Raw genomic sequence first — 230,686 nt, 5'->3', positions numbered from 1 at the left:
CACCCCCACCGATCCGGAAACCTATACTGCTGCCATCGAAAAGCTCACCCAGGCGATCCAATACGAAATGGAAGATAAGGCCCTGCCGGCCGTATCGATGGTACTGGTGGATGACCAGCAGACGATCTGGGCGCAGAGTTTTGGCATGGAAGATTCCGCCGAGGAGAAAGCGGCGGATCTGGAGACCGTTTACCGGATCGGTTCCGTTTCCAAACTCTTTACGGACATTGCCGTGATGCAGTTGGTAGAACGGGGAGAAGTGGATCTCGACGTGCCGGTCCAGACCTATCTTCCGGATTTTAAACCCAAAAATCCCTACGATCAACCCATTACCCTGCGGCAACTGATGTCGCACCGGGCGGGTCTGATCCGGGAACCGCGCGTGGGGCACTATTTTCACGGATTCACCACTACACTGGAGCAAACGGTCAGCAGTTTGAATGGAGCCCCGCTTATTTACGAGCCGGAAACCCGCGTCAAGTATTCCAATGCCGGCATCGCGGTGGTCGGCTATGTACTGGAGAAGTTGAAAGGACAGTCCTTCCCGCTGTATATGCAGCAGCGCATCATTTCTCCCATGGGATTGATGAACAGTGCCTTCGAAGATACGCCTCCCATCAAGGCCCATCTGGCGGTAGGCGAGATGTGGTCTTATGACGGTCGCCGTTTTGCGGCTCCGACTTTCGGACTCGGCATGGCGCCGGCGGGCAGCATGTACGCCACCATTACCGACCTGGGTAAATTCCTGTCGGTGCTGTTCAATGGCGGCGAAGGAGCGCACGGCCGCATCCTCAAGCCGGCCACCCTGGAAGCCATGTGGGAACCGCAGTTCGAGTCCGGAGGCGACCGGAATTACGGTTTGGGTTTCGCCCTCGACGAACAGGGTGGTACCCGGCGCGTGGGGCACGGCGGCGCGATTTACGGTTTTGCCACCCAACTGTTTGCCCTGCCCGATGAAAAACTTGGCGCGGCGGCGGTCGCTACTGCGGACGGGGCGAATACCATCACTACCCGCCTGGCGGATTATGCGCTGGACCTGATGCAGGCCGCGAAAGCGGGTGAGGCGCTGCCGGAATATCCGACTACGGAGCTCATCCCCGCAGACTGGCGGGAAAAATACGAAGGGCACTACCAAAGTGGCGATAAAATACTGAGTCTGGAGGCCCGGGGAGAGGACCTGTTTGCGCTCACCAACGGCATCGAAGCCCGCCTGCGCAAAGTGGGAGACCAGTTGGTGGTAAACGACCGCTTCGCCTACGGTATGCGCCTGAGCCCACAGGAAGACGGCAGCCTGACGGTAGGGGAAGAGCGATACACCCAAATCACGCCGGCCAAACCCGAACCCTGTCCGGAAAAATACCGGGGCCTGATCGGCGAATACGGCTGGGACCATAATGTGCTGTTCATTTACGAGGAAAAGGGACAGTTGCACGCTTTGATCGAGTGGTTTTTCAAATATCCGCTGGAGGAGATCGATGAAAATACCTTTGCTTTTCCCGAAGAGGGGCTTTACCACGGGGAGCAATTGAAATTTACCCGAAACGATGCGGGCATCGCGGAACTGGTCGAGATCCCCCACAGTGTCGGATTCCCGCGCCGGCAACACATCCAGGCGGCGGAAACCTTCCAGATCGAACCCTTACTGGGGTCGGCCGAGCTGCGTAAGATGGCGCTGGCCGCCCGACCACCCGAAGAAACCGATCCCAAAACGGAATCGGACCTGGTGGAGCTGACGGATCTGGATCCTTCCATCAAGCTGGATATCCGTTACGCCGGTACCAACAATTTCATGGGGACGACCTTTTACCGGCAGGCCCGGGCCTTTATGCAGCGTCCGGCGGCGGAAGCACTGGTGCGCGCTCACCAAAAACTGCAGGAACAGGGATACGGACTGCTGATCTACGATGCTTACCGGCCCTGGTATGTCACCAAAATGTTCTGGGAAGCTACGCCGGAAGACAAAAAGATCTTCGTAGCCGATCCGGAGAAGGGATCCCGGCACAATCGCGGTTGTGCGGTGGACCTTACGCTGTACGATCTGAAAACGGGAGAAGTCATCACCATGCTGGCCGGTTACGACGAAATGACCGAACGTTCCTATCCATTTTATGTCGGTGGAACGGATCTGCAACGCTGGCACCGGGAATTGCTACGGGAGACCATGGAAGCGGAAGGATTTTCGGTTTATGATTTCGAATGGTGGCATTTTGATTACGGTGCGTGGCGGGATTATCCGATCATGAATGTGCAATTTGAACAGTTACAATAGTAAAACTGCAGGAGAATATCGGATGAGACCACCGGGAACGGATACGGGAAAGCCTGGAGCAAAAAAAAATTAAAAAAAATGGAAAAACCTCTCCACGCTAATCCACAGCGTTTTCCACAATTGCTGATTTTTAATCCGAACTGCGCTTGTGAACTATATATTCGTTAATTAACTTATTTTATAGAATAACATTTTGATGTTGATAACTAAGGTGGTGTAAAATTTGGCAAACTTGCATCTTATCCAATAATGATTCATCTTTGTTATCCGCGATCATTGAAACACACGGGTAAACAACGATCGCAATTTCAACCAGGTGTTAATCCAAATTAATACCGATTGATCGTACCGGTTCGAATGAATTTACTTTCGGTAAAAACAGACGGATCGGGTTAAAACTGCCCCGCGCTTGTGCTAGTCACGATGCAAAAGGGTGCCAGTAATGTTCTTTGAAATTGATGGATCTGTAGTGTAGGGAAACCAGGCGTTTCCAAATGGACGAGGCCGGATAAGCAACCTAAGGATGCTCTAATCAATTCAGCCTGTTGGACCACGCATCAGTTGAAGTACGGACCATTTCGGATAGGTTTAGGAAAGATCGGGTATTATTTCGATCGACCGAAAACCGTTGATTCCGAAAACCGGAAAGTGCGGAGGTGATGTACTGGAAAATAGGGTGAATAGAGCGGATGTTTCGTTGTGAAAACGGTGCGTTCCACGGGAACGAAAACGGGCCTTACAAAATACTGCGATCCGAATATCAATTCAAAGACATACGGTTCTCCGGAACGACCGTGGAGTTGAATGGTAGTGCAATCCGCTTGGATTTATTCGTAATGAAGAGCTGAATGCCCCGCTGCTGCAAGGCAGACTACTGTTTCACGGAAAGCCCGGAATTGTCTGGCTTCGGCTGGACGGCCGGAAAGCGATCAGGTTGGGAAAACCAGTCGGAATTCATTCCGGCGCCCTCCCGTAAGGGGCCCATTACTTACAGCTTACTTCGGTAAGTTGTAAGTAAAGACCCCGACCAAAAAGAGGAGACCTCCGTTCCGAAGGTCTTCTCTTTTTTTTTGTTACTGGTCAAACCAATCTCCCATTCGCGCCGGATCAAAAAGCTCATCGAGGTAAGCCGTGCGGGTCGCCTCCCGGTAGTTATCCCGGCAGCCTTCCACACCGCTGCGCATCAGGCTCTCGCAGGTACCGTCCGCGAAAGTGCCTTCAAAATGACCGCGCAGCAGTTCACAGTGCCCGAGTTCGTGGAACACCACAAATTCCCGGCCACGGTCATTGGCCCGCTCCCAGAAAGACCGGTCAATGGTTACCCGCCCCGGAAAACGTGGGCTGTAACTACATTCCCCCAAAACATTCTCTTCGTGGATCTCTTCGAGCAGGCCTTCGATGTTGGCCACTTTCAGGTCGACGGTCAGGCCGCGCCGGGCGGCTTCCTGCTCAAAGCGTTCGAAATACGGCCAGAGTTGCTCGTCGGCATTGGGAAAAGTCCGGATGGCGACCGGCTCCGGTTCCGGCAGAACCATCAGCGCTTCGTCTTTACTACATCCGGCAAGCAATAAGAGGCTCAACAGGCCCAACAGCCCGTAAGATCGGTATACATACATGTTTCACTGGTTTTTTGGAGTAGGTCTTTTGTCCGATTAAGATCTTCCTTAATCCAATGCTTTATTCGCCCGGAAGATTGTTGCCCCGGCCGTTAAGGAATGTTTAAAGTCGCTTCGCCGGGGCTTTGGGGCAGTTTATCCGGTATAGTAGACCCTTAATACCCGGCCGCCTGACCGTCTTTCCGCGATTCCGATGCGCCGAAATAGACCCTGCTCTCCGGATCGAACATAATGGCCTGGTAGCCTCCGTAGATCCCCACTTCGAAAGAGATGTTGTGCCCTTTTTTGACCAGTTCGCGGAGCGTCTCCATAGAAAAACCGGATTCCAGATTGAGCGTACCGCCATCGGTCATTTCCGAACCTGTCGGCTGGGATGATCCGCTGTGGCGCATGCGCGGGGCGTCACCGGCTTCCTGCAGCCCCATTCCGAAATCCACTAGATTGACTACGATCTGGGCGTGCCCCTGCGGCTGAACGGCACCGCCCATCAGTCCGAAACTGATCCAGGGTTTTCCGTCCTTCGTGATTAAAGCGGGAATGATGGTGTGGAAAGGTCGTTTGCCCGGAGCAAAGGCATTGAAATGATCCGGATCCTGGACGTTGAACATCTGGCCGCGGTTCTGCAGCACAAAACCCAGTCCATCCGGTACCATGCCCGAAGCGAAGACGGCGTAAATACTCTGGATCAGCGAAACCATATTACCATCCTTATCCGCTACGGTCAGGTAGGTCGTATTACCGGCTTCGATCTCACCGGCGGGGTAGGAGCGGGCGGCGCGGTCCAGGTCGATCAGCCCCCGTCGCTCATTGGCGTAGGCTTTGGAAATGATCTCCTCGGTGGGCAGGCGGTTGAATTCCGGATCGGCGTAGAAGCGGGCCCGGTCTTCGTACGCCAGCTTTTTCGCTTCCGTCAGCACGTGCAGGTATTCCGGACTGCCGAAACCCATGGAGGAAATATCGTAACCCTCCAGGATATTCAGGATCTGCAGGGCTGCAGTACCCTGTCCGTTTGGTGGTAATTCCCACACCTCGTAGCCGCGATAGTTCGTACTGATGGGTTCCACCCAGTTGGAACGATGGTTGGCGAGGTCTTCGTAGGAAAGAAACCCGCCGTTTTCTTTCATGTAGCGGTCAATAGTCCGGGCGATATCGCCTTTATAAAAAGCGTCCCGCCCCTCTTTGGCGATCAGTTCGTAGGTGTTGCCCAGATCCGGGTTTTTGAATACCTCACCCTTGCGCGGGGTGTGGCCATCCGGCATGTAGGTTTCGCTGAAACCGGGCAGATCCTGCCGGCTGGCGTAGGCCGATGCCATTTCAAAGGCGATCACCTCCGATACCGGAAAGCCTTCGCGAGCGTAGCCGATAGCCGGCGCCAGCAACTCGTTCATCGGTAGTTTGCCGAATTTTTCGTGCATGGCAAACCAGCCGTCCACACAGCCGGGAACGGATACGGGAAGTGGCCCCAGAAAAGGCACATATTGGAGCTCCTGCTCTTCAAAATATTTTATCGAGAGGGAGGCGGGGGAGCGACCGCTGCCGTTAAAACCATATAATTTCTCCTCTTCGGCGTTCCACACGATGGCAAATATATCGCCGCCGATGCCGCAACTGGCCGGTTCCACCAGTCCGAGTACAGCATTGGCGGCAATGGCCGCGTCCATGGCGCTGCCGCCTTTTTTCAGAATATCGAGCGCTACCTGCGTGGCCAGCGGCTGACTGGTAGCCGCCATACCGTGCTGGGCGATCACTTCCGAGCGGGTAGCGAAACCTTTTCCGGTAAGGCGATCCTGGGCAAAAACGAATACGACCGCTGAGGTCAGCAGGAAGCTGAAGACAAATTTTTTCATACTAGTATGGGTTTGGATTGTGTTCTACGCTAAAGGTAATACAGAATCCAAACGAAAAGGCGGTATACTTGGTTCAAAACCAACGCCACTGGTGATTTTCGGGTCGATCACCGGGATCTTTCTGCCCGGAGGTATATAGATCCGCGCCCGGGAGACGTCCAGAATATCTTCCTGGATCCGGATCCCCGGGAAACACGCCACCAGTTGCAATCCGTGGTCGGTCAGTTTGAAGTAGCCTACATCGGTTACGTAGTAGACCTCCTTACCCATTGCAAGTGCTCGCTGGCCGTTGAAGGTAACTTCCCGGACGTGATCGACAAATTTGGGTTTACCCTTACCGGTCATCACTACCTGGCCGTCTTTCAGGACAAAGCCGCAGGGATGCATCCAGTTGCCGATAAAGATAATGTGCTTCGCACCGTGCACGATATCGGGAAAACCACCCGGCCCAACGTAATCCGTCACCTGCTCACCCCGCTGGGATACATTGACGTTGCCGTCGCTGTCTACCTGCAGGAAGCCGAGTACGGCCATATCGAGGTGGTCGTGGTACCGTTCGAACATCCGGGAGGAAGATTCCAGATGTTGGGGATGGATAGCTGCGCCGAAAAAGATGCCGGGAGCCGGCAAACCGCCGTACGATCCGGCCTCGGTGGTGAAAATGTAATCCTCTTCCCGACCGTGCTCGACGATGATGCGGGCGACTTCTTCGGGAAATCCGACCCCGATATTGATCATACCGCCCTTGGGAACGACCCGGGCGAATATACTGGACGCCAGCCGGGCGATCATCTGCCCGACCGGAGTGCGCACCGGCGTGATCTTCAGGAAGGTATTGATGAATTTGAGTCGGTCTACAGCCCGGTGGACGTCCGGTCGGCCTTCGGGCGTAAAAATGCGCCAGTATCGTTTTTGGGGTACGCTGATGGTTTGCTCATTATAGGGATTGACCACGATGTAGTCTACCCAGCCTTTGGGAATACTGATGTTTTGCGGATCGGCGGGGATAATCTCCGAAACGGCTACCATCACCCGGCCGCCGTGGCGGCGGACCGAACGAACCGACGGCAGATTTTCCGTGATCGTGGAAGCATTTTTGAAATAAATATTGCCAAACTCATCGGCGTAGGGTGCGCTGATGAGGGCTACTTCCGGCTGGGGCATGGTGTAACGCAGGTTTTCCCCTTCCCGCCGGACAAACTGTTGACCGGCCGTATAGTTAACCGCCGCACCGGTCCCGCAGCTCGGATCCATAAAGGTTTTCAATGCAACATCCGAGAGCAGGTCCCGTTCGCCGCGTCCCTGGGCTTCCAGGAGTAAAGAGATAATGCCCTGGGGTAGGGTATAGAGTTCAAGGTCTCCTTTGGCACCCAGCTTGAGCTGGGCTTTGGCCGTTTCGAGGTGGCCCGTCAGGTAAGCGCTCATCAGGCCGGGCAGGCCAATCTCTTCTACCGTTCCGGGCACCCGTCCGCGCGAACCCTGGGCACCGGCATTGATCCAGGTCAGGCCCCGTGGGTGGCCGGTTTGGCGAAAGCGATCGCGGAGGGCGTAAAAAAATACGGAACAACGGGCATTACCGGCAATGCCGCTGGAAAAGACGACGGCGTGGTCGTTGATCAGGGCGGCGGCTTCCCGGGCCGAAAGGAATTTGTCGGGATCTGATCCGGGGGGGCGGTAATCCAGGTCACGCCGGGACCAGGACAGTCGCCAACGGAGGATATGGAAGATCCATTTAAATTTTTCTATCCAGTTCATGGTGGGGTGTTTTATGGTTTGGAACAGTCTCTCAGGTCTCGGCGTACTGCCGTTTCCCTGGAAATAATTTCTTTTTCAGATTGCGCAACCTTTTGATCGGGTGATTCCGGATAAACCGGCGCAGGAACCAGGGAGAGATGCGGTTCATGATCAGGGTGATCCCTTCCGTGCCGCCGACGAAAACCTCTTCCTTCTCCCGGAGCACGGCCTGCAGGATCTTTCCCGCCGCTTTTTCTACCGGATAGGCGCTTTGGAAGGTCTGTTCCACCCGCCCGAATAAATGACCGCCTCCGTCCAGGGCATGGGCGGTGATCCGGGTTTGAATAATACCCGGTACGATGATGGTGATCTTCACCCCGGAACCGGCAATCTCACTCCGCAGGGTTTCGTAAAAGCCCTGGACGGCGTGCTTCGAAGCCGCGTAGGAGGAGGTGCGCGGTACGCCGTATTTTCCGGATAAACTGCTGATCACGACCAGGTGGCCGCTTTTTCGTCGGAGCATATCGGGCACTACCGCTTTGGTGATGACCATGGGGCCGAAGTAGTTGGTATTCATGATCTTTTGATCGGTGGCCAGATCGGTGTCGAGCGCAAAATCGCGGAGGCCGACCCCGGCATTGTGGACCATGTAATCGATCCTGCCGAAAAAAGCGAGTGCTTCTTCGGCCTTTTTGGGGAGTTCTTCCAGCCGTTCGAGATCCAGAGGGAGTATCCGGACTTCGACCTTAAATTCCTGTGCTCTGGACCGCACCGCTTCCAAGGATACCCGTTTGCGGGAAGAAAGGATCAGGGCGGCTCCCCGGGCTGCAAACTGATAACTCAACTGTTCTCCGATTCCGGAAGAAGCACCCGTTATCCAGGCGACCTTTCCACTTAGAGGGAGGATGTTCTTTGCCGTTCTCATAGTACCGTGTTTTGCCGGTATTTAAGATAAGTCCGATCGGCGAAAATGATGATGATGGAAATCATCTCCGCTTCGGGTATCCGGTGATTTGGCGGAAAAAGCCCGGGGAATAAGTGCGGTGGAAGAGCAATGCCTAAGTACCCGCGCCGGCCGACTGGCTATCGTGGTTGGCGTACAGAACCTCAGTTTTTGGTCCGGATACAGCCCGGGGCTACAAAACCGCCGTATAGAGGCTGTTCAATAATCCACCGGCCAGGGTTTGGCATTTTCCGCATAATTCGACAACTTTACTAGTGAATTTTCGGAAAATCCATTGCAGTGCCGCCCCACTAGTGCGGCCAACCCTTTAGGTTGCTCTATCAAATTGCCCCGAGTCCGCTACGTTTTGCTAATTGGCTTAAACCTAATTCAGTAGTATGAATCGCAGGTGGCACCCTCTCTTACTGGTTTGTTGTTTCCTTCCCATTTATCTGTTGGGGCAGGCGAATTTGAATGCCGATAGTCTCAGTGCGGCCCTAGACCGGGCGTCGGCCCTCTGGGGCACCCAACCGGTAGAAGCGCTGGAACTGGCGGAATGGGCACTGGAGAAAGCAACGGAACTAGATCTGCCGGATCAACAGGCCAGCGCCAATAAGATACTCACCCGCCTGTACGCCGAACAGGGAAATTACGTGGCGGCAACGCAGTCCGGGCTGGCGGCCATCCGCTTATTTGAACAAAAAGGAGACACCAAACAGGTCTGCCGCATGCTGGTCTATATGGGCGTACTCTATCGCTACCAACTGCAGCTGGATCAGAGTATCGACTACTACCGGCAGGCAGAAGAGCTGGCCGTCACGCACGATTACGATACGCTGAAGGCATCGATCTGGGGCAACATGGGCAATGTCTTTCACGATCAGGGGGACTACGACCGTGCTTTGGAATACCACCAGCGATCCCTGGAGATCAACACGGCTTTCAATAACCGGCAGGGAATGGCCAATAGCTACCACAATATCGGCCTGGTCTACCGGATCCAGAAAGAGTACGATAAGGCAATTGAGTACTACGAAAAATCCCGGATCATTGATCAGGAGGTCGGCAACCTCCGGAATATCGGTCTCTCTTATCTGGAATTCACCGCCCTGCACATCGAAATGGGGGAGTACGAGGAGGCATTGGGATACGCGGAACAGACCCGGGAAATTGCCGATCAGATCGCATCGGACCGGCTGCGGTCACAGGTCCTCGGGTATTTACCGCTCATCCACGCCAGCCTCGGCAATACGGAACTGGCCCTGGATTACTTTCATAATTATCGCGATCTCTCCGATAGCCTGCAGGCCGATGCCCTGTCCCAGCAGATTGCCGAAATGCAGACCCGTTACGGAGTCGATCAGCAGCAAAAGGAACTGGATACCCAGGAAGCGGCCCTGAAACAACAGCGCTGGTTGATCATCGGCCTGCTGGCGCTGCTGTTACCGGGTTTGTTTATAGCCTACCTGTTGTTCAACCGCTATAAGCTCAGGCAACGCAACCGACAATTACAGTTGGAAAACCAGCAGTTCCGCCTGTCGGCCGACCTAAAGGAGCAGCAGAACCTGGATCAGATGAAGTCGCGCTTTTTTGCCAATATCTCGCACGAATTCCGTACACCGCTCAACCTCATCCTGGCGCCGCTGGAACAGGAGCGGCCCGCTATTCCCAAGGCAGAGATCGGCATGATGCGCCGCAATGCCCAGCGTTTGTTACGATTGGTTAACCAATTACTGGATCTGGCGCGCATTGAGGGCGGATTGATGAAGGTAGAAAAGCGGGATCTCGAACTGGCCAGTTACATCTCCAATATCGCCCGGGCTTTCCTGCCATTGGCGGAATCAAAAAACATTCATTTCCAGATGGACATTCCGGAGCGGGATTATATTGCCGCCGTTGATGTAGACAAGCTGGAAAAGATCATCTACAATTTGCTGTCCAATGCCTTCAAGTTTACGCCCGAAGGTGGAAAAGTAACCATCCACGTCGCCATTGAGGGCGGACGCCTGCTGCGCCTGAGCGTATCCGATACGGGGATCGGGATCCCGGAGGCAGACCGGGAAAGGATCTTTGAACGCTTTTATCAGGTAGATGAGTCGTCTACCCGCGCCTACGAGGGTACCGGGATCGGGCTGGCCCTGATCAAGGAACTGGTCGATATGCAGGAAGGACAGATCTCCGTAGACAGCCAGTCCGGGAAGGGAAGCACCTTTACGGTGATCATCCCGCTGGAAATGAAAAATGGTGAGCACCAGGAAATCGCCATGGAGTCGGTACTGCCGGAGCTGAATGCGATTTATCCGGAAGTGGGCTCGGCCGTAAGTAATGAATTGACGACTACCGATAAGCCGCCGGTGGCGGACCTGCCGTTGCTGCTGTTGGTAGAGGACAATGCGGACCTGCGCAACTACGTCAGTGCCCAACTGGCGGATAAATTCCAACTTTTGGTAGCGGTACACGGCCGGCAGGGGCTGGAAATGGCCCGGGAGCAGGTACCCGATGTGATCGTTACGGATGTGATGATGCCGGAAATGGATGGCCTCCAGCTGACCAAAAAACTCCGGTCGGATCAGCGGACCAGCCATATTCCTATTCTGCTCCTGACGGCCCGGGACGATGGGGCCACCAAGATCAAGGGGTTTGAGACCGGAGCCGAGCAGTATCTCGTCAAGCCATTCGGCATCGATGAGTTGACGGCCCGGGTGAACAGCCTCTTGTCCCAGCGCGATCTCCTGCGACAGAAGTTCAGCCGGGAGGTCGTCCTGCAACCGGAATCGGTGAGCATGAACGACCACGATGCGGAATTCCTGCAGGAACTGATCGGGATCATCGAGGAAAATATCGAGAACGAAAGTTTTACGGTGGAATACCTGCAGCGGGAGATCGGAATGAGCCGGATGCAGTTACACCGGAAGCTCAAAGCGCTGGTGAATCAGTCGGCCAGTGAATTCATCCGCTCCATCAAACTGAAACGGGCCGCCCAGATCCTGCTCCAGCCCGGGATCCAGATCACGGAAGCGGCCTACCAGTCTGGATTCAATCATCTGTCTTATTTCGCCAAGTGTTTCAAGGAGCAGTACGGTCTTTCTCCATCGGAATACCGGACGGCTAACGAAAATTAATCCTGATCCCGGCCTAAGCTCACAAAAAAATAGTCTTTTTTTATCGCTGCCGGTAGTCTAGCCGATGGTTTGTTTTTCAGCAAAAACACTTACCAGCCCTCAGCGACCGGACCTCGGATTATCAAAAATCGGACATCCAATCTAACATTCCGGCCAATCTGCTGATTACCGGGCTTCTATCTCGATGTTAGGTTGTGCCGCACATTCCTTTTATATAACTTAGTCTTAATACTTCAACGCGAAAAGAGCGTGGCGCCGGGAACCGGATCGGTCCCTACTGCTCATTGTTCTTCTGCCGCAAGTACATAAGTACGCGTACTGTTCCTACAAAACATTCGTCCTCTTTTTTATTACTCCCGTATCATTGGTTGTCCATCCCCTCCCCATGGGCCTATCACTTTTTCAAATAGGTACTGCTGATAAGCGGTGCCCCCTAAAATCAATTAATATGTTGAACTTTAGTATTCTAACAAATCGCTTTTCTTTTTTGAAAAGCCTGGGGCTTTTTCTGATTTTAACCGGACTCGTAGCCTCGTGTGAAAAACAACAGGTAATACCCCGCGATGCTCCGGACGAGGAACTTACGGAACGGCAGGGGCTGCCCTCCAGTGCTACCGTAATATTTGGGGATGAAAATGCCGGCTCGCCCTTTCCTCCCGGCTCGGGTCATGATCAGTCTTATCATGCAAAGGACAAATTAGTGCCAAGAACCGTAGTGATCGCAGCCGGTGGAGTGGTCCATTACGAAATGGCTCCCTTTCATCAGGCCGCCATTTACGAACCCGGTACCCAGCCGCAAGATATCGATACCTCGCTCACGGAGGATATTACCTTTCCTTTTTTTATACCTGACTTTATCATCAATGATCCGGGTGGCCGCATCGCCTTATCTCCGCCCCTACCTCTCGAACCAATTACCTGGACGACCCCGCCGGGAACTTTTGATACGCCGGGTAGATACCTGGTGATCTGCACGACTACTCCACATTTTGTTCTGGCAGATATGTACGGCTGGGTGATTGTGAAGTAGCCCGACGAACTTAAGATACCGTCCCGGTTTTCATTCTGCAGGGGAATGAAAACCGGGATTATTTTGGGATAGAGGAATTCCTTGCTGTCTGTAGTTTGTTTTTCAGCAATCAGCCGAATCAAAGCCCATATCCTAACCGCTCGGAGGCGTTTGTAACGGCGACTTCGTATCTAATCGCGAAAGTTTCCACTAACTCGAAGGTCTAGTAATTCTGGTAAGCTATAAGTGTAGCCACTTCGGCGGTCGTGTTGATATTAGGTCGTCGTTACAAACGACGACCAGCGGTCCCGATGAAGATTTTGGGAATTCTATGGATAGCGGGAACGGTGATAACTACGCCGCTAGCTGCCCAGCCTCCGCATGCGTTTCGGCCGATCGTGTCGCATAACATTATGCACAGTTGAGATTATGAATTAAATGGTAATACTGATAATCAATTAAAACAGGATGAAAAGTGTAGTCAAACTTCTAAAATGGACCGGTATCGTCCTTGTCCTTATAATCGTTGGAGTATTTGCTTTTGTCCAATTCACCTGGGGCAAAAAACACGATGCTCCCTATCCCGAAATTATGGCATCTACTGACTCGGTCGTAATAGCCAGAGGTAAACACCTTGCTTTGGGACCGGCTCATTGTATTTCCTGTCATGTTCCTATGGATAAAGTCAAGGAAGCAGAAGATGGCAAAGTAATGCCTCTCAGTGGAGGTTGGGAATTGAGCATTCTTCCCGGTGTGTTCAGAGCTCCCAATATTACTCCTGATATGGAAACAGGTATCGGCAGAATGACTGATGGGGAAATTGCGCGGACTTTACGTTATTCGGTTAATAAAAACCATGGCTTGGTATTCCCTTTTATGCCCTTTCAGGAACTCAGTGATGAAGACCTGGTTGCCATTATTTCATTCTTGCGCTCCCAAGAACCTGTCAGGCATAAGGTTGAGCCCACAGAATACAGTTTTTTAGGTAAGGCGCTTATTGCGTTTGGAATAATTAAACCCGAAGGTCCTAAAAATACTCCTCCCCAATCCGTTGAAATTGATTCTACTATTGCTTACGGATCTTATTTAGCCAATAGAGTAGCAAATTGCAATGGATGCCATACCGAAAGGGATTTAAAAACAGGAGACTTTATAGGAGCTCCTTTTGCCGGAGGCACACTATTTATGCCTGATGGTTTTACAGAGGGATATTCCTTTGTAACTCCAAACCTTACTCCGCATAAAGGAACAGGAATAATGGCCTCCTGGGATGAATCGACCTTTATCAAAAGGATGCGGGTAGGTAGAGTACATAAAGGAAGTCCTATGCCGTGGGCAACATATGAAAGAATGGAAGATCTTGAACTAAAAGCCATCTATCGCTTCTTGCAATCGCTCGACCCTGTACATAATAAAATAGAAAAGATTGTTTTTGAACCTGGCGAAGAATACGTTAAATAGGCATTTAGTACTGCTGCCCATAGTAAAGCAACATCGCTGCCGGTAGTATAGTCGATAGTTTGTTTTTCAGCAATCAGCCGAATCAAAGCCCATCCCATAAACGCTCGGAGGCGTTTGTAATGGCGACTTCGTATCCAATCGCGAAAGTTTCCACAAACTCGAAGGTCTAGTAATTCTGGTAAGCTATAAGTGTAGCCACTTCGGCGGTCGTGTTGATATTAGGTCGTCGTTACAAACGACGACCAGCGGTCCCGATGAAAATTTTGGGCATTATAGGATAGCGGGAACGGTGATAACTACGCCGCTGCCCATAGTAAAGCAACATCGCTGCCGATAGTATAGTCGTTAGCTTGTTTTTTAGCAACCAGCCGAATCAAATCCCGTCCCATAGAAGCTCAGAGGCGTTTGTAACTGCGACTTCGCATCCAATTGCGAAAGCTCCACAAACTCGAAGGTCTATTAATTTTGGTAAGCTAGAAGTGTAGCTATTTCGGCGGTCGTTTTGATAGTAGGTCGTCGTTACAAACGACGACCAGCGGTTCCGATGTGGGTTAGGGAAATACTACGGAGAGCAGGTAAAGCAACATCGCTGCCGGTAGTATTGTCGATAGTTTGTTTTTCAGCAACCAGCCGAATCAAATCTCATCCCATAAACGCTCGGAGGCGTTTGTAACGGCGACTTTGTATCTAATCGCTAAAGCTCCACAAACTTGAAGATTTGGTGATTCTGGTAAGCTATAAGTGTAGCTATTTCGGCGGTCGGTTGATAGTAGGTCGTCGTTACAAACGACGACCAGCGGTGGTTTGTTTTTCAGCAGTCAGCCGAATCAAAGCCAGTACCTCGACCGCTCGGAGGCGTTTGTAACGGCGACTTCGTATCCAATCGCTAAAGTTCTATAAACTTGAAGATCTAGTAATTTCGGCAAGCTTTAAGTGTAGCCATTTCGGCGGCCGTTTGATAGTAGGTCGTCGTTACAAACGACGACCAGCGGTCCCGATGTGGGTTAGGGAAATACTACGGAGAGCGGGGCGGCCAACGAAAATTAGACCACTTCCCGGATCGACAAAGTGGAAATTCCTGCTTGAGATCCTGAATTCTTTTCAGAAAAAAAATTATCGGTAATTTCTGGAGCTGATCCGAAAGTCCAGAGATTTCTGCCTGTTTCTTTGGTCTCGGATACATACGTGTCGAGATCTGATACATATGTGTTAGCGGGAATAATAAGGTCCGAAATGCATTGACCACAAGCAATTTACCCTTGTTACATCTGTGATACATTTGGGGAGATATGTGTTAGCCCCGGGGTGCCGGACGGACTATCTTTGTGCTATCATTTGGTTAAAAACATTTTTGACCCCAACCAATGAAAACGGCTCATCACGGTTTTGGTGAACCAATTTTAGTGATGGAAATGTAGACGGATGATCAACTAAGGTGCCCACAAAGGTGGGGCCTGTGGAAATATGATAGGTTCCAAATTTTGTAGTTTTTCCGAGAAATTCAACCCGATCATCCGGAAACATCTAATAACCCTCATCGGCTAAGGCACGAGCACAAACCCAACTGGTTCCGGGAATGGCTCGTGCCTTTCTTTTTTGATCTTACCATAATAAGAAGAGGGGCGCCTGTTTCCAAACACCCCATCTCCTGGTTTCCATATACTACTGATGATCGATCAATACAGGTAGTCCAAAGCAGTTTGGTCATCCTGATTGAACGGTCGATCGGATCCATCCGTACAGGCCAGCATGTAAGAACCGGCCGCGGCAGTCGCGCCGGTAGGTGTGCCGGGAATGTGATTGGCGCCGATGTCGCTGGCGCCTTCGTCGGAAGCAGAGCCGCCGCAGCTGATACTCCGGTCAAAATAATCCGTATGGCGCAGTCCGATACAATGGCCCATCTCGTGGGCGATCACGGTCGCCATCCCCTCCACGCTAAAGCTGTTTTCCAGGGTGCCGTTCAGCAGGATCTCATTGTAGGGATTGCCGCTGGCGTCCGGGAATCCGGCGGAACCGAGTACGCCGATCAGGCTCTGCAGGAAATTGAGTTTGGTAACCGAGATATCGGCACTGCTCTCGTTGGTCACCCGGGTGAAGGAGACTTTCAGGTTCTCGGCGTTGTAGCGGCTGATCGCTTCGTCCAGTGCGTCAACGTAGAACTGGCTGAAACTCCGAAAGCCGGAAGTTTTGATGTACATGGTGATGTTGCGGCTACCGTTGGTACTCACGAGGTTGTCGGTGTGGTACTGTTCCATCCCCGGTACGCGCACCGGGCGTTTTTCCTGCTGGAGAAAGGCTTCCGTAATGATGATATCCCTTTCGATGAGATAGCCGCGATCGATCTTGACGATCCCTTCCGGGTTGAAACCCATCTGACTGAGCTGGTCGATCACGTCCTGTGGTACATCGGACGGTTCGTCCATCAGGTTTTCTTTTTGGCAGGCACTAAAGGTCAGGGCTACAAGGGCCAACATGGGCAAAAATCTAAAAATTCCGTTCATACTTGGTTGAATTAAATAATCAGGCTTACCGTACGGATAGGGGATAGGCGGAAATCATACCGACCGGCGATTTTCCGTCCGGGGCTTTACCTGAATTAGAAAAAATAAATTATAACGATTCGCATATGCCACGCAGCGGGCAGGCCTTATCGGGTAACGATCGGCTGGTCCGCAGATGGCGACAGCGGAAAAATGCAACCGACCGGGCCGATGCACCGGTAAGCGGCATGGAGAACCATCCTTAATGTGTAAGGGAACGGAAAAGAAAATTCGGATTAGCGTAAAACGATTTAGATGGCCTCTAAAGTAGAGATATTATCAGGCAATTCTAAAAAATCAACTGATTTTTATTCAGGATCCGGCGCTTCGGGAACTTCAGATACGCAGCAAAAACAAAGGAAAGCGAATATAATTTTGCTAAATTCCCATAAAGCCTTACATTTCATTTCAAAACTACGGTGAAATTTAGATTTCTATGGAACGACCGCTAAGCGAAACAATGCTTTGGGATTCCTTTAGGTCGGGGAACGAAGATGCCTTCGTTCGTCTGTTTCACCTGTACAGCGATCCGCTTTTCTACTACGGCTGCACCATTACTGCCGACCGGGAATTGATCAAGGACAGTATCCAGGAGTTGCTTTGCGATCTTTGGGAAAGAAGGCAGGAGTGCCCGGCGGTGCAAAAACTGAAAGCCTTCCTGTTCACCGGTCTGCGGCGGATCATCCTGCGGCGCCTGCAGGCGAACCGGCGCTATCTGGCCCGGGAAGATGAAGATGCCTTCGCAACGCAGACCGGGGAGTATCCTGTTGGCGACGAATCCATCGAAGCGGCTATCATCCGGCAGGAAACCTCCGAACTATCCCGGCAGCGGTTGCGTACGGCCATAGGGAATCTGCCCGCCCGTCAGCGGGAAGCCATCCATCTGCGCTATTACCAGGGCATGAGTTACGAAGAAATGGCCCGGATCATGGAGGTGAAAAAAGGCACCATCGGGCGCTTCATCGTGCAGGCGATCGAAGGCCTGCGCCGGGCGATGGATCAGATCCTGTTGTTCTGCCTGTTGCTGTTGACCTATCTTCTATCCTGATCTGATCCGAAGACCGTTCCTTTCGTCCGTCTCACCCCACCTGCCGGACCTTTTTTCAAAAAAAATCGAAAAAAGTTTTCCCGGAAATGCATATTCCGGATCTGGCCTGCACAATAGAGGTAAATGGCCCAACCACGAGCTTTAAAATCACATCAACTTAATTCATGAACGCAAATAAATACGCGAATTACTCGGTACAGGATTTTCTGGAAGATGATGACTTCCGGCGCTGGGTAATGCAATCCCAAAAAGAGGACGACGATTTCTGGGCTGACTTTCTGATACAATATCCGGAACAAAAGGATACCATGGCCAGCGCCAGAACGCTGGTAGAGGGATTGAGCCAAACTACCCTGCAGGACGGCCTGAATCCGGACGAAAAGCAGGAAATGCTCACCCGCATGCAGGCGCGCATCCGCCGACAAAACGAAAAACCGAACCCGCTCCGGATACGCCACCGTCGTCAGTTGTACCGGCAACCGCTGGCCATCGCCGCTTCGATCCTGTTGTTGATCCTGGCGGGTTGGTGGCTGCTGAGCGGACCCGCAACGATCACCGTAACGACCGCCTACGGGCAGCGGCAATCCATCACCCTGCCGGACGGCTCGCAGGTAGAACTCAATGCAAATTCTACGCTGGAATACGAATCCAACTGGACCGCAACGGAAGACCGCCGGGTATGGCTTACCGGGGAGGCCTTTTTCGAGGTAGAGAAAAAAACGGAGACCGGGCAGAAATTCCAGGTGATCACCGAAGACCTCACCGTCGAAGTACTGGGTACAGTCTTCAATGTGAACAGCCGCCACCAGGAAACGGAAGTCTTCCTGGAAGAGGGAAGCATACGACTGGAACTGGAAGGACTGGAGGAAAAACTGCTAATGGAACCCGGCGAGATGGTGGCCTATTCCGAACATAACAAGCAATTGCCGGCCAAAAAACAGGTGCAGGCTCAGTTGCATACTTCCTGGATGGACAATTTCCTGTTCTTTGAAAATGCCCCCCTGCGGCAGATCCTGGAGGAGGTGAAGGACATCTACGGAGTAGGCTTCGAAGTGGCGGATACGTCCCATTACTCCCGGACCATGGATACGGCCATCCCCATCGAAAATCTGGACCAGGCCATCGACGCCATCGGGAAAACCCTGAACCTCGATATCCGGAAATTGGGCGACACCTATATAGTGGAATAAAAGAAAGCTGAAACTACCGGGCAGGGTAATTTCAGCCAGTACTAATTAATACTTCAACAAAATCACTAAATTATGAAATTTGGGAACCTTTACAAAGGTCTCTTGGTGATTTCACTCCTTTTACTGGGGAGCGGGATCGGCGCCGAGGGCATCAGAGCGGGTACCAACCACTTCGCTTTTAACGAACTACAACCGAGACTACTGACCGAAGTCCTGAAGGAATTCGGCGAAAGATATCAGGTCATTTTTTCTTTTGAGACCAAGTTGCTGAGTGAGATAGAGGTCGACTTTGAATTTATCGAGGGAGAGGGCGTCAACTCCGCCCTGAACCGTTTACTGGACGAGACCAGTTTGCGATGCCAGAATATAGGTGACAAATACTTCGTCATCCACCTCAATACCCGGCGCGGGAACAAGGACGTCCGCAAGATTAAACGCAAGATCCAGCAGATCGAGAAACTGGAAGCTAAAGGCAAACTGAGTTTGCAGCAACAGCAGGGCAACAGCACCTCCAAGCTCCGCACGGTGATCCGTTCCTTATCCGATCTGCGCAAATCGCTAATGCAGGTTTCCGGCCGGATCACCGACGAGAACGGAGTGCCGATCCCCGGTGTGACCATCCGTTTTAAAGAGGATCCCACCAAGGGTACGGTTACCGATTTCGACGGCCTTTACTCCATAGAAGTGCCGGACGAAAGTACTGTGCTGGTATTCAGCGCCGTAGGCTTTATGATGCAGGAAGTGATCGTCGGTGGGCAGACCGTGATCGACCTGCGCCTGAAAGAAGATGTGAAGGTACTGGATGAGGTCGTGATCGTCGGCTACAGCAGTCAGGTGAAAAAAGACCTGACGGGGGCCGTTTCCACACTGAAATCCGAGGATATCGAGGACCGCAATACGGTGCAGCTCTCGCAGGCGCTCCAGGGTTCCATGCCGGGGGTGACCGTTACGCGCGGCAGCAATGCCCCGGGCGCTACCGCCAACATCCGGATCCGCGGGGTGACCACCATTGGCGATAGCAATCCGCTCATCATCGTGGACGGCGTGCCGATGGATAACATCAACGATATCAACCCCAATGATGTAGAGAATATTTCCGTACTGAAGGATGCGGCATCCGCTTCCATTTACGGTTCCAGAGCCGCTGCGGGCGTGATCCTGATCACTACCAAACGGGCCAAAACCGGAGAATTGGGCCTGCAGTACAACGTAGAATATGGAGCCGAACGACCCACCATGAACCCGGAATTCGTGGGTGCGGTGCGCTACATGGAAATGTTCAACGAACTATCCTGGAATGATGCCGGTAATGGTGCGGACGAATATCCGACCTTCACCCGGGACCTGGTGGAGAATTACGATGATCTGAACCGGCAAAACCCGGATCTTTATCCGAATACCGACTGGATCGCGCTGATGCAGAATGATTACGCACCGCGCCAAAGTCACTCGCTCTCTCTGACCGCCGGCTCCGATAAGATCCGGACGCTGACCTCCCTGGTATACGACAACATCGGCGCCCTGTACGACGGCCGTACTTACCAGCGGATGACGGCCCGCTTCAACAGCGATTTTTCCATCAGTGATGCCCTGTCGGTGTCTTTCGATATCAATTTTAAACGCACCATTTCCGAGCAACCGGCTATAGATCCTATGTACCGCATGCGGATCTCGGCGCCGATCTACGCCGCTACCTGGAGCGACGGACGTATCGCCTCCGGTAAATCCGGGGCCAACATTTTCGCCCAAACCAGATACGGTGGTTTCAACGACGACTGGTATAATCTCTTCGGTGGCCGGATGGCCCTGAATTTCCGGCCGGTGGAAGGACTGAAACTTTCGGCCGTACTGGCGCCGCAAATGGGCGTAAATAAGGGCAAACTGTTCCGGAAACAGATACCGTACTACGCAGCCGATGATCCCACGGTGTTTGAAGGATTTATGGAAGGCGCCTCTACGACCTCAGTTTCCGAGGTGCGGAATGATTACAACCGTGTCACCTGGCAGTTTCTGGCCAATTACGACAAACAGTTCGGTGATCACGGGCTGAACCTCATGGCCGGTTTTGAGAGCTTCCAGTCTTTTAACGAAAGTCTGAGCGCTTCCCGGGATCAGTACGATCTGCACACCTTCCCCTATCTGAGCGTAGGACCGCTGGAATACCGCGACAACGGTGGCAGCGCCTGGGAGAATGCTTACAATTCCTACTTCGGCCGGATCATGTACAACTACAAGGGCCGTTATCTGCTGCAGGGAAATGTGCGCTTTGACGCCTCCTCCCGTTTCCACGAGGACTATCGCTGGGGGATGTTCCCCTCCGTGTCTCTGGGTTGGGTGCTGTCCGAAGAATCCTTTTTCCGGGATATCGAGGACCTTTCCTTCCTCAAATTCCGGGCTTCGTGGGGTACTCTCGGCAACGAGCGGATCGGCAATTATCCCTACCAGTCCACCATTGCGTTCAGCAATGCACTGTTCTACCAGGGGAATTCGGTGGTGGCTAGTAAAACCGCCGCCCAGGTCGAGTATGCCATTGAGGACATCAGTTGGGAAACCACCGAATCCTACGATATCGGACTGGATGTCAGCCTCTGGGATTACCGCCTGACCTTTTCTGCGGATTATTTCGAAAAATCCACCAAGGATATGTTGCTGGCACTGGAGATCCCCGACTACATCGGCTTTGACAACCCCAGCCAGAATACCGGAAAGATGCGGACCACGGGCTGGGAAACCCAGTTGACCTGGAAAGATCAGGTCGGCGCTTTCAACTACGCCTTTTCCGTCAACTTTGCCGATTTCAGATCCACCATGGGCGATCTGGGTGGCACGGAATTCCTGGGTAACCAGGTGAAATTTGCCGGCAGTCAGTTCAATGAGTGGTACGGCTACGTTTCGGAAGGCATTTTCCAGACCCAGGAAGAAGTGGACGCTTCACCGGTGACGAACAGCAGCGTACGGCCGGGAGATGTCAAGTACAAGGATATCAGCGGTCCGGACGGCGTACCCGACGGCATGATCTCTCCCGAATACGATCGCGTACTGCTGGGCGGATCCATGCCCCGGTATGAATACGGCGGCAGTATCCGACTGGGTTTTAAAGGCTTCGATTTTGCACTGGGCGTGCAGGGTGTAGGCCGTCAGAATAACCGACTCACCGGGATCATGGTAAACCCCTTCCTGGAAGCCTGGGGAAATGCTTCTACGGAGTATGACGGCAATTACTGGAGCATGTACAACACGCCGGAACAGAACCTGAACGCCCGCTATCCCCGGCTTTCCTTTAACAACGGGAACAACAACTACGCGATGTCCGATTTCTGGTTGCATCCGGGCAGTTACTTCCGGGTGAAGAACGTGAACCTGGGGTACACGCTGCCCCAGTCCATCACCAGTCAGATCAGCCTGCAAAGCCTGCGGGTATTCGTCAACACCATTGATCTGCTGACGATCGATCGCTATCCTCAGGGCTGGGATCCGGAGGCCTCCGTACACGGCTATCCCATTACCACCTCCTTTATCATTGGCTTATCTGCAAAATTTTAGGATCATGAAAAAATACACCATCTATATATTCGGACTATTATTACTAAGTGCCTGCGCCGAACTGGACGTCAATCCGCTTTCCGAGGGCTCCAGTGAAAACTGGTATTCCAACGAAACGGAAGTAACCATGGCGCTCAATGACCTGTACCGGGAAGTGTTCTGGTTTACCGATGACGATTCCTGGACGGATGACTGGACGAGCCGCGGTGCAACTACCCCGATCACCAACGCTACCGTTAACGGCGAGTGGGGGACGGTGAGCACGCTGTGGACCAATTCCTACAAAGCGATCGCCCGGGCCAATACGGTTTTGCAGAACCTGGATCGTATTGCCGGGGTGGTACCCCAGGAAACGATCGATCGGTTCGAAGGCGAGGCCCGTTTCATTCGCGCCAGCATGTACGCCAATCTGGTCAATCATTTCGGCGATGTGGTGTACTACCAGGATATCCTCGAACTGGAGGATGCTTTCAGTAAATCCCGGACGGAAAAGGAAAGCGTACTGCAGGGCATCTACGAGGATTTTGATATCGCCATTGCGCAGTTGCCGGTAAGTTACGGAGGTTCGGAATTACAGCGGGCCACCAAAGGAGCGGCACTGGCACTGAAAGCCCGCACGGCCCTTTACCAGAGCGACTGGCAGATCGCAGCTGATGCTGCAAAGGCCTGTATGGACCTCGGGATATACGAACTTTATCCGGACTACGGGGCACTGTTCCTGGCCAACAACAAAAATTCCGCAGAATCCATTTTCGCGATCCCCCGCTCGGTAGAACTGGATGTGGCGCTGGGGTCAAACTATCCGGTACGGGCCACCATTACCCGCAATGCCGGGGGCTGGTCCGCTTACAATCCGTCCTGGGATCTGTTTTGCGCCTATCTCTGCACGGACGGTCTGCCCATCGATGAATCCCCCTTGTTTGATCCGCACGATCCTTTCGCTAATCGGGACCCCCGACTGGCGGAAACCATCGTGCCTTTCGGAGCGGAACACCTGGGCTTCATCTACCAACCCCACCCGGATACCCTGCAGGTACTGAACCTCAATGCCGGCAAGTACCAGACCAATAACGATTCGAGAGGTACCATTCAGTGGGCTTCCTGGAACGGACTGGTCTGGAGAAAAGGCGTGGATGAGGACTGGTCGGACGATCGCCTGACGGATCCGGAAAAGAAGATCGTTCGCTACGCGGATGTACTCCTGATGTACGCCGAAGCCAGCATTGAACTGGGTAATATCGATCAGTCGGTGCTCGATGCGATCAATGCCGTTCGGGCGCGTGCCTACGGTTTGGATCCGACTGCGGCGGATGCCTATCCGGCCGTGACGACCACGGATCAGACCGAATTGAGAAAACTGGTCCGGCTGGAACGTAGAACGGAACTCGCGCTGGAAGACCGCCGCTACATGGATATCATTCGCTGGGAACTGGCCGATAAGGTGCTCAATAACGACATCTACGGCATGCTGGATGTAGCCGAATTGCGGGAAAAAGTAGTGGCTAAAGATCTGTGGTTTTTCCCCGAAGTGCCACCCGTTGACGAAGACGGCGTAGCGGATTTCACGCCGATGTACGAAAAAGGCCTGATCAAACTGCTGGCCGACCGGGCATTCGACGAATCCCGCCAGTACCTCTGGCCCATTCCTACCAAGGAGATCCTGATCAATAGTAATATGCGGCAGAATCCCGGCTACTAACTCCGGGAAAATGTGCCTGTGAACAGGATAGTTGGGATGATCGGTTGTATTATAATCTCTGATTTACAGTTGAAAATAATTTGAGGCAGTCGGTCCTCCCAACACCTTAACACCCCCAAACTTCAACACTTCAACACCACAACAAAAAAACCATTTTGCGATTTTACCAATTGCTGGGCCCACTGCTGCTAACGATACTATCGTGCAGCACGACGTCCCAGCCAACAAACAAGACCGAGTCCAAACCGAACATTGTCGTCATTTTGACCGATGACCAGCAATTCGATGCCGCCGCGTTCAACGGGAACGAGGTGATCCTGACCCCGGGTATCGATCAGCTGGCCGGGCAATCCCGGCGCTTTACCCAGGCCAATGTCGCCTTTGCGCTGTGCAGCCCCAGCCGGGCCGCGTTGCTCACCGGCCGTTACGGGAGCGCCAACGGCGTTCTGGAATTGAACAGTCGTCTGCACGCCGGAGAAAAAACCATCGCGCAGTATCTGAAAGCGGCCGGTTACGCTACGGGAATGTCCGGAAAGTGGCACCTGCCGACACCACCCGGGCAGCTGGGCTTTGATTTCCACAACTATTTCTACAGCAACGGCACCTACTACGGCCGGGAGATCTTCGATATGGGAGATACCCTGCGCCCGGAGATCCACTGCGATGCGTACTGCGCGGATCGTTCGGTAGATTTTATCCGGGAGCAGGCCGGACGGGAGCAGCCTTTTTTTCTGTTCCACTGCACCCAGACGCCCCATATGGACCATCGGCATACCTGGCCGGCACAGGATACGACGAAAGCAAAGTACCGGGCGGAAGCCATGCCGGTACCGGCAAACCGGCTGGATGACCTGAGCGGCAAACCGGAATACCTTCGGAGCGTTCGCAACCGGACCCAGGCCCAAAAGTACGGCTACCCGGACCCGGCCGCCATTCAGGCCCATACCCTGGATTATTACGCGGTGATCACAGAGATGGACGGCTTTATCGAGCGGGTACTCCGGGAACTGGATGCCCAGGGAATTGCCGACAATACCTACGTTTTCTTTTTGAGTGATAATGGCTGGATGCTCGGAGATCACGGCTTCACCAGCAAGGTATTGCCCTACCGACCCAGTTCCAAAGTGCCCTTTCTGGTGCGGGGCCCGGGTATTGCGGCCGATACCTCCGCGGCCCTGGTTTCCAATCTGGATGTGCTGCCGACAATCCTGGAACTGGTAGGAACGGAAGTGCCGGCTAATTTGCACGGGAAAAGTCTGTTGCCCCTGCTACGGGGAGCGCAGCAGGAAGTACGTCCGGCTATTGTTTACGAAGGTCTGGGTGGCTACGGCGGCGCCCAACCGAACCTGACCATCATCACCGATGAATTTCGGTATATTGTTACGTATAAGGACGCCGCTTTGGAAGAAGTGGACTTTCGGGAGCTGTACCACCAACGGGACGATTTCTGGGAAATGAACAACCTGGCGGATCAACCGGAATACGGCGAAACGCTTCGGGAACTCGAATTGTACATCGACCGCCATCAACAAAACATTCTTCAAGAAAAATCATAGAACATCAACCAATGAATAAGTTATTGCAATTACCAAACCTGCTGGCAGTTTTGGCGGGCTTCGCATTGTCCTGCGGCGTTTCCGAGCCGGTGGAGACCGGTACTACCGACGGCCCACCCAGTTTTAGCGGGATCTATCCACATCTGGCCTATTACAACAACGAGAACGAGTGCGGCACGGGAGCGGTAGTGCCCTGGGCCGGCGATCTGTGGGTGATCACCTACGGGCCGCATTTGCCCAATGGCTCATCGGATAAACTGTACCAGATCACGCCGGACCTGGAGCAGATCGTACGTGATGAAAGTCTCGGAGGAACGCCCGCCAACCGGATGATCCATAAAGAAAGCGATCAGTTGTTCATCGGTCCCTATGCGATCAGTGCAGCGGGCGAAGTGCGGTCGATCCCCTATACCGAAATGTCCGGGCGGCATACCGGCAATGCCCGCCACCTGACCGATCCGGCCAATAAGATCTACTACGGCACCATGGAAGAAGGTTTTTACGAAGTGGACGTACATACGCTGGCGGTGAATATGCTGTACGAAGACGGCAACACCAAACACGATAAAGGCGAGGATACGTCCGAGAACCAGCCGACGGCGCTACTGGACGGCGCCCACGGCAAAGGACTATATTCCGGCCAGGGAGTGCTGGTGTATTCCAACAACGGGGAATCCGGGCAGTTGGCCCAAAAGCAGTTCGATATCCCGGCCGGATCCCTCTCCGAATGGGATGGCGACAACTGGAAGCTGGTCCGCCGCAATCAGTTTGTGGAAGTGACCGGTCCCGGCGGCATCTACGGCAACGAAAATCCGGAAACGGACCCCATCTGGACCACGGGCTGGGATCACAAATCCGTGCTGCTGGGCGTTCGCGACGGCGGTAGCTGGTCCTTTTTCCGGCTTCCGAAGGCCAGTCACAGCTACGATGGTGCCCACGGCTGGAATACGGAGTGGCCCCGTATCCGCGACATTGGTACCCCCCAGGATCCGGACTATCTGATGACGATGCACGGGATGTTCTGGGATTTTCCGGGAGATTTCCGTTCGGACCAGACAGCGGGTATTCGCCCGCGCTCGGCTTACCTGAAGGTGATCGGTGATTTTACCCGCTGGGAAGATCGGCTGGTTTTCGGATGTGATGATTCGGCCAAGGCGGAATTCCTGAATAAACGTAAGGCCAAAGGAAAGATCCAGGGAGCCGGGCAGTCCAATTCCAACCTGTGGTTCACCTCGATGGAGCAACCGGATCACCTGGGACCCAATACCGCCGAAGGGGCCGTCTGGCTGAATGAATCCGTAGCTGCCAATACAGCATCAGAGCCTTTCCTGTTCGCCGGTTGGCCGGACCGGACCGCCTGGATCCACAACGCCGGCTCTGAGGCCGTTACTTTCACTTTTGAAGCGGACCGGGACGGCAACGGCCAATGGTCGGAACTCAGCCGGGTGGAAGTCGCCCCGGGCGCATCGGTACCCTCTGCTTTTGCGGCCGATACGCCCGGAGAATGGATCCGGGTGAAAACAGACCGATCGACCCAAGCCACCGTCCATTTCTTTTACGGTGATGCGGATACCCGCGAAACCGAGCCGGACGCCATTTTTTCCGGAATTACTCCGGTCAGATCGACCCGTACCGTGGGCGGGCTGCTGCACGAACTGGGCGATAACCGCCGGACCCTGGGCGTTGCGGCAACCCATTTCGAAGGTGGAGCGGCCAGTCCGAAAGGCTATTACGAACTGGACGGCAATATGAACCTGCAGCGCCGCGATGATGCGGAAATGGAAACCTTTATCCGGGAGAATTATACCATCCCTAAAGGAGTGATCTCCATTGAGGCTTCTTCCGTTTTGGTGGTGGATGACAAGGGACGGCGCTGGCGATTACCGCTCGGTAATGCGGCCTACAAGGACCTGACCGATGCGGGCGCTCTGCGGATCGCCCGGGAAGTGGCCACGGAGCGGGACCTCTTTAGCTGCTCGGGTACGTTCTACGAGCTACCTGCGGAAAATGCGGACGGTTTCGCCAAGATCAGGCCCGTTTCTTCCCACAACTTCCGGGTGCACGATTATGCTTCCTACCGGGGCATGCTGATCCTGACCGGAGTGGACCCGGCCAAAGCGGCGGATAATCCGCATATTGTCGCTTCCGAGGACGGACAGGCCGCCGTGTGGGCGGGCGTGATCGACGATCTCTGGAAACTGGGTAAGCCGGTAGGAGAGGGTGGTCCCTGGAAAGATTCGGCGGTGAAGTACGGCGAAGTTTCCGATCCCTACCTGATCGGCTTTTACGACGAAAAGACCCTGACTCTGGAACACGATCAGGCGGAGGCCGTCAGCTTTACCATTGAAGCCGAACCGGTGGGCCACGGCCCCTGGATGACGGTGGAGACGCTAAGTGTGCCGGCCGGAGAAAAGCTGGAATACCAGTTCCCGGAAGGTTTTCAGGCCCGCTGGATCCGGTTTAAAACGGATAAAGATTGCACGGCTACCACCTGGCTGGTGTACCGGTAAAGTGGAAGCTGGTGGGTGGGGCCTGTCGGATCTTCGGGGTCTGACAGGCCCTTTTGTTTTTGCTCCGGATGGTGCCCGGATTGGTTAGCTAAACGATATTGTTGTCTACCAATACCTGGAAGGCATCTTCCATCGTCTCCTGGATGGGCCGGAATTCCATATCGAGTTCCCGGCGGATCTTGGACGTATCCGCTTTCCATTCCACATTGACATTGTTACTGATGAACTTCCGGGACAGGCTCTTATTGATGAACGGACCGATGAGCCACAGCAGCCATTTCGGCGCAGCGGATTTCGGCAGGGGATAATCCTCACCGAATTTCGGTAACAGCGTCTGGGACATTTCAAAGAAATCGGTATTGTGGCCCACCGTGATGTAGCGGCCGTCGGCCGCGGGTGTGAATCCGGCCCGGTAATGGGCTTCGGCTACATCCCGGACGTCGACAAATCCGCAGCCCAGTTTGGGCGCTCCACTTTTGAAGGTACCGTCACCCATCTGCTTGAGAATGTTGAAACTTTCGGAAGTAGTGGCGTGCGGATTGAGCGGTGGCCCCATTACCAGGGCGGGATTGATCGTCACCAAATCCCACTGGGACTGACTTTCGGCGATCTCCCAGGCTTTCTTTTCCGCCAGGGTCTTAGAGTAGGAGTAGGGTTGATAGTCGAGGGAAGCCGTGGTATTCCAGATGGCTTCGGTGAAGGCACCATTCGGAGTATCCTGAACTTCCGAGGCATCGGTATAGATGGCAGCGCAACTGCTGGTGACGACCACCCGTTTTACCGAAGGGGTTTTGGTAGCCGTGAGCAATACATTCTCGGTACCCTTTACGGCCGGTTCGATCAGGTCCCGCTGCGGGTCATCCACATCCGTGGTGAAGGGCGAGGCCGTATGGTAGACCAACTCACAACCCGCCATGGCTTCTGCGTAAGAACCGGGCTTCAGCAGATCGGACTTGAAATATTTGATCGTTCCCGGAGAACGGTCGGCGATCTCATCCAGATGGACGGTCTTTTCTTTTTTACCGGGGTCCCGGACAGCAGCGTGGACGGTAAAACCTTCTTCCAGCAGTTTTTTAACCAGCCAGCCGGCTACGTAGCCGGTAGCACCGGTGACCATTACGGGTTTTGATCGATCTATTTGACTCATTTTTTATTGTTTTTAAGCGTTTGGTTTGCGGCGCATTTTAAAGTAATGGAATGCCGGCTCAGCTGAATGGGGACATAGCGTAGCAGCGGGTGCATCCGGCAGCGCCATAAGATGCCTCTTCATTCCGAGCTGTAGCCGGGGTCATACCGGCCGGTCAGCTATCGGGTAGCTATTTGTGATTCGGGCTCTGGGTTTTAATTGAGATTCCGGTATTCCACCGGCGTCAGTCCCGTCTTGGACTTAAACAAGCGAGTGAAATAATGCGGGTAGTTGAATCCCAGATCGTAGGCGATCTCACTTATCGCCTGATTGGAACTGAGCAGAACATGCTTTGCCTTTTCGATCACGAAATCGTTGATGTGATCTTTGGCGGACCGCCCGGATTCCTTTTTGAGCAGGTCGCTGAAATAGTGGGGCGACAAAAAGAACTTCTCGGCGAAGTAACTGATGGGCGGAATGCCGTCCGTTCCGGCCTGTCCGGCTGCAAAATACTGTTTAAGTTCCTGCTGAAAACGGGAGACGATATCCCGGTTCTGACTGGTCCGCGTATTGAATTGCCGTTCGTAAAAGCGCAAACAGTAGTTGAGCAGGAGTTCAAGGTTGGAAACGATCACCCGCTGACTGTGATTATCAATACGTTGCTCGTATTCCTTTTTGATATTAGCGACACAATCGTTGATCGTCCGTTCCTCCTCATCCGACAGGTGGAGCGCTTCGAAAACTTCGTAATTGAAAAATCCATACTCATCGATAGCCGCGCCGAGATGGGTGCCCTGGATCAGATCGGAATGAAAATACAACATCCAGCCCTGGATATCGCCCTGTTGGATCGGCTCGGTGATCTGGGCAACCTGTTTGGGAGCGGTGAAGACCATCACGCCTTCTTCGAAGTCAAAATGATTCCGACCGTATTCCAGTCCACAGCTTTTATCTTTCATCGAGATGGTGTAAAAGTCACTGATGATGCGGGAACCCACATATTCCGCCGGAACATTCAATCTGGCCGCATCGAACACACTGATCAAAGGGTGTTTGGGCTTGGGAAATCCCAAGGTCTGGTGCAACTGGCTGATCGAACTGATCCGGATGATATCTTCTGACATTGCTCTAATTTTTGTTTGTCGGATACAAAGTTGCGGTATTCACGAATGGGATACTAACACAATATGCGGACAGATAGGCACAAATGGTGGAATGCGCATTGGGGTAAATCCGTTTTTAGGCATTTTAACTGCTAAACAATTTTGGAGCCGCATTGATCAGTTGTACGGGCCATTTCTTCCATGCTGAGAATGATAGGATAAATCATCTCTGGGACGTTTCCAGGTGCAGCGCACCGTCCTGCTGTGTTTCCACATCAGTTGATCAGGTCGCTACGCTGTAGCTCTATGTATTTTCATCCCTTTCGGTTGGAAACAGCACGGTGCGCTGCACCTATTTTCACAAACCATTACTCAGTAATTGGTACATCGCACCATCAAACCTACAGAATGTAAAGGAATCGATGTTTCCAGTTGCAGCACACCGCCCTGCCGGATTTCCCTATTGGTCGATCAGGTCGCTACGCTGTAGCTCTATGGATTTTGATCCTTTTGGGTTGGAAGTAGTGCGGTGCGCTGCACCTATTTTTACAAGTCATTACTCGGTAATAGGTGCACCGCACCGCCATAGCTACAGAATAGGCCAGGTTTAATTTTCCAGGTGCAGCGCACCGTTATAGCTTCAAAATGTGACGGAATCAATTTTTCCAGGTGCAGCGCACCGTCCTGCTACCAGGAAAAATTGGGATACACATATAGCTGGTCTTTCTGCGGCAATATTTGTAGCTTTGCCCAAAACAACTCCATTTGTACGCAAAACTGGTACATAGCTTACTTGCTTTTCTGCTCCTGATCGGTTCCACCGGACTGGTAGTGAATAAGCACTATTGCCAGAATGAACTCAAAAGCACGGCATTTTTTCTGAAAGCCAGATCCTGTCACCACCGTAGTATGCCGATGGCCTGCCCAAAACACGCCGAAATGGCGGACCACACCGGGCAGATGGAAAAGCGGGGCTGCTGTGATGACGAGACGGAATTTCTGAAAGCGGACGAAGATCAGATCGTTTCCTATTTTGAATGGGACCTGAAAAAGCCCGTTCCGGTACTGATCGCCGCAGGCTGGCCGTCACAAATGGACCTGCATCCCGGGGACCGGCAAATTCCCCACTATCTCAACTATAAACCACCTCTGATCGTCTACGACCTGCCGGTAAGGTTGCAGACCTTCCTCTGTTAGCAATTTCAACAATTTATGGAACCACCTGATGCCGATGGCGTTGGGGGGCTTTCGTCGTTTGGTACGGGGAGTATTTCCTCCGGTCCGGCCAATACCGGCGATACAGGTTAAGATAAAGCCGTGCAGTTGTACGGCGCTTTGTATCATTATCAATTATTAAATTCAACTAATCATGCAAAATTTGAAATCACTGGGCGTACTGACCCTTTTCTTCAGTATGGCACTATTTGTTATTTCCTGCGGCGGTAACGCCAGCGCCGAAGGAGCAGATACCGATGCTACCGAAATGACGGAAGCAGCTGCTCACGGAGAAGGCAAGGAATATACTTCCGCTTACGTATGCCCCATGCACTGCGAAGGTAGCGGTAGCGAGGAAGCCGGCAAATGCCCGGTTTGTGGTATGGACTACGTAGCACTGGATACGCATACTGGAGACGGCCACGAACATTGATCAGCCGTTAGGGTTCGCTAAATAACTGATAACGGGGGTGGAGAGGTTATCGCTCTGCCCCCTCTCACCGTATTAAATGATTTCAATTTAATGAAAATCAGTTGATTGTAAGTGCTGGTCGGAATTTGCAATGAACTCCTATTTATAGTAACTTTATCTCTTCTCTATCCCGAAGATATTTCCGCCATATCCTAAATTACTTCCTAAAATATACCCTGGATAATTGTGGTGAAAATCGCTGTGCTTCCCATCGGGCGGAGCCCATGCTCAAAGTATAAACATCCGAACATCCGAATTAATGTATCGCATACCCAAAATCCTATAGCCATGTACGAATACCAGCTTACAGGATACGTGAAAAACGGGGACGGGCTCCAGCTGGCGCTCTACACTTCCGATGAAGGCGTGGATGGTCGGACCGTAGTGGAGATCCGGGACGGTAAATTCAGCTACCGGGGTACTGCCGGTTTTATCCAAAAGTTATTCATAAGATTTGAAAAGGGTATCGAAAGTATGAGTGGTTACGTCTTCATGGCCGTTTACACCGAGCCGGGGACGATCACTATCGGCTTTGAAGTTGTCCGGGAGGATGCGGGATACAGGGTACGAAATTATGAGCTTATCCAGGGCCCGGTAAATAAGCAGGCTCAATCTTTTTTTAATGAATACCGGGAAACGGTCGGGCCGGCGGCCATCGTGCGACCCTATTCTCCCGAAACGGATGCACTGCGGAGCAATGTGTATCCGCAAGCCCGGTCGAAGGTTTTGCAGCTTTACGAGCGACATTTTGCGGAGGACACTTCGGGCCTGCATCTGTACTTTTTAAAACTCCTGACCGATCAGATGAAGCTGCCCGGATTTTTTGAAAGTGATCAGTTGAGTGCGGAAGAAAAGGACCAGGTCCGCACGCTGTTCTCTAAAATAGATCCGATTCTGGCCCAAACGGTAGATTATCGTGCTGTAAGAGCTACGATCCGGAGAATGGATCGATCCGGGACGGAGGTTGATTTTACGGATTACGAACTGGAATCCATCGACGGTCACTCGAAAAAACTCTCTGCTCTGTGCAGTGCCCAACCCTATACCGTACTCAATTTTTGGCATAGCGGTTGCATCCGTTGCCGGAACTTTAACCGGTCTCTCATCCCCGAGTACGAACACTTGAAGCAGGCGGGGATGGAGATGGTTAGCATCAATGTGGATGATTCCCGGGTAAAATGGAAGAACGCTACCGCGGAGGATGGTATTCCGTGGCCGAACCTTTACGCCGGACGGCTTACCGACATCCTGGCCCAATACCGGGTCAGATCATTTCCCACCAAAATTGCCTACGACCGGCAGTTGAATTTTAGCGGCCGGGATTTTAAAGACAAATCGGAGCTGTGGCGGTGGATTGAGGAGCGTAAGCTTTGATTTTGGGCCTTTTGAACTGAGCTGGATTGCCCTGGAACTGCGGAAGAGGAGCACTTTTGCAAGCTATCATACGGACATTGCAATTGCATTGCAGCCCATTTCTCCCTACTTTTGCCCCCGTGAAATGGATCAGCACCATATTGAGTTTGTATATGCTGGCGCTTGCCGTATTGCCCTGTGCCGACGAAGGTGCCTGGTGCGTATTTGATCTGGAAGATTCTTTCGGTCTGGAATTTCACGAAGGTGGCAGCCACAATCACCACAACGATTGCGAAGATCATTGCTCCCCGCTTTGCATCTGCAGTTGCTGCCATATTACGGTGCGGACGCCGGTGCGGATGCAGGTGGCGCTGAAGGTACCGATTCGTATTTTTTCTACCCAACCCGCTCACCGTTCTTTTCTGGCCGACCTTACCTCCATCCATGATATCTGGCAACCCCCGCGCCGGAGTTAAACCGAATGCCGGGGGCGTTTTGCGCCCCGATTAATTTTTTTGGTTTAACTGGTGCGGATCCTGCCTGCTGCTGTCTGGCTCAGGTGAACGGATGCGATTGCCCTTACTTGCTGGGACCATGCTGTCTTCACTGGCCGTGTTCAGCGGTGCCCGGTGATCAGCTGTCCGGTACACAGGATAGCCGCACCCCAATTTTCTTTTCATTTTATGATCGATACACTTATCGCTTATTCCGTGCGGAATAAGTTTGTAATCGGGCTGTTGGTAACGGCTCTGATCGGGTGGGGGATCTACGCCATGAGCCGGCTGCCCGTAGACGCCGTGCCCGATATCACTAATAATCAGGTGCAGGTCATCACGATCTCACCGGACCTGGCGACCCAGGAAGTAGAACAATTTATCACCGCTCCCGTGGAACTGGCCATGCAAAATCTCCCCGGAGTGGAGGAGATCCGTTCGGTAAGCCGATTCGGGCTTTCCGTCGTAACTGTGGTCTTTCGGGAATCCATGGGCACCTATCTGCCCCGTCAGCTGGTGGCGGAAAAGATCACCGAGGCCGGAGAGGCCATCCCTGCGGGCATGGGTACCCCGGAAATGGCCCCGATCACCACCGGGCTGGGGGAGATCTACCAGTATACCCTCCGGGCCGCAAGCGGCTACGAAGATCAGTATACCGCCATGGAACTGCGGACCATCCAGGACTGGATCGTGAAACGGCAGCTCTCCGGCGTGCCCGGTGTCATTGAGGTAAACACGGTAGGCGGCTTTCTCAAGCAGTACGAAATCGCCCTCAACCCGGAAGCCCTGCGCTCGGCCAATATCACGATCGGTGAAGTGCTGGAAGCGCTCGAACGCAGCAATGAAAACACCGGAGGCTCCTATATCGAAAAAAATCCCAATACCTACTTTATTCGCTCGGAAGGTATGGTGCAGGAGTTGGCGGACATTGAGCAGATCGTTTTGAAAACGGTTGATAATATCCCGATCCTGATCCGGGATATTGCCGAAGTGCGTTTCGGACACGCACCGCGCTACGGAGCAATGACCATCAACGGCCGGGGCAATACCGTCGGCGGGGTGGTCCTGATGCTTAAGGGGGCGAATGCCGCCGAGGTGACCGAACGCATCAAAGAACGGGTCGTGCAGATCCAGCAGTCGCTACCGGAAGGCGTTTTGATCGAACCCTACCTGGTGCGGGATAGCCTCGTGCAGCGGGCCATGCAAACGGTAGAGAAAAATCTCATTGAAGGCGGCTTGATCGTCATCTTTATTCTCGTGTTGTTGCTGGGCAACTGGCGGGCCGGCCTGGTGGTGGCCTCCGTGATCCCGCTGGCCCTGCTCTTTGCCCTGGGGATGATGCAGGTTTTCGCCATCTCTGCTAACCTGATGAGCCTGGGAGCGATCGACTTTGGGCTCATCGTGGACGGTGCGGTGATCATTGTGGAATCGGTAGTCCACCGTTTACAGGTAGGATTTGCCGGGCGGCAACTTAGCCAGCAGCAGATGGATGACGAAATTACGGAGGGAGCTATCCGCATTCGCAAATCGGCTGCGTTCGGGGAGATCATCATCCTGATGGTCTATATCCCGATCCTGGCGCTGACGGGTATCGAAGGTAAAATGTTCCGACCGATGGCGCTGACGGTGGGATTTGCCATCCTGGGAGCGCTCGTCCTTTCCCTGACCTACGTACCGATGATGTCCGCCTTGCTGTTACGGAAAAAGATCGAACGTCGCCGCACTTTCGCCGACCGGATCATGGATCTCTTTCAGCGACTTTACCGGCCGGTTATTCATACCGCCCTGCGGTTCAAAACTGCGGTCGTGCTACTGACCGTGGTGTTGTTCGCGTGCAGCCTCTGGCAGTTCTCCCGACTGGGAGGAGAGTTCATTCCGACCCTGGACGAAGGAGATTTGGCGATCCAGCAGATCCTCGCTCCGGGTAGTTCCCTGGATCAAAGTGTGGCGGTATCGAATATGGTGGCGAATAAGCTGAAGACCAATTTCCCCGAAGTGGTGGACGTAGTGGCCCGGATCGGTGCGGCCGAGATCCCCACGGATCCGATGCCGATCGAGATCGGTGACCTGGTAGTGACGATGAAGCCCAGGGAGGAGTGGGTGAGCGCATCGGACCGGGTGGAAATGTTCGAGCGTTTCGAAGCGGTACTCTCGGAGATCCCCGGGGTAAACTACGAATTTACCCAGCCGATCCAGTTGCGCTTCAATGAACTGCTGACGGGGTCCAGGGCGGATATCGCAGTGAAGATCTACGGCGAGGATCTCGATATCCTCTTCCGTAAGGCCAAGGAAGCCGAAGCACTTTTTCGGAATATCGACGGCATCGCTTCCGTAAAGACAGAGCAGATCGTCGGGATGCCCCAGATCGTGATCCGCTTTAAATATCCGAAACTGGCCCAGTACGGCCTGCAGGTCCGGGATGTTAACCGTGTGATCCGGACCGCTTTTGCCGGCGAAAAAGTGGGCGACGTATACGAAGGAGAGCGGCGTTTCGACATGGTGGTGCGTTTGCAGGAAAACTATCGCCGGGATATTGATAATGTAGAAGAGTTGTACATTCCTCTGCCCAATGGCCGGCAGGTACCACTGGCGGAGGTGGCCGAAGTTACTTTCGAGGAAGCACCCATGCAGATCTCCCGGGAGAATACCCGTCGGCGAATCGTGGTCGGCGTCAATGCGGGCAGCAAGGATACCGAAACGCTGGTGGAGGAAATGCAGGCCCTGCTGACGGCGCAACTGGAATTACCGCCCGGCTACTTCATTACCTACGGCGGGCAATTTGAGAATCTGGTGCAGGCCCGCAACCGCCTTTCTATTGCGGTGCCGGTGGCTCTGGCCCTCATCTTCATCTTGTTGTATTTCACCTTCCATTCGGTGGCTCAGGCGGCCCTGATCTTTACGGCCATTCCCCTGTCCGCCATCGGTGGGATCTGGGCGCTTTGGCTGCGGGGCATGCCCTTCAGTATCTCCGCCGGCATCGGATTTATTGCACTTTTCGGGGTAGCGGTGCTCAACGGTATCGTCCTGATCGCCTATTTCAACCAGCTCCGGGAGGAGGGCGTTTCGGATACCCGAACCCGTATCCTGGAAGGAACCCGGGTGCGCTTACGGCCGGTGCTGATGACGGCTTCGGTCGCTTCGCTGGGATTTCTGCCCATGGCACTTTCCACCTCCGGGGGAGCGGAAGTGCAACGCCCACTGGCGACGGTGGTGATCGGCGGACTGATCTCGGCGACTTTCCTTACGCTGGTCATTCTTCCGATCCTGTACAGTTGGTTGTCCGACTGGAAGCAAAAGCGCAGCGGGAAGATTGGTCTGCTTCTCCTGCCGGGGCTGATCGCCCTGCCCGGTATCACGAATGCCCAGCGGAGCCTGTCTCTGGAAGAGGCGTTGGAAATGGCCCGCTCGACTTATCCAGGATTACAGCTTTCACAACGGGTAATACAGCAACAGGAGGCGCTCGAAGGCTCCGGCTTTGATCCTGCGAAAACCCAGTTCTACTACGGTGGAGATGGCCTCGGTCAGGGGGATCGTTTTTCCGAGCACAGTCTGGGCGTTCGACAGTCTTTTGCCTGGCCCGGGGTCTACCGCGACCGGAACGCTCTCCAGGAAAGTCGGACCGGACTGGCCCGGGCGGCCCAACAAATGAGCGAACGGGAACTGGAGGCCCTGGTGGCCGGTATCTACGCCGACTGGGTAGCCCAGCAGCGGAAACTTACCTTTCTGAATAGTTTTGACAGCCTGTATGTAGCCTTTCTGGAGATCGCACAACTACGGGAACGCACCGGTGCAGCTACCCCATTGGAGCGGATCACCGCCGAAAATAAACGACAGCAGATCGGGCTGAGCCGACGGCAGTGCGAAACGGCCCGGGAAAACCTGGAGCAGCAGTTGCAATTGCTGCTGAATACGACCGAAGATCTGGTACCTCCGTCGGACCTGCCCGCGCGTTTTACGCCGGACCCGGCCGTGCCGGAACACCCCCTATTTGCCTATTACCGGCAACAGGAACAGGTAGCCCGGGATCAGTTGCAACTGGTGGAAGACGGCTTGCTCCCGAACCTCAACCTGGGGTACGCCTACCAGCAATTCGGCAACATAAACGGTCTGCACAGTATCCAACTGGGCATCAGTATCCCGATCTACCGCGGAGCCCAGCGCAAAAAGATCCAGGCGGCCGAAGTGGAAGTCCAGATCGCCGCCTCCCGTCAGGCTACGGAGGCAATACAATTAGAACAGCGAAAACTGCAGCAAAACCGCGAACTCCGGCAGGCCGCACAGGCGCTCGATTATTACGATCGTCAGGGTCACCAGATCGCGGAAGATCTGATCCGTACGGCCGGATTGCAGTACGAGAACGGAGTCCTGACCTATGTCGCCTACGTGCAGGCTCTGGAACAGGCCTACCATCTGCGGCTGGATTACCTGGATGAACTCCAGCGGTACAACCGGATGGTTGTCGGCCTGAACTATCTGTGGTAATCAACCAAAGGCCTGAACTGCTTGGCAGTCAGAAACCCTGGTCAGTGACTATCCCACAGTAATTCATAAGCTCTCAAATCAGACCGGCCCGGTGCCGGCAAACAAAGAAATATTATGCAACAGAATAATAAAAATTCCCTGATCGCCATTTTCCCGCTTCTGCTTTTGCTGGCCTGTGGCGAGCCGCCCGCCCACGAACACACGGAACCCGGCGATGCGGTTGAAACGGCCGACCACGAAGAAGGCGGCCACGCAGCCGATGAAGTAGCACTCACCGAGGCCCAGATCAAAACGATCGGGCTGACGCTGGGTACGTTTGATAGCATTAAGATCTCCGGCTTTATCAAGGCGAACGGTACCATGGACCTCCCGCCGGATGAAGTAGCTACGGTCACCGCCCCCGCCCGTGGCTTTGTGCGGTCTACCCGCGGAGAATACCTCATCGGTAGTTACGTCAAAAAAGGAACGGCACTCGCAACCCTTGAACATCCGGATTTCATCACCGCCCAACAAAGATATCTGGAGGTGAGCGCCCAAATTGAATTCCAGGAACTGGAAGTTGATCGCCAGCAAACCCTGCAGGCCGGCCAGGCCGGAGCGCTGCGGGCGCTGCAACAGGCGGAGAGCGAACTGAAACAGTTACGCGCCCAATTGGCCGGACTGAGTGGACAACTCGCGTATCTGGGCATCAACCCGGACCGCGTGCGGGAAAAAGGAATTGTACCCACCGTGACCATTGCCGCGCCGATATCCGGCTACATCACGGCGCTGAATATCAACCAGGGGCGGTTCTTACAACCCGAAGAAATGCTCTACGAGATCGTGGACAATCGTCATATTCACCTGGAACTGGATGTATTCGAAAAGGACATCGCCGGGGTGAAAGAAAAGATGCGTCTTTCGTTTACCGTGCCCTCGCTCGGCAACGAAGTATTTGCCGGGGAGATCCGACTGGTGGGCCGCTCGTTCAACATGGAAAACAAGACGGTCCGGGTACACGGTCACATCGAAGGCAAACATCCGGCCTTTATCCGGGGACTGTACGTGGAAGCGAAGATCTGGAACGATGATGAAACCGTAGCGGCCCTGCCCGCAAGTGCCATCGTCACTGCGGCGGGGTTGTCTTACATTTTTGTCCAGGAGCCGGACGGTGAGCCGGGGAGTTCCCATTTCAGGCGTATCCCGGTGCGGACCGGTCCTTCGGACGGCCAGTTCGTAACGGTCACTCCGCTGGAAGCTTTACCCGATCAACCAGCCATTGTGAGGAGTCAGGCCTATTTCCTGGCGGCACAGATGGTGCAGGGCGAACTGGCGCACGAACACTGATTTTGGTCATAAGGGACATACCCTAAAAAAATCGGGGATCAGGGGTGACGCTTCCCCTGATCCCACTTTTGTTTGTCAAAACTTGGATAAAATTAAACGATAAGACTATCCTGAAATGGATTCTGGTCTTGCTTCAACCGGATAGCTTATCACATTGGTTCTCTACCTACCCAACTGGAAGGTACGTGCTTGATCTTAGGTGTCATCTTGAGGATGGCCCGCAGGATATCACTACGACTGATCTGGCCTACCAGTTTACCGTTGTCGCAAACCGGAAAACGGCGGTAATTGGTCAGCGCAAATTTGTAGGATATTTCCAGGACGTTCTTATCTACCTCCACCGTTTCAACATTGGTCGACATAAAGTCGCCGACGGTGCCGGTAGCGCCCGGACCCTGGTTATAAGGACCTTCCACGATGGCATTTATACAGTCTTTCTCCGAGAGCATACCCACCAGATCACCGTCTTGATTGACTACGGGGGCACCGGATATTCTGTGCTTGACAATCGTTTTGATGGCATCCCGGAGATCAATATCCGGGGTGAAAGTGATCAGTTTAGTCGCCATATAGCGGGTAATGGGCTCTGGATCTTGCATATATTCCTGGTTTGATGAAAAATTTCGAGAATTGAAAAGTAATTTACATAAAAATGGGAATATAAAACGTTTTGCGCAAAATAATTTTGATTTATCTTATAAAATTGCACTTTTATTTCAAGGGTGATGGATTTTTAGCTTAAAATTTGGACAGAACGCAGGTAGTTTACTCTAAAACAGCCCTTCTACTACAACCGTAAGGTCAATACCAATGCGCATCCTCGTCCAAGTTCAGACTTGGAAACTTTCACACATTTCCACTTCAACACTTCAACACATTTTTACTATTTGCGTAACACCAGCACCGGGATCTCCTTATCCAGGCCCAGCAGTTTTTCCGTCACGCTACCCAGAAAGACCCTTTCCAGGGTACTGTGGCCTTTGGCGCCGATCACGATCAGGTCATAGGATCCCTTCACGGCCTGGGCGTAGATCTGTTTGGCCGGGTTGCCTTTTTCGTTGACCGCCAGGTCGCTGCTGAGCGTAACGCCCCGGGTATCGAAGTGCAGGATGAATTTTTCCAGCGCTTCCCGTTTGAAGGCTTTAATATCTTCCTTGACCCGCTCGTAGCTCAGGTTGATGCTCGGATTACCGGTCATGGGTACGTCGTAGGTATTGAATGCCGTCACTTCTACATTTTCCAGTTCGGCGGCCAGATCGATCGCGCCCTGCATGGCCAGTTTGGAATGATCGGAGAAATCAACCGGAACGAGCATTTTGCGGATGTTTTCCTGACTCGTTTCGGGCACAAAAAGTACGGCGCAGTCCGCGTGGCGGGCGATCTTTTTGGCCATTACGCCACTACCTTCGGACATTTTCTTGTTCCCTACGATCAGGAGGTCGGCTTCTTTAACCTTCACCCAGTGCAGGATCTCCTTCAGGGGGTCACCTTCCAGGATATCGATCGTTACTTCCGCCCCGTGGCGTTGGGTATAGCCGGTTTCCACCTTTCTTTCCAGAGCGGTGCGCAGCAATTCATCTTTTGACAGGGGATTGCCGGCTTCATCATTGTAAATGATCTCCATACCCGGAGGGATCTCCAGATCGTGATCTACATAGATGAAGTGGACTTTTTCCGGTGCGATCAGATGACTGAACGTATTGAAGTACCGGATCATTTTTTCATCGAATACGGAATGGTCGAGGGCGATCAGGATCCTTTGAAAATTTTTCATGGCTTTTGGTTTTGATTGGCGGTGGTTCCAATATGTGATTAATATCATTGGCGCGTGGTGATAAAACGTTGCCGGGTAGTGTGATGTTTGTCATTTCTTTAGTAACCCGATGACGAAATGTGTGAACGTGGAAACGTGTGAAAGTGTGAACGTTTGATAGTCGGGCCCCAACGTATACACATTCAAACGTTTCCACCTTAGCACGTGATCTAAAAGTGAAAAGTTCCTTAAAGCCTTTCGGGTTTGATCACTTAACGGGTAGATAGTGTAATTTAGCGGGCGCGGGGAATTTGTCCCAAATTGTAGGAAAATTATAAAATGCAGCTTGCAATTTTGACGTTATTAAATTTCCTAACGCAAGCATTCGAAATTTTTTTTACTTTCGCACAACGAAGAAATCAACAAAATCATGCAACACAGAATCTCATTTCTTTTTCTTTTCCTTTCATTTGCTTACACCGGTATGGTGAGCGCTCAGGAAGGTAACTATACGATTGATAAGGATGCTCCTTTCGAATTTTACGTGAGCGGGAGTTCCACGCTGCACGATTGGAAAGCCACGGTTGGTACGGTGACGGACTATCCCGCTACGCTTAAGGTCGGGAAAGACGCCGTGGAAGGTTTTGCGTTCAAAGCCGACGTCGCCAGCATGGACGGCGGGCGTGGCAGCGCTATGAACAACAAGATCTATAAAGCCCTGAAATCCGAAACCCATCCCCAGATCACCTTCGAGCAAAAGACCGCAGCGGCGATCAAAGCCCTGCCGGGAGGCCAGTTCAAACTGACTTCAACCGGGATACTATCCATCGGTGGTGTAGAAAAAACGGTAAGCGTAGAAGTGATGGGTACGAAAAAAGATGGTAAATTAGTATTCCAGGGATCAAAACCTCTGAAATTGAGCGAATTCGAGATCGAACCACCATCTGCAATGTTTGGTCAGATCCAGACCCATGACGATGTGACGGTGCATTTTACGTTCAATTACCTTGCTCAATAATTGCCGAATGTTTGCTTTTGGCCAAATTGTTCACCAAAGTGTTTTCAACCACATATGAATAAAAGACTATTAAATCTATTGATGTTTGCTGCCTTGCTGCTGCCTTTCAGTGCATGGAGCCAGGCCGCTGCCAGTGAAAAATTAACCCAACAGATACCCGGAACGGAGGTGAAGTTCGACATGGCCCTGATTCCCGGAGGTACTTATACCATGGGTAGCCCCGAGGATGAAGCCGGCCGGGAGGAAGACGAAGGCCCGCAATTCGAAGTGAGCGTGGATTCTTTCTGGATGGGTGTTTACGAAGTGACTTACGACGAATACAATATCTTTCGGGATAAAACCCTCGACCTGCCGGCAGACGAAAATACCGAATGGAATGCCGATGCGGTAGCCCGTCCGAGCCCGCCCTACGAAGATCCTACCTTCGGTATGGGTAAGGAAGGTTTTCCGGCGGTGAGTATGACCCAGTTCGGCGCCCTGCAGTACTGCAAGTGGCTGAGCGAAAAGACCGGGGTATTTTACCGTCTGCCGACCGAAGCGGAATGGGAATACGCCTGCCGGGCGGGAATGACCGGACCGTACTACTTCGACGAAGCGGAATCTTCCATCGAAGACCACGCCTGGTACTACGAGAACAGCTCGGAAAAATACCATAAGGTAGGGGAGAAGCAACCCAATCCCTGGGGCCTGTACGACATGCTGGGTAACGTTTCCGAATGGACGCTGGACCAGTACGAAGAAGATGCCTACCAGGTAATGTCCGAGAAAATGGCCGGTGAAGTGAATCCCTGGATCCACCCCACCAAACTGCACCCTCGTACCGTAAGAGGCGGCTCCTGGGATAATGATGTGGAAGAGCAACGCTGCTCCTGCCGTATCCCGTCCAGCCGTCGCTGGAAAGAAAGAGATCCCCAGATCCCGAAAAGTTTCTGGTGGAATACCGATTCTCCTTTCGTTGGTTTCCGGATCATCCGGCCTTATAACCAACCGTCTCCGGAAGAACAACAGGCTTTCTGGGAAATGGTGCTGGGAGGGTAATTTGTATCTGATGATTTGATGATCTGATGATTTAATGATCAGATAATCAAACGATCTTACCGGGTAGAAGGGAACGAAAAGTATCCTTCTACCCAATGCCAAATAATACGAGCCTTTTCGATAAAACCAATTACATTTTGCGATTCAGCCTACTTTCCGTATTATTATTGAACTTTCTGTGTGCGCCCACGGCCCAAGCTCAGGAGCTTCGTCGCTTTGAGTTCTCGGAACCGAAAATGGGCACTACTTTCCGGATGGTTTTTTATGCGGAACGCGAGGAGGAAGCAACACAGGCGGCCGCGGCCGCTTTCGAACGTATCGACGAACTCAACCGCATCTTCAGCGACTACCAGGAAGACAGTGAAGTAAGCCGGCTATCCCAGTCGGCCGGTTCCGGAGAAAAAGTGCCCGTTTCTGACGAACTTTGGGAAGTGCTGCACTACGCCAGGCAACTTTCCAAAAAAAGTAATGGCGCCTTTGACGTAAGTATCGGCCCGCTGAGTAAACTCTGGCGACGGGCTTTCCGCCAAATGGAATTCCCCCAACCGGAAAAGATAACCGCAGCCCGCGCCCTGGTCAACTACCGTGATATCCGGCTGTACCGGAAGCACCGGCGGGTCCGCCTGTGCAAGGCCGGTATGCGGATCGATCTGGGCGGCATTGCCAAGGGATATACCGTAGATGCAGTATACCGCGTTTTACTGGAACGGGGCATCAACCGGGCTCTGGTGGATGGCGGCGGCGACATTTACGCTGGTGATCCCCCGCCCGGGCAGTCCGGCTGGGAAGTGCAGATGGTCGCTCTGGAAGAGGGGGTAGACCCCCAAAGGATCGTCCTCAGCCGGCGAGCGATCGCCAGCTCCGGATCCACGTATAAGTTTCTGGAATGGAACGGCGAAAGATATTCCCACATCATTGATCCCCGCACGGGGCTGGGTATTACCGAGACCGATATCATTAATGTGGCGGCCGACAACTGTATGCAGGCCGATGCTTTCGCCTCAACTTTATCGATCATAAATGACCTGGAACGCACACGTCTGCTGGATCGGTTTCCGAACGTAGCGCTCCAGAAAACGAACGAATAGACCACTTTAAACATTTATCTCAAACCGCGTACCAAGTACCGAGTACCGGGTACCATAAAAAATCTTCAGATTATGGATAAGTCAAATACCAGTAGACGGGAATTTATGAAAAAATCCGGTTCTGCCCTTATTGCATCCGGCCTTGGGCTGAATGTGCTGGCTGCACGTTCGGGCCGTCCCTTCGATTTCAATGCCGATACCATTAAGGTCGGTCTGATCGGATGCGGTGGTCGTGGTACCGGTGCGGCCTACCAGGCAACGATGGCCGACGATAATGTTGTACTGACGGCAATGGCCGATCTGTTCCAGGACCGCCTGGATTCTTCCTATAAGAACCTGATGAACGAAAATCCGGATAAGATCAAGGTTGAAGAGGATATGAAGTTCGTCGGTTTTGATTCTTACAAAAAAGTACTGGCTTCCGATGTGGATGTCGTCCTGCTGGCTACTCCGCCTAACTTCCGTCCGGGCCACCTGGCCGCGGCGATCGAGGCCGGCAAACACATTTTCTGTGAAAAACCCGTAGCCGTTGACGCACCGGGTGTTCGCAGTGTGATCGAATCGGCTAAAAAAGCCAAAGAAAAAGGTCTGGCGCTGATGTCCGGTTTCTGCTGGCGTCACGACGTACCGAAAATTGATACCTACAATCGCATCCTGGACGGTGCCATCGGCAACGTACACACGATCTACAATACCTATAACACCGGTGCTCTCTGGTTCAGAGATCGCCAACCGGACTGGTCCGACCTGGAATACAAAATGCGCAACTGGTTGTACTACAACTGGATGTCCGGTGATCACATCGTAGAGCAGGCTATCCACAGTATTGACCTGATGTCCTGGGCGATGGGCGACGAACTGCCCGTGAGCGCATCCGGTACCGGTGGTCGTCAGAGCCGTACCGAAGACCAGTACGGTAACGTGTATGATCACTTTGCCATTGTTTACGAATACGGTGACGGCCGCAGAGGATACCACTTCAGCCGCCAGCAAAAGGACACCGCCCGCGCCTATGGCATTGACATGATGGGTGACCAGGGGCGTTGTAACATCGATGTATTCCGTAAGCACGAGATCATTGGTAAAGACGGTGAATGGAACTGGGACGGCAAGAAGTCCAACATGTACCAGAATGAGCACAACACCCTCTTTGCCTCCATCCGGAAAGGTGAGCCTTTCAACGACGGAGTGAGAATGGCCAACAGCACCATGCTGGCGATCTGGGGCCGGATGGTAGCCTATACCGGACAAACGATCAGCTGGGAAGATGCGCTGAATTCCGACGAACAACTGGGGCCGGACCTGAACGAATATTCCTGGGATATGGACTGGAAAATGGCCGAAGTTGCGCAACCGGGAATTACAAAATTCAGCTAGACCATGAATAGAAGAAAATTCATACATAATTCGATGGGAGCGGCGGCCATGGTCACCCTGGGGTCCGCCGCCCCCGGCGCTTTTAGTCCGAAAAAGCCGCTGAACAAAAAGAGCCTGAAATTCGGCATGATCAAGGAAGACCTTTCCGTACTGGAGAAGTTCAAGCTGGTCAAATCGCTGGGATTTGACGGCGTCGAATTGGACAGTCCGAACGATCTGAACGAAAAGGAGATCCTGGAAGCCCGGGATAAGACCGGTCTGAAGATCCCGGGTGTGGTCAACTCCGTACACTGGCGCAAGCCCATGTCGGATCCCGATCCCAAAGTCCGGGCTGAATGTACCCAGTCCATGATCGATGCCCTGGAAAAGTGCAAGCTCTACGGCGGTACGACCGTACTGCTGGTACCGGGGGTAGTCAATGAGAATGTACGCTACGATGAAGCCTGGGAACGCTCCACGGCCGAGATCAAAAAAATACTGCCGACTGCCGAAAAGACTGGCATCAAGATCGCCATCGAGAACGTCTGGAATAACTTCCTGATCAGTCCGATGGAAGCGGCGCAGTATATCGATCAGTTCGACAGTGAAATGATCGGTTGGTACTTTGACGTAGGCAATATCGTGCGCTACGGCTGGCCGGACCAGTGGGTGCACATCCTCGGAAAGCGTATCCTGAAAGTGGACATCAAGGAATACAGCCGTACCAAGCAGAAAGAAGAAGGCATCTGGGAAGGCTTCAAGGTTAAACTCGGAGAAGGCGACAGCGACTGGCCCCGGGTGAACAAAGCCCTGAAGGCCGTAGGCTATTCCGGTTGGGGTTCGGCCGAAGTTGCCGGCGGTGACCGGGAACGCCTGAAAGAGATCTCCGAACGAATGGATGATGTTTATAGCCGCTAAGGTGTGACCCTAGCCGGCTCGCATGTCTTTACGAATGATATAGGTTTGGTGGTGGGTTACCGTTTTACCGGTAAACCGCCCGCCGGATACGAAGAGCTATTTTATTGTTAATGATTTTAGTTAGCGTGTTTAGGTTTGCTTCTCGAAGTACAATCTAAACGCGCTTTTTATTTTGACGTAGGAAGAACGGAATCAGTATTAAAGTTTGCGCTTGATTTTCCGGATGGCTATCTTCGGGTTATGAACAACCTCAAACCCTACGTGCTTACCCTTAGTCTGATGATCCTGCCCGCTTTGATTCTGGCCCAAACCGTGCATCAATACCTGGAAAGTCAGACAGATTTTGTCAACCCGGAACGCGGTATGTACCGGTATTTTGAAACCCGGACTTCCGGCAGTTACACCCCATTGGATCAGCAATCGCTCGAAAATCTGCGTTCCCAGGATCAACAAAGCCTCATTTACCGGATCTTTTATCTCGATGGATTTTATTCCGATCCGATAAGTACCACAGTGCTGGATGCCATTGAGCAGGATTTCGCCACCCTGCGGGCATCAGGCGTAAAAGCACTAGTTAGGTTCGCCTATACGGATGAACTGAATTACGATGAGGAGGACAACCCGATTACCCCTTTCAACGATACTCCCGAACCGGCGCTTTTATTTGAGCATATCCACCAGTTACGGCCTATTCTGCAGGTCAACAGCGATGTGATCCTCACGGTGCACAATGGGTTTTACGGAATTTGGGGAGAGAATTATTACAGCGATGATTTCGGCACGCCCTATCCGGGCCCGATCACCGCCCAGCAACAGCAATTGCGCGATGCCGTAACGGATAGTCTGCTGGCCATCCTGCCGACCGATCGCACCGTTTCCGTGCGGTATCCTACCCTGAAATCGGAATACCTTGATCTGATGCTACCGGCAGATTCCCTCACCTATGCCGAAGCCTTTACCGGAACGGCGAAAAGTCGTATCGCCTATCACAACGACTGTTTTCTGGCAGATTACAATGATTATACTTTTCTCGATACGCTAACGGAAAAACCCTACTGGGCCGCGGAGAGCCGCTACCTGCTGATGGGCGGGGAAACCTGCCGCGATGAGCCGACTTATACCCAATGTACCAACGCCCTCCCGGAATTGGAGCGTTTCCACTGGACTTATCTGAACGATGATTATCACCCCAATGTATTGCAGCGATGGCAACAGGAAGGGTGTTTTGATGAAATTCGCAGAAAATTAGGCTACCGTCTGGTGCTCCGGGAAGCGACCTTGCCTGATGCTATCGATCAGAACGAGCTTTTTTCGCTTTCCCTGGAGATTGAAAACATCGGATGGGCGGCGCCGATGTTACCGCGGGCGGTGCAATTAGTATTTCGGCATACGACCAGCCAGGAGGAATTTTTCTTATCCCTGGCGGCTATCGACCTGCGCCGCTGCGGTGGTGGTCAGGTCTGTAGTTACAACCTGACCCTGGAGTCCGGCCAGAATATTCCCCCGGGCGAGTATGATCTCCTGCTTTTTTTGCCGGACGGACGGAGCAACCTGCAGAGTGATCCAAAGTTCGCAATTCGTTTAGCGAACCAGGACATTTGGGAAGCAGCAAGCGGCATGCACGACCTACAGCACAGCTTATCGGTAATGGGCACCACCTGCCCGCTGGATACGACCCTGTCCGTAGGGCCATTGGTGACCGCAACGTATCGGGCGGCCAATAATTTACGGGTGGAAACAGCGATAGCAGCAGAAGCAAGGGCTCGTTTTGAAGCGGGAGAACTGATCCAGTTTCTGCCCGGCTTTTCGACACTTTCCGGAAGTGAAATGGAAGCGGTTATTCAGGATTGCCCGGAACCAGCACTATTAAAGGAGCAGCAGCCAGTTCGCCGGATCCTAGAAAAGGCTATGAAAACCAATGCTAATCTACAGCTTGGACCGAATCCTTTCCACAGTAATCTCAATATAAGTTTTCAGGGATTGGAAGGGGGCGCGCCGGAATTCCTGCAACTGGTACTGTCGGATCTTTACGGGCGACCTTTACGCCAGTTTAAGATCCATTCCCATGAAACGATCACGCTCCGGTTACCGGACCTGCCGCCAGGCCTTTATCTTATTACCTGGAAAAATCAGGAAGGTCAGCAGACCAGAAAGGTGATCAAACAGTGAATGGGCCGGTCATTTTTTTATTACGACCAGTTCTTTGATTTCCAGTCCCGGATTCGGTTGGCTTGTTACCAGGGATAAACTCAGCGTATCCTTGATTGCGGGAAGCTCCATTTGTCCCAGTGAATAGTACGACCAGCTTTCCGCCTGGGGTTGCTCCGGGAGTACTTTTGTGAGGCTGGCAGTACCCACCTGCACTTCCAGCTCGATCGAAGGTCCATCGCTATGCTGGTAGCGGGCCAGAATACCAAATTCGTAACTACCGGACTCGACAAAGGCTGCCGGCCAGCTGGCCCGGTCTTCGGGGGTTTGCCAGTTACTCAGCCAATCGCCGTCCACACCGCTGGGATGGGAGCCGATCCGTTCGCCCTCCAGGCCTCTTTTACCGAGAAAGATCAGTCCACCGGAAGCCCGGGCGTGGTGGGGTTGGATAAATACCGAATCCGCCTGCGGATAACCCAGAGGAATAGGAGAGACCTGTAGATTATTTTCCTCCAGTATGCCGTCCCACCAGTTTTGGTAAGCAGTTTTTAACTCGTTAAAGATCTCGGGCCGTTGCTCCGCCAGATCCGTAGATTCCCCCGGATCGTCATCCAGTTGGTAGAGGTGCTCACCGTTCACCATTTTCCAGGGGCCTTTTCGGGCAATTCCCCCCGGATAGGGTTCGGTATTACCCAGTGTACTTAAGGCAAAATTCTGAAAGACAATGCGCTCATCGGGGGGAGCACCACCTGCAAGTAACCCCTGCAGACTTTGACCATCGATCCGCTTCTCCGGAGTATCGCTGGTTATGCCCGTGATATCCAGTAAGGTCGGTAAAACATCGATATGTGCCGCCACGGTAGGAATGCTTTGATTTTCCGTCCAATGACCCGCCCAGCTCCAGAAAGACTGAGTTCGGATACCTCCTTCAAAAACGGAGAATTTCTGATCCCGTAGTCCAGCATTAAAACGCATTTTTTCCTGAGGGATCTGCCATCCGCTGATCGGGCCGTTATCGCTCATAAAAATAATGATGGTTTCTTCGAGTAGCCCTTCCCGGGTGAGTTGATCCAGGATGCGACCCACGTTTTGATCCAGTTGTTCGATCAGGCCGTAAACGCGGGCGGTGCGTTCTTCCAGCCCCTGTTCGGCGTATGGCTGCCACCAGTTGGTATCCACCTGCAGCGGCGTATGTGGTGCATTGTAAGCGAGGTAGCAGAAAAACGGGTCAGCGGCATCTTTTTGCATGAATTGCAGGGCCTTATCGGTCAGTACTTCGGTAATGTGCCCGCGCTGAGCTTCCGGGCGGCCGTTGTGTTCCAGCACCGGATCGTAATAATCAGCGGTGTGACCGGTACGGAAGCCCAGAAATTCATCAAAGCCCTGGGCGTTCGGCAGACTGGGATAGTATTCCCCGAGATGCCATTTACCGAATATCGCTGTGCGATAACCCGCAGGTTGCAGGTATTCGGCGATGGTTTTTTCTTCGGGATTTAGGGTTTCGTATCCGTTGGTCACACTGCGTACGTGCGTACGCTGGTGGTAGCGCCCGGTGAGCAGGCTCGCCCGGGTAGTCGCACAGACGGAAGAAACGTAAAAGTTGGTGAATTGCACTCCACTGCGCGCCAAACGGTCCAGATTCGGGGTCCGCAGGTAGGGATTGCCGGCACCGGCAACATCGCCGTAGCCCATATCATCGGCCAGGATCAGGAGAATATTGGGCCGTGATGGCTCGGATTGCGAGGGAGATCCGCAAGATATTAGCAAGGTAAGAATAGTGGCAGAACCACTAAGCAAAAATTTCATCATCGCGGAGAAGGTTTGATTGGTGCAGATTTACAAAAAAAAGGACGATCGGCAAACCTGCACCAACCTGTACGCCGCTTAGTCCGGCAGTACTTTCACCATAATGTCTTTAAAGTAAACGGTGCTGCCGGCATCGTGGCCCTGCAGGGCAAAAGTGCCGCTGGAGATCAGTCGGTTCTTCATGCCGTCCGGGCGGTCCGGATTATCCGGCTCGGTGTAGTCCACTACCGTTTTACCGTCGATCATTACCTGCACGTGTTTGCCGTTGACGATGATGTGCTGCGTAAACCATTCGTTATCCTTGGCGGGTGGGTCCCGGACGTCGTCAATGGCGTACAAACCACCGGTGCGCCGCCAGTCGGAATGACTGTTGTTCACCTGCACTTCGTAGCCCTTGGACGGCCAGCCTTCGGGCTGGTAAGCCGTGTGGAAGTAGATGCCGGCATTGGAATTGGGCTTGGTCATGACCTGCGCCTTAAATTCGAAGTTCTTAAAGTTGTGATCAGCAACTGGCCCGTCGTAAAAGAGGTGGGACCGTTCGCCGTTGGCTACGATAGCGCCGTCTTCGATCCGGAAAGTCTCCGGATTTTCGTTGAGCTTCCAGCCGTTTAAGGATTTGCCGTCAAAGATGCTGACCCAACCGGATTTAGCATCTTTGGAGGTGCCGCAGGAAGCCAGTAATAAGATGGCCAGCGCACCCAGAAATAAGTGATTTTTCATAAAAAAGTTGTTGTTTAAAAGTTGGTGATATAGCAGGTATTAAACCAGATCATCTTTTCCTTCCCATTTTTGTTTGAGGCGTTCCAGCTCTTTAAGTTCGAGTCGGTCTTCATCGCTCAGTTTCGATTCGCGGGGCGGACTCATACCCTCCCGCCGGTATAACCGCTGTATTTCCACCTTCAATTGCCTTTCTTCCCAATTGTCATCTCCCGCAAGCCGGCTACGGGGGATCCTAAATATACTGAGATACAAAATACCGAGTACTAGCGCAAAGCCTACGACCGGGATCAGTAACCAGAAATATTCCCCGATCGGCGGATCAAATTTAAACCGAATAAAGGCCATGATTAACAGGATAATGATGGACAGCGCACCAAAAACCAGTGCCAGGATATAAAAAGACTTTTTGGCCTCTACTTTTTTGCGGGCGGCTTTTTGAATTTCCTGATGTGTCATAATAGTTGTGCTTGGTAGTTGGCAGCCGGTGCCGGACTGGCAGTGGCTGCGTTCCTTTTTTTAGCGCAATTGAAACATTCTATGTGATCACGATCATATCCTAAAACATCCGTCATTCCACGATCCTTTCCGATCAGTTAACCTGAATAATATATCGCTGGTAACGTACCAGGGCCGGTACTCCGTCGTCGCTTACCGTCAGTATCAAATGTAAGCTTTTCCCGGTACTTGCCGGCGGTAAACGGAAGCTGGCCCGGTCCTCTTTGGCATTTATTTCGGGTAATTTCCCGGTAAAAGTTCCGGCCTCCGGATAAAAATTCCAGGCAAATTTCAGTTCATCCCCATCCGGATCCCGCACCGCCGGGGGGGTGATGGTAATGGTTTGTCCGGCCTCTGCGCTGAGCATCTGCGTAGCGGCCGCTTCCAGGAATTGGGGCGGATGATTGGCCGCGGCATAGTCCAGGACACACCAGTCCATGCGGGCCGCAAATTCCCGCTGATAATCGGGCCGCCAGCGGGAAACGCTGATCCTGGCCGAAGGTTTTCCACCGAGCACATCCGGGGCATCCGTATAGTAGCCGTTATCAGATTGACGGAACCGACCTCCCCAGCCCCCGTAATCCGGATGTGTGGGGGTTTCCAGACCGTTATTGAAAAAGTAGAACCAGGACGGCGTATCGCCTTCCTTCATCAGACCGTGCGGATTGGGAGCGGTCCAGGTCTTCTGCGGATACAGGGCCCCGAGAGGACCGTGCTCTTCCAGTACGTTCGCTACGAACCAGTCGGCGGAAGTGAGGCTTTCGTCTCCGCCCAGATACATGCCGCGGAAGGCGGCATTGCGTTTATCTTCATTTTCCGGGGCCTTATTGAGGATGTACCAAAGGCCGGGAAAACTTTTCTGCATCTGTGGGAAAATGCCGTCCTGGTCCGCAATATCGTAGATCCGGATTTTGCTTACAAAAGCCTCATAGGCTTCCGGACTGCGATCGTTCTTGACTCGCCAGAGCGCCTGGGCCAGATCGGTCTGGCCACCCCAGATACTGATATTCAGCGGGCGTTCGTCGGTCCGGTCCACCGTTTTAATGATCCAGGCTGAGCCCTCGGTATCGTGCCCCGCACCTACCTGTTCCCAGCCGCGTTCCGGGTTGCCGCTTTTGATCAGATTCTGCAGCGTATGGGCCTGCGGGAAGGAAGGACTGTGGGTTTTCAGGGATCGTTCTACCTGTCCGTAGGCTCTTACGATCTCCCGGATGAGATCCGGACGGACGACTTTTTCTTCTAACTCTCCCGGGGTGCCGGAAGCCGATGCGATCAGTCCTTCGATCTCAAATTCATTAGCGTGGGTCAGCAGCCGGATTAGGGATTGCGTATCGTCCGGGTCACCGCCGATATCGGTCAGCACCAGTAAACGGGGGTGAGTGCCCTCGGCCAGATGGGCGAGCCGCCAGCCGGCCAGCCCTCCCGGCATACTCAGGAACTCCGGACGGATCTTGAAATCAGGAATATTAATGTCGATATCGCGACTATCCTTGAGCAGGGCCAGCGTATTCAGGATCAGGTTGGCTTCGGTAGGGGAGTCGGCGGTAGCGACGGCATCCACCAAAACGGATTCCGGTGTTGATTTTCCGGTGAGCGATAAAAACTCAGCCGCCCGTACCCGCACCAGCCGGTGGGGATCTTCGGTAGCGAGTTGGAGGGCGATGTCGTAAAAAGGCTCGGCGGCAGCCCCGAAACTACTGCAGGTGATCAGAGCCCAGTAACGTTTCATCGGTTCCTCGGAACTCAGCGCCTTCGCGATGGCCGGCCGGGCCCTTTGGAAGGGCAGCAGGCTGAGATCGGCGATATCGATGAGTTCGCGGATCAGTCGGCGGTTTTGACGACCGAATTGTACCGGATTATCCGTAGCCCGGGCCAGGAATTCGGATTCCGGGAAAAAACTCAGGTCCGGTAGCGATTTTAGTTGTTGCTGCAATAAACCGCGCAGTTCGAGGAGTTGGGTCTGGTAAAATGGATCGTTAGCCAGGTTGTTGGTTTCGTGCGGATCTTTTTCCAGATCGTAGAGCGCTTCCGGAGGTCGTGCTTCGAAAAATTGGCGTTGCACGGCGTTCAATTCACCGGCGTCATATAGCTCCCGCCATTCCTGGTAGGCCAGCATCCGGAAACGGTAAAAATTGTAAAGTCCATCGATGTTGAAGGGCTGAAAATTACGCATGTACTTGAGATTGCCCTTGCGAACGGCCCGTACCAGATCGTACTTTTCGTCAAAGCGATCGGCGTAGCTGAAGGTCACATCCCGGGATTCGAGTTCTTCTTTACTCACCCCTTTACCCAGAAAAGGTTGGCCGTCCATCTTGTCCGGTACGTTTACACCGGCCAGGTTTAAGACCGTGGGGCCGAAGTCCATAAACTGGACAAAGCCGTCCAGGCTGCTGCCCGGTTCGGCGGGTACCAGATGTTTCCACTTTTCCGGCACATATACCACCAGCGGTACGTGCAGCCCGCTTTCGTAGATGTAGCCTTTGCTCCGGGGCAGCACCCCACCGTGATCGCCGTAGTAAAAAATGAAGGTATTTTCCATGAGGCCGTCCGCTTCCAGTTGATCGATAAATTCCCCGATCTGCTGGTCTACTTTTTGGTGGAGGTCGTAGTATTTGGCGTAGGTATAACGAAAGAGCGGCGTATTGGGATGATAGGGGAAGGGCGTAAACTCGTCTGGGTCCCGGCTGGTCTTTTGGGTCTTCATTTCCTCGGTGGTGAAGTGCAGTTGCCCTTCGTGGGTGGTGCCGAAGTTTTGCACATGGAAGAAGGGCTGTCCTTCCTTGCGATCCCGGTATGTCGCCCGGCGCCCGGAGGCATCCCAAACCCCGTCGGACTTCATCATGTTGTAATCCTCTTTGGCATTATTGGTGGTGTAATAGCCGGCCTGGCGCAGATAATGCGGGAACATCTCCTGCCCCTCGGGCATGGGCACGCGTTCGGTAGCGCGGTGGTACTGGGCACCGATGCGCGGCGCAAAACTGCCGGAGATCAGGGTGCTGCGCGCCACGGAACATACCGGTGCCTGGGAAAAAGCGTGGTTGAAAACGAGTCCCTGCCGGGCCAGTGCCTCAATATTGGGCATCGGAGTTCCTCCGTTCTCATTGTACAATTGCAGATAGTGCATGGAGTTGTCTTCGGAGACGACCCACACGATGTTGGGGCGCTCCTGGGCCATTGCCGGCAGGCTAAGCAGCAGAATACCGGCCAGGCAGGCCAGGGCCGGTGAAAGTTTGATCTTTATCATGTCCGTTGGTTTCGTTTTGATCAACAAAAGTCGGGGCTAGTCTGTTATTGTTGTAATTCCGACCTCTACTAACGCGGATCAAGAATCTATGACTTCGGAAAAAGTCGAACATTGATTCTTGACCGGCAGTACTACCGGTCGGTAGATTAGTTCACCCGCTCCGGCCTGAGGTCAGAGCTATAGTATAAAAATGAGCAATAATTCCGTCCTCAATATAAAACCATTGGGCTTTCCCTGGCAAACCAGCGACCCTTTTCTTTTTTGTGCCTACCATAATGATACCTTTCCGGCGGGTAATGAACAGCTCGGACCCGCTGCTTCGCTGGCCGGTCGCAGTATCGGGCAGGATTTCAATCCCAATCAGGAATGGCGCATGTACCACGGGCAAACGGTTCCGGGTTTTCCCGCGCATCCCCACGTTGGTTTTGAAACGGTTACCATCGTGACCAAAGGACTGGTCGATCACGCCGATTCATTGGGCGCCGCCGGTCGATTCGGCAACGGCGACGTGCAGTGGATGACCGCCGGAAAAGGGGTGCAGCACTCGGAGATGTTCCCGCTGCTGAACCGGGATGGCGGCAATCAGCTGGAATTGTTCCAGATCTGGCTGAACCTACCCCGGGCCAGCAAAAAGGTAGAACCCCACTTTGCCATGCTCTGGTCGGATCAGGTGCCGCACTACCAGGCGGAAGACGCACAAGGTAATGCCATTTCGGTTAAGATCATTTCCGGTCGCCTCGGCGATCTGGAGGCACCGGTGGTTTCGCCGAATTCCTGGGCAGCTGATCCCGAAAACCAGGTGAATATCTGGACGATCGAACTTGCTCCCGGAGCGGAGTGGACCATCCCGGCGGGTGACCCCGCCCTCAAAAGGGATCTACACTATTATCGTGGGGATCAACTGCAGGTGGACGGACAGGCCGTTCGTTCCCAACATACGATCCAGTTAAAGGCAGGGGAAGCGACCACTCTGATAAACGGTTCCGAACCTTCTTTTATGTTGTTCCTGCAGGGGCGGCCGATCGACGAACCGGTCGTACAGCACGGGCCGTTTGTAGGCAATAGTCAGGGCGATATTCAGCAGGCCTTTCGGAATTACCAGCAGGATCAGTTTGGTGGCTGGCCCTGGTCCCGCGCCGACCAGACGCACGGTCCGGATCGGGGGCGTTTTGCGAAATACGCCGACGGCAAGGTCGTAGAGAAATAATCTTTCCCAAACAACCTATCGGGACCGGAATAAAAAGCCGGTCCCGCTCATTTTTCGATCACCCGTTCGATCCGCTTATCGGGGATGAGCCACATCAGGGCCACCAGTACGTACAGTGCCCCGGCAATCCAACTACTCACCCAACTGGAAAAAATAGCGATCAGGTAAATGACCGGCGATATCTTGCCTTTCAGGTCGCGTCCGATGGCCCGCGCCAGGATGGAATCTTCTCCCTGGGCGCGAATGATCAGGTATTGCAGGATGAAGTAAGCAATAGCGCACATCAGTAGGATGATGCCGTACAGGGCCATCGGTAGCGGGCTGAAATGATTTTCGCCCATCCAACCGGTAACGAAGGGAATGAGGGACAACCAGAATAGCAGGTGTAGGTTCGCCCAGAGAATACCACCGGTGACCTGCCGGACGGTATGCATCATGTGGTGGTGATTGTTCCAGTAAATTCCCAGGTAAATAAAGCTGAGTACATAGCTTAAAAATACGGGTACCAGGGGCTGAAGATCGGCCAGTTCGTGACCGTGCGGTACTTTAATCTCCAGGACCATGATGGTGATCACAATGGCCAGTACACAGTCGCTGAATGCTTCCAGTCTGTTCTTTTCCATGTTTTCTAAATTAGGGCGTAGGTTGACTACCGTTTTTTAGAGAGATTGTGCGAAGGCCGCGGTCTCCCGCGCCAGTTGGTCGATCATTTCCTCCTGCGTAACTCCCGATCGTTTCAAGGTCTTAAAGGAGTGATCACCGCCCTCCATCCGGACCAGCCGGGCGCGCTCCAATTGTGAGCATACCGATTCGATTAGATCGTAGCGGGCGAGGTTGTCGCGGGTACCCTGCAGGAAAAGCTGGGGTTGTGGAATGTCGGAAAGATGAGCTGCCCGCTCGGTGCCGGGTTTACCGGCCGCGTGCAGTGGAAAACCGAAATACACAATCCCCTGAATTGATTCGAGTCCACCCGTGGCGGCCAAGAGGGAGGTCATCCGGCCACCGAAGGATTTCCCTCCGGCCAGTAGCGGTAGTCCCTCGGCGTATTTTTCGGCTTCTTGTACTGCCGCCCGGATGGCCAGGTGGGCTTTGGGAGGGCGGTCCGGTCCGCCGCCTCTTTCCATGTAGGCGAAATTGAAACGCAGGGTGCCGATCCGGTGCACGGCCAGCTGCTGGGCCAGTTGTTCCATAAACGTATGTTCCATGCCCGCACCGGCACCGTGGCTCAGTACCAGCAGTGCCCGGGCATCGGCCGGTTGGATCAGGATGGCGGAAACCGAACCGATCTCCTCCGATACTTTGATCTTAAGTCGTTTGGATTCACTCATAATTTACAAGGCTTGTGCAGGTCAGTTTATACGGAGAAAATTAGTCAAATATATGTCGTTCCCAAAATTCGCCGGCTTTTTCACAGGGCAATTGCATTAAATCCTTTTAGTACTTTTTGCGCAAAAAAGTACCCAAAATGCCGGGCAAAATTATCCTTCCCGCTCACCCGGCTCCTTCGCCCTCCATTTTGCCCGTTTCCAAGCCCGCCTTCCGAGAAATCCTTTCACTAAATTCGGGGCAAGGGAAAATGCAGCACTATTATTCCCACTATTCTAGATAAGTTTTTATCGCCCTCTAATTTAGACACGCTTAATGCGGTTGCCTTGCTTTTTCCGGACAAACCGGAAGGAGTCAAAATACCCGGTTACCACAGGATGACGGTTTCCCGTAGCGTACTTAGTTTAGAGTCTATCCAAAAACCATCCTTTGGTCTTAAAATAACCATCTATGGAACCTCATTTCGTCATTTCCTCCTTCCGTATCGCTGCTACGAAACTCGAAAATGACTTCGTGAGCACCCAAATCTGGTCATTTTCGACAGCAAAAACGGTTTCTGGATAGGCTCTTAGTTGGTATATTTCAGATCAAGTGCACAAACGATCCATATATGGTAAAGCAATTTTTCCCGGGGACGCTGATCCTGCTGATGTTATTTTTTGCGAATCCGTTATCGGCTCAGGAACCACTGCCGGAACCCTGGGTGAGTTATCCGACCGCTAATTCGGAGGCCTACGGGGTATATCACTTCCGCAAGACTTTCGAGTTGTCCGTTCCGCCGGAGGAATTGATCGTTCACGTTTCGGCCGATAACCGTTACGAACTGTTTGTCAACGGTGAGCGGGTCTGTTTTGGTCCGGCCAAAGGAGACCTGATGACCTATAAATACGATGTGATCGATATTGCAGCCTATTTGCAGGCAGGAGAAAATGTACTGGCGGCTTTAGTCTTCAATATGGGTGCGGAAAAACCCATGGCGTTTATTTCCGCCCAAACGGCTTTTTTACTACGGGCGGCATCCGAAAACTATGCTTATTTGAACTCGGACCGGGACTGGAAAACCTACGAAAACCCGGCCTACGATCCCATCGGTTACCGGGAACTGAACACCCGCGCCTGGGTACGTGGTTATTATGCCTGCGGACCCGGCGATGAAGTATTCGCCGATCGTTACCCCTGGGGTTGGGAAAGTCCGGGATTTGATGACGGCAGTTGGGTAGCCCCGCAGGTGCTCACTTTTGAACGGCGGCCTCCCTGGAATCTGGTGCCCCGGAATATTGCGTTTATGGATACGCATACCGAACGACCGGCTGCCATTCGCCGCTCGGAAGGAGTGGCGGGCGTATCGGATTTCCTCCGCTCGGAGCAGCGTATAAGGGTTGCCGCAAATACGACGGCAAAAGTGCTGTTTGACTACGGCATTTTCACCATGGGTTATCCGGAGATCACCGTAACGGGTGGCAAAGACGCCCGCATCACGGCCCGCTACGCCGAAGCGCTCTACGAACAACCGGACCTCAAGGCCCACCGCGATTCGGTCGGCACATTGACGATGTACGGCGTTTTCGATATTTATCATACCGACGGAGAGCAGAGGACTTTTCGGCCGCTCTGGAAAAGGGCCTACCGCTACCTCGAACTGGAAATTGAAACCTCCGGCGAACCCCTGGAACTCCTCCGGCTGGAAAGCACCTATTCGGGCTACCCCTACCCGGAAATGGGGACTTTTGTAAGTGATGATGCGCGCCTGAACGAGATCTTCGAGACCGGCCTGCGGACCCTCCGCATGTGTTCGGGGGAAACCTTTTACGATACGCCCTTTTACGAGCAGCTTAGCTACGGTGGGGACAACCGGCCGATCAGCGGGATCTATCTGTACAACACCACTGATGATCGCCTGCTGCGGGAAGTTTTCCGACTGCTCCCGCAATCGGCTAACATTGAGACCAATCTGTTCAAATCGGCCTACCCGTCCCGGTTCAATTTCGATATGGGCACCTGGAGCATGGCCTGGATACAGGGATTGTGGGATTACTACCAGGTACGGGGAGATACTGCCTTTTTACAGCAGTTCATTGCGCCCATCGAAGGGGTACTGGAATTCCATTTGTACCATCTGGATGAATCCACCGGATTATTGGGCCCCATCCATACCCGCAATTTTATCGATTGGAGTATTCACGAAGGCAGCGTACCGCAGAAGCGACCGCGGATCGTGATCTCCCAGTCCGCCATGTTGTCTTTGTACTTTGTGCATACGCTGGATTGCACCGCCCGCCTTTATCGACAGTTAGGCGAAACGGCGAAGGCGACTCGCTGGGAGGCTTTGTCCGCCCGGATAAAAACCGCCGTCTACGCCCATTGCTGGGACGAAGACAAACAACTGATGGCCGATTATCCGGATAAACAGCAGTTTTCTCAACACACCAATATCCTGGCGATCCTCTGTGACGCCGTGGCTCCCGCCGCTCAGTCGGCTTTACTGGATAAAATATTGACCTACGAGCATTTCGATGAGGTGGCCAGTTCTTATTTTTCCTTTTTTCTGTTTAAAGCTATGGAAAAAACGGGGCGGGAAGAGCTGTTCCTGGAGCATCTCGATTTCTGGAATACCTTTTTGGAGCGCGGACATACGACCTTCGGCGAAACCGGTTTTGCCTCCCACGATCGTTCGGACTGTCACGCCTGGAGTGCCCATCCTTCCTATTTTCTGCTGAGCCTGGTCGCAGGGGTCAAACCGGCGGATATTGGATTTCGTACGGTAGAGATTAAACCACACCTCGGGGATTTAAAGGATCTGGAGATCAGCATGCCGCATCCTTTGGGCCGCATCAAGATTAACTACCGGGTGCGGGACGATCAGCTGGAAGCAAACATTGAGCTGCCGCCGGGCCTGAATGGTACCTTTGCATACGGGGGGCAGGAGTTGCCCGTTCGGTCGGGCGTCAATCGCCTGGAAGTAAATCGGTAGGGAGTGGGAGACTACGAGACAAGGGGATCAGGCAAAGGGGAGAAACGGAGAATGGAAAGTTAGCATTCGAAATTTTTTTACTTACATTTGCTATCTTAATAACCTAATTATTAAGATGAAGAACACCTCTTACCTCCACCTCTCCCTTTTGGTTTTCCTGCTGGGCGCTATTGCCTGTGGCGAAACTCAAACGGAAACCGCCGAAGCCACACCACCCAATATCCTTTTCCTATTTACGGATGATCAGACTTATACTTCGATCCAGGCACTGGGTAACGATGAGATCATTACGCCCAATCTGAATCGACTGGTAGCGAATGGTACCACTTTTACCCATACTTACAATATGGGCGGCTGGAACGGTGCGATCTGTCTGGCATCCCGGGCTATGATCGTTTCCGGTCGGCACCTTTGGCGCGCCCACGCTTTTAGCCGGGATTTTTGGGCCAAGGGAGACTCGCTGGATAAGAGCTGGCCGAAACTGATGGAGCAACAGGGCTACCGCACCTATATGTCCGGGAAATGGCACGTTGCCGCGCCGGCCGATTCCATCTTTCAGACGGCCCGGCACATTCGACCCGGTATGCCGCCCGACGTGCGCAACAACAAGGCAATCCGCGAACGGGTAGCTGCCCGCTGGAAAGAAGAAGGTCTGGACCTGGAAGATCGCATGCCACTGGGCTATAACCGGCCGCTGGATGAAGATGATACCTCCTGGTCTCCGGCCGATTCGCTGTTCGGCGGTTTCTGGGAAGGCGGGCGCCATTGGAGTGAAGTGGTGAAGGACGATGCACTGGATTACCTGGCCGATGCCGGGCAGCAGGAGGATCCCTTCTTTATGTATCTTGCTTTCAATGCCCCGCACGATCCGCGGCAGGCGCCGCAGGAGTACCAGGATATGTACGATCTGGACGATATCTCTTTGCCGGAAAGCTGGCTGCCGGAATATCCTTATATGCGGGAAATGGGCAGTGGCCCCGGCTTGCGGGACGAAGACCTGGCGCCTTATCCGCGCACCGAACTGGCCGTCAAAACTCACCTGAAAGAATATTACGCTATCATCACCCATCTGGACGCCCAGATCGGAGAGATCCTGGATGCGTTGGAAGCTTCCGGAAAGGCAGATAACACCTATATTTTCTTTACGGCGGATCATGGGCTTTCCGTCGGACGGCACGGTCTGATCGGTAAACAGAGTATGTTCGATCACAGTATTCGCCCGCCCATGATGGTGGTCGGACCCGACATCCCGGCCGGTAAAAAAGTGGATGCGGCGGTCTACCTGCAGGACGTGATGGCGTCCAGTCTGGAACTCGCCGGAGTGCCCAAGCCCGAATACGTGGAATTTAACAGTCTGCTCCCGCTGGCGAAAGGAACGCAGACAGAAAGCAGCTATTCGGCCATCTATGGCGCGTACGAGAAATCCTCCCAGCGAATGATCCGCAAAGACGGCTACAAACTGATCGTATATCCGAAAGCGGACAAGGCCCTGCTGTTCAATATGGAGGAAGATCCCGAAGAAATGAACGATCTCTCGGGCGATCCGGATCAGCAGGAACGCCTGCAACTGATGCTGACCGACCTGCGGGAATTGCAGCGTCGCATGGGCGACGAGTATTCAGTTGATCTGTAGCCGGTGGGCCATGAACGTGGAATTCGACTAACTGGAAGATTAGTGATGGAGCTGGGGAACTTATGCCCCGCAATATCCGGTTTTGCATCTGGGCTTTAATACCTGTTACAATTTAGTATAACATAGGGCCCCACCGTTATACTTGGCGATATTCCTTCTGGCAAAAGAGAACCCGATATGATCAACTGGATACTTCAGAAAAATCTCACCAAACCCGAAGTGCTGGAGCGGATTAAATCCGCTCTGACCGGGCCGGATGAAATGTGGGAGGAAGTTGAAGTCGTGCCTTTTTCTAATGAGGTGCCGGAGATCAGCCACCGGGCTTCCCGAAATATTGTGTATGGCTCCACCACTTTTATGCTCAATGCCTACCAGGACAAAGACCTGCGGGCGGGCGTCTTTTTTGATCCCCGGAAATTTCGAATGAGTCACTACGTTAGTCAATGGGGAAAGGAGATGCTGAATGCGGATGGTACATTGTTGGCCTTCGACCGGATCCGGGAACTGAACAGTACACCCGAAACCAATTGGTTTATCCGACCGGATAGTGATGGTAAAGAATTTGCCGGAAAGGTGTTATCGTATGCGGAATTAGTGAACTGGAGCGAGCAGATCTGCGCACTCGATCTGCCGGATCTTAATGCCGATACCGAAGTATGGATCTCTCCGCCGAAAACGATCGATAAGGAATGGCGATTATTCATAGTGGACGATGAGATCGTTTCCGTCTCCCGCTATATGCATCGGGGGGAGTTGGACGAAAGCGCTACGGATCAACCGCCGGAACTATTGCAATTTGCCCGGGCCCGGATCGATGCTTACCGTTTGGATGATGTCTACGTTATGGACATTGCCCGATTGGGAAATGCTTACAAACTGATCGAGTGCAACTGTTTCAATGGTACCGGTTTTTATCGACACGATGTGGAACAGGTCATCCGATCGGTCAATCGCTTTCTCCGAAAGAAGATCAATGAACCACAAAATAATTAAGCTGGAACGCCTGCGTTTCACAAGCTGATAAACATGGATCCTTTGCAAATTACTACCAGCCCCGAGGTCGAAGCAGTTTTTGAACGCTATCCCGCAGCGGTCCGGGAGAAGATGCTGCAGCTACGAAGACTGATCCTCGAAACGGCCCGGGAGGTGGAGCTGGTCACCAAACTGGAAGAAACCTTAAAATGGGGCGAACCGAGCTACCTTACCCGGCACGGAAGCACCATCCGCATCGACTGGAAAGAAAAAAATCCGGAACAGTATGCGGTCTATTTTAAATGCACCAGCAAACTGGTCCCGACCTTCAAAGCGGTATATCCGGACCGGTTCCGCTACGAAGGTACAAGGGCTATCGTTTTTGGACTGGAAGAGGAGATCCCGGAAGCGGAACTGAAAAATTGTATTAGCGCCGGCCTGACCTATCATAAGGTGAAGCACCTCCCCCGACTCGGATTGTAAGTCTGGTTCGGGTTACCTCAAATATCCGTTTATAGGCCCGATCCCTTGCGCCTTGGCACTAAAAACCGTTAATTGTGGATTTACCAAAGTGCAAATCATGGTAGACGTACTAACCTCCATCCAGATAAACCGTCCGGTATCTGTAGTTGCCGCTTATGCCGCCGATCCGGACCATGCCACCGAGTGGTATCAAAACATTACCTCTGTGAACTGGGTAACCAGCAAACCGCTGCAACTGGGATCAAAGCTGGCCTTTAAAGCGCAGTTTCTCGGTCGTCAGATGGAATATACCTACGAGGTTGTGGAATATGACCCGGGATCAAAACTGGTAATGCGGACGGCAGAAGGGCCGTTTCCCATGGAAACGATTTATACTTGGAAAGCCGTGGAATCCGGGAAAACGCTGATGACCCTCCGCAATGCCGGTCAACCGTCCGGGTTTTCCCGCCTGTTTAAACCGGTCATGGAAATGATGATGCGCAGAGCCAACCGGAAGGACCTGGCTCTTATTAAACAGATCCTGGAACAGCGCTGACTAAAAAGGGAAAACACCGAAAATTTTTCCGCCCCGGAGTAAGTGGCGGACTACCTGCATTACGTTAACCTACAAAAGTTCGGCCTTCGGATACTTCCGGCCACCTACTTCCGAAAATTCGTAAATTGGCCCCAGTCTAACGTCCTTCAATATATGTCATTAGAAAAAGCCCTTCTTCGAATACTTCCCGCCGAGCGGGTGAAGACTCGTCTGATCGATCGCTACGCCTACGCCAGTGACGCCAGCCATTTTTACCTGGTGCCGCAGGCCGTGGTGCAGCCCAATACCATAGAAGAAATTCGTCGTTTGTTTGCGCTGGCGCACGAAGAAAAGATCCATCTCACTTTCCGCGCCGGCGGTACCAGCCTTTCCGGGCAGTCCGTCACCGACGGCATTCTGGTGGATCTGAGTAATTACTGGCGTAAGGTGACTCCCGAGGCGGACGGACAGCAGGTGCGCGTCCAACCCGCCGTGATCGGTTCCTACGTCAATCTGGCCCTCAAAAAGTACGGCAAAAAGATGGGACCCGATCCGGCCTCCATCAATGCGGCCATGATGGGCGGTATCCTGTCCAACAATTCCAGCGGGATGTGTTGCGGGGTGGAGTTCAATTCCTACCATACGCTGCGGGCCATTACGTTTGTGCTACCCAACGGACAGGTATTCAACACCGAAAATCCGGACGACTACGAGCGTTTTGAAAAAGAAGAACCGAACCTGTTTGCCGGCCTGAAACAAATGCGGCTGGACATATTCCGTAACCAGGAGCTAATGGCCCGCATTCGAAAGAAATACAAACAGAAAAACACGGTGGGTTACTGTATGAATGCCTTTGTGGACTACGAGCATCCGCTGGATATACTGGCTCACCTGATCATCGGCGGCGAAGGTACGCTGGCCTTTATCGCCGAGGCAGTGTTGGATACCATCCCCGATTATCCCTACAAGATGACGGCTATGCTGTATTTCGATAGTCCCGAGGTAGCCTGCAACGCCATCTACGATCTGAAAACAACCGGTGCGCGGGCCCTGGAATTTATGGATCGGGCCTCCCTGCGTTCGGTGGAAGATATGCCGGGTGTGCCGGACTTCCTGCGGACTTTACCCGGAGCGGCCTCGGCCATTCTGATCGAATTTCAGGAAAGCACGCCGGAAGAACTGGCCGCCCGCTACGAAGCGGCGAAGTCCATGTTTGCGGAATTGCCGCTGCTATTCCCGCCGGACTTTACGCAGGATCCCGCGGAACAGGCCCTGATGTGGAAGATCCGCAAGGGCATGTATCCTTCTGTGGCGGGTATGCGCGCCAAAGGAACATCGGCTCTGATGGAAGATTTCACCTTCCCGGTAGAGCGTTTGGGGGAGGCCGTGGTGGACGTGCAAAAACTGTTCGATAAACACGCTTACGAAAACGGGATCATCTTCGGGCATGCTAAAGATGGTAACCTGCATTTTGTCGTATCCCAGAGTTACGCTACGGAGGAAGACATTGCGGCCTACCAACTGTTCAACGATGATCTGTTCGATCTGGTACTCAATAAATACGACGGTGCGCTGAAGGGCGAGCACAGTTCCGGACGGGCCGTATCGGCCTATATCTCTCGGGAGTGGGGTACCGAAGCCTACGAGATCATGAAGTGGGTGAAACGCCTGGTAGATCCGGAAAATCTGCTTAACCCGGGGATCGTCATCACGGAAGATCCGCTGACCCATGTGCACCACCTGAAAGTCATGCCCGTGGTGGAAGAGGAAGTGGATCGCTGTATCGAATGCGGTTTCTGCGAAAGCGCCTGCCCGAGCCGGGATCTGACCCTTACCCCCCGGCGCCGGATCGGAGTTCGCCGCGCCATTAAACGGGCGGAAATGGCCGGAGATATCGCCACCCAGAAAGCTTTACTGGAAGATTATACTTACGAAGGGCTGGAAACCTGTGCGACCGATGGGATGTGCGCCACCAAATGCCCGGTGGATATCAATACCGGAGATCTGGTGAAACGACTGCGACGGGAAAACCATTCGCCCCGGCAGAACAAACTGGCCCTGCAGGTGGCTAAGCGATTCGGCTGGTTCGAAAGAACTGCCCGACTGGGTTTAAAAACCGGGACGGGACTTAACCGGCTGCTGGGTACCGGCTTTATGCCGGGGCTGACGGGTATGGCCCGGAAGATCCTGCCAGTTCTGCCGAATTGGTCCGGCCAGTTTGAAAAACTACAACTGAATTACCACCTGAATGGTAAGTCCAAACGGACCGGTAAAAAGAAAAAAACGGCTTTGGAGGTTCTATATTTCCCATCCTGTATCTCCCGGATGATGGGCGGAGAGATGATCGATGCTTTCCAGTCCGTTTGCCGCAAGGCGGACGTGGCCGTTTCCTTTCCGAAACCCGTAACGGGTGGTTGCTGCGGGCAGATCTTTTCTTCTAAGGGATTTGCCGATGCCTACCGCTACAAAGCCAACGAAGCGATGGAGCGCCTCTGGGCGGCTTCCGATGTGGGCCGGTTGCTGGTGGTTGCGGATGTCAGCAGTTGTACGCAGACCCTGTTGGGCTCCCGGAATTATCTGTCGGAAGAAAATCAGGCGCGGTTCGATAAACTGCAGATCCTGGATATCGTCGATTTTGCGGCAGATCACCTGATCGGGCGGCTACGGATCACCCAACCGAAAGAAAAGGTGGTCTTTCATCCGGTATGTTCGGTGCAGAAAATGGGGACGGTCGCCAAATTGCAGGCCATCGGAGCGGCCTGTTCCGCCCGCGCTGATCTGCCGGTCTTTGCGGCTTGCTGCGGTATGGCCGGTGATCGCGGATTCCTGTACCCGGAACTGACGGCCGCCGCTACCAAAACGGAAGCCGCGGAAGTACGGCAAGAAACGTACGATGGATACTATTCCACCTCCAAAACCTGTGAATTGGCGCTAAGCGAGGCAGTGGGCCAGGATTACGAGTCCGTGCTCCGTCTGCTGGACGAGGTGAGCGAATAATTTTCAACCAATTTTCCGGTAAACCCGGACCCAATGATGAAGTTTTAGCAGATTGTTTATCTTAGCCGGGTGACCATAAAATACTTACAAAACAGACCAACAACCAATTTTGATGAAAAGAAGAAAGTTCATAAAGGATACCGCCTCCTTCGCCTCCCTTACCTTTTTGCCGTCGGCCGTCTGGGCCCGTACCCGGAACGCCAAATTGAGAACGGCCCACATCGGGGTCGGGGGAATGGGAGGTGCCGATCTGAAATCAATTTCCTCCCACAGCATGGTGGAAGTAACCGCATTGTGTGATGTCGACGCCAACCGACTGGCGGATGCGAAAAAACTGCATGCCCACGCCAGTACTTTTGCGGACTACCGGAAATTATTTGACGAGATCGGTAAAAATATTGATGCAGTGATCGTTTCCACTCCGGATCACACCCACGCGCCGGCTTCCCTGCTGGCCATGGAAATGGACAAGCCGGTGTACTGCCAGAAACCGCTCACGCACCACGTAACCGAAGCCAGAGCCGTGCGCAAAATGGCGGAGGAAAAAGGACTGGTGACCCAAATGGGCATTCAGATCCACTCTTTCAAAGAATACCGTTCGGCCGTACAACTAATTCAGGACGGCATCATCGGTAAGGTACATACCGTGCGGGCCTGGTCACCCAAAAACTGGGGATACAACGGCGCGGCTCCCGTAGGCAGCGATCCGGTGCCAGATTACCTGGACTGGAATTTGTGGCTGGGTACTGCTCCAAAAAGAAATTACAAAGACAAGGTGTACCATCCGGGACAGTGGCGTAAATTGCTGGACTACGGCTGCGGAACGCTGGGCGATATGGGAGTTCATATTTTTGATACCCCTTACACCGCGCTGGCCCTGGATGTACCCAAAACGGTAAAGACCAAGTGTCGGAAACCAACCGGATTCGGGCATCCCGAAAAAAATACCGTAACCTACGAATTCCCCGGTACGGCCTACACTACCGATACCTTGAAGTGGGTGTGGTACGACGGCCCCGAAGCTCCAAAAATGCACCGGGATCTGAAACTGCCCAATGGCGATCAGCTGCCGGAACAGGGCGCCATGTTCATCGGCAAAAAAGGTCGGCTGCTGTTACCGCACTGGGCTTTTCCCAAACTGATCGTCGGCAAAAAGTACGAATCCGTATCGTATCCGGAGCTGGAAGAAGTTGATCATTATCACCAGTTCGTGGATGCCTGTATGGGCAAAACCGAAACGAGCGCTCCGTTCTCCTACGCTGCCCGTTTGACGGAAGCAATTCTGCTGGGCGTGGTCGCGAATCGCTTCCCGAATAAAAAACTGCACTGGAACAATGCTTCCTCCTCTTTCGCGGAAACGGAACCGAATGCCTTGCTGGGGGGAACCTATCGCGCCTTTTAAGTAGCCGGTGATCCGGCCATTAACAACCTTAATTTTTGAACGCTGACCATTAAAAAATATGAATTTTAATCCTACCGCCAGAATCCTCATGGGCCCCGGCCCTTCCGACGCCCATCCCCGGGTACTACGCGCCATGGCCGCCCCACTGATGGGGCACCTGGATCCCGAATTTGTCCGGATGATGGATGAAGTGAAAGCCATGACGCAGCAGACGCTGCTTACCGAGAATCACCTCACTTTCGTCGTTTCGGCTCCGGGAAGCGCCGGCATGGAGACCTGCCTGGTCAACCTGCTGGAACCGGGTGATGAATGTATCATCTGTATAAATGGGGTTTTTGGCGGTCGGATGGCCGATATTGCCGATCGCTGCGGCGCTACTGTTCACAAAGTAGAAGTAGAATGGGGGCAGATCATCGAACCGGCGGATCTGAAAAAGGCCCTGGATAAGTGCCCCGCTCCGAAGCTGGTAGCCCTGGTACACGCCGAAACATCTACCGGTGCGCTGCAACCCATGGAGGAGATCAGCGAAATGGTGCACGACGCCGGCGCACTGCTGGTGGTTGATGCCGTCACGTCCTACTGCGGGGTCCCCCTGAAAGTGGACGAGTGGAAGATCGATGCCCTCTATTCCGGCACCCAAAAGTGTCTGAGCGCCCCTCCGGGACTGTCGCCGGTCACCTTTTCGGATGCTGCCGTTAAAACGCTGGAAAACCGTAAGACCAAAGTACAGAGCTGGTTCCTGGATCTGAGTATGGTCAAGAACTACTGGGCGGGAGCGAAAAGGGCCTACCACCATACGGCACCGGTATCTTCCGTTTACGCCATCCACCAGGCCCTGAGCCTGGTACTGGAAGAAGGACTCGAAAAGCGGTGGGCCCGCCACCGGGAAGTGCACCTCTACCTGCGCGGCAAACTGGAGAACCTAGGCTTCCGCTATCTGGTGGACGAAGCGCATCGCCTGCCAAACCTGAATTCCGTATTCCTGCCCGAAGGACTGGACGAAGCCAAATTGCGCCGGCAACTGCTGGACGATTACAATATCGAAGTGGGTGGCGGCCTCGGTGCTTTCGCCGGTAAGATCTGGCGGATCGGCATTATGGGCGAGAGTTGCACCAAAAATCATGTGAATATGCTGGTGGGGGCTTTGGAAGAGTTGATCTGATCAACTCCGCATTTACGCTTCGGAAAATAGCCTAAAAGTCCAGGATCAGGGATTGGACAAAAAACTGAAATAGGATCGGTGGGGTAGGGCATGCCTGAAATTTCTCTCTTCCAAAACTAAACCAAGATGAGTAATCAACCTGTTCAGCAACCCGGAGTATATATTGAAGAAGTAAATGCCTTTCCCAATTCGGTGGTGCAGGTAGCGACGGCAGTCCCGGCTTTCATCGGCTATACCCCGCAGGCGGAGTACGAAGGGAAATCTTATTTATTCAAGCCGGTAGCGATCAACTCGATGGCTGAATTCATGGATTATTTTGCCTATCCCGCCGAGCCGGTTACGAAAAAAGCACCAGCGCAGTACAGTCCTTCCTATTATCTTACCAAACAAAAGAAAGCACCCGAGAAAGGGAATTTTTACCACTTCAACGGAGATATCTACACGATCGAGCCGGATCCGAATACGATCTACTATTTGTACAACATGATCAAGCTATTCTTCCAGAATGGCGGCAGTCAGGCGTATATCGTTTCCGTTGGTACCTACGGGCCGGCCAGCGGTGCTCCCATTGATCCCGGAAGCCAGATCATCAACCCCAATGTGCGGTTGTCCGATCTGATAAGAGGTCTGGATATGCTCAAGAAGGTTCCGGAGGTAACCATGTACATTTTTCCCGAAGCCACACTGCTCGGACTAGCGGAAAACGGCAGCCTGATGGAGCAGAGCCTGGTCCAGTGTGGAAGCATGCAAACCGCCGTGGCTATTTTCGATGTGATCGGCGGCCGGGAACCGGATCCCATCGGGTGGACAAAAGATATTGAGAACTTTCGGAACAGTACTGGAAACAATTCCCTTAAATACGGGGTGGCCTATTATCCCTATCTCAAAACTACGGCTGTTCCCATCGATGAGGTCACCTACCAGAATATAAACGGTGGTGATGTCAGCGTTTTAGACCCCATTCTCAATCCTCCGGCTGCTCCTAATCCCAATGCCAAGAAGATCCTGGATAGCATCGCCAAAGGCAACGAACAAACAGTAAGCCAGAATAGTGCAGCGCTGGCGGTGGCCAGTGCAACCTATAAGCAAATCCTCTCGATCATTCAGGAAAAGATCAATACGCTACCACCCAGTGGCGTCATGGCCGGCGTCTATTCGCTGGTCGACAACACCCAGGGCGTATGGAAGGCACCGGCTAATGTAACGCCCATCGGGGTGTCCGACATCACGATCAGGCTGAACGACCAGGACCAGCAGGGACTTAATGTGGATGCGGTTTCCGGAAAATCCGTTAATGCGATCCGGTTTTTCCCCGGTCTGGGCGTGCTTGTTTGGGGCGCACGTACCCTGGATGGCAATAGCCAGGACTGGCGTTACGTCAACGTACGCCGTACCGCCACCATGATCGAGCAATCCATTAAACTGGCGCTCCGTAGCTTCGTATTCGCTCCGAATACCCAAAATACCTGGACTTCCATCCAGAGTATGCTGGAAAACTTTCTCACCAATATATGGAAGGAAGGAGCACTGCAGGGAGCTCAACCAGGGGACGCTTTTTCCGTGCGGGTAGGCTTAGGTACAACTATGACCGCGCAGGATATTTTGGATGGCATGATCCGGGTTTCCGTGTTGCTGGCGGTCTCCCATCCCGCAGAATTCATCGTAGTGACGGTGGAACAGGAGTTGGCAAAATCATAACCATCAGACTGCTGGATGAAAAGTATTAGGTAGCGGTTATCTGGTCCCTGAAAAATACCTGGCCATAAATGATACCTGCCACTGATCTGAAATCATGGCCCATATAGAGCTGACGATTAAAACTACTTACTAATTTCACTAATTAAAATTTGGCAAGTTATGGCAGACCCTGCTGCTTATCCTCCTGTATCCTTCAGTTTTAGTCTTTCATTTTCGGGAAGCAGCGAACCATCAGATGCTGCCTTCCAGGAGGCATCGGGTATCAACGTGGATATGAACACGGAAGAAATGGGCTCCGAAGGAGAGAACCGGTTTAAGTACCGCCTGCCGGGGAAGACCAAATACAGTAACCTGGTATTGAAAAGAGGGGTAATTCCCAAAAACTCCCCTCTTTTCACCTGGTGTGACCAGACCCTGAACCAGGGACTGGCCGAACCGATCCAGACGAAGACGATCACCGTAGCCTTATTGGATGACAAACAAAATATCCTCATTTCCTGGGTCTTCCAAGATGCCTATCCGGTTAAGTGGAGTGTATCGGAATTCAAATCTATGGAAAATGCCTACGCGGTAGAAAGCATCGAATTCGCTTATAATTATTTTGAGACCAAAAAGAATAGCTGAGCACCCAGATTGGATGCCGGATAATACTGGATCCTGATACGTATAGCCATCGATATACGGTGGATTAGATCGATGATAGGTTCGTTTTTTTGGTGGAGGTTCGAGATGAATGAATTACGAAATACAGCGACAGTGGCCCCCCTCCGGAATATTTAAAACATAAGCAAGATGCAGGAAGAAATGATTAGTGAAGAGATCTATATTCAAAATGCCGGTTTGGTGATTTTAAATGCCTACCTCTCTTCTTTTTTTGACCGCTGTGGCCTGACGGAGGATAGTGGTTTCAAATCGCAGGATGCTGCCGAGAGAGCGGCTCAATTACTTCAATACGTGGTAGTTGGCGAAAATCGGCAGAAGGAGGAAGATTTGGTTTTGAATAAAATATTGTGCGGAATACCTGTAGAAACGATAATAAGTGAAGCATTTACTCCCTCGGAGTCGGAGAAGGAAATCTCCGAACAAATGCTCCAGGCGATCATCAGCCATTGGGAACTGATCAAGAACAGTTCTGCTGAGGGTTTTCGGGAATCCTGGCTTTGGCGGGAAGGTAAATTAATGCGTAAGGAAAAATACTGGGAGTTGAAAGTAGAACAACGCCCGTTTGATGTTTTGCTGGATTACAAACCTTTTTCCATCAGTCCGGTCAGCTTTTCGTGGATGGAATATCCCATAAAAGTGATATGGAGATGATATATGCTAATACTGCGGACGTTTAGAATCTTATGGCGATAAACCATTCAACACAGAAACGTGGGCGGAAAAAATTGGCAGCATCTTCTACATTGTTCACCATTAATCCCTCGAACCCGATTAATTGTCTCCCCCCTTACCAAAGAGAAAAATTTAAAAGTTTTGCTATCATATTTCCCTATTTTGTGCCCCCTAGAACGGAACGTGGCTTACGTTTCGAGATATACATTATCATCATAGGATTAGTACTGAAAAATTACCCCTAAGCCATCATTATTTTTTGCCTATCAAACTTAACATTCGGATAGACGCACTATAGTGTCCGTCCGGTAGTTCCTCAGTGTTTATTTACATCATTGTCAGGTGATCCAGTGGATTGCATTTCCTTCTTTTGCCCGTTTCGGAGCAGAGGTGGGATAGGTATATCCGTTGGTTAACAACATTTTACGGAAAATCCATTGGTCGCAGGTGACCAGGATGACCGGGTTTAGCTATGAAAGATTCCGGACCACTATTTCAGGTCCGCGGATCCAGGTAGCCCTGTGTCCGAACGCCCCGACTTCCGATGGTATCGTCACTTTGACGCTTTACTGCAATCCGGTAATGCTACCGGGTTGAGCTGGCATGTTTATTCATTTTATCACTCAAATACTGTTAGTATGAAGTTTTTGCAACGATTTTCATGGAGTTTCCTGATGCTGTTTTTGCTGACGGCCTACTCTGTGGAAGCGCAACGGACTATTTCCGGTACCGTTACCGGAGATGGTGAACCGCTCATCGGCGCCACGGTTCTGGTGGAAGGAACGACCACCGGCGGGGTGACCGATCTGGATGGTCGCTATACCATTCAGGCTAGTCCGGAAGATGTGCTGCTTTTTTCCTACACGGGTATGGAAGAGCAGCGGATCACCGTGGGCAACCAGACTACGATCGACGTAACTCTGGCCGGCTCCAATTTGTTAAATGAGGTACTCGTAGTGGCCTACGGTACTTCCAAAAAAGGAGCTTTTACCGGTTCCGCCACGCAGATCAATGCGGAATCTCTGGAAGGCCGGGCGCTGACCAACATCAGTTCCGCCATCGAAGGTGCCGCCGGTATTCAGTACGCTCCGGGTAACGGCCAGCCGGGATCCAGTTCGCCCATCCGGGTGCGCGGATTTGGCTCGGTAAATGCCTCCAGCGCTCCGCTTTATGTAGTGGACGGGATTATTTTTTCCGGTGCTTTATCTAGCATCAACCCGAATGACGTGGAAAGTATTACGGTACTGAAGGATGCCGCTTCCACGGCGCTGTACGGTAGCAAAGCTGCCAACGGGGTGGTGCTGATCACGACCAAGCAGGGTTCCAAGGGCAACGATAAGTTTACCCTGAATGTCAGTCAGGGCGTTACCGGTCGCGCTATTCCCGAATACGAACGGGTCAACGCCGAGCAGTACTATCCTCTGATGTGGGAGGGTTATCGCAACAGCCTGGCGATCTCCGGTGATACGCCGCTCGATGAGGCCAATCAAATGGCAACCGCCGGGATCTTCGACGAACTGGGTACCAACCCTTTCAACGTAGGCAACGATCAGATTGTCGGTACGGATGGGCAATTGAACCCATCCGCTCGCTTGCTGTATCCGGATGATCTGGACTGGCAGGAAGAACTGACCCGCTCCAGTGCCCGCAGTACGGTGGATCTTTCTTACCAGGGAGCAACCGATAAAACGAACTATTTCGCTTCCGTGGGATACCTGGACGACAAGGGCTGGATCCTGAATTCCGATTTCCAGCGGATCTCCGGCCGGGTGAATGTGAATACTTCTCCCCGCGACTGGATCAGCACGGGTTTTAACCTGTCGGGTAGCTCTTCGGTTTCCAATCAGGCCGCCGACGGTGGTAGTACCTCATTTGTCAATCCGTTCTTCTCTACCCGTCGTATTGCACCGATCTATCCGGTGTACGAACACGATCCCGTCACGGGTGAGTTCCTGCTGGACGATGCGGGTAATCGCATCTACGATCTGGGTGTGAACCGCGTGGGTAATACCAACGGCCGCCACGTTATCCAGGAAACCATCCTGAATGTGGACAACAACCGCAATACCTCGCTGGGAGCCAGAGCCTACGTTGATCTGTTCTTCCTGGACGGATTTAAGTTTACGGCCAATGCCAGTCTGGATCGCCGTTTCTTCAGCAATGAAGATTTCGATAACCCCATCGTGGGTGACGGTGCACCCGCTGGTCGTGCCGGCCGGGACGCTATCACGATCTCTTCGGTAACCTACAACCAGTTGCTGAATTATAACAAGGACTTCGGTCAGCACAGCATCGGCATTCTGGCCGGTCACGAAAGCTTTGAATACGAGCGCAATTTCCTCACCGGCTTCCGCTTAGGCATCATCGCCGACGGAAACACCGAACTGATCAACTTCACCCAAACCTCCAACCTGTCTTCCAATACCCGGAAATACAGCACGGAAGGTTACCTGGGACGGATCGAATACGATTATGACGATAAATACTTTATTTCCGGCTCTTTCCGTCGCGACGGATCTTCCCGTTTCTACGAGGATGTACGTTGGGGTAACTTCTGGTCCGTCGGTGGTGCCTGGCGTTTGGATCAGGAGGCTTTCATTCAGTCTGCCGGCTGGATCGACTTGCTGAAACTGAGAGCCTCTTACGGGGAAGTGGGTAACGACTCCAACCTCGACAATACGGCCCTGAGCTTTTTTGCCAGCCAGCCGCTCTTCAGCCTTGGGTTCAACAACGACCTGGAACCGGGTATTCTGCTGAGCACTCTGGGATCCACCACGCTCGAATGGGAATCGAACGCCCAGGCGGACGTAGCCGTGGAATTTGCCCTGTTTGATTATCGAGTAGACGGTAGCATTGAGTACTACAACCGGATTACGGATAACCTCCTGTTCGAAGTACCGCTACCGCTGTCTTCCGGACTGGATGCCTTTAATGCCAATATCGGTTCGATGTTCAACCGCGGTATAGAGGTCAATTTGGGTGTGGATGTCATCCGCAGCCGGAATTTCTCCTGGCGCCTGGATGCCAACGCTTCTACCATTAAGAATGAATTTACGGAATTGCCGCAGGAAGAGATCATCAACGGTACCAAGAAACTGGTGGTTGGCGGTTCTATCTATGACTACTGGCTGAGAGACTGGTACGGCGTGGATCCGGCGGATGGAGCGTCACTGTATGTTCTGGCCGATGATGCCGATCGCGATGATGTGAATGTGCGCGAAATTGACGGTACGCTGGTAACGACGAATATCAATGATGCTAAATTCGACTTCGTAGGTACCGCTATTCCCGATCTGTTCGGTAGCTTCCAGAATACCTTTACCGTTGGAGATTTCCGTCTGGGCTTCCTGTTCACTTACCAGTTGGGCGGACAGACTTACGACAGCAACTTTGCCGGTCTGATGTCAGTCAACAACTACGGTGGTGCCCTGAGCACGGAGATCCTGAACCGCTGGCAGCAGCCGGGAGATATCACGGATGTACCCCGTCTGGACGATAGCCAGTCGAACAACTTCAACGGCGCTTCCGATCGCTGGCTGGTGAGCTCCAGCTACATCGCACTGCGTCAGTTGAATCTGTCCTACGATCTGCCGCAGGGTGTGATCAACAATCTGGGACTGCGTCACCTGCGCATCTTCGCCAACGGCGAGAACCTGTTCCTGAAAACGGCCCGGAAAGGTATGGACGTTAATCAGAACTTCAACGGTACCACACAGAACCGTTTCACGCCCTCGCGTATTCTGACGCTGGGAGCAAATGTTGGGTTCTAGTAACGCCGAATTCCAGTCGGCGCACAACAGCCGGCTTGTATTCGCGACATTCTCTAGTAATGCCGATTTGTAGTCGGCATATCTCCGACCAGAGGTCGGAGCAACGTATAAAAACATAAAAAAGATGTATAAATCTATAATCAGTTGCGGTCTGGCGCTATTAGTGATGATCTCCTTCATCGGCTGTAGCGAAGACTTTCTGGACCAGACGCCTACGGAAGGCGTATCTGCCGGTTCGGCTACCGCAACCACGGACAACTTATTTTTGGTCATCAACGGTATTCACCGCCTGCTGTACACCCGCCAGGGTTCCAACGGTCGCGGGGGATATTCGGCCATGATGATCCAGACGGATGCTCAGGGAGAAGACCTGGTCATGAACGCCCGGGCAAACGGCTGGTGGATCAATGCTGCCGCCTGGAATGATCACACCAATCCCAATGACAGCGACAACCGTCACAACTGGCGCGTCATGTACAAAGTGATCAACAACGCCAATATCGTCATTGATGGTGCCGAAGCGGCCGAAGGACCGGAATCGCAGCGCAATGCCGCGCTGGGACAAGCTTTGACCTACCGCGCTTTTGCCCATTTTCATCTGGTGCAGCGCTACGCGATGCGCTATGTACCCGGCGGCAACAACTCCCAGCCCGGTGTACCCTTGATGGTAACGCCGACCACCGATCCGCAGGCGCGGGCGACGGTAGAGGAAGTTTACGCTCAGATCAACGCGGATCTGGACGAGGCGATCACCCTGCTGGAAGGCTACGCACGGCCGAACCCTTCCCACATTAACCAAAATGTAGCCCAGGGCCTCAAAGCCCGGGTCGCACTGGTAACGGGTAACTACAATGATGCCATTCAGTACGCCATCGCAGCCCGCGAAGGTTTTGATCTGATGGACAACGACGATTATCAGTTGGGTTTCAACGATTACGACAACAGCGAATGGATCTGGGGGAGTCACTACAACGAAGAGCAGGGCTCGGCCTTTACCAACTTTGGTGCCTGGATGTCCCGTAACTTCAGTTCTTCGAATATCCGCGGGAATCCCAAGTCGATCAACAGCACGCTGTACGATATGATCCCGGAGACGGACGTACGGTCCAAAGTGTTTGACCCTACCGGGGAGCACCTGAACCTGCCGGCCGGCATCGAGATCAGCTCGGCCCACCAGCGTTTCCCGTACACCAGTCAGAAGTTCCTGTCTTACGGCACGGGTGACAGCCGGGGCGATGTACCTTACATGCGTTCAGCGGAAATGTACCTGATCGAGGCGGAAGCCAAGGCTCGTCTGGGAATGGATGCGGAAGCGGCCGATGTGCTGTACACACTGGCGGTAAATCGTGATCCGGCTTATGTACTGTCCACTAATACCGGACAGGCATTGATCGACGAGATCCTGCTGCAAAGACGTTGGGAACTGTGGGGAGAAGGTTTCCGGTTCACCGATCTGAAGCGTCTGGATTTGGCGTTGGATCGCACCGGTGCCAATCACAACGCGCCGCTGCTCGGCAACCTGCTGGAAGTACCGGCCGGCGATCCGAGATGGCAATGGCAGATCCCGCAGGATGAAATGGATGCCAATCCGCTGATGGAGCAGAATCCGTAAGGGAGAGATCTTTTGCGATAAGCAATGACGAAGGGCCGCAAGGACCGAAGCTGTTTTATTGATCTACGAACAGCCGGTTTTTGTGGCCTTTCCCGTTTGTGGGCGAACCCTTCGTCAGTCTTTCGGACTAGTAGTTTCGGTGAATGGAATGCAACCCCGCGGTGAGCGACCGTATTATGCCTTTTTCTTTAGGATGATACACCCAATTGGTATCGAAATACTCGAGCACTTCGGGATTGGCCTCGTCACTCAGGGTCAGACTGTGGAACTGCGTGCCTTTGTTTTGCTGGAAATAGCGGATCTGGCGCAGCACGTCATCTTCCAGTTTGTACATGATAAAGTCAGAAACCATCAATACATCCGCATCTTCGTAATCATTTCCCTGCAATTGTCGGATGGCTTCGTACAGCGCCAGGGAGGCGTTGGTGCCGCCGTAAAATGAGATCCGCAGGAACTGTGCGATATCATCGACGGAATTGGCAATGTCGTAGAGGTCGAGCGTCTGGATGCCGCGGGAAAAGTTGATGAGGTAGGCCCGCCGGTTTTCGTGCATCGCCATCTTCAGGATGCCCATACAGAGCACCTTGGCGATCTTTTCGGGCCGGCCGTACATACTCTCGCTCGTATCCACGCAAATGATAAAGGGCCCTTTTTCTTTCTGCCGGACCCGCTGATTGATCTCCGTCAGGTGGTCTTCGCTCTTGATTAGGCGGCGATCCTCGTAGCGGAAGGTCATCAGGTTTTTGTCGGCGTATTTTTTCAGAAAAAGCAGTTCGGTCGTTTCATCTCCCAGCAAGCCGGCTTCCGAGCTCAGCATATTCGTCAGGTCGTCACTTTCGTGCACCCCAACGATCTCCGCCCGGCTTTGGTCATCCACCACCCATTCCTGCCGGATGATGGTCTTTTCGAAGGTTTCTTCCTCAATCTCGATCTCCGCTTCTCGCATTCGGCCCAGCAGGTCGGCCAGTTCTTTGATCGACTGCTCGTCTTCCAGCAGGTCGGCGTAGTGTTGCAAAAGATCAAAGGAGGTTTCCTGCCACAGTTCGCGCGACATATCCCAGCCAAGGTATTCCGAAAAGGGCGCTACGATCTGCTGGATCTTTTGGTATTGCTCTACTTTTTTGCTGACCAGCTCAGTGAAATACTCCTGCTCCTCTTCAAATTTCTGTAACTGATAATCCAGGATCCTGGCGTGCAGCAGGGCGTCCCACTGGGCGAGTAGATCCCGAAAGAGTAGTTCAATTTGTTGCCGATCGTCCGCAGGAATATCCTCGATCGTTTTACTACCGATCAGTTCGCGAAAACGATCCCGGAAAAAGTAGCTGTCCAGCGAAGACCGCGGATAGATCTGGAGGAGGTAATTGGGCAGATAAGACCAGCGTTTTACGAAGATATGCAGAGGCGTGACCGCCCAGCTTTCCAGCCGTTGCAATTCATCCTCGTACGGGTTTTTTGAGCGCACTTTGTCGTAGGACTTACGTAACCAGTGCAGGATGTCCAGAACGATCTGCCGCCGGATCTTTTCGTTGTAGCCGGCCAGACCCAGCAATCCCTGAATAGAAAAGATCCCATCCAGAGCCTTCTGAAAAAATCGGAAATATCGATCGTTGAGCTCCGGTAATACGTGCAGGCCGGGTTCCAGTTTATTTTGCAGGTAGTGGACCAGATACTTACGCATTTTGCGATCCAGCAGCGTGCTGAATTCGATAAAGCGCTGGTATTCCTGATCGAGCTGTTCCTGGATATCCGGTTTGGTCATGGATGTATTCTTGGATTAATTGGCTTATTGTGATATGTAATGGTCCAAAGGTTGATAACATTAACAAGATGAGGAAAACCTGGCTATGAACATAATCTTCGAATTGTATTACCAACCAACGTTTAGCGCCTTACAACCTTAACACATTCCCACCTCAACACTTCAACACATACAAACACTTTTAAACATTCGTATAAGTATACTGCAACTGCTCCAAACGCAGCCGGATGCTTTGCAAACTTTCCGCTACCTCCCGGAAATTACTGAGAACCACTTCACTGAAATCCTGGTTCACAAACAGGTTATCCTGCAGATCACTCATTTCGGCGGGTTTCCCTTCTTCCATTTTGGCCAGTTGGGCGTCGATGTAGGACATCAGTCGCTGGTGCCTTTCGTCCCAGTGTTTTTGTACGATCTCGTGGGGCGGCTTCATGATCACCTCCGTGCGTTCGGCCTTGCGGGTGCGCAGCGGGTAGGTGAAGCGCACCGAATTGTAATAGACCTCGATGGTGTGCTCTTCGGTACTCTTTTCCGCTTTGAGGCGATTGACAAGGTTTTTGTCCTTATCGTAGAAGTTGACGACTTCCGCTTCCCCGATCTTCAGATTGCGGTACTGTTTGATCGGTACGTAAATGCCTTCGAAGCGATTATCATCCTTATTCAGCTGAAAGTACTCGTCATCGATGGGCATCAGTTGTTCCTCGCTGACCGTATGGCGGATCTTGATCTCCCGATCCACATCGTTCTCAAAATCTTCCGCCTCCTGTTTGACCATCTGTAGGTTGACCGCCATCGTGTAGCTATGTTGGCGCACGGCCTCGGTGATGATCTCCTGCACCTTATCCTTCTGTTCCGGATGGCTCCACAGACAGTGGATCATCAGGAAGCAGTCCATCAGATTGACGGCTTTGCGACCGTTGAGAAAAGCCGACGTTCGCATTAGACGAACGATCTTCTTCCAACGCCGGTCGTGCACAATAACGGGATGGCTGCCCCCGGCGGTGCGGGTATTGTGTTCATCCAGTTTGAGTTTAGTCACCTGAATGGTGTTGAGCACCTCAGCCGGTAGTTCGACGGCATCGATCTCGCGACTCCAGTCGTCGAGTTGCTGCTGGGTTAGTTTCACGGTATCCGGCACATCATCTTCGTACACATCACTCACATCCGTGATCATATCCAGGAAGTTGCGGAACTTTCGGATGTTACCCACCTCCAGCCGGAGCAGAAATCGATCCCAAATGGGATCCAGGCTCGAATTTTTCGGCGGCAATTCATTAGATGCCGTAATGATCCCGCGAATATCCACTTTAATATCTTCACCACCGTTGCGGTAGATCTTCTCATTCAGAATGGTCAGCAGTGCATTCTGTATGGCCGGCCCGGCCTTCCAGATCTCATCCAGGAAAACGATATTGGCGCTGGGCAGATAGCGGTCCGTCAGGCGCTCGTATTTATCCTCCTCCTTCAGCTTTTTGATGGATACCGGCCCGAAGATCTCGTCCGGCGTACTGAATTTACTCATCAGGTATTCAAAAGAAGTCCCATCCCGGAAAGCATACTTCAGCCGCCGGGCGATCAGACTTTTGCCCACGCCCGGAGGGCCCAGCAGGAAAATGCTTTCGCCGGCTACCGCACTGAGCAGCGACAGCCGCATGGCTTCCTCCCGTTCGTAGAGCCCCTTGCAGAGACTTTCCAGCAGCGTTTTCGTATGGGAGCGGACCTTATGAATATCAGTTATGGTCGAGGACATATCATTATGGATTAAGCTTACAATAACAACTACGAGCCGGGAAGATTGTTTAGTGGTTCTGCCGCTTAAGTGGTTCTGCCACTAGTACAAAAAATCAGGGATTCTTCCAAATGCTTTTCCCAGTAGGGCCATTCGTGACCGCCCGGGTATTCTTCGTAGTGATGGGGAATGCCGGCTTGCGTTAGTTGCTGGTGCAGCAGGCGGTTGCCGGGGAGGAGGGGATCTTCCCGGCCGCAATCGAAACGCAGGGGTGGGAGTTGGGCGCGACTGGCCTGCAAAAGTTGAAAAGCGGTACGCTCCGTATCCGGGATTGGGATGCGATCGATATCTTCTTCCACGAAATCCTTCATTTCCGACCAGCGGGTAATGGCCGAATGGGCGGAGATGGCTTCAAAACGGTCGGGATAGCGCGCGCCCAGCCGCAGGGCACCCCAACCGCCCATGGACAGGCCGGCGATATACAGGGGCGAATCGGGCCCCACGTGTGGGCAGGCCGCTGCTACTGCCGCCGGTACGTCATCCATGATCCATTTTTCAAAATCCGCTTGTAAGTGCGGGAGGTATCCGCTACCGTCCCCCCAAAGGCCGTCGGAGGGCATGGCTAGGAGTAGGGGAGGGATCTTTCCGCTGTCGATCAGGGCCTGTGCAGTGAGGTGAGCTCCGCCCTTCAGCGACCAGGCCCAGTGGCTGCCGTAGACGCCGTGCAGCAGGATGAGGGTCGGCAGGGTCGTTGGTTTGGAGAGGCCGGAAGGTACAAACAGACTGATGTCTCCCCGACTTTTCAGATGCGGGCTTTTTACGGTAATATGGCGCAAGCCGTCCCGCTCAAAACGGGGATCGGATACTTCAATGGTTCGAAAACTGGACATGGCCGGATGGTTGCGTTGCAGGATGAATTAACGGGAATGCTGATCTCTTAGGGGCCATCCGTCAGTGGTCGGTGATCCCGGATCGGCCCTAAGAACTCAGCCCTAAATAACGGTATTTGAAAATCAAATTATCCCAAAGATATGCCTAGTCGCATTGCCACGGTACTTCAAATGATATTTTTTGCTCTTTGCCTGGCTTTTCCCGGCAACCCCGCCCGGGCCGCAGAAGGTGCGCTTCCGGATACGGAGATCGAGTTGCTGCGCGAGCGGTTGATCGAAGATGCGCTGGAGCAGCGCGGCTTTACGGTGAGTACCCAGCAGTACATTATCTCCGACTTTGGTAGTGGTGAGGCCTACCTCGCCCAAATGGATGAAAGCGGGCGCTGGCCGGACGTCGACTACGGGGACACGGATAACGAGTGGGACCCGCTTCGGGCACTGGACCGGATCCTGGTCATGACCTATGACTATTACCGGGAGGGTACTGCTGCTTATCAGGATCCGGCAATACTGGATGGCATAAAACAAGCCCTGAATTATTGGTACACCGTAAATCCCCGGTGCCGGAACTGGTACAAAAACGAGATCGCCAAGCAATTCTACTTCAACGTCATTGCCCTCTTATTGCAGGGGGATATTGCTCCAGAACTGCTGGGTAAAATCGTTAATGACCTGACCGAAGCGCCCCGCATGACGGGCTCGAATAAGACATTGCTTTCCATATCCGTTTTCTACCGGGGTGTGATCGAAGGGAATAAAGAGCGGATCCGAGCGGGCGTCCAGGGCGTCAAGGAGCCGGTAGCGATTACGACCGCGGAGGGCATCCAGCCGGACTACAGCTTCCACCAGCACGGCGCGTTTATCTACAACGGCAGCTACGGACACAACTTTTTGCGGGAAACCTCCTGGCTCGCCTCCATTGTACGGGGTACGGATTACGCTTTCTCCCAAGACCAGATCAAAATCCTGCGGGATTATTTTATGGAGGGTACCCGCTGGATGGTGCGGGGGCGATTGCTGGATTACAACGTTCGCGGCCGGCAGGTCGGACGTTCGGCCAATCTGGATCTGGGAGCCCTGAAGATCACCACTCAGCTCGACCGCATGATGCTGGCCGATCCGGAGCACCGCGATCAGTATTCGGAAGCGAAGGAAAAAATTATGGAAAATCAGCCCCAGGAATTAAGCGGTAACCGGCACTTCTGGCGGTCAGACTATACTGTTCACCACCGACCGGCCTACTTCACTTCGCTGAAAATGTGTTCGGAACGCACCGTGGGCATGGAAATGGACGTCAATTCTGAAAACCTGTATGGATATTACCTGCCGTACGGCCTCACTTATATCTACCGGCGGGGCGACGAGTACAAAGCAATTTTCCCGGTCTGGGACTGGGCAAGGCTGCCGGGGGTGACCAGTCCGCACCGGGAATTCAGCAGTAGCGGTAAAAGCACCCAGCAAACGCAATTTGTCGGTGGTGTGAGCGACGGTACCTACGGTCTCTCCAGCATGGATCTGGATGTAAAAAATACCCGGGCCAAAAAATCCTGGTTCTGGTTCGATCGGGAATGGGTTGCCCTGGGCGCCGGTATTCGGTCCGAGGAGGAGGTTCCTATTGTAACCGGAGTTAACCAGGCTCTAATGCGGGGCGATGTACTGGTAGACGGACGGGCTTTTGCCGGTGCAGAACAGGCAATGTCAAATACCCGCTGGGTCTGGCACGATGAGGTCGCCTACATTTTTCCCAAAGGGAAGGAAGTAATGGTACAAGCCCATGAGCAAAGCGCCCCGTTGCAGAAAATATTCGGTTTGGGCGCCGATACGATCTTCCGCGAGTCGGTATTCTCACTGTGGGTCGATCACGGGGTGCAACCGGAAAAGGATCGATATGCTTACATCGTCGTGCCCGGTATTTCGGCAAAACAGGTAGAGACGTACAGCCGTAAGCTGCCGCTCACCATACACTTTAATACGGATGAGTTACAGGCCGTTACCCACGATAAACTGGGCCTGACCGCCATCGCTTTCCACACAGAAGGGAAACTAAATTTGGGCCGAAAACTGGAAGTGCGGGTGGATCACCCCTGTTTGTTATTGATCAACCACCGGAAGCGAACCATTTCCATCAGTGACCCTACGGCGAAACTATCGGCCATCAACCTAATCATCAAAGGGAAAAAAGGGAAAGCGTTGTTTGCCGAACAGATTACGCTACCCACCGGCGAACTCGCGGGCAGTAGTGTACAACTCAGCTGGTAAAAGCCGGCGGCACTACGTATTTCTAAGATTGAAAAGGTAGTGCCGCCGGCTGGCCGTTAGGCCTTATTCCGCATCCGACAGAGGGATCATCTGTGCGCTCAGATCGGGATCTTCCATGTCCTTATCCAGCGGGAACATCGGGCGTTTGATGCGCTTGTACCCCAGTCGTTCCAGATCCTGATCGACACCACCCGGGGTGAGGGCCATGATCCAGTCCGCGCGCATATCGAACAGCTCGGGCACCAGGTAGCCGATCTTCACCACCACGATATCGGTTTCCCGTGGATTGAGTCCCAAACGGGTAAAATCAGCTTCCTTGTGGTAAGGTTTGCGTTTTTTGGTCACAATGACGTGCACGCTGCCCACTTTGACCACCACCTCCGTTTCGGCGTGCTGATCTCCGTGCTCGATCGCTTCTACCTTACCCGTTAAGCGAACCGGGGGAGCAAAGCGATCATCAATGGCGGCACCGGCCAGTCCGTCTACCTGACCGCCTACACCGGCAGCCACTGCCTTTTCGACCAGTTCCGGACCGGGGATAGAAGCATAGATCAACGATGGACCGTCGGCCGATTTAAATTCCGGCCGGGCCAGAATTTCCGTCAGGGTCCAGGTTACATCTCCCGCACCACCGGCCGTGGGGTTGTCGCCCATATCGCTGATCATGAACGGACGTTTGTCGCTGGCCAGGGCCATGGCCAGACTTTCCTCCAAAGTTGCGGTCGGTGCTACAAACTCGAATTCATTACGAACTTCCCAGAAACTCCTGGCCAGATCTTCCGCCGTGCTGCTCACTTTTTCCTGATCGTCGCCGGTGACCATTACCACGGCGTGGTTGCGCGGCTCATCCGCCCAGGCGTAGCCCACCCAGATGGCGGCGTCCACCACTCCTTCCTGATCGGCGGCCGGAGCGACTTTGGCGTAAAGGCTTTTACCGGGATCTACCCGTGTACTGGTCTTTTCTCCGGGCAGCAGGATCGGAACGGGAATCCAGGCTTTGTAAGGCGGTTTGTCTTTACCGCTTTCCAGTCGTTCTAGCAGATTGTCGACCGCCCGCTTTTTCGATTCAATGGCATCTTCGTGCGGCGCCATCCGGTAGCAGGTGATCAGGTCGGAATGCCGGGCCAGGCGCGGTGAAACGTTGCCGTGCAGGTCCATGGAGGTGGAAATAAGCGGTTCCGTACCGATCACTTCCCGCACCCGGACAATGAAATCTCCTTCCGGATCGTCCAGTCCGACTACGCTCATAGCGCCGTGGATGTCAAAAAAGAGGCCGTCGTACGGACCGTTTTCCCGCAGCATATCGAGGGTTTTCGTCACCAGAGATTCGTAGGCTTCGCGGGTAACAATACCACCCGGCAGCGCGTGCCCCCGGATGGTAGGCACCCACTCCGCCCGGTCCCGGTTCAGTGAATCGGGAGACAAAAAGGGATAAAAGGAAAATACATCCTCACCCACCCGGGCGTGAAACGCTTCCTCGGTGCTCTGGGCCGGAGAAAAGGTACTGGACTCAATGGCCAGACCGGCAATAGCGATACGCGGCAGCGCCTGATCTTCGGTTTCGGTTGGGTTGCAGGCAAAAACGGTGCTCAGGACCAAAAGGCTAAACAATATTCTTTTCATGTTTTTTCTCACTGTTTGTCGATTTACAAAAGATAATGATGGTTGACTTCGGCGGTTCACCGCTGGTTTTCCCTAAAAGCGGGAAGACTGGATCCAGTGATCCGCCCGGGCCCAGCTTTCTGCGTACTGCTGCCGGACTTCCGTAGTGTCTTTGCCTTGCTTACTGAGGGCCTGTATCAGACCGAAATGAGACCAGCCGTTGCGGGGATGATCTTCCAATTCTGCGCGGTAAACGGTCTCGGCTTCCGCGTATTGCTCCGCCTCGATCAGGGCGGCTCCCAGCCAGTGACGGGAGTCGAAAGGCATTGGTTCGGGTTCATCGTACTGCATCTGGTCTTCCAGTTCGACGGTGGCGCGTAGGGTAGTGATCGCGCCGTCCAGATCGCCGCTGTCCCTTTGGATCTCACTTTCCAGGATGCCGGCCAGCACTCCCAGGATGTGGGCGGCCGGGTGTCCGCGGTATTTGGCCTCGGAGGTGTCCGCAACGACCCGGACGCGCCGCAGGTAGAGTTCGGCAAAATCAGCCTCATGCTTGCGCAGGTGGGCGTAGCCCTGAGCAAAATCCCACATCCCGCCGGGAATATCCCCTCCAGGCCGATTATCGATCTCGAGGATCTCGTCAAAACGCCCGAAGCGGACCAGCGCCAGCACCTGGTGCATGGTGTTGCCGGTAAGGCGTGCAAAATCTTTTGCAGCCTGAATGGCAATGGCTCCCTGGCCATCAAAAGAGGCCGAATAATACAACATTTGCAGATTATGGGAAGGATAGATGGCCACGCCCTAATCGATCTTGGCTTTTTGATCCGTATGCCAGGCTTCCAGATTGGCGCGGACGGATTCGCCCCAGCGACCCACTTCGTTGTAGGTATGCGAGGGCATGTGATTAATATGACTGGCCCCGGGAATGGCACTGCTGATGAAAGCGGCACAACTTTCCCCCAGATCCGGCCGTTCGGTCGACTCGGTAGCGTGGATGTACAGGTGACAGGCCCCCGGGTGCTGCAGGTTTTCGTCCAGTACCTTTTCCAGAATGCGGTGGATCTTTTTGACATCGGGATCTTCGATGTCCCGGGTACCCCGGCGGGGTTCCAGCAGGAAAAGCGCTTCGGCGTAAACCGTCGCCACTTCGTGCTGATCCGGAAATTGTTCGTATACCCGGGCCATGGCTTCGGCGTAGGCGGTATCCTGGGCTCCGCGTTCATCGGGTACGAAATTTTCGATGTACCGCTGGCTCAGCGCCTGGATGAGGGCCTGCTCCGTAGCATTGGCGTGCTGTGGCGCCAGTTCGACCGCCTTGCGGATCGCGTGCAGGGCCATGGGCGCTTTGGCTTCATTCATGGGTTCGTTGAGGTAGGAACCCAGGGCCCAGGCTTCGCCCCAGTAACAGGGCGCACAAAGGGTATCGATGGTGCGGGCCTCGCGGAAAGAGCGGGCGGCTTCGTTTACGGCAAAGGCATATTTCCACTGCAGACCCTGTTTGAAATAGGCCTGCGCCAGGGTATCGCTGGTCGTAATCTGCCAGTTGTGCTCGCCCAGTGCACTCCGGAACAGTTTGATCGGGGATTCGTATCCATCCGGCATTCCTTCCGATCCGTGATCTCCGTGGCCGTGTTGGGCCTGGAGAAACGGGCTAAGGCAAAGTAAAAGTAGTAGGGTACAGATAGCATGTCGACGAAGCTGGACGCTCATAAGTGGTAATTTTCGGCCTAATATCGTGAATTTTAGCGGGCATACTCAATTCACAGGCAAATGGATGATTGTCAGGCGGGGCGTTACAATTTTCGTCCCATTTTTGTAAGTCAGATCAGCTATTTTCAATCCAGCAAAACTATCGTATGGTTTCCGTAAACATTTTTCGCACCCTGGCACTGGCATTCCTGGGTCTCTGTTTCTGCACTGCCTGTCAAACCGAAGAGAAAGAGGAACAGGCTAGCCGGCCTCCCAACATCCTGTTGATCATCTCCGACGATCAGGCCTGGAATGATTATGGTTTCACCGGCCACGAACAGATCGAAACGCCGCACCTGGATCGTCTCGCCGCCGAATCGCTCACTTTTACCCGTGGTTATGTGACGGCGCCTCTCTGTTGTCCGTCGCTGGCGTCCATTATCACCGGCCTCTATCCGCACCAGCACGGGGTGACGGGCAATGATCCCCTGTTTGAATTTGAGGGCAAACGCTATAGCCCGGAATGGCAGGCCGATCGCCGCGCCCGATTCGATCAGATCATCGAATCGTTTAAAAGCCATCCTTTACTTACCCAGCGCCTGGAAGAACTGAATTACCTCAGCCTGCAAACCGGCAAATGGTGGATGGGCTCTTACGAAGATGGGCATTTCTCCCGGGGCATGACGCACGGGGATCCGGCCAGAGGCGGCCGACACGGTGATGAAGGCCTTACGATTGGCCGGGAAGGCTTGGAGCCGATCTATAACTTCATCGAAGAAGCCGATTCGCTGGATCAGCCGTTTTTCGTATGGTACGCGCCCTTTTTGCCCCACGCTCCCCATACGCCCCCACAGGAGCTGGAGGAAAAATACCTGGCACTGGCGCCCACGCCGGCCATTGCTCGCTACTGGGCCATGTGCGAATGGTTCGATCAGACCTGTGGTGATCTGATCAATTATCTGGACGAGCAGAATATATCCGAAGAGACCCTGGTGGTCTACGTTTGTGACAACGGCTGGATCCAGGAACCGGATCAGCCCAATCGCTACGCCGCCCGTTCCAAAAGGTCGCCCTACGAAGGGGGGATCCGCACCCCGCTGATGTTCAAGTGGCCGGGTAAAATTGAGCCGCTTATGGATACGGTCACGCAGGCGAGCAGTATCGATATTGTACCGACCATCCTGGCGGCCTGTGAACTGGCACCGGACGAAAAATTGCCGGGCGTAAACGTACTGGACCGGGCCGCGCTTACCGCCCGCCGGGCATTGTTTGCCGAGGCCTACGAGCACGATATCCAGAATACGGACCGCCCCACGCAAAGCCTTCAGTACCGGATCGGTCTTGAATACCCCTGGAAACTTCTGCTACCGGACACGACCAATATGCCGGATAGCCCGGTGGAATTATTCGATCTGTCCCAAGATCCGTTCGAACGGGAGAATCTGGCGGAAGAGCGGTCGGAAGAGGTTACTCGCATCAAAAAGCTGGTGGATGACTGGTGGGTTCCGCCGCACCAGGGTGGAAATTGATCGTCAGGAGTATTGTACCGTGATTGGACGGCAGGTTAGGTCGGCCGCAGTTAAAACACGAGTACCCCTTTAGCATTTTTTCCATCCAGCATATCCTGGAAAGCCTGTTCCAGTTGATCCAGTGGATAGGTTTGGGTGACGAGTTCGTCCAGGAGCAGGTCTCCTTTCTGGTAAAGCCGGAAAAGGCGGGGGAAATCAATGGTGGGATTACATTTTCCGTAAAGTGGGTTGAGGTAGACCTTGTCCCATTCGAAGAGGTTCATATCAATCGTGAGGTCTTCCTCGATGCCGCTGACCTGAATCGCCGTTCCGGCATTGCGGACCATCAGCAGGGGCGTAGCGCCCAAAGCGGGGACGCCGGTACATTCAAAGGCATAATCGGCACCTCTGTCCTCCGTCAGGGCCTTCACCTGGGTATGCGCCCCGGAAAGGTCGCGGTCCGTTTTTTCGGCCTGGATGAGGTGGGTGGCCCCAAACTGCCGGGCCATCTCCAGCCGTCCGGGTTTCAGATCGATGGCGATGATCTTTTCCGCTCCGGCGATGCGAGAACCCTGGATCACGTTGAGCCCGACCCCGCCGCAGCCGATCACCACCACCGCAGATCCCGCCCGGACCCCGGCCGCATTGACCACCGAACCGTAGCCGGTCATGACGCCACAACCCACAATAGCGGCTGCCGCAAAATCGATAGGCACCTCGATGGGGATTACCGCCTCCTTTTTGACAATGGTATGTCCGGACATGGTACCCAGGGCAAAAGAACGATCGATGGGCTTACCCTGCCAGCGGGTACTGCCGGAATGGGGATTGTGGTCATCTTCGCAAATCGAATAGTTGCCGTGTCGGCATTGGAAGCAGTCGCCACAGGGTATTGCCCAGTTCAGTAATACGGGATCGCCGGCCTTGACGTGGGTAACCGCCTCACCGACGGCTTCCACTACGCCCGCGCCTTCGTGGCCCAGCACCATGGTCCTTCCCCAGCGGATGGAATCCCAGTCGGTATGGCAAATCCCGGCGGCCTTAACGGCTACGAGAACTTCGTGGGGCTGGGGCCGGCCAACCTCAATGGTCGTGATGGAAAAAGCACCGTCTCCGGTGGTTACCGCGGCTTGGGTCTGCATAGGTGATGGTTGTGAACGGAGTTTGGTAAAAAAGCTTTAAGATTTGGAATATAGTACGGGATTGATCGGCGTATCGATCACTTCACCGATCGTGGCGCCCGGGCACCAGGTATCCCAATCCAGTTGTTGGTTGTTATTTTCGGGGGCTTTCAGGCGCATGTCCCGGTCCATATAGATCACGGTCATCACCTGTCGCATCCGGTCGGTGGTGTTGGCGCCGGCCCGGTGGAAAACCCAGCCGGAATGAAAGCTGACCTCGCCGATATCGAAAGGTTCAACGACCTGTTGAAAATCGTTAAGGCGCAGTTTTTTGGAAATGACGCGCTCGCTGTCATCGCTGATCTTGAGATCGCGACCACCCTGCAGGAGGTAACTTTTTGCACTGAATTCGAGTGGCCCCATTTCCAGCGGAGTTTCCTGCATCGGGATCCAGGCGGTAACCGTGTTGTCATTGGAGAGTGGCCAGTAATATTGATCCGCGTGCCACGGCGTGAAACCGCCGCCGGGTTCTTTGAACAGTGCCTGATCGTGGTACAAACGCACGCCTTCAACGCCCATCAATTGGGTAGCGATCCCGGCCAGCCGTTTGCTGAACACCAGTTGTTTTACCGTTTCGTCTTTCGTCCAGAGGTTCATAATCTGGAGGAAGGCCTTGTTGTAGGTATCACGTTCCTCCAGCGGGACGTGCATGGTATTCAGCTCCTGCACTTTTTCGGAGATCACCGTGCCGAAATATTCCAGGATCTCGGCGGGCAGTACCTGTTTAAGTTTTATAAACTGATTTTCGCGGTAAAAGTCGATCTGATCCTCATTAAGTTGGTAGGTTTGATCGAGTACTTCCAGATTGATCGCTGTGGTTGCCATATTTGGGTGCATTTTGGCCTTCTCTAAAATGGAGCGGGCCGTTTTGTTGAAAGATAGAACAAATTTACCAGTCAGTGCCAGGAGTACCTAAACGTATTTTCGCTGAAATTGCCCGTATTTTGTCTCTAATTGCGACACTTGGTGGAATTTTGAGGCATATCGTGTAATTTTAGGACAGCGAATTCACTTCCTATGAAAGCGGCTTTTGAATCCATACCTAAAGCGTCCGATGCTTCCTTTCTGGCCTACCGGCGGGAAGAACCCGAATTTGCCTTCAACTGGCATTACCATCCGGAAGTGGAATTGACTTACATCCGGCAGGGGAGTGGTACCCGTCTGGTGGGCGATCGCTTATCCGAATTCGGGGCCGGAGACCTGGTCCTGCTGGGCCCTAATCTGCCGCACACCTGGGCCACGCGGAATCCGGTTGATGGTACGGAGCGACTTGCCAGTGCTATTGTCATCCAGTTTAATGCCGGTTTACTCGGTAACGGATCCGACCAATTGCCGGAATATCAGAACCTGCACCGCCTGTTGAAAAAGGCCGGACGCGGTATCTATTTTCCTTACGAACCGGCCAGTGAGATCGGGGCTGCGATGGATGACCTCTTACGCTTTTCCGGCATGCAACGGCTGGCTCGCCTGTTGCTCATTCTGGACCGGCTGGCCACAATCCCGGAATTTACCTTACTGGCCTCACCTCTGTATGCACCTTCCTACAGCCGCGAAAACGAAGCCCGCCTGGACCGGATCTTTCAGTTGCTACACCGCGAATTTACCCGGCCGATCAGTCTGCAGGAGGTGGCCAAACTGGCCCACATGACCGAGAGTTCCTGCTCCCGCTTTTTCAAAAAAATGGTCGGGCGTTCCCTGTCAGATTATCTGACGGACCTGCGGATCGCCCGGGCTTGCCAGTTGCTGACCGAGACCCGAAAGAACATCAGCGAGATCGCCTTTGCGGCGGGTTTCAACAGCACCACGCATTTCAACCGTATGTTCCTGCGCAAAAAAGGCATGGCTCCCCGCGAGTACCGGAAGCCCTAGCCGGCGCTGAGAACGTAGGTTAAATTTCCATTTCCAACCGGCGGAATTGCTGCGGCGTGAGCCGAACCACCTTTTTAAAGGCCGTATAAAAAGAGGACGTACTGGAAAAGCCCACTTCATCGGCCAGGGCTTCGATCGTATAGTTCAACTCCGTATCCTGCAACAGTTCTTTTACTTCTCCGATCCGGTATTGATTGACAAATTCATTGAATTTCAGACCGTGGTGCTGGTTGATGGTCTGGGAAATAAGATAGGCAGGTTTATCCAGCGCTTCGGCTACCTGGGCCAGGGTGAGCCCCTTGCGGCGATAGATCTTTTCTTCCCGGAAAAGACGGTCCAGGGCCATTGTGATCTCTTCGGCTGCCGGCTCCCGAATGGATTTTCGGGGGGAGGCCGGCCATTTCAGCAGCGATTGATCGGTAAGGATCAGAAAATTGATTACATAGAGGACGATGCAGGCGATCAGCCCGCCCAGCGCGTATTGCTGGATTGACCCACCCCGAACCTGCCACAGAAACGTACTCCACACCACGATGACCGCCCCGAAAAACACCTGGAAACGTTGCGGATGCCCGGCCCACTGCCCGCTACGGGAAAGCAACCAGCTGGCCAGTAGATAAACGCCCAGCAGATAGGTGCCCCAGTGGTAAGCCGGTACGAGCATGTGCATGTTGAATGACCAACCTAAAATAAGCAGGATCAGACTGGGCAAGAAGTGCAGATAATCCCATTTGCTAACGCCCTGCTCTTTTCCGGATTTAACGTACAGCCACAAGGCCGGCCCGATTGCCCACAGACCCGCAGCGCCCAGAGCTACACCATAAATAGCCAGCGGACGGGCCAGGTAGTAAAACAGGGATTTTCCGATCCGAAAGGCAAGACCGGTCAGCAGCAGGCCTAGAAAAAAATTGGGAACGCCGGGATTGCGGTCCCGGTGCAAGAGATAGATTCCAAGAAAAAGAGATTGGGCAACGGCGATCCCACAGCCTAAGGCAATGGCCATTTTCCAGACTTCCATACGCTCAAATTTATTCGGATTCCTCGAATCCGGATGTTCGAAAGGTATTTTTTGCGTGGCTCGTCTTGAAAATCACCGTTTTTTGAAGCAGAACAAAAATAACAACAAATGCTCAGATATTTATTACTCGCGGGGCTCTTCCTGCATACCATTACGCTTCCGGCGCAGTTTCACACCCTGACGCTGCCGCAGCCCAGTCCGAAAGTAGTGGAAACCCAAACCCTGGGAATTACAGAGATCACTATGGAGTATTCCGCACCGGCCGTCCGGGGCCGGGATCTGCTTACGCAGGTGATCCCCTTCGAGGGAGAGCCGGTAGCCTGGCGCGCCGGGGCCAATCTCAATACCCGCATTCAGTTCTCTACCGATGTGGAGGTGGAGGGGAATGCGATCCCGGCCGGGAGTTACGGCCTGCATTTCATTCCCCACCGGGACGGGAAATGGACGCTCATCCTGGCCCAACAGGATAACCTCTGGGGAAGTTATTACCTCCAGGATGAGGATGTTTTTCAACGGATTGACCTGACGGTCGGGAAAGGGGCGTTTCGCGAATATCTGAGTTATGAATTCGGGGAACGGACGGATTCCACCATCGTGGTTGCGCTGGAATGGGGCGAGCTCAAGGTGCCCTTCACCGTGACGGTGGATCTGAACAGTACCGTTCTGGCCCAACTGCATTACGAACTCCGCGGCGAGAACACCAACCGCTGGGAAGCCTGGAACGACGCGGCGCGCTGGTGTCTGGATCATCAATACAACCTGGAAGAAGCGCTCAGCTGGGCGGATCGTTCGATCAACGGTGGTTTCGGCGGTTTTGCGGCCAATAAGAACCTAAGCAATCTCGGCACTAAAGTAGAACTCCTGGCCGCCCTGGGCCGTACGGACGAGATCGAACCTCTGCTGGAGGAAGCGAAGACCCTGGCGACTACCGATGCGGGTCAGATCTTCAACTTTGGACGGACCTTGCTGAAAGCGGGAGCCTATACTGCCTGCAAGAACTTCCTTCGCCACGGCCAGAAAAAACACCCGGATGCCTGGTTTCTGGCCCTCAATATCCCGGTAGCGGATTATTTCCTGGGGGATCTCGACTCAGCAATCACCGGCCTGAATGCCATTCGGGAACGAGCGAATACTCCGTCCTACATGAAAGATCGCATTGGGCAGATCATGGAGGCAATAAAAGCGGGAACCTATCAGATACCGTAAGTGGGATTAGTTAAGTAATCTAAGTTGCGAAGCAACTTAGGTAGAGGGTATAGAGTAGAGGGATTAACTATCGTTAGAATGGAACAAAATCGCTCATTTTAACGGTTGCAGTCTTTCTACGCTCTCCCATCTGCTCTCTACAATTCAAGTTCGCAACTTGAGTTAAGTAAAAAAGGGGCAGGCTGCGAAATCTGATACAGCTTTATTATTTTGGGAATTAAATCCAGATTATGTACCGGAAGCCCTGCACCTTACTTTTGCTGTTTGCCTTTTTGGCCTGCCAGACGGGGCCTGCCACCCAAACCGATACTGCTGAAAACATGTCGCTGCGTATTGCCATTGCCCAGATCTTTTGCCTCGACGGAGACCGTTCCGGGAATTTTCGTCGTATTGAAAACGCCCTGATCCGGGCCAAAACGGAGGGCGCGGATATCGTTTGCTTTCCGGAAATGGCCATCCTCGGCTGGGTAAACCCCGATGCCCACGAAAGGGCCTTTCCCATCCCCGGATCGGATACGGAAAGATTAGGAGAATTAGCCCGGCAATACGGCGTATTCATCGCAATCGGCCTGGGTGAAAAAGATGGTGATCAGCTATATGATTCGGCCGTTCTGATCGATGATCAGGGGGAAATACTACTCAAGCACCGCAAGAACAATATCCTGTCGGAATTGATGGACCCGCCCTACACGCCGGGTTCGGGAGTGCAGGTAGTAGATACGAAATTCGGGCGGATCGGGATGATGATCTGTGCGGATACCTTCCTGGAAGAGCTGGTCGCTGAAATGGCAGAACTGGCACCCGACCTGCTGCTCATTCCCTACGGCTGGGCCGAGCACGAAGATCGCTGGCCGAAACACGCGAATGAACTGGAAGCAGTGGTGGTCAATACCGGGAAAAAAGTAAAAACGACCGTAGTGGGAACGGATCTGGTAGGAGAGATATCCAAAGGACCCTGGGCCGGTTATGTTTACGGCGGTCAAAGTCTGGCGGTGGATGCCACCGGGAAGGTGTTGGTCAAACTGGCGGACCGGGATAGTGATCTGCAGATCCTAAAGATCTCCAGATAAAGACGTATTCCGTCTTTACCTGGAGATCTAAATATAGGACCTATAGCTGCGGCAGGCGGGAACAATTACCTTTTCTCGCCTGTGATATCGTATCCGTAGTACTGAAAATTGACGGCCCGGTACTTGCCCGCTTCGGCATCAAATTTAAAATCGACACTGCCGTCCAGGCTGCTGAACTCGGTAGCGGATTTGGGCTTCAGGTACATGCGCAGTCCCGCTCCCGGTACCCGCAGATAGAGGAAATTATCCTTCTTTTCCACAAAAATATCGGCCTGGAAGGCAGCGATGTGGTAGGTACCCGTAATATCGGCGGGGATACTGAAATCGGCGTACTGCTGCCGGAGACTGGGATAAATATTATCAAGTGGCTTTGCGTCCGGAATGCCGTTGCCAACCGTAATATCCGTTACTTCCTTCTTTCTCGGGATTTTCATCTGGTAGGTACGATCGGCTTTCCAGGCACCGGCGCCGGCGGTTATTTCTTCGGTGCTACCGTCCTGGTATTTTACATTGACCACGATCGGAACGGGGCGATTGCCGTTATTTTTAATACTCAGTTTACCGTTCTTATAGGACGTCAGTTCCACATCCACGGTGCCGAATTCGAAAAACCAGGGCTTCCAGAACCAGGAAAGATCCTGCCCGGAAACATTCTCGAAGGTATAGAAGAAGTCGTAGGGTGTCGGTGATTTTTTCGCCCAGCGCCGGATGTATTCCCGGTAGCAACGCAGGAACACTTCCTCGCCCAGATGATGGTGCAGGGTGGTGTAGAGGAAGGCCGGCAGCGGATAGGCCGAGTAGCCGTAGTTGGTGCCGTCGGTAAACTGCGTGGAAGTGATCAATGGCAGATCACTGATGGTACCGAGCGTACTGACCACGCCGCCACTGACGTCACCGAACAGCAGGCCCTGATCTTCCTGGAAATACCGTTTGACCACATAGGAAGTATTGAAATCAGCCCATCCTTCATCCATCCAGGCGTAGCGTTTTTCGTTGGTCCGCACGTACATGGGAAAGTAGGTATGGAACATCTCGTGGACGGTAACGCCGAGCCCCGGACCGCCGTTATTGGCCATCATCGGGGTTTCCATACCGCCACCGCCGCGGATGGAGGAAACAAAGGTGGTAAATTCCGGATAGGGATAGGGAATGCCGGGCATGCTCTCCGAGAAATATTTCATGGTTTTCTGCTGGTTCGGCGTCACCATTTTACAGGCTTCCGCTCCATCGGCGGGATAAAAGGAACTGATCAGTACCTGCCGGCCGTCTACTTCCTGACTGGCGGCATCCCAACTAAAATGATCGCTGAGCGCGAAGGAGAAATCGGATACTTCTTCGGCCTTGTAATGCCAGGTGCCGGAGCGGTGGTGAAAATCACCGGCTACGTCTTCCGGGCTCACGATCACAACCGGATCCGTGCTGGTCTTGGCCTGCTGGTAACGTTCGTAACTGTCCTCGGCCAGTACCTCCCCGGCGTTTTGCAGTACTCCCGTAGACAAAACTGTAAAGTTGTCCGGTACGGTGATGCGGACATCGTAATTGCCGAGGTTATTATAGAATTCCGCCGAGAAATCATAAGTCAGATCATCCCAGCCGAATACATCGTCGTATACTGCTACCTGGGGATACCAGTAAGCCATAAAGAAACTGGTACTGTCGTAGGCACCGGTGCGGATGGTCGTTTCGGGTACCTGCTGGGCCCAGTCAATGTTCATTTCCAGGCTGGCGCCCGCTGCGAGCGGCTCCTGCAGCTGAATGATGGTATTGGTACCGCTGCGCCGGACCTGCCGGCCGTTCGCCGGATCGTAGTCCGTACCGTCGATCGTAATTTTGGTCAGTTCCACGCCCTGGGTGATGTCGTCGGGACTGACGCGATAGGCCCGGGGATTGGCTTCCCGGAAAAGATCGTGGTACAATCGGATCACAATGCGGTTCAGGGCATCCGGACTATTATTGTAATAAACTACTTTTTCGGATCCCTCCAGTTTCTTTTCCGATGGGGTTACCGCTACGTCGATGTCGTAGTCTACGGTATTCTGCCAGTATTTCTGGCCGGGTTTGCCGTCGTACGAGCGGGTTCCGTTCTCGTAGGCTGCAGCGATCTCACTGGGCATAAAAAAACGGTTCTCCTGAGCGCCGAGCGCCGTCCATTGAACCAGAATAAGTAAAAAGAGTAAGGTGGTAATCGTATGCTTCATGATGGTGGAGTTTTCATGCAAAATAGGAAAATTCAGTTGGCAAATTTGGAAGGTTTGGACCAAAGAACCTAAATTGATGATCTAAAGACAGATTATTTGGACCTTGCAGCAATCATTCGGGAGATCCCGACGGGCTACTCCGAAGTAGTGTACCGGGAGCGTCGCTACAGCCTCACCCGGGAAAACCTGGCCGGAGGCAAAAGCATCAAAGTATTCGCCCGCGAACTGGGCGGCACGGACTTCATCAGTTTCAACTATTATCTGACCAGTGATCATACTTATCTGAAACCCTGCGAAATGCCCGAACGGAAAGTGCTGGATTTCTTATCCCACATGCGTTTTTTGCCTAACGGGAAGGAAGACTAGCAAACCGCCGGAAATAAAAAAATGCCGGAAAGCATAACGGTACAGAATTCTTTTCCCTCCGGAAGGTCCTATCTTTGGGAAAAATAAAAAACAAAACGATGAGTAGTACCGTCCAAACCTTTAGCCATGTAGATTACCTATGGGATGAAAAGAAAGCCGCTGCCCTGGAAGGGGATGAAGTCGGTTTGTTCCTATATCGCTCCAATATTCTGGGTGCTGACCTTCGCATAACCAACTACGGCGGTGGAAACACTTCCTGCAAGACCATTGAAAAAGACCCGCTCACCGGTGAAGATACCGAAGTGATGTGGATCAAGGGCTCCGGTGGCGACATCGGCACGCTCACCCGCAAGGGCGTAGCGGCTCTGCACGTGAACAAGCTGCACGATCTGAAAAACCGTTACCGGGGGATCGAGCACGAGGACGAAATGGTGGCCCTGCAGTTGCACACCCTCTATGATCTGGATAGCGCGGCTCCGTCCATTGATACGCCTTTACACGGCCTGTTGCCGTTCAAACATATTGACCACCTGCACCCGGATGCCCTGATCGCAATCGCCGCCGCTAAGGACAGCGAAGCGGTTACCAAAGAGATCTGGGGCGATACCATGGGTTGGGTGCCCTGGCAGCGTCCGGGCTTTGACCTGGGGCTGCAACTGGAAAAATGTCTAAATGAAAATCCGGGTATTCGGGGCATCGTGCTCGGTAGCCACGGTCTGTTCACCTGGGGCGACACTGCCTACGAATGCTACATGAACAGCCTGCAGGTGATCGAAACGGCCGCTCAGTACATCGAAGATAAGATGGCAGAAGGTGGACCGGTATTCGGCGGTCAGAAGATCGAAAGCCTGGGCGGCGCTGCCCGCAAGGATCAGGCGGCATTGCTGGCGCCGGTACTGCGTGGGCTGTGTTCCAGCCACGCCCGGATGGTCGGCCATTTTACCGACGATGAGCGCGTGTTGCAGTTCATCAACAGCAACGACCTCTCCAAACTCGCTCCGCTCGGTACGTCCTGTCCGGATCACTTCCTGCGGACCAAGATCCAGCCGCTGGTACTGAACATTGCTCCCGACGCGGATCTGTCCGATCCCGATAAAGTGAAAGAACAGATCGAACCGGCTTTTGCCCAGTACCGCAAGGAATACGCCGAATACTACGAGACCTGCAAACACCCGAACAGCCCGGCTATGCGCGATCCCAACCCGGTAGTGATCCTTTATCCGGGAGTGGGCATGTTCACCTTCTCCAAGAACAAACAGACGGCTCGGGTATCGGCCGAATTTTACATCAACGCCATCAATGTGATGCGCGGTGCGGAGGCCATCTCCGAATATACCGCCCTGCCGCGGCAGGAGGCCTTCAATATCGAATACTGGCTGCTGGAAGAAGCAAAACTGCAGCGGATGCCGAAAGAGAAACCACTGTCTCGCCGGGTAGCCATCATCACCGGCGCGGGAGGGGGTATTGGTAAAGCGATCGCCGACAAACTGGCGGCGGAAGGCGCCTGTGTAGTGTTGACCGACATTGCCGAAGACCGCCTGCAGGAAGCCGACGCAACTTTCGGACGGGACGTTTCCGCCTACGCCGTTTGTGACGTGACGGATGCGGAATCCGTAGCGAGCGCCTTTGCCAAGGCCTGCCTGGCTTTCGGTGGGGTAGATATCGTGGTGCACAGCGCCGGTCTGGCCATCTCCAAGCCGATTGAATCCACCACACTGAAGGACTGGGACATTCTGCAAAATGTACTGGTGAAGGGACAATTCCTGATGAGTCAGGCCGGAGTGGCCGTCATGCGCAAGCAGGGCATCGGCGGGGATATCATCAATATCGCCAGTAAGAACGGTCTGGTAGCCGGTCCGAACAACATCGGCTACGGTACGGCCAAAGCGGCCCAGCAACACATGACCCGTTTGCTGGCGGCCGAAGTGGCTGCGGACAAGATACGGGTGAATACCGTCAATCCGGACGGTGTGATCGTGGGCAGTAAGATTTGGGAAGGCGAATGGGCCGAAGGACGCGCCAAAGCTTACGGGATCACCGTGGAGGAACTGCCGGCATTCTACGCCAAGCGCAACCTGCTCAACGAGATCATCTATCCGGACGATATCGCCAACGGCGTTTTCGCTTTTGTCGGTATCCTGGATAAAAGTACCGGAAATACGCTGAATGTTGACGGAGGTATGGCGACTGCCTTTGTACGATAATAAATTCCATACCGGGCCGGCGGGCGTACTACTCCGCCGGCCCCGGTAATACACGCCTACTTTTTACAATCCTGTAACGGTCCTGGAATAAGGGATGCCGTATGTCCCGTTTTTCAGCCCCTTTTTTAAAACGAGCAAGATGAAGATCCAACAACAAGATATAGCAAAGCAACACGAACAGTTGCAACAGGAACACCGGGAAGCTTTTGCCTTCCAGCAATTGCAACTGGACAAAAAAGACATCGATACCGATGCCCTGATCCAGAAGATCGGCGCATTTCAGGTCGCTATCCCATCCTGGGCACTCGGTACCGGCGGCACCCGTTTCGGTCGCTTCCCCGGCGGCGGCGAACCCCGCAGTCTGGAGGAAAAGATCGAGGACGTGGGCATGCTGCACGCCCTCAACCGGGCCAGCGGGGCCATTTCCCTGCACATTCCCTGGGATATTCCCAAAGATGCTCAGGCCATCAAGCAACTGGCCGATTCGCTGGACCTGCGTTTCGATGCGGTCAATTCCAATACCTTCCAGGATCAGGCCGATCAGAAACTGTCCTACAAATTCGGTAGTCTGCAGCATGTGGACAAGTCCGTCCGGGAGCAGGCGATCGCTCACAATATTGACGTGATCAAATACGGCGAAGCGCTGGGATCGGATGCCATCACGGTCTGGCTATCCGATGGTTCCAGCTTTCCGGGGCAACTGAATTTCCGCCGGGCATTCCAGAATACCTACGAAAGTCTGCAGGAGATCTATGGAGCTTTGCCTGAACAGTGGAAAATGTTCGTGGAGTACAAAGCATTCGAACCCAATTTCTATTCCATGACGGTCGGCGACTGGGGTCAGTCCCTGCTGTACGCCAACAAACTCGGTGATCAGGCCTACACCCTGGTCGATCTCGGTCACCATTTGCCGAACGCCAATATCGAGCAGATCGTGGCGCTCCTGTTGATGGAAGGCAAACTCGGCGGTTTCCACTTCAACGACAGCAAATACGGCGACGACGATCTAACGGTGGGCTGCATCAAACCCTACCAGTTGTTCCTGATCTTCAACGAGTTGATCGAAGGCATGGACGCCCGCGGCATGGATCATACCACCGACTTGGGCTGGATGATTGATGCTTCTCATAACGTCAAAGATCCACTGGAAGATCTCTTACAATCCGTAGAGGCCATCCTGATCGCCTACGCGCAGGCGCTGCTGGTGGACCGCAAAGCGCTGAATGAAGCCCAACTAAGCAACGATACCGTTAGCTGCCAGGAGATCCTGCAGGACGCCTACCGCACGGATGTGCGCGCCCTGGTGGCCGAAGCCCGGCATCGCAACGGTGGAGCGCTGCAACCGCTCAAATTGTTCCGGGATCTGGAGGTGCGCAACAGCCTGATCCGGGAAAGAGGTTCCAAAACGGTAGCAACGGGTTTGTAATATGAAGGTGACGGCAATTTTTGATATTGGTAAAACCAACAAGAAATTTTTTCTTTTTGATCAGGACCGTAAAGAAGTCTTCCAGGAATACAGTCGCTTTACGGAAGTAGAGGATGACGATGGTTTCCCCGCGGATGATTTGCACGCCATCAAGGACTGGGTGCAGGGCCTGTTCAAACGGATCCTGGAAAGTGAGCAGTACGATATCCGGGATATCAATTTCTCCACCTACGGGGCCAGCTTTGTACACGTGGATCAGTACGGCAATCCGGTGGCTCCGCTGTACAATTACCTGAAACCTTATCCGGAGGAACTCCTGAAGTCGTTTCACGAGAAGTACGGAGATGCGTTGACCATCGCGCAGGAAACGGCTTCCCCGGCACTCGGCATGCTCAACTCGGGCCTGCAGCTCTACTGGCTGAAATACGCCAAGCCGGAAGTTTTTGCCCGCATCCGCTGGTCGCTACATTTACCGCAGTACATCAGCTTCCTGTTTACGGGGATTCCGGTGAGTGATTATACGAGTATCGGCTGCCATACCAGCCTTTGGAACTACGAAAAGGGGGATTATCACGATTGGGTATACGCCGAAGGTATCAACAAGATCCTGCCGCCGGTAGTGGCGACCAATACCAGCATCAACATGGATTACGAGGGCAAGCACATGAAGATCGGAACGGGTATTCACGACAGCTCTTCGGCATTGCTGCCCTACATCCTGGCGGATTCCAAACCTTTCCTGCTGTTATCCACCGGTACCTGGAGCATCGCGCTCAATCCCTTCAGCGAAGAGATCCTGTCGGAAGCGGACCTGCAGCAGGATTGTCTCAACTACATGCGTATTGACGGCAATCCCGTGAAAGCCTCTCGCCTCTTCCTGGGCAATGAATACAAATTGCAGGCGGAAAAACTGTGCGAGCATTTCGGCAAGCCCTACGGGGCGCACAAGGTGGTAACCTTTGATCCGGAGATCTACCGGAAGCTGTCCGAAAAGGAGACCCATTATTACCATCTGGAAAGTATCAACATCCCCCGGGATCAGCCGGCGGAGAACCGCTACGATGCCTTTGCTTCCTTCGAGGAAGCCTACCATCAATTGATGCTGGAACTGGTGGAACTGCAGATCGCCTCCGCTAAACTCGCGATCGGTACCACGCCGGTCCGCAAGATCTACATCGACGGCGGCTTTGCGGATAATGAGATCTTCGTCCACCTACTGTCCATGGCCTTTCCGGGCTACAAGCTCCGGACGACCAAATCGCCGTTGGGTTCCGCGCTGGGAGCGGCGATCGTGATCTCGGATAAAAAGGTAGGACGGAAGTTTTTGAAAAAACACTATACGATGCGTAAGCATACGCCGCTGGTGCTGGGGTAGGATGGTTTGATTTTCAATGGCAATTGCAATGGCAAATTCAATACTTCAAAATCAGCCGGAAAGATAAATTTTGAAGTGTAATCTTGCCTTTGCCTTTTTATTGGAATTGATATTGACCTCACGATTGAATAAAATGCCACGGCAATTCTTTGGAAGTATAAAGATCTGATTTCCCGTAAATTGCAGGGGATTTTTCCTCGCCGGCACGGGCTAGGGAGTATACATAAATTTACACCATATGATTTTGAACCACTTTAGCACAACCTAAGTACACCCAAGAAGGCATTTTTTAGTCCTGCCGGACGGTATGTGTTTATTTTCACCGCAAAGTCGCCAAGGCGCTAAGTTTTTGTGAATTTGCCGGAGGCAAATTCACAATACTTCGCGTTCTCAAATTTAGAGGCCGCGAAGTGCTTCGGAAAATTTGCCCCCGGCAAATTTAACCGAAAAAAGTAGCTCTAGATCTTTGCGGCTTGGCGACTTTGCGGTGATTTTTCTATGTCTTTTGGCGCTAGTCTACACTGGGGGAAAAAATTCCTGGAAATTAAATTTAAACTACCCTCAACCCCCAGCCATCAATTTTAAGTTGACCATCCGAAGAATCTTACCGGTTCCCATCAGGCGGGATCCTTCAGAAAATTCAAACCTCATACCCTCCCGCAATTTTCCGGCAAAATAATCTTTCGCCAGGATTTCGATCTCAGCGTAGACCCGATCACCGGGGTACACCACCGTTCGGTTGATGAAGGTTTGCTGGCCGGACGTCAGCATGTCGTCTACCGGAAAGCGGATATGGGGGCGATAACCGGATCGGACCGGGCGCTGTCGGCCACCTTCCTCCGTGGTCCGGTACCGGAGTTCGGCAATGAAATCCGAGCGGTTTTGATCGGCTTCGTATTTAAAGCCGTGAAAGTATTCCCAGGCAAAGCCTTCGATCTCTCCGCCGGTCAGTTCCCGCTGCTCCTCATCCAATAGGGTATAGGCTTCCTGCCGGTTACCGATTTGGGCTTCCCCGTCCAGGCCCAGGAGTACGGTGTAAAAAGCGTCGTCCAATACGGTCAGTAAGAGTTCTCGTAGTCGTTCGGTGCCGACTTCGTCCAATTGCATGTTCCTGATCAGGGAGGCGACCTGGGTGTTACCGCCGGGCGCAAAGTACAGGTCAATGAGGGACTGCCTTTCCAGGTAAAAACATTTGACAAATTCTTCCGGTGTCATGAGAATAGCTATTTTGGAGGCGTGCTTCCAGGATGGGCACGAAAAACCCTACAAATATGTCGAAAACCAGCTACATTTTTTATTGCTTTTTTCTGATCCAATTCCTGAGTTGCCGCATGCCGGCGCAGCCCACCACTACGCTCGGTTTTGAGGTCCGGGTAGCGGACGATCTGCAGGCCGATTTTCCGGAAGACGGGCGGGTTTTCATTTTTTTGAATAACAGCAATCGGCGTTCTTTGATCACCTCCTGGCCCTCTCCCGGGCTGCAGGTCTTCGCGCGGAATGTGGAAGACTGGACGGGTGCGGAACCACTGCTGCTGGATGACACCCAGGTGTGGACCCAGAAGGCGGATTTCATACTAAGCGGCGTACCGGAAGGTATCTGGTACGTACAGGTGGTTTGGGATCACGATCGGGAAGAATCGCGGATCGGGGCCACGGGCAATATGTACAGCCCGGTGACCCGGATTGAAGTGGGCGATACAGATGTATTCGAGATCGAGCTGTCGGAACAATTCGGGCCGTTGGAAGTGGTGGATCATAAATTCGTGCGGGAAGTGGATCAGGTCAGCGAGTCGCTTTCGCAATTCTGGGATAAAGAAGTACACGTGAAAGCATCGGTCCTCCTGCCGGCCAGTTGGTACGATGAACCCGACCGGAAGTATCCGGTACGCTACAACATCGCCGGATACGGCGGCCGTTACACCCGGGTGAATCGCCTGGTTAACAGTGAGGAATTCTTCGACTGGTGGATGTCGGATGATGCTCCCCAGATGATCCAGGTCTTCCTGGACGGAGAGGGCCCTTTCGGCGACAGTTACCAGATGGATTCGGATAATAGCGGTCCGTACGGGACTAATCTGGTGGAAGAACTGATCCCGCTGATCGAGCGGGATTTTCGCGGTCTCGGTACGCCGGAATCTCGTTTTGTGGACGGCTGTTCCACCGGTGGTTGGGTTTCGCTGGCGCTGCAATTGTACTATCCGGACTTTTTCAACGGGGTCTGGTCTTACAGTCCGGACGCTATCGAATTTGAGAATTATCAGTTGGTGAATATTTACAAAGATGAGAATGAATACGTCAACGAATGGGGCAATCTGCGCCCGCTGGCCCGGGACATCTACGGTGATCCGCGGATGACGGTCAAGGATTTTCTGCAGTTTGAGAATGTACTTGGCTGGTCGGATACCTACGTCACTTCCGGTAGCCAGTTCAGTGCGCATACGGCCCTGTACAGTCCGAAAGGTGCGGACGGCCTACCGGCCCCGATGTTCGATCCGCATACCGGCGTGATTGACCGGGAAGTGGCCGAGCACTGGAAGAAATATGACATGAAGATCCTGCTGCAGGAAAATTGGCCCGAGCTGGGTCCCAAGCTCCAGGGAAAGATCTACATCTGGATGGGGGATATGGATAACTTTTACCTCAATCCCGCTACCCGGGCTTTTGACGATTTCATCCAGCGAACGACTAACCCGAAGTCTGATGCCACCATCGTCTTTGAACCGATGCAGGGGCACTGCGCGGGTTTCGATCACCGGGAAATACTGGAGATGATGTGGGCGAAGTGGGAAGGGAAGGAGTAGGTTGATTATCTGTAAGTGATCCTACCAGCAGCACTCGATTAAGGCGATCGAACCATTTGTCCATAAAAAGGTGGCCAACGAAAGTAAGATCCAGATCAATAGGAGTCGCGAATCAGGGGGTAAAAGTCCTGTAGGGACGAAATCCGGGTAGCCTTTCCAATATTCGAAAGGTGCAGTGTGCCGTAGGTACGCAATATGGTTTTACATGGCGTACCTACGGCACGCTAAGCTGGGAAACGGTCATTTTGCTACCTACATTTCGTGCCTAAAGGCACATTGCATCCAAATTTGTCCCTGATTCACATGAGTTGTCTCAGATTTCCACAGGATACCCAAATGACTAACAGAACTCGATTTAGGTAATCGCACCATCAATTCCATCAAAAGGCGTCTGATGAAAGCGGGCTCGAGATCAATATGAAGCGAATTAGGGTTTAAAAGTCCTGTAGGGACGAAATCTGGGTAGCCTTTCCAATATTCGATAGGTGCAGCGTGCGGTAGGTACGCAATATGGTTTTACATGGCGTACCTACGGCACGCTAAGCCGGGAAACGGTCATTTTTGCTGCCTACATTTCGTGCCTAAAGGCACATTCCATCCAAATTTATCCCTGATTCACCTAAGTTGTCTCAGATTTCCACAGGATACCCAAATGACTAACAGAACTCGATTTAGGTAATCGCACCATCAATTCCATCAAAAGGCGTCTGATGAAAGCGGGCTCGAGATCAATATGAAGCGAATTAGGGTTTAAAAGTCCTGTAGGGACGAAATCCGGGTAGCCTTTCCAATATTCGATAGGTGCAGCGTGCCGTAGGTACGCAATATGGATTTACATGGCGTACCTACGGCACGCTAAGCCAGGAAACGGTCATTTTGCTACCTACATTTCGTGCCTAAAGGCACATTCCTTCCAAATTTATTCCTGATTCACATGAGTTGTCTCAGGTTTTCATAGATACCCCAAAGACTAACAGCAATCGATTTAGGTAATCGAACCATCAATTCCATCAAAAGACGTCTAATGAAAGCGGGATCGAGATCAATATGAGTCGCGAATCAAGGGGGTAAAAGTCCTGTAGGGACGAAATCCGGGTAGCCTTTCCAATATTCGATAGGTTCAGCGTGCCGTAGGTACGCAATATGGTTTTACATGGCGTACCTACAGCACGCTAAGCTGGGAAACGGTCATTTTGCACCTACATTTCGTGCCTAAAGGCACATTCCTTCCAAATTTGTGCCTGATTCACATGAGTTGTCGCTGATTTTCACAGGGTACCCAAATGACCTCGGAAAGGTTAAATATGCGTTGGAAATGGACGAAAGGTTAGTTTTGACCTCAGAGAAGTCATACATTTTTCTAAGCAGGGTGTCTGAGTAAACTCTTGGAGGTCGGTAAAAAGTGATCGGGGCTATACTGCACAACGTCAGGTTTTGTGCATTTAATATTCCTCCTCCGCCCTGCCCGTAAGGGCCCGTTCTGGGCGGGCACCTCCTCCCGAGGAGGATAGCACCTTGCTTAATGGATGGTTGTGATCCACCCCGATACGGGCCGTATGGCTGGGGGAACTGGCCGAAGGTCGAGGGGGATCTTCATTTGCACAAAATCACATGTTGTCAAGTATAATAATGAAAAAATAGAATAACACGGGCAGACCGGGAGCCAAGATTTACAACTCTGATCGAGATCAAGCTTTTGAATACCCGGTAAACTGTACCCAATCCTAATCCATCGAATATTAATCACTTGATCTTTAACGGAGACATCCAACATCAACACATTAACACCCCAAAACTTAAACACACTTTTTGCCCGATCCACCTCACTTTCCCATAGCGTGCTTTTGAAAAAAAGCCACCATCTGATCATAATACGGCTCGATCATCACACCCGGCCCGTGTTTACCACCCTCGACGATCACCAGTTCACTCGGGGCCTGTCGACGTTGTATTTGATCGTGTAGTTTTTCGCTCTGGCAAAGCGGCACCAGCGGATCCTGATCCCCGTGGAAAATTAGAAAAGGCGGCGGGTTGGCGGTTGCGTAATGGATCGGATTCGCCAGGAGGCATTTCAGTGGGTTTTCCTGGATAGGGCCGCCGATAAGCGAGGATTCCGGAGATTTGGGTTTATCGTGGGAAAAGGAGCTGCCGCAGGTATCCATGATCAAAAAATCCGTGGGGCCATACCAGTCTACTACGGCATCCACCTGGCTGTCGGTATCGGTGAATTTCCCGAGGCTGCCTTCAATATTTACCGTTTCCCCTTCTGTGCTTACGCTATCAATGCCGTTCGTATTGCCCGTCAGCGCCGACAAGTGACCACCGGAGGACCAGCCGGTAATGCCGATAAAAGCGGGATCCAGATCAAATGATGGGGCATTGGCCCGGACGAAACGCACGGCCGCCTTCACATCCTGGATCTGGGCCGGGAACAAGGCGTCGCTGCTGGCCCGGTGATTGATACTGACAACGGCAAAACCACCCGCCAGCAGTTTTTGACCCAGCCCGGTAGAAAAGGTAGTGGCTTTGGAATTATTGGAAAACCAGGCACTACCGTAGACTGAAATAACGATGGGAAAAGGCCCCTCACCTTCGGCGGGGAGGTGAATATCCAGTCGGTGACCGATGTGCCGGTCGCCGACATAGTCGATGTCCAGCCAGGCCCGGGACGATTCAATGGCCATTCTTTGGTATTGATCCTGTGCGCTTAGCCCCGTACCCAGGGCCAGGCAAAAAAGTAAAAGAACGAGATCTCGCATGTTGCTTGCTTTTTGACACATGGAAAATTAACCAAACAAAATCATTTAGCCGATTTTCCGCTTTAAATATCCCGCCAAAACTCTAACGTACCAGCGTTAGATCGCCCCGCATCACCTGTTCTTCCCCGAGGCTGCCCAGGCGGAAGACGATGTGGTAGAGGTATACATCACTCGGTGCCGGTTGGCCCTGGTAGTTGCCGTCCCAGCCCTGATTGTCGTTACTCTGGAATACGGTTTTCCCCCAGCGATTGTAAACGGTAAACTGGCTGATCGTGATCATCGGCGTATTGTAATACACCCGGAACACATCATTGATGCCGTCGTTATTCGGGGTGAACGCATTCGGGATCTGCACCCGGCCTTTCTGAATGATCAGCGTGATGCCTGTGCTCAGGAAGCAGCCGTCTTCCGTCATGACGGTTAGTGAGACGGGCAGAGTGACGAAATCTTCGTTCGCTCCGAGCTCCGGCGCGATGCTGCTTAGTTCCCCAGTATTGGTGATCTGGATGTCGTCTCCGATCAGCCATTCGTATTCCGCAAAAGACATGCCGTCGGCGGTGGCTGTCAGGGTAAAGGGCTCACCGGCAAAAACGGTATCTCCCGGACTACTCTGGATGTTGAGTTGGATATTGGGCGGTTCGATGGCGGTAAAACTGGCGGATACGCTGCTCTCACAGTCCATTTCGGTTACTGTCAGGGAAATACTGCTGGTACCCAGCGGGGGCGTAACCACGGGATTGGGACAATCCGTACAGGAAAGCCCGGGGAAAGCCGACCAGCTCAGGGGACCGTTACCGGCGTAAACGGCCTGCAATTGCACGCTTTCACCGACACAGACCGTGGTATCCGCGGGCAGGATCGCAAGATCCGGCGGCGGGAATACAGGGATCAGTATGGCCTGGGTGTCGATACAGGCATTATTGGCGGTAATGCGCTGGTAATAGAAAGTATCCTGCAGCGTGACTACCATATTATAGAGTGAATCTCCCGTTTCGTAGCCTAAGCCGAACAACCAGCGGTTGGTCAGCTCGGGGTAAATGGCCGGCTCGTAAATAGGGGAGGAGAGAACAATGGTCTCCCCCTGACAGTAGAGTTCTTTTTCAACATCCGCCGTGATCGATAGCTCTGCGGGCAGGGAATCCACCTGTACCCGCACCGAATCGTAGACCCGACAGATACCCACTTCAAAAGTGGTGTAATAAGTCGTTGTCCGTTGCGGCTGTACGCTTATCTGCCCGACATCCGATCGTAGAAGGCTACCGTCACTGGCGGTCCAGACGACATTCTCGGGACTGCCAGTGGTTGTCATCGCATTCAGCTGAACAGCATCGCCGAGACAGAGATAAGTGGTATCCGCTTCCAGAATATCTACATTGGCGGGCAATACGTCGATCCGGACCGATCGGCTGTCCTGGCAACCGCCGTTTTCGCTGACGGCTAACAGGGTGTAGGTGGTCGTTTCGGCCGGACGTGCTTCGGGAGTCGGACTGCCCGGATCGTCGAGGCCGGCGACCGGGCTCCACTGGTATACTACGTTCAGCCCGCTGGTATCGAAAGGCGTTACGACCAGATCCAGACTGGTATTCTGGCATATGGTGGTATCGCTGCGTAATTCGGGTATGGCAAACTGATCCACATCAATCCGGATCGTATCCGTGATCACGCAGCCTTCTGCGCTTACCCGGGCGACATAATCTGTTGAAAATTCTGGTTTGGCGATGGTGACCGTAGTCGTATCATTACTTACCGAGGCTGCCGGCAGCCATCGCAAATTGGAGCTGCCGATATTATTCACCGCTTCCAGCCGAACGCTGTCTCCCTGACAGATGGCCGTCGGATCGAGCGCCTCGATGTCCAGTTCAACATTCAGTAAGCTGACAAACACAGAATCGCGATCGCGACAAAAAGTTCCGACCTGTCCTTCAACGGTAATCCAGCCGGAGCCTATGGGGGTGAAGGTTTGCTCGGCATCTTCGGGGTTCTCAAAAATACCGGCGGGCGTCCAGAAATAATCGGCGGCCCCGGTGGCAATCAGTTGTAGCGTACTGTCGCGGCACTGCAGGATCGAGTCGCCCGTAGCTTGGATCTGTACGTCTAGTTCATCCTGAATATCGATCGTAATGGTGGTATAGGTCACCTCCCCGCAGCCGAAGTTATTGGTCAGGGAAAGTTCGATGGTCTCGGTTCCCTCCACCGCACCGTCGGTGATGGCGCTGATGGGAAATCCGATACTGGTCTGCCCCGGCAGGAAGGTGATGGTAGCGGGGGCATCCAGCGTGTAATCGGTACCCAGGGTAGCGGTGCCTTCGATCCGGAGCTGGTAAGAAACGGTATCCCGCAACGGGCTGTTCAGGCCCACGTACAGCGTATCGCTCACCGTGGTGCATTCTTCGATCAGAAAGTCGATCCCGGATTGGTAAGCGACCCGAAAACTGGGGGCGCCACCGCGCAATTCGGAAATGAATACGCCGGAATCGTAGGCAAAATCCCGCCGGTCGGCGATCGCCAGTTTGAGGTGATAGGTCTGGCAGGGTTCCACCTGGGCCCGGGCGGTCAGACTTTTCTTAACCCCAAAGAAATCGGCGATCATGCCGTCGTATTCCAGGCTGCGGCCCAGTTCGTTATTCCGAAAATACTGCCAGTTCTCCAGATGGCTGACACTATTGATCTGCACCGGAGTATCCGTACCGGGCAGTACGGCTATATTTTGTTGGTTGCCGATATTAGGGTCCCCCTCGATGCCCGGCCCCGAAATGAAGAAGGCAAATATGTCATTAAACTCGGTATTGACGAATTCCGGATACTCTTCCGAGGCAAAGATGTACTCAAAGGTGAGTTCGTTGGTGGCGGCAAAGACATCCAGTTCCACGATACAGGCATCCCCGGAAAGGCTGCCTTCGCCCTGGATCTCGGACAGGTAATCCAGGTCTTTATCCCCCGCGGTGCCGTGTTCAAATCCGGCATCCACTATGGTATTCGGGCCCGGAGCGATATTGATATCCCCGGTAGTGAGGAGCAGGCCGCGTTCCAGCCCGAGGTTGGTGCTGTCGCCGGCCAGGAAGGTCCCGTAGGCATTCTGATTGCAGTTGATATCCGTAATATTCACTACCGTCTGTGGCGTGGAAATGAAATCCACGATCTGGTCGTTGGAAATATTGCCGGCCACACTAATGGGCTTGTCCGTTTTGCAGGGTGTCAGCGAACAACTCCAGGAACCGGCGAATCCCTCCATCGTAACGGCATTATTACTCCGGAAACGTACCGTGATACAGTCACTGGCCGATTGGATGTCAAAGCACACCCCACCGCCGGGTTCCAGTTCAAACCCGCCGAACTGAGCAATGATATTGGTAAAACTTGGCGTGCTGCCGTCGTAAAATATGAGCTGATCTCCTTCCGAAGGATCAATGTTGTAGTATTCCAGGTTGAAGTTAATGCACTCGTGGGGTTCATCCGGGCAGATGGTGAAGGTGTAATCCTCATCGTTCTGGTAATTGCCGTCCGCGCCACCGGAGTCGAACAGCCGGCCGGAGCAGGCGGTGCTGCCTCCCTGGTCGATGGTATTGCTGGGCAACAGTTCTTCCACGCAAAGTTGAAAAGTGCCGGCCTGCCCGGAGGGCGCGTGGTCCACGCGGATAAAGTAAGTGATATTGGGGGTCAGGCCGATCGCGTTCAGGGTAAGATCGGAACTGCCTTCCTCGGCCGTGCCGCAAAGCAACTGGGCGAGCCCGTTCTCCTCACAGCCGCCGCGGTAGACGGCAATTTGGGGCTGGACGATCCCGTTGGCACCCTGTTCCGAACCGGTCACATTAATTACGTAGTTGAAAACCGTATCGGAGGTGGTAAAGGAAAACCAGACATCGCTGGTAACGGTACTGTCGGCAAAGCAGCTCGGGATGTTCCCGAATCCGATATCGCTCGGACCGGCACCCCGGTTATCGTATACGGTATTGTTGCAGGCCGGTGCCAGGCCCAGGTCGATCAGACCATCGCAATCATCATTTACTACATCAGATTGTGCCGGGAGCAGGCTACACAATAATAGAAGAGCGCTGGTACCAAGTATTCTGAACATACTTATTTTTGTTGAATTTAGGGCCTATCTTTCCGGTTTGCAAGCTTCCAATGCCTCTCTTACTTCCTCCAGGGTGACGTACCCGTAATCATTGCTCCAGGCATGACGCACATAATTGATGATATTGGTAATCTCGAAATCGCTGAGCTGGGGGCTGGCCGGCATGGGCTGGGTATAGCGGCGTCCGTTCACTACCATGGGTTCTTCCTCGCCGTATCGGATGATGCAGGCCACTCCGGCAATATTATCCCGCACGTAATCCGAGCCCACCACCGGAGGGATCAGGCCCTCCAGTCCGCTGCCGTTTTCCATGTGGCAGTTCTGACAAAAATTTTCGTATAAGATCTTCCCCTGCGGATAAGGTTCGCTATTGCAGCTGCTATTGATCATCACACCTATCAGGGGAAGCAGGAGCAATAACGCCATACGAACAAAACGATAGTTCATGGACAATACTGTTTAGTAGATGATCCCGGTTTTATCCTTTCCAGACGGTGAAAACGGTTTTCCACCGGAACCTTCCTGCAAATCAGCTTGCGTCCGGGATCTGATACTACACAATGATACAATAATTTTGCAAAACTGCCGGCTATTGCCGCAGTCCGGTAAACTTTCACCGGGTACCCGAAATGTACACCGAAATACACTTAAACTTTGAACCGCTCTCCTTCAGGTTGGTTGTATTAGTAAGGAAAATTTGAAGCCTATGCGAAATAAGAGGGCGATAGTATGGTTTCGACAGGATCTGCGCCTCCACGATAATGAAGCGCTGCTCGATGCCATCGCCAGCGCTGATGAAATAATACCGGTTTATGTATTTGACGAACGCGTATTCAAAGGGAAGACCCGCTATGGATTTCCGAAGACTGGAAAGTACCGGGCCCGCTTTATCATCGAATCCGTACACGATCTGCGGACTTCGCTGAGAGCACTGGGTAGTGAACTGATCGTCCGGGTCGGTAAACCCGAGGAGATCATCTACGATCTGGCCAATAAAGCCAAGTCGAGTTGGGTGTTTTGTAATCGCGAACGGACTGAGGAAGAAGTCGCCGTCCAGGATGCGCTGGAGCAAAATCTCTGGTCCATCGGACAGGAGATCCGCTATTCCCGCGGGAAGATGCTCTACTACACGGCGGACCTGCCGTTCCCGGTGACCCATACGCCGGATGTGTTTACCCAGTTTCGCAAGGAAGTAGAACGCTTTGTGGCCATCCGCCACCCGCTTCCCCGCCCGGAAACTTTCGAACCCGTTTTTGTTTTGCTGGAACCCGGTGAAATACCCCGCCTGGAAGATTTCGGTCACGAAGACGATCCGGCGGATAGCCGGGCCGTACTCGATTTCAAGGGAGGCGAGCTGGAAGGTTTAAAACGACTGAAGGAGTATGTCTGGGATACGGAACACATCCGTCACTACAAGGATACCCGGGACAACCTGATGGGAACGGATTATTCTTCCAAACTTTCTCCCTGGCTGGCCCAGGGATGTATTTCTCCGAAGACGGTATATTACGAAGTCAAAACTTTCGAAAAGACTTACGGCCAGTCCGAGTCTACCTACGGTCTGCTGTTCGAACTGCTGTGGCGGGACTTCTTCCGCTTCATGGCCAAAAAACACGGTAATAAGGTCTTCCAGGAAGGTGGCATCCAGGAAAAGACGGATCCGGACTGGAAGAACGACGAGGACCTGCTGCAGAGCTGGGTTAACGGCCAGACGGGCATCCCCTTTATCGATGCCAATATGCGGGAGATCAAGCAGACGGGGTACATGTCCAACCGGGGTCGCCTGAATACCGCCAGTTTTCTCGTCAATGACCTGAAAGTCAACTGGCAGATGGGCGCCGATTATTTTGAATCCGTCCTGATCGATTACGACGTTTGCAGCAACTACGGCAACTGGCAATTTGTGGCCGGTGTCGGCAGTGATTCCCGGGAACACCGGGAGCTGAATATTTTGGCGCAGGCCAAACGCTACGATCCCCAGGGAGATTTTGTACGTTTGTGGCTGCCCGAACTGGCCGAAGTGCCGCAGGATAAGATACACCAGCCCGATAGCCTGTCGGAAATGGAACAGCGCGATTTTCATTTTCAACTCGGTAGGGATTATCCCGCCGCGCTGGTGGACACGGGCAAGTGGAATTAGGTATCGTATAATTAATTAGTGGGGAAGCGGACGGTCAGCGGCCTCGATTTCCCCGGCATCCCAATTTTATGATCTGGAAACAAAAGTTGGACCTGAGTCAGATAGCGCAAATCTCCAAAGCGTCTTTAAGTGTACATCTCGGAATGGAATTTACCGAGGTAGGGCCCGATTATCTCGAAGCGACCATGCCCGTTGACGAGCGGACCCGGCAGCCTTTTGGCTTGCTGCACGGGGGCGCATCGGTTGCCCTGGCGGAAACTCTCGGTAGTGTGGCGGCTCTGCTTTGTATCGAAAACCTCGACGAACAGGTGCCGGTAGGAGTAGAGATTAATGCCAACCACCTCAACTCGGTGCGTTCCGGTAAGGTAACCGGTCGGTGCACGCCCATTAAGATCGGCCGCCGGTTACACGTGTGGCAGATCGACATCCGGGATGAGCGGGATCGCCCGGTCTGTGTCAGCCGTATAACAATTGCCATAGTTGAACGTCGATAAACTCCAATAATACCTACCTTTGCTTTCCCTGAAACCTCCCAGGACATCCTACTGGATATTTTCAAAATGGGCGGAGGGGGCCTGGAAGACCTGGAGAAAAGGAGAAGGGTAGATAGGGCGAAAAGTAATACCTTTTCCTGTTTTTCGTCAGTCCGTTTTTCTTATTTTGTCCGGTATTCTACATCTACCAGTAAAACCCTTACGATCTATTTTCAAATGGCCTCCAAATTTTCCGGTGCCTGGAATAACCCGGCTACGGACGGGGGCGTTCAGTATAGGATGGGAAAAATAGCAACTTTCATTAGATAAGTAATTTTAACAATCCGGGATCAGTCAGGAAGTTCCTTATTGGACCCCAAAGCTGCCTTTACCTTGCCATTGTGATTGGGGTTGGCATTGCGATTAAAAAAAATAGAATTGAACAGTCCTGCCCGGCGACGGAGATTAGAACGGGCATTGTCACAACCAAAACAAATGAAAAGAACAATCTTAGTATTTAGTTTATTGCTCATCGGTGGACTGGCTTTTGCACAGTTGAATATGCAGCTGGTCGGTACCGAAAGCTACAATGTAGAAACCAATGACATCTGGGGCTGGGTGGCTCCCGATGGCACGGAATACGCACTGGTAGGCACCGTCACCGGTTTGTCCATCGTGAGCCTGCAGGACCCCGCCAATCCTACGGAAGTAGCCTTCGTCAATGGTCCGAATTCCATCTGGCGGGATGTGAAATCCTGGGGCAATTACGCCTACGTATCCAATGAGACCAGCGGCGGTATTCAGATCGTTGATCTCAGCGGCCTACCGGGTACGGTGCGGGATACCTTCTGGACGGTCACTGTGGGAGAAGAAACGCTGGATAATATCCACAACCTGTATGTCGATTCCCTGGGCTTTGCCTACGTTGCCGGTTCCAATCTCTTCCGGGGCGGCCCTTTTATCGTAGATTTGAATGACAATCCCTGGGATCCGGAATTTGTGGGACCGATCGCTTCTATCTACGCCCACGATATCTACGTTCGCGGTGATCTGGCTTATTCTTCCGAGCTGTACCAAGGGCGGATGGCCATTTACGATATCAGCGATAAAAAAATGCCCTTGCTGCTGGGCACCCAGCCGACACCTTTTAATTTCACGCACAACATCTGGCTGTCCGACGACGGCACCGTAGCTTTTACCACCGATGAGCGATTTACGGCTCCGGTGGCTTCCTACGATGTGAGCGATCCGACCAATATCCGGGAACTGGATCAGTTCCGTCCGGCGGCCACGCTCGCCCAGGGGAACATACCGCACAACGTACACGTGTGGGAGGACTGGCTCATCCTTTCCTATTACGGAGACGGGGGTATCATCGTGGATGCTTCCCGCCCAACCAATCTGGTGGAAGTCGGGAATTTTGATACCTTTCTCGGGGGCATCGGTACGGTGGGTGCCTGGGGTGCTTACCCTTATTTGCCGTCCGGACTGGTACTGGTTACCGATATCGAAAATGGTCTGTTTGTGCTCGAACCAAACTATGTGCGGGCCGCCTGGCTGGAAGGCACCGTGACGGAAGCCGGCACCGGCACCCGGCTCAATGGAGTGAGTGTCACCATTCTTTCCGAACAAGCTAATATTGAAAATACCGATCTGAGTGGTGAGTACAAAACCGGTCAGGCGCTGGCCGGTACTTTTGATGTCCACTTTTTTAAAGAAGGGTATTTACCCAAAACCGTTTCGGCAACGCTGGACAACGGCTTGCTTACGGTGCTGGACGTAGAACTGACCCCGGCTTCTCTGAACCAGATCAGCGGGATCACCTTACAGGAAGCGGGCGGTGCCACGATCGAAGGAGCGCAGGTAGTTCTCGAAGGTGAACAGGGTACTTTCCGGGGCACAACGGCCGGCGACGGCCTGTTCGCTATCGAAGATGTATACGAAGGCACTTACTCGGTCTATGCCGGAAAATGGGGTTACATCGCTAAGGATCTCGGAACCGTACAGATCAGAAAGGATACGGCTTTTACCATCAACCTGCAGCGGGGCTATCAGGACGAATTTTTCTTCGATTTCGGCTGGCAGCATACATTGACCGGAAACGGAGCCCGTGGACCGTGGACGCGGGATGAACCCACCGGCACTTATTTTAACGGCCAGAGCTCGAATCCGGAATTTGATATCGAGGGGGATATCGGTGATGAGTGTTACGTTACGGGCAATGTCGGAGGCGCTGCCGGAACGGATGATGTGGACAATGGCGTTTCCACCCTGATCTCTCCCTGGATGGACCTGAGTGAATACGAAGATCCGGTGCTGACCTACTACGCCTGGTTCCTGAATGCCGGAGGCTCTACCCCGCCGAACGATTCCTTGTTGATCCAGATCACCAATGGCACGGATACCGTAGTGCTGGAAAATATCACCAGCGAAGAATCGATGGGCGCGTGGCGTCCGGAAACTTTCTTCCACCTTAAGGATTATCTCGAATTAACGAATTCCATGCGCTTGATCCTCACCACTGCGGATGATGTGGAGCAGGGGCACCTCGTGGAAGCAGCCCTGGATTTTGTGCGCGTCCGGGAGCTGGATCTGATCAACAGTACCGATGAGCCGGAACTTATGGTTCTACCGGTCCGGGCTTTTCCCAATCCTTTCCGCGAACAGATCAGTCTGGACCTGCGCGATCTGACGGAGCCGGCTGCCGTACAATTGCGGGCTTTTAATCAGCTCGGTCAGCAACTTCTGAACCTGGAGATCCCGGCCGGAACGGGGCTGTACGATCTTCCTTCCGAAAACTGGGCGCCGGGAAGTTATTACCTGCATCTGCTGGTTCCGGGTCTTGGAGGCCGCATGTTGAAGGTGATCAAGGTGCGCTAAGCGGCCAGAGGGATAGCAGCAGGATTAGCTGAGGTAGAGTAGGCGGTCCGTAAGTGGGGCGCCTTTACTTTGACTGTGTTCCGTCCTGCTGCTTTCCCAAACCTTTTCTGACAGGATTGAAAAGCTATCGGCTGAAGATGCCGCATCCGCACGGATCAGTTAAAACCGTAAATAAAAGCTTCCCGCTTCCCGTCTCTGGGAACGATCACCCAGTAGAGATGATCCGAAAGAGTTGGCAGGTAGAGAGTGAAGATCCAATTGTCGGTGGCACTTTCGCCACCTTCCGGCGGATTAAAGTCCAGCTCTGTGTCTGCGTTCCAGTCAATAGCCGGGAGTAAACTCATCTGACCGTTCCGGAGCACCTCGTACAACTTGAGGCTGATCTTTTGCCGGGCTTCCGGTTCTGCTGCCGGGAACCAGCCGAATACCTGGCCGATCACCTGCCGCGGACTTTCCCGCTCCGAATCGCTGTGCAGGATCACCTGCAGCGCCGTGCGGAGCGCCTGGCTGAAACTAAGCCGATTGTGTTCCAATGCTTCCTGGTCCCGGATGTAAGCCGGAGGGAAATCGTAACGCAGGCTTTCAAGGTCGAACTCTACACGAACGATGTGATCGATGCCGTTTTCCTCCTCGGGGTCTTCCTGGAGTTCCACCAGTTGTTCGCTCCAGGCACTGGCCCGGTCCGACCAGTTCAATTTTTCCAGCAGGTAAAGGATGGTACGTCTTTCGGTAGCGGTGATGCTGCTGCCGTCCTGTACTTGCTCCCAGATGATCTCGGCGTCCTGCCGGGAGATCCGGCCGTCGCCGCGGCCTTCGGTGAGTTGTTGAGCGGTTTCCAGTAACTGACGATCGTAGCGCTGACCGTTGATGATGTAATAGGATGGCATAGGATAGGACAATGGACTTTAGGTGATCTCCAAAAGTAACCAATGGCTTTTATAATCAGCCGGCAGCCGGCCGGAGTTGCAAAAAATTAATACTGGATTTACGTTACCCGCTTTATTGACCGGCCAGTTAACCCTGCCTTTAAATTGCAGCCCGTTTTACTCCGAAATTGCCTTTTTCTATACAACTTTTTTCCCGCTTGCCCAATGATCCTCATCACCCTCCACGGTGATGACAATCACCCCGCCAATGTGATCTTCTTCACAAATACCCGCCTGCTTTTGCCGCTATCTTTGGACTGTTCTTAAAGATTCCTAAACCTTTAAATCAGAAGATCTTATGTGTTGTAATAAATGTCCGTAAACGAAGCACCTGCCCAAATTGCTCATTTGCTTTTGCAATTTATTCAAGCTGAACTTATTACAAAAAATTGCCGACGACGGAGGATCTTCCGCAAGGTGAGAGATACCTCCGGATCGGGCCAACTAATCAAAAAAACATCAAATCATGAAAGTAGAACAAATCTATACCGGTTGTCTGGCGGAAGCCGCTTATTATATCGAAAGTAAAGGGGAAGCAGTGGTGATCGACCCGCTGCGGGAAACCGAACCTTACCTGGAAAGAGCGAAAGCCGACGGCGCCAAGATTAAATACGTACTGGAGACGCACTTCCACGCTGACTTCGTATCCGGTCACCTCGACCTTGCCCAGAAGACCGGAGCCACCATCGTTTACGGACCTACCGCTCAGCCCAACTTTGCCGCCCATATAGCCAGGGATAACGAAGTACTGAAAGTCGGTGATATCACCATTAAGGTACTGCATACTCCGGGGCATACCATGGAAAGTACCACCTATCTGCTTCGGGACGAAAAGGGCAACGACTACGCCATCTTTACCGGTGATACCCTCTTCCTCGGGGATGTCGGTCGCCCGGACCTGGCCATCAAGCAGGGAGAGATCACCCGCGAGGATCTGGCCGGATTCCTTTTCGACAGTCTGCGCAACCGCATTATGCCGCTGAACGACGATGTGATCGTCTATCCCGGACACGGTGCCGGCTCCGCCTGCGGTAAAAAAATGAGTAAGGATACCTGGGGTTATCTCGGAGACCAGAAGAAGACCAACTACGCCCTGCGGGCCGATATGACCCGGGCCGAATTTGTAAAAGAAGTGACCACCGGCCTCGTAGAGCCGCCGCAATATTTCCCGAAAAACGCCATGATGAACAAGATGGGATACGAGAGTATCGATACCGTACGCGAACGCGGCGTGCAGGCCCTGAGCGTAGGCGCTTTCAAAGCCGCCTGGGAAGGAGAGGAAGCGCTGGTGATTGATACCCGCCACCAGGATGTATTCGCCAAAGGGTTCATTCCGGGATCGATCTTTATCGGTATTGACGACAATTTCGCGATGTGGGTCGGTGCCCTGATCACGGATCTGAAGCAGCCCATCCTTTTCGTTAGTGAATCCGGCCGGGAAGAAGAGATAGTGACCCGTCTGGCCCGCGTCGGTTACGACAATGCCATCGGCTATCTGAAAGGCGGATTTGCGAGCTGGGAAAAAGCCGGTGAGGAAGTCGATACCCTGGAAGAGATTACCGCCGAAGCGTTTGCGCCGGTCTTTACCAAAGGGGATGTAAATCTGCTGGACGTCCGCCGGGAAAGTGAATATGCGGCCGAACACCTGTACGGTGCGGTCAACTTCCCGTTGGATTTCATCAACCGGAATATGAACCAGATCAGCCGGGATAAAAGATACTACGTGCACTGTGCCGGAGGTTATCGCTCCGTGATCGCCGCTTCCATTCTGAAAGCACGTGGATTTGAAGATGTCGTTAATATCCGCGGTGGTTACAAAGCGTTGAGCCAAACGGATCTCAAACGTACGGAATACATTGAGCAGATAACGGAATTGTAAACAAGTTGGTAGCCAATCAGATCGTAGGTCGACGTGCAGACGTCGGCTTACGATTTCCAACATTTAAACACTACAGATCATGAAAAAAATACTTTTGCCCACCGATGGAACCGAATTGGGCGATTATGCCTACGAACTGGCCCACAAGATCGCACAAAAGACCAAAGCGAGTATTGAAGTACTCACCGTAGTGCCCGCACCGGCCGGCGCCATATTTGATCCGGACGGAAGGCTGCGCAATGACGAAGGAGAAGATTTTTCCGATTTCTACGAAGAAAAAGTCGCCGTGGAAGAGCGGCTGGAACGTTGGATCGAAGACAAACCCGATATCCGTTATACCAATGTCCGGATCGGACATATCGAAGAAGATATCCTGCAATACGTAAAAAATAACCAGGTCGATCTGGTGGTAATGGGAACCAAGGGAGCCCACGGTATGAATGAGTTCATCCGGGGATCGCATACGGGCCATATTGTGAATGCATCGCCGGTACCGGTCCTCTGTCTGAAGTGTGATCGTTCGGGCATGCTGATCCACGATATCTTGCTGCTGAGTGATTTTGAGGAAGTCGAACAACTTGATCTGGGGATCCTGAAAGACCTGCTGTACGCTTTTGACGCCGAGCTGCACCTGCTCCGCGTGAATACGCCGAAACATTTTGCCACTACCCGCCAGGTAAAACGCAATATGGAACGATTTGTGGAGCTCAATGGTCTGGATAAGGTGCGTTTCCACATTTACGACGAAGAATCCATTGAACAGGGTATCACGAATTTCAGCCTGGAAAACCGCGTGGATATCGTAGCCATCGGCACCCACCAGCGGAAAGGTTTTGACCGCCTGTTCAAGCACAGCGTTTCCGAAGATATAGTGAACCATCTGATGCAGCCTGTTCTGACATTCAGGGTTTAGAGCTGATTTTTTTCACCAGGAACAAGTCGATACACACGCACATTTCGATTTGTAGTGTAGCATATTCTATCCGGTGCCCGATCCCTCGGGCACTTTTTTCTTCCATCCAGTAAGTCCTGTTCGCCGGCCAACTCCGGACGGGTAAGAAAACTTCTGCCCTTCCGGAAGTGTTCCATAGGTAAATACATGAATGTTTCTTCATGTATTTCTTTTTATGTAGGAACCATTACTAAGGAGAAAATTTTTGAAGATGGAAGTAAAACGGATATATGACGAAGGACTGGCCCACGCATCTTATGTGGTGCTTTCGGATGGAAAAGCGATACTGATCGATCCGGGACGCGATCCCGAACCCTATTACGAGTACGCAAAAGAGAAAGGAGCGGAGATTGTTGGGGTGATCGAAACCCATCCGCACGCCGACTTTGTCAGTAGCCACCTGGAAATTGCCGAAGATACCGGGGCCTCTATTTATGTGAGCCGGAAGGTCGGCGCGGATTACCCCCACGTCGGTTTTGACGAAGGGCAGGAGATCCAGCTGAACGGCATTACCCTCAAGGCTCTGAATACCCCGGGGCATTCTCCGGATAGCATCAGCATTCTGTTGGAAGACGAAGCCGGAAAGCAGCAGGCCGTCTTTACCGGAGACACGCTCTTTATCGGCGATGTCGGTCGTCCGGACCTGCGGGAGAATACCGGCAGGATGCAGGCCAAAAGAGAAAGCTTGGCCCGACAGATGTACCATTCCACCCGGGAAAAACTAATGACGCTCAATGAAAACGTGATGGTCTATCCGGCCCACGGTGCCGGTTCCTTATGCGGCAAGGGTATGAGCGATGAACTGACCAGTACCCTCGGCAAACAGTTGCGCGAAAACCCCGCATTGCAGTCGATGGGTGAAGATGAATTCGTGGATTGGCTGCTCGAAGGGCAACCCTTCATACCCAAGTATTTCGGCTATAATGTGGACCTCAATAAGCAGGGGGCACCCGATCTGGACGAAAGCATCCAGGCTGTTTCCCGCATGGGCAAAGATGTTCCCAAGCTGGAAGCCGGCGTGCTGATCGTCGATACCCGGCCCCAAACCGAATTCCAGCGGGGCCACTATCCCGGAGCCATCAACATCATGGAAGGCAATAAATTTGAGACCTGGCTGGGTTCCATTATCGAACCGGGTGAAAAATTCTATCTGGTTGCCGGCGACGAAACTACCCTGGACAGCGTATTGAACAAGGCGGCCAAGATCGGTTACGAACCGTTCATTAAAGGGACCATTATCTACACCGGTGCCCTGGATGGAACTGAAAGCGACGAATTCGACCTGGAAGCCTTTAAGACAGATCCGGAAAAGTATACCGTAGTGGATATCCGGAACGAAAGCGAAGTGGAAGACGGCAAGTTTTTCGAGCACGCCATCAATATCCCCTTACACGAGCTGCGGGAACGGACCGCAGAGATCCCTACCGAAAAGCCAATCGTTGTGCACTGTGCCGGTGGATACCGTTCCGCGGCGGGTACGAGTATCGTAGACCGGGCCATCGGCGATGAGGTATCGGTTTTCGATCTTAGTGAGGATGTCAAGGAATTCACCTGATCTCAGTTTCTCTACGCTCTACCATCTTCTCTCTACAATTCAAGTATCGAATTCTATATTCTTGAATTAAATAAATACCGTGTGATCCGGATCACTGACTGCCGCCTGGAATACGCCGTTCTTTGTATTGTTCAATTAAGAACATGTTTAAATTTCATCCTTTGGCCTGCAAATAACCATCTAATGAACCTCACTTTACCATTTTTTCGCCCCATAGCGCTGCTATGAGACTTAAAAATGCCTTCGTGAGAACCACTATCTGGTCATTTTCGCCATCAAAAACGAATTTTAAACATGTTCTGATTACAACGAAAGTTAAAATAGGAAAAAGGGTTTTCTTGTGGTGGATGCTGCACCGCCCGTTAAGTTGGGTGGTGCAGCACACTTTTTTAAATGAGCTAATTATGAAATGGATCATCCCCGTCGTACTCGCCGTATTTTTTGCTGCTTGTCATACCAACGCTCCACGCCACCAGGCTACTCCGGAAGTAACTTCCACCGAAGTCAGTGCGGTGGCTGCCGCCGATCCGGCCGAGGCATCTGTAAACGTTTCGGTAACGGAATTTGAAAAGCTGATCGGTAAAAAGAATACTGTCCTGCTTGACGTACGTACGCCGGAAGAGACCGCAGCCGGTAAGATCGTCGGAGCGATGGAGATTGACGTACTCGCCGCCGACTTTACGGAACGGGTGCGCCGGCTGGATAAAGATAAAACCTATCTGGTCTATTGCCGAAGCGGACGGCGGAGCACCCGGGCGGTAGAGATCATGGCAACCGAAGGCTTTTCCCATTTGATCAATCTGGAGGGAGGCTTCAATGCGTGGACGGCCGAGCACCAGTAAGCAACGGCTCCGAAGCGCTCCCAAAAGACCGGAGAATTAGCTAGTTTTGGCATTGTTTTCCGGACGATGCCCCGAAATGGCCCGCTTGTATTACCGATAACACTGTTCATGAATCAGCTGCAACACGAAACCAGTCCGTACCTCTTACAACATGCGAATAACCCGGTGCAATGGCATCCCTGGCGGGCCGAAACGCTGGCCCGGGCCAAAGCCGAGGACAAACCCATTCTCGTCAGTATCGGTTATTCTACCTGCCACTGGTGTCACGTGATGGAGCGCGAGAGTTTTGAAGATGTGGAGATCGCCGACTTCATGAACGCTTATTTTATCAACGTCAAAGTAGACCGGGAAGAGCGGCCCGATCTGGATGCGCTCTATATGGATGCCTGCCAGATCCTGGCGGGTACGGCCGGTTGGCCCCTCAACGTATTTCTTACCCCCGATCTCAAGCCATTTTTTGCGGGTACTTACTTTCCTCCCGATCCCGGGCACAAGCGCATGTCCTGGTTGCAGGTCCTGCAGTACGTCCATTACAATTTCCAGGAACAACGAATAGCCGTCGAACGACAGGCCGATCGGGTGATGGCCCGGCTTGCGGATACCCCGGGGCAGCCGGGTCCGATCGGGACCATAGATCCGGCCAAAACGGAAGACTTACCCAATGTCCTGTTCAGGGGATTGCAGCAACGCTTCGATCCGGAATCCGGTGGATTCGGTACGGGAAAAAAATTCCCGAATACGATGGCGCTGGAGTATCTGCTGAACTACTTCTACTATTATAGAGACCAGGAGGCCCTGCGGCATTTCCGGTTTACGCTGAGCACCATGCTGAAATCCGGTCTGTACGACCAGATCGGCGGCGGGATCGCCCGCTACACGGTAGATCGGGAGTGGCGGATCCCCCATTTTGAAAAAATGCTGTACGATAATACACTGTTTGCCCGGCTTCTGGCCAGAGCTTACCGACTGATCGGCCGGCGCAAATACAAAACCGCGCTGCTGCAGACCATTAGTTTCCTGGAACGGGACCTGCGGGCGCCGGGCGGTGGCTTTTTCTCCGCCCTGGATGCCGACAGCCCGGCGGGGGAGGGGCGATACTACACCTGGGACAAGGCGGAGATCGAAGCCGTACTGGGCGATGATGCGGAATTGTTTTGCCGGTATTTCGGCATTACGGAGGCCGGTAACTGGGACGGGACCAATATTCTTTACCAACCGTTGGATCGCTTCCACTATGCCGATAAGCTGAAGCGCGACCGCGAAGAGCTGCTGGAAAGTATGCACGCCGCGCGCCGCAAAATGCTGGCGGTCCGTAACGAGCGAATGCCTTTACACCGCGATGAAAAGATCATCTTGTCCTGGAACGCCCTGATGGTGTCGACCTACACGGAGGCCTATCTGGCCACGGGAGAAACGAACTTACTGGAATCGGCGGAAAGTCTGTTGTCTTTTCTGGAACGGCATTTCCTCCAGGCAGACGGTATCACCTGTTACCGGACCTACACCAACGGCAAAGCGGCGAACCCGGCTACGCTCCGGGATTATGCCTTTCTCATCCGGGCGTATCTGGATCTTTTTCAGATCACCAATGTCCGGTCTTACCTGGAACGAGCGGTAAAAATGATCGATGCCGTGCAGGATATTTTTACCGCTCCGGAGACGGTCTTTTTCAGCTACGCCCGGCGTGATCTGACGGATCTCATCCGACAGCAGCTAGATCTGGAGGACGATGAAATGCCATCCGGGAATGCGGCCATGCTGCGCAATTTGCAGGAGCTGGGTATTCTGACCGGTGATAAAAAATACCGTGACCGGGCGGGAGCCCTACTGGCGGCTATGTCAAAGTCCGTACAGACCCATCCTTTGGCCTACGCGGCCTGGGCGAATGCCCTGCTGGCGGATGATCGGGGAATACTGGAGATTGCGGTGATCGGCGAGCAGGCCGGGGCGTGGAAACGGCAGATAGAGCGGGAATATCAGCCTTTTCGGGTCCTGATCGCCGCCGAAGAGCCGGATGATAGCTTACCCTTACTGGCGGGCAAGGACGCCGGAGACGCTACGCTGATCTATGTCTGTGAGGATGCGACCTGCCGGACGCCGCTGGATAGCCCCGAGGCATTTGCCGCGGTCTATGTTAAGCCGCCTGATCTTTCCCGAAATAAATAAAAAGTACTATTTTTTGGATAAATAGTTCTAAGCCGTCTCGGCCTGAATTTGTTCTTTTGTAAAGGATGTGATGCTGGAAGAATGACTGTGCTGATCCGGGGCAATTATGCCCGGCGATCAGGCGTTTGCCGGCTCCGTGTCCCGGGCGAACCAAAACAAAAAACATTGACACCCAAGTCCTACAATATTGAAGATCTAAGGTGTAACGCCTTTACCACTCAGGGAAAGGCTTTTGATATGGTGCGCTATGAGGACTTTATGCGGGAAACCCACGGTTTTGCCGCGCCCCACCGTCACAATTATTACATGCTTTTCCTGGCCACTTCCGGAAGCGGCCGACAACTGATCGATTTCAAGTCCTTCGCTATCCGCCCGGGCATGATGTTCTTCATGTACCCCGGAATGATCCACGCCTGGGAATCCGATGAGCACCTGCGGGGTTATCTCATATTTTTCACGGCGGATTTTTTTGCCCAGCGCTATCACTACAACAGCCTGCTGAGTTTCCCCTTTTTCAACAACAATTCCAAAAGACCATTCGTACCGCTGGATGCCGGTGCGCTTGGGAGCCAGACGAAACTAATGGAACTCATGCTCAGCGAATACGAGGCCGGCGGGGAAAGGTCCGAAAGTGTGCTGCGTTCCCTGCTGAACGTGGTGCTGATCCAGGCGTCCCGGGAGTACGATCAGCAACACTGCTTCGATACCGAGGAGAAAAAACGGATGACACTGCTCAAGGATTTTGAGCAACTGGTGGAAGGACATTATCAGCAAAAACGACTGGTGCGCGAATACGCCCAACTGCTCCTCATCAGCCCGAATTATCTCAACGTAGTGGTCAAGGAAATCACCGGCAGATCGGCCGGGGAGATGATCCGCGAACGGATCATGCTGGAAGCCAAAAGAGAACTGACGCATAACGGACGCACGGTAGCGGAGATCAGCCACGATCTCAATTTCAAGGACCCATCGTATTTCTGTCGGTTTTTCAAAAAATACGAGGGGCTGAGTCCGGATAATTTTCGAAAACAATTTGTCACCAGGACCTAAATCAATCCGCTTATGGATGTTGAAATACTTTCCCGCATACAATTTGCCTTTACGGTTTCCTTCCACTACATCTACCCGCCGCTGAGCATCGGTCTGGGTTTGCTGATGGTGATCATGGAGGGACTTTATCTCCGTACGAAAGATCCGGTCTACGAAAAAATGACCCGCTTCTGGACCAAAATATTCGCTCTGACTTTCGGGATCGGAGTGGCTACGGGGATCGTGATGGAATTCGAGTTCGGTACCAACTGGGCTACCTATTCCCGCTACGTCGGCGATGTGTTCGGTAGTGCTCTGGCGGCCGAGGGGATCTTTGCCTTTGCGCTGGAGAGCGGTTTCCTGGGTATTCTGCTTTTCGGCTGGAACCGCGTCAGCCCCCGCGTGCACTTCATCGCTACTCTGGGCGTTTTCCTGGGATCAATGTTCTCAGCGGTATGGATCGTAGTGGCCAACAGCTGGCAGCAAACCCCGGCCGGATTTCAGATCGTGGGCGAAGGCATGCAGGCCCGGGCGGAAATTACCGATTTCTGGGCCATGGTCTTCAATCCCTCCAGTATGGATCGCCTGATGCACGTCTGGGTGGGGGCTTTTCTGGCCGGCGCTTTTCTGGTGCTGAGTGTACACGCCTACTACATCCTGAAGGGGCGGTACGTGGAATTGTCCAAACAGGCGTTCAAGATCGCTTTGGTGGCGGCCACGGTATTTTCCCTGAGCCAGCTGGCTACGGGGCATAAATCTGCCGACGGGGTAGCGGTAAACCAACCCGCCAAACTGGCGGCCCTGGAGGGCCATTTCGATAGCCTGGCGGTAGCGGATATGTACCTGTTCGGTTGGGTGGACAAGGAAGAGCAGGAAGTGACGGGCCTGAAAATACCGGGCGGACTGAGTTTTCTCACCCACTGGGATTTCGATACCCCGGTGCGCGGGCTGAATTCGTTCCCGGAGGATGAGCGCCCCACTGCCCTCAACGCCATTTTCCAGTTCTATCACCTCATGGTGGCTATCGGCATGATCCTGATCCTGCTCACGGTGTACGCCAGTTTTCAGTGGTGGCGGGGTAAGTTATTCGATCAGAAATGGCTGCTGTGGATCTTCGTTTTTGCGGTACTGCTGCCGCAGATCGCCAATCAGGTGGGCTGGTTCTCGGCGGAAATGGGGCGTCAGCCCTGGGTGGTCTACGGACTGTTGCGCACCTCGGATGCCTTATCCAAGGTCGTAACGGCTAATCAGGTACTTTTCTCGCTGATCATGTTCTTTTTTATTTACCTGATCCTTTTTGCCTTATTCATCTATTTGCTGACCAAAAAGATCCAGCACGGACCCTACGACGAAGAGATGGAAGATGACCGGCCGCAGCAGCGGGAAATGGCCGAGATCTTTAAATAAGTTCAACACAATATGCAGCAAACAACTGTCGATCCATTGACTGAAGATTGAAAAAACTTAAACATGTCAACATTCTTAGGTATAGATTATCCCACCTGGTGGTTTTTGGTAGTAGGCGGGCTTTTTTCGGGCTACGCGATCCTGGACGGTTTCGATCTGGGGGCGGGCGCCTGGCATTTATTTTTCCGCAAAGAGCAGAGTCGCCGCATCGCGCTCAATGCCGTCGGTCCGGTCTGGGACGGCAATGAAGTCTGGCTGGTGATCGGGGGCGGAGCCCTGTTTGCCGGATTCCCGGTAGTTTACGCCACGATGTTCTCGGCGATGTACATTCCGTTCATGCTGTTTCTGGCCTTCCTGATCTTTCGCGCCGTTTCCATCGAATTTCGCAGTAAAGAACCGATGAAATGGTGGCGACAGATGTGGGACGTGAGTTACTCCGTGGCCAGCATCATGCTCGCTTTTTTGCTGGGCGTTGTTTTGGGGAATGTGCTGCAGGGCGCGGCCATCGGACCGGATCTCGAATTTCAGAGTAGCTGGCTGGATTTTATCAATCCTTACGCTATCATGGTCGGAATTACCACAGTGGCCCTGTTTATGATGCACGGCGCTATCTATCTGCTGCTGAAAACGGAAGGTCGGCTTTTCGCCAAACTGACGATTCTGCTGAAGCGGGGGATCATCTTTTTTATTTTGACCTTCGTGATCACCTCGTTCTATACCCTGATCTATATTCCGCACCTGTCGGATGATTTCAAAAGCCATCCGGAATTGTTCTTTATTCCGGTCCTTGCTTTTCTCAGTATCGCCAACCTGCCCCGGCTAGCCAGTAAACGGAAGTACCGGCAGGCCTTTCTGTTCAGTTCCCTGACGGTGAGTTTACTGCTCATTCTGGTGGCGATCGAATTGTATCCGGTACTGATCCTCTCCACGGTAGATCCGGCCAATAATATCACGATTTACAATGCGGCCTCTTCGGACAAATCGCTGGGCATTATGCTGACGATCGCCGCTATCGGCGGACCTCTGGTGGCCATTTACACCATCTTCGTTTACAAAACTTTTGCGGGGAAAGTGAAACTGGATGATACGAGTTATTAGTGTTTTTTTTCGCCGTAACGGCTAAACAGACCGTAGCGTTAACGGCCGACAATTTCGGTCCGATCCGATCCGCTTTTGAATTTTATGGATACCTTCGTGAAACGGCGTCCGTCGTTCGGATGGTTTAGAGATAAAAATTCGTGAGCATGATGATCGGAATGAAAAAGTCCAGTTTTTTCAAATTGGTGCATGGTTTAATCTGCACCCTATTCCTGCTGGGAATGGGGCTGCCGGCCGTTGCCCAGACCCCGGCCTTTCCCACCGCCGAAGGTTTCGGGATGTGGGCTAAAGGAGGCCGTGGCGGTCAGGTGGTGGAAGTAACCAACCTGGAAGACGATGCCAATGGTATCATCGAGGGCAGCTTCCGGTGGGCGCTGAAACAATATCCTTCCGAGCCGCTGACGGTGGTTTTTCGGGTTTCGGGGGTGATCGATCTGGTGACCCAGCTGCGGAGCAGCCGCACCCAGGGATTGACCATTGCCGGCCAGACCGCACCCGGCGACGGTATTTGCATCCGCGGGGCAAAATGTAATTTCGGCGGCAGCAAAAATCTGATCATCCGGCATATCCGCTTTCGGATCGGCCTGCGGGAGTTGGAAGGCGGCGGTACGGAATTCATCGAAGGTGGTTCCATCGGTATCGAGAATGCGAGCAACTGGATCATCGACCATTGTACCTTCGGCTGGTCGGGCGAAGAGAATATGACCATTTACGATAATACCCTCACCACCGTGCAATGGTGCATCATCCACGAAGGATTGTACGATGCCGGGCACGGCAAGGGGCAACGGGGATACGGCAGCCAGTGGGGAGGACAGACGGCTACCTATCACCACAATCTGCTCGCCAACAACTACAACCGCACGCCGCGGGTGAACGGTGCCCGAAGCAATGACCACCAGGTTTTGCTGGACTATGTCAACAACGTCAACTTCAACTGGGGGAAACCCAATTCGGCCTACGGTGGAGATATGGACCGGGAGGGGCAGTCGCACCACTGCAACATGATCAATAATTACTACAAGCCGGGACCGGCTCGGCCGGGCACTTCCTCCTCTTTTTTCGTGCAATCCTCTTTCCATTCCCAGCAGACCAATGACAAGATCGCCCGCTGGTATATGGCCGGAAATTACATGGAAGGACCGGCTAATGCGGATAAAAATGAAGACAACTACCTCGGCCTCGACGCCGGGTATTATACTGACAGAGGGATCGATAAGGCCGCACTGATCGCGCCGGAACCATTCGAAGTTCCTTATGAGCTAACTATTGAAACGGCACCGGAAGCTTACGAAAGCGTACTGGCCGGAGCGGGGGCGTATCCTCTCGATACCGTCGACCGGCGGATCATTCAGGAAGTACGCACCGGGATCCCGACCTACGGCGGGAGTTTAGGAGAAGGCCTGGGGATCATCGATAAACCTTCTGACGCCGGTGGTTATCCGGAATACGAAACCTACGATCTGATCGTGGATGCGGATCACGACGGGATGGCCGATGAGTGGGAAACGGCGAACGGCCTGGATCCGACGAATCCCGACGACCGGAACCGCGTGGTCAATTCCGGCTATACCACTCTGGAAGTTTACCTGAATAGCCTGGTGGGCGAGCCTATCGATCTGGACTTTACCATTTCCAGCGCTAAAGTGCACGATTTCGTGGTGGCCCAGGATGGAAGCGGTGATTTCACCAGCATCAACGAAGCCATCGAGGCCGCTTCGGATGACGGAGTACGCAATACCATCTTTATTAAAAAGGGCATCTACGAGGAAAAGGTATTCATCGGTAATCGCTGGCAGGATTCGGACAAAGTAATCAGCCTGATCGGAGAACAGGTCGATAGCGTAGTCGTCATCTGGGATGATTATCTGGGAAAAGAGATCACCTATCCGGGGCGCGAAGGTACCATTACCGCCGATGGCACGACCTGCCCGACCATGACGGTGACCGCTCCCGATTTCTATATGGAGAACATTACCGTTCGGAATCCGTCTACCGTAGCGCAGGCCGTGGCCCTCTACCAGAGCGGGGACCGGCAGGTACTGAAAAACTGTAAGATCCTGGGACATCAGGATACCCATCGCACCAAAAAAGGCCGCCGGTATTTCTACTTCCGCACGGTGATCGAGGGCGGTGTGGATTTTATTTACGCCGGGGGCACCTGTTACTTTTACCAGTGTGAGATCGTCAGCAATCGAGACGGCTTCATCACGGCTCCGGAAGACGTGATCTACCAGGCTACCCTTAGCTCCGGTAAGAAAATGCGCTATGGTTTCTTTTTCCGGGATTGCGACATTACCGCAACTGAGGGGGTGGCCGACGGCAGTGTTTTTCTCGGTAGACCGTGGCAACCGGAATGCGGTTCCGCTTTTCTGGAGTGTCGCCTCGGTGATCACATCAATCCCCGTGGGTGGACGACCTTTGGGGCCGGTAATGAGCAAACGGCTTTCTTCGCCGAGTTCAATAATCTGAATGCCGATGGTAGCGAACTGGTCGATGTGTCCCAACGGGTGGACTGGAGTACCCAACTAACCGCCGGAGATATCAATAATCATATGTTGTTGTCGAAGATCTACGCCAAGGTGTCAAACACACCTTTCGATGCGGTCTCCAAAGTTGTGGCAACCGACGCCCCCGCCTGGCTGCGGGTAGAGGAAAACTATCTGGAGTGGCCGCCGGTAGCGGATGCAGTCGGCTACGTGGTATACGCCGACGGATCGGCTATCGGTTATAATGACGGGGAGCATTACCTCGATACGCTGGCCTACGCTTTGCCGCCGGTGTACCGTGTACGGGCGGTAGGGCCGCACGGTAACCTCAGTGCGCCGAACGGGGAAAGTGAGGATTTTACCGTAGCGGGCATTAATGAAGTTATCGATTCGCCGATCTTCATTACCGGGGTCAAAGAAAAGATCAGTGAGGAACGTTTCGTGCCCAGGATCGCTGACGGGGTCATCACCTTCGATCAGCCGGTGTCCTGTCATGTCTATTCGGTGGTCGGCCAACGGATCCTGCAGGAAACCAATATTCACAATTTCGAGCTGGATCGCTTGAGTACCGGCGTATACATTTTTGTGGTCTCTACGGATGGGCAGCAGTATTATTCCTTTAAGGTGAGTAACGTTCGAAAATAGATAGAGCGCAGTGACTAAGTCCGACTTTAGCAAATTCAATGATTAGCTTCAGTGCCCTCGCAAAGCTGTAAGCTAATTTTAAAACGTACTCTCGTAAACCGGATGTTTTAAAATCACTCTTTGAATTTGACGTCTCACTGGATGGAGGAATCCCCTTTTATCACCAGGGCTATGCCCTTCTATGATCTGATCTCAATCATATAGCTACAAATATTTCAGGGCTATGCCCTTATCCATTTCAGCGGCGTAGTTGCGAATAACTCTGTAGATCAGTAAAGTGCTCTTCATCGAAGGGCGTAGCCTTGACCAGGTATTGATCCGGAATGTCCGTTTTCCTATTCAATTTACCGGATGCAATCTAAAATGCTTAAGTCGAGCTAAGATTTTGGTTCTTTTCCCGTGGTGGAAGGAGCTCTGCGTTTTAAGAATTCCCAGATGAGGAAAGCGAAGACCAGACTGTATTCCAGGGCTACGATCCACAGGTTTTCCCGGTATTCCGGATAACTGTAGTTGATGTAGGTCAGCAGGATCAGTCCGGACCACACCACCGGGAAACGCCAGTTAGTAAACAGGCAAAGCGCAACCGGCATGGCCACGTACCACGGATGGACGGTGGTGGTAAAGAACAGATAGAGACTAATGGCAAAAAGCGCCAGGGGCGGAAAGCTCCGCCAGTCGGATGATCTGTTCCGAAAGGCCATAGCGGTAATACCGATAAAGGTGCCCAGCGCGAGCATCGGGCCGATCTGGGCGATCTGATTATAACCTTTCTGCAGATAGCCCAGCCACCGCAATACATAATACACGCTGGCATTGAATTCGAATTTTCGAAAATAAAGATCCAGGCTATTCCCAAAATTCTCCAGGAATACCCCACTCAGCAAGGGGGCGAAAAGCAGGAGCAGCGTACCGCCCAGCACCGCAAAAAAGCGGAAACTTTTTGGCCAGCCCAGCCGCCGGATCAGAAAAGGCAGGAAGAGTAAGGGCAGCAGTTTGGCCGCAATAGACAGCGCAATGGCCACCGCCGCCGCGTAGATCCTATCTTTTTGTAGCCAGTAAATTCCCAGCAACAGAAAAAAGATCATGGCTCCTTCGTAGTGCAGATTACCCATGATCTCCACTACTACCAGCGGGTTGAGGGCATAGATCAGCGCCCGGCCGGCCGGTAAACCAAAGGTGCGCAGCAAACGGGGCAGCAGCCAGAGCGTACCGAGCTCACACGCCAGCAGGAACAGTTTCATGACCAGGGCACTGCCGATAATACTGGTCGGGAATAGCCAGCAGGCCAGCGCAAAGGTCGCCTGGGCCACGGGTGGATAGATCGTGAAATATTCCGGAGAGTTGAGCTCCCGGAACAGCGCTGCGGTCAGTCCGGGTACTTCCTGGCCGGCCTCCATGTAATATGCCGGTAAGTGGTCAAAGGGATTATAGCCCTGGATCAGCAGCCGTCCGTCCCAAATGAAGCGATACACATCATCCGACAGATTGGGAAAACTGAAAAAGAGGATCAGCCGGGCGAGAACCGCTAGTCCAAGCAAAAAGGGTAGGGGTGCCCGGTCCGATTGCCGGAGCATTAGTGCGTAGGCAACGAAAGCCGGGATGTAGCCGGCCAATATCCAGCCGAAATCCGACTGGCCCGGTACAAAACCCAGGAAGACAATACCGGCCAGGAACAGTACGGCAGACAGCCACATGGCCGGAGATCGCGGAAAAATGGAAGGTCCCTTATCCAAGTCGGCGGTTGCATTTTGGTTATCGAAGCGGGAACAGAATACACCCTTGCGTAGGGTAAACTACATGCTTACAGTTTCCTTTATTTCAGACTAAGGTGGCGCAGGCTAAAATAAAAGATCGTCCCGTAACCGAGAGCTAGCATCAGGTGGAAAAAGATGAACATGGTATTTTCCAGATAGATCCCCCCGATCACCGCACCGGCGAAATAGAGGGCCAGCAATCCTTCAAATACCGTCGTCCAGGAGAGTTTCCGGATCACATATTTATTGCGGCTGAAACTGTCCCGCAGATTTTTGATATTGAACTTTGGCGTGCGCACAAAGGGCGATTGTTTGCCCAGGAATCCCTGGATCACCGCCACACTGTTGTGCAGCGAAAGTCCCATGGAAAGGGCCAGAAAGAGCGGAAAGAGGAACAGGAATTTGAAAAAGCTTTTGGCAAAGGATTCTCCCTGGGGAATGGCCTCGACATTGGCCACGTAGTACACAGCGATAATGGACAACAATCCGATCAGAAAGACCGCAAAGTATTTGCTGTCCACGCCGACTTCCATCAGCTCTCCAAACAGGAAAAGCAGCGGCACACTGAATACCCCGGTAATGAATACGAACAAAAATACCGAGCTGGACAGCAAATGGCTGGTCGCCTGAATTTTTTGCCGCAAACTCAGGTCCGAACGCCACACCGTAGGCAACATTTTACGGGCAGTTTCGGCACCACCCTTCATCCAGCGGAATTGCTGGGATTTCAGACTGTTCATTTCCGCCGGTAGTTCGGCGGGGGAACCAATCTGTTCCAGGAAACGGATCTTCCAGCCCTTGAGTTGAGCCCGGATGCTGAGGTCCAGGTCTTCGGTCAGCGTATCGGCCTCCCAGCCACCGGCATCTTCGATGGTCTGACGGCGCCAGACGCCGGCCGTACCGTTGAATTGCAGGAGGTAGTCGCCGCGCATGCGGCCGGCCTGTTCCACCGTAAAATGGACATTGAGCTGTATGGCCTGCAGTTTGGTGATGAGCGAGTAGCCTTCGTTGATGTGTTCCCAGCGGGTTTGCACCACGCCGATCTCCTCATCCTGAAAATAAGGCATGGTATTTTTGAGGAAATCCGGTCGCGGTAAAAAGTCGGCGTCGAAAATGGCCATAAAATCTCCCTTGGCGTAGGGCATCGCATCCCGGAGTGCACCCGCTTTAAATCCCTGCCGGTCCTTCCGGATGATCTGTTCGATATTGAAGCCCTTGGCCCGGTATTCCTCCACTTTGCGCCGGGTGATCTCTACGGTTTCATCGGTAGAATCATCCAGGATATGGATCTCAAAACGATCTTTGGGGTAGTCGAAACTGGTGATGTTGTCAATGAGCCGCTCGATCACATACATCTCGTTGTAGATCGGGAGTTGGACCGTTACGAACGGCCATTCTTCGGGAGCGGCTGCGGACAGGTCGGTGGCTGCAAGGTAGTGATCATCCGCCGCGTTGCCGGCCAGTACCAGTTCGTTCTCGGGCGATGGAGCCGGACGGAGAGGAACGGCTTCCCGGTTTTTGTGGCGCTTGTAGTGGTACAACAAATTGAACTGCATGAGGCAGTAAACGGTGATGTACACCAGCGCCAGCGTATAGATACAGAATACCAGGTAAGCGATTACAGACATCATGCTAAATTTTACCACAACTTAAAAATGGTCCAGAGTATTTTATGGCCGGCCAGGACGGTGCCCCGGATGGTGCCGGATACTTTGGACACACCGACCCGCTTCCGGTAACTCACGGGAATTTCGGTGCATTTGAGTTTATACTTAGCTGCTTTGACTTGCATCTCTACGGTCCATCCGAAATCGGGGTCTTCCATCCGGAGTGCCTGGAGTTGGTCCCAGCGGATAGCCCGGAAGGGACCCAGATCGGTGAAGTTATAATTGTAAAATAAACGGATCAGATTGGTCGCCAGCCAGTTGCCGAATACCTGCTGGGGCATCATCGCGCCTCTCTCCATATCACCCAGTGCCCGGGAACCGATGACCAGATCGACCTCATCTTCCAGGATCGGACGGATGAGTTCCGTCATTTCTTCGGGATGGTCGGAATAATCACCGTCGAGGAAAACAACGATATCCGGCTGATCTTGTTCATTTTTCCGGCTGATGTGCTCCATGCCTTTCAGACAGGCGCTGCCGTATCCTTTTTGCGGCTGGTCGACTACCGTGGCTCCAGCCTGCCGGGCCACCATCGCAGTCTGATCACTGCTGTTGTTATTGCAAACAATGATCTCTCGGACCAGCTCTCCCGGTATGTCGGCAATTACCAGCCCAATACTTTTCTCCTCATTGTAAGCCGGTATGATGACGTCGATTATTGGTCTTTTCAACAGAATCTGTCTATTTCGTAAATGCTAAGAGGCGATCAATCACCCGATCCTGCAAAGGTAGGAGAATTATTAGTAAGGAAGTTGTCCTGGTGGGAACAGTGTGTAGAACAAATTGGAGAAAGCTCTGACCGATTAGAAGCGTATGACACATTCTTAGGGTGATACCGCTCCGGTCTGCGAAAGGAAAAAAACGGAAGGCTATGTTCCTGAAAATAGCCTTCCGGTCATATATGGTCTAAATGGCGGGGTGCTGACGCAAATTGCCGTAAGGGCTATTTGATTACCAGTTTACCATTAGCAATGAGTTGCTGTTTATCCAGTATTTGGTAGAGGTACAGGCCGGCGGGCAGGTCCCGCCCGTTCAGTTCAAAATTATTTCCCCGAACGGCCTCCTGGATAACTATTTGCCCCTGGGCGTTCAGTAAAAGGAATTGCCCCTTTTCCACTTCGTAGTTTAGGAACTGAAATCGCCCGGTATGGGTCATCGGATTGGGGCTGATCTGCAGACTGGCCCGGGGCGGCAGATCGACCGTTGCCGTTCTGACCTCCAAAAAATTAATCTCCACCTGATGCCTCACTCGATTGGTGATAATCGCTTCGTTAAAATCGAAGTAGATACTCGCCGTATTATCGATCAGGGTACCCGGAGGGTTATCCGGGAGTTGATTGACCTTGAACTTGATAAAACCGTGCGAAGCCGGTTCGTTGACTAGGCTATCCGGTAATAAGATGTTCTCAAAGTAAATCCGCAGTAAGCCGGTTTCCGACAACTCGGTTCGATAAGCATGACTGCTGCTCCCGGCCAGAAAAGTGGAATGGTCCAAAGCTGGGCTGAGCTGGTCTTCGATCACCACTGTAAAGGCGGTATCAGTGCCCGTATTTTGAAAACGGATCAGGTATTCGATCTCCCGATTGGGTTCGATGTAGTGAGCATCGGTCACGCCCACCGGGAAAGCCTGTTTGTCATTGGGATCGAATGATCCGACTACGGTCTGGCAATCGATGGATACATAGGGATCAGCATCATTCTGCCGGAATTGATTGACAATACCCGGACTGAACCCGCCGCAACCTTCTACAAAGGCGATCGGGGCGCTTTTCCCCGGGTGGCCTTTGGGCTGATCGATGGAAAAAAGCCAGGTAGCGCCGTTTGCCGGAAATTCGTAAACTCTACTTTCCGCGGGTCCCAATCCTTCGAGCGTACCACTCCGGTACATGACGACGTCTTCAACGACCGTATAGGCTAAGGGAGTGATAAGTGGATTGTCACCCACATTCCTGATTTCAAAGCGAACCTTACCCTCGTCTTCATCACAGGATCCGCTGACGGTGAGGCTGGCCCCGGACCATTCCTCGCCCGGCGTCTGACAATCGGCGGGGGAGATGGTTGCGCTCACACACTGGCTTTGCCCCAGCATCAGTTCGCAACTGGCCAATGCCTGGATCGTAAAACGCCCGCAGCCACCGGCCGGTATGCTATCCAATCGGAATCTGTATTGTTGACCTCCCAGCGCTTCGTAGTCTTCGGATGCACTTTCAAAAAGTAGCAGCTCATCGAGTTGCACTATGATCTCTGCGTCGTATACCGGCTCACTGGAATAATTGCAATAATTGATCGTGTAGCTGTTGGAAAAACACCGGCGCAGCAGGGCCGTACCTATATCCACCGTCAGCAATTGGCAATCCGTGCGTAAGTTGATCGGGAAATTCAATTCATTTAAGCCATCGATGTTATTGGAAAGCACCTGTGTACTGGGGCAGGCGGAGGAAAGCCCCGGCGGCAAAAGAACTTCGACGGAAATATCGGCGCTTTCACCCACGGGCAGATCCGCAATGAGTAAACTGTAGGAACCATTGGCCTGGGTTTGGGTAGAGTAAGTAGCGCCGGTATTGAGGTTAGTTGCCTGAATGGTCCAGGAAGACAGGGGCGTATGACCCTCTTCTTCATCCAGTAGGCAATTCTGATTATTATCGATAAAAACCTGGCCGTCTACTGCGCTGACTACATCATCTGCCTGTACGACCGTGGTACACCAGTCCCAGTTACCGGCCCGGTCACCAACCCACATATTCACCGAATGGATCGCCAGATCGGGCAGTACCAAGGTCTCACTTTCGGGCGGCATACCGCTAAAGTCTGCTGCAAACTCTAAACGGAAGATCAATTGATCGGCCGCCGTACAATCATCAAGGGAACCCAGATCGATTATGGAGGGCGTGACAATCGCTCCCTGGGTGGGATGGGCCGGGATATTGAGGTTACTCGTTTGGCAAAAAGGAGTGGGCCTTTGCTGGTCATCGGTGCAACCGGCCTGAGCCTGCCCCGGGATGGTGGGAAGGAAGAACAGGGCTAGCCAAAGCAAACAGAGGTAAGTTAGTTTTTGAGCCTTCATGTTTTTTTAATTGATGGATAAATCTGTTAGTAGTACGGTACAAAAGTGCTGTCTTTATAGGGGAGGTACAAAAACAATTAATTAGTTTTATAGCATAAAAAAAGTAGTATTTTATGATGAATAGATTGATAATAAGAGGTTTATATAAAATGTAGTTGATCAATTAATTCGAAATGTTAACCTGAATTATCCGGATTAAGGGCCTGTAAAAACGTATTTTATGGAAAACACCCGCCTCTGGCAAAGCCTCGATGACTTATCCGCCAGGGAAAAAAATGCCTTGCGAAAATTTGTCGCTTCTCCATATTTCAATCAAAGGGCTGATCTTCAATTGCTTTTGGATACTTTACTGGCGTTCATGGATAAGGGCCAAATTCCGGATCAGGCTGCAATCTGGTCGATACTGTTCCCCGATCAGGACTTTCAGCAAACCCAATTCCGTCTGTTGATGACCTATTTACAGCGATTGCTGGAGCAATTTATTATTGTAGAGGCCAGCCTGGCCGAATCTGGCTCGGGCCGGCAAAAACTGGTAGAGTTCTGGAGCCAAAAGGGAAATGGAGACTTGCACCAAAAGGCTTTGCTACGGGCAGAACGGAGTCTGGCCAAAGGGACGGTCAGGAATGCGGATTATTACCTTAGCCGCTATCGCCTCAGTGCGGAGCGCTACCGGCTCAATTACCGGCAGCGACCGGAGGCCGGCAAGGAACAGCAATCGGTAGACTGGGATTTTAACGTGGCGTTCATTGCGATGAAACTTCGGCAAAGCTGCCTGCTGCTGGCCCACGAGCAGGTGTACGAACGGGGCTATACCAGCACTTTACTGGAGCCGCTTTTTGCGTACATCCGGGAATACGGCTTACTGGAGATTCCCTGCACGGCCATCTACTGGCACGGTATTCAGATGCTGCAGAATCCCGCGCAGGAACAGCATTTTCAATCCTTTAAAAAGCTGCTGCTGGAGGCCAGCAACCAATTCCCCGAAGATGAAGTGCGCGACCTGTATCTGCTGGCGATCAATTATGGTATCCGCCAGGTCAATGACGGCAGGCCCAATTTCTTTTACGATATCATGGATTTTTACAAGGACGGTATCCGGCACGGCTATTTGCTGGACAATGGTAAATTATCCCGCTTCACCTATCACAATATCGTATCGGTAGCCTTACAGATCGATCAGGCCGATTGGGCCGAACAATTCATTGCGGAGTGGACTCCATTTATCGAAAGAGCCTACCGGGAAAGAATGGAAAGTTTTAATCAGGCAAAGATCGCTTATTACCGGCAACAATACCAGGACGCCATCCCCCTGCTGCAACGTTCCAATTACCATGACCCCTTACTCAATTTAGGCGCCCGGACGCTTTTGCTCAAAATTTACTTTGAGCTCGAAGAGTTCGAAGCCCTGCATAGTCACCTGGATGCCTTTCAGACCTATTTGGTGCGCAAACCCGAACTGGGTTACCACCGCGCCAATTACCGCCACCTGATCCATTATACCCGCAAGATGTTGGGATTGATACCCGGCGATAGTCAGGCCCGGGAAAATTTACGACAAAGGATCAGCCAGGAAAAGATCCTGACCGAAAAAGAATGGTTGTTGAAACAAATAGGGAAAGCCTGAGCAAAATACGGTCAAAAGCTTAGTCACCGGGGCTTCAGGCCGATATCGGTGGACCACGTCATGATCGCATGTACGCCGGAGGCCGGAGCCGCCCCGACCAATCCGCCGTTTCTTACTTTTTAACACCCCGATACACCGTACTCCCCAATAATTCACCCTATTTTTGCAGCCACAAATGAAAATCGTATATGAGACCAATCCTCTGGACTGTCGCCGCGCTGATGATGATCGTAATGATGCTGGCCTGTAGCAAGCGCGAAGACGACTTTATTACCGATGGAAGTGTAGAATTACAATTTAGCCTCGATACCCTCCGCTTCGATACCGTATTTACCGAAGTGGGATCCGCCACCCGTTCTTTCAAAGTGATCAATCCGAACAAACAGCCGGTGCGTTTGGGACGGGCGTACATCGAAGGTGGAGACGCTTCCTTTTTCCGTATGAATGTGGATGGCATTGCCGGGGATGTGGTGGAAGATATCGAGATCTGGGGGCAGGATAGTATATACGTATTTGTGGAAGTGACCATTGATCCGGACCAGCCGCTGTCCATCAGTCCTTTCGTGATCGATGACCACATCATTTTCGAGACCAATGACCGTCGCCAGTCGGTACGGCTGGAAGCCTGGGGGCAAAATGCTAATTATTTTCCCAGTCGCTTCAATCGGGGCGTACCTACCTTGCTGACCTGTGATAACGGCACCGTCGTCTGGGATGATCCCAAACCCTACGTGATCTACGGGGAATTGCTGATCGACAGTTGTGCCCTGGAAGTGATGGCGGGTACCCGGATCCACGTGCACGGCGGTATTGCGCGCAATGACCTGTTCGGCATTTTCAACGATGGCATCCTCTACACGCTACAGAACGGACGGCTCCGCTTTTTGGGCACCGAGGAAAATCCCGTGGTGATCCAGGGCGACCGGCTGGAAGAGGAATTTGCCGAAGAACCCGGCCAGTGGTTCGGCATCGTTCTCGGCCGGGGCAGCAACGGCAACCGCTTCGAACACACCGTGATCAAAAATTCCAATATTGGCATATTTGTGGATTCCCTGGCGGACGTCACGGCGCTCAATACCGAGATCGCCAATACGGCCGGCAACGGCATTGCGGCCTTCCACAGTAGGGTAGTGGCCCGCAATTGCCTGATCTATAACAATGCCTCCAATTCCGTACAGCTCACCCTGGGCGGCGATTATTTCTTCGATCACTGTACCATCGCTTCCTACGGCGTGAACGCCGCCGCGATCAGTATGAGCAATTTCTTTTGCTACGACGATGATCCGCTTTCCTGTAATCAGGCTGCGGTCAATCGATTACGGGCCATTTTCCGGAACAGCATTTTCTTCGGATCGCGACGGGATCAGGTATTGCTCTCGGACTACAGCGCCCGAATGGAACCGGATATGTTCGACGTTAGTTTCCGCAACTGCGTCGTACGGACGGAGCGCCTGCTGACGGATAACGATGGGCTGTATGCAGACTTCTTCGAATCTTACTGCCAGGATTGTGTGAACGGCACGACTATGGATCCGCTGTTCATCAGTACCCAGGATGATGATTACCACCTGGATACGCTGTCCATCGCCAAAGACGTAGGCGTGCCGCTCCAAGGTCTGGATGTCGATCTGGATGGTGTCACCCGGGATGATCTACCGGATGCGGGTTGCTACGAGCGGGTGGAGTGATCCTAGTTCCGGGAGGTTTGGAAGGATCGCTCCCGGAAGATCGCCCTGGGATGATCCAATAAATCCCAGCATAAGTCCAGGAAAATCGAAAAAGCAGGAAAAAAATAATATCTACAGGAAGTAGATTTTTAATCTGAGTTGGGTACTTTTCGGAGTCTGGTCCGACACTATGATGCGACCGGGGTTCGTAAGCCCGGCCCACTCAGCAACTGCCATGCCTATGCCGAATGAGATGCTTCCTGCTATTGCCGCTTATTTTCGGGCCTGCTACCAGGCGGATTTCCGGGCCATTCACCTATTGAATTTTTTCAGCAAGAAGGTAGAATATCCCCTCTTCCTCTCGGAAGCGGATTTGCTGACCGGCCAACTGTTCCGGGTACCGATCGATAGTGAGTGGGCCCGGCAGGCCGATGCTTATCTGGATATCTACTCCCGCGAAAAGGCCCTGTACGCCGGTGCTTTCTTCCTGTGCGGACGGAGCCGGGTGCTGGGGCGCAACCATTCCGTCTGTGCGCCCTTGCTGATCTACCCGCTCACCCTCGAACTGGAGGATGAAGTCTACTACCTTAAAGCCGATACCACCAACCCGACCCTCAATCCGGCAGTGATCGAAGTGCTCAATCGCTCGGACAACAATGCTTCCGCTACCCAGGAAGAGCTGGCTAAACACCTGCCGATAGGTCCCCTGGATTTTGATCAGTGCTATCAGCTGGAAAGAGCTTTTACCGATCTGTTTCCCAATGTGGAAGTTTCTACGCTGGCCGAATTCCCCGAATTGTTATTGGAGGATGACGTTCGCTCCCTGCTGAAAAAAACGAAGCGGGGCTTCCAGATCCTCTCGGCCATTGGCATCGGTATCGTCGACAAGGGGAAGGGAGCCCGCGGGGTACTCAATGAACTGGAAATGCTGGCGCAGGGTAATGACTGGTCCCGTCCTCTGCAAACGCTGTTCAGTGAGCAACCCGTTGTGGCGTCTAAAGCCGGTACCGAAAGTATCTGGGCGCCGGCCGTATTGAGTGAAGCTCAGGAAGAGGTCGTGCGAAATGCCTATCGTTACCCCCTGAGCCTGGTGATCGGACCGCCCGGTACCGGCAAGACCTTTACGATCGCCAGTCTGGCCGTCGACCTGATGAGTAAGGGGCAGTCCGTGCTCATCGCTTCCCGGAACAATCAGGCGGTAAAAGTGGTTGCGGAAAAGATCGAAGCGGACCTCGGGCTGCCACAGATCGTAGTTAAGGCCACCAGCGGCAATTACCGGAAAGCGGTAAAGGACCGGCTGAAGGAATGGTACCGGGGTTTCGGACTGGAAGAATACCGGAAGTCCGACGTGCGCATCGCCCGGCAGGAAGTGATGCAGCGGGATCGCCGCATCCAGGAACTGGTGGAGCATCTCCTGAGGTGGGAACACAAGATCATGGACTGGGGGGCATTCGTGGCGGGAGGAACCAACGGTCTCTGGAGTAACGTGAAAAGATGGTTTATCCGGAATAGTCTGGGGCGGAGTGTACCCTTCTGGAAATCCGTAATGAAACTGGAACGCATGTTCTGGTTGCGCCGGAAATTCATGATCGAATACCTGCGGATCAACTTTTTCTACCGGCTGGTCCAGGTACTGCGCAACCGGCGGAAAGAAGTGCGCAACCTGATCGCTGCCCTGAGTGCCCGTACCGGCAACAAACAAGCCAACATCTTCGATGAAATGGACGTATCGGTCATCCTGCAGTGCCTTCCGATCTGGATCACCAATACGGCGGATATTCATCAGATGTTGCCGGCCTATACCGAAATGTTCGACGTCGTGATCATCGATGAGGCCAGCCAGTGCGATATCGCCAGCGCATTGCCCGTACTGCAGCGGGCCAAACGGGCCGTCATCGTGGGCGATCCTAAGCAGTTGCGGCATATCTCATTTGTTCCCCAGCGGCAGCAGCAGATCTTCCGGGAGCAATACGGTCTGGAAAAAGCACCCGGGCACTGGCTCGATTACCGCAACCAAAGTCTGCTGGATCTGGTGGAGGATCAACTCACCACGCAGGATCAGGTTAAACTGCTTGATGAGCACTTCCGTTCTCTGCCGGACATCATTGCGTTCAGTAACCGGCACTTTTACAGCAACCAGCTGCGGGTCATGACCGCCACGCCCGACCGGTTTGGAGAAAAAAATGTACACCTTCGCGTCGTTGCCGGACAGCGTACCGGCCGGGGCGATAACGCGGAAGAAGTAAAAGCCGTTGTCGAGATGATCGATTCCATTCTGCAGAAGGAAAAAGAGCTGGATGCGGCGCTGTGCCAGAGCATCGGGGTGCTTTCGCCCTTTCGGGGCCAGGTGGAGGCGATACAAAATGCGATCGCGGAGACCTTTTCCGCGGATCAGTTGCTGCGCCACCGCGTGCTGATCGGTTCGCCCTTTGCCTTCCAGGGGGAAGAACGGGATGTAATGCTGATCTCATTTGCCGTTCATCCCGGTAGCCCCGGCGGGGTATGGACCTACCTCAACCGGGAGGATGTGTTCAACGTGAGCATCACGCGGGCCCGCGCGGAGCAGTACCTGTTCCTTTCCGGCGCACCGAAAGATTTTCCCGATGGCAATATGCTGCGTGCCTATTTGGATTTCCTGGAATTTCGGCGCGAAGCGGCCGCCCGGTCACCGGAGTCCGGTCCCGGTTCGGATCAGTTTATGGGAGAAGTGCTGCAGCAGCTGTCCGAATGGGGCATCGATCAGGTCCACACCCATTACTCCATCGGCGGAGTGGAACTCGATCTGGTAGTCGTACACGAAGGTCGTTCTCTCGGAATTGATCTCATGGGATTCCCGGGGCCGTTCACCGGACTGATCCCCATCGAGCACTGGAAAATCCTGAGCCGGGTAGGAGTGCCGGTTTTTGCATTACCCTACATCAACTGGCTGTTCCAGCCGGAAACCAGCCGTGCGGCCCTCAAAAATTACCTGCTTACCGAGCAAATTTGAAAAACTGTTGTTTATTGGGTACTTAAGCAGCTGTTTGCCGCTGATTCTGAGCATCGGGCTATCCGTCATTGATGGCCGGCAGACCGCATCCACGACTAAAATACACGCATGAAGTTTATTCAGGAATTTAAGGAATTTGCCGTTAAGGGCAACATGATCGATCTGGCGATCGGGGTAGTGATCGGCGCTGCATTTAATAAGATCGTTGACACCCTGGTGAAATACGTAGTGACCCCGCCTCTGGGGTATCTGACCAGCGGATCGGACATCTCGGATCTCAAACTTGTACTACGCGAACCGACGCTGGACGCGGCGGGGAAAGTGCAGGATCCCGGAGTGGTGATCGAATACGGAATTTTTCTGGAGGCCTGTATCGACTTCCTGATCATTGCTCTGACGATCTTCCTCGTAGTAAAAGCCATCAACAGCCTGCGGCGGGACGCAGAAGATGAGAAAAATCCAAAAGTACCTACTCCCAAAGATATTGCATTGCTGGCGGATATCCGGGATCAGATGCGGGAAACGAATGCCCTGCTGAAAAAACAGGATCAGTAGGACATCCCTTTCCCGCGCCGGATCAATTGCGGCCGAACTTCAGCTGGATCGAAAAAATGTCCGATTGCAGCTGGGTGCTCCGTTCGTAGTGTCCGTAACGGAATTCGATCATTTTCAGTCCGTAGCTGGCGGCTCCGGCCTTCACGTCAAAGATGCCGTTGGGCGGTCCGTAGCGGAGACCGGCTCCGTAAAAATGGCTATTGAACGCGGAAATATCGTAATCGCTGGTATAGTAGGTGTCCGTTAGCTGGTGTGCTCCGTAGGGCGCAAAGTAATCGGCCTGCGTCTGGGTGTAATACCGGTAGAACGGATAAACGGAAAAGAAGGAATTGATCTTAACCGGCAATTCCAGACTGGCGGTATGTGCCTTGATCCCCCATTGATCCACGTAGTAGCGGTAGTACGCCCGGGCGACCAGAAAATCGCTCAGGAAATAATTGGCCCGGATACCCAAGGGCAACTTCCAGCGGCTGTCCGGCAGTTTTTCCACTTCGGCCTGTTCCTGACCCTCAAAGTAGACCCGGTTGAAGGGGGTGGATAACAATCCCTGCTGGTAGACCCCGTCCGCCATCAGCGCTACCTGCAGCCGCCGGTTGATGACCTGCGAATAGACCAGTGAGGCCGAAAAGGAATTCCGGCCGGAACCCGTGAGTCCCAAAATATTTTCCGTCTGATATCTGCGGCGCACTTCGATCGGGTAAATGACCTGCCACTGGTCAAAATAGGCCTGGAGATTCAATCCAAGTTCACGGTTGTGATCCGCGGAGAATTTGGCAATATTAAAACCCAGCCCGAAGGAATTGTAATCGTATTCGTGCGAAAAAGAAGTACTGGCCCCGATCCGGTACCGTTTTTGCTCATCGGTCATGAGCCAGGACAGGGTCGGGTACACCCGCGTATCCGCGGAGGAAGCGGAAGAAATGGTGGCCGGATCGATCTTATCCGAGGATGCGGAGGTATAATAATCTATCCCGAGATCTACATTAAATTCGTGAGCCCGGTTTTGCCGGTCCTCTTTACTCAGTTTCACCTTGATCACCGAAGCGGCGTCGGTGAGCTGTTCGCTGCCGATCCCGCCGGTAACGGCCGAATTATCGCCGTCCTGCTGGTAAAAACTGAAGAGCAGGTTGACTTCTTCCACCTGCAGCTTTTTCTTTTGGTAGGCACTGGTATCCGACTGGGCCGAAGCTAGTTGCCACAGGCCGGCCAGGACGATCAGTGCGAGCATATATCTGTTCATAATGAGTATGTCTGGATGTTAATGGAGAAATGGTATTTCCGTCGGATCAGTTACATCCACAACCGCCGCCGGTCTTGCCACCGTTGGCGCCGGCAGCGCCTTCCCGGTAGAACTGGAAATAGGATTCGAATTGCTCCGCCGGTCGATTGGCGAGATTCATTTCCGCATCGTTGAGATAGGCCTTCTGGTATTCCTTCACCGAAGTGCAGGAAAAGGAGGCCAAAAGGGCGAAGATGGCGAGCCCTTTAAAAAATAATCCTCTCATATCTGGTTGCTGATTTGACAGGAACAGCCCGACTCCCTAATCGCAGTCTGCGAAAAATAGTCGATGTGGGAGCAGGAGCATGCTACCTGTATTAAAGGTTGAATGAATTTTCTGCTGGCTAGTGGTGTGAGGGGGAAATGGTTGGCGCTATTGCAAACTCAGCGCTTCTTTACGGCCAACATTCAGTTAGTGCAGTTCGATCTGCGTCGAAGTACTGATCTCGCCGGTGTCGTCCACCAGGATAGCGTGAACACCCTGCATCTGGTTGATCAGATCCAGACCGATCTCTTTGCCTAAAACGAAGACCGAGGTGGCCAGCGCATCGGCCATTTCGGCATTGGGGCAGATAATGGTCACACTCTTCAGGCCGGAAACCGGATATCCGGTTCGGGGATCGATGATGTGGGTATAGCGTTTCCCGTCGATCTCTACGAATTTTTCGTAGTTACCGGAAGTGACGACGGCCGAATTGGAGATCTCCAGGTAGGAAAAAGCATCCAGCTTATTTTCGGGATTGGCAATGCCGATCGTCCAGGGTGATCCATCCGGCTGGTGGCCCCAAACGGTCAGGTCACCACCGGCATTGACGATGCCGTCCGTTACACCGGCGTCTACCAGAACAGCTTTGGCCTTTTCCGCGGCGTAGCCCTTACCGATGGCACCGAAGCCGATCCGCATACCCGCATCCTTGAGGAAGATTGTTTGCGCCGCCTCGTCGAGGATAATGTTACGGTAGTTGATCAGTCGAACGGATTGTTTGGCCACATCCGGTGCGGGCAGGGCGGTCATCGTCCCGTCAAAATGCCAGATCTCTTTATCGATAGAGCCGAAAGAGATATCAAAGGCACCCTGGGTGATTTCGGATATCTTCTGGGAGCGCCGGATCAGTTCCAGTAATTCGGTATCAACCTTTACGGGAGCAATACCGGCCTGCCGGTTGATCTCGGAGGTCTGGCTGGTCTCGTCCCAACTGGAAATAAGGTGTTCGATCCGTTGGATCTCCGCTACTGCGGCGTCGATCTGCTGCTCCGCTACCGTCTGATCCTGGCCGACAACGCTGATGACAAAGCGGCTACCCATCAGTAGCAGTGTTCGTTTGAATACCTGCGTCTGCCCGGTGGTCGGCGCTTTGGTTTCCGGCTCGTGGGGCCGGATGGCTTTCACAAAATCTTCGGCGCTCACGCTGGGGAGCCCTTCCCAACTCGTGAGTACGCTGCCGTTGGCCCGGAGTAAAACCGTCATCGGGAAGCTACCCTTACGGTTATACTGCTCGGCCAGTTGCTCATTTTGGGCCTGCTGTTCGGCACTGAGCTGATTTTTTCGCCTTCGCGGAAAATCTGCATTCAGCAGCACCAGATGGTCGGCGGCAAAAGCACGGAAGACTTCTGTACCGAAGATCTCCTGCTTCATCTTGATGCAGGGGGCACACCAGTCGGAACCGGAAAAATTGAGCAGGATGACCTTGTCCGAAGCAGCGGCCTGTTCTTTGGCGGTTGCCCAGGAAGTCTCCCAGCTCAATTCGGTCTGGCTGTAAAGCAAATTTGTGGAAAGCAGCAATAAACATCCCAGGAAGAAACCCGGGACAAGCGGAAAGTTTCTGGTTGCTATATTCATTATGTAGAGATAGTTTTTCCGGTCGGGGGGAGTACCGGATGGTTTATCTTTTAACAGCTTTTTTCCGCCTTTTGTGATAAACCCCGCTGTTAAACATTCGTTAACGGGCAGGCCGGGAAAGGGCTGCCTGGTCAATCCCGGAATGGGAACCAAGTCAAACCCACCGACAGCCTACCGACCCCGTAGCGGATATTTTCTTCGTCAATGTTCACCGACTGATCCCCAATATGGAATTCCGAAAAATTACCTCCCGTGCCGCGCAGGCCCAGATCAAGGGCCAGTTTTCGCCCGACGTACACCAGCAGGCCGCCGCCAATACCGAGACCGCCACCGGCAAAGGAAATTTCGGGTTCGTCCGCCCGGGTTTCGGTGCTTTGGAAACTGATGTCCAGATAAAAGGTTGGTGATTTCAGCTTTTTGCCGAAATGCAGCCGGGTACCGAGTTCGGCAATACCGAGTCCGTAAGTTTGGTTGCGATCATTGCCGGGCCTCATGTCGGCTCCGGTGAAACCCAGATAGAGGGAGAAGGTTGGCGTAAATCCGTATCCCACCCGCAGGCCCAGTCCACCGCCGCGGTCGGTGCCCTCGTTTTCCGAACCAGTGGAAAGTCCCTGGCTGTTCAGCTCGGCATTCAACCAGAGTTTTTCGGTAAAAGGAGTGATCTGGGCGGACACCAGGCCGAGCGGTCCCAGGATCAGCAGTCCGATGAGTAGGTTTTTCTTCATTTGAATTTGTTTTACGGTTTGGTAAAAAGAGGTTTCCATTGGCACCGGGCGTTCCGGATCCATCCGCAGTCGGCACGATCCGGTATCCCTAATACCCCGCGAAAGCGGCTTACCCTGAGTCTTTCAACGAAAATGTACGGATTCTCACCCAAAAGCACGGATTTATAATCCCGGGCGAATGCGCGTGGGATGAACTGGATCTTTGTGGGGTCAATTTATTCATTGGAAAGTGAAACGTATACTTCCAATTCTAAAATCACACAACCAACAAGATGTTACCCATTATCAGATCATCCGTACTGTTTTTATTCTTGCTGTTAACCTCGGCAGCTTCGGCCCAGGAAGAAGCGACGCTCAGCGGCCATATTCGCGATGCCGTAAGTGGAGAGGAGCTGATCGGCGCCAATATTTACGTGCTGGAAGCGGAAACCGGGGCCTCCACGAATGCCTACGGTTTTTATTCCCTTTCGCTGGATCCCGGAAACTACCGGGTCGTGTTCAGTTACCTGGGATACCGTTCGCAAACCGTTCCGCTCAGTCTCGGAGAGAGCCGGACATTTGACCTGGAACTGGAACCGGAAGGTGTCCTGATGTCGGAAGTGGAAGTAAAGGCAACGGCCGAAGACCGACAGGTAGAAAGCATTGAAATGAGCGTGGACAAACTCAATGCCGAGCAGATCAGGCGGATTCCCCAGGTATTGGGCGAAGCCGACCTGATCCGCAGCATCCAGCTATTGCCCGGAGTGAGTACGGTGGGGGAGGGTGCCACCGGATTTAACGTTCGCGGCGGTAATATCGATCAGAACCTGATCCTGCTCGACGAGGCTACCGTCTATAATTCTTCCCACCTTTTTGGACTGTTCTCCGTTTTTAACGTCGATGCCATCAAGGATTCCAAACTGTACAAAGGGGGGATCCCGGCTAAATACGGCGGTCGTTTGTCATCGGTGCTCGATGTCCGGCAACGCGACGGCAACCGGAAAAAATTTGCCGCTACCGGCGGGATCGGAGCGATCGCCAGCCGCCTGACTCTGGAGGGGCCGATCCAAAAGGATAAAAGCTCCTATATGATCGCCGGCCGGAGTTCTTACGGACACTTATTCCTGAAGTTCAATCCGAACCTGCGGGATAATATCGTCTACTTTTATGATCTCAATGCCAAGGCTAATTTCACCCTGGGCGAAAAGGACCGACTCTACCTATCGGGATATTTCGGACGAGATGTCTTTAACTTTTCCGATGATTTTGCGTCCGACTGGGGGAATGCCAGTGCTTCCCTACGCTGGAACCATCTCTTTTCCGACAAGCTGTTCTCCAACTTTACCGCCATTTACAGCGATTACGATTATGCCTTCGGGGTGCCGGAAGGCGCCCAGGCTTTTGACTGGAATGCCCGGATCAACAATTATCTCGTTAAGGGCGATTTCAGTTATTACCTCAGCCCGAAAAGTCAGCTGGATTTCGGTGGGGAAGCCAATTTCTATCGTTTCCATCCCGGCCGGGCGAGCGGACTGGGGCAGGGATCAATCTTCAACGAAATAGAGATCCCACATAAATACGCACTCGAAACGGCGCTGTACGCCAGCTTCGAACACCAACCCCTCCGCAATCTCACCCTCCAGTACGGCCTGCGCTTTTCGGCCTTTACCCGACTGGGCAAAGGGGATATCCTGCTGTATGAGAATGGAGTGCCCAGCAGTCCGGAAGCGGTCATTGATACGGTCACTTACGACTCCTGGGAGAAGATCATTTCTTTTTCCGCTCCCGAGCCACGTTTCTCGGCCAACTACCTGATCAATGACCAGAATTCGGTCAAGCTGAGCTACAACCGGATGCAGCAGTACATTCAACTGGTGTCCAATACCACGGCCGCTACGCCCATCGACATCTGGACGCCCAGTGATCCGTACATCGATCCGGCTACCGTGGATCAGGTGGCGCTGGGGTATTTTCGGAATTTTGGTCAGAATGTCTACGAGGTATCCGCGGAAGTATTCTATAAAAAATTCAGAAACCTGATGGATTACAAAGATGGTGCGGAACTCCTGCTGAGTGACCACCTGGAAACGGAACTGCTGAGCGGTGACGGTCGGGCCTACGGTTTGGAACTCTCGCTGCGCAAGACCGCCGGGGCGGTAAGCGGCTGGATCAGTTATACCCTGTCGCGCTCGGAACGCAAAGTGCCGGGGATCAATGAGGATGAGTACTATCCGTCCAACTACGATAAAACGCACGATCTGTCCGTGACGGCTTCCTGGAAAGTCAATGAAAAGTGGAACCTCTCTTCCAGTTTTGCCTTCGCTACCGGTCGGCCGGTTACCTATCCCGCTTCGCGCTACGAGTACGACGGGATCACGGTGCCGCACTACGGCGAACGGAATGCCCATCGCATTCCCAGCTACCACCGGATGGATATCGGCGTCCAGTACACGCCCAATAAAGATCCGGACAAACGCTGGAAAGGGACCTGGGAATTCGGCGCCTACAATGTTTACGCCCGGCGCAATGCCTATTCCATCTTTTTCCGCCAGAACGAGGACAATCCCCTGCAAACCGAGGCGGTGCGCTTTTCGGTATTCGGATCGGTCCTGCCTTATGTAACCTATAATTTTTCCTTTTAAATCCGGCTCGTCCATACTGCCGGAATAATTAATCGATCACCCAAATTGCTGAACGAGATGAGAAAGACAAAGTGACAAGGTGACCGGGAGATCGGGAGAAGGCGTGAGCACCCAATGCTCCCCGTCTCCCCCTCTCCCAGTCTCCAAGTCTCCCCGTCTCCAAGTCACCTCGTCTCCAACTCCTCCCCATTCACTCATTTGTAAATTAAATCAACATGAAGATCAAGATCATTTTTCCCGTCATTGCCATGCTGGCCGTATTGACCGCCTGCCAGGACGTTATCGAACTGGAAGTTCCCGACGGAGATACCCTATTAGTTGTAGACGGCTGGCTGACCGATCAGCCCGGGGAAAAGTCGGTACGCCTGACTTCCACCGCCAATTATTTCAACAATACCGCTACTCCGCCGGTACAGGGCGCACTGGTACTGCTGTACGCGGACGACGAACTCGCCGATACCTTAACCGAAAAAACGTCCGGTGTTTACACCACCATGGCGATTGGGGAAGTGGGCGTCAGCTATTCCCTCTACATCCGGACTGCCGACGGCAACGAATACGTTTCTCTATCGGAATTACTCCGGCCTGTACCGGAAATCAGCCAGATCTATACGGAATACAAGGAGGAAAGTGCACTTTTCGAAGAAGGCTATTACGTTAAGATCGATACTCAGGAACCGGAGGGTAAGGGCGATCATTACCGCTGGAAACAATTCTTGAATGACGAATACCTGAATACGCCTTTTGATCTGCTGTACGCCAGCGACGAGCTGGTAGACGGTAATCCGATCCTGGGCCTGGAGGTAAACGTAGATCCACTGGCGGTCGGCGATCACTTCCGAGTGCAGCAACTGTCCATCTCCGAAGCGGCTTATGATTTTTTTACCAATCTCCAGGATCAGACCGCCTTTATCGGTTCGCTTTTTGATACCCCGCCATCGGCTCTGCACGGCAACCTCGAAAACCTGGATCCTGCCGGGAAACCGGTATTGGGTTTCTTCGGGGTATCGGCAGTCAGTGAGCGGGAAGTGACTGTGGAATAATGGAAAGGGAAGTGGATACGGTAATCGGATCCGCTTCCCCTTAAGCTTTACACCAGAATATCCCGGATCACATTGCCGGCAACGTCCGTAAGCCGGATGTCCCGGCCGCTAAAGCGGAAGGTGAGCTGTTCGTGGTGAATGCCCAGCAAGTGCAGCATGGTAGCGTGCAGATCGTGGATGGTGGTCGGTTTGTCCACTACCCGGTAGCCGTACTCATCGGTCTGTCCGTACACCGTACCACCGCGAACCCCACCGCCGGCCATCCAGATGGAAAAAGCGGAAGGGTTGTGATCCCGGCCATTATCACCCTGGGCGAAGGGCGTACGCCCGAATTCGCCGGCAAAGACCACGAGGGTCGTTTCGAGCAGGCCGCGTTGTTTGAGATCCTGCAGCAACCCGGCGATGGGCTGGTCTACGGCGTGGGCATTGCGTTCGTGACCGTTCTTGAGGTCATTGTGCTGATCCCAGCGATCGGCCGCTACCCGCGGACAGGTGAGTTCGATAAAGCGGACCCCGCGCTCCACCAGCCGGCGGGCCAGCAGGCACTGTGCCGCGTAACCGCGGGTATGCGGGTCGGGGGAATCCGTACCGTATAATCGGTGGGTGGATTTAGACTCACCGGCAAGATCCGTCAGTTCGGGTACCGCCGACTGCATGCGGAAGGCGAGTTCGTAATTGTTGATGGCGGCAGCCACCTGATCCTCGTGCCCGATCTTACCGATCAGGCTGTCGTCCATTTTGCGGGCCAAAGCCAGTTTCTTCTGTTGGATCTCCGGGGAGACTTCCAGGGGGTTGATGTTAGCCAGAGGTTGGTCGCCGGCCCGCAGGATGGAGGCCTGATAACTGGCGGGTAGAAAACCGTTCTTGAAATTGTCCATGCCGCCGGGCGGAATGAGTCCGCCGTCCAGCACAACGTATCCGGGGAGGTCCTGGTTTTCGGAGCCCAGGCCGTAATTGACCCAGGCACCCATACTCGGCCGCCCCTGGATGCCGATCCCCGTATGCAGGAAATAGTTGGCGTTGGTGTGTTCGGGGAAATCCGATACCATGGAACGCACCAGCGCAAGATCATCCACGCATTTCGCAATGTTGGGAAACAGATCACTGACCCACATCCCGCTTTCGCCGTACTGCTTGAAATCCCAGGGGCTTTTCAGGATCTTACCGATGTTGTTGAACTGGGTGGCATCCACCTTGAACTTGCGGTAGGGGTCCTGACCGTTCTCGCGGGCCAGGCGGGGCTTGGGATCAAAGGAGTCCACCTGGGATACGCCGCCGTCCATATACAAAAAGATCACACTTTTGGCCCGGGCCGGATAGTGGGGGAGGGTTAGCCCACCGGTCTTTTGGACCAGATCGGTTTCCGGACGGCAGCCCTGAGCGCCCAGCAGGCCGAACAGGGCGAGGCCACCGAAGCCGTTCTTACAGAGGCTGAGCATTTCGCGACGGGTATAACAATTTTTATGAGACATGATGATTTTACTGCTTTTCGATTTGAATAATGCTGGTAAAAGGGCTTCGTAGTCTGCGGCCACTACAGCAGGAAAATGAACTCCTTGATGTTAAAGATAACCTGGCAGAAATCGGCCCAGGTTTGCAGCTGAGGATCTTTGGGTTCTGTATCGGGCGCTACTTCCTGGCTTGCCAGTCCGGTGGAGTCGGACCTTTCCTGGGTCTCCACCTCCTGGTACAGGGCTGCCTGCTCGGCAAAAAATGATCTCGCTTTTTCAATTTCCGCTTCCGTAGGTGGCCGGGCAAATGCTTTGCGGTAAATGCCGTCCAGTCGTTCTTCGAAGGTAGCCTCCCGATCGAGGATCTGTTGGGCCCATACTTCGGCCTGCTCCTGTACGAAAGGATCGTTCATCAGGTTGAGGGACTGGGCGGGTACATTGGAGACATTGCGATTACCGAAGGTGCTGAAGGGGACCGGGAAGTCAAAGGTCAGCATCATGGGCGGTAAAAAATTGCGGCGCACGGCCTGATAGATACTGCGGCGGCCGTCGCCGTCCAGTGGTCCGGATTCCCACGGCCGGCCCCGACCCTGCATAAAGGGCGTGAGGTGTACCGCTACGGAAGGCCCAAATCGACTGGTGTCCAACCGTCCGGAAACCGCCAGGATGCCGTCCCGGATCGCTTCCGCTTCCAGGCGCCGGATCGGGAAATGCTGCAACCAAAGGTTTTGCGGATCTTTCTTTTTACTCATTTCGGAGGGTGCCGTACTGCGCCGGAAGGCATCCGAAAGGGCGATCTCCCGGATCATGGCCTTGATCGACCAGTCTTCTTCAATAAAGCGCAGCGCCAGATGATCCAGCAGGGCCGGATGGGTGGGGATCTTGCCCTGGAGACCGAAATTATCAACCGTTTCTACCAGACCACGACCGAAAAGATGATGCCAGAGCCGGTTGACCATCACCCGCGCGGTAAGTGGATTATCGGGATCGGCAATCGCATTGGCCAGTTCCAGGCGGCCGCTGCCCTGTTCGGAGAAGTTCGGATACAGTTCTTTAAATGCGGTGAGGTAGCGGTGGGGCAGCCGTTCTTCGGAAACCTGCAGGTGATTGCCCCGGATGAAGACCGGACTGAATACGGCATCACCTTCGCTGACTCCACCGAAAGAGGTAAAGGCGTAGAGGCGATCCCGAATAGCCCGGATGCTGTCCCGGTGTCCCGAGATTGGACCCCGCACCGGTCCCAGGTTGGCCCGTGGCAGTTCGCGGTTCAGAGCGGCTGCCGTTTCCCGGTCCGTCTGACCTTTGGCCCACTGGTCGAGGTCTTTTTTTCGGAGTGGGGTATTCTTTAGGGCATTCAGTTTCGGCAATTCCTGTACGGAAGCCGAATCGTGCAGGAAGGCGTATTCGGCCTCCAGCCAGGCGTCGGGTTCCACACTGTGGTCGTGGCGCTGTCGGTTTTTCCACATCTTACCATTGAGCAGTTCGAGGTACGCTTTGCTGCCGCGCCACATGCTCAGATTCATCCGGATGGTGGTCATGTCCGGCGAGTTCAGCTCCTGGGTCAATTCGCCGTGGATGGGGGCCTGGATCAGTTGGAAATTATCGATGATGAGTCTTACGGTTGTGTTTTGTCCGGCTACCCGGGCCGTCAGATAGTCGTGGTCGATCGTGAAGGTCGGCGATCGCAGGGTGCCCTGTACGCCGATGCCGCCGAAGCGGCTGGAGGCCTTAGCCGCAGCAAACCCGCGCAGCTGATCGGTGTCCGGATCGAATTCCGGTTCCCCCAGCGCATTACCCGCAGCAAAAGCTTCTCCCCGGACCATCCAGCCCTGGTGATCTCCCTTTCGGAAATCGGCCAGCACCCGCACCGCTCCGGCGGCCGGACCTTCCGGTTCGTTAAACTGTTGACTGGTGGCCAGTACCTGGGGACCTTCGTGCGCGGGCATAGCTCCCGCGATCAGGGATCTTATGGCCTGTTTGTGGGTTTCGATACTATCGACACGAGCCTGTGCCTGCAGACCGGAATTGGTCGGATAATAGGTAAAACGCGCACTCTCGAAAATACCATAGAGCGCGTAGTAGTCCGCGGTCGGCAGCGGATCAAACTTATGATCGTGGCAACGGGCGCAGGCCAGCGTGAGCCCCTGGAAAGTTTTGGTGGTGACATCGATGATGTTGTCGATCCGGTCGGCTTCTTCTTTGCGGATGTCCACCGGGCTGTGTTTTCCCTCCCCCATATTGTAAAAGACCGTACCGATCAGGGATTCGTTGTGGCCGGTTTCCGGGTCGTAACGTTGCTGCTCCAGAAGGTCTCCGGCCAGATGCTCCCGGATCAGCTGATCGTAGGGGAGATCCTGGTTGAAGGCGCGAATGAGGTAATCGCGATAACGCCAGGCGCCGATCACCGGGTAGTCAAATTCGTGTCCTTTGGTTTCGGCGTAGCGCACCAGATCCATCCAGTGCCGGGCCCAGCGCTCACCGAAATCGGGCGAGGCGAGCAACTGATCGACGAGCTGTTCGTAGGCATCGGGAGCGTCATCATTTACATAATGCTCGATCAGGTCTGATTTCGGCGGCAGGCCGGTAAGCAGGTAACTCAAACGTCGGGCCAGCTGGCGCTTGTCGGCCTCCGGGGCCGCTTCCAGCCCCTGAAGTTCCAATTGAGCATTGATAAAGTGATCGATGGAAAGCTCCGGATCGTATACGGCGGTATCCGGCGGCAGAAAAGCCCAGTAATCCTTCCATTCCGCGCCCTGCCTGATCCATTTTTTTAATAACGCCAGATCCCGTTCACTCACCGGATTGTTGGCATCCGGTGGCGGCATGATCACTTCGGCTTCTTCGCTAGCGATCCGCCGGATGGCTTCACTGCGCTTCCAGTGGCCGGGTACGATGGCCTGCTTGCCGCTTTCCAGCAGCGCGGTCGCTCCTTCGTAGGTGTCGAGGCGCAGACCGGCCTGACGGCTGCTTTCGTCCGGTCCGTGGCAGGTGAAACAGTGATTGGAAAGGATCGGACGGATGTGGAAATTAAAATCTACCTCTCTGGGCAGCGCAGCAGCCTCTTGTTCCGACCGGCAGGCAGCGAACAATAGGATACAAAAGGAAATGAAAACCAGGCGATTGATCAAAGTTGGCATCGGATGTATTCGTAATGAATTATGTGGCCATTAAATTACGAAAGTTTATGATCTTAACTATCCTGAGCTGACGCCTTTACCGACTCGCCTTCAATTTTTTAGTTAAACCCGCCTTATGCCCACCCTGAAAATACGATCTGTGATAATTTTTTGAAAAAAATAAAATCTTATTGCGAAAGTGGAAATCCAATTTTAATAATTGACTCGTATGTCTAATGTATTCCAAATGAAAATTGGTCATCATCTTTTAATCACCTTTAATTCAAATCTATGCGAAATTTTTTATCAACCCTACTTTTTCTCGCGCTGTCGACTACCCTGTTAGTTGCCTTCCCGGATAACAATCCGGACAAACCCTTCCCAAATGCAAAGAATAATACCGAGTCTCTTGAAAAAGGGATGCTGAAGGAAATGACTTCCGAAGCACCTCTGGTTTTTGTCTCCTCCAATACGCAGCCCACCATCGGCGTATTTGACGTTACCGATGTAAGTAACATCACCATGAGCAGCTTTATGAGTGAAGCGGCTGATGCTGATGGTATTTACTACAACCGCACGGCTGATGTTCTGTATCAGCTCAACCGAACCGATAATGTGATCAATGCCTACAGCGATGTCTGTACCACACCGACCCTGACCGCCACCTCTACTTCCGGATTTCGCAACGGACGCGAAATATCCGTAGTAGGCAACAAACTGGTAGCGGCCCAGGATGCCAACAACAACAACGGCATGCAGAACAAGCTGGCCGTTTACAACCTTTTTCCGACTACCGGCATTTCGCTGGACAAAGTTTTCGTGGTCGATATCAACCTCTGGGGCATCCACGCCACACCCGAAGTACTCTTCGCGGTGGTGGACAACTCCAATATGATCGCCGTTTACAATGATTTCTTCAACCAGGGCCCCGGCTTACTGAAAGCGGATGCTATGGTAGCTGTAGAAGGTCTGGTGAGAACGCACGGTATCACTTATGATGCCGAAATGGATATGATGCTGCTGACGGATGTTGGTGATGCCGCCAGTGCAACGGACGGTGCTCTGGTGATGATCCCCAACTGGACCGCAGCCAGTGCCGACGGTATGATCACCATGGATGAGCAGGGCCGGGCATCCGGTGGTGCCAGCCAGTTGGGCAATCCGGTGGATGTAGCGCTGGACAAGGATCGCCGCCGCGTATACGTAGCGGAAAGAGCGAGCGAAGGCGGTAAATTCCTGGCCTTTAAATTACCGATCCTGACCGGCGGTATCGCCCCGGTTTACAGTCAGTTGTTCCCCGGCGCTTCGGCCGTATATTTCTCCGATACGGACGACATGACCGATTTTTGCGAACTGCTGGTGGACGGCGGTTCCGTCAGCCTCATGGACGGCAATACGGAAACGACCATTATCGTAGACGGTATGCCGGATATGCTTTCCTTCGAATCCACTGCTGATCCGGTACTGGATGAGGCGGAATTTACCTACGTGGTAACCGATGCAGACGGCATCATCCTGGGCATTCCTCCCGGGAACAGCGTTGACTTCGATCCGGCCGGCCTCGGCGCCTGCCTGGTTTACGGTCTTTCTTATACCGGTGAGTTGAACATTGAAGTTGGCGATGACCTTTTCGCGGACGGTCTGATGATCAGCGACGAATGCTTTGAGCTTTCCGACAACAAGATCACCGTTAATCGCGTCGCTCCCGACGGCGATATCATCGGACAATTGTTTGTTTCTTCCAATACCCAGCCGGTGATCGGGGTGTACAATATCACATCCGATCTGTCTTTCCAGATGGGGACTATCTCGAGCGAAGCGGACGATGCGGACGGTATCTACTACGATGCTGCCGCCGATGTACTGTATCAGCTCAACCGTACGGATAATGTGATCAATGCCTACAGCAATGTGAGTACGACTCCGATGCTGACGGCTACTTCTACTTCCGACTTTACCAACGGTCGGGAAATTGCCGTATCCGGTGATAAACTGGTCGTAGCTCAGGATGCCAGTGACGCCAACGGGCAACAGAATCGCCTGGTGGTCTATACTTTTAGTCCGACCGAGATCACTTTCGATAAGGCTTTCGATGTTGATATCAACCTCTGGGGCATCCACGCGGAAGGTTCTACCCTGTACGCAATCGTGGATAATTCCAACCAGGTGGCTACCTTCAACGACTTTTTTGACCAGATGGGCAGCTCGCTGACCCCCGATGCGGTTGTATCGGTAGAAGGTCTGGTGAGAACCCATGGGATCACCTACAATGCCGATATGGATATGATGTTGCTGACGGATGTTGGCGATGCAGCCAGCGCCAAAGATGGTGCCCTGGTGATGGTGGCCGACTGGATGACGGCCAGTGCCGACGGAGTAGTCAGCCGCAACGAGCAGGGAAGAGCATTCGGTGGTGCCAGCCAGCTGGGTAATCCGGTGGATGTTGCCCTGGATAAAGAGAACAGCAGAGTATACGTAGCGGAAAGAGCTAACGGCGGCGGGAAAGTACTCGCGTTTAAACTACCGATCCTTACGGGCGGTATTGCTCCGGTCTACAGCAATAATTTCAGCGGTGCTTCCGCGATCTATTTCTCCGCCGATGGCGGTGGTATGGCGGAAGACTGCGATGCGATCGTAGATGGCGGTACGGTTAGCCTGATGGGTGGCGGTACCCAAACGACGATCATTGTTGACGGCGAAGCCGATGTACTCGCTTTCGATTCTACTTCCAATCCGATGTCGATGGACGCAGCCTTTACCTACGTGGTAACTGATGCGGACGGCATGATCCTGGGGATTCCTCCGGGAGATATGGTTGATTTTGATCCGGCCGGCCTTGGCGCCTGCCTCGTGTATGGTCTTTCCTACACCGGTAACCTGCAGATCGCAATGGGCGATAACCTGCTGATGGAAGATCTGATGATCAGCGACGGATGTTTTGAGTTGTCCAGCAACTGGATCACCGTGAACCGGGTGATGGATCAGGACGTCCTTGGTGATGTATTCTTTTCTTCCAATACTCAGTCCACCATTGCAACGCTCGATATCCTGGAAGATGGTAGTATTGTACCCGGTTCTTTCGAAAGTGTAGCCGCGGATGCGGACGGTATTTATTACGATCGCGTCAATGATGTGCTGTACCAACTGAACCGCACGGACAATGTGATCAATCTATACGGTGATGTTAGTACCAGTCCGATGCTGATCGCAACTTCATCTTCGGATTTCAGTAACGGTCGGGAAATTGCCGTATCCGGTGATAAACTGGTGGTGGCTCAGGATGCCAACGAAGGTAACGGCATGCAAAACCGTCTGGTGGTGTATACCATCACTCCGAGTTCCATCACCTTTGAGACCGCTTACGACGTAAGCATTAACCTCTGGGGCGTCCATGCTGAAGGAGATGTACTGTACGCTATCGTAGACAATTCCAGTGATCTGGCGGTATTTAATGACTTTTTCAGCTTGCCGATGGGCAGCTCTATTGATCCGGATCAGGTCATTACGATTGAAGGTATGGTAAGAACGCACGGTTTAACCTACGACGCACCATCCGATATGATGTTGCTGACTGATGTGGGCGATGCCGCTAGTGACAAGGACGGTGCTTTGGTGATGATCCCCAACTTCATGATGGCCAGTGCGGACGACCTGGTAACGATGGCCGAACAAGGAAGAGCTTCCGGTGGAGCAAGCCAGTTGGGTAATCCGGTGGATGTAGCCATGGATAAAGTAAGCAGAAGAGTATTTGTAGCCGAAAGAGCTCGTGACGGAGGAAAGATCCTGGTGTTTAAAATGCCTATCCTGACGGGAGGTATTGCACCGATCTACGTACAACCTTTTGCCGGTGCTTCTGCCGTCCATTTCTCAACGGACGAATGTGTTGCCAGTGTAGATGGAGGAACCGTAAGTCTGGAAGAAGGTGGTACGGAAACCACTATCATCGTGGATGGTATGGCCGATGTGATCGCTTTCGACTCCATTTCAATGCCCCTCACTACGGGCGCTATGTTCACTTACGTGGTAACCGATGCGGATGGAATGATCCTGGGTATTCCTCCCGGGGACATGGTAGACTTTGATCCGGCCGGTCTTGGTGCCTGTCTGGTATACGGACTTTCCTATACAGGTAGTTTACAAATTGCAATGGGAGATGATCTACTGGAAGATGGTCTGATGATCAGCGATGGTTGCTTTGAACTTTCCAGCAACTTTCTGACGGTAAACCGGATTGCTCCCCAGGCAAGTATCGGATCGACCGATGCCTTTAGCAGTGAAATCAACCGGGAGAACACGGTGCTGCTTGAAAAAGTGTATCCGGTTCCGGCCATTTCTGAACTAAACGTCAGCCTGAACAGCAATGTAGAGCAGGAAGTGACCATCGGTATCTTCGATGTCAGTGGCAAACTGTTGACGCAGAAACGGGTGGATCTGAATATAGGTGAAAACCTGAGTTCCTTTGACGTTAACGACCTGCCAGGTGGTATGTACTTCGTTCGTATTCCGGATCTGAACATCACTACCAAATTTGTGAAGGCCGGTAAACGATAAAATTTACAAAAGTGGTCCGTCGGCCGGCTGCGAAGCGTAGCGGACCGACCACTTTAATTGATTAGGTGAACTTATTCATTCCCGGATGTTGGTTACGGCCAGCATCCGGGATTTTTTTGGGGTGAACCCAATTCGTCGGATCACGCGGAAAACCTCCGGCCTTACATCCGCGTTGTTCGTCGAAAAGAATAGTCTATCCGTCAGGGGTGCATTTAGTTTGGGGCTCATTAATCAACTGACACCTTAAACCTATGCACGCCATCCTCCATCCCCGTTACGGCTCGCCGGATGTATTGATCTATCAGGAAGTTGCCAGACCGGTTCCCAAAGAAAATGAAGTCCTGATACGGGTGCACGCCGCTACCGTCAATCGTACCGATTGCGGTATCCTGCGCGCGGAGCCTTTTGTGCTGCGCTTAATCACCGGCCTTTCCCGGCCAAAACTCCTGGCCACCGGAACGGATTTTGCCGGTGAGATCGAGGCGGTCGGTGCGGGCGTGAAAGACTTTGCGGTTGGGGACCGGGTATTCGGTTTTGACGACAGCGGTTTGAACTCCCACGCGGAGTATCTGACCTTTCCGGCCGACAAAGGCATCGGACTCATGCCCGAAAATACCAGCTACGAAGATGCAGTAGCCTGCCTGGAAGGGGCACATTACGCCCGCAACTTTATCAATAAAATTGATCTGCGCCCCGAAAATAAGGTACTGGTGAACGGAGCCAGCGGGGCCATCGGATCGGCTGCCCTGCAAATGGTAAAATCCCGTGGAGCTTATGCCACGGCCGTCTGTAATACCAAAAATGTAGAGCTGATGCGATCCCTGGGGGCTGATCGGGTGATCGATTACGAGCAGGAGGATTTTACCCGGGATCCGGAGCAGTATCATTTTGTTTTCGACGCGGTAGGGAAAAGTTCCTTCAATCGCTGCAAACCGGTTCTGCTTCCCGGTGGCACTTATATTTCTTCCGAACTGGGCTGGATGGCCCAGAATATTTTTTATGCCCTGTCAACACCGGTTTTGGGCGGAAAAAAAGTTATTTTCCCCGTCCCATCGGACATCCAGGCTACCATCCGGGAGGTCCGATCCTTGACGGAAGCGGGGAAATTTAAACCGGTGATCGACCGGACCTATCCGCTGGAGGCTACGGCCGAAGCGTTTCGATACGTCGAGAGCGGACAAAAAACGGGAAATGTGGTACTCCGGATCTGAGTGAAGTACCCTCCGTTTAGGTTCGTTCGGACAACCGCAATAATTACTGCAAATACCTATGAATTGGGCGCTGATCAATAGTTTGCTGGATGCTCTGGATACGGCCGCCAACGCCAATGCTTTCTGGTTGGAGCTGGGGACGCCCCAGTCGACTTTTGATCTGGAAAAATTACTACTCCAGCATCTACGGACCGGAAACTTTCATTTCGAACTCGTTAAGCAGGACGTTCGGAGGGAATGGAACAATTACGTCGAAGTGATCTTTCCCCAAAATGCCGACCTGCCCGTACTCTTACCAAAACCCGGAAATACCTGGAACGGCACCGAAACGATCAGTAGCCAGGCGCTCGCTGCGGACGAGGTCGAGGCGCTGCTGATGGATCTGCTCACCGGGCAAAAAAAGTACTTCACCAAAAGCACGGCGGGAACGACTCTGGACTGGGAATCGGCTTCCATCCTGGTCGAAGAGGTACTGGAAATGCTCCAATTAACGGACCCGGACTGGCGGGCTTACCGTATAGCCACCAATTTCCTCAATGAGGTGGACGATTACTACGATTCCGCATACATCAAACTCGGATATTTTGAAGGCCGGGGCCGCGATCTGGCGTTAGCCTTTCTGCTCGATGACTCGTTGTATATTTTGTTGACGAATGGGTATGGTTGAGGGTTGGAGTGCTCTCTGTGGTTAATTTCGATTGGAGAAAACTTGCATCATAGGCTTAGAAATTGTCCCGAAAGTTCTACTATCAGTGAAGCCACGCTGTACATCAAAGTGAGCGGGCTTTAAGACAATTCCTAAGCCATCCGATCTATGGGGAATTACTACCGGAATCTCCTATTCATCCAGTCGCAGCATTCCTTCATTTTCTTTAGCCCAGTAGTGAGCCCGCTTGCCTTCGACGTGGATCATCACTACGCCCTCCGTTTCCAGTCCTTCGGGGAACCAGCGGTTTAGATCGTCTGACCAGTGTTCTTTCATCCGGCCTTTCTGGGTGATGATCGATGCGTGCCCGTAGAGCTGGATGAACAGCATGTCCTTTCCCTGGAAAGTAAGAGAAACCAGGGGGCTTTCGCGGAGTTGACGGATCTTGCCGGTATCCTCGTAGGAAAAGAAATAGGAATTACCGTCGTATTCTACTTCCCGGTTGTTACTCATGGGGCGGCTGTGCATGCTGCCGCGACCGTCCGCGGTGGTCATCATGCAAAAATCCAGCTCTTTCATTTTTTTAGCGAGGTCCTTAACGGATAATTTTTTCATGGCTTTTTGAAGTTTACTAATGCAGATAATAAATATTGAACTATCCCTTTAAGAACACGCCCTCAGAATTGATGTTCGGGATGGAAGCGCTTGGTAGGTGCTGTACTTCTTTCCCATCGCGTTTCAAACCGGTATTTTATCCGCCCCCTGTATCCAGGGTGTACCCAGTCCGTGGCCGCTGCGCAGTCGGTCGGTCAACTGGGCCGCGTGGTGCTGAATATGCCGGATATTGACGATCTGGTGTTCGAGTTTCGGCATCTGGTACCAGGAAAAACCGCTTTCCGGATGATCCAGATCCAGGTTTTCCATAGCGCGATCCACTTTTTCGCGACAAAACCGGCAATATTCCAACAGTTCTTCCGGCGTATAGGGCGTCAGCATTTTCTCACTGGAAAACCACTGGTGTTCCTCCCGGTGTTTTTCCCAATCCTGGAAATCTTCCAGGTGCTGCTCCAGATAGAGATGGGCATAATGCAGGGCGTGGTAGGCCACCTGCCAGTAGGGATTGGGGTATTTCGGATCCGTCCACAGATCGGGCGGACAAGTCCGGATCGTTTGTTCCAACGTGAAAAGCGCCGAGTGGTATTGACTTTTGAGCGCTTGCTGAATGGGTGTCAGTGCCATACGGATGGTTTTAGGTTCAGTAGGTGATATTGGTGGTCAATAAGCGGAAAATTAGCTGCTAAGCCGGAGTAATCGGAGGTGTGGGTATTAGTCCCCATTGAGGATCTGGAGCACCAGCTCTTTAGTCAGTGCCCGGCCGTTAGCAATGCGGCGCAGTTCATCGAAAGAAAAACGGAAACTGCAACCGGTCTGCCAATTGCTGCAACCGTAGGCGGTTTTTCCCCGGATGATATGGCCGATCCCACACTTCGGGCAGGGCGGTTTGGCCCCGTTCACTTTAGGTTTGACCTTGGTTTTGGTGGGAGGCGGATAAGCCGCTTTTGCCAGAGCGCTCTGGGCGTCTTTCGGCTCGAACCAAAGTTTGTAATTATCGTCAAAATGCAAACGGCCGTCCTCCTTGCTGCCCGCCATCTTAAATCCTTTCAATTGTACGGTACTGCCTTTAGCGAGCAAGCGGGACAACTGCTTTTCGGAGATCGTTTTCCCGGCATACACAAAGGGCAATCGAAAGTCACAGCCTTCCTGCCAGCGGCTGCAGCCGTAGGCCGTTTTACCCCGCAGGAGTTTACCTTTACGACATTTCGGGCAGGACTGTTCCGTGAGTTTATTGCTGGCCGGACCGGCCTTCGGGCGAGTTTTACCGGCCGGTTTTTCCGTGGTACTTTTTTGCTTCTGCCATTTATTCGCTCCCCGGCGCTGGGGCATGGCCAGTCGGGTGGCAGCTTCGTCCTGCTTTACCTCCTTGACCAGTCCGGTGACCATCGCTTCCATATCGCCGATGAAGCGCTCGGCGGTATGACTGCCGTCCTCGATGTCCCGTAATTGCTTTTCCCACTGGCCGGTCAGCTCGGCTGATTTCAACAGTTCGTGTTGAATGGTATCAATGAGTTGGATACCCATTTCCGTCGGTAGAATGAGTTTTTTCCGGCGCTCGATATATTTTCGGCGAAAGAGGGTCTCAATGATATTCGCCCGGGTGGAGGGTCGGCCGATCCCGTTGGCCTTCATCAGTTCCCGCAGATCGGCATCGTCAATTTTTTTACCGGCGGTTTCCATGGCCCGCAAAAGGGTCGCTTCGGTGTAGTTCTTGGGCGGAGTCGTTTGTTTTTCCGCCAGGTTCGGTTGGTGGGGTCCCTGTTCTCCTTCCGTGAAATTGGGCAATATCTTTTCGTCTTCCTTTTTGCTATCGGTTTTTCCTTTTTTATCTCCGGCTTTAGCGGGAGGCTTGGGGTAGAGTACCCGCCATCCCTGTTCCAGGATCTCCTTGCCGGTAGCCTTAAACCGGATTTCAGCTGCTTCGCCGATCACCGTAGTTTTCGCCACGATACAGTCCGGATAGAAGGCCGCAATGAAGCGGCGGGTGATGGCATCGTAGATCCGCTGCTCATCGATCGGCAGGGATTTTTCCTGTCCGGTAGGAATGATAGCGTGGTGATCGGTTACTTTTTTATCATTAAATACCTTGGCTGATTTACGGATCGTTTTGCCCAGGAGGGGCTGGGTAAACTGGGCGTACTGGCTCAGTTTACCGAGAATACCCGCGATCTTGGGATATTGATCGTTGGGCAGATAAACGGTATCCACCCGCGGGTAGGTCACCAGTTTTTGCTCGTAGAGTTTCTGTACGATCTTGAGGGTCTTGTCCGCCGTGAACCCGAAACGCTTGTTGGCGTTCACCTGCAGGCTGGTCAGGTCGAAAAGATTCGGAGGATACTCCTTGCCTTTTTTTCGTTCGGAGGAAAGTATCGTGAAGACCTGTCCGTTTACCTGCTTCAACAGAGCCTCTCCATCTTCCTTTTTAAGAAAGCGTCCCTTTTCGCACTGAAACACCGTTTCCCGGTAGAGCGTTTCGAGTTCCCAGTAAGTGGTCGGTACGAAGTTCTCGATCTCTTTGTGCCGTTCTACCAGCATAGCCAGGGTAGGGGTCTGGACCCGCCCGACGGACAGTACCTGTTTGTATCCGCCGTACTTCAGGGTGTAGAGCCGGGTGGCGTTCATGCCCAGCAGCCAGTCGCCGATGGCCCGGGAGCGGCCCGCGTGGTAGAGGTTATCGAATTCGCCGGCGTCTTTCAATTGCTGAAACCCGTCGCGGATCGCTTCCGGTGTCAGGGAGGAGATCCAGAGGCGTTGCACTTTGCCCCGGTATTTGGCCTGTTCGAGCACCCAGCGCTGGATCAGTTCCCCCTCCTGTCCGGCATCCCCGCAATTGATCACCAGGCTGGCCTGTTTCAGCAGTTTTTTGATGACGCCGAATTGTTTTTTCCCGCCTTTGTTGCCGATGAGTTTGATCCCGAAATTGTCCGGTAGAATGGGCAGGGTCTGCAGATTCCATTTTTTCCAGTCGGCCTGATAGTCATCCGGTTCTTTGAGCGTACAGAGGTGCCCGAACGTCCAGGTGACGCAATAGCCGTTGCCTTCCAGGTATCCGTCCTGACGGGACCGGGCCCCCAGAATGTAGGCGATCTCACGGGCAACACTTGGCTTTTCGGCAATACAGACCTTCATGGAAATTTATTGGATGTAATTTTATGTTTTATCTTGTAAAATAACACACAATATATTTAAAATCGTAACCGATTCCAATTATCGGTCACTTTTTCCAGGACTTTCTCGGTGCGGCGAGGAAGGATCTCATTTCGGTATGCAGCAATTGTTCGATGGAATCCTGTTGTCCCAGCTGATTGTATAATTCCCGGTGATCGGCTTCCAGATCGAATAATTCGGTAGTCTGGAGGCTGTCGGCCAGGAGTTTCCAATTTTCGTTCATCGCCACGGTCGTAGCGTAGGGCGTGGGTTTGGGGCCCTGGTTCTGGAAGTGTTTATACAGGTCCATTTGCCAGAGTAATACCCCGCGCTCGAGGGGTGTTTGCTCCAGCAGGTGTTGGGACAGATCCATCCCGTCGAGATCGGAAGCTTCGACCTCAATACCGGCCAGCGCGGAGAGTGTGGGAAACAGGTCCGTCATATGGGCGGTCTGGAAAGAATACGTATTGGCCGGGATACGGTTGGGCCAGACGGCGATCATCGGCACCCGGATGCCACCTTCGTGCAGGTCGGTCTTTCCTCCTTTAAACGGTCCCGGACTTCCCTGATAGGCCGGACCGTTATCCGAAGTGAAAACGATGATGGTATTCTCCAATAGACCGGAGGTTTCCAGATGATCGATCAGGCGCCCGATCTGTTCATCCAGATGGGAGACCATGGACCGGAACCAGAGCTGATCCCCCTTCACACCCATTTTTTCGTAAACGGACAGGTGGCGTTCCGGCGCCGGTTCGTAGGGGGTGTGCGGCACATCAAACCAGAGGTTGACAAAGAACGGCTGATCGGCCTTCCGGCTTTCCTCGATGACATTGATCGCTTCGTCCACCTTGATCTCCGTCCAGTGTTTGGGGATCTCGTCGATCCGTCGGTCGTTACGCACCAGGGTTTTGCCTCCTTCGCGGTACAATTTGCGTTCACGGATCAGTTCCGGCCGAACCAACGGGTCCTCGATATTGCAGAGGTAATGATCGAAGCCGTGTTGCAGCGGCCCCGGATTGGCGGCTTCCCCGGCGGTGCGGGCCGTAAAGTCCTGAATGCGAATGCCGCCCAGGTGCCACTTGCCGATGTGGGCTGTCCGGTATCCGTTCTGCTGCAGTACCCGGGGGAACGTCAGGGTCCCGGCCGGCAGGTGCATTTCTCGGTCGTCAAAGTGTTGGCGGATATCAAAACGCAGCGGGAACTTTCCCGTCAGCAGACTGGCCCGCGAGGGGGAGCACACCGCCGATCCGGCGTAGAAACGGGTGAATTTCATACCGGCCGCGGCCAGCGCATCAATATTCGGCGTGTGGATCGACTGACTGCCGTAGGCGGACAGGTCCCCGTAGCCGAGGTCATCGGCGAGTAGCACGATGATGTTCGGAGGTCCCGAAGCGGTATCCGAATTGGTTTCGGTCGGGGCTTCATTGCAATTTGTAAACAGCAAGAACGGGGTGGCCAGTAGGAACAAAAGTTGGAGCGCGTTTCTTTTCATTGGTATGTTTTAAGCATTATTAGGCTTGGTTAATTTTTCCCCGACTTACTCTTGGCTTCTTTGGCGTATTTGCCGTTGGGAAATAGCGCCAGGTATTGCCGATAGGAATAGCGGGAAACAATGGTGGAGGTGGAGGAAGTTATCTCCGTATTCCAATAGATCTCATCCAGTTTGCTGATGTATTTTCCCTGAGGAAATTCCTCGATGTAATCGGCAATCCGAAATTTAGGATTTTTCACGGCTTCGGCGTAGAGATAATCCTCATATTTGGCTTTCACCTGCTCAACGTATTTTCCATTGGGGAAAGCTCCGAGGTATTTTTCCGCATAATAGCCGGGCCGGTCCAGTACCCCACTGTACAACTGTTCTTCGTATTTTCCTTTTACGTTGTCGGCATATTTCCCATCCGGGTAAAGTCGCATATAGTCATCGTAACTGGCATTGCTCCAAAGTAGATCTTCCAACTGATCCCGGGCTTCCTGGTAATGGTAGACCTGCTGGTTTTCGGTGTATTCCGTCAGCGCCTTGATCTTGCGTCTGGTGTTCTTACTGTTCTGAATTTCCTGCCAGACTTCCAGATCAGCAAGGATGGCTTCCGCTTCGCTGCGGTACTGACCACCGGGATAAGTGGCCAGATATTTCCGATAGGCTTCGGGCGTATCTAACTGCTGGGCCTGTCGCCAGTAATTGGTTTCCTCATTGGTAATTATTTTGGGGCCTACGCAGTGGGAGATGAAGGCCGCGATCTTTTGCTTCCGCTTACCGATATTATGGGCATCCTCCCCGGCGAGCATTACCGATTCCGATTTGAGGATCTCCTTGGTGAGCAGACTCTGGAAGGAAACCGCCAGCATAATGTTTCCCGAAAAGTCCATTTGCACCTTCCCGAAAAGGACGGTTTCCGCTTTAATGGATTGCAGTTCATTGCTGATCGTACCGGACATTCCTTCGATGGTCTGTATGGCATTTTCGTTGTCGATCTGTTCGGAAAGGCTGGCGTAGTTGCGCCTTTGTAAGACCCGGCAACTGGTTGCCGTTAGCGCATCTTCCACTTCCTGGGTAAGCATTTTGGTATGCTGGGTTTTCTGGCCGTTTTCATCGGTGAAATCCCAGACATAAATGTCTTTGCAGACCTCTTTTTGCGAAAACGCACTAATGCTGATCAATAGAGAAAAAAAGAATAAGACTGGAGATAGTGATTTCATTTTGATTGGTTTAGTTATTGAAGTATACGTTACTCCGACTTCCAGTGAGGAACATTAATAATTTAAAACCAGAAATGACTGAATTTCACCGCCGAGGCGCAAAGACACTAAGTTTTTGTGATTTTGCCGCAGGCAAATTCTCAAACCTTCGCGATCTTGATTATAGAGACCGCAAAGAGCTTCGATAAATTTGCCGAGGCAAATTTTCTCGAAATAAGTCATTTTAAACCTTCGCGGCTTCGCGGCCTTCGCGGTGAAGACAAGCATTATTAATTTTCAATGTTCGGCACTTCCACTCGGAGAAAAAATCCCAATTGCGGGTCGGAGAAAACCTAACTGGAAATCGGGCTTACTGACAGGTAAAATTAATCCGCTGGTTATCCTCGGTAATGAGCAATTCTTTTTTACAATCGTTATTTCCTCCGGCCTTTCTCAGTTCGAAAACATGCATCCCGCTTTTTTCCGTGACCCTGATGGTGGTGACAACCAGCGTACTGTTTAGAATAGTTGCCCGTTCACCATCCACATAGATAGCGGCATCACTCATGTTGCTGTTGCGGGTAATATTAACCTTAAACGTTTTGGCGGGAGGAGGAGCGGCGGCTTTTTCCGTTTCCTTCACGACGGCAGCTGCGGCTTTATCGACTTCCGAAGCGACCTCCGTACTCATTTGGGGCGGTTGGGTGGCCGGTTTGCTTGGCGTGTTATCCGTTTCCGGTTCCAGGATCGGTTCCTTGATCGTACCGGCTTCCGCGTTCTGTTCAGTGGGGAGCTCAACGGTGGTGCTGTCTGCCAGTTGATCCGATTCCGCTGTTGGTTCGGGAGGGGTCGGCCAAAGCAACCATCCTGCAATGATCAAGGCTGCTATACCGGCCAGCCACAACAGGGGCCGGAGGTTGGACTTTTGGACTGACTTGGCGCTCCCCGAAGCTCCCGGCCCGCGCCGTACCCGATCCAGGATATCCTGTATAGCCAAAGTTGTTTTGGAATAATGGATATTGAATTCCTGATCCGTAAGGACGCCTTTTATTTCATACTGATTGCGATTATATTCGAATTTGGACTGGAGTAGGGCTGCGTCTTCCCGAATGCTTTTTTCCTCGTCCCGGGTGGCTTTCACCAATAACGACAAAGCTTCGGAAAGACTGCCTTCCTGTAGGGCTTGCTCTATAGCTGAATATTTTTCCTGATCCATGAGCAGTGTTTATTGAACTGGGGCATAGGGAACTGCCAATTTTTAATAAATATCGGCTAAATGGCTACAACTTCACCCGTTTCCCACCTTTTTTCGCCGATTTATAGATCGCCTCAATGACCCGCATATCCTGCACGCCTTCTTCGCCGTCAGCGATCACCGGCGTCCCGTCCAGGATATTCCGGGCGAAAGCATCCATTTGTACCGCCTGTTGGTTGTGGCGTTCAAAGTCCATTTTTTCGTTTTGCATGTAGCCCTGGGGCGGTGCGTAACCGTAGCCGGGTTCAAGCCCGTAATTGCCTTTTTCCGCTGAGATGTGTAATTCATCGGCCCGGGCGACATAGCTGGCCGTGCAATTGGCGATCGCGCCGCTGGGGAATTCCATCGTAAAGGTGATGGTCTCTTCCATACCGTCCATTTTACCGGGATAGGTGTTGAAGGTATTGGCCCAGACGGCTACCGGTTCTTCGCCCGAGGAATACCGCGCTCCCTGAATGCAGTACACGCCGATGTCCATCAGGGCACCGCCACCCGCCAGCTCGCGGTCGGTAAAGCGCCAATTGCTGCTGTTGACGCCGAAAAACGAATCGGAGGTGCGGATCACTTTAATGTCACCGAGGACTTTTTCCCGGCCGATCCGCATGATCTCCTGGTGGAAAGGATCGTACTGGCACCGATAACCGATCTGGAGCAGTTTCCCGGCTGCTTTACAGGCATCCACGGCGGCCTGGGCTTTCTTGACGGATATATCGAACGGCTTTTCGCAAATGACGTGCTTGCCGGCTTTAGCGGCCCGGATCACGTAATCGGCGTGCATGGCGTTGGGAAGTACTACGTAGACGATATCGATATCGGGATTATCCGCGATCGTATCGAAGTTGTCGTAGTTGTAGACGTTTTTTTCCGGGATATTGTGTTGTTCCATCCACTCCTTGGCTTTGTCCGGTGAACCGGTAACGATGCCGCTCAATTTGCAGAACTTCGTAAATTCAAAGGCCGGAGCCAGCTTCCCTTTCGAGTATCCCCCGAGGCCAACCAGCGCGATGCCCAATTTATCTTCTTCGGACCGGGGCGTACCGTAAAGGTCAGCAAAAGGATAGGCCGAAGTGGCCAGAGTGCTCAGGCCGATCCCAAGTCCGGCTTTTTTTAAAAATTGGCGACGATCCAGATTGGATGGTTGTTTTTTCATGATAGGTAGGATTTTTCGTTTTTTGAGTATGATCTTTTGAGAACTTTTGGAAAAAATAAACAAAAAACTCCAATTGGAAGGTGTTTCCAATTGGAGTTTTAAGTAAGTAAAGCACAGTTTTATCAGTGCGGTGGCACTTAATAATCCGTTACCAATTCGGCAGCTTCCTCGTTTCCTTTTGGCTGACGATTTCTCATCCAGAAGAACAGGACGGTGAAAAGTACCACCAGGATCAACGGGAAGAGGACCATGGTACCCAGTGTAGCCTGGCCGGCTACGAGATCGAGTTCGTCACCTGTGAGGCCGGTTGCCGCAGCTTCGGCACGATCGGAATCGATCCAGCCACCGATGATCGGTTGGAAGATTGAAGTAGAGAACATCCCTACCGCACCGATAATGGACATCCCGAGTGCACCACTCTTAGGAATGTATTCGGCAATGAAACCGATCATGTTCGGCCAGAAGTAAGCGATACCCATCGCGTAGATGATCGCGGCCACGTAAGCCATGCCACCGGTCTGGGTACTGAACAGATAAACCCCGATCGTAGCGAGTATGGCCGATCCGAGGAGTACCCCGGTAGTGTTGAGCGCGTGTACCGCTTCGCCACCAAAATAACGAGCCACGGCCATCAAACCGGTAACCAGCGCCAGGATCAACATCGGTTGCGCTCCACTCTTAGCCAGGATCAGACCCACCCACTGCTGCGGACCGAATTCGGAGATAGCCGTCAGGGCCATACAGCAGAACATGAAAATGAACAGCGGGGTAAGCATTGCCTGGAAGTTGCCGGAAACGGTAGTTGCCGCTTCGGATTTGGCCTTGGGCCAGTCCTGACCGAAGAATAGGTAAGCGTAGATCAGCGTCGGGATGAGGATCACCCAGATCTGTGCTTCCCAGCCAAAACCGGCATCGGTCATAAACTTGGATATAAGACTACCGATCACGATACCGCCCGGGAACCACATGTGAAAGCGGTTCATCATCTTACTCATTTGTACCCCCTTATAGGCATCGGCGATCATCGGGTTACAGGCCGCTTCGGTACAACCGTTACCCAAGCCGATCAGCAGGGTAGAGATCAGCAGTCCGGTATAACTTCCGGAGTAGATCGTCATCAGGATACCAATTGCGTGGGCAACGAAGGCGAATTGCATGATCTTTTTACCACCAACGGTGTGGTAGACCAAACCGCCGATCACCATGGAAATGGGGAAACCGAGAAACCACATGGAGTTGATAAATCCAAGTTGCTCCGCGGATAAACTTAGTTCTTCCCCCAACTGTGGTAAGATCCCCGCCCGGATACTGAAGGACAGTGCTGTTGTGATCAAGGCAAAACAGCTACCATAAAAAAGTCTTTTTTCGTTCGTCATTTCCTGTTTGAATTTCGTTTTGAGTGTAGATATCGACCATGTCTTCCATTGCCCTCAGTATCAGGCAATACCAACATGGGATAAGTCTTTGAATGCTATTAATAAAATACAGAACTTTATTCTCAATGGAAATTTGGGGGAGAAATTTAATACTAAGACGCGCTAAAGATAAAAAATAAAAGATTATCTAATAAAATTTATGGGTTGCCAACTACCATTGCCTGTTTTTCCTTTAACAGTCGGGCCATTTCCTCCCGCTTGGATTGATAATTCGGAATTTTCGCCAGGTTACTATATTGTTGGGGGTCCCGGTTCATATCGTATAATTCCTCGGAACCGTCCTTATATTGCATGTAGGCCCAGTCATTGGTTCGAAGCAGTGCGCCGTTGCTGGTTACACTGTAAACGGCCTCCCGCACCTGTGTTTTCGGCTCCCGCAGTACGGGCAACAGACTTTTTCCCTGGACATGGTCCGGGGCAGATAAACCGACCAGCCCGGCCAGGGTAGGGTAGAGGTCGATCTGCTCGGCAAGGGCATCCGATTCGGAAAATTCCACACCGGGTCCCGCAATGATCAGCGGGATGCGGACGGATTCTTCGTGCAGACTCCATTTTTGCCAGAAATCGTGTTCTCCGAGATGATAGCCGTGGTCGCTGGTGAAGACCACGATGGTGTTTTCCGCCAGCCCTTCCGCCTCCAGGGCATCCAGCAGGCGGCCAAACTGCTGATCCATGAACGCGACCGAAGCGTAGTAGGCGCTGAGCACTTCCCGTTGTTTTTCGGGCGCGCTGATGCCGAAACTTTCCGAGGTGCGTGGCTTACCCAACTGGGGGACATCCCGCTGGTCATTGTCCACTTTTTCCGGCAATTCCATTTCCTGCGGCGGAAAGGGCTCATAGGCACTCGCCGGCGCTACCAGGGGAACGTGGGGGCGGATATAGCCCACCGCCAGGAAAAACGGCTGGTCGGACTGTTTCCGGTGTTGCTGCATGATATCGATGGCTTTGCTGGTTGCCCGGTAGTCGGGCTGTTCTGCTCCCTTGCCTTCCCCCTTGACAACATAAAAAGCCGTGCCAAATCCAAGATTGTAGTGGACGTCCGGTTTGAATTGCAGCTTTTCGTTGGACAGGTGGGTACGTTCGCCCTCGGTCATCCATTCGGCTCCCTGAAAATTGAAACGTTCGCTCCAGGAGGGCGCGTGGTCCGGGCCGTTCACGCCGGCGGTGATGTCGCCCGGTACCCGCATGTGGTAGATCTTACTGAGGCGGGTCGTATGATAGCCATTTTCTTTAAACAACTGGGGCATGGAGGCCTTATCCTGCAGGATCTCATCGATCTTATCACTGCCGCCGTTATTCATGATGCCCATTTTTGTGGGATACATACCCGACATCAGCGCTGCCCGGGAAGGGCCGCAAACGGGATATTGACAATAGGCCCGGGTGAAGCGAAATCCCCGGCTGGCCAGCCGGTCGATATTGGGCGTACGGCATTGCTGATTGCCGTAAGTGCTCAGCGCTTCGGCGGAGAGGTCATCCGCGATGACGAACAGGATATTAGGACGGGAAGAATGAGCGGCTTTCCTGGCGGTATTGCAGGCCGGCAAGAGGGCAACGAAAAGTATGGAACAGGCAGAACGAAAGCTTATCATACGGCGGTTAATAGTTCAGATTGAGGTGCCAAAAGTAGCGTGCGGGATCCTATCAGTTAGCGTAAAAGTACCGTATCCGGCAGGCATTTCCATTACTTCGCTCATCTTTCTCTCCGATCACCCGGATTTCGAGCCGGTGTTTTTTATCCTTCAGGCCGCCGGCCAGCGTGTAATACCAGGGCAAATGCAACGATTTACTCCATTGGGTAAACAGGTTGAGCCGTTGCCAGTCCCCTTTGTCAATACGGTATTCGATCATGCCGGCATCCTGTCCGGCAGCAACGGCAATCCCTACCGTGTGCCCGCGGAACTTCAACCGTAAGGCCCCACCCGGCGAGGTGCCGATGAGCATAGGTACCTGGGTGTAATTTTTCCGGGTACCGGTTCCGTCACCGGGAGACCAGTTGGATTCCAGCTGCCAGCCATCGGCCAGCCCGGCGGCCCCGATGTCGATCAGACGGCCGTCATCGTAGCAGAAAGGTTCCAGTTTTTCTGGAAGTGAATGCGGTGTTACCTGAGTTTCGGCGGTGAGATTATGGTCAAAGGCCCGGTCCAGAAAGTGGATCATGGAGCGGGCGTAGACCCCCTGGCCGAAAGGGGAGGGGTGCAGGTCCTTAAAATCCTGCTCCCACGAAAATTCTCCGCGATCGATCCGTTCGGTCACCTCGCGGGCCAGATTGATACTGGGTAATCCGTAGTGCAGTGCGACCACTTCGTGGTGCTGAATAACTTCCGGTACTCGTCCGGCCCGGTAGTCGGCCATTTTATCCGGATCCACAAAGTACATCAGCAGGATGTCGGCAGCTGGATTCCGGTATCGGACGTGGCGGACGATACCTTCCATAGCCTTGATCTGTTCCTCCCGGCTACGCCCGTTCGTGGCGTCATTGACGGCGGCTTCCTCGAACAGCAGATCGATCCGGCCTTTGGAAAGCACATCGCGGTCCAGGCGGAAAGCCCCCGGCGTACTGCCCATGGAGGGAATACCCGCGGCGATGAACTCAAAAGTTGTTTCCGGAAAACGCCGCTGCAGATATACACAGACACTATCCCGCCAGCCGGGGTTGTGGGTGATGGAACCGCCCAGGAATGCGACGCGGCCGGTCTTTTCCCGTTCAAAACGGAGCTGAGCATTTTGGAGTCCGCCGCGGGTTTGGTGGTAGTAAAGGTCCAGATCCCTTTGACCGAAGAGAAAGGTAGAGGAGAGGAAAAAGGTGCAGAGCACCAAGACATATTTACCCATGTGGGCGGTGTTTTTCGCTTTGGTAATAAATGTAATATAAAGACTTTCTAAGTTTGCCAAACTTAGAAAGTCTCAAATTTTAGTTAAATCCTTGATAAAAAAGGAATTACACCTTCTCCGGCACCACGTAAGGATAACGGTAGCGGCGCTTCAGGTACAGGTCTGCTGCCTCATTATCAATGAACTGTTCGAATTCACCGTTAAATTCCAGCGTATCTCCCGTGCGGTAGGCAATGTTCGCGATCAGGGGCAGTACGGTGGACATATGGCCGACTTCCACATCGCAATTCAGGATACTGCGGTTACCGGCTTTCACGGCGTCGATGAAGTTGGCGAAATGCCCTTTACTGTCCGGAGCGGTGCGGAAAGACTGGTCGCCGCCAACGGCAGCCGTTTCTGCCATATCCGATCCGGCGAATGGTTTGTTCTCACGTTCGCGGTAAGCTTTCCAGGTGCTGCCGTTCAGTTCCAGCCAGCCTTCGGTGCCGTAAAAGAGGTTACCGATCTTAACGCCGGCGGGCGCTTCGGCATTCGTGTAACGGCCGCGGGTTTCAAACTCGAGGATCTTACCGTCATCGTATTCGAAAACGGAGGTTTGCGTATTCGGAGTTTCCTGGGAGCATTCCTTCGGAGAGATACCGAAGATACCACCCATGGACTGCACCTTGACGGGATGCACTTTTTTGCCCAGTCCCCAGCGGGCAATATCGAACTGGTGCGGCCCCTGGTTGCCGGTGTCACCGTTGCCGGTATCCCAGTGCCAGTGCCAGTTGTAGTGCCCTCTCTTCTCGTTGTAGGGGCGCCAGTTGGCCGGGCCGAGCCAGAGATCGTAATTCAGGGAAGCGGGGGGAGCACTGTCTTCGGCAATACCGAAGGAATCCCGTGGTTTGAAGCACATCCCGCGCGACATGTATACATCGCCGATACCTCCGTCGTGCAGGAAAGCCATGGCCTGCATCACATTGCTGATGGAGCGGTTCTGAAAACCTACCTGCACGATGCGGTCGTATTTGCGGGCCGCTTCGATCATCTTGCGGCCTTCCCATACATTGTGTGAGCTCGGTTTTTCCACGTATACGTTCTTACCCGCCTGGCAGGCCCAGATGGTGGCCAGTGCGTGCCAGTGGTTGGGCGTAGCGACTATGACGGCATCTACTTCCTGGTCATCAAAAACCTTTCGCATATCGGTTTCCGTGCCGGGTTTATTGCCATCCTGATTGTCGGCGGCCATTTTGACCCGTTCGCCCAGGAAAGAAGAATCCACATCACAAACGGTTTTCACCATGACGCCGTCCTTGTACATGCGGGTGAAGTTCTCCAGCAGGCCTTTACCACGGCCGCGAACTCCGATGGAAGCCAGGATCACCCGGTCGTTGGCCCCTATGATATTGCGATAGGATTTTGCGGAAAATGCCGAAGTGCCCAGCGCCATCCCGGCGGCACCGGCTGCGGCTTTTTTGATAAAACGTCTTCGATTAGTCATGCTTTTATTTTAAAATTATGGAGAGACCCATTGTAATGTGTCCTTACAATGCGTTTTTAATGCTTTACCGAATGGGAATTAATAGTCCATTTGTTCGATCTCCGCCACCGAAGGATCGCTGGAGAAAACCGCCAGCCGGTACTTAAAAGTAACCGATTCTCCGGGCATGAGCTTAAAGTTGAGCTTCTTTTCTCCTTCAGAAAATACTTTTTGTCCCAGCGGATTGGCTGCAAACAGGCCGTAAGAGCGGGCGTGCCAGTAGGTGGGGTAGCCCACATTATCGGGATGATCATAGATCACCAGCGCCACCGGATCGCCTTCCAGTTCACCCGATAGTTTCATCCATTTGGCCCGGGTGCCCCATACCTTACCACCGGTGATGCCCTCGCTGCTGAGGTAGTCTCCGCGAACCTGGGAATTATCGGGGTTTTCAATTTCCTCCACCTCTCCGTTCGCGCCCCAGAGCTTTTGTTTGCCGTCGCTGGGAAGTTCGAGTTCGCGGGTAACCCGGATGGCGAACATGCCCTCCTTATTGTCCGTTAGCGCTACGGTATCTTCCAGGGCGGTCAGGGTTGTCGTCCGGTCGATGATCCGGACACTGTCCTGCGCGCGGAATTCCAACTGGGTGACTTCCCGCAGCAGGCTGTGCCCGCTGTGGTCATTCCAGCTGGCAGTTGCGGTGATAGATGCCGATTTATCTCCGGTTTTCGTGTCCGTGATCTCCTGGTGGCGGATGGTGCCGTAGTGCGGTGCCCGCTCGGGAGCGATCGCCTTCGAATTGTTCCAGAAATCCAAACCGTTCACATCACCGTAATTGAGCCAGACCCCCAGGTGGTGCGGGTGATCGACCCGTTCGCCAACTTTCGGCTTCAGTGGATACCCGCGGGTCAGTTCGTGACCGTTGGCCGAAATAACCGGCCACAGTACGGGCTTTTCCAGGTCGCTGGAAAAATGATAGGTGGTGAATAACTGATCGCCAAATCGGATATCTATCTTTTGTTCGTCGTCGATCGTTATCAGGTCAACCATTGGCGTACTTTTATCTGCAGACCGGCAGCCGGCGGCGATGCACAGGATGAGGCAGAAAATGGAGGTTTGGTATTTCATTGTTTTGTTTTGATCAGGTGTCAGGTTTTTAGGTGTCAGTGTATCAGGTGTCGGGTGTCAGATTTCAGGCATCAGGGTTTTTAGGTGTCAGGTGTCAGGGGGTTAGTCCATTTCTACGATTGGTTCTTTGGTTTGTAAAAAGGCGACCAGGTCCAATATCTCTTTGTCCGTCAGGTACTGTAGCAGGCCTTCCGGCATCATCGATTTCGGGGTGACTTCCCGCGACTGAATATTGGACTGACTGATCTGGATCTCATCCTGGCCGACTACCCGCATGGTCAGCTGCTGGTCGTTTTCCGCGACGATATTGCCGCTGAACGTCCGGCCGTCCTGCGTGGTGATCACTACCATTTTGTAATCGTCCTGGATCTCGCTGCTGGGTTCCAGGATATTTCCCAGCAGGTAGGCCGTATTGGTGCGATTGGAACCGGTCAGGTCCGGACCCAGATTGCCCCCTTCACCGTACATCTTGTGGCAGGCTCCGCAGGTGCGCAGATATACCCCTTTTCCCTGTACCGGATCGGACTGGGCGATAGCTCCGGGTTGCAGTAGCCGTTGGTATTTGGCGTATTCGGACCTTTTATCCGAAGACAGCTCATCGATAGGACCCCAAATTTCCACAAAACCATTACCCACAACCCGCCGAAGTTGTAAAGCAACGTAGGGAGGGATCTCTTTTTTGGCAATTTTTTCGTTTTTGATGGCATCGGCAAGCAGGCGTCCGTATACCGGTCGGGAGGACAGGGCCAGGATCGCTTCCTGTTTGGCATCGAGCGGCAATTGGGAATATTTATCCAATAACAAGGTCCCCAGATCGCGCCGGTCGTAGCTGGCCACCGCCCGGATCACCGGAATGCGGAGTTCGGGAACTTCGAGCAGGCGGGGCAGTTCCGCCGGTAATTCCGGACGTTGCTGGGCGGCGAGAACGGTTATTGCATTTTCTTTTTGGTCATTACCGGCTTTCGGATCTTTCAGGCTGGCCAGCATAGCTTCCGCGGCGGCGGCATTACCGAAATACTGAGAAATGCGCAGCGCCGTTGCGGCACTTACCTTATCAGCCGACAGCCCCTGGTATACTTTTTCCCAGTTTTTGGGCGCATCGATATCGACGCGGCCTTCGAGGCCGGCGAGCATACCTTCCAGCAATTGCTGCCGATTGGCGGACTTACGGCTGAGGGCGGCGGTGAGCGGTTCCAGTTCACCGGCATCCACCAGTCGGCGGGCAATGTGATTGGTTACCATGGGGATCTTGCTTTTTCCGGCGAGGGCCAGGGCCCGCTCCGCTTGTTCGGGCACCAGCGATTCTATACCGAACCACAGCATAAAGGGAATATTTGGATCGTCCGCATCGTCCGCGTAGGTAACCAGATTTTCGGCCAGGGCCCAGCGACTTTCCGCATCGATCCGTTGCAGCGCTTTGGCCAGGTATAAACGGACTACCGGTGATTGTTCCTTGCGGGCCAGTTCGGTCATCCGGAGCAGGGATTTGCGGTCGGCAGTTTTATCCTCACACAGGAACTGTATCGCCCAGGCCCGCACGTAGGGATCGCGATCATCCAGGGAGCTGATCAGCAGGTCTTCACTGATGTTGCCGGTGATGTATAAGGCCCAAAGCGCCCGCAGGCGGTAATCGGCATTGGTATCATTATTGAAGTGATCGGACAACTCGTGGGTAGCTTCCGAAGAGAGTGCTCCTTTGGAAGCCCGGAACTGCAGGATCACCCGGGCGCGGCGGGCGTGCCAGTCACTGCCCTGCCACTGTAGGGCGACCAGTTGCTCATCCGAGAACGTAATGAGGTCATCGTAGCGCCCCGACCAGTTTTCGGCCCGGGAGTTTTCCGGGGTGATGCGGAACACCCGACCAGTCTCTTTGTGTTTGACCTCCTTGCCGCAGATGTCGGCATCGTGCCAGTCCAGCACGTACAGGCCGCCTTCCGGACCGATCTCCATACTGAATCCGATCCACTGGGCATTGTTGGCCAGCATAAAATCCTCCCCGTGGCTGGCGGTAAAACCCGAACCATTCGGCTGCAGAATATCGGAAAGCACCGCATGTTCGTGGATATTGGCCATAAACAGGCGGCCCCGCTGTTCTTCCGGGAACGCATCCGACTGGTAAATGCGGGCGCCGCCGTGGGCCGAACGGTGGCGATGATCCACAATGGTCTGAATGTCTTTGTATACGTAGGGATTGAAGTGCCGTCCGCCCTGACGGTGGTAGATCCCGCCCGGAATGACGTGGAACATGTGGGGGATCACACAGGCCGAAATGAATAACTGCCCCTTGGCATCGTAATCGATACCCCAGGGATTACTGAAACCGTGGGCGACCACTTCGAAGCGCTTTTTGGTCGGGTGGTAGCGCCATACCCCGCCGTTGATATCCACGCCGTCCGCATCCAGCAGATTTTCGGGGAAGGGCTCTCCGGCCCGGTAGATCTTGCCTTTGCCCGTAGGCTTGCGGATCACCGAAGGAGTGGCGAAGCCTTCCAGCCCGTACAACCAGCCGTCGGGCCCCCAGTGAAAACTATTGATGGTCTCGTGCCGGTCGCGGATGCCCCAGCCGGTCAGCAATACTTCGATATCCGCCTCGTCGGCCCGGTCATCGTGGTTCTTATCGGGAACGAACAGCAGGTTGGGCGGTGCTCCCAGATAAAGACCGTCGAAGCCGACGGCAATGGCAGAAGGGAAGGGAATATTTTCCAGGAAAACGGTCTTTTTATCGGCCACGCCGTCGCGATCGGTATCTTCCAGGATAAGGATCCGGCTATCCCCGGAATTGGAAAACCCGGAACCGCGGGACTCGTAATCCCGGTTTTCGGCGATCCACATGCGACCCCGGTCATCCCAGCAAAAAGCCATGGGTTGGGTGATCATGGGTTCGGCGGCAAAAGCATTCACGGTGTAGCCTTCTTTGATGGTCATTTCGGCAATAGCTTCCTCCGGCGTCAGGAATTTGGCACTGTATCCTTCCTCCTGGGCCAGCCCCCAGAGCGCGGTACCGTTGTACATCCCCTGATCTCCGATGAAATCGCCCCAGAGTTTATTCAGGCTAATGTCGCTCAGCTCTCCCTCATAGGCCACGATCTGATGGCGGAAGGTAGCGGTTTCACCCGCTTTGATCTGCCAGTCTCCCTGCCGGGCCCGGACGGGACCGACGCCCAGTTGTCCGTCCACGCGCCAGGTTTGCGGAAACCCGTCATTATCCGGATGGTCGAAGATGGCAATATGCCCCCATTCGTCGAGGCCCTCGATGGCCATCCCCACATCGACCCACTGGGCGCGCTGACCTTCGGCTTTTTCATTACGCTGCCGGGCGGCATTGATCACTTCGCCCTCGATGCCTTCGTGCCAGGGCATGCGCAGGAAGAGGCCGCCGTAATCAAATTCATTGATAGTGATATCGGTCAGGGCCTTCCCTTTCCATTCCAGTTCCAGCAGGTGGTGGCCGTTGGACTCGGAAAAGGTCCAGATCTGGGTTTCTTCTAAAATGGGTTGCCCCTGCTCGTCGAGCATATTGTAGACGGTTTGCCATTTAAGCTGGCTGCCTTCGTCGATGAGCAGGTCCAGCGACTTGCGTTGCCAGTGGGTACCTTCCGGATGGTGGAAAAAGTCGCGGCCGATCTGTTGACGGATGGCTTCCGGTTTATCGGGGCGGTAAAACCATTTACTGAGACTGTCGGGCTCGATACCCGTACCGTTCACCCTGGTGAATCCCCAGTACAGGCCCGTCTGGTGTTTGTGGTGACCGGGGCTGTACTGGGTCAGTTCCGCTTCGGAACCCGGTGCCAGAATAGGATGCAGATAGGGGCGGAAATCCGGCGCGGCGTTTTGGGTAACCACCGGCTTGCTCTGCCCTTTTTCAAAAACGTAAATGCTGTTCCCGTCTTTTTCAGCGTAAAATGTCTTGGTAGATTCATCCGCCGGCGCGCTTTGTTGCTTGCAGGAAGAGAGAATGGCAATGGCAAGGAAAAGGAATAGGTATTTGCTCATGATGTTTTTCAATTTACCTGGAAAGGGTTGGTTGCTCAAAATAGTTAAAAATTAAAAAGCGGTAGAAAAGATGGAGCCTTCTGTCGCTATCGAAAAAAAGGCCAGCAGTGAATGTACTGCTTCTGCCGGGGAGGGCTATCCCGCTCTGTACCAGTTGCCTGTAGATGGTAAGACGTCCGAAAGGCAAGTTTCCATTAAACCGGGGTTTGAATATTAGCTAATGAATCCGGATGTAGTGTTCGGTAGGCATATTCTTCGTCAATGGACCGACACCAAAGCTATTTCCAGTATTATGCAGCGATTTGTTTTTGCCCTATTCCTCCTGATCCTCGCGGGTATTTTACCCGGCGGTATTTTCGCACAATCCCTATCGACGGAAACCCATCAGGCCGTTCCCCGGAACCTGGATCTTTATCTGGTCATCGGGCAGTCCAATATGGCCGGCCGGGCACCTATTCGCGATGAGGACAAAGCTCCCATTAACGGCGCATTGCTCTATACCGGCGATCAACTTAATCCCTGGGTTACCGCTACCAATCCGTTGAATCGTTTTTCCACCATTCGCAAAGTGATCGATATGCAGCGTCTGAGTCCCGCCTATGCTTTCGCCCGGGATATGACGGCCGTTGGTGGGCGAAACATCGGATTGATCGTCAATGCCAAAGGCGGATCGGGTATCGTGCAGTGGTTGCCGGGTACCCAATTTTTTGCCGATGCCGTACGTCGTACCCGGGAAGCAATGGCCTACGGAACGCTCAAAGGGATCATCTGGCATCAGGGCGAAAGTGATTCGGGGCCTTTCCGGCGCGACCTCTATCTGGGACGCATGGAAGTGCTGATCAATGCTTTCCGGGAAGCATTCGACGATCCGGACCTGCCCTTCGTAGCCGGTAAGGTCTCGGAGGCCCGGGAACAACGCATCCCCTTCAACGAAATCCTGGCGCAGTTACCGGACCTCATCCCGCATACCGCGGTGATCAGTTCGGAGGGTACGGCCACTACCGATAGTACTCATTTTGATTCACCGAGTCAGATCCTGCTGGGAGAACGTTACGCGGAGGCCATGCTGAAGATGGTAAAGCGGCAGGATTGGGGTGGTGCGGGCGCCGCCCGGCGGAACGCCCGGGTGGCCAACGAAGGTTTTCGCCGCAGCTACAATTTTCTGCACGCCTGGATGCAGGAGCGGGACCCCAAGAGCGGTTTGATCCCCCGCAACCTCGGTAGCTCCCGGGATTTTTGGAACGCTCAGGATGCAGCGGCGGACAATTATCCCTTTATGGTGCTGACGGCGGCCCTGCTGGACCGACCGGTTTTCGAAAAAGACATGCGCGATATGCTGGCCAGTGAAACCAAACTGACCTCCCGGCTGGGCCGGCTGCCGGATACCTATTCGTTCTCCAAACAGGCTTTCCAGGATAAAGAGCCGCAACTGGACCGAATCATCTTCGGAGCTTCCGAATACGTTAAAGACGGACTACTGCCGCTGACGGAATGGCTGGGCGCTTCTCCCTGGAGTGAACGCATGATCGGCATTCTGGACGATATCTGGGCGGAAGCTGAGTACACTACGCCTTTCGGCAACATTCCGGGCACCAACGTAGAGGTGAACGGAGAGTTGCTGCAAACCCTGTCGCGCATCTACTGGATGACCGGCGACGAAAAATACCTGGATTGGGCCGTTCGCCTGGGAGATTATTATTTACTGGGAGACCAACACCCCAGCCGGGACCAGACCAGCCTGCGCCTGCGGGACCACGGTTGTGAGATCGTATCCGGTCTGTGTGAACTGTACTTTACGGTAGCCCACGCCCGCCCCGAAAAGAAGATCGCCTATTCCCCCCGGATCCATCAGTTACTGGATCGCATTTTGGAAGTCGGACTCAATGAGCATGGCCTGATGTACGATGTGGTCAATCCGCAGGACGGAGCGATCGTCCGGGACCGCATCGCCGATAACTGGGGATATAATTACAACGGTTTCTATACGGTTTATCTGGTCGACGCAACCGAGCGATACCGCGAAGCCATCGAGCGGGCACTGAATAATCTGCTCTTTTATCGCAATTTCGACTGGGAGAACGGCAGTCAGGACGGATACGCGGATGCGGTGGAAGGCGGTCTGAACCTTTACAACCGCCTGCCCGGGCAGGTAGCGCAGGAATGGCTCGACAGCGAGATCCAGGTGATGTGGTCCATGCAGGATTCCAGTCACCGTTCCGATACCGAAGCTTATCGGGGGAATGGCATCATCGAGGGCTGGCACGGCGACGGCAATTTTGCCCGTACTTCCATCATGTATTGTTTGTGGAAGACGCAGGGAACCTATCTTTCGAATTGGCGGGAAGACGTTCTGTGGGGCGCCGAACCCACGGCGGATGGAGGTATCATCGTATCCGTAAAAGCGGACTCGGACTGGGTCGGCACACTTTATTTCGATCAGCCGCGGCACCAAACGGTGTTACACCTTCCCGCCGATTATCCCCGGATCAATCAATTCCCGGAATGGTTTACCGTTCGCGAGGGAGCTACCTATCTGCTGCAGACCGGACGGGATCAACCGATAAAAGAATACAGCGCAGCGGAACTGCTGGCAGGGATCCCGGTCGAACTGGCCGGCGGCGAGGAATGGCTGCTGCGGGTGCAGGAGAAATAAAACACATCATCAAAACGCCGGATATATGTTCAGAACGATCATTTGGGGTTGTTGCTGTCTGTTCGGGCTGGCGCTGTCCGCCCAGGAATGGCCCCGTCATACCATTGATGCTTCCTCAACCGGGGCGGACGGGGTAAAGCTGGCCGATATCAATGCCGACGGCCTGCCGGACATCACCACCGGCTGGGAGGAAGGAGCGCTCACCCGGGTCTATCTTCATCCGGGGCCAGCCGGCGTTCGGTCGCTCTGGCCCGCGGTAACTGTAGGTCAGACACCGGCGGTAGAAGATGCCGTTTTTGCTCCTACGAACCAGCGTGGTCGTTGGGTAGTCTTCAGCTGCTCGGAAAAAAATGCGGAGCAGATCATGCTGCATTTTGCACCCAAAAGAAATTGGCTGGACGCGGAAAAATGGCGGCAAAAAGTACTGCCTGCCTCTGATCAGCGCATGATGTGGATGTACGCTGAGCCGATGGAGGTGGACGGTCGTGGCGGCCTCGATCTGGTGGCGGGCGGCAAGGGACATGGAGCCGCGCTCGGCTGGTTTGCAGCTCCCCGCCGGACCCGGAATCTGAAAAAATGGGTCTGGCATCCGATCACTCCTCTGGGGTGGCTCATGGGCCTTTTTACCCGCGATATGGATGGCGATGGGGATCTTGATCTGGTGATCACAGATCGCAATGGAGCATTGCGGGGGTGCCGCTGGCTGGAAAATCCGGGACCGGGAACCGCCCAAACCCAGGCCTGGAACAGTCATTTGATCGGCGGTCAGAGTCTGGAGGTGATGTTTATGGATATTGCGGATCTGGACGGTGATGGGGTAGAGGAAATCATCGTAGCCGAACGTAGTGAGGAAAGTGTACGGGTCTATACCCGCCATGATACTTTCGGCAAAAACTGGGAAGAACGGATCATTGCACTGCCGGACTTTACGGGACGGGCCAAATCGGTCACGGCTGGAGATATCAATCGCGACGGAACGCCCGATTTAGTGATCAGTACCAACACCAACGGCGCCGAGAAGAACGGCCTGATCTGGCTGGACGGGAAACATTTAGATCAGGCGCAACCCCAGGATTTTAAAGCCATTTCCGGAGCCCACAATGCCAAATACGACAAGGTGGAGTTGCTGGATATCGACTTGGACGGCGATCTGGATGTATTGATTTGCGAGGAAAACTACGGACCGGATAGCGGTGGCCTCGGCGTGATCTGGTACGAGAATGTACTGACGGAGCAGTAGTACATGATTGATCGGGAACAGGCCAGGATTCGATGACCTGTTCCCGCTTACGTGCCGGCTTAATTCTCCAGCACCTGTTTATCAGCCAGTAAAACTTTTTGCAATTCGGCGTACGGCAGATCCTGCACGGCGATCTCCCGGTCGATGGCCAGACTGGCGGCCGTAGCGGCCGACTGACCGAGTACCATAAACACCGGCTCCATCCGGATGGAACCGAAGGCAATATGGGTGGCGCTTAGGCAAACCGGTACCAGCAGATTGGTGCATTCCTCGGATTTCGGCACGATCGAGCGGTAGCTGATCGGGTAGGGGGCTTTTACGTGCGCCTCTACGTTACCTTCATTTTTTACCCAGCCTTCAGCCGTGACGTAGCGCTGGGTATGATGGGAATCCATCCCGTAAGCGCCCATGCCGACGGGATCCTCGGCCACTTCGATGCCTTCGCAATTGTACTGCGTCATGACGTAGGGGCCGACCATCCGGCGGGCTTCGCGTACATATAATTGCTCCTGCCAGCCATCTTCCCGGGCGAATTCATCCTTACAGGTACCCCAGCGGGACACTCCTTCCCGGATGTGATCCGGCATGCGCGGGTGGTAGGCGAGGGTCCACATCAGGCCTTTCTGGTAGTTGCGGTGTTGCTCGCGAATGACTTCCCGCTCTTCGTAGCTGGCTTCGGGATAATTATAATTCTGGCCGATAAAGTCGGTAGAGAATCCGGCGCGGTTATTGGTATCCGTTTTGCGGTTGGGCATCTGGGAGTTGATCCAGGGAAAACCTTCCTCCCCGGCTTCGTAATTGCGCAGTAGCAATTCGTAGTTCTTTTCATCGTAATCTGCCGGTTTTTCGAAGGGAATGCGGTTGTCCGGATGATCGGTCAGGCACATGCGGAAACAGTAGGCCTGCAAATGATCATCACCGGCACCCTCGGTACCCGGACCGTCCGGGTTGATGTAGGGCAGCAGGCCGCTGGTAGCATCTCCCGGTACTACGTAGGGATCCACGCCGTCCACAAAGTTGTGGTTTACCGCGTTGTTGGACCGTTGTCCGGTCATGGTCGTATCCCGGAGTTTGGTGTGTACCCCGTTGAGGGTTTCCCGGTACTGATCGTTGCTTTCCCGGCCCACCGTGTAGGAGACGCCGGCCGTGGCCAGGAGGTCGCCTTCGTAGGTGGCGTCGATGAATATTTTTCCCCGGTAGGTTTCGCCGGAAAGCATCCGGATGGATTGTATATCGGTGCCTTCCTTTTGGACACCGGTACTGCGGTCCAGTTTCTGGTTCATTACCAGCTCGATACCGTTCTGTTCGATAAAATCCTCGTAGACACTCAGGGCGGCGGAAGGTTCAAAAGTCCACATGGAGGCCTCTCCGGCGGCGGTGCGCGTCTGGCCCCCGTCCTTATACTCGGCCTTTTCCTGCCATTTCCAGTGCTCGTTCTGATCGTAGTACTCTTTGATGGCGGAATAAAACTCGCGGGAGATGCCGCCGATGGCGGATTTGTTGCCGATGTCGGTCTGGCCGAGTCCGCCGGTGGTCAGACCTCCGATGCGTGTACTCGGCTCGATGAGGATGACCGATCTGTCCATGCGTTTAGCCTGAATGGCGGCCGCGATACCGGCGGAAGTGCCGCCGTAAATGACCAGGTCATAAGCGGGCGCATCGTTGCTTTCCCCGCAGGAAAAGAAGAGAAGGATCGCAGCCAGTAAACCGGCTACAGGGTAGTAGATTCGGATCTTTGTCATTGGTGTTTTTAAGCATTAAAGTGTTGTAGGATTCTTGGAGAAATTCACTGCTTCCGCGGCCTGTTTCCGTTCGTCTTTACCGGAAAAGCCACGCGGGGACGAGCTCCTTTTTTTGTCCCGGCGAAGGCAGAAGACGTATTGTTAATTATGAAATATTTCATGCGACATAAGTGAATTATGCAACATTTGATGAAGAAAAATTGAAGGTTTATGCAACATAGCTGATAAGCCGGCAACCGCTTTCCCGCCTACCTTTGTAATAGATCATTTCTTGCTTTTTCATTCTCATCTCATCCAGATTTCGCTCTAACCCATTCGATCAAATATAAACGAATTATTTAAAAACTAAACCGTTATGAAACAGGTATCCGCTTGTCAGGTTGCAACCCAACCGTCTGAAAGTCAAATTGTAAGCGTACACGGCGATTTCACCTTGGAAGTATGCTTAAGCCCGGAAAGTCGCCAGCTCGCTTTCCAGATCCGCTACCGCTCCTATCTCCAGGCCGGAATGATTCCCGTAAACGAAGAAGGCATGCTCTACGACGATTACGATTTTGCGCCGAACGTTCGCATCTTCCTGGTCTGGAACGCCGGCAAACCGGTAGCCACCATCCGAAGCTGCGTTTACTCCGAAGCTTATAACTGGCTACCCACCGAAGGCGTCCACTTCTTCGAAAAAGAACTGACCGCTAAATTGGGCGAAAAAGTACCCCTGCTGGAATCTAATCGTTTTGCGATCGATCCGGACTTCCAGGGCCGTCATTCCATCTTTGCCCAGTTCCTGCTGTTCCGGGCGCACGGCCTGAACTCCGCTTTTCACCAGTGCGAGTACATCATTACCTCCGTGCAGTCCAATCACATCGCTTTTTACCAGCGCTTCCTGGGACTGAATCCCATTTCGGATACGCCTCGTCAGTATGACTGGATTGATGCGGAGATCTCTCTGTTGATCAATCGGTCCGAATCCTGCCTGGGCGCGATCCTGAAACGCGGTATGCCGGAATACAACGAGGAGGATGTAGCCCGGTTTGCCGAACAGGCAAAGCTTTCCCTCATCGATCATCAACGCAAGGTAGCCTGATCGCGACCGGAACGGTCCGTCGATGCCGGTAGAGGAAAGACGCAGGTAGACCCGGTTTCCATTACCGGCAGATCGTCCTGTGCGGCAAGCTTTCACCCAAAACATTTCAGATCTCAAACTCCAGACACCCTATTAAAACCAGACCATTATGCCTACGGCCCAAACGCTAAGCTGGGGAACCTACGCCCAGAAATACGATATCTTATTTGACTACAACCCATTCTACCAAAAACTGCACCGACAGGTGATGCAGGAGGTCGGAAAATGGTCGGTACCCTCCGGTGCGGTTCTGGCCGACATCGGCGCCGGTACCGGTAACTACTCTCTGGCCATGGCCCAAAACTTTCCCCAGGCGACCGTCCTGCACATCGATAAGGATGAAGGTATGAACGAACAGGCGGCCCAAAAGAAGTACCGGCTGGAACTGTCGAATCACCAGATCCGTTCCCTGGGGGTGGATGAAATTAAGCTGGCCCCCGACTCACTGCAGGGCCTGATCAGCATCCACGCCCTTTACACTTTTCCGGATCCCGCAAAGGTGCTGCAAAACATGTACGAATGGCTGGAGCCGGGCCGCCCGGCCGTACTGGTCAACGCCGGCCGTATTGTCAATGTGCTGGACTGGCAACTGGCGATCGGCTGGCACCTGCTGCGGAAATACGGATTCAAAAAAACGCTGGAGATCATGCGCGAGGGGAAGGAAGTGAGTCGGCAAAACGCCTATATCCGCGAGATACAACGCCAGGGAGGCTACTGGACGCACAGTCACGGAGAATTTTGTGAAGCCATTGAGGCGGCCGGTTTCCGTATCCGGCACAGTAAAACCTGTTTCCGCGGGGTAAGTGATTTTGTAGTGGCCGAAAAGCCGTAAACCCAGAAATTTTGCAATTATGGATACTCCAATGGAGGCTTACGCCAATGTGCTGTTGTACGCTATTCCGATGCTTTTTTCTTTTGTGATCCTTGAGGCGGGGTATTCCTGGTGCAAGGGGACCAGGGTCTTTCGCAGTCTGGATACCATCTCCAGTATCAGCAGCGGTGTAGCCAACACCCTGAAAAGTGTGCTGGGACTTACGGTATTTATCATCGGCTACGAGAAGATGGAGACCCATCTGGCCATTTACGAGGTGCAGGCGAGCTGGCAAACCTACCTGATCGCGTTTCTATCCCTCGATTTTGCCACTTACTGGAGTCACCGGCTATCCCATGAAGTCAACTTTTTCTGGAATAAACACGTGGTGCACCATACCAGTGAAGAATACAATCTGGCCGTAGCCCTGCGGCAGCCTATTTCCGAATTTGTCAGCCTGTTTTTCATTTTTATGTTTCCGGCCGCGCTCCTGGGGGTGCCACCGGAAGTCGTTGCCATACTTACGCCTGTTCATTTCCTGCTGCAATTTTGGATCCACACGCCGCATATCGGCAAACTGGGGGTGCTGGAATACATCATCGTTACACCTTCCCAGCACCGGGTGCACCACGCTTTGAACGACATCTACATCGATAAGAACCTGTCGGGCGTATTCTGCATCTGGGATCGCCTGTTCGGCACTTTCCAGGAGGAACTGGACGAGGAGCCGCCGGTCTACGGCAGCACCCGGCCGCTGGACACCTGGAATCCCATCAAGCAGAATTTTGCCCATCTGCTCATGCTGATCCGGGATGCCTGGTATACGAATAGCTGGTGGGATAAACTGCGGATCTGGTTTATGCCTACGGGCTGGCGACCGGAGGATGTGCAGTCGCGCTTCCCCGTAAGATCGGTAGACCAGCACAGCCTGGTGAAGTTCGATACCCGGGCTTCTCCGGCGCTGCACGCCTGGTCGTGGTTTCAGTGTGTACTGACCACTCTGATGCTGATGCATCTGCTGCTCTACTTCAAGGAGATCGGTTTCCCGGACCTTTTCATCTACGGGGCCTTTCTGTTCCTGACGATCTACGCCTACACAGCGCTGATGGATAAGGATAAAAACGCCTTTTGGATAGAAGGCTTGCGCTGCCTGTTTGGACTGGCCATCATCTGGTATACGGCGGACTGGTTCGCTCTGCCCGCTTTGCGGTGGGTGGTCGCCGCTGAACTGCTTATATCGCTGGCGGTAGTAGGGTGGTTTGTGCGTGAATCCACTTACGTAAATACCGAAAACACCAAGTATTCGACCCTGTCCAATTCGACCGGTTAAAGGGCGGAGTGGTGTAAAACCTCACTACTGAAATTTTTATTTTTTTCACCGCCAGGGCCGCTGAGCCGTAAGGCTTGTTAGCCGCTTTTTTCAAAAATCTTCGGGCCCTGGCGGTGAATTTTATTTATGGTTTCTTCAGGTCTCTATCCCCGGAAGGATTTAAGGACGTTTAAGGATCTCTTCCAGCGGGCCGCGCATCTTCAGGTAACCGGCCTTATTCGGATGGAGCCCGTCCGAGAACAAAGCTTCGTTGATCTTGCCGTCTCCTTGCAGGAAGACATCTCCAATAAAGTTGTACCGGATGCCATTGGTGCGGGCCAGCCATTCGATGCCCGTATTGAGTTGGCGGATGCGTTCTTCGTAATCCCGGCGGGGCAGGATCCCCATCAGCACGATCTCCGCATCGGGCTGGCGGGCCTGTACGGCCCGGACCAGTAGTTTCAGGCCGTCCATGATCTCCTGATTGGTATTCAGGTGCATATTGTTGGTGCCGATCATAATCAGGACTTTCTCGGCGCTAAAGCCGTCCAGTTCGCCGTGGTAGACCCGCCAGAGCACATTTTCGATCCGATCCCAGCCGTAGGCGTAATTGGCCAGTCCCATAGGCGTAAAGCCCTTTTCCCAACTCTCCGTTTCCCGGGCGAGTTTTGCTTTCGGTTCGCCGCCCCAGAAATGCACGATGGAATTGGCGAGAATCACCATTTTCGGCGGATGGGTGCGGTTGCGCTCCAGTATTTCGTGGTGACGGTCTTCCCAGTCGTAATTGCCCGGCTCCCGGTACTGAATACAGGGCTGGGTGGTGGAGATGGCTCCCGTGGGTTCCTGCAGAATGGTCCGCAGGGCTTTCTCGTAGGCTTCGGCGTAGTGCATCATCCCCAGATCGTTGGGGTGGGTGCCGTCTACCATATCGTCCAGTCCCAGGTTCAGGTCTTCGTAGGGCAGGTAGTGGATCTCCGTCAGACCTTCTTTTCGAAGCTGCTCGAAGGCCTTTTCCTGAATATCATTCACCCGGGTAAACAGTCCCTGCCGCTCCGGCACCATAGAGCCATCCGTGTAGCCGGCGTGCTCGGTGAGTAGGACCGGCACTTCGGGATGCGCTTTTTTCAGTTGCCGCACGGATTCCAGGATCCGCCGGGACAGTTCCGCGTCGTCGTACAGTTCGGCGTTCCACAGGTTGGGCAGACAATCCACAATGTAGATCTCCGGGTCGATCTCGGTCAAAAAAGAGACGACTTCCTCCTCCAGCCGGCCGTTGCCCGAAAAGGCGAGGTTGATCATCGGTCGGTCCATTTTGCGACCCAGTATATTCGTCCAGGCCATTCCGGGCCGGGAGGCACAGGCACCGTGGGCAATGGACGTTCCGTAAACAACGATCGGTTTTTCCGGACGTACCGGCAGCGGCCGGAAAAAATCGCCTTCTTCGACCCCGATCTCCAGCCATTCCACACTGTTGTAAAGCGGAAGGTACAGTCGGTACTCCCGTCCGAATTTGTGGTAGCCGTCGTTGGGTTTCAAACCGTTGAAGCGGTAAACGACCGTGTCGCCGAAACTGCGGTTACCTTTGGTCCAGAGCCACTGGCCGTCACTACTGATGGCGTAGAGATCCACTCCGCTGACCCCGGTTGCCGGCATGTGGGTCTTGCCGAAATTTTTACTGCCGACGCCGTAGCGCACGGTAATCTTTTCCGCATTCGAACGAAAGCGGATCAACTGCCCGGCGGCATGCCGGGAAAGGTTCCAGACGGCATCTCGCACTACACCTTCCGCCCGGGCCGGTAGCCGGTCGTAGGGCGCTTTAACCTCATCGGGCCAGGCTTGTCCTTCTATGGTGTGAAAATCCTGATCGGTGGGATCCCACCATTGGGTGGATTGGGCAAATCCGCAAAATACCTGCAGCACGAGCAGGAAAAGGAGAAAAAGATCTTTCATGTAGAGTTGGTTTCGTTTTGAAAGGGTAAAATAGCCCATTCCGATAGTTTCACCAAATACCTGCGTATATTCGTCCCTCGCAGAACCAAGACTATGAAAATCCGACTGTTGAGCATTTTTGCCGCAATGCTATTTGGAACCCCGGCCAGCGCCCAATTCACTACGTCTTCCGTTTTTCTGGAAGTTGGTGGGGCGGCACCCTATTATTCGCTTAACTACGCCCGTACGGTATTCACCGGCCGGTACTGGTCCGGGCAATTCCGGGTCGGAGCGGGCGTGCTGGAACAAACTCTGGCCGTACCGCTGGGATTCACCTTACTGGGCGGCAGAAAAGACCATCACCCCGAGTTGACAATGGCCATTACGCCCGTTTCCGAAGGCCTACGATTTTGGGATCGTGATCAGTCCGACTTTAAAGTGGACCTGGTGCTGGGCCTTTGTTATCGCTTTCAACCCGCCCGTGGCCGCTTCCATGTGAGCGTCGGCGGTTTCCCCTACATTCGGCTGGATCCGACCCCGACCCGTCTGTCGGAAAAGAAACCATCCCTGGGGTTCTGGCCGGGATTTAGTGTCGGTCGCCTGTTCAAGTAAGGGACCCGACTCACTTCCCATCGTGATCGCCTACCGGCACACTGCGACCACTGGATTGGTAGGATTCCAACAGGGCCCGCAGTTCCTGCACTACTTCCGGATGATCGCCTTCCACATTGTTTTGTTCTCCGAAATCCGTATCCATCTCGTACAATTGTACCGCGGGAAGGCCATCCTCCAGCGCCCGGGCATTTTTCGGATCACTCCAACCGCCGGAGCCGGCATCCAGGATGAGTTTCCATTTGCCTTTGCGGATGGCAAAAGAACCGTTGCCCGAATGATGGACGGTGGCTTCCCGGATGGGAGTTTGCCGTTGGGGATCGAGTAACAGCGGGAGCAGATTGTAACTATCTTCTGCCGTGCGTTCCGGTAAAGACTGTCCGGTAATCGCGGCGCAGGTAGCCATAAAGTCCGTATGGCAGATCGTTTGGTCCGAGTGCTTACCCGCGGCTATTTTCGCGGGCCAGTGCACAATGAAGGGCACCCGGTGGCCGCCTTCCCAGATATCCGCTTTGGTACCGCGAAAATGATAGCTGGGATGATGGTCGTATTTGAGAACCGAACTGACCGCTCCGGACCAGTTCACTCCTTCCCGGGCCGGCGATCCGTTATCGCTGGTAAAGATGACGAGCGTTTCCTCCCGGATACCGGCCTCCTGCAGAGCCTGCATGATCTGCCCCACCGTCCAGTCTACCTGTTGCACATAATCACCGTAGGCACCGGCCTGACTGCTCCCTTTGAAGGCATCCGCCGGAGCGATGGGCGTATGCGGGGCGGTCAGGGTGAAATAGAGAAAGAAAGGCTGGTCGCCCGTACTTTGTTCGTCAATGTAGGAAACAGCTCTTTCCGTGATCGCCGGCATGACGGCTTCCAGTTCCCAACCGGCGCTCATTTTGCCCGGATTGCCGAACAGGGAATCGGGCTTTTCCTGATCGGGAAAAGCCAGCAGACGATCGTTCTCGATGAAGGAATAGGGTGGGAAGTTCGGTACATCATCACCGAAGTAATAATCGAACCCGTGGCTCAGCGGGCCATTATTTACGGGTTTATTGAAATCGACGGATGCTTCGATCCGTAGGCGTGCCGCCCGGTCGAATCCGAAGCCCTGCAGCGAATCCCGGGCGTAACCGCCACCGGTGAGCGGCCAGTCCCAGCCCAGGTGCCATTTGCCGATACAGGCGGTCGCGTAACCCTGCTCGCGCAGCATTTCGGCCACCGTTATTCTTTCTCCTTGGATAAGTGGCGGATCGTAGGGCCAGAGCACGCCCTGTTTCAGCGGCGTACGCCAGGCGTACCGACCGGTTAATATCCCGTAGCGCGTGGGCGTGCAGACGGCCGAGCCCGAGTGCGCATCCGTAAAATGGAGCCCACCCGCAGCGAGCTGATCCAGATGCGGCGTTTGGATCTTGGAGTCAGCATTGAGAAAACTCAGATCTCCGTAGCCGAGGTCATCGGCCAGAATGTAGACGATGTTGGGGTGGTTGGAGACATCCTCTTCTGCGGTACAGCCGGTCAGAAGGAGCAGTACCAGTAGTAGTGAATAGTTGATCCTATACATGTCGTTTCATTTTCTGAAGTTAACTCACCGAATAGTTCAATGTAATGTAACAATTTGTTGACGGCGCCTCGGTCAGGGCTTAAAAACGGAGAAGTTCGTGATCAGCGCCTCGTCCGTCGCTTCGGAAATGATCAGCCGGATCCGCTTGGCCGTAACCGGTTCGAAGGCCTGAATACGCTTGTGGCCGACGGAAATACCGCTGGCCACTTCCTGCCATTTGCCCCGGTTCTTTATTTCAATGCGGTAATTGCGAACGCGTTCGCCCTGGGCAATGTCTTCCTGAATGATGACGTGTCCGATGGGCGTGGCGGTTTCCAGTTGTAGTTGGATTTCCCGACCCTTACCGCCGGTTTGGGCGAGGGGCGTTCCGTATTTTTCCTTAATGGCATTGCCCCATTCCTGCAAACGTTTCACATCGGCCTCGGGCATCAGTCCCTTCGGATCGGGAGTAAGTCCTACGATGAGGGTAGCATTGCGGCCTACGGATTTTTCGTACATATTCATCAGATTCTCCACGGGGAAAATGTGGGCCTCATCGTCCGGTTCCCAGAACCATTCGTGGCGTCCGTTATAACCCCGCAGAGGCGCGTCGGCCATGGCGGGCATCCAGTAGGCGCCGTCCGGATCACCCTGTTTGAGCAGGCGCATGCGTTCGGCGTGGGTATCGCCGCCGTGGGAGTAGGGATTCGGAAAGGTCGCCCAGCAGGGATAATCCATAGCACCGCTTTCGGATCCACCCCAGCGTACTTCGGCCAGTTGGAGATTGTGGTAGAACAGGCAGTTCGGCTGGTACTGCTGCGCGATGGGCAGGACGTCCGGAACGCCGTTATCGGGATGATCCGCACCACCGTCAAACCAGATCTCGAACAGCTCCCCGTAATTAGTACAGATCTCCCGTAGCATGCCTTCCACCATCTGGTTGTAATACCGTTGGCGCTGTTCCCGGAACTCCCCTTCACCCTGGACCTGAAAGTTGTGGACCCCAAAAAAGGAATTCCAGCGGATACCCAGGTAGATGCCGGGTTTGATGCCGTATTTGCGGCAGGAGTTGACGAAATCCCGCACCAGATCCCCTTTGCCCTCCTGAAAATTCAGCGCCTTCATAGAATAGGGATTCACCTCGGACTGGAACAGCGCAAACCCGGTTTCGTGGGTGGCGGTAAGCAGGGCAAAGGTGAAACCCGCCTCCTTGATCGCCCGGACCCACTGGTCGGTATCCAGTTGCTCCGGTCGGAAGATCTGATAATCCGGCACAGGAGAAATGCGGTTGCCGGCCTGCCCGTATTTTTGTCCGTCGAAGACGTGCAGATCATAATGAAATATGGCCCCCAGTTCGGCTTGTTGCCAGGCGAGCTGGCGGTGGTTCGGCAGCGGACGTTCGGCCTTTTCTACCGGGATAAATACCAGGTAGGAGTCATTACCTTTTTTAACCGCTACACTCAACACTTCTGGGACGCCGTTTTCCTGGTAGACAAAGGGCCGTTCCATGCGATCGGGGCGGAGGGTATCACCGTTGCTGAGTAGGATGCGTTTGGGCGTCAGCGCGTATTCCGTGGCCTTTTTCCAGTGGATGCCGTCGGGGGAATTGATCATGCCGATGAAGGAATGCGCGTGGAACACCCCGTAAAACTGTTTCCGTTGGCTATCGTACCACATGGATACATCCTCGGTATCGAGATAGTCGATCACCGGTTGGTCCTGCATGCGGAAAGGGCCGGTCGGACTATCGGAAATGGCAATGGCCTGATTGCGAATGAAGCGGGTCTCATTGGGTTTGTCCCCCTTCACGATGAGGTAGTATTTCCCGTCCGGACCCCGGTCGATCGCGGGGTTGACGGTTAGCGTGGTGATGGGACCCGACGGCTCGATCAGGGGCGCATCCAGGCGCTCCCAGGGACCGTCGAGGGAAGTTGCCACCGCTACCCCCGTACGCTGATTGGTCCGCAGGGTCTTCCAGGCGGGGTGTTGATACCCCGTTTTGGCGATCTCCCGCAGGTAATCGTCCGCGTAAGTTTCCTCATCCAGATGGGTGGAAATATAGTAGAGATAGTATTTACCTTCAAAGAATTTGATCTTGGGATTGTGGGCCGTAATGGCGTCCCAGCGGCCCTTGCCGGCTCCCCGGAGTGCCGTTTCCCGGTATTCCCAGGGACCGGACGGAGAGGAGGAAACGGCGTGGGCAATTTCCGAATGGGTCAGCCAGCCGGTGAAACCGTAGGATTTTTTCCAGCGGGAATAAAACAGGTGGTACTGCCCGTCGGCACTCCTGAGGATGGAAGGCCCCCAGTTGTAGTAATCCTCGGTCTTGAAAATATTGTCCGGATCCACCCTTGCGAGCCGTTCCTTGAAAAAGAGATCATCCCGTTTTTCGGATTGGGCGCGGGCGGATGACGTGATGAACATGCCCAGCAGAAGAAAAAGAAACGGTAGGAAAAGGTTTTTTTGAAGCTTGTAGCCAGTCTTGTCTTGCTGTACCATACTGTAATTGAATTTTGGACCTTGTTTTCGGAAAGGTAATTTTCTCCAACTGGTTCGGCTACCAATTTATCAGCCGAAAGTGATACTTTTTTTGCTGGAAGGCTCCGCCGGAAAAAATACCATTACGGGAAGTTCGGCTTTTTTTGGTTGCCGACATTTCCATGAATTCAACCCAATGGGCGCAAAATTTTTCACTCCCGGCGAAATTGTGCATTTTGCCGGTAAGGAAATATTCCGGATCACTTCCCAATGAAATGCTTTTACATGAAACAATCGAGTATACTGTTCCTGTGTCTGATGCTGTTCGGAGGCCTGGTGGACGCCCAGGACGCGAAGCCGGAAAACAGCCGCCCCAACATCATTCTGATCATGACGGATGATCAGGGGTGGGGCGACGCTGCGTATAACGGGCATCCCTACCTGCAAACGCCCCATTTGGACCAGATGGTCCGGGAAGGGGTAGAATTTACCCGTTTTTACGCGGCATCAGCGGTTTGTTCTCCCACGCGGGCGAGTGTGATGACCGGTCGCCATCCCGAACGGTTTGGGATCTGTACGGCCAATTGCGGACACCTCAAACCCGAAGAGATCAGTCTGGCCGAAATGGTCCGGGAACGGGGCTATACGACCGGGCATTTCGGGAAATGGCACCTGGGCACCCTGACCCGGGACACCCTGGACGCGAATCGGGGAGGCAAGGCAAAATTTGCCGGAGACTACGCACCGCCCTGGGATAACGGCTTTGATGTCGCTTTCGTCACGGAGTCCAAAGTCCCTACCTGGGATCCGATGGTCACCCCACCGGCTTCGGCAATGGATACCGGTAAACGCCAACCCGGCACGCACTTCGGTACCTACTACTGGACGGGGCCGGGAGCGATCGAAACCAACAATCTGGACGGGGACGATTCCCGCATCATTATGGATCGCGTGATCCCGTTTATCGACGGGGCCGTGGCCGCCGATCGGCCTTTTTTGAGCGTGATCTGGTTCCATTCGCCCCACTTACCCGTGCTGACCGGAGAAAATTACCGGGCACTGTACGAAGGGCTATCCGAAGATCAGCAGGAATTTTATGGCTGCATTACCGCGATGGACGAGCAGATCGGTCGCCTGCGGGCCCACCTGGCGGAACTGGGCGTAGCGGATAACACGCTCCTTTTCTTTACCAGTGATAACGGCCCGGAAGGCAAAGCGCCGGATCAGCGCCACGCCGGACAAACTTACGGTTTGCAGGGGCGCAAGCGCAGTCTGCACGAAGGGGGGATCCGGGTGCCGGGCCTTATGGTCTGGCCGGAGCGGATCGCGGGCGGGCAGGTGGTCAATGTACCGGCCTACACCTCGGATTATTTCCCGACCATCGCCCATTTGCTGCAAGTGGATCTGGATCGCTACGATCGCCCCTTTGATGGCCGGAATATCCTGCCGCTGGTGGAAGGGACCGGCGAAAAAATGGAAGAGCGATATCTGCCTTTCCTGTTTCGGGAGCAGGCGGCCTACATCGGTACCCGCTACAAGATCTACCGGAAAGATGCCGCTGCCGCCTGGCAACTGTTCGACCTGCTGGATAATCCGGACGAAACTTTTGATCTGGCGGCGGAAAAACCGGAATTGCTGGAGCGATTGCAGTCGGAATGGGAGCGCTGGGAGGCTTCGGTAGAAAACAGCGCTGCGGGGAAGGATTATTGAGGTTGCCGAATGATCGGATAATTGGCTGAACCAATAACCGGATGCGTGTGGGGTTAAACCCTTCTTTTTCAAATGCACTCCATACCGGTAAGATAATTTCGTACCGGTATGGAGTGTAGAATCTTTAGCACTATTTATGCCGGTAGTAGCGGATCGCCGTTTTGTAATTCGTGTAGTGAATATACTTTTCATTTTCCATCCAGAGCACGATCTCCGTATCGCCGTCTCCGTTCCGGGGGATATAGGGTCGGATATTATCCAGTTGTGAATCTTTGGTGATCGCCTGGCTTTTCCAGGTGAGTCCGTTGTTCTTGGTTTCCCACCTTTCGATCTCAAAAACGTCATTGATCTCCCGGGACAGGTAAACGACATTTGTGTTGTTCGGGTTGACGGTGAGGTTGCCGAAATAGTGCGGTTCGCGCTCCGTCTTGCCCTCCTGGGTCTGGGGGAACCATTTCCCGGCCGCTACCATTTCCGTGTTGAACCATTTCCTGCCGTCGTATTTGGCGTACCAGTAGCGGTGGTCCGTCTCACTGGGGCTCCGGGTGTAGAGGATCACCGGATTGCCCTGCTCGTCGGCGGCCACATCGGCGATCCAGGCGCGACCTTCCGTTTCCGTCGACTGGTAGATCACCGTAGCGTCTTTGGGTTCGAACGGGATGGTATTCATATCGGCGATCTGGGTACCGTCCGCCCGGTAAAATGCACCATTTTCGTAATAGGCATAATACACGGAGTTGGTCGGTTCCACCCGCGGGTGCCCATCCGTAAAGATGATGTGGATGCGGGATTTGCCGTCGGAATAGTACTTTGCGTAAGGGCGGTTATTCGGATCGAAGGGGTAGTTGGTAATAAAGACCTTGCTTTTGGTCCAGCTTTCCCCATCATCATCGGACCACATGACATTCGGTTTGTAGCCCGTCCAGCGGCCGAAGCAATACAGGCGTCCATCTTCCGCTTCCAGGCGGTAGGGGTTGGCGTAGGTCACGTGCACTTTTGGAAATTCCTCCAGTTGGGTGGAATCCAGGAGGTAGATCTGTTCCGCTTTGCTGAAGCTACTGACATCCCCTCCTTTACTGGTAGTATTGATAAAAAAGCCGTCGGGCCCGGAATGGGTCGTGTAAGTAGCGATGATATTGCCTTCGGCCGTTTCCACGAAGGCCGGGTTATCGTGATCGTCGGATTGCAGGTCCGGATACAGATCCTTGGTGGTGATCTTATTGTTGTCCAGATTGAGCGATGCAGCTTCGATGGTGCCGTCCGCTTTTACCCAGCCGGTGATCACTTCCTCATCGTGGATGATCGCCCGCGGGTCGGAAAACCAGCACCAGGCGCCATCGTCGGTCAGATAGGCAGATTGGGCTATTTTAGGGCTACAGGATGATAAGGCCAGTACGGCCAGACAGGGCAGACAGAGTACCAGTAAATTGCGATTCATAATGGTTGTTGATTTTGTGGTAACGTTATTAGGACGCACAATCTACTAAACTCCCCTGGGGTAAGACTTGAATTTTTATAGCGGGAAAACAGTTCCGGAGGATACGGGAAGGTGATGGGTGGAAACATTTCAACCAGACGCTATCTGGTCTTTAATGTGTAAAGCGGAGACGGCCAGATACTTGCCGGAGTTGAGCCGGCGGGACCACCATCCGACGGTCGGGCTTTAGCCCGTTGTCGGATGGTAATCCGTATGCTCTATTCTTTTTTCGTTTTTTTAATGATCACTTCTTTTTCGGCCGGTTCGCCGTTGCCGTTGCCATGGCCATTACCATTGCCGTTTTTGGCCAGGTACTCGGGCAGGCTGAGGCCCGACTGGTTCATAAATTCGCTCAGTGCGGGAATAGCCTTGAACAGGCCACTCATGAAACCGGCAGCTCCCTGCCCGTCGCCTCCGTCAAAAACGGTGACCTTATCGAATTTGATGTTTTTAATGGCTTCCGCCTGCAGTTTGGCGAGTTCGGGGATCTTATCCACCATCAACAATCCGATAGCGGCCTGGGGATTCCCGTTGGCGGCATCCACCAGTTTCTGAAAACCGGCGGCCTGTGCGTCCAGTACCTTGCGGATACCTTCCGCCTGGGCCTCGTAATTGGCCAGGATGGCGGCAGCTTCCCCTTCGGCTACTTTGCGTTTGTGTTCTGCTTCCGCTTCGGCCGCGATCACAGTCTTTTCTTTCTCGATCTGAGATTGGACGACTTCATTGGCCCGGCGGGCGGCGAGTTCCCGTTCCTTGCGCGCTTCCTCGGCTTCTTTCTGGGCCAGGTAGGCTGCTCTTTGCGCTTCAGCTTCGGTGGTTTTTTCCGTTACTTCTGCAGTTTTATTCGCTTCGGCTACCTGCTGGCGCCGGTCGGCATCCGACTTCGCAATCTGGATATCCGCGAGGTTCTTTCCTTTGATGGCGTCGGCCTGGGCGTTCTTTTCTCCGATCTCAGCCGCGGAGTCGGCAGCCGCTACGGAGGTACGCCGTTCCTTATCCGCTTCCGCCTGCCCGATGGCACCGGTCCGTTCTTCTTTGGCCACTTTTACTTTGGCATCGTTGATGGCTTTGGCGGCGGCTTCCTGGCCCAGGGCTTTGATATAACCGGATTCGTCGTGAATATCGGTGACGTTCACGTTAATCAGGCTCAGGCCGATCTTATGGAGTTCGTCCCCGACGTGTTCGTATACGGAAGTTACAAACTTATCGCGGTCGGAATTCAACTCTTCAATATCCATATTGGCGATTACCAGGCGCATCTGCCCCATGATGATATCGTGGGCCAGGTGCCGGATGGCATCCTTTTGCATCCCCAGCAGGCGTTCGGCCGCCGAAGTCATGAGGGTAGGCTCGTTACCGATCGCTACGGTAAACTGGGCGGGTACGGATACCCGGATGTTTTGTTTGGAAAGCGCATCCTGCAGGTTCACATCGATCGACATGGGTTGCAGATCCAGGTACTGATAGTCCTGGATAACGGGCCAGACAAAAGCGGCACCCCCGTGGATACAGTTGGCACTACCTTTGCCGGTTTTACCGTAGATCACGAGGATCTTGTCGGACGGGCAACGCCGGTAGCGGGATACAAAGAACCAGAGCAGAAAAAACAGCAGCGCGACCACCAGGAGAATGGGTAGTAGTGCCGACATGCCGCTACCGGTAATTCCTCCATCGAACTGGGCCAACAAAGGCGTAGCCAATAGTAGCGCGAGGCCCGAAGCGCCGGCCTTTTTTAAGTTCCTGAGCAGGAGAAGCTGGAAATGTTTCATGGTTTCAGGTTTATTATTGTCGTATAAATTGAGGCAAAATCTTGTTATTCCATTGGTGCAACGATCACGTGATCTTCTTTGGCTTCCACCACCAGTACCTTATCGTGGGTACCCATAGCCTGACCGCTTTGTGAGCGGGCGCTGATCTCCCGGCGGGCGTCGTCGATCTGGACCATAATGCGGCCTTTGCCGTCGGGAGGGATCGGTACGTGCACTACGCCCATCTTACCTTCGGCCTGCCAGAGGTGCCAGTTGCCTTCTTCCTGGTTTCTGAGCAACCAGCGGAAAAACCAACTCAGCAGTAAAACGGCGGCAATGCCGGATATCAGGGCGGAAAGGGTAGCGACCGGCCAGGACCAGGAGGTGTTCAGAAATATGGCCCGGGCGGTGAAGGAACCGACGGAAACAAAAGTGAGCAGGGTTTTGATGATACCGAAGGAACCGTCGGCCGCATCGGCCGGACTATCTCCGTCCCCGATAACATCGAGGTCTCCACCGATCTCAAGGCCGGCAAAAATGGAAATGAGCAATAGAATGACCATCAGCCCACCGGCAATCGTGCCTATCCAGAAGAGAATGTTGATCAGTTCCTGCATGCCAGGGAATTTATGTCGTCAGCCGTTCGTCCCCAAATGTTGGGTAGGAATACTAATTTGCACATTTTTCCGCACTTTGTCAATCTGCAATTTGCTGAGAAGTAGCGGATTGTCGGGGGTAGGGGAGCGCGGCCTCGCATTTTGGAACGCAGCCGGGCTGTCGACGATCATTAGAATAACCAAATCTACCCTTTAATTTAGATTTTACCCCTTTCGGAACCAAAAAGTTTCAGGGCGAATCGTTACGAGCTGGTGCTGCAGGGCAAAGACCACCAGCCCCGCAACATTGCGGCAGCCGAGTTTTTGCAGCAGGTTATTCCGGTGACCGTCCACGGTGCGCGGACTGATATAGAGTCGTTCGGCGATTTCGGGGGTGGTGTATTCCTCACAGATCAACTGAAGGACCTCACTTTCGCGGGCAGTAATGTCGTAGCCGGTCTGCAGGTCTGCTTTGGGGCGGGTTTTATGGATCATGTTATCGCGGATCACCTCCATGACCGCCTGATCGTAACTGAAGCCTTTCTGATACACCTCGTGAATACTACTGATCACCTGGTCGGGCGTGGCGTTTTTCGGGAGGTAGGCGCCGGCTCCCAGTTCGATCATATTGATGATGAAAGCTTTGCTGAAATAGGTAGACAGCACGATGATCCGCAGACTGGGGTACTCTTCGCGAATGATCTTGGCTACTTCGATGCCGTTGAGTTTCGGCATTTTCAGATCGAGCAGCAGGATATCGGGCAGCAGGTCGGCGGATTTCAGTTTTTGCAGGAGTTCCTGTCCGTCCCCGGCTTCAAAACAGATCCGGAGATCGGGTTCTCCTTCGAGCAAAGCGATCATGCCCTTGCGGAATAAGGCTTCGTCTTCGGCTATGGCTAGATTGATCATAAGTTTAAACGGAGTATTTATTTGCAATTATAGGTTTGTTCTTTTTTCAAGGAGAATTCCGGGTGCTACGGTACTTTATGGATCCGATAATCGATCTGGACCTGTACCCCCTTGCCCGGCTGGGACTGGAGCTGGTAATCCGCTCCGATCATATTGATCCGGCTTTGGATGTTTTGCAGTCCCAAACCCGGATTTTCCCGGACCTTTTCCGGATCGAACCCCCGGCCGTTATCCTGGTAACCGAGTGAAATGCCATCCGGTTTCAGCCACAATCGGATCCCGATCCGGCTTGCCCGGCCGTGGCGGATAGAGTTATTGATCAACTCCTGCAGGATGCGGAAAACATTCAGTTCGATCGATTTATCCACCCGGAGTGGATGATCCTGCAGCAGATCAAACACTACTTCCGGCGCGGTGCCGCCGGGATAACTTTCGCACAGCTCACGGACGGCTTCCCGCAAACCGAAATTTTCGAGGGTTGGCGGCAGCAGATCGTGAGAAATGCGCCGCGTCGTATCGATGGTATTGCCAATGATCTCAAAGAGGTCGTGGACGGTATCGGTGATCACGGTCGGTTCGGTAGCAAATTTGCGCAAGCGGTGGAGGTTGAGGTTGATCACATTAAGCTTGGAACCGATCTCATCGTGCAGGTCCTTGGCGATACGCTTGCGCTCCTCTTCCTGGGTCAGGATCGTACTGTAGAGCAGTTGTTCCTGGTGGGCGAGTTGCAGGGCCTTGGCCTTCATTTGTTCCCGGTAGATCCTTTTCTGAGATCGGTTGGCCAGTAAAACAAAGGCTACGGCCAGACATAACATGATCACGATCCCTAGCATGATCATGGTGAAAATTTCATTGGCCTGTAAACCGTTTTCCATAGCCCGTATAATACGATTAACTGGAAGATTAGATAGAGTAATGCATTGCTAATCCAAAGATAATCATAGTATGGAATGAGTTCTTCAAAATAGGTCAGTATATTGGTAAACATAAAGATAAACAGGCTCCCTGAATAATATATCAGCACCGCTGAATTAATCAAATTCATAAATACCGATCCTGACTTTATGCGTCCGAAAAAATAAAATAATGCATAGCCAATATAGGCAGCGTGGGTGATTGTTTTCGCTATACTGTTGAAGCTAAATAAGGACTGAATAAAGCAGGTGTTTAAAATAATAATGACACAGATCGCTATAATGAAATAGCCGAAATTTTTAGCGGGGATCTGCTGAAGTAGCTTTTGATAGAATAAGGATAAAAAGATGAATTCAAAAAAGGTATAGAAATGAAGTAATGGAAGGTTGTTTATCGCTGAAATCGATAATATTTGTGCAAATATCTGGACAATTAAACCAGTTGTCAGAAAAAAAGCAAACCATTTATGAAATGAGGGCAAATATTTCAATGCCTTCAAAAAAGCAAAGACATTTACTGCTAAAATCAGGAGTGTAATATTAATTAACCAACTTAGTATAGTTTGCATCCTACTATTGATTTTAGCTTTCCGGGGAAAGCCTCCCCGGAAAGCTTTAAACTCAGGTTATTCTGATAATGTGTCCAAAGTTGTGAAAGGCATTCTATACTATTGTCCTCCACATATCGTTGGGCATGGATTTATGAAATCATAAAAAGTCCCATCATCATCATCAAGCGATTCTGGATTTATATCCGGCGGTAATACCTTATCGTAGAACATTAACGATATCTGCTTTTTTCCGGGATTTCGCGGATCATCTTCCAGCATCAGATATCCGTAAGCATCCCCGTCTGGCCTTCTTCTCAGCATTTCATTGAGTTCACATCTGGGTAGGTGAAAGTAGCGAAGGTTCAAATTGGAGATGTCCGAAACCAAGGAGTCAAGTTTGGGGTTTTCTTTTGCGATCTCCTCGATAGTATTTTTGTAGTTCTCAATGAACAGAGTATAGGGCCAGAGCCGGTTAATAGCCTCTTGCGGGGTTAGTGTATCGGGTGGAGCATAACATACGGAAGGAGATGATCCTACAGGAGGACAATCCGGCCTGGTAAAAGCATAGATCAAGAATCCCAGTGCCGTAATGGCAAATAATACCGTCCAGTAATTGATTTTCCAGTTCATTTAAGTGGGTTTTAGGTGAAAATTTATTCGGAAATTGAAAACGTTCAGTTTATTTTCTTGGATCATTCGTTCATTCAGGGCATAAAAATGGCCTGCAAGCTGACCGGCAATAAAGCGGTCAGTGATCCGATAAATACGTTAAATCTGAAGGAGACTGTTGATCGCGGACGGATAAACCGTCCGAATTAATAATAGGACTTAATTAATCACGGGATGGTACGAAATGATTATTAGCTGGTGGTGATTTTGTGCGTTCCGGGAATAACGGCCTGATCATTCATGGTTTGAGATTGTAGCGTTTTTAATTACCGTGGGCCGTATTAATACCGGATAAGTTGAATAATCAGGAGAATCGCGTAGGGATATAAATATTGTAATACGCTACACTTCTACTAGTTATCTATATCTCCAATGTACATAAAGTTACCGGTCAATTTCCACTTTTTCAAGATAACCGGGCCGAAACAGGTAGAAATACCTATGGATTCCAATAAATGTACCCGGAAGCTGGCCGGTCAGTATAGAGCGGGATAAATCCTATTCCTGGAAATAATAAACAGGATAAAGGACTTTGCGAAGTATTGAGTGGCGATTAAAATAAGCGGTTCATCATTAAATCAATAACCCAACAGGTAGAAATACCTATAAACCGCCGTGCTTTTACCCAATCTGCACTTTCCACAATTTTACGCTTATACGGGCCGGATATTTATAACAGTTTTGTGATGAATAAAGCACAAGCGTTTCTCTCCAATAAGCACGTCCAATTTTTTCAAAAGCGCAACTATTTTTTAAACATCTAAAATTTTCATGACCAATGAGAAACTACATTCGCTTGATCAAAACCACACACGAACGCTTTCCGGTCCATCCGGGCATAGATCGCCGATCCGCCGGTAACAAAACCGGGCGGAGCCGGATCATCACCGACGTGCCGGAGATCTGATCAGAAGGGTAATTGATCTCATCCGGATGCGGCCTGCAGGCGGTCCGGATGCGCTTCCTTACCGGCAACGGCCATCCAGTATGCGGGCCCGACGGGATCAATTCCCGCTGGGCCCGTTGCGTTTTCGGATCACTCCTTCGCCGACAGTATTTTTTTCGCTTCTTCTCCGGCTGTCGCCACGGTGGGCCAGTACGGGCTGGGCGTGTGCGCTTCGGCCATGATATTTTCCATTTTCTGTACGATGTCCGGATGTTGTCCCGCCAGGTCATTTAGTTCTTCGGGATCCTTGTTCAGATCAAACAGGTGGATCGGTTCTTCCGTACCCAGCCGGATTCCTTTCCAGTGGTCCACCCGCACGGCCTGCTGAAAGGGACTGTAAAACTCCCAATAAAAATAATCGTGGGGTTGCTGTTGCTGTCCCAGCAGGGTAGGCAGTACGGATATACCGTCGATGTTTTCCGGTGTTTGGGTGGCGGCCAGTTCGGCCATGGTGGGCATCACATCCCAGAAAGCCCAGGGAAAATCGCTGACGGTGCCCGCCCGGATCTTACCCGGCCAGCGGACGATCATCGGTACCCGCAGGCCACCCTCCAGCAGTTGGCGTTTTACGCCGCGGAAAGGTTTGTTGCTTTCCAGGGGTTCGATGAAGGGAGGATTGGGACCGTGATCGGAAGTAAAAAAAACGATGGTATTTTCATCCAGGCCCAGTTCTTTCAGAAGGGTGAACAATTCCCCGATGTCCTTATCCATGCGCGTGATCATAGCCGCGTAGTTCTTTACCTGCTCCGGCCAGGGCTGACCGGCGTACTGAGAATTGTCCGGCACCTCGTAGCGGCCGTGCGGCGTGGTATACGGGAGGTACAGGAAGAAGGGTTCTTCCCGGTGCTGGCGGACAAAATCCAGAGCATCCGCGGCCATCAGATCGTGGGTGTACACCTGGCGCTGGTTGTTGCGATTTTCCGGAATAGGCACGGTATCGGTATTGCGCATCAGGTAGTCCGTATAGTAATTATGAGCGTGTACCTGATCGATATAGCCGTAAAAATAGTCGAAGCCCTGCAGCGTGGGCGTACCGGTGGTGCCGGGATTACCGAGTCCCCATTTGCCGATCGCTCCGGTAGCGTAACCGGCATCCTGCATCATTTCGCCGATGGTATAATCCTCGGCTTTCAGCGGGACGAGTTTCCGTTGCATGAAGGGTTTATCGGCATCATCGGTGGTACGATTGTCCCGGCGGGTGAGGTGGCCGTCGTGTTTGCCGGTCATCAGCGCGCAGCGGGTAGGTGCACAGACCGGACTGCCGGCGTATACCTGGGTAAAACGCATGCCTTCGGCGGCCATGCGGTCCAGGTTGGGCGTTTGTACGAATTTACTGTCGTAGCAGCCGAGATCGGCGTATCCCTGATCATCGGACATAATGTAGATGATATTGGGCGGGCGCTGGGTAGTGGCCTGATCCCGGGAGCTTTTACAGGCGATCAGGGACAACAGGAGTACTGGAAGGAGAACATGTAATAGTTTCATAGACTGGATTTGGATCTGGTGAGCGGGGCCCTCTTAAAATAAGGTGAAAGGACAGGCACGGCCATGAATGATACGTGGATACCCGAAGCAGGAAGGTCGGGAATGCAGAGACTTTTCCAACGTAAATCCTGCATTCCCAATCTCCGTGAGCGAAACCGGTTGCCGGTTATTTCAGTTCCAGTTGTTCTACTTCCTGGAATTCCGTACCGCGAATGGCCTGAAAAGCGGCGATCATTTCCTGTAACTTTTCCGGCTGGGCTTCCGCCAGATTTTTTTGCTGGCCGAGATCATCTTTCAGATTGTACAACTGAAAGTCCTCCGCATTCCCCAGTTCGATATTAACCGATTTATTGACGGCCGGTCCCTGGTAAGGAGGGATCAGGATCCAGTCTCCTTTGCGAAGGGCGGTGCGGGTGGTCGCTTCCAGAATGAGTTCATCGCGGCCATCCTGACTTTCCCCCATTAGCACATCCAGCATTTCCTCACTGTCATCCGTACGGGCATCGCTTCCGACCAGTTCGGCCAGGGAAGCAAAAAGGTCGATCTGCGAGATGACCGCGTCGGATACCGTCGGTTCGATGTGCCCCTGCCAGTAGGAGATAAAGGGTACGCGGGTGCCGGCTTCGAACAGGCTGTACTTTCCTCCCCGCAGTGGCCCCCACGGCGTGTGGTCTCCGAGCTTTTCCACAGCATCATCGTAATAACCATCGTTAAGCACCGGACCGTTATCACTGGACAACACGATGAGGGTATTCTCCATTAAACCTTCCGCTTCCAGCGTTTTCAGCAATTCGCCGATGCACCAGTCGGCCTCCACGATCACGTCCCCTCTGGGGCCCATGCCGGATTTGCCGACAAAGCGCGGATGCGGTGTGCGCGGTACGTGCGGTTGCTGCAGGGCGTAGTACAGGAAGAAAGGCTCCTCTTTATGCATCCGTATATAGTCCTGGGCCCGTACCAGGAAGGTGTCGGCCATATTTTCGTCCACCCATTTGGCGGCATCGCCACCCTTCATGAACCCGATCCGGGGAATACCGTTCACGATGCTGCTGTTGTGGCCGTGGTGCCACTTCATTTTCAACATTTCCGGATTGTCCTTGCCGGTGGGTTCTCCCGGGAAATTCTGCCGATAGTCCACTTCGATGGGATCGTTCGGGTCCAGCCGGACCACGTCGCCGTCCTCTATATAAACGGTCGGCACCCGGTCCTGGGTAGCGGCCATGATGTAGCTGTAGTCGAAACCAACCTCATTGGGGCCGGGCGCGATGTGTTGGTTCCAGTCGGTATTGCCGTCACCCAGTCCGAGGTGCCATTTGCCGACAACGCCGGTATGGTATCCCTGAGCGCGGAGCATTTTTGGGACGGTCATCTGGGCCGTATCGATTAATAGGGGAGCGGTACCGGGCAGGATTTTGGCCCGGGGGTTACGCCACGGATAGCTGCCGGTAAGCAGCGCGTAGCGGCTGGGCGAACAGGTCGCCGAGGAGGCGTAACCATTGGTGAACTTCACTCCACCGTTGGCCAGCCGGTCAATATTCGGCGTGGACAGCTGGCCCACTTCGTAGGCACTGACATCACCGTAACCGAGATCATCGGCGTAAATGAAGATGATGTTGGGCGAGGTGGCCGCCTGTTCGGTAGATTCCTCTTCGGTGTCGGCCGTATTATCGCAGGCCGGAGTTAAAAAAGCGATCAGTAAAAAAAAGAATAAGTAAAGAAGTTTTGTTCTTTTCATAATGTTTTGATGGTTTTTAGCAAACTCAAAAGTAACAATCAGAAGAAGCTAATGAAAGGCAGACCAAATAAAATGTAGATCCCGGGGCTCGTCTTCGGGGAAGTTAGCCCGTCAATAATTGGGCAAAAGGATGATCAATAGCTTGTCCCGGACCGGTCGGGAACGCGTAAATTAGGGGCGGCAGCAAGATCCGCAACCGAAAAGGTCCTGGCTTTTTTAGGCAACCTTTCGGTAGATCTGACCCGTTGCGGTCGGGCCGGAAATGCAGTTTTTTGACCAGCCTCATCAATGTATCCGGTTTTTTCTCGAAAATGTACTAATGAAAACACGTAAAAATTTGTAATTTGCGGAAAGCGATTTCCCGCTCTTTTCATTAGTTCCTACCATTCAAACAGTTCCTACTCTAATAAGGCGATCTTTCTGTAAGGTGTGCTGCATGCTTCCGAAAGGAAATTGGCATGCTGACTGAGGTATGAGGATCCGGCGTTAACCGGTTCCGATGGGTGTCCGGGATCCGTCAACTGATCCGCTCTGCAATCCGTACATTTTCTAAACCCAAATAAATTGCTTTTCCAATGACCCTTATTGAGCCCTTTCGCATTTTTAGTAGAAATTTTAATCAGACTATGCTACCCCTGCGGGCGGTCCCGGAACCGGTTCCGAAGCGCAGCCGAATCATCACGGATGTGCCCGAGATCTAGCGGCCCGGTACTGCCGGCGACTTCAGATCTGGTTCAGTAACCAGGATTTATTGTAAACCGGGATCTGTTGTTCGAGTTGTCTTCTCATTTTTGTCCGTTCCTGATCAGAATTCTGCAATTCCATTTGCAGGCGGATCAGTCGTTTAACCGCGAGGGCAAAATTGAGAAGACCTTCTTTTTTATGGTCGGCGAGTTGCTCATTCCGGCGGAGATAGCGTTCGAAGGATTCGACCTGGGCGTTGATCAGTTCGAAGTAGTTCAGGTCTTGCTGGAAGGATTCATAGAAGATCTTGAGAAGCAGCACCCGGGACTGGATCTGGTAGTAAACGTTCAGAAAATCAACCTCCTGCAGCAAATTAATTGCCGTTTCGGCCTGCTGGGTTTTATACAGCCATAGCGCATTGGCCAGGGAAACGGCATCCTTCCGGGCCCGCGGATCGAGCCTCTTTTTATGCTCCCGGATAAATTTCTGGCACCATTGGGTGGCGCCCGTACGCAGAGCGATGTTGACGATGTTAATGAACTGCATGTCGTTCAGCATACCGTGTTCCAGGAAGAGACCGGCCGTCAGGCCAAACTGATACAATTCCAGGTTTTCCTGCAGGAACAGTTGTTCCCCCTGATTCCCCCGTAAGATCGTAAAATTGATCAGGCACTGCAGGATCTGTTGTTGCTGGAGGCGGGTGAAATCCGCAAAATTGCGCCACAGAATATCTTTCAGCCGGGTATAGGAAACGGTTTCTTCCGTTTCCAGCAATTCCAAAATTTCCAGATAGGCCATAATGACGGGGGCATCCTCCCGAAAGTCATACGCTTTTTCGGAAATCTCCTGCAACAACCAGATGCGGTGATTTTCCGAAAGCGGCTTTTCCCGGGCCTTCATTTCACAACTCAGCAGTAACTTTTCCAGAATATACCATTGATCCAGTTGCTCCATGGAGGCTTCGTAGACCTCCGGAGATAATTTGAATTTATCCGTAGCCGGGTGATTGCAGTAGGATTGCCCCAGCCAGAATTTCTGCTGGAAATAGATGCTGTCCCGAACCGTGCCTTTATCCAGTTCACGGTCGGCCTTAAACATTTCCCGCTCGAAGGTCTCATAGGCCAGGGGCCGTTCGGCGAAGGATTGCAACAGCAGCCGGTCTTGCAGATGGGCGGTCTTTTCCAGTTGGATGTTCCGCAGGTAATCCTTGAGCAGGGCGGTGAAATTCGACATCAGATTGAGCAACTTCTGATGGTGGTAGTCGGTGCCGGGAAAAACTTTTTGGTAGACCTTTTCCTTGCTCAGGTTCTTCGATTGGTAGTAAGGATGATCCTTCCGCAGCACCTGGTACAACTTCAGGATATGAGCATTGGTATTGAAAAAGGGTGATTTGAGGAAAAGTTTCAGCCGTCTGAGTTCTGGTTCACTCAGTACTTTGAGTAATTGGAATAGTTTGCTATCGTGCATAAGGGGGAAGAATAGCCAAAGTTCATTGATGTCAGCCTACAATATACTGATTTTTGATATTATTTGCTTTAAAATATAATTAACTGTAAATCATTTATTTGTGCGGTGAATTTTGAAAAATTGTGCAGGCGATTGGGGTTATTTCTAAAAACTATTGTCGTTGCGTTCCAGGTACAGACGATCTACTTTAGAAGCATCATTAGCAAAAAGCAACTGATTAAACCTCAAACCTAAACCTGTCATGAACGAAATACCCCCCAATTTTAAACCATTAACTACCGACAAATTTCAATGGCCCCAAAGCATCACCAGGTACCTCATCTCCCAGGATGAACAATTTCTGGAAAAAGTGCGGCACCACATCGTACGCAACCTCGCGAACGAGCATTTCAGTGTACAGGACCTGGCCGATAATATCCACCTGAGCGTTTCTCAGCTCAATCGCAAACTCAACAAACTGATCGGTCAATCCGCCGGAAAACTGATCCTGGAAATTCGACTCCGGCACGCGGCCGGTCTGCTGGAAAGCAATGTGGCCAGTATCGGAGACATCGCCTACCGCTGCGGCTTTCGGGACCAGGCTTATTTTTGCCGCCGGTTTAAGAAGCAGTTCAATTGTACACCCTCAACGTTTCGCCGGAGAGCTGCCCGTTAAACCCGTAAACAGCTTGCGCAGATAATGCAAATGGATGCGTGAAATGTGCAAGTGCAGCTGAATACGGAACGTTAACTTTGTTTAAATCCAAGATCTAATCTCACCGCTGATTTCATTTAAGGGACTGGTCCGGAAGGACATCTGTTCACAGAAGCTGCTTTGCCCTGGACAGCGGTAACTTACAAACATCCAAGCCTGAAAATTATGATAAAGTCAAATTTGGAACGCCATAATGTTGCGTCCTGGGAGGATATCCAACGGTATGCATTTTTCGAAAAAAATAAATTTCAGCAGCAAGCAGAACCCCGTGGGAGGGGCTGGCTATACGGTCGAAAAGATCTAAGGAGAACGATCTACATTAAAGACCAAGAGCTATCCGAAACCGGATCTGGAAATTTGGTGAATAATATTGAGTCGGCTTGGTATCGCAGTTTAAATAATCGGGAATGCGGGGTTGATAATTTAATGACTTTAGCTTTCAATTGGCTTGAATTAACTATTTCATTGGATACTCAAGAGGAGATTTTTGTTCGAAAGCTGGTGCGGTTGATTTTCCGGTATATCAGCGCTCCTCAGCTGGATGTTTCCTTTCTGGCTCATCGTATTGGTTTAAGTAATTCACAACTCAACCGGCGGACACGGATAATCATAAATTGTTCAACCGGAAACCTTATCCGTGTTATTCGTTTACAATACGCGGCAAAACTATTACTCAGCAATGTAGCTTCGGTGGGAGCAGTTTCGGACGAGGTAGGATATAGCAATCAAACCAGTTTCTGCCGAAGTTTTAAAAAGGAATTCGGTTGTGCGCCGTCCAGATTCTCTAGTATTTATGGTAAGGGTAATCCGAATCTCGCTCCAAAATGGTAAAATGATGCACAGTACGGACAAATCCTAGTTGGTAGCGCTCTATACCTTTGTAAGGTCATCTTTCTACAGTATCCCTTCTTATCAAACAGGAAAATAATTTTTAACGATGTACGATCAAGTCCACGAGGATATTGGTCGCCTGTGGGCACTGACCCTGGGTGAACCTGATATTCGCATAGCTATTATCGACGGTCCGGCGGAGTTGGATCATCCGGCGCTGGCTGGAGCTCAATTGTCCCAGGTTAGCATATACGGGGATGATGAGGCCAGCTGCGAACCTTCCGATCACGGAACCCACGTCAGCAGTATCATTTTTGGCCAGCATCATTCGCTGGTCAAAGGGATTGCGCCCCAAGTGACCGGAATTATCATTCCGCTATTTGAGATGACGTCTGATAAGAAAGTACAGTTGGCTACTCAACTCGATCTGGCCAGGGCAATTAACAAAGCGATTCAACATAAAGTACACGTAATCAATATCAGCGCCGGGGAACTGGATGATTTTGGTGAACCGGATGAGGTATTGGCGCGTGCTTTAGAGCAGTGTGATAAAGAAAATATACTGGTCGTTGCGGCCGCTGGAAATAACGGATGTCGTTGCCTACATGTCCCAGCTGCTGTACCTACCGTATTAACGGTAGGAGCAATGGATATTTCCGGTATACCTCTTCCTGACAGCAACTGGGGCGATGCCTATCTCACCAACGGACTGCTCGCTCCGGGCAGAAATATTAACGGGGCCTTGACCAACGGTCGGTACGGACCAAAATCCGGTACCAGCTTTGCTACTCCCTACGTTTCCGGGGTGGTGGCCTTATTACTCAGTCTGCTAATAAAAAGAGGCGAACAACCTGATCCCCATCGCATAAAGAATATTTTGCTTCAGACGGCAAATCCCTGTCCGGATCGAAATATCGAAGAGTGCAGTCGCTTTTTGCGAGGCACGCTCAATGTTCAAGCAGCTTTACAGGAGTTGATCCTTCCGGCGAAGGTGAGACCGGCAGAACGGATGGAAGACTTCACCTCAGGGGCAGCACAGCTGGCCACTCCAATCGATACCAATTCTCCATTAATTAACATAAAAAATTCTTCTACCATGGAAAATGTCCATAAAAAACTATCCGAACTGGACCAGGATGTACGGAATGAAGGTGCTTCCGTGCAGGTTCAACTTTCAGAATCATTAGAATTACAACCAATGGAAAACTTTTCCGAAGCCAAAACTAACGAATCCTTGAGCCAGGCCATATCAGATATCACTGTTACCACCGATTTGCCCCGTATTTCTCCCTCTGAGATCGAGCCCTCCTGCGGATGTGGTTGCGGTGGGAAAAAAGAAAGTGGAGGATGTAGCTGTGGTGGAAAGAAAGGAAATGCCGGTGCCACTCACCAGAAAGTATACGCTCTGGGTACCATTGGCTATGACTTTGTCAATGAATCCCGGCGCGACTCATTCCTACAACATATCAATGATAACCTGAACGATCCTCAGGTGGTAATTGATCACCTGGAATCAGGCAATATGTACGAAGCTACGGAGCTTATCTGGACGTTGGAACAGGAGGGAACGCCCATTTACGCCATTCATCCCCTGGGAGCATACGCCCACCTTACCTACGAGCGACTGGTCGATTCATTGAAAGGACAATTAGAGGAGAACGGTGTGGAAAGAGTTGCTGTGCCGGGTATAATTGCGGGTAAAGTGACTTTGCTCAACGGGCAGGTAGTTCCGGCTATCGTACCTTCTCTGCGGGGAATGGCCGAATGGTCCACCCAAGCCCTGGCAGAAGCAGTGGGCGATACCTCTACCATTGAAGCACTGGCTAATTTCCTGGAACGTGTTTACTACGAATTCCGCAACTTCGGACTTACTCCACAGGAACGGGCGCTCAACTATGCGGCTACTAATGCTTTCACTGCCAATAGTGTTTTCCAGGCAGCAGCTGCAGATTCACTCCAACTCACTGATATCAAAGTAACGAAGAGTCCGATCGTACGTCCCGGCGTCGATGGATACGATGTACAACTGATCTTCTTTGATCCCCTGCAACGCTACGAAAAGGCCAGAAAAGTGTACCGCTATACTGTCGATGTCAGTGATGTCGTGCCGGTTACTATCGGTAGCGTGCGCTCCTGGTATATCCACTAATTCCATTCATTTTTTCACCTTTAAAATTTCATAATTATGAATCTTCCAAAGCAAGCTGTGCCTGTACAGAAGGCCAGCAAAGTGAATTACCGCTCCAACGGAATGCAGTTGTCATCTATCCCTTGTGATATTTGTATGGCGGGCTGCAGCATGCTGACCGGTATAGCAAAAACGCTTTGTATTGCGGCCTGCAATGCAACCGTCTGCTAGCACTTCAGTTTAAAATTTGGTATGAGGCAAGAGGTGCTCCTCTTGCCTCATTGTCATTTATCTAGTTCTGCTCATCATAAAATCCAATAATTATGAAACTTCCCAATCAACACCACGCGGTGCTAAAATCTCGTGATCTACCCTTGCTTCGACGTCACCTAAAGACCAGCTGCAGTTTGGGCGAAGGATTGAAATGTGCCGGCAAATTTGGTCTTCTGGTTGTTGGCCCCTGTGACCCCCTGGGTTTTCCGGAAGATCTTCCGCTCTGTTTACCAGCTTTTGCCAGTTTCGTATCCGACTGTGAAGATTGTATTGAAGGAGGAGCCAAAACCGTGATCTGTACGGCGGTATCCGGCGCAGAAAAGATCGGTATTCCAATACCTGCAGTATTGAAAAGTTTTTGTGGCTAAGGCCGCATAGGGAAGATGTATACAGATGTAGGAGCAGGTTCGGTCCTGAGCTGTCAAATACCATCAGGATAATTCCACCCTACGTCGTGTATAAGTCTTCAACAGACCCGGGGCAGAAGGAATGTCTTTCTGCCCTCTGTTCATTTCCTCATTTAAAAGCTTCCGTTTATGAATACTCCAAAGGTTAAACTTTACCTGCAATCGATCCGATACACTGGAGATAATATGGGAAAAGACCTGTCTATCGCTATCCGTGCCCTTCGGACAGATTATACAAAAGATATGTTGCTCCGAAACGGAGAAGAAAAATTATTTGAATCACCTGAACTGATCGCAGAAGGGGATTTCGACCCGGCTCTGGACGAAATCCGGCGAAAGATAACAATAACGGTGATCGAAAAGGATCCGGTAACCAACGATAAGGGAGATAACGAACTATTCCACGGAGTGCCTGCACAGCCGGGAGGACGCTTTATATTGGAACAGGAAGTGAGGGTAAGGGAGGAGGGAGACCAGGAGCAAAGTGGGAAAGTAGGGATTTTCCATTTTACTTTGTTGATGGTGGTTCCAGCAGTTGCGGCACGGGAAGATGGAATGAAACTTCCGGTGTTGAGGCCACCGGTCAACTATCGCTGGGGAAGCGGAGCAAGGTTTCCGATGGGGAATCCACTATGGAGTTGGATATTTGCTCTGGTGAATAATAAAAAATAGCAGGTGGAACTTTAAGACGGTAATGGTCAAACTAAAGATATTGGAACTTAGATTCAGGATTGAAAAGGAAAAACCAAACTTTCTAAAATGCAAATGCCGGCTTACAAGAGCCGGCATTTTTAGCACTGTTTACTTACAAAGTCGCAAACAAATTGCTTAGCGATTGCACTGCAATTGTGGCGTCCTGACTGTTTTGAATACTGTCAGCATTCATCCAGACGAACTGTCGGCCGTTGCCTTGCAAATTAAAGGAGATAGACTGATGGTCGGAGGTTTTTACGGTCACTAAGTCCTGGGCGTCACCGGCGTACTTGATTACGTTAGACGGATCGACTATTTTATTTACGATATATACGTTGGCCTTCGATTCGGTAAATTGGACACTGATAAACTGGTTAACATCGCTTTGAATCTGAGCCGAATACCAGTGAGATGCCGGTACTGCATAAAATCGGGTAAACTTATGAAATGGATGCTGATTACCATCCAGAGGAAGTTGGGTGTTCTGGATCCCGCTGGTATTTACTGGCATTTTTACGCTACAAATGAAGGCTTGGACATTTGCTCCCTGATTACCGTGCGTAACCGAGGCTGAAACGGTATTGGTTTGGCTGCCGTCTACAAAGCAAATGGCTGCTAGCCCCTGATTCATGGTCGTTCCGGGAACATTGACCATCACAGGAGGGTTGGAATTTGACCAAACCACATTGACGGTCGTAGAGGCGTCGTTACCTGCTGCGTTGTAAAAAAACAAGCCGTAGACCTGGCCAACGTTTAATCCACCTTTACAAGTAGCGGTGTCACCGACGTTCAGATTGATCAGTTGGCCGGAATCCCAATTAATTGAATTTGCCATAATTTTGAATGATTTTGGTTTAAGGAAGAAATAATGCGCGAAATGTTTTGCGGTATTGACCATCTCCAGCAGCGATAAACTTCAAGATTAGTATTAGCTCATGAAAGAATTAATCCGCATGCTGTAAGATGGTGAGGACTATAATTGCGGCTATGAATTAACAAGCCACTGCATACCCACCGCCCTGCCAAGAGATGGCGCCGCGGAGTGCACAGCATGCAGAACAGTTAAACCGGCCCGGCACCGGGCCGTTGCTATCAAAGCAGGAGCCTACGATATTATTGGGTACGCCGGTACAGTCCTGCAGCCGGAGTCTGGCCTTGGATAAGTTTAATCGGTCTTGATTGACGGAATTAAGATGATTCCGAAGGATAGGCTGAACCTGGATTGGAAGTCTCATATTCTTTTCTTTTGGTTAGATAAAGTTTACAAGACAAAATTGTGGGAATCCAGATCGTATAGTTTGACCTTTTAACGCGTTCTTTTACCTATTTCAGTCATTTACACGTAAAGTTGGGGATGATACGGTAAGGCTGTTTATTTTCGAGTCTCCTCCACCCGTTCCCCCACCAAACTAGCCCGCTCAATCGTCTCCGACCGTCCGATCGGGACCAGATCCGAAGCATTATCCACCAGCAGGTTACCGCAATAGGCCAGGCCGCGGGCAGTTACGTAATAGGCCTCCAGCAGGAGGTGGGAATATTCCTGCTGTGGGCTGAGGGTAAAACGGTAAGTTCCCCACTCGGCGTGGTCGATTGGGGGAGACACACCGAGCATCTGTTCCTTTTCACAGTAGCTGTTGCCGCCAAATATGCGCAGCACGACGGGGGTGATAAAGTTGGTCGGCTCGCCGGTCAGGCGACTGGCGCTCTGGTAGGTCTCCGACTGACACAACTGAATACTGAATTCGTACACCACGCCGGCCTCCATTTTGGGCGATAGTTTGGTGCCGACCTTTTCCCAGGTATCATTATCGCGGGTAACCATGCCGAGATAGGTATCGCCGTCACTGGCGATTGTCGTCACTTCAAAAGCGCCGCAGGGTTGGACATCCGGTGCGCTTTCTCCGGGAAAACCACAGTCCCTCCAATTACCGGGTACATCACTCATCGTGGGTTTGCCTTCAAAAGAAGGGTTTTTCAGGCTGATGGTTTTCTGGCCACAGAGGTTTAGTCCGAAAAAAAGAAAAACCGGAAGGCACAATTTGGATAAATACTGCATTTCTTTGGTTATAATGATTCTCAAACCGGCCAAGTTTTGAATCTTGTGTTAATTTAGTAAACCTGACCGCTGCTTTTCTGGTTGAAAGGCTAAGCAAGACGAATTATGATTCAATTTAAAAATAGACATTTTAGCGTTTTTGAAAGCGCACTTTTCCGAACCAATTCTGTAGTTGTAGAGACCAATGACCTGATTTTGGTGGTGGACCCCACCTGGTTGCCGCACGAGGTAACGGCCATCCGGAATCATGTGGATGCCATTAAGAACGGCCGCCCGGTTTATTTGTTGTTTACCCATTCCGATTACGATCACATCCTGGGCTTCGGGGCTTTTCCGGAAGCTTATACCATTGCCAGCCAGGCCTTTAAGGACAATTCGGACCGTGAGGAACAACTCCGGGCCATCCGCAAATTCGATCAGGAATACTACGTTCGCCGACCGTATAAAATGTGTTATCCGCGGGTGGATATTGCGGTGGATGACCAGACGGATTTTATTACCATCGGCGATACGCGCCTGAGCTTCTGGATGGCTCCCGGCCATAATGGTGACGGGGTGTTTACGTTGATCGAACCGCTGGGGATCTGGATCGCGGGGGATTATTTGTCCAATGAAGAGTTTCCATTTATCTACCACAGTGCCGAAGATTACCTGAAAACGCTGGATAAAGCCGAATCGATCATCAAGAACCGCCAGCCGAAATACTTAATTCCGGGTCACGGTGATGTGAGCACCGATACTTCCGAGATGTTTTCACGTCTACAGGAGTCCAGAGATTATATTGTCCGTTTGCGGGAAGCCGTAACGACGGGCCAGCGCTTTCCGGATGAGGAGTTATGGGAGCGTTATGATTTTCGGATGGGGCAGGAGGAATTTCACAAAAAAAATATCGAACTCATTCGCAAGGAATACGGTATACCCACTCCGGTAGCCCCGGAGTCCGACCGGGTGGAGCCGGAAAGCCGAGCTGTAGAACTGAGAACCGGTAGTGGTGTTTAGGCACCTGGCTGCCCGTTCTGAAAAATAAAAAATTAAGGTACCGGTTTTCAGAAACCGGCTACCTTTTTATTTTTGACCGAAATTTGAAAAATACCAACACATGTCAAAAGTTATGATCATAGGTGCCGGCGGTGTCGGCCGGGTAGTCGCCTTCAAGTGCGCCCAGCATCCCGAAGTGTTTTCGGAGATATTACTGGCAAGTCGTACCAAATCCAAGTGCGATGTAATTGCCGCCGACGCCAAGGCCGCAACCGGTCATCAACATATTACCACCGCCGCAGTAGATGCGGAAAATGTACCCGAACTGGCGGCATTGATCCGCTCTTTCGGCCCCAAACTGGTCATTCACGTAGCTTTGCCTTACCAGGATCTTACCATCATGGAAGCCTGCCTGGAAACCGGGGTGCACTACCTCGATACGGCCAACTACGAACCCAAAGACGAAGCAAAATTCGAATACAGCTGGCAGTGGGCCTATCAGGACCGCTTTAAGGAAAAAGGCATCATGGCCGTACTCGGCTGTGGCTTTGATCCCGGTGCTACCAGTGTATTTACCGCCCGGGCGGCGAAGCATTTCTTTGATGAGATGCATTACCTGGATATCGTGGACTGCAACGCCGGAGATCACGGTAAAGCTTTTGCCACCAACTTCAATCCGGAGATTAATATCCGGGAGATCACCCAAAACGGTCGCTACTACGAAAACGGCAAATGGGTGGAGATCCCGCCGCACTCGGAAATGAAAGTGCTGAACTATCCGGACATCGGCCCGAAAGATTCTTACCTCATTTACCACGAAGAACTGGAATCCCTCGTGAAGAACTTTCCCAGTCTGAAAAGAGCCCGTTTCTGGATGACCTTCGGTCAGGAATACCTCACGCACCTGCGGGTGATCCAGAATATCGGCATGGCCCGGATCGATCCGGTCAAATACAAAGGCGTGGATATCATTCCGTTGGAATTCCTGAAGGCTGTACTGCCGGATCCCGGCGAACTCGGGGAGAATTATACCGGCCAGACGTCTATTGGTTGCCGCATCCGCGGGATCAAGAACGGTAAGGAACAAACCTATTACATCTGGAACAATTGCAGCCACCAGGCCGCTTTCGACGAAACGGGCGCCCAGGGCGTTTCCTATACTACGGGAGTACCGGCCATGATCGGTGCGATGATGGTCCTCACCGGAGAATGGTCCGGTACGGGCGTATTCAATGTAGAGGAATTCAACCCGGATCCCTTCCTGGATAAAATGAATGAATACGGATTGCCCTGGCACGAAGAAGTTGGGGTAGACCTGGAATTTTAAGATCTCTTTTCCGCGAAGCGACGGATAAAACCCTCGCTTCGCGGTACCTTTTAAACCAGCATACCACTTGAATTACCAAGCTATACCTTCTCCCTCTTTTGTACTCGAAATGGCCCGCCTGCGCAAAAATCTGGAACTGATCCGCAGTGTCCGGGAACAGGCCGGTGTGGATATCATTCTGGCGCTAAAGGGCTTTTCCATGTGGCGGGTATTCCCCATTGTCGGCCAGTACCTGAGTGGCGCAACCGCCAGTTCGCTGGATGAAGCCCGTTTGATCTACGACGAAATGGGCGTGCGGGCCTATACTTATTCCCCGGCCTATCTGCCGGAGGATTTTGCGGATATTATGCGCTACAGCAGTCATATCACCTTTAATTCTTTGAACCAGTTCCACCGCTACCATGAGCAGGTGCAAAACTATCCCGAACCCATCAGCATGGGCCTGCGGGTGAATCCGGAATATTCCGAAGTGGAAACGGACTTGTACAATCCCGCTTCTCCGGTTTCCCGTCTGGGAGAAACAGCCCCCAATCTGGGCGACCGGCTACCGGAGGGAATTGAAGGTCTGCATTTTCACACCCTTTGTGAGAGTTCATCCTATACGCTGGAAAAAACGCTGCAAGCTTTTGAGAAGCGGTTTGCCAAATATTTCCCCCAGTTGAAATGGGTGAATTTCGGCGGTGGCCACCTGATGACGCGCAAGGATTACGATGTGGATCATCTGGTGAAACTATTGCAGGATTTCCGGCAGCGGCATACCCTGCAGGTCATCCTGGAACCCGGCAGCGCCATTGCCTGGGAAACCGGTGTGCTGGTAGCTACGGTCCTCGACATTATCGAAAACCACGGAGTAAAGACCGCGATCCTCGACGTGTCTTTTACCGCACACATGCCCGATACGCTCGAAATGCCCTACCGCCCGCGCATCGTCGGCGCAACGGATCCGGTTGATGGGAAACCCACTTATCGTATCGGAGGCGTGAGTTGCCTGGCCGGTGATTACATGGAGGCCTATTCCTTCGAAAAACCGCTGGAGATTGGCGACCGGATGGTCTTCGAGGATATGATCCACTACACGATGGTGAAAACAACCACATTCAATGGAGTCAAACATCCCAATATCTGCATCCTGCAGGAAGACGGTGAATTGGAGATCGTAAAAACCTTTGATCACCAGGATTTTAAAAACCGTTTGTCTTGACCCTGCTCGAAATAAAAAGAGGCCTGCAGGAAAATCTGCAAAGCCGCTACGAGGCCGGTGAAGCCGGCAGTATTACGCGCATTGTGCTGGAAGACGTATTCGAGTACCGGGCGGATCAGCCGGACCGCGAGGCCAGTTCGGAAGAAGAAATGCTCTACCGCCACATTCAGCAGCGACTGCTGCGCGGAGAACCGGTACAGTATATTCTGGGCGAAGCGGATTTTTACGGACTAAAATTCGGGGTAGATCCCCGCGTACTGATCCCGCGGCAGGAGACGGAAGAACTGGTACACTGGGTACTCGAAACCTGGAAACAATCCGGCAAGCCCACCGAAAAAAAAATACTGGATATCGGCACCGGAACGGGCTGTATCCCGATCACGATCAAGCACGAAGCCCCGGCCCTGACGGTAAGCGGACTGGATGTCCGCGCGGATATTCTCGAACTGGCCGCCGCGAACGCCCGCCGCAACGAAGTGGAAGTCGCCTGGATCGAACAGGATATCCTGAATTCCGCCGGTTGGCCCGAACTGGGCAATTTTGATTACATCATCAGCAACCCACCCTATATCCCACCTTCCCAACGGCATCTGATGCCGGAACACGTCTTATCCCACGAACCGGAACTGGCCCTCTTCGCGCCCGAAAACGATCCACTGGTATTTTACCGGGAGATCGGTCTGCTGGCATTTCAGCAGTTGCTACCCGATGGGTACCTGTTTTTCGAGACGAATGAGTACAATGCAGAGCGGGTCGTGGAATTGCTTAAAGACATTGGTTTTAAAAGCATCGAATTGCGCCAGGATCTCGGCGGAAAGGATCGGATGATCCGCGCCGGCAGGTAAATCGTGGTCCTGCCACTCGAGTGGCAGAACCACGATTCAACCGCCGGCCCTCCCGGTAGCGGCCAAAATCTGCACCATATCCATCAGTACCTGGTTTAAATTCCCGATCGCCAGGGGGATATCCCAGGCATCCCGGTTGCGCTTTTCCACGTAATTGGAGATTGCCCGGATCTGCAGAAACGGCTGCTGTTCGAGCAGACAGGCGTAGGCAAAGCTGGCGCCCTCCATACTCTCCACCTGGGCGTCGGTACGATTGCGGAATGCGGTGATGCTTTCTTCCTGCCCGTGCACCTTCATCACGGTAGTTCCCGTTACGGATTTGAGAAAGGACGGAGTGCCCGTTCCGGTAGGCGAGGGGAGGAGCCCCTTCACGAAAGGAGGCTGGTTCGCATCGATCAGGCCCATGCTGATGGCTGAGGTGAAACTGCCGTCCGCCTCTTCCACTCCCAGGTCACCGAAGCTTTCGGAGGTGACCTGAACAACCTCTCCGATCTCCAGGTTCCGGTCCAGCGCACCCGCGATCCCGGCCTGGATCGCCAGATCATAGGACTGCTTGGCAAAGAGCCGGCCAAAGCTGTAGGCACTCAGCGGGATTCCTACGCCGGTAATGAGCAGGTCGATCTGAGCGTGTCCGAGGCGATAACTGAAATTGTTGATTCTGTGACTGTTAGCCTGTAGCCATTCTTCCAGCGGAGCAATTTCAAAGCCGGTTGCGGAAGCGATTAGTAAGTGCATATAGAGCGATAAAGTGACAAAAAAAGTTAGTTTACGTCCTAAACATACCGGCAAAATAAAACAATATTGACCAAGATAGGTAGTATATTTGCAGCGGTATGTTAATATCGAACTTATTGGTCGATTTAGGTGTATCCTTAAGAATAAATTTAATCAGTCTAAAGTTTCTGAATTGATCGGAGCAAGTCATTTTTGCTTACTTGATTTCCTTTAGGCTATGCCGGGAGATCATAAAGAATTGACTTATGAAAGCACGTTTGGAAAAAATAGAACCGGGGTTTGGCAGTTCTTTCACAGTGAGGTACTTCGATGACCTGAATTACTGCAATACACCCCGTTGGCATTTCCACCCCGAGTACGAGATCGTTTATATCTCCAACGGGAAAGGAAAGCGACATATAGGTGATCATATTTCTTATTACGAAGACGGTGATCTGATCTTCCTGGGACCCAACCTTCCCCACTTCGGTTTTACCGAAGGACTGAAGGAACGGCACATCGAGATCGTGGTACAGATGAAGGAAGAGTTTCTGGGATCGGAATTTTTGAACCGGCCGGAGCTGAAGTCCATCCAGCAGTTGTTTGAGCGCTCCAAAGTAGGCGTGAGTTTCAACGGAGAGACCAAAAAGCAGGTGGGCGATTTGCTGCGGGAAATGCTGCAGTTCGATAATTTTGATCGCATGTTACGGCTTCTGCGCGTACTGCAGTCCATGGCTACCTCTACCGAATACCAGATGCTCAATGCGAGCGGTTTCGGTCTGGAGGTCAACGGCCAGGATCACGAGCGGATCGAGAAGATCTACGAATACGTAGAGCACAATTATCTGTCGGACGTAGAGTTGGAAACGGCCGCCCGTCTGGCGAATATGACGGTGCCCGCCTTTTGTCGTTATTTCAAAAAACTCACGAATAAAACGTTTACTCAATTCGTCAACGAATTCCGGGTGGCGCACGCCAGTAGTCTGCTCGCCGACGATCACTTGAGTATCGCTGCCGTTAGTTACGAAAGTGGTTTCAACAACCTTTCGCACTTCAACAAGCAGTTCAAGGCGATCACGGGTGCCAGTCCGCGGGAATATCGTAAAGGATTGAAAAAGATCGTGAAATAAATAGCTGGCTGATGCGGTGGTGCGATGACTATCACCGCATCAGTATAAAAATCCTTCACCAAGATCAGTTTTTTGTAATATCCGAAGAGAATCGGTGCAACTTACCTGCTCTTCCCTGATCGCACTATGTCTATACTGATCCGGTAGTCCCGATCGGTATCGCCTATCGCTCCTGCGCAAACAACCAGGATAGCAGATCGGGCTCGGCGTAGGCATTTTCCCAGCTGTTGTGATTGACGCCGGGGTATTCCTTATAGGAAACTGCAGCGCCCAGTTCCTGCAGTTTGGCGTACATGGCCCGGGAATGGTCAACGGCAACTACCCCGTCCACTTCCCCGTGGTACAGGCGAAAAGGGATGCGGGCCTGTTTCTTTTTGTAAGCGGCAACATCGGCCCCGCCGCAAACGGCAACCGCTGCGGCAAAACGTTTGGGAAACCGGTAAACGGCCTCCAGTGTACCCATTCCGCCCATCGAAAGGCCGGTAATGTAAACGCGGTCTTTGTCTACACCTTCCTGTTTGATGGTATGTTTGGTGAGTTCCATGGCCAGGCGCAGCCCGGTGGTGATATCATAGTCGTAGTTGAAATCCATATCCAGCGGATATTTAGTCCGTTCGAATTTCACCGACCCCCAGTAACTGTCGGCCGGGCACTGCGGGGCAATGACGATGGCCGGGTATTGCTCGCGATTTTCCGCTCCCAGGAACACCTTTACCCCGTGCACCAATTGCTTCTCATTATCGTCTCCGCGTTCGCCGCCACCGTGCAGGAAAAGCACGAGTGGGTATTTTTTACTGGCGTCATAATTCTTCGGAAAGAGGATCCGGTAGGGGAGTACTTCTCCTTTTTTATTCGTAAACGTCCTTTTTTCAAACAGGGAAAGGTCCTGGGCCAGGATAGGCAGCGCCAGCAGGCACAGGAAAATGGTAATGATATTTTTCATAGCAGAATTCATGTCGGTGGTGAGCGGTAGCGTATCCCAGATACCGGTCTTGCCATTCATATAAACTTTTTCCGAGCTAAGGTATATCTTTTTCCCTTAGGTCGAAAATCCAACCACATTCGTGGATCGCGTGTTATTAGCTTTGTAACTTTACAAATCTTTCGTGGGCACCTCCGGGATGCCCGATACCAACTAACATTTTAAACTAGTATGATGAAAAACCTTCTTGACAGTCCTTATGTAGTAAGGTTTCTTACAGTATTCACCCTTCTGATCACCGGCAGTTTTCTCTGGGCCCAGAATCCGGGCTCCAATCACGGTACCAAATTTGAACAACTCGGCGAAACCCTGCCGGATCCCAACATTTACCGGGGACCGGACGGCGCACCCGGACCGGAATATTGGCAGCAGCGTGCCGATTATGACATTGAGTGCACGCTGGACGTGGATAATCTGAAACTGGATGGGAAAGAACTTATTACGTATTACAATCAATCGCCACATACCCTGCGTTACCTGTGGTTGCAATTGGATGAAAACGAACATTCCGATCTGACCGACAGCCACCACGCCGATCCGAGCAGCCTGCGGAATACCATGAGCGAAGGTGCGCTCAGCCGCCTGGAAGATATCGATCGCTCCAAATACGGACACAAGATCGAAAGCATCACCGATGCGAACGGAAAACCCCTGAAATACATCATCAACCAGACGATGATGCGGGTGGATCTGCCACAGCCGCTCAAGCCGGGAGAGACTTTCGCCTTCAATGTGGATTGGCACTATTACATCACCGACCGGATGAATCCTTATTTCCGCGGTCGGGGTGGATACGAGCATTTTGAAGAAGAAGAT

Annotated in this window: 156 protein-coding genes (2 of these 156 cut by a window edge); 86 read left to right on the top strand and 70 right to left on the bottom strand. The window is 52.9% G+C overall.

Annotated features, from left to right (window positions below):
• Positions 1–2,269, top strand: the 3' portion of a protein-coding gene (locus tag CRP01_RS14145) for a serine hydrolase (protein ID WP_099150703.1). It extends 80 nt beyond the left edge of the window; only the last 2,269 of its 2,349 coding nucleotides appear in the window; the start codon falls outside the window, past its left edge; the stop codon is at positions 2,267–2,269.
• A 1,073-nt stretch (positions 2,270–3,342) separates the two neighbouring features.
• Here the strand turns inward: CRP01_RS14145 and CRP01_RS14140 are convergent.
• The 4 genes from CRP01_RS14140 to CRP01_RS14125 form a co-directional block, all read right to left on the bottom strand.
• Positions 3,343–3,885: a hypothetical protein gene (locus CRP01_RS14140; protein WP_099150702.1), complete on the bottom strand. Its 543-nt coding sequence runs from the start codon at positions 3,883–3,885 to the stop codon at positions 3,343–3,345.
• A gap of 155 nt (positions 3,886–4,040) precedes the next feature.
• Positions 4,041–5,732, bottom strand: a complete 1,692-nt coding sequence (ggt, locus tag CRP01_RS14135) for a gamma-glutamyltransferase (protein WP_099150701.1) — start codon at positions 5,730–5,732, stop codon at positions 4,041–4,043.
• 24 nt (positions 5,733–5,756) lie between these two features.
• The gene (locus CRP01_RS14130; protein WP_099150700.1) at positions 5,757–7,487 is read right to left on the bottom strand and encodes a malonate decarboxylase subunit alpha; all 1,731 of its coding nucleotides are present in this window, start codon (positions 7,485–7,487) and stop codon (positions 5,757–5,759) included.
• A 31-nt stretch (positions 7,488–7,518) separates the two neighbouring features.
• The gene (locus CRP01_RS14125) at positions 7,519–8,391 is read right to left on the bottom strand and encodes an SDR family NAD(P)-dependent oxidoreductase (protein WP_099150699.1); all 873 of its coding nucleotides are present in this window, start codon (positions 8,389–8,391) and stop codon (positions 7,519–7,521) included.
• 416 nt (positions 8,392–8,807) lie between these two features.
• Here CRP01_RS14125 and CRP01_RS14120 point away from each other — a divergent pair, with 416 nt between their 5' ends.
• The 3 genes from CRP01_RS14120 (at position 8,808) to CRP01_RS14110 (ending at position 14,001) form a co-directional block, all read left to right on the top strand.
• Positions 8,808–11,531, top strand: coding sequence for a tetratricopeptide repeat protein (locus tag CRP01_RS14120; RefSeq protein ID WP_099150698.1), 2,724 nt, complete (start codon positions 8,808–8,810; stop codon positions 11,529–11,531).
• 448 nt (positions 11,532–11,979) lie between these two features.
• Positions 11,980–12,561, top strand: a complete 582-nt coding sequence (locus CRP01_RS14115; RefSeq protein WP_099150697.1) for a hypothetical protein — start codon at positions 11,980–11,982, stop codon at positions 12,559–12,561.
• Between the two features lie 447 nt (positions 12,562–13,008).
• The gene (locus CRP01_RS14110) at positions 13,009–14,001 is read left to right on the top strand and encodes a c-type cytochrome (RefSeq protein WP_099150696.1); all 993 of its coding nucleotides are present in this window, start codon (positions 13,009–13,011) and stop codon (positions 13,999–14,001) included.
• Between the two features lie 1,676 nt (positions 14,002–15,677).
• Here CRP01_RS14110 and CRP01_RS14105 read toward each other — a convergent pair.
• Entirely contained in the window at positions 15,678–16,502 is an 825-nt protein-coding gene (locus tag CRP01_RS14105; RefSeq protein WP_099150695.1) for a M57 family metalloprotease, read from the bottom strand.
• Positions 16,503–16,977: 475 nt separating this feature from the next.
• Between CRP01_RS14105 and CRP01_RS14100 the strand changes: the two genes are divergently transcribed.
• From CRP01_RS14100 to CRP01_RS14075, 6 genes are all read left to right on the top strand, one after another.
• Positions 16,978–17,589, top strand: coding sequence for an RNA polymerase sigma factor (locus tag CRP01_RS14100; RefSeq protein ID WP_099150694.1), 612 nt, complete (start codon positions 16,978–16,980; stop codon positions 17,587–17,589).
• A gap of 164 nt (positions 17,590–17,753) precedes the next feature.
• Complete coding sequence (locus CRP01_RS14095) at positions 17,754–18,779, top strand: FecR family protein (RefSeq protein WP_099150693.1); 1,026 nt, start codon at positions 17,754–17,756, stop codon at positions 18,777–18,779.
• Between the two features lie 72 nt (positions 18,780–18,851).
• On the top strand, positions 18,852–22,322 hold the full coding sequence (locus CRP01_RS14090) for a SusC/RagA family TonB-linked outer membrane protein (RefSeq protein WP_222845735.1): 3,471 nt from the start codon (positions 18,852–18,854) through the stop codon (positions 22,320–22,322).
• Positions 22,323–22,326: 4 nt separating this feature from the next.
• Positions 22,327–24,021, top strand: coding sequence for a RagB/SusD family nutrient uptake outer membrane protein (locus tag CRP01_RS14085; protein WP_099150692.1), 1,695 nt, complete (start codon positions 22,327–22,329; stop codon positions 24,019–24,021).
• A gap of 155 nt (positions 24,022–24,176) precedes the next feature.
• Positions 24,177–25,577, top strand: a complete 1,401-nt coding sequence (locus CRP01_RS14080) for a sulfatase family protein (RefSeq protein WP_222845734.1) — start codon at positions 24,177–24,179, stop codon at positions 25,575–25,577.
• Positions 25,578–25,588: 11 nt separating this feature from the next.
• A complete protein-coding gene (locus CRP01_RS14075) occupies positions 25,589–28,087 on the top strand; it encodes a hypothetical protein (RefSeq protein WP_099150691.1) in 2,499 nt (832 codons plus the stop codon).
• 88 nt (positions 28,088–28,175) lie between these two features.
• Here the strand turns inward: CRP01_RS14075 and CRP01_RS14070 are convergent, their stop codons facing one another.
• Both CRP01_RS14070 and CRP01_RS14065 read right to left on the bottom strand, forming a co-directional pair.
• Positions 28,176–29,234 (bottom strand): NAD-dependent epimerase/dehydratase family protein, encoded by a 1,059-nt coding sequence (locus tag CRP01_RS14070; protein ID WP_099150690.1) that lies wholly within the window; start codon positions 29,232–29,234, stop codon positions 28,176–28,178.
• Positions 29,235–29,428: 194 nt separating this feature from the next.
• Positions 29,429–30,337 (bottom strand): helix-turn-helix domain-containing protein, encoded by a 909-nt coding sequence (locus tag CRP01_RS14065; RefSeq protein WP_099150689.1) that lies wholly within the window; start codon positions 30,335–30,337, stop codon positions 29,429–29,431.
• Between the two features lie 744 nt (positions 30,338–31,081).
• Here CRP01_RS14065 and CRP01_RS14060 point away from each other — a divergent pair.
• From CRP01_RS14060 to CRP01_RS14035, 6 genes are all read left to right on the top strand, one after another.
• Positions 31,082–31,513: an HYC_CC_PP family protein gene (locus CRP01_RS14060; protein WP_099150688.1), complete on the top strand. Its 432-nt coding sequence runs from the start codon at positions 31,082–31,084 to the stop codon at positions 31,511–31,513.
• Positions 31,514–31,685: 172 nt separating this feature from the next.
• Complete coding sequence (locus CRP01_RS14055) at positions 31,686–31,964, top strand: heavy metal-binding domain-containing protein (RefSeq protein ID WP_233752680.1); 279 nt, start codon at positions 31,686–31,688, stop codon at positions 31,962–31,964.
• A 327-nt stretch (positions 31,965–32,291) separates the two neighbouring features.
• Positions 32,292–33,377 carry a TlpA disulfide reductase family protein gene (locus CRP01_RS14050; RefSeq protein WP_099150687.1) on the top strand — a complete coding sequence of 362 codons (1,086 nt, stop codon included), beginning with the start codon at positions 32,292–32,294 and terminating at the stop codon, positions 33,375–33,377.
• A 119-nt stretch (positions 33,378–33,496) separates the two neighbouring features.
• A complete protein-coding gene (locus CRP01_RS14045; protein ID WP_143473385.1) occupies positions 33,497–33,832 on the top strand; it encodes a DUF6660 family protein in 336 nt (111 codons plus the stop codon).
• A gap of 207 nt (positions 33,833–34,039) precedes the next feature.
• Positions 34,040–38,332, top strand: a complete 4,293-nt coding sequence (locus tag CRP01_RS14040) for a CusA/CzcA family heavy metal efflux RND transporter (RefSeq protein ID WP_099150685.1) — start codon at positions 34,040–34,042, stop codon at positions 38,330–38,332.
• Positions 38,333–38,446: 114 nt separating this feature from the next.
• Positions 38,447–39,658: an efflux RND transporter periplasmic adaptor subunit gene (locus tag CRP01_RS14035; RefSeq protein ID WP_099150684.1), complete on the top strand. Its 1,212-nt coding sequence runs from the start codon at positions 38,447–38,449 to the stop codon at positions 39,656–39,658.
• A gap of 149 nt (positions 39,659–39,807) precedes the next feature.
• On the opposite strand, the gene CRP01_RS14030 is transcribed toward CRP01_RS14035, so the two are convergent.
• Together CRP01_RS14030 and CRP01_RS14025 are read right to left on the bottom strand one after the other, a co-directional pair.
• On the bottom strand, positions 39,808–40,257 hold the full coding sequence (locus CRP01_RS14030; protein WP_099150683.1) for a CBS domain-containing protein: 450 nt from the start codon (positions 40,255–40,257) through the stop codon (positions 39,808–39,810).
• A gap of 284 nt (positions 40,258–40,541) precedes the next feature.
• Positions 40,542–41,432 carry a universal stress protein gene (locus CRP01_RS14025; RefSeq protein WP_170110367.1) on the bottom strand — a complete coding sequence of 297 codons (891 nt, stop codon included), beginning with the start codon at positions 41,430–41,432 and terminating at the stop codon, positions 40,542–40,544.
• A gap of 409 nt (positions 41,433–41,841) precedes the next feature.
• Between CRP01_RS14025 and CRP01_RS14020 the strand changes: the two genes are divergently transcribed.
• The 6 genes from CRP01_RS14020 (at position 41,842) to CRP01_RS13995 (ending at position 48,998) form a co-directional block, all read left to right on the top strand.
• Positions 41,842–42,429, top strand: a complete 588-nt coding sequence (locus tag CRP01_RS14020; RefSeq protein ID WP_099150681.1) for a YceI family protein — start codon at positions 41,842–41,844, stop codon at positions 42,427–42,429.
• A 54-nt stretch (positions 42,430–42,483) separates the two neighbouring features.
• Positions 42,484–43,467 (top strand): formylglycine-generating enzyme family protein, encoded by a 984-nt coding sequence (locus CRP01_RS14015; protein ID WP_099150680.1) that lies wholly within the window; start codon positions 42,484–42,486, stop codon positions 43,465–43,467.
• A 137-nt stretch (positions 43,468–43,604) separates the two neighbouring features.
• Positions 43,605–44,555, top strand: coding sequence for an FAD:protein FMN transferase (locus CRP01_RS14010; protein ID WP_170110366.1), 951 nt, complete (start codon positions 43,605–43,607; stop codon positions 44,553–44,555).
• A 72-nt stretch (positions 44,556–44,627) separates the two neighbouring features.
• Positions 44,628–45,932 carry a Gfo/Idh/MocA family protein gene (locus CRP01_RS14005; RefSeq protein ID WP_099150678.1) on the top strand — a complete coding sequence of 435 codons (1,305 nt, stop codon included), beginning with the start codon at positions 44,628–44,630 and terminating at the stop codon, positions 45,930–45,932.
• Positions 45,933–45,935: 3 nt separating this feature from the next.
• Positions 45,936–46,829, top strand: coding sequence for a sugar phosphate isomerase/epimerase family protein (locus CRP01_RS14000; RefSeq protein WP_099150677.1), 894 nt, complete (start codon positions 45,936–45,938; stop codon positions 46,827–46,829).
• 240 nt (positions 46,830–47,069) lie between these two features.
• A complete protein-coding gene (locus CRP01_RS13995) occupies positions 47,070–48,998 on the top strand; it encodes a DUF4832 domain-containing protein (protein WP_143473384.1) in 1,929 nt (642 codons plus the stop codon).
• 9 nt (positions 48,999–49,007) lie between these two features.
• On the opposite strand, the gene CRP01_RS13990 is transcribed toward CRP01_RS13995, so the two are convergent.
• From CRP01_RS13990 to CRP01_RS13975, 4 genes are all read right to left on the bottom strand, one after another.
• Positions 49,008–50,786, bottom strand: a complete 1,779-nt coding sequence (locus CRP01_RS13990; protein ID WP_099150675.1) for an arylsulfatase — start codon at positions 50,784–50,786, stop codon at positions 49,008–49,010.
• Between the two features lie 75 nt (positions 50,787–50,861).
• The gene (locus CRP01_RS13985) at positions 50,862–51,503 is read right to left on the bottom strand and encodes a 3-keto-disaccharide hydrolase (RefSeq protein WP_099150674.1); all 642 of its coding nucleotides are present in this window, start codon (positions 51,501–51,503) and stop codon (positions 50,862–50,864) included.
• Between the two features lie 39 nt (positions 51,504–51,542).
• Complete coding sequence (locus CRP01_RS13980; protein ID WP_099150673.1) at positions 51,543–51,959, bottom strand: 2TM domain-containing protein; 417 nt, start codon at positions 51,957–51,959, stop codon at positions 51,543–51,545.
• Positions 51,960–52,092: 133 nt separating this feature from the next.
• A complete protein-coding gene (locus CRP01_RS13975) occupies positions 52,093–55,242 on the bottom strand; it encodes a nucleoside hydrolase-like domain-containing protein (protein WP_099150672.1) in 3,150 nt (1,049 codons plus the stop codon).
• A gap of 190 nt (positions 55,243–55,432) precedes the next feature.
• Between CRP01_RS13975 and CRP01_RS13970 the strand changes: the two genes are divergently transcribed.
• Positions 55,433–56,449: a pirin family protein gene (locus CRP01_RS13970; protein ID WP_099150671.1), complete on the top strand. Its 1,017-nt coding sequence runs from the start codon at positions 55,433–55,435 to the stop codon at positions 56,447–56,449.
• 47 nt (positions 56,450–56,496) lie between these two features.
• On the opposite strand, the gene CRP01_RS13965 is transcribed toward CRP01_RS13970, so the two are convergent.
• Both CRP01_RS13965 and CRP01_RS13960 read right to left on the bottom strand, forming a co-directional pair.
• Complete coding sequence (locus CRP01_RS13965) at positions 56,497–57,072, bottom strand: TMEM175 family protein (protein ID WP_099150670.1); 576 nt, start codon at positions 57,070–57,072, stop codon at positions 56,497–56,499.
• A gap of 36 nt (positions 57,073–57,108) precedes the next feature.
• Entirely contained in the window at positions 57,109–57,777 is a 669-nt protein-coding gene (locus CRP01_RS13960) for an alpha/beta hydrolase family protein (protein WP_099150669.1), read from the bottom strand.
• Positions 57,778–58,385: 608 nt separating this feature from the next.
• Between CRP01_RS13960 and CRP01_RS13955 the strand changes: the two genes are divergently transcribed.
• The 13 genes from CRP01_RS13955 (at position 58,386) to CRP01_RS13895 (ending at position 78,324) form a co-directional block, all read left to right on the top strand.
• Positions 58,386–60,746: an alpha-L-rhamnosidase-related protein gene (locus tag CRP01_RS13955; protein WP_099150668.1), complete on the top strand. Its 2,361-nt coding sequence runs from the start codon at positions 58,386–58,388 to the stop codon at positions 60,744–60,746.
• A 115-nt stretch (positions 60,747–60,861) separates the two neighbouring features.
• Positions 60,862–62,379, top strand: coding sequence for a sulfatase-like hydrolase/transferase (locus tag CRP01_RS13950; RefSeq protein WP_099150667.1), 1,518 nt, complete (start codon positions 60,862–60,864; stop codon positions 62,377–62,379).
• 177 nt (positions 62,380–62,556) lie between these two features.
• On the top strand, positions 62,557–63,372 hold the full coding sequence (locus CRP01_RS13945; RefSeq protein WP_099150666.1) for an ATP-grasp domain-containing protein: 816 nt from the start codon (positions 62,557–62,559) through the stop codon (positions 63,370–63,372).
• Between the two features lie 33 nt (positions 63,373–63,405).
• A complete protein-coding gene (locus CRP01_RS13940) occupies positions 63,406–63,834 on the top strand; it encodes a DUF1801 domain-containing protein (RefSeq protein ID WP_099150665.1) in 429 nt (142 codons plus the stop codon).
• Positions 63,835–63,931: 97 nt separating this feature from the next.
• A complete protein-coding gene (locus tag CRP01_RS13935; protein ID WP_099150664.1) occupies positions 63,932–64,369 on the top strand; it encodes an SRPBCC family protein in 438 nt (145 codons plus the stop codon).
• A 153-nt stretch (positions 64,370–64,522) separates the two neighbouring features.
• Complete coding sequence (locus CRP01_RS13930; protein WP_099150663.1) at positions 64,523–67,345, top strand: FAD-binding and (Fe-S)-binding domain-containing protein; 2,823 nt, start codon at positions 64,523–64,525, stop codon at positions 67,343–67,345.
• 112 nt (positions 67,346–67,457) lie between these two features.
• A complete protein-coding gene (locus tag CRP01_RS13925) occupies positions 67,458–68,747 on the top strand; it encodes a Gfo/Idh/MocA family protein (RefSeq protein WP_099150662.1) in 1,290 nt (429 codons plus the stop codon).
• A gap of 58 nt (positions 68,748–68,805) precedes the next feature.
• On the top strand, positions 68,806–69,909 hold the full coding sequence (locus CRP01_RS13920) for a pyridoxal-phosphate-dependent aminotransferase family protein (RefSeq protein ID WP_099150661.1): 1,104 nt from the start codon (positions 68,806–68,808) through the stop codon (positions 69,907–69,909).
• 126 nt (positions 69,910–70,035) lie between these two features.
• On the top strand, positions 70,036–71,607 hold the full coding sequence (locus CRP01_RS13915) for a phage tail sheath family protein (protein ID WP_099150660.1): 1,572 nt from the start codon (positions 70,036–70,038) through the stop codon (positions 71,605–71,607).
• A 159-nt stretch (positions 71,608–71,766) separates the two neighbouring features.
• Entirely contained in the window at positions 71,767–72,231 is a 465-nt protein-coding gene (locus CRP01_RS13910; RefSeq protein WP_099150659.1) for a phage tail protein, read from the top strand.
• A gap of 168 nt (positions 72,232–72,399) precedes the next feature.
• Entirely contained in the window at positions 72,400–72,921 is a 522-nt protein-coding gene (locus tag CRP01_RS13905; RefSeq protein WP_099150658.1) for a contractile injection system tape measure protein, read from the top strand.
• Between the two features lie 659 nt (positions 72,922–73,580).
• Positions 73,581–76,712 (top strand): SusC/RagA family TonB-linked outer membrane protein, encoded by a 3,132-nt coding sequence (locus tag CRP01_RS13900; RefSeq protein WP_099150657.1) that lies wholly within the window; start codon positions 73,581–73,583, stop codon positions 76,710–76,712.
• A 124-nt stretch (positions 76,713–76,836) separates the two neighbouring features.
• The gene (locus CRP01_RS13895) at positions 76,837–78,324 is read left to right on the top strand and encodes a RagB/SusD family nutrient uptake outer membrane protein (protein WP_099150656.1); all 1,488 of its coding nucleotides are present in this window, start codon (positions 76,837–76,839) and stop codon (positions 78,322–78,324) included.
• 127 nt (positions 78,325–78,451) lie between these two features.
• Here the strand turns inward: CRP01_RS13895 and CRP01_RS13890 are convergent, their stop codons facing one another.
• The 3 genes from CRP01_RS13890 to CRP01_RS13880 form a co-directional block, all read right to left on the bottom strand.
• Positions 78,452–80,083 (bottom strand): vWA domain-containing protein, encoded by a 1,632-nt coding sequence (locus CRP01_RS13890; RefSeq protein ID WP_099150655.1) that lies wholly within the window; start codon positions 80,081–80,083, stop codon positions 78,452–78,454.
• 181 nt (positions 80,084–80,264) lie between these two features.
• Complete coding sequence (locus CRP01_RS13885; RefSeq protein WP_099150654.1) at positions 80,265–81,833, bottom strand: AAA family ATPase; 1,569 nt, start codon at positions 81,831–81,833, stop codon at positions 80,265–80,267.
• A gap of 65 nt (positions 81,834–81,898) precedes the next feature.
• On the bottom strand, positions 81,899–82,702 hold the full coding sequence (locus CRP01_RS13880) for an alpha/beta hydrolase (RefSeq protein ID WP_099150653.1): 804 nt from the start codon (positions 82,700–82,702) through the stop codon (positions 81,899–81,901).
• A 141-nt stretch (positions 82,703–82,843) separates the two neighbouring features.
• Between CRP01_RS13880 and CRP01_RS13875 the strand changes: the two genes are divergently transcribed.
• Positions 82,844–84,961 (top strand): polysaccharide lyase 8 family protein, encoded by a 2,118-nt coding sequence (locus CRP01_RS13875; protein ID WP_099150652.1) that lies wholly within the window; start codon positions 82,844–82,846, stop codon positions 84,959–84,961.
• A gap of 63 nt (positions 84,962–85,024) precedes the next feature.
• Here CRP01_RS13875 and CRP01_RS13870 read toward each other — a convergent pair whose 3' ends face one another.
• The 3 genes from CRP01_RS13870 to CRP01_RS13860 all read right to left on the bottom strand — a co-directional run bounded on the left by CRP01_RS13870 (position 85,025) and on the right by CRP01_RS13860 (position 88,273).
• Positions 85,025–86,584: a M81 family metallopeptidase gene (locus CRP01_RS13870; protein ID WP_099150651.1), complete on the bottom strand. Its 1,560-nt coding sequence runs from the start codon at positions 86,582–86,584 to the stop codon at positions 85,025–85,027.
• A 72-nt stretch (positions 86,585–86,656) separates the two neighbouring features.
• Positions 86,657–87,331, bottom strand: coding sequence for a tetratricopeptide repeat protein (locus CRP01_RS13865; RefSeq protein ID WP_170110365.1), 675 nt, complete (start codon positions 87,329–87,331; stop codon positions 86,657–86,659).
• A 33-nt stretch (positions 87,332–87,364) separates the two neighbouring features.
• A complete protein-coding gene (locus tag CRP01_RS13860) occupies positions 87,365–88,273 on the bottom strand; it encodes a hypothetical protein (protein WP_143473383.1) in 909 nt (302 codons plus the stop codon).
• A 146-nt stretch (positions 88,274–88,419) separates the two neighbouring features.
• Here CRP01_RS13860 and CRP01_RS13855 point away from each other — a divergent pair, with 146 nt between their 5' ends.
• The gene (locus CRP01_RS13855) at positions 88,420–89,781 is read left to right on the top strand and encodes a sulfatase-like hydrolase/transferase (RefSeq protein ID WP_099150648.1); all 1,362 of its coding nucleotides are present in this window, start codon (positions 88,420–88,422) and stop codon (positions 89,779–89,781) included.
• A gap of 50 nt (positions 89,782–89,831) precedes the next feature.
• Here the strand turns inward: CRP01_RS13855 and CRP01_RS13850 are convergent, their stop codons facing one another.
• Positions 89,832–90,902: an alcohol dehydrogenase catalytic domain-containing protein gene (locus CRP01_RS13850; protein ID WP_099150647.1), complete on the bottom strand. Its 1,071-nt coding sequence runs from the start codon at positions 90,900–90,902 to the stop codon at positions 89,832–89,834.
• Positions 90,903–90,938: 36 nt separating this feature from the next.
• On the bottom strand, positions 90,939–91,766 hold the full coding sequence (locus CRP01_RS13845) for a phytanoyl-CoA dioxygenase family protein (protein WP_099150646.1): 828 nt from the start codon (positions 91,764–91,766) through the stop codon (positions 90,939–90,941).
• A gap of 192 nt (positions 91,767–91,958) precedes the next feature.
• Between CRP01_RS13845 and CRP01_RS13840 the strand changes: the two genes are divergently transcribed.
• Positions 91,959–92,810 (top strand): AraC family transcriptional regulator, encoded by an 852-nt coding sequence (locus CRP01_RS13840; RefSeq protein WP_099150645.1) that lies wholly within the window; start codon positions 91,959–91,961, stop codon positions 92,808–92,810.
• A gap of 19 nt (positions 92,811–92,829) precedes the next feature.
• Here CRP01_RS13840 and CRP01_RS13835 read toward each other — a convergent pair whose 3' ends face one another.
• Positions 92,830–93,828 (bottom strand): helix-turn-helix domain-containing protein, encoded by a 999-nt coding sequence (locus CRP01_RS13835; RefSeq protein ID WP_099150644.1) that lies wholly within the window; start codon positions 93,826–93,828, stop codon positions 92,830–92,832.
• A 108-nt stretch (positions 93,829–93,936) separates the two neighbouring features.
• Here CRP01_RS13835 and CRP01_RS13830 point away from each other — a divergent pair, with 108 nt between their 5' ends.
• Positions 93,937–95,034, top strand: a complete 1,098-nt coding sequence (locus CRP01_RS13830; protein WP_099150643.1) for a DUF2911 domain-containing protein — start codon at positions 93,937–93,939, stop codon at positions 95,032–95,034.
• A gap of 230 nt (positions 95,035–95,264) precedes the next feature.
• On the top strand, positions 95,265–96,104 hold the full coding sequence (locus tag CRP01_RS13825; RefSeq protein ID WP_099150642.1) for a carbon-nitrogen hydrolase family protein: 840 nt from the start codon (positions 95,265–95,267) through the stop codon (positions 96,102–96,104).
• A 65-nt stretch (positions 96,105–96,169) separates the two neighbouring features.
• On the opposite strand, the gene CRP01_RS13820 is transcribed toward CRP01_RS13825, so the two are convergent.
• Complete coding sequence (locus CRP01_RS13820) at positions 96,170–98,302, bottom strand: M1 family metallopeptidase (RefSeq protein ID WP_099150641.1); 2,133 nt, start codon at positions 98,300–98,302, stop codon at positions 96,170–96,172.
• A 96-nt stretch (positions 98,303–98,398) separates the two neighbouring features.
• Between CRP01_RS13820 and CRP01_RS13815 the strand changes: the two genes are divergently transcribed.
• From CRP01_RS13815 to CRP01_RS13800, 4 genes are all read left to right on the top strand, one after another.
• Positions 98,399–98,668, top strand: a complete 270-nt coding sequence (locus tag CRP01_RS13815) for a peptide methionine sulfoxide reductase (protein ID WP_099150640.1) — start codon at positions 98,399–98,401, stop codon at positions 98,666–98,668.
• Between the two features lie 98 nt (positions 98,669–98,766).
• Positions 98,767–100,872 (top strand): bifunctional aldolase/short-chain dehydrogenase, encoded by a 2,106-nt coding sequence (locus tag CRP01_RS13810; RefSeq protein ID WP_099150639.1) that lies wholly within the window; start codon positions 98,767–98,769, stop codon positions 100,870–100,872.
• Between the two features lie 139 nt (positions 100,873–101,011).
• A complete protein-coding gene (locus CRP01_RS13805; protein WP_099150638.1) occupies positions 101,012–102,298 on the top strand; it encodes a TIM barrel protein in 1,287 nt (428 codons plus the stop codon).
• A 1-nt stretch (position 102,299) separates the two neighbouring features.
• Entirely contained in the window at positions 102,300–103,673 is a 1,374-nt protein-coding gene (locus CRP01_RS13800; protein ID WP_099150637.1) for an FGGY-family carbohydrate kinase, read from the top strand.
• A gap of 561 nt (positions 103,674–104,234) precedes the next feature.
• On the opposite strand, the gene CRP01_RS13795 is transcribed toward CRP01_RS13800, so the two are convergent.
• The gene (locus CRP01_RS13795; RefSeq protein WP_099150636.1) at positions 104,235–104,888 is read right to left on the bottom strand and encodes a hypothetical protein; all 654 of its coding nucleotides are present in this window, start codon (positions 104,886–104,888) and stop codon (positions 104,235–104,237) included.
• A 56-nt stretch (positions 104,889–104,944) separates the two neighbouring features.
• Here CRP01_RS13795 and CRP01_RS13790 point away from each other — a divergent pair, with 56 nt between their 5' ends.
• On the top strand, positions 104,945–106,474 hold the full coding sequence (locus CRP01_RS13790; RefSeq protein WP_170110364.1) for an alpha/beta hydrolase-fold protein: 1,530 nt from the start codon (positions 104,945–104,947) through the stop codon (positions 106,472–106,474).
• Between the two features lie 1,823 nt (positions 106,475–108,297).
• On the opposite strand, the gene CRP01_RS13785 is transcribed toward CRP01_RS13790, so the two are convergent.
• The 3 genes from CRP01_RS13785 to CRP01_RS13775 all read right to left on the bottom strand — a co-directional run bounded on the left by CRP01_RS13785 (position 108,298) and on the right by CRP01_RS13775 (position 113,755).
• Positions 108,298–109,233 carry an alpha/beta hydrolase gene (locus CRP01_RS13785; RefSeq protein ID WP_099150634.1) on the bottom strand — a complete coding sequence of 312 codons (936 nt, stop codon included), beginning with the start codon at positions 109,231–109,233 and terminating at the stop codon, positions 108,298–108,300.
• Positions 109,234–109,315: 82 nt separating this feature from the next.
• A complete protein-coding gene (locus tag CRP01_RS13780) occupies positions 109,316–113,308 on the bottom strand; it encodes a choice-of-anchor L domain-containing protein (RefSeq protein ID WP_099150633.1) in 3,993 nt (1,330 codons plus the stop codon).
• A gap of 24 nt (positions 113,309–113,332) precedes the next feature.
• A complete protein-coding gene (locus tag CRP01_RS13775) occupies positions 113,333–113,755 on the bottom strand; it encodes a c-type cytochrome (protein ID WP_099150632.1) in 423 nt (140 codons plus the stop codon).
• Positions 113,756–114,014: 259 nt separating this feature from the next.
• Here CRP01_RS13775 and CRP01_RS13770 point away from each other — a divergent pair, with 259 nt between their 5' ends.
• The 3 genes from CRP01_RS13770 (at position 114,015) to CRP01_RS13760 (ending at position 118,801) form a co-directional block, all read left to right on the top strand.
• Positions 114,015–115,448: a DASH family cryptochrome gene (locus tag CRP01_RS13770; protein ID WP_099150631.1), complete on the top strand. Its 1,434-nt coding sequence runs from the start codon at positions 114,015–114,017 to the stop codon at positions 115,446–115,448.
• 68 nt (positions 115,449–115,516) lie between these two features.
• Positions 115,517–115,942, top strand: coding sequence for a hotdog fold thioesterase (locus CRP01_RS13765; protein ID WP_099150630.1), 426 nt, complete (start codon positions 115,517–115,519; stop codon positions 115,940–115,942).
• A gap of 474 nt (positions 115,943–116,416) precedes the next feature.
• The gene (locus tag CRP01_RS13760) at positions 116,417–118,801 is read left to right on the top strand and encodes a choice-of-anchor B family protein (RefSeq protein WP_099150629.1); all 2,385 of its coding nucleotides are present in this window, start codon (positions 116,417–116,419) and stop codon (positions 118,799–118,801) included.
• A 155-nt stretch (positions 118,802–118,956) separates the two neighbouring features.
• Here the strand turns inward: CRP01_RS13760 and CRP01_RS13755 are convergent, their stop codons facing one another.
• Entirely contained in the window at positions 118,957–119,688 is a 732-nt protein-coding gene (locus CRP01_RS13755) for a hypothetical protein (RefSeq protein WP_099150628.1), read from the bottom strand.
• 505 nt (positions 119,689–120,193) lie between these two features.
• On the opposite strand from CRP01_RS13755, the gene CRP01_RS13750 reads away from it, so the two are divergent.
• The 9 genes from CRP01_RS13750 (at position 120,194) to CRP01_RS13705 (ending at position 133,789) form a co-directional block, all read left to right on the top strand.
• The gene (locus tag CRP01_RS13750) at positions 120,194–121,606 is read left to right on the top strand and encodes an MBL fold metallo-hydrolase (protein WP_099150627.1); all 1,413 of its coding nucleotides are present in this window, start codon (positions 120,194–120,196) and stop codon (positions 121,604–121,606) included.
• A 79-nt stretch (positions 121,607–121,685) separates the two neighbouring features.
• Positions 121,686–122,519 (top strand): universal stress protein, encoded by an 834-nt coding sequence (locus CRP01_RS13745; RefSeq protein ID WP_099150626.1) that lies wholly within the window; start codon positions 121,686–121,688, stop codon positions 122,517–122,519.
• Positions 122,520–122,769: 250 nt separating this feature from the next.
• The gene (locus CRP01_RS13735) at positions 122,770–124,113 is read left to right on the top strand and encodes an MBL fold metallo-hydrolase (protein ID WP_099150624.1); all 1,344 of its coding nucleotides are present in this window, start codon (positions 122,770–122,772) and stop codon (positions 124,111–124,113) included.
• A gap of 404 nt (positions 124,114–124,517) precedes the next feature.
• Positions 124,518–124,955, top strand: a complete 438-nt coding sequence (locus CRP01_RS13730; protein WP_099150623.1) for a rhodanese-like domain-containing protein — start codon at positions 124,518–124,520, stop codon at positions 124,953–124,955.
• 108 nt (positions 124,956–125,063) lie between these two features.
• Positions 125,064–127,121, top strand: coding sequence for a thioredoxin domain-containing protein (locus CRP01_RS13725; RefSeq protein WP_170110363.1), 2,058 nt, complete (start codon positions 125,064–125,066; stop codon positions 127,119–127,121).
• 165 nt (positions 127,122–127,286) lie between these two features.
• On the top strand, positions 127,287–128,171 hold the full coding sequence (locus CRP01_RS13720) for a helix-turn-helix domain-containing protein (protein WP_170110362.1): 885 nt from the start codon (positions 127,287–127,289) through the stop codon (positions 128,169–128,171).
• A gap of 12 nt (positions 128,172–128,183) precedes the next feature.
• Positions 128,184–129,557 (top strand): cytochrome ubiquinol oxidase subunit I, encoded by a 1,374-nt coding sequence (locus tag CRP01_RS13715; RefSeq protein WP_099150620.1) that lies wholly within the window; start codon positions 128,184–128,186, stop codon positions 129,555–129,557.
• 63 nt (positions 129,558–129,620) lie between these two features.
• The gene (cydB, locus tag CRP01_RS13710; RefSeq protein WP_099150619.1) at positions 129,621–130,655 is read left to right on the top strand and encodes a cytochrome d ubiquinol oxidase subunit II; all 1,035 of its coding nucleotides are present in this window, start codon (positions 129,621–129,623) and stop codon (positions 130,653–130,655) included.
• A 146-nt stretch (positions 130,656–130,801) separates the two neighbouring features.
• Positions 130,802–133,789 (top strand): pectinesterase family protein, encoded by a 2,988-nt coding sequence (locus CRP01_RS13705; RefSeq protein WP_099150618.1) that lies wholly within the window; start codon positions 130,802–130,804, stop codon positions 133,787–133,789.
• A 377-nt stretch (positions 133,790–134,166) separates the two neighbouring features.
• Here the strand turns inward: CRP01_RS13705 and CRP01_RS13700 are convergent, their stop codons facing one another.
• The 4 genes from CRP01_RS13700 to CRP01_RS13685 form a co-directional block, all read right to left on the bottom strand.
• Complete coding sequence (locus CRP01_RS13700; protein WP_099150617.1) at positions 134,167–135,522, bottom strand: hypothetical protein; 1,356 nt, start codon at positions 135,520–135,522, stop codon at positions 134,167–134,169.
• Positions 135,523–135,602: 80 nt separating this feature from the next.
• Positions 135,603–137,174: a cellulose synthase family protein gene (locus tag CRP01_RS13695; protein ID WP_233752679.1), complete on the bottom strand. Its 1,572-nt coding sequence runs from the start codon at positions 137,172–137,174 to the stop codon at positions 135,603–135,605.
• A gap of 8 nt (positions 137,175–137,182) precedes the next feature.
• Entirely contained in the window at positions 137,183–137,881 is a 699-nt protein-coding gene (locus tag CRP01_RS13690) for a glycosyltransferase family 2 protein (protein WP_099150615.1), read from the bottom strand.
• A gap of 272 nt (positions 137,882–138,153) precedes the next feature.
• Positions 138,154–140,274, bottom strand: a complete 2,121-nt coding sequence (locus CRP01_RS13685; protein ID WP_099150614.1) for a DUF7619 domain-containing protein — start codon at positions 140,272–140,274, stop codon at positions 138,154–138,156.
• Between the two features lie 220 nt (positions 140,275–140,494).
• Here CRP01_RS13685 and CRP01_RS13680 point away from each other — a divergent pair, with 220 nt between their 5' ends.
• From CRP01_RS13680 to mscL, 4 genes are all read left to right on the top strand, one after another.
• Complete coding sequence (locus CRP01_RS13680; protein ID WP_099150613.1) at positions 140,495–141,898, top strand: hypothetical protein; 1,404 nt, start codon at positions 140,495–140,497, stop codon at positions 141,896–141,898.
• 188 nt (positions 141,899–142,086) lie between these two features.
• Positions 142,087–143,586 carry a right-handed parallel beta-helix repeat-containing protein gene (locus tag CRP01_RS13675; protein WP_099150612.1) on the top strand — a complete coding sequence of 500 codons (1,500 nt, stop codon included), beginning with the start codon at positions 142,087–142,089 and terminating at the stop codon, positions 143,584–143,586.
• Positions 143,587–143,806: 220 nt separating this feature from the next.
• Entirely contained in the window at positions 143,807–146,554 is a 2,748-nt protein-coding gene (locus tag CRP01_RS13670) for a DEAD/DEAH box helicase (RefSeq protein ID WP_170110361.1), read from the top strand.
• A 108-nt stretch (positions 146,555–146,662) separates the two neighbouring features.
• Positions 146,663–147,109: a large-conductance mechanosensitive channel protein MscL gene (mscL, locus tag CRP01_RS13665; protein ID WP_099150610.1), complete on the top strand. Its 447-nt coding sequence runs from the start codon at positions 146,663–146,665 to the stop codon at positions 147,107–147,109.
• 22 nt (positions 147,110–147,131) lie between these two features.
• Here mscL and CRP01_RS13660 read toward each other — a convergent pair whose 3' ends face one another.
• From CRP01_RS13660 to CRP01_RS13645, 4 genes are all read right to left on the bottom strand, one after another.
• On the bottom strand, positions 147,132–148,349 hold the full coding sequence (locus tag CRP01_RS13660) for a DUF3570 domain-containing protein (RefSeq protein ID WP_099150609.1): 1,218 nt from the start codon (positions 148,347–148,349) through the stop codon (positions 147,132–147,134).
• A gap of 46 nt (positions 148,350–148,395) precedes the next feature.
• Positions 148,396–148,614, bottom strand: coding sequence for a DUF4266 domain-containing protein (locus CRP01_RS13655; protein ID WP_099150608.1), 219 nt, complete (start codon positions 148,612–148,614; stop codon positions 148,396–148,398).
• A gap of 186 nt (positions 148,615–148,800) precedes the next feature.
• On the bottom strand, positions 148,801–150,228 hold the full coding sequence (locus CRP01_RS13650) for an FAD:protein FMN transferase (protein ID WP_099150607.1): 1,428 nt from the start codon (positions 150,226–150,228) through the stop codon (positions 148,801–148,803).
• A 131-nt stretch (positions 150,229–150,359) separates the two neighbouring features.
• Positions 150,360–150,953 (bottom strand): outer membrane beta-barrel protein, encoded by a 594-nt coding sequence (locus CRP01_RS13645; RefSeq protein WP_170110360.1) that lies wholly within the window; start codon positions 150,951–150,953, stop codon positions 150,360–150,362.
• Positions 150,954–151,225: 272 nt separating this feature from the next.
• On the opposite strand from CRP01_RS13645, the gene CRP01_RS13640 reads away from it, so the two are divergent.
• Positions 151,226–153,574 (top strand): TonB-dependent receptor, encoded by a 2,349-nt coding sequence (locus tag CRP01_RS13640; protein WP_099150605.1) that lies wholly within the window; start codon positions 151,226–151,228, stop codon positions 153,572–153,574.
• 215 nt (positions 153,575–153,789) lie between these two features.
• Entirely contained in the window at positions 153,790–154,617 is an 828-nt protein-coding gene (locus tag CRP01_RS13635) for a DUF4249 domain-containing protein (RefSeq protein ID WP_099150604.1), read from the top strand.
• Between the two features lie 47 nt (positions 154,618–154,664).
• Here the strand turns inward: CRP01_RS13635 and CRP01_RS13630 are convergent, their stop codons facing one another.
• Together CRP01_RS13630 and CRP01_RS13625 are read right to left on the bottom strand one after the other, a co-directional pair.
• Positions 154,665–156,089, bottom strand: a complete 1,425-nt coding sequence (locus CRP01_RS13630) for a DUF1501 domain-containing protein (RefSeq protein WP_222845733.1) — start codon at positions 156,087–156,089, stop codon at positions 154,665–154,667.
• 62 nt (positions 156,090–156,151) lie between these two features.
• A complete protein-coding gene (locus tag CRP01_RS13625; protein WP_099150602.1) occupies positions 156,152–159,205 on the bottom strand; it encodes a PSD1 and planctomycete cytochrome C domain-containing protein in 3,054 nt (1,017 codons plus the stop codon).
• A gap of 270 nt (positions 159,206–159,475) precedes the next feature.
• On the opposite strand from CRP01_RS13625, the gene CRP01_RS13620 reads away from it, so the two are divergent.
• The 3 genes from CRP01_RS13620 to CRP01_RS13610 all read left to right on the top strand — a co-directional run bounded on the left by CRP01_RS13620 (position 159,476) and on the right by CRP01_RS13610 (position 165,613).
• Positions 159,476–163,735 (top strand): T9SS type A sorting domain-containing protein, encoded by a 4,260-nt coding sequence (locus CRP01_RS13620; RefSeq protein WP_099150601.1) that lies wholly within the window; start codon positions 159,476–159,478, stop codon positions 163,733–163,735.
• Between the two features lie 251 nt (positions 163,736–163,986).
• Positions 163,987–164,946: an NAD(P)-dependent alcohol dehydrogenase gene (locus tag CRP01_RS13615; protein ID WP_099150600.1), complete on the top strand. Its 960-nt coding sequence runs from the start codon at positions 163,987–163,989 to the stop codon at positions 164,944–164,946.
• Positions 164,947–165,004: 58 nt separating this feature from the next.
• A complete protein-coding gene (locus tag CRP01_RS13610) occupies positions 165,005–165,613 on the top strand; it encodes a hypothetical protein (RefSeq protein ID WP_099150599.1) in 609 nt (202 codons plus the stop codon).
• A 171-nt stretch (positions 165,614–165,784) separates the two neighbouring features.
• Here CRP01_RS13610 and CRP01_RS13605 read toward each other — a convergent pair whose 3' ends face one another.
• From CRP01_RS13605 to CRP01_RS13540, 13 genes are all read right to left on the bottom strand, one after another.
• A complete protein-coding gene (locus CRP01_RS13605; RefSeq protein WP_099150598.1) occupies positions 165,785–166,207 on the bottom strand; it encodes a pyridoxamine 5'-phosphate oxidase family protein in 423 nt (140 codons plus the stop codon).
• A 123-nt stretch (positions 166,208–166,330) separates the two neighbouring features.
• On the bottom strand, positions 166,331–166,831 hold the full coding sequence (locus CRP01_RS13600) for a DinB family protein (protein WP_099150597.1): 501 nt from the start codon (positions 166,829–166,831) through the stop codon (positions 166,331–166,333).
• An 87-nt stretch (positions 166,832–166,918) separates the two neighbouring features.
• Complete coding sequence (locus CRP01_RS13595; RefSeq protein WP_099150596.1) at positions 166,919–169,336, bottom strand: type IA DNA topoisomerase; 2,418 nt, start codon at positions 169,334–169,336, stop codon at positions 166,919–166,921.
• Positions 169,337–169,421: 85 nt separating this feature from the next.
• Entirely contained in the window at positions 169,422–170,846 is a 1,425-nt protein-coding gene (locus CRP01_RS13590) for a sulfatase family protein (protein WP_099150595.1), read from the bottom strand.
• Between the two features lie 29 nt (positions 170,847–170,875).
• Positions 170,876–172,051, bottom strand: a complete 1,176-nt coding sequence (locus tag CRP01_RS13585) for a hypothetical protein (protein WP_143473382.1) — start codon at positions 172,049–172,051, stop codon at positions 170,876–170,878.
• 349 nt (positions 172,052–172,400) lie between these two features.
• Positions 172,401–173,246, bottom strand: a complete 846-nt coding sequence (locus tag CRP01_RS13575; protein ID WP_099150592.1) for a hypothetical protein — start codon at positions 173,244–173,246, stop codon at positions 172,401–172,403.
• Between the two features lie 64 nt (positions 173,247–173,310).
• Positions 173,311–174,435, bottom strand: coding sequence for a Gfo/Idh/MocA family protein (locus tag CRP01_RS13570; RefSeq protein WP_099150729.1), 1,125 nt, complete (start codon positions 174,433–174,435; stop codon positions 173,311–173,313).
• Positions 174,436–174,572: 137 nt separating this feature from the next.
• Positions 174,573–175,811: an MFS transporter gene (locus tag CRP01_RS13565; RefSeq protein ID WP_099150591.1), complete on the bottom strand. Its 1,239-nt coding sequence runs from the start codon at positions 175,809–175,811 to the stop codon at positions 174,573–174,575.
• 197 nt (positions 175,812–176,008) lie between these two features.
• Entirely contained in the window at positions 176,009–177,463 is a 1,455-nt protein-coding gene (locus CRP01_RS13560; protein ID WP_099150590.1) for a sulfatase, read from the bottom strand.
• A gap of 52 nt (positions 177,464–177,515) precedes the next feature.
• A complete protein-coding gene (locus tag CRP01_RS13555) occupies positions 177,516–178,706 on the bottom strand; it encodes an SGNH/GDSL hydrolase family protein (RefSeq protein ID WP_099150589.1) in 1,191 nt (396 codons plus the stop codon).
• 106 nt (positions 178,707–178,812) lie between these two features.
• Complete coding sequence (locus tag CRP01_RS13550) at positions 178,813–180,189, bottom strand: Gfo/Idh/MocA family protein (RefSeq protein WP_099150588.1); 1,377 nt, start codon at positions 180,187–180,189, stop codon at positions 178,813–178,815.
• 78 nt (positions 180,190–180,267) lie between these two features.
• Positions 180,268–181,296, bottom strand: coding sequence for a DUF6807 domain-containing protein (locus CRP01_RS13545; RefSeq protein WP_222845732.1), 1,029 nt, complete (start codon positions 181,294–181,296; stop codon positions 180,268–180,270).
• Between the two features lie 102 nt (positions 181,297–181,398).
• Positions 181,399–185,289, bottom strand: a complete 3,891-nt coding sequence (locus CRP01_RS13540) for a PVC-type heme-binding CxxCH protein (protein ID WP_099150587.1) — start codon at positions 185,287–185,289, stop codon at positions 181,399–181,401.
• Positions 185,290–185,581: 292 nt separating this feature from the next.
• On the opposite strand from CRP01_RS13540, the gene CRP01_RS13535 reads away from it, so the two are divergent.
• Both CRP01_RS13535 and CRP01_RS13530 read left to right on the top strand, forming a co-directional pair.
• Positions 185,582–187,942: a sialate O-acetylesterase gene (locus CRP01_RS13535; RefSeq protein WP_170110359.1), complete on the top strand. Its 2,361-nt coding sequence runs from the start codon at positions 185,582–185,584 to the stop codon at positions 187,940–187,942.
• Between the two features lie 25 nt (positions 187,943–187,967).
• Entirely contained in the window at positions 187,968–189,182 is a 1,215-nt protein-coding gene (locus CRP01_RS13530; protein WP_099150585.1) for an FG-GAP repeat domain-containing protein, read from the top strand.
• 59 nt (positions 189,183–189,241) lie between these two features.
• Here CRP01_RS13530 and CRP01_RS13525 read toward each other — a convergent pair whose 3' ends face one another.
• Positions 189,242–190,924, bottom strand: coding sequence for an FAD-dependent oxidoreductase (locus tag CRP01_RS13525; RefSeq protein ID WP_099150584.1), 1,683 nt, complete (start codon positions 190,922–190,924; stop codon positions 189,242–189,244).
• Between the two features lie 355 nt (positions 190,925–191,279).
• Here CRP01_RS13525 and CRP01_RS13520 point away from each other — a divergent pair, with 355 nt between their 5' ends.
• The 3 genes from CRP01_RS13520 to CRP01_RS13510 all read left to right on the top strand — a co-directional run bounded on the left by CRP01_RS13520 (position 191,280) and on the right by CRP01_RS13510 (position 194,185).
• The gene (locus tag CRP01_RS13520) at positions 191,280–192,005 is read left to right on the top strand and encodes an N-acyl amino acid synthase FeeM domain-containing protein (RefSeq protein WP_099150583.1); all 726 of its coding nucleotides are present in this window, start codon (positions 191,280–191,282) and stop codon (positions 192,003–192,005) included.
• Positions 192,006–192,153: 148 nt separating this feature from the next.
• The gene (locus CRP01_RS13515) at positions 192,154–192,876 is read left to right on the top strand and encodes a class I SAM-dependent methyltransferase (protein ID WP_099150582.1); all 723 of its coding nucleotides are present in this window, start codon (positions 192,154–192,156) and stop codon (positions 192,874–192,876) included.
• Between the two features lie 19 nt (positions 192,877–192,895).
• Positions 192,896–194,185, top strand: coding sequence for a sterol desaturase family protein (locus tag CRP01_RS13510; protein ID WP_233752678.1), 1,290 nt, complete (start codon positions 192,896–192,898; stop codon positions 194,183–194,185).
• A gap of 159 nt (positions 194,186–194,344) precedes the next feature.
• On the opposite strand, the gene CRP01_RS13505 is transcribed toward CRP01_RS13510, so the two are convergent.
• Positions 194,345–196,114: an SGNH/GDSL hydrolase family protein gene (locus tag CRP01_RS13505; protein ID WP_099150580.1), complete on the bottom strand. Its 1,770-nt coding sequence runs from the start codon at positions 196,112–196,114 to the stop codon at positions 194,345–194,347.
• Positions 196,115–196,207: 93 nt separating this feature from the next.
• Between CRP01_RS13505 and CRP01_RS13500 the strand changes: the two genes are divergently transcribed.
• Positions 196,208–196,705 carry a hypothetical protein gene (locus tag CRP01_RS13500; RefSeq protein WP_143473381.1) on the top strand — a complete coding sequence of 166 codons (498 nt, stop codon included), beginning with the start codon at positions 196,208–196,210 and terminating at the stop codon, positions 196,703–196,705.
• Positions 196,706–196,715: 10 nt separating this feature from the next.
• Here the strand turns inward: CRP01_RS13500 and CRP01_RS13495 are convergent, their stop codons facing one another.
• Both CRP01_RS13495 and CRP01_RS43440 read right to left on the bottom strand, forming a co-directional pair.
• Positions 196,716–198,263, bottom strand: a complete 1,548-nt coding sequence (locus tag CRP01_RS13495) for a sulfatase family protein (protein ID WP_099150578.1) — start codon at positions 198,261–198,263, stop codon at positions 196,716–196,718.
• A gap of 72 nt (positions 198,264–198,335) precedes the next feature.
• Positions 198,336–199,670, bottom strand: a complete 1,335-nt coding sequence (locus CRP01_RS43440) for an alpha-L-fucosidase (RefSeq protein WP_394337762.1) — start codon at positions 199,668–199,670, stop codon at positions 198,336–198,338.
• Positions 199,671–201,005: 1,335 nt separating this feature from the next.
• On the opposite strand from CRP01_RS43440, the gene CRP01_RS13480 reads away from it, so the two are divergent.
• Positions 201,006–202,430 (top strand): sulfatase family protein, encoded by a 1,425-nt coding sequence (locus tag CRP01_RS13480; RefSeq protein ID WP_099150726.1) that lies wholly within the window; start codon positions 201,006–201,008, stop codon positions 202,428–202,430.
• A gap of 130 nt (positions 202,431–202,560) precedes the next feature.
• Here CRP01_RS13480 and CRP01_RS13475 read toward each other — a convergent pair whose 3' ends face one another.
• From CRP01_RS13475 to CRP01_RS13445, 6 genes are all read right to left on the bottom strand, one after another.
• Positions 202,561–203,868, bottom strand: coding sequence for a BNR-4 repeat-containing protein (locus CRP01_RS13475; protein ID WP_099150576.1), 1,308 nt, complete (start codon positions 203,866–203,868; stop codon positions 202,561–202,563).
• A gap of 257 nt (positions 203,869–204,125) precedes the next feature.
• A complete protein-coding gene (locus CRP01_RS13470) occupies positions 204,126–205,676 on the bottom strand; it encodes a flotillin family protein (RefSeq protein WP_233752677.1) in 1,551 nt (516 codons plus the stop codon).
• Positions 205,677–205,720: 44 nt separating this feature from the next.
• Positions 205,721–206,272, bottom strand: coding sequence for an NfeD family protein (locus CRP01_RS13465; protein ID WP_099150575.1), 552 nt, complete (start codon positions 206,270–206,272; stop codon positions 205,721–205,723).
• A gap of 204 nt (positions 206,273–206,476) precedes the next feature.
• Positions 206,477–207,160 (bottom strand): response regulator transcription factor, encoded by a 684-nt coding sequence (locus tag CRP01_RS13460; protein WP_099150574.1) that lies wholly within the window; start codon positions 207,158–207,160, stop codon positions 206,477–206,479.
• 65 nt (positions 207,161–207,225) lie between these two features.
• The gene (locus CRP01_RS13455) at positions 207,226–208,035 is read right to left on the bottom strand and encodes a sensor histidine kinase (RefSeq protein ID WP_099150573.1); all 810 of its coding nucleotides are present in this window, start codon (positions 208,033–208,035) and stop codon (positions 207,226–207,228) included.
• Between the two features lie 707 nt (positions 208,036–208,742).
• Complete coding sequence (locus tag CRP01_RS13445) at positions 208,743–209,255, bottom strand: hypothetical protein (protein WP_099150571.1); 513 nt, start codon at positions 209,253–209,255, stop codon at positions 208,743–208,745.
• A gap of 817 nt (positions 209,256–210,072) precedes the next feature.
• On the opposite strand from CRP01_RS13445, the gene CRP01_RS43170 reads away from it, so the two are divergent.
• Positions 210,073–210,201 carry a hypothetical protein gene (locus CRP01_RS43170; RefSeq protein WP_262510323.1) on the top strand — a complete coding sequence of 43 codons (129 nt, stop codon included), beginning with the start codon at positions 210,073–210,075 and terminating at the stop codon, positions 210,199–210,201.
• Between the two features lie 129 nt (positions 210,202–210,330).
• Here the strand turns inward: CRP01_RS43170 and CRP01_RS13440 are convergent, their stop codons facing one another.
• The 3 genes from CRP01_RS13440 to CRP01_RS13430 all read right to left on the bottom strand — a co-directional run bounded on the left by CRP01_RS13440 (position 210,331) and on the right by CRP01_RS13430 (position 215,611).
• Positions 210,331–211,725 carry an arylsulfatase gene (locus CRP01_RS13440; protein WP_099150570.1) on the bottom strand — a complete coding sequence of 465 codons (1,395 nt, stop codon included), beginning with the start codon at positions 211,723–211,725 and terminating at the stop codon, positions 210,331–210,333.
• A 166-nt stretch (positions 211,726–211,891) separates the two neighbouring features.
• Positions 211,892–213,460, bottom strand: coding sequence for a sulfatase family protein (locus tag CRP01_RS13435; RefSeq protein WP_099150569.1), 1,569 nt, complete (start codon positions 213,458–213,460; stop codon positions 211,892–211,894).
• Between the two features lie 723 nt (positions 213,461–214,183).
• A complete protein-coding gene (locus CRP01_RS13430; protein WP_099150568.1) occupies positions 214,184–215,611 on the bottom strand; it encodes a hypothetical protein in 1,428 nt (475 codons plus the stop codon).
• A 241-nt stretch (positions 215,612–215,852) separates the two neighbouring features.
• Here CRP01_RS13430 and CRP01_RS13425 point away from each other — a divergent pair, with 241 nt between their 5' ends.
• The 5 genes from CRP01_RS13425 (at position 215,853) to CRP01_RS13405 (ending at position 220,616) form a co-directional block, all read left to right on the top strand.
• Complete coding sequence (locus tag CRP01_RS13425; RefSeq protein WP_099150567.1) at positions 215,853–216,266, top strand: helix-turn-helix transcriptional regulator; 414 nt, start codon at positions 215,853–215,855, stop codon at positions 216,264–216,266.
• 204 nt (positions 216,267–216,470) lie between these two features.
• Positions 216,471–217,136, top strand: a complete 666-nt coding sequence (locus tag CRP01_RS13420) for a helix-turn-helix domain-containing protein (RefSeq protein WP_099150566.1) — start codon at positions 216,471–216,473, stop codon at positions 217,134–217,136.
• Positions 217,137–217,242: 106 nt separating this feature from the next.
• Complete coding sequence (locus CRP01_RS13415) at positions 217,243–219,285, top strand: PatA/PatG family cyanobactin maturation protease (RefSeq protein ID WP_099150565.1); 2,043 nt, start codon at positions 217,243–217,245, stop codon at positions 219,283–219,285.
• Positions 219,286–219,321: 36 nt separating this feature from the next.
• Positions 219,322–219,495, top strand: coding sequence for a hypothetical protein (locus tag CRP01_RS42290; RefSeq protein WP_170110358.1), 174 nt, complete (start codon positions 219,322–219,324; stop codon positions 219,493–219,495).
• A gap of 635 nt (positions 219,496–220,130) precedes the next feature.
• Positions 220,131–220,616 carry a hypothetical protein gene (locus tag CRP01_RS13405; protein WP_143473380.1) on the top strand — a complete coding sequence of 162 codons (486 nt, stop codon included), beginning with the start codon at positions 220,131–220,133 and terminating at the stop codon, positions 220,614–220,616.
• 133 nt (positions 220,617–220,749) lie between these two features.
• Here the strand turns inward: CRP01_RS13405 and CRP01_RS13400 are convergent, their stop codons facing one another.
• Positions 220,750–221,472, bottom strand: a complete 723-nt coding sequence (locus CRP01_RS13400) for a hypothetical protein (protein WP_099150562.1) — start codon at positions 221,470–221,472, stop codon at positions 220,750–220,752.
• 537 nt (positions 221,473–222,009) lie between these two features.
• A complete protein-coding gene (locus CRP01_RS13395; RefSeq protein WP_143473379.1) occupies positions 222,010–222,717 on the bottom strand; it encodes a hypothetical protein in 708 nt (235 codons plus the stop codon).
• A gap of 81 nt (positions 222,718–222,798) precedes the next feature.
• On the opposite strand from CRP01_RS13395, the gene CRP01_RS13390 reads away from it, so the two are divergent.
• From CRP01_RS13390 to prmC, 4 genes are all read left to right on the top strand, one after another.
• A complete protein-coding gene (locus CRP01_RS13390; RefSeq protein ID WP_099150560.1) occupies positions 222,799–223,692 on the top strand; it encodes an MBL fold metallo-hydrolase in 894 nt (297 codons plus the stop codon).
• Positions 223,693–223,792: 100 nt separating this feature from the next.
• The gene (locus CRP01_RS13385) at positions 223,793–224,998 is read left to right on the top strand and encodes a saccharopine dehydrogenase family protein (protein WP_099150559.1); all 1,206 of its coding nucleotides are present in this window, start codon (positions 223,793–223,795) and stop codon (positions 224,996–224,998) included.
• 67 nt (positions 224,999–225,065) lie between these two features.
• Positions 225,066–226,199 (top strand): carboxynorspermidine decarboxylase, encoded by a 1,134-nt coding sequence (gene nspC / locus CRP01_RS13380; protein ID WP_099150558.1) that lies wholly within the window; start codon positions 225,066–225,068, stop codon positions 226,197–226,199.
• Positions 226,196–227,044: a peptide chain release factor N(5)-glutamine methyltransferase gene (gene prmC, locus CRP01_RS13375; protein ID WP_099150557.1), complete on the top strand. Its 849-nt coding sequence runs from the start codon at positions 226,196–226,198 to the stop codon at positions 227,042–227,044. Before nspC ends, prmC begins: the two co-directional genes overlap by 4 nt.
• 36 nt (positions 227,045–227,080) lie before the next feature.
• On the opposite strand, the gene mqnB is transcribed toward prmC, so the two are convergent.
• Positions 227,081–227,779 carry a futalosine hydrolase gene (mqnB, locus tag CRP01_RS13370; protein ID WP_099150556.1) on the bottom strand — a complete coding sequence of 233 codons (699 nt, stop codon included), beginning with the start codon at positions 227,777–227,779 and terminating at the stop codon, positions 227,081–227,083.
• 245 nt (positions 227,780–228,024) lie between these two features.
• Here mqnB and CRP01_RS13365 point away from each other — a divergent pair, with 245 nt between their 5' ends.
• The gene (locus CRP01_RS13365; RefSeq protein ID WP_099150555.1) at positions 228,025–228,888 is read left to right on the top strand and encodes an AraC family transcriptional regulator; all 864 of its coding nucleotides are present in this window, start codon (positions 228,025–228,027) and stop codon (positions 228,886–228,888) included.
• Positions 228,889–229,051: 163 nt separating this feature from the next.
• Here the strand turns inward: CRP01_RS13365 and CRP01_RS13360 are convergent, their stop codons facing one another.
• Positions 229,052–229,891 carry a carboxylesterase family protein gene (locus CRP01_RS13360; RefSeq protein WP_099150554.1) on the bottom strand — a complete coding sequence of 280 codons (840 nt, stop codon included), beginning with the start codon at positions 229,889–229,891 and terminating at the stop codon, positions 229,052–229,054.
• Positions 229,892–230,044: 153 nt separating this feature from the next.
• Here CRP01_RS13360 and CRP01_RS13355 point away from each other — a divergent pair, with 153 nt between their 5' ends.
• A protein-coding gene (locus CRP01_RS13355; RefSeq protein WP_170110369.1) for a M1 family metallopeptidase crosses the window boundary here: on the top strand, positions 230,045–230,686 show its 5' portion. The gene runs 1,731 nt beyond the window's last position; the window shows 642 of its 2,373 coding nt (coding positions 1–642); it begins with the start codon at positions 230,045–230,047; its stop codon lies beyond the right edge, outside the window.

Source organism: Flavilitoribacter nigricans DSM 23189 = NBRC 102662 (genome assembly GCF_002646595.1).
GTDB lineage: Bacteria > Bacteroidota > Bacteroidia > Chitinophagales > Saprospiraceae > Flavilitoribacter > Flavilitoribacter nigricans.
The sequence above is the reverse complement of the archived record's forward strand: the minus strand, read 5'-3'. Positions and strand labels throughout refer to the sequence as shown.

Excerpts from the sequence above, each read along its gene's own strand:
- CRP01_RS13555 (WP_099150589.1), bottom strand. The coding sequence starts at position 178,706 with ATGGGTAAATATGTCTTGGTGCTCTGCACCTTTTTCCTCTCCTCTACC.
- CRP01_RS14120 (WP_099150698.1), top strand. The coding sequence starts at position 8,808 with ATGAATCGCAGGTGGCACCCTCTCTTACTGGTTTGTTGTTTCCTTCCC.
- CRP01_RS14025 (WP_170110367.1), bottom strand. The coding sequence starts at position 41,432 with ATGAAAAATTTTCAAAGGATCCTGATCGCCCTCGACCATTCCGTATTC.
- CRP01_RS13545 (WP_222845732.1), bottom strand. The coding sequence starts at position 181,296 with ATGAAATACCAAACCTCCATTTTCTGCCTCATCCTGTGCATCGCCGCC.
- CRP01_RS13905 (WP_099150658.1), top strand. The coding sequence starts at position 72,400 with ATGCAGGAAGAAATGATTAGTGAAGAGATCTATATTCAAAATGCCGGT.
- CRP01_RS13990 (WP_099150675.1), bottom strand. The coding sequence starts at position 50,786 with ATGATGAAATTTTTGCTTAGTGGTTCTGCCACTATTCTTACCTTGCTA.
- CRP01_RS13595 (WP_099150596.1), bottom strand. The coding sequence starts at position 169,336 with ATGAAGGTCTGTATTGCCGAAAAGCCAAGTGTTGCCCGTGAGATCGCC.
- CRP01_RS13775 (WP_099150632.1), bottom strand. The coding sequence starts at position 113,755 with ATGAACTATCGTTTTGTTCGTATGGCGTTATTGCTCCTGCTTCCCCTG.
- CRP01_RS13925 (WP_099150662.1), top strand. The coding sequence starts at position 67,458 with ATGAAAAGAAGAAAGTTCATAAAGGATACCGCCTCCTTCGCCTCCCTT.
- CRP01_RS13750 (WP_099150627.1), top strand. The coding sequence starts at position 120,194 with ATGAAAGTAGAACAAATCTATACCGGTTGTCTGGCGGAAGCCGCTTAT.
- CRP01_RS13560 (WP_099150590.1), bottom strand. The coding sequence starts at position 177,463 with ATGATAAGCTTTCGTTCTGCCTGTTCCATACTTTTCGTTGCCCTCTTG.
- CRP01_RS13955 (WP_099150668.1), top strand. The coding sequence starts at position 58,386 with ATGGTAAAGCAATTTTTCCCGGGGACGCTGATCCTGCTGATGTTATTT.
- CRP01_RS13860 (WP_143473383.1), bottom strand. The coding sequence starts at position 88,273 with ATGAGCGTCCAGCTTCGTCGACATGCTATCTGTACCCTACTACTTTTA.
- CRP01_RS13830 (WP_099150643.1), top strand. The coding sequence starts at position 93,937 with ATGCTCAGATATTTATTACTCGCGGGGCTCTTCCTGCATACCATTACG.
- CRP01_RS14055 (WP_233752680.1), top strand. The coding sequence starts at position 31,686 with ATGCAAAATTTGAAATCACTGGGCGTACTGACCCTTTTCTTCAGTATG.
- CRP01_RS13480 (WP_099150726.1), top strand. The coding sequence starts at position 201,006 with ATGAAACAATCGAGTATACTGTTCCTGTGTCTGATGCTGTTCGGAGGC.
- CRP01_RS13605 (WP_099150598.1), bottom strand. The coding sequence starts at position 166,207 with ATGAAAAAATTATCCGTTAAGGACCTCGCTAAAAAAATGAAAGAGCTG.
- CRP01_RS14070 (WP_099150690.1), bottom strand. The coding sequence starts at position 29,234 with ATGAGTCAAATAGATCGATCAAAACCCGTAATGGTCACCGGTGCTACC.
- CRP01_RS13855 (WP_099150648.1), top strand. The coding sequence starts at position 88,420 with ATGGTTTCCGTAAACATTTTTCGCACCCTGGCACTGGCATTCCTGGGT.
- CRP01_RS13715 (WP_099150620.1), top strand. The coding sequence starts at position 128,184 with ATGGATGTTGAAATACTTTCCCGCATACAATTTGCCTTTACGGTTTCC.
- CRP01_RS13550 (WP_099150588.1), bottom strand. The coding sequence starts at position 180,189 with ATGACTAATCGAAGACGTTTTATCAAAAAAGCCGCAGCCGGTGCCGCC.
- CRP01_RS13920 (WP_099150661.1), top strand. The coding sequence starts at position 68,806 with ATGAATTTTAATCCTACCGCCAGAATCCTCATGGGCCCCGGCCCTTCC.
- CRP01_RS13365 (WP_099150555.1), top strand. The coding sequence starts at position 228,025 with ATGAAAGCACGTTTGGAAAAAATAGAACCGGGGTTTGGCAGTTCTTTC.
- CRP01_RS13600 (WP_099150597.1), bottom strand. The coding sequence starts at position 166,831 with ATGGCACTGACACCCATTCAGCAAGCGCTCAAAAGTCAATACCACTCG.
- CRP01_RS14075 (WP_099150691.1), top strand. The coding sequence starts at position 25,589 with ATGAATAAGTTATTGCAATTACCAAACCTGCTGGCAGTTTTGGCGGGC.
- CRP01_RS13760 (WP_099150629.1), top strand. The coding sequence starts at position 116,417 with ATGAAAAGAACAATCTTAGTATTTAGTTTATTGCTCATCGGTGGACTG.
- CRP01_RS13465 (WP_099150575.1), bottom strand. The coding sequence starts at position 206,272 with ATGCAGGAACTGATCAACATTCTCTTCTGGATAGGCACGATTGCCGGT.
- CRP01_RS13880 (WP_099150653.1), bottom strand. The coding sequence starts at position 82,702 with ATGTCCAGTTTTCGAACCATTGAAGTATCCGATCCCCGTTTTGAGCGG.
- CRP01_RS13565 (WP_099150591.1), bottom strand. The coding sequence starts at position 175,811 with ATGACGAACGAAAAAAGACTTTTTTATGGTAGCTGTTTTGCCTTGATC.
- CRP01_RS13615 (WP_099150600.1), top strand. The coding sequence starts at position 163,987 with ATGCACGCCATCCTCCATCCCCGTTACGGCTCGCCGGATGTATTGATC.
- CRP01_RS13385 (WP_099150559.1), top strand. The coding sequence starts at position 223,793 with ATGTCAAAAGTTATGATCATAGGTGCCGGCGGTGTCGGCCGGGTAGTC.
- CRP01_RS13950 (WP_099150667.1), top strand. The coding sequence starts at position 60,862 with ATGAAGAACACCTCTTACCTCCACCTCTCCCTTTTGGTTTTCCTGCTG.
- CRP01_RS13660 (WP_099150609.1), bottom strand. The coding sequence starts at position 148,349 with ATGAACAGATATATGCTCGCACTGATCGTCCTGGCCGGCCTGTGGCAA.
- CRP01_RS13585 (WP_143473382.1), bottom strand. The coding sequence starts at position 172,051 with ATGAAATCACTATCTCCAGTCTTATTCTTTTTTTCTCTATTGATCAGC.
- CRP01_RS13675 (WP_099150612.1), top strand. The coding sequence starts at position 142,087 with ATGAGACCAATCCTCTGGACTGTCGCCGCGCTGATGATGATCGTAATG.
- CRP01_RS14125 (WP_099150699.1), bottom strand. The coding sequence starts at position 8,391 with ATGAGAACGGCAAAGAACATCCTCCCTCTAAGTGGAAAGGTCGCCTGG.
- CRP01_RS13890 (WP_099150655.1), bottom strand. The coding sequence starts at position 80,083 with ATGACCAAACCGGATATCCAGGAACAGCTCGATCAGGAATACCAGCGC.
- CRP01_RS13755 (WP_099150628.1), bottom strand. The coding sequence starts at position 119,688 with ATGCCATCCTATTACATCATCAACGGTCAGCGCTACGATCGTCAGTTA.
- CRP01_RS13610 (WP_099150599.1), top strand. The coding sequence starts at position 165,005 with ATGAATTGGGCGCTGATCAATAGTTTGCTGGATGCTCTGGATACGGCC.
- CRP01_RS13640 (WP_099150605.1), top strand. The coding sequence starts at position 151,226 with ATGTTACCCATTATCAGATCATCCGTACTGTTTTTATTCTTGCTGTTA.
- CRP01_RS14095 (WP_099150693.1), top strand. The coding sequence starts at position 17,754 with ATGAACGCAAATAAATACGCGAATTACTCGGTACAGGATTTTCTGGAA.
- mscL (WP_099150610.1), top strand. The coding sequence starts at position 146,663 with ATGAAGTTTATTCAGGAATTTAAGGAATTTGCCGTTAAGGGCAACATG.
- CRP01_RS13770 (WP_099150631.1), top strand. The coding sequence starts at position 114,015 with ATGCGAAATAAGAGGGCGATAGTATGGTTTCGACAGGATCTGCGCCTC.
- CRP01_RS13535 (WP_170110359.1), top strand. The coding sequence starts at position 185,582 with ATGCAGCGATTTGTTTTTGCCCTATTCCTCCTGATCCTCGCGGGTATT.
- CRP01_RS14140 (WP_099150702.1), bottom strand. The coding sequence starts at position 3,885 with ATGTATGTATACCGATCTTACGGGCTGTTGGGCCTGTTGAGCCTCTTA.
- CRP01_RS13415 (WP_099150565.1), top strand. The coding sequence starts at position 217,243 with ATGTACGATCAAGTCCACGAGGATATTGGTCGCCTGTGGGCACTGACC.
- CRP01_RS14105 (WP_099150695.1), bottom strand. The coding sequence starts at position 16,502 with ATGAACGGAATTTTTAGATTTTTGCCCATGTTGGCCCTTGTAGCCCTG.
- CRP01_RS13985 (WP_099150674.1), bottom strand. The coding sequence starts at position 51,503 with ATGAAAAATCACTTATTTCTGGGTGCGCTGGCCATCTTATTACTGGCT.
- CRP01_RS13505 (WP_099150580.1), bottom strand. The coding sequence starts at position 196,114 with ATGAAAGATCTTTTTCTCCTTTTCCTGCTCGTGCTGCAGGTATTTTGC.
- CRP01_RS13530 (WP_099150585.1), top strand. The coding sequence starts at position 187,968 with ATGTTCAGAACGATCATTTGGGGTTGTTGCTGTCTGTTCGGGCTGGCG.
- CRP01_RS13435 (WP_099150569.1), bottom strand. The coding sequence starts at position 213,460 with ATGAAAAGAACAAAACTTCTTTACTTATTCTTTTTTTTACTGATCGCT.
- CRP01_RS13765 (WP_099150630.1), top strand. The coding sequence starts at position 115,517 with ATGATCTGGAAACAAAAGTTGGACCTGAGTCAGATAGCGCAAATCTCC.
- CRP01_RS13940 (WP_099150665.1), top strand. The coding sequence starts at position 63,406 with ATGGATCCTTTGCAAATTACTACCAGCCCCGAGGTCGAAGCAGTTTTT.
- CRP01_RS13515 (WP_099150582.1), top strand. The coding sequence starts at position 192,154 with ATGCCTACGGCCCAAACGCTAAGCTGGGGAACCTACGCCCAGAAATAC.
- CRP01_RS14030 (WP_099150683.1), bottom strand. The coding sequence starts at position 40,257 with ATGCAAGATCCAGAGCCCATTACCCGCTATATGGCGACTAAACTGATC.
- CRP01_RS13400 (WP_099150562.1), bottom strand. The coding sequence starts at position 221,472 with ATGGCAAATTCAATTAATTGGGATTCCGGCCAACTGATCAATCTGAAC.
- CRP01_RS13360 (WP_099150554.1), bottom strand. The coding sequence starts at position 229,891 with ATGAATGGCAAGACCGGTATCTGGGATACGCTACCGCTCACCACCGAC.
- CRP01_RS14130 (WP_099150700.1), bottom strand. The coding sequence starts at position 7,487 with ATGAACTGGATAGAAAAATTTAAATGGATCTTCCATATCCTCCGTTGG.
- CRP01_RS13995 (WP_143473384.1), top strand. The coding sequence starts at position 47,070 with ATGAACAACCTCAAACCCTACGTGCTTACCCTTAGTCTGATGATCCTG.
- CRP01_RS13820 (WP_099150641.1), bottom strand. The coding sequence starts at position 98,302 with ATGAAGCATACGATTACCACCTTACTCTTTTTACTTATTCTGGTTCAA.
- CRP01_RS13930 (WP_099150663.1), top strand. The coding sequence starts at position 64,523 with ATGTCATTAGAAAAAGCCCTTCTTCGAATACTTCCCGCCGAGCGGGTG.
- CRP01_RS14065 (WP_099150689.1), bottom strand. The coding sequence starts at position 30,337 with ATGTCAGAAGATATCATCCGGATCAGTTCGATCAGCCAGTTGCACCAG.
- CRP01_RS13430 (WP_099150568.1), bottom strand. The coding sequence starts at position 215,611 with ATGCACGATAGCAAACTATTCCAATTACTCAAAGTACTGAGTGAACCA.
- CRP01_RS13685 (WP_099150614.1), bottom strand. The coding sequence starts at position 140,274 with ATGAAGGCTCAAAAACTAACTTACCTCTGTTTGCTTTGGCTAGCCCTG.
- CRP01_RS13730 (WP_099150623.1), top strand. The coding sequence starts at position 124,518 with ATGAAATGGATCATCCCCGTCGTACTCGCCGTATTTTTTGCTGCTTGT.
- CRP01_RS13680 (WP_099150613.1), top strand. The coding sequence starts at position 140,495 with ATGGAAAACACCCGCCTCTGGCAAAGCCTCGATGACTTATCCGCCAGG.
- CRP01_RS13625 (WP_099150602.1), bottom strand. The coding sequence starts at position 159,205 with ATGCCAACTTTGATCAATCGCCTGGTTTTCATTTCCTTTTGTATCCTA.
- CRP01_RS13620 (WP_099150601.1), top strand. The coding sequence starts at position 159,476 with ATGCGAAATTTTTTATCAACCCTACTTTTTCTCGCGCTGTCGACTACC.
- CRP01_RS13960 (WP_099150669.1), bottom strand. The coding sequence starts at position 57,777 with ATGAGTGAATCCAAACGACTTAAGATCAAAGTATCGGAGGAGATCGGT.
- CRP01_RS14000 (WP_099150677.1), top strand. The coding sequence starts at position 45,936 with ATGAATAGAAGAAAATTCATACATAATTCGATGGGAGCGGCGGCCATG.
- CRP01_RS14115 (WP_099150697.1), top strand. The coding sequence starts at position 11,980 with ATGTTGAACTTTAGTATTCTAACAAATCGCTTTTCTTTTTTGAAAAGC.
- CRP01_RS13590 (WP_099150595.1), bottom strand. The coding sequence starts at position 170,846 with ATGAAAAGAAACGCGCTCCAACTTTTGTTCCTACTGGCCACCCCGTTC.
- CRP01_RS14090 (WP_222845735.1), top strand. The coding sequence starts at position 18,852 with ATGAAATTTGGGAACCTTTACAAAGGTCTCTTGGTGATTTCACTCCTT.
- CRP01_RS13845 (WP_099150646.1), bottom strand. The coding sequence starts at position 91,766 with ATGGCAACCACAGCGATCAATCTGGAAGTACTCGATCAAACCTACCAA.
- CRP01_RS13900 (WP_099150657.1), top strand. The coding sequence starts at position 73,581 with ATGAAGTTTTTGCAACGATTTTCATGGAGTTTCCTGATGCTGTTTTTG.
- CRP01_RS13575 (WP_099150592.1), bottom strand. The coding sequence starts at position 173,246 with ATGGATCAGGAAAAATATTCAGCTATAGAGCAAGCCCTACAGGAAGGC.
- CRP01_RS13475 (WP_099150576.1), bottom strand. The coding sequence starts at position 203,868 with ATGAATCGCAATTTACTGGTACTCTGTCTGCCCTGTCTGGCCGTACTG.
- CRP01_RS13850 (WP_099150647.1), bottom strand. The coding sequence starts at position 90,902 with ATGCAGACCCAAGCCGCGGTAACCACCGGAGACGGTGCTTTTTCCATC.
- CRP01_RS14005 (WP_099150678.1), top strand. The coding sequence starts at position 44,628 with ATGGATAAGTCAAATACCAGTAGACGGGAATTTATGAAAAAATCCGGT.
- CRP01_RS13455 (WP_099150573.1), bottom strand. The coding sequence starts at position 208,035 with ATGGAAAACGGTTTACAGGCCAATGAAATTTTCACCATGATCATGCTA.
- CRP01_RS13895 (WP_099150656.1), top strand. The coding sequence starts at position 76,837 with ATGTATAAATCTATAATCAGTTGCGGTCTGGCGCTATTAGTGATGATC.
- CRP01_RS13440 (WP_099150570.1), bottom strand. The coding sequence starts at position 211,725 with ATGAAACTATTACATGTTCTCCTTCCAGTACTCCTGTTGTCCCTGATC.
- CRP01_RS13805 (WP_099150638.1), top strand. The coding sequence starts at position 101,012 with ATGAAGATCCAACAACAAGATATAGCAAAGCAACACGAACAGTTGCAA.
- CRP01_RS13420 (WP_099150566.1), top strand. The coding sequence starts at position 216,471 with ATGATAAAGTCAAATTTGGAACGCCATAATGTTGCGTCCTGGGAGGAT.
- CRP01_RS13470 (WP_233752677.1), bottom strand. The coding sequence starts at position 205,676 with ATGAAACATTTCCAGCTTCTCCTGCTCAGGAACTTAAAAAAGGCCGGC.
- CRP01_RS13725 (WP_170110363.1), top strand. The coding sequence starts at position 125,064 with ATGAATCAGCTGCAACACGAAACCAGTCCGTACCTCTTACAACATGCG.
- CRP01_RS13835 (WP_099150644.1), bottom strand. The coding sequence starts at position 93,828 with ATGGAAGTCTGGAAAATGGCCATTGCCTTAGGCTGTGGGATCGCCGTT.
- CRP01_RS14110 (WP_099150696.1), top strand. The coding sequence starts at position 13,009 with ATGAAAAGTGTAGTCAAACTTCTAAAATGGACCGGTATCGTCCTTGTC.
- CRP01_RS13810 (WP_099150639.1), top strand. The coding sequence starts at position 98,767 with ATGAGTAGTACCGTCCAAACCTTTAGCCATGTAGATTACCTATGGGAT.
- CRP01_RS13520 (WP_099150583.1), top strand. The coding sequence starts at position 191,280 with ATGAAACAGGTATCCGCTTGTCAGGTTGCAACCCAACCGTCTGAAAGT.
- CRP01_RS13780 (WP_099150633.1), bottom strand. The coding sequence starts at position 113,308 with ATGTTCAGAATACTTGGTACCAGCGCTCTTCTATTATTGTGTAGCCTG.
- CRP01_RS14015 (WP_099150680.1), top strand. The coding sequence starts at position 42,484 with ATGAATAAAAGACTATTAAATCTATTGATGTTTGCTGCCTTGCTGCTG.
- CRP01_RS13635 (WP_099150604.1), top strand. The coding sequence starts at position 153,790 with ATGAAGATCAAGATCATTTTTCCCGTCATTGCCATGCTGGCCGTATTG.
- CRP01_RS13695 (WP_233752679.1), bottom strand. The coding sequence starts at position 137,174 with ATGATGTCTGTAATCGCTTACCTGGTATTCTGTATCTATACGCTGGCG.
- CRP01_RS13745 (WP_099150626.1), top strand. The coding sequence starts at position 121,686 with ATGAAAAAAATACTTTTGCCCACCGATGGAACCGAATTGGGCGATTAT.
- CRP01_RS13875 (WP_099150652.1), top strand. The coding sequence starts at position 82,844 with ATGCCTAGTCGCATTGCCACGGTACTTCAAATGATATTTTTTGCTCTT.
- CRP01_RS13650 (WP_099150607.1), bottom strand. The coding sequence starts at position 150,228 with ATGAATATAGCAACCAGAAACTTTCCGCTTGTCCCGGGTTTCTTCCTG.
- CRP01_RS13540 (WP_099150587.1), bottom strand. The coding sequence starts at position 185,289 with ATGAGCAAATACCTATTCCTTTTCCTTGCCATTGCCATTCTCTCTTCC.
- CRP01_RS13785 (WP_099150634.1), bottom strand. The coding sequence starts at position 109,233 with ATGCGAGATCTCGTTCTTTTACTTTTTTGCCTGGCCCTGGGTACGGGG.
- CRP01_RS13645 (WP_170110360.1), bottom strand. The coding sequence starts at position 150,953 with ATGAAGAAAAACCTACTCATCGGACTGCTGATCCTGGGACCGCTCGGC.
- CRP01_RS13655 (WP_099150608.1), bottom strand. The coding sequence starts at position 148,614 with ATGAGAGGATTATTTTTTAAAGGGCTCGCCATCTTCGCCCTTTTGGCC.
- CRP01_RS13970 (WP_099150671.1), top strand. The coding sequence starts at position 55,433 with ATGAGCAATAATTCCGTCCTCAATATAAAACCATTGGGCTTTCCCTGG.
- CRP01_RS14040 (WP_099150685.1), top strand. The coding sequence starts at position 34,040 with ATGATCGATACACTTATCGCTTATTCCGTGCGGAATAAGTTTGTAATC.
- CRP01_RS13965 (WP_099150670.1), bottom strand. The coding sequence starts at position 57,072 with ATGGAAAAGAACAGACTGGAAGCATTCAGCGACTGTGTACTGGCCATT.
- CRP01_RS13425 (WP_099150567.1), top strand. The coding sequence starts at position 215,853 with ATGAACGAAATACCCCCCAATTTTAAACCATTAACTACCGACAAATTT.
- CRP01_RS14100 (WP_099150694.1), top strand. The coding sequence starts at position 16,978 with ATGGAACGACCGCTAAGCGAAACAATGCTTTGGGATTCCTTTAGGTCG.
- CRP01_RS13945 (WP_099150666.1), top strand. The coding sequence starts at position 62,557 with ATGATCAACTGGATACTTCAGAAAAATCTCACCAAACCCGAAGTGCTG.
- CRP01_RS13670 (WP_170110361.1), top strand. The coding sequence starts at position 143,807 with ATGCCGAATGAGATGCTTCCTGCTATTGCCGCTTATTTTCGGGCCTGC.
- CRP01_RS13915 (WP_099150660.1), top strand. The coding sequence starts at position 70,036 with ATGAGTAATCAACCTGTTCAGCAACCCGGAGTATATATTGAAGAAGTA.
- CRP01_RS13790 (WP_170110364.1), top strand. The coding sequence starts at position 104,945 with ATGTCGAAAACCAGCTACATTTTTTATTGCTTTTTTCTGATCCAATTC.
- ggt (WP_099150701.1), bottom strand. The coding sequence starts at position 5,732 with ATGAAAAAATTTGTCTTCAGCTTCCTGCTGACCTCAGCGGTCGTATTC.
- mqnB (WP_099150556.1), bottom strand. The coding sequence starts at position 227,779 with ATGCACTTACTAATCGCTTCCGCAACCGGCTTTGAAATTGCTCCGCTG.
- CRP01_RS13865 (WP_170110365.1), bottom strand. The coding sequence starts at position 87,331 with ATGTTGTATTATTCGGCCTCTTTTGATGGCCAGGGAGCCATTGCCATT.
- CRP01_RS13405 (WP_143473380.1), top strand. The coding sequence starts at position 220,131 with ATGGGAAAAGACCTGTCTATCGCTATCCGTGCCCTTCGGACAGATTAT.
- CRP01_RS13500 (WP_143473381.1), top strand. The coding sequence starts at position 196,208 with ATGAAAATCCGACTGTTGAGCATTTTTGCCGCAATGCTATTTGGAACC.
- CRP01_RS13735 (WP_099150624.1), top strand. The coding sequence starts at position 122,770 with ATGGAAGTAAAACGGATATATGACGAAGGACTGGCCCACGCATCTTAT.
- cydB (WP_099150619.1), top strand. The coding sequence starts at position 129,621 with ATGTCAACATTCTTAGGTATAGATTATCCCACCTGGTGGTTTTTGGTA.
- CRP01_RS13980 (WP_099150673.1), bottom strand. The coding sequence starts at position 51,959 with ATGACACATCAGGAAATTCAAAAAGCCGCCCGCAAAAAAGTAGAGGCC.
- CRP01_RS14020 (WP_099150681.1), top strand. The coding sequence starts at position 41,842 with ATGCAACACAGAATCTCATTTCTTTTTCTTTTCCTTTCATTTGCTTAC.
- CRP01_RS13885 (WP_099150654.1), bottom strand. The coding sequence starts at position 81,833 with ATGTCCTCGACCATAACTGATATTCATAAGGTCCGCTCCCATACGAAA.
- CRP01_RS14035 (WP_099150684.1), top strand. The coding sequence starts at position 38,447 with ATGCAACAGAATAATAAAAATTCCCTGATCGCCATTTTCCCGCTTCTG.
- CRP01_RS13570 (WP_099150729.1), bottom strand. The coding sequence starts at position 174,435 with ATGAAAAAACAACCATCCAATCTGGATCGTCGCCAATTTTTAAAAAAA.
- CRP01_RS43170 (WP_262510323.1), top strand. The coding sequence starts at position 210,073 with ATGAGAAACTACATTCGCTTGATCAAAACCACACACGAACGCTTTCCG.
- CRP01_RS13800 (WP_099150637.1), top strand. The coding sequence starts at position 102,300 with ATGAAGGTGACGGCAATTTTTGATATTGGTAAAACCAACAAGAAATTT.
- CRP01_RS13630 (WP_222845733.1), bottom strand. The coding sequence starts at position 156,089 with ATGTCTCATAAAAATTGTTATACCCGTCGCGAAATGCTCAGCCTCTGT.
- CRP01_RS13705 (WP_099150618.1), top strand. The coding sequence starts at position 130,802 with ATGATGATCGGAATGAAAAAGTCCAGTTTTTTCAAATTGGTGCATGGT.
- CRP01_RS13870 (WP_099150651.1), bottom strand. The coding sequence starts at position 86,584 with ATGAAAAGAATATTGTTTAGCCTTTTGGTCCTGAGCACCGTTTTTGCC.
- CRP01_RS13840 (WP_099150645.1), top strand. The coding sequence starts at position 91,959 with ATGAAAGCGGCTTTTGAATCCATACCTAAAGCGTCCGATGCTTCCTTT.
- CRP01_RS13460 (WP_099150574.1), bottom strand. The coding sequence starts at position 207,160 with ATGATCAATCTAGCCATAGCCGAAGACGAAGCCTTATTCCGCAAGGGC.
- CRP01_RS13825 (WP_099150642.1), top strand. The coding sequence starts at position 95,265 with ATGTACCGGAAGCCCTGCACCTTACTTTTGCTGTTTGCCTTTTTGGCC.
- CRP01_RS14085 (WP_099150692.1), top strand. The coding sequence starts at position 22,327 with ATGAAAAAATACACCATCTATATATTCGGACTATTATTACTAAGTGCC.
- CRP01_RS13495 (WP_099150578.1), bottom strand. The coding sequence starts at position 198,263 with ATGTATAGGATCAACTATTCACTACTACTGGTACTGCTCCTTCTGACC.
- CRP01_RS13975 (WP_099150672.1), bottom strand. The coding sequence starts at position 55,242 with ATGATAAAGATCAAACTTTCACCGGCCCTGGCCTGCCTGGCCGGTATT.
- CRP01_RS13525 (WP_099150584.1), bottom strand. The coding sequence starts at position 190,924 with ATGACAAAGATCCGAATCTACTACCCTGTAGCCGGTTTACTGGCTGCG.
- CRP01_RS13795 (WP_099150636.1), bottom strand. The coding sequence starts at position 104,888 with ATGACACCGGAAGAATTTGTCAAATGTTTTTACCTGGAAAGGCAGTCC.
- CRP01_RS42290 (WP_170110358.1), top strand. The coding sequence starts at position 219,322 with ATGAATCTTCCAAAGCAAGCTGTGCCTGTACAGAAGGCCAGCAAAGTG.
- CRP01_RS13390 (WP_099150560.1), top strand. The coding sequence starts at position 222,799 with ATGATTCAATTTAAAAATAGACATTTTAGCGTTTTTGAAAGCGCACTT.
- CRP01_RS13935 (WP_099150664.1), top strand. The coding sequence starts at position 63,932 with ATGGTAGACGTACTAACCTCCATCCAGATAAACCGTCCGGTATCTGTA.
- CRP01_RS13510 (WP_233752678.1), top strand. The coding sequence starts at position 192,896 with ATGGATACTCCAATGGAGGCTTACGCCAATGTGCTGTTGTACGCTATT.
- CRP01_RS14050 (WP_099150687.1), top strand. The coding sequence starts at position 32,292 with ATGTACGAATACCAGCTTACAGGATACGTGAAAAACGGGGACGGGCTC.
- CRP01_RS13910 (WP_099150659.1), top strand. The coding sequence starts at position 71,767 with ATGGCAGACCCTGCTGCTTATCCTCCTGTATCCTTCAGTTTTAGTCTT.
- CRP01_RS13445 (WP_099150571.1), bottom strand. The coding sequence starts at position 209,255 with ATGAACTGGAAAATCAATTACTGGACGGTATTATTTGCCATTACGGCA.